The organism is Bacteroides sp. 90-K9/2 (assembly GCF_047310725.1).
GTDB classification, from domain to species: Bacteria; Bacteroidota; Bacteroidia; order Bacteroidales; family Bacteroidaceae; genus Bacteroides; species Bacteroides vicugnae.
Map to the genome: position 1 here is coordinate 1 of NZ_JBCGVL010000008.1, position 230,686 is coordinate 230,686.

At 40.9% G+C, this 230,686-nt stretch carries 163 protein-coding genes, 1 tRNA gene and 8 pseudogenes (1 of these 172 cut by a window edge); 86 read left to right on the plus strand and 86 right to left on the minus strand.

The window, feature by feature from the left end; all coding sequences use genetic code 11:
• From AAHJ11_RS16940 to AAHJ11_RS16985, 10 genes are all read left to right on the plus strand, one after another.
• The coding region (locus AAHJ11_RS16940; protein ID WP_413579887.1) for a SusC/RagA family TonB-linked outer membrane protein at positions 1-3,039 on the plus strand (3,039 nt) is incomplete at its 5' end.
• A 12-nt stretch (positions 3,040-3,051) separates the two neighbouring features.
• Positions 3,052-4,548 (plus strand): SusD/RagB family nutrient-binding outer membrane lipoprotein, encoded by a 1,497-nt coding sequence (locus AAHJ11_RS16945; RefSeq protein WP_320975324.1) that lies wholly within the window; start codon positions 3,052-3,054, stop codon positions 4,546-4,548.
• A 24-nt stretch (positions 4,549-4,572) separates the two neighbouring features.
• Positions 4,573-5,265: a BT_2262 family domain-containing protein gene (locus tag AAHJ11_RS16950; protein ID WP_074637983.1), complete on the plus strand. Its 693-nt coding sequence runs from the start codon at positions 4,573-4,575 to the stop codon at positions 5,263-5,265.
• A 10-nt stretch (positions 5,266-5,275) separates the two neighbouring features.
• Positions 5,276-5,776 carry a lipid-binding protein gene (locus tag AAHJ11_RS16955; RefSeq protein ID WP_074638015.1) on the plus strand — a complete coding sequence of 167 codons (501 nt, stop codon included), beginning with the start codon at positions 5,276-5,278 and terminating at the stop codon, positions 5,774-5,776.
• Between the two features lie 445 nt (positions 5,777-6,221).
• Entirely contained in the window at positions 6,222-9,221 is a 3,000-nt protein-coding gene (locus tag AAHJ11_RS16960) for a TonB-dependent receptor (RefSeq protein ID WP_320995815.1), read from the plus strand.
• Positions 9,222-9,246: 25 nt separating this feature from the next.
• Entirely contained in the window at positions 9,247-10,851 is a 1,605-nt protein-coding gene (locus AAHJ11_RS16965) for a RagB/SusD family nutrient uptake outer membrane protein (protein WP_074637987.1), read from the plus strand.
• 25 nt (positions 10,852-10,876) lie between these two features.
• Entirely contained in the window at positions 10,877-11,767 is an 891-nt protein-coding gene (locus AAHJ11_RS16970; protein ID WP_320975109.1) for a hypothetical protein, read from the plus strand.
• 110 nt (positions 11,768-11,877) lie between these two features.
• On the plus strand, positions 11,878-13,134 hold the full coding sequence (hflX, locus tag AAHJ11_RS16975) for a GTPase HflX (RefSeq protein ID WP_074637991.1): 1,257 nt from the start codon (positions 11,878-11,880) through the stop codon (positions 13,132-13,134).
• 97 nt (positions 13,135-13,231) lie between these two features.
• The gene (locus AAHJ11_RS16980) at positions 13,232-15,223 is read left to right on the plus strand and encodes a DUF4954 family protein (RefSeq protein WP_148365286.1); all 1,992 of its coding nucleotides are present in this window, start codon (positions 13,232-13,234) and stop codon (positions 15,221-15,223) included.
• 132 nt (positions 15,224-15,355) lie between these two features.
• Entirely contained in the window at positions 15,356-16,993 is a 1,638-nt protein-coding gene (locus tag AAHJ11_RS16985) for a fumarate hydratase (RefSeq protein WP_148365285.1), read from the plus strand.
• Between the two features lie 151 nt (positions 16,994-17,144).
• Here AAHJ11_RS16985 and pelA read toward each other — a convergent pair whose 3' ends face one another.
• The 7 genes from pelA to AAHJ11_RS17020 all read right to left on the minus strand — a co-directional run bounded on the left by pelA (position 17,145) and on the right by AAHJ11_RS17020 (position 26,398).
• Positions 17,145-18,239, minus strand: a complete 1,095-nt coding sequence (gene pelA / locus AAHJ11_RS16990) for a pectate lyase (RefSeq protein ID WP_148365284.1) — start codon at positions 18,237-18,239, stop codon at positions 17,145-17,147.
• 33 nt (positions 18,240-18,272) lie between these two features.
• Positions 18,273-19,616, minus strand: a complete 1,344-nt coding sequence (locus tag AAHJ11_RS16995; protein WP_148365283.1) for a TolC family protein — start codon at positions 19,614-19,616, stop codon at positions 18,273-18,275.
• Positions 19,613-22,645, minus strand: a complete 3,033-nt coding sequence (locus tag AAHJ11_RS17000) for an efflux RND transporter permease subunit (RefSeq protein WP_217721287.1) — start codon at positions 22,643-22,645, stop codon at positions 19,613-19,615. Before AAHJ11_RS17000 ends, AAHJ11_RS16995 begins: the two co-directional genes overlap by 4 nt.
• 15 nt (positions 22,646-22,660) lie before the next feature.
• The gene (locus tag AAHJ11_RS17005; RefSeq protein WP_148365281.1) at positions 22,661-23,746 is read right to left on the minus strand and encodes an efflux RND transporter periplasmic adaptor subunit; all 1,086 of its coding nucleotides are present in this window, start codon (positions 23,744-23,746) and stop codon (positions 22,661-22,663) included.
• Positions 23,747-23,843: 97 nt separating this feature from the next.
• Positions 23,844-24,776, minus strand: a complete 933-nt coding sequence (gene rsgA / locus AAHJ11_RS17010; RefSeq protein WP_148365280.1) for a ribosome small subunit-dependent GTPase A — start codon at positions 24,774-24,776, stop codon at positions 23,844-23,846.
• Positions 24,777-24,874: 98 nt separating this feature from the next.
• Positions 24,875-25,435 carry a ribosome recycling factor gene (frr, locus tag AAHJ11_RS17015; protein ID WP_004299198.1) on the minus strand — a complete coding sequence of 187 codons (561 nt, stop codon included), beginning with the start codon at positions 25,433-25,435 and terminating at the stop codon, positions 24,875-24,877.
• Positions 25,436-25,486: 51 nt separating this feature from the next.
• Entirely contained in the window at positions 25,487-26,398 is a 912-nt protein-coding gene (locus AAHJ11_RS17020; RefSeq protein ID WP_413579892.1) for an EamA family transporter, read from the minus strand.
• A gap of 377 nt (positions 26,399-26,775) precedes the next feature.
• Between AAHJ11_RS17020 and AAHJ11_RS17025 the strand changes: the two genes are divergently transcribed.
• The 7 genes from AAHJ11_RS17025 (at position 26,776) to AAHJ11_RS17055 (ending at position 43,421) form a co-directional block, all read left to right on the plus strand.
• The gene (locus tag AAHJ11_RS17025) at positions 26,776-30,807 is read left to right on the plus strand and encodes a response regulator (protein ID WP_195649168.1); all 4,032 of its coding nucleotides are present in this window, start codon (positions 26,776-26,778) and stop codon (positions 30,805-30,807) included.
• A 131-nt stretch (positions 30,808-30,938) separates the two neighbouring features.
• The gene (locus AAHJ11_RS17030; RefSeq protein ID WP_259021527.1) at positions 30,939-33,998 is read left to right on the plus strand and encodes a SusC/RagA family TonB-linked outer membrane protein; all 3,060 of its coding nucleotides are present in this window, start codon (positions 30,939-30,941) and stop codon (positions 33,996-33,998) included.
• Between the two features lie 14 nt (positions 33,999-34,012).
• A complete protein-coding gene (locus tag AAHJ11_RS17035; RefSeq protein WP_413579895.1) occupies positions 34,013-35,626 on the plus strand; it encodes a RagB/SusD family nutrient uptake outer membrane protein in 1,614 nt (537 codons plus the stop codon).
• Between the two features lie 25 nt (positions 35,627-35,651).
• Positions 35,652-37,766, plus strand: coding sequence for a BACON domain-containing protein (locus AAHJ11_RS17040; RefSeq protein ID WP_413579896.1), 2,115 nt, complete (start codon positions 35,652-35,654; stop codon positions 37,764-37,766).
• Positions 37,767-37,777: 11 nt separating this feature from the next.
• The gene (locus AAHJ11_RS17045) at positions 37,778-40,441 is read left to right on the plus strand and encodes a glycoside hydrolase family 2 TIM barrel-domain containing protein (RefSeq protein ID WP_413579897.1); all 2,664 of its coding nucleotides are present in this window, start codon (positions 37,778-37,780) and stop codon (positions 40,439-40,441) included.
• Between the two features lie 3 nt (positions 40,442-40,444).
• On the plus strand, positions 40,445-41,857 hold the full coding sequence (locus AAHJ11_RS17050; RefSeq protein WP_320975114.1) for an agarase: 1,413 nt from the start codon (positions 40,445-40,447) through the stop codon (positions 41,855-41,857).
• Positions 41,858-41,867: 10 nt separating this feature from the next.
• On the plus strand, positions 41,868-43,421 hold the full coding sequence (locus tag AAHJ11_RS17055) for a hypothetical protein (protein ID WP_234133642.1): 1,554 nt from the start codon (positions 41,868-41,870) through the stop codon (positions 43,419-43,421).
• Between the two features lie 105 nt (positions 43,422-43,526).
• On the opposite strand, the gene pyrH is transcribed toward AAHJ11_RS17055, so the two are convergent.
• On the minus strand, positions 43,527-44,237 hold the full coding sequence (gene pyrH / locus AAHJ11_RS17060; protein WP_004306551.1) for a UMP kinase: 711 nt from the start codon (positions 44,235-44,237) through the stop codon (positions 43,527-43,529).
• Positions 44,238-44,291: 54 nt separating this feature from the next.
• Positions 44,292-45,620 carry an MATE family efflux transporter gene (locus AAHJ11_RS17065; protein WP_413579898.1) on the minus strand — a complete coding sequence of 443 codons (1,329 nt, stop codon included), beginning with the start codon at positions 45,618-45,620 and terminating at the stop codon, positions 44,292-44,294.
• Between the two features lie 112 nt (positions 45,621-45,732).
• Between AAHJ11_RS17065 and AAHJ11_RS17070 the strand changes: the two genes are divergently transcribed.
• The gene (locus tag AAHJ11_RS17070; RefSeq protein WP_148365270.1) at positions 45,733-46,416 is read left to right on the plus strand and encodes a tetratricopeptide repeat protein; all 684 of its coding nucleotides are present in this window, start codon (positions 45,733-45,735) and stop codon (positions 46,414-46,416) included.
• 28 nt (positions 46,417-46,444) lie between these two features.
• Here AAHJ11_RS17070 and AAHJ11_RS17075 read toward each other — a convergent pair whose 3' ends face one another.
• The 4 genes from AAHJ11_RS17075 to AAHJ11_RS17090 form a co-directional block, all read right to left on the minus strand.
• Positions 46,445-47,752, minus strand: coding sequence for a zinc-dependent metalloproteinase lipoprotein (locus AAHJ11_RS17075; RefSeq protein ID WP_234132402.1), 1,308 nt, complete (start codon positions 47,750-47,752; stop codon positions 46,445-46,447).
• Between the two features lie 66 nt (positions 47,753-47,818).
• Positions 47,819-48,574 (minus strand): biotin--[acetyl-CoA-carboxylase] ligase, encoded by a 756-nt coding sequence (locus tag AAHJ11_RS17080; protein WP_217721279.1) that lies wholly within the window; start codon positions 48,572-48,574, stop codon positions 47,819-47,821.
• The gene (locus AAHJ11_RS17085) at positions 48,558-48,914 is read right to left on the minus strand and encodes an MmcQ/YjbR family DNA-binding protein (RefSeq protein ID WP_148365267.1); all 357 of its coding nucleotides are present in this window, start codon (positions 48,912-48,914) and stop codon (positions 48,558-48,560) included. Before AAHJ11_RS17085 ends, AAHJ11_RS17080 begins: the two co-directional genes overlap by 17 nt.
• Before the next feature lie 46 nt (positions 48,915-48,960).
• Complete coding sequence (locus AAHJ11_RS17090) at positions 48,961-49,326, minus strand: YraN family protein (protein ID WP_148365266.1); 366 nt, start codon at positions 49,324-49,326, stop codon at positions 48,961-48,963.
• Between the two features lie 67 nt (positions 49,327-49,393).
• Here AAHJ11_RS17090 and AAHJ11_RS17095 point away from each other — a divergent pair, with 67 nt between their 5' ends.
• The gene (locus AAHJ11_RS17095; protein ID WP_004299215.1) at positions 49,394-49,627 is read left to right on the plus strand and encodes a hypothetical protein; all 234 of its coding nucleotides are present in this window, start codon (positions 49,394-49,396) and stop codon (positions 49,625-49,627) included.
• A gap of 37 nt (positions 49,628-49,664) precedes the next feature.
• Positions 49,665-50,102 (plus strand): nucleoside deaminase, encoded by a 438-nt coding sequence (locus AAHJ11_RS17100; RefSeq protein WP_413579901.1) that lies wholly within the window; start codon positions 49,665-49,667, stop codon positions 50,100-50,102.
• 14 nt (positions 50,103-50,116) lie between these two features.
• Here the strand turns inward: AAHJ11_RS17100 and AAHJ11_RS17105 are convergent, their stop codons facing one another.
• The 3 genes from AAHJ11_RS17105 to AAHJ11_RS17115 form a co-directional block, all read right to left on the minus strand.
• Positions 50,117-50,407: a DUF4834 family protein gene (locus AAHJ11_RS17105; RefSeq protein WP_148365264.1), complete on the minus strand. Its 291-nt coding sequence runs from the start codon at positions 50,405-50,407 to the stop codon at positions 50,117-50,119.
• Between the two features lie 67 nt (positions 50,408-50,474).
• Positions 50,475-51,182, minus strand: a complete 708-nt coding sequence (gene pssA, locus AAHJ11_RS17110) for a CDP-diacylglycerol--serine O-phosphatidyltransferase (protein WP_413579902.1) — start codon at positions 51,180-51,182, stop codon at positions 50,475-50,477.
• A 10-nt stretch (positions 51,183-51,192) separates the two neighbouring features.
• On the minus strand, positions 51,193-51,879 hold the full coding sequence (locus AAHJ11_RS17115; protein WP_004299219.1) for a phosphatidylserine decarboxylase family protein: 687 nt from the start codon (positions 51,877-51,879) through the stop codon (positions 51,193-51,195).
• Positions 51,880-52,040: 161 nt separating this feature from the next.
• Between AAHJ11_RS17115 and dnaE the strand changes: the two genes are divergently transcribed.
• Positions 52,041-55,847 carry a DNA polymerase III subunit alpha gene (gene dnaE, locus AAHJ11_RS17120; RefSeq protein WP_148365262.1) on the plus strand — a complete coding sequence of 1,269 codons (3,807 nt, stop codon included), beginning with the start codon at positions 52,041-52,043 and terminating at the stop codon, positions 55,845-55,847.
• Between the two features lie 164 nt (positions 55,848-56,011).
• Here the strand turns inward: dnaE and AAHJ11_RS17125 are convergent, their stop codons facing one another.
• Positions 56,012-56,899: an AraC family transcriptional regulator gene (locus tag AAHJ11_RS17125; protein ID WP_148365261.1), complete on the minus strand. Its 888-nt coding sequence runs from the start codon at positions 56,897-56,899 to the stop codon at positions 56,012-56,014.
• 302 nt (positions 56,900-57,201) lie between these two features.
• On the opposite strand from AAHJ11_RS17125, the gene AAHJ11_RS17130 reads away from it, so the two are divergent.
• The 18 genes and pseudogenes from AAHJ11_RS17130 to AAHJ11_RS17215 all read left to right on the plus strand — a co-directional run bounded on the left by AAHJ11_RS17130 (position 57,202) and on the right by AAHJ11_RS17215 (position 87,346).
• Complete coding sequence (locus AAHJ11_RS17130) at positions 57,202-58,578, plus strand: sugar porter family MFS transporter (protein WP_413579903.1); 1,377 nt, start codon at positions 57,202-57,204, stop codon at positions 58,576-58,578.
• A gap of 7 nt (positions 58,579-58,585) precedes the next feature.
• Positions 58,586-61,879: a DUF5107 domain-containing protein gene (locus AAHJ11_RS17135; RefSeq protein WP_259021517.1), complete on the plus strand. Its 3,294-nt coding sequence runs from the start codon at positions 58,586-58,588 to the stop codon at positions 61,877-61,879.
• Positions 61,880-61,901: 22 nt separating this feature from the next.
• Entirely contained in the window at positions 61,902-63,851 is a 1,950-nt protein-coding gene (locus AAHJ11_RS17140) for a glycoside hydrolase family 97 protein (RefSeq protein WP_148365258.1), read from the plus strand.
• Positions 63,852-64,038: 187 nt separating this feature from the next.
• A complete protein-coding gene (locus AAHJ11_RS17145) occupies positions 64,039-67,122 on the plus strand; it encodes a SusC/RagA family TonB-linked outer membrane protein (protein WP_148365257.1) in 3,084 nt (1,027 codons plus the stop codon).
• 21 nt (positions 67,123-67,143) lie between these two features.
• Entirely contained in the window at positions 67,144-68,880 is a 1,737-nt protein-coding gene (locus AAHJ11_RS17150; protein ID WP_320975119.1) for a RagB/SusD family nutrient uptake outer membrane protein, read from the plus strand.
• Between the two features lie 132 nt (positions 68,881-69,012).
• A complete protein-coding gene (locus tag AAHJ11_RS17155; RefSeq protein ID WP_217721272.1) occupies positions 69,013-70,668 on the plus strand; it encodes a hypothetical protein in 1,656 nt (551 codons plus the stop codon).
• A gap of 282 nt (positions 70,669-70,950) precedes the next feature.
• Positions 70,951-71,646, plus strand: coding sequence for an endonuclease/exonuclease/phosphatase family protein (locus tag AAHJ11_RS17160; protein ID WP_320978279.1), 696 nt, complete (start codon positions 70,951-70,953; stop codon positions 71,644-71,646).
• Positions 71,647-71,655: 9 nt separating this feature from the next.
• Positions 71,656-73,530 carry a glycoside hydrolase family 97 protein gene (locus tag AAHJ11_RS17165; protein ID WP_320975121.1) on the plus strand — a complete coding sequence of 625 codons (1,875 nt, stop codon included), beginning with the start codon at positions 71,656-71,658 and terminating at the stop codon, positions 73,528-73,530.
• A gap of 1 nt (position 73,531) precedes the next feature.
• On the plus strand, positions 73,532-74,737 hold the full coding sequence (locus AAHJ11_RS17170) for a glycoside hydrolase family 88 protein (RefSeq protein ID WP_320975122.1): 1,206 nt from the start codon (positions 73,532-73,534) through the stop codon (positions 74,735-74,737).
• A complete protein-coding gene (locus tag AAHJ11_RS17175) occupies positions 74,730-76,625 on the plus strand; it encodes an alginate lyase family protein (RefSeq protein WP_320979177.1) in 1,896 nt (631 codons plus the stop codon). The genes AAHJ11_RS17170 and AAHJ11_RS17175 overlap by 8 nt, the downstream gene beginning before the upstream one ends.
• A gap of 83 nt (positions 76,626-76,708) precedes the next feature.
• Positions 76,709-78,850, plus strand: a complete 2,142-nt coding sequence (locus tag AAHJ11_RS17180) for a TIM-barrel domain-containing protein (protein ID WP_259021508.1) — start codon at positions 76,709-76,711, stop codon at positions 78,848-78,850.
• Between the two features lie 17 nt (positions 78,851-78,867).
• Positions 78,868-79,944, plus strand: coding sequence for an aldose epimerase family protein (locus AAHJ11_RS17185; RefSeq protein WP_217721266.1), 1,077 nt, complete (start codon positions 78,868-78,870; stop codon positions 79,942-79,944).
• A gap of 102 nt (positions 79,945-80,046) precedes the next feature.
• On the plus strand, positions 80,047-82,140 hold the full coding sequence (locus AAHJ11_RS17190) for an alpha-N-acetylglucosaminidase (protein WP_320975198.1): 2,094 nt from the start codon (positions 80,047-80,049) through the stop codon (positions 82,138-82,140).
• A gap of 49 nt (positions 82,141-82,189) precedes the next feature.
• A complete protein-coding gene (locus AAHJ11_RS17195; protein WP_148365249.1) occupies positions 82,190-84,358 on the plus strand; it encodes an alpha-N-acetylglucosaminidase in 2,169 nt (722 codons plus the stop codon).
• Positions 84,358-85,737, plus strand: a pseudogene (locus AAHJ11_RS17200) (glycoside hydrolase family 88/105 protein); the annotation flags it as partial. The gene AAHJ11_RS17195 and the pseudogene AAHJ11_RS17200, both read left to right, overlap by 1 nt.
• Positions 85,738-85,803: 66 nt before the next feature.
• Positions 85,804-86,499: a rhamnogalacturonan acetylesterase gene (locus AAHJ11_RS17205; RefSeq protein WP_259023407.1), complete on the plus strand. Its 696-nt coding sequence runs from the start codon at positions 85,804-85,806 to the stop codon at positions 86,497-86,499.
• 155 nt (positions 86,500-86,654) lie between these two features.
• Positions 86,655-86,969 (plus strand): thioredoxin, encoded by a 315-nt coding sequence (gene trxA / locus AAHJ11_RS17210; RefSeq protein WP_004307938.1) that lies wholly within the window; start codon positions 86,655-86,657, stop codon positions 86,967-86,969.
• 41 nt (positions 86,970-87,010) lie between these two features.
• On the plus strand, positions 87,011-87,346 hold the full coding sequence (locus AAHJ11_RS17215) for a hypothetical protein (protein WP_004307939.1): 336 nt from the start codon (positions 87,011-87,013) through the stop codon (positions 87,344-87,346).
• A 212-nt stretch (positions 87,347-87,558) separates the two neighbouring features.
• Here AAHJ11_RS17215 and AAHJ11_RS17220 read toward each other — a convergent pair whose 3' ends face one another.
• A complete protein-coding gene (locus AAHJ11_RS17220) occupies positions 87,559-88,284 on the minus strand; it encodes an RDD family protein (protein ID WP_148365248.1) in 726 nt (241 codons plus the stop codon).
• A gap of 101 nt (positions 88,285-88,385) precedes the next feature.
• On the opposite strand from AAHJ11_RS17220, the gene AAHJ11_RS17225 reads away from it, so the two are divergent.
• The 6 genes from AAHJ11_RS17225 (at position 88,386) to AAHJ11_RS17250 (ending at position 94,548) form a co-directional block, all read left to right on the plus strand.
• Entirely contained in the window at positions 88,386-89,348 is a 963-nt protein-coding gene (locus AAHJ11_RS17225) for a stage II sporulation protein M (RefSeq protein ID WP_148365247.1), read from the plus strand.
• Positions 89,329-90,267 (plus strand): hypothetical protein, encoded by a 939-nt coding sequence (locus AAHJ11_RS17230; protein ID WP_148365246.1) that lies wholly within the window; start codon positions 89,329-89,331, stop codon positions 90,265-90,267. Before AAHJ11_RS17225 ends, AAHJ11_RS17230 begins: the two co-directional genes overlap by 20 nt.
• A 16-nt stretch (positions 90,268-90,283) precedes the next feature.
• Entirely contained in the window at positions 90,284-90,901 is a 618-nt protein-coding gene (locus AAHJ11_RS17235) for a DUF4129 domain-containing protein (protein WP_258975402.1), read from the plus strand.
• Positions 90,898-92,169: a DUF4350 domain-containing protein gene (locus tag AAHJ11_RS17240; RefSeq protein ID WP_413579906.1), complete on the plus strand. Its 1,272-nt coding sequence runs from the start codon at positions 90,898-90,900 to the stop codon at positions 92,167-92,169. The genes AAHJ11_RS17235 and AAHJ11_RS17240 overlap by 4 nt, the downstream gene beginning before the upstream one ends.
• An 11-nt stretch (positions 92,170-92,180) precedes the next feature.
• Positions 92,181-93,155 carry an AAA family ATPase gene (locus AAHJ11_RS17245; protein ID WP_259021503.1) on the plus strand — a complete coding sequence of 325 codons (975 nt, stop codon included), beginning with the start codon at positions 92,181-92,183 and terminating at the stop codon, positions 93,153-93,155.
• 82 nt (positions 93,156-93,237) lie between these two features.
• Positions 93,238-94,548 (plus strand): DUF58 domain-containing protein, encoded by a 1,311-nt coding sequence (locus tag AAHJ11_RS17250; RefSeq protein ID WP_195649157.1) that lies wholly within the window; start codon positions 93,238-93,240, stop codon positions 94,546-94,548.
• Positions 94,549-94,602: 54 nt separating this feature from the next.
• Here AAHJ11_RS17250 and AAHJ11_RS17255 read toward each other — a convergent pair whose 3' ends face one another.
• The 4 genes from AAHJ11_RS17255 to AAHJ11_RS17270 all read right to left on the minus strand — a co-directional run bounded on the left by AAHJ11_RS17255 (position 94,603) and on the right by AAHJ11_RS17270 (position 96,593).
• The gene (locus tag AAHJ11_RS17255) at positions 94,603-94,830 is read right to left on the minus strand and encodes an immunity 17 family protein (protein ID WP_117934321.1); all 228 of its coding nucleotides are present in this window, start codon (positions 94,828-94,830) and stop codon (positions 94,603-94,605) included.
• Positions 94,827-95,240, minus strand: a complete 414-nt coding sequence (tsaE, locus tag AAHJ11_RS17260) for a tRNA (adenosine(37)-N6)-threonylcarbamoyltransferase complex ATPase subunit type 1 TsaE (protein ID WP_008998923.1) — start codon at positions 95,238-95,240, stop codon at positions 94,827-94,829. The genes AAHJ11_RS17255 and tsaE overlap by 4 nt, the downstream gene beginning before the upstream one ends.
• A gap of 12 nt (positions 95,241-95,252) precedes the next feature.
• A complete protein-coding gene (locus tag AAHJ11_RS17265; RefSeq protein WP_007757858.1) occupies positions 95,253-96,065 on the minus strand; it encodes a metal ABC transporter permease in 813 nt (270 codons plus the stop codon).
• Positions 96,066-96,167: 102 nt separating this feature from the next.
• A complete protein-coding gene (locus tag AAHJ11_RS17270) occupies positions 96,168-96,593 on the minus strand; it encodes a phospholipase (protein ID WP_148365240.1) in 426 nt (141 codons plus the stop codon).
• A gap of 118 nt (positions 96,594-96,711) precedes the next feature.
• Here AAHJ11_RS17270 and AAHJ11_RS17275 point away from each other — a divergent pair, with 118 nt between their 5' ends.
• Together AAHJ11_RS17275 and AAHJ11_RS17280 are read left to right on the plus strand one after the other, a co-directional pair.
• The gene (locus AAHJ11_RS17275; RefSeq protein ID WP_413579907.1) at positions 96,712-97,809 is read left to right on the plus strand and encodes a leucine-rich repeat domain-containing protein; all 1,098 of its coding nucleotides are present in this window, start codon (positions 96,712-96,714) and stop codon (positions 97,807-97,809) included.
• Positions 97,810-97,858: 49 nt separating this feature from the next.
• On the plus strand, positions 97,859-98,857 hold the full coding sequence (locus tag AAHJ11_RS17280) for a M28 family metallopeptidase (RefSeq protein ID WP_217721264.1): 999 nt from the start codon (positions 97,859-97,861) through the stop codon (positions 98,855-98,857).
• 59 nt (positions 98,858-98,916) lie between these two features.
• Here AAHJ11_RS17280 and AAHJ11_RS17285 read toward each other — a convergent pair whose 3' ends face one another.
• From AAHJ11_RS17285 to AAHJ11_RS17300, 4 genes are all read right to left on the minus strand, one after another.
• Positions 98,917-99,666: a GNAT family N-acetyltransferase gene (locus AAHJ11_RS17285; protein ID WP_413579910.1), complete on the minus strand. Its 750-nt coding sequence runs from the start codon at positions 99,664-99,666 to the stop codon at positions 98,917-98,919.
• 185 nt (positions 99,667-99,851) lie between these two features.
• Complete coding sequence (locus AAHJ11_RS17290; protein ID WP_298044115.1) at positions 99,852-100,568, minus strand: SDR family NAD(P)-dependent oxidoreductase; 717 nt, start codon at positions 100,566-100,568, stop codon at positions 99,852-99,854.
• A gap of 74 nt (positions 100,569-100,642) precedes the next feature.
• A complete protein-coding gene (locus tag AAHJ11_RS17295; RefSeq protein ID WP_122136413.1) occupies positions 100,643-101,212 on the minus strand; it encodes a Crp/Fnr family transcriptional regulator in 570 nt (189 codons plus the stop codon).
• 12 nt (positions 101,213-101,224) lie between these two features.
• Positions 101,225-102,454: a 3-phosphoshikimate 1-carboxyvinyltransferase gene (locus AAHJ11_RS17300; protein ID WP_321020930.1), complete on the minus strand. Its 1,230-nt coding sequence runs from the start codon at positions 102,452-102,454 to the stop codon at positions 101,225-101,227.
• 186 nt (positions 102,455-102,640) lie between these two features.
• Between AAHJ11_RS17300 and AAHJ11_RS17305 the strand changes: the two genes are divergently transcribed.
• On the plus strand, positions 102,641-103,189 hold the full coding sequence (locus tag AAHJ11_RS17305) for a WG repeat-containing protein (protein WP_148365233.1): 549 nt from the start codon (positions 102,641-102,643) through the stop codon (positions 103,187-103,189).
• A complete protein-coding gene (locus tag AAHJ11_RS17310) occupies positions 103,186-104,238 on the plus strand; it encodes a winged helix DNA-binding domain-containing protein (protein ID WP_217721262.1) in 1,053 nt (350 codons plus the stop codon). Before AAHJ11_RS17305 ends, AAHJ11_RS17310 begins: the two co-directional genes overlap by 4 nt.
• Before the next feature lie 264 nt (positions 104,239-104,502).
• Here AAHJ11_RS17310 and AAHJ11_RS17315 read toward each other — a convergent pair whose 3' ends face one another.
• Entirely contained in the window at positions 104,503-105,147 is a 645-nt protein-coding gene (locus AAHJ11_RS17315; RefSeq protein WP_413579955.1) for a DUF1349 domain-containing protein, read from the minus strand.
• Between the two features lie 111 nt (positions 105,148-105,258).
• On the opposite strand from AAHJ11_RS17315, the gene AAHJ11_RS17320 reads away from it, so the two are divergent.
• Positions 105,259-106,032 (plus strand): response regulator transcription factor, encoded by a 774-nt coding sequence (locus tag AAHJ11_RS17320; protein ID WP_413579912.1) that lies wholly within the window; start codon positions 105,259-105,261, stop codon positions 106,030-106,032.
• A 51-nt stretch (positions 106,033-106,083) separates the two neighbouring features.
• Here AAHJ11_RS17320 and AAHJ11_RS17325 read toward each other — a convergent pair.
• The 10 genes and pseudogenes from AAHJ11_RS17325 to AAHJ11_RS17370 all read right to left on the minus strand — a co-directional run.
• Positions 106,084-106,310 (minus strand): annotated as a pseudogene (locus AAHJ11_RS17325) (HAD family hydrolase); the annotation flags it as partial.
• Between the two features lie 81 nt (positions 106,311-106,391).
• Positions 106,392-108,575 (minus strand): glycoside hydrolase family 3 N-terminal domain-containing protein, encoded by a 2,184-nt coding sequence (locus AAHJ11_RS17330; protein ID WP_413579913.1) that lies wholly within the window; start codon positions 108,573-108,575, stop codon positions 106,392-106,394.
• A gap of 8 nt (positions 108,576-108,583) precedes the next feature.
• Positions 108,584-110,539: a sialate O-acetylesterase gene (locus AAHJ11_RS17335; protein ID WP_217721261.1), complete on the minus strand. Its 1,956-nt coding sequence runs from the start codon at positions 110,537-110,539 to the stop codon at positions 108,584-108,586.
• Positions 110,540-110,558: 19 nt separating this feature from the next.
• Entirely contained in the window at positions 110,559-112,565 is a 2,007-nt protein-coding gene (locus AAHJ11_RS17340; RefSeq protein ID WP_413579914.1) for an FAD-dependent oxidoreductase, read from the minus strand.
• Positions 112,566-112,592: 27 nt separating this feature from the next.
• Positions 112,593-113,630 (minus strand): BACON domain-containing protein, encoded by a 1,038-nt coding sequence (locus AAHJ11_RS17345; RefSeq protein WP_195649145.1) that lies wholly within the window; start codon positions 113,628-113,630, stop codon positions 112,593-112,595.
• A gap of 51 nt (positions 113,631-113,681) precedes the next feature.
• Positions 113,682-115,382, minus strand: coding sequence for a right-handed parallel beta-helix repeat-containing protein (locus tag AAHJ11_RS17350; RefSeq protein WP_413579915.1), 1,701 nt, complete (start codon positions 115,380-115,382; stop codon positions 113,682-113,684).
• Between the two features lie 27 nt (positions 115,383-115,409).
• Positions 115,410-116,909 carry a RagB/SusD family nutrient uptake outer membrane protein gene (locus AAHJ11_RS17355; protein WP_234132425.1) on the minus strand — a complete coding sequence of 500 codons (1,500 nt, stop codon included), beginning with the start codon at positions 116,907-116,909 and terminating at the stop codon, positions 115,410-115,412.
• Between the two features lie 11 nt (positions 116,910-116,920).
• A complete protein-coding gene (locus AAHJ11_RS17360) occupies positions 116,921-120,355 on the minus strand; it encodes a TonB-dependent receptor (RefSeq protein ID WP_413579916.1) in 3,435 nt (1,144 codons plus the stop codon).
• Positions 120,356-120,486: 131 nt separating this feature from the next.
• The gene (locus tag AAHJ11_RS17365; protein WP_195649141.1) at positions 120,487-121,467 is read right to left on the minus strand and encodes a FecR family protein; all 981 of its coding nucleotides are present in this window, start codon (positions 121,465-121,467) and stop codon (positions 120,487-120,489) included.
• 77 nt (positions 121,468-121,544) lie between these two features.
• The gene (locus AAHJ11_RS17370) at positions 121,545-122,117 is read right to left on the minus strand and encodes an RNA polymerase sigma factor (RefSeq protein WP_195649140.1); all 573 of its coding nucleotides are present in this window, start codon (positions 122,115-122,117) and stop codon (positions 121,545-121,547) included.
• A gap of 109 nt (positions 122,118-122,226) precedes the next feature.
• Between AAHJ11_RS17370 and AAHJ11_RS17375 the strand changes: the two genes are divergently transcribed.
• The gene (locus tag AAHJ11_RS17375; RefSeq protein WP_195649139.1) at positions 122,227-123,291 is read left to right on the plus strand and encodes a DUF2027 domain-containing protein; all 1,065 of its coding nucleotides are present in this window, start codon (positions 122,227-122,229) and stop codon (positions 123,289-123,291) included.
• Between the two features lie 65 nt (positions 123,292-123,356).
• Here the strand turns inward: AAHJ11_RS17375 and AAHJ11_RS17380 are convergent, their stop codons facing one another.
• From AAHJ11_RS17380 to hemW, 10 genes and pseudogenes are all read right to left on the minus strand, one after another.
• Complete coding sequence (locus AAHJ11_RS17380; RefSeq protein WP_004299310.1) at positions 123,357-123,713, minus strand: hypothetical protein; 357 nt, start codon at positions 123,711-123,713, stop codon at positions 123,357-123,359.
• 292 nt (positions 123,714-124,005) lie between these two features.
• Positions 124,006-124,614 (minus strand): lysine exporter LysO family protein, encoded by a 609-nt coding sequence (locus AAHJ11_RS17385; protein WP_004326224.1) that lies wholly within the window; start codon positions 124,612-124,614, stop codon positions 124,006-124,008.
• Positions 124,611-124,898, minus strand: coding sequence for a LysO family transporter (locus AAHJ11_RS17390; RefSeq protein WP_008650120.1), 288 nt, complete (start codon positions 124,896-124,898; stop codon positions 124,611-124,613). The genes AAHJ11_RS17385 and AAHJ11_RS17390 overlap by 4 nt, the downstream gene beginning before the upstream one ends.
• 2 nt (positions 124,899-124,900) lie before the next feature.
• Positions 124,901-125,599, minus strand: a complete 699-nt coding sequence (locus AAHJ11_RS17395) for a hypothetical protein (RefSeq protein WP_234132427.1) — start codon at positions 125,597-125,599, stop codon at positions 124,901-124,903.
• 65 nt (positions 125,600-125,664) lie between these two features.
• Entirely contained in the window at positions 125,665-126,672 is a 1,008-nt protein-coding gene (locus AAHJ11_RS17400) for a DUF4249 domain-containing protein (RefSeq protein ID WP_259021496.1), read from the minus strand.
• A gap of 1 nt (position 126,673) precedes the next feature.
• A pseudogene (locus tag AAHJ11_RS17405) lies at positions 126,674-127,933 on the minus strand (carboxypeptidase-like regulatory domain-containing protein); the annotation flags it as partial.
• Positions 127,930-128,814 (minus strand): FecR family protein, encoded by an 885-nt coding sequence (locus tag AAHJ11_RS17410; protein WP_258978257.1) that lies wholly within the window; start codon positions 128,812-128,814, stop codon positions 127,930-127,932. The gene AAHJ11_RS17410 and the pseudogene AAHJ11_RS17405, both read right to left, overlap by 4 nt.
• Positions 128,815-128,841: 27 nt before the next feature.
• Positions 128,842-129,276: a hypothetical protein gene (locus tag AAHJ11_RS17415; protein ID WP_074559150.1), complete on the minus strand. Its 435-nt coding sequence runs from the start codon at positions 129,274-129,276 to the stop codon at positions 128,842-128,844.
• Between the two features lie 87 nt (positions 129,277-129,363).
• Positions 129,364-129,918 (minus strand): RNA polymerase sigma-70 factor, encoded by a 555-nt coding sequence (locus AAHJ11_RS17420; RefSeq protein ID WP_074559149.1) that lies wholly within the window; start codon positions 129,916-129,918, stop codon positions 129,364-129,366.
• Positions 129,919-129,937: 19 nt separating this feature from the next.
• Positions 129,938-131,068, minus strand: coding sequence for a radical SAM family heme chaperone HemW (gene hemW / locus AAHJ11_RS17425; RefSeq protein ID WP_195359016.1), 1,131 nt, complete (start codon positions 131,066-131,068; stop codon positions 129,938-129,940).
• Positions 131,069-131,453: 385 nt separating this feature from the next.
• Between hemW and AAHJ11_RS17430 the strand changes: the two genes are divergently transcribed.
• The 3 genes from AAHJ11_RS17430 to AAHJ11_RS17440 all read left to right on the plus strand — a co-directional run bounded on the left by AAHJ11_RS17430 (position 131,454) and on the right by AAHJ11_RS17440 (position 136,215).
• Positions 131,454-133,610 (plus strand): elongation factor G, encoded by a 2,157-nt coding sequence (locus AAHJ11_RS17430; RefSeq protein ID WP_074559147.1) that lies wholly within the window; start codon positions 131,454-131,456, stop codon positions 133,608-133,610.
• A 345-nt stretch (positions 133,611-133,955) separates the two neighbouring features.
• Positions 133,956-135,512 carry a sensor histidine kinase gene (locus tag AAHJ11_RS17435; protein ID WP_413579919.1) on the plus strand — a complete coding sequence of 519 codons (1,557 nt, stop codon included), beginning with the start codon at positions 133,956-133,958 and terminating at the stop codon, positions 135,510-135,512.
• Position 135,513: 1 nt separating this feature from the next.
• Entirely contained in the window at positions 135,514-136,215 is a 702-nt protein-coding gene (locus tag AAHJ11_RS17440) for a response regulator transcription factor (RefSeq protein WP_004299326.1), read from the plus strand.
• A gap of 78 nt (positions 136,216-136,293) precedes the next feature.
• On the opposite strand, the gene AAHJ11_RS17445 is transcribed toward AAHJ11_RS17440, so the two are convergent.
• Together AAHJ11_RS17445 and AAHJ11_RS17450 are read right to left on the minus strand one after the other, a co-directional pair.
• Positions 136,294-136,470 carry a hypothetical protein gene (locus AAHJ11_RS17445; protein ID WP_167511779.1) on the minus strand — a complete coding sequence of 59 codons (177 nt, stop codon included), beginning with the start codon at positions 136,468-136,470 and terminating at the stop codon, positions 136,294-136,296.
• 140 nt (positions 136,471-136,610) lie between these two features.
• Positions 136,611-137,057: a MarR family winged helix-turn-helix transcriptional regulator gene (locus AAHJ11_RS17450; RefSeq protein ID WP_004299328.1), complete on the minus strand. Its 447-nt coding sequence runs from the start codon at positions 137,055-137,057 to the stop codon at positions 136,611-136,613.
• 160 nt (positions 137,058-137,217) lie between these two features.
• Here AAHJ11_RS17450 and rpsF point away from each other — a divergent pair, with 160 nt between their 5' ends.
• From rpsF to AAHJ11_RS17490, 8 genes are all read left to right on the plus strand, one after another.
• Positions 137,218-137,562 (plus strand): 30S ribosomal protein S6, encoded by a 345-nt coding sequence (gene rpsF, locus AAHJ11_RS17455; protein ID WP_004306610.1) that lies wholly within the window; start codon positions 137,218-137,220, stop codon positions 137,560-137,562.
• Between the two features lie 2 nt (positions 137,563-137,564).
• On the plus strand, positions 137,565-137,837 hold the full coding sequence (rpsR, locus tag AAHJ11_RS17460; RefSeq protein WP_002562536.1) for a 30S ribosomal protein S18: 273 nt from the start codon (positions 137,565-137,567) through the stop codon (positions 137,835-137,837).
• A gap of 14 nt (positions 137,838-137,851) precedes the next feature.
• Positions 137,852-138,295, plus strand: a complete 444-nt coding sequence (rplI, locus tag AAHJ11_RS17465) for a 50S ribosomal protein L9 (protein ID WP_004299330.1) — start codon at positions 137,852-137,854, stop codon at positions 138,293-138,295.
• A gap of 82 nt (positions 138,296-138,377) precedes the next feature.
• Positions 138,378-140,042, plus strand: coding sequence for a DUF6377 domain-containing protein (locus AAHJ11_RS17470; RefSeq protein ID WP_148365222.1), 1,665 nt, complete (start codon positions 138,378-138,380; stop codon positions 140,040-140,042).
• 238 nt (positions 140,043-140,280) lie between these two features.
• Positions 140,281-141,393: a Gfo/Idh/MocA family protein gene (locus AAHJ11_RS17475; protein WP_074559145.1), complete on the plus strand. Its 1,113-nt coding sequence runs from the start codon at positions 140,281-140,283 to the stop codon at positions 141,391-141,393.
• 12 nt (positions 141,394-141,405) lie between these two features.
• A complete protein-coding gene (locus AAHJ11_RS17480; protein ID WP_413579921.1) occupies positions 141,406-142,893 on the plus strand; it encodes a Gfo/Idh/MocA family oxidoreductase in 1,488 nt (495 codons plus the stop codon).
• Positions 142,894-142,930: 37 nt separating this feature from the next.
• Positions 142,931-143,794: a DUF1080 domain-containing protein gene (locus AAHJ11_RS17485; RefSeq protein ID WP_074559143.1), complete on the plus strand. Its 864-nt coding sequence runs from the start codon at positions 142,931-142,933 to the stop codon at positions 143,792-143,794.
• Positions 143,795-143,941: 147 nt separating this feature from the next.
• Positions 143,942-144,850 (plus strand): sugar phosphate isomerase/epimerase family protein, encoded by a 909-nt coding sequence (locus AAHJ11_RS17490; protein WP_074559142.1) that lies wholly within the window; start codon positions 143,942-143,944, stop codon positions 144,848-144,850.
• Between the two features lie 88 nt (positions 144,851-144,938).
• Here the strand turns inward: AAHJ11_RS17490 and AAHJ11_RS17495 are convergent, their stop codons facing one another.
• Positions 144,939-145,160 (minus strand): hypothetical protein, encoded by a 222-nt coding sequence (locus AAHJ11_RS17495; RefSeq protein ID WP_004306615.1) that lies wholly within the window; start codon positions 145,158-145,160, stop codon positions 144,939-144,941.
• 159 nt (positions 145,161-145,319) lie between these two features.
• Complete coding sequence (locus AAHJ11_RS17500; RefSeq protein WP_413579923.1) at positions 145,320-146,993, minus strand: long-chain fatty acid--CoA ligase; 1,674 nt, start codon at positions 146,991-146,993, stop codon at positions 145,320-145,322.
• A gap of 110 nt (positions 146,994-147,103) precedes the next feature.
• Here AAHJ11_RS17500 and mtaB point away from each other — a divergent pair, with 110 nt between their 5' ends.
• The 4 genes from mtaB to AAHJ11_RS17520 are packed head-to-tail and all read left to right on the plus strand — an operon-like array spanning position 147,104 to position 150,902.
• Positions 147,104-148,423 carry a tRNA (N(6)-L-threonylcarbamoyladenosine(37)-C(2))-methylthiotransferase MtaB gene (mtaB, locus tag AAHJ11_RS17505; protein ID WP_413579925.1) on the plus strand — a complete coding sequence of 440 codons (1,320 nt, stop codon included), beginning with the start codon at positions 147,104-147,106 and terminating at the stop codon, positions 148,421-148,423.
• Positions 148,424-148,425: 2 nt separating this feature from the next.
• The gene (locus AAHJ11_RS17510; protein ID WP_074559138.1) at positions 148,426-149,349 is read left to right on the plus strand and encodes a lysophospholipid acyltransferase family protein; all 924 of its coding nucleotides are present in this window, start codon (positions 148,426-148,428) and stop codon (positions 149,347-149,349) included.
• Positions 149,346-150,374 (plus strand): glycosyltransferase family 2 protein, encoded by a 1,029-nt coding sequence (locus AAHJ11_RS17515; protein WP_413579926.1) that lies wholly within the window; start codon positions 149,346-149,348, stop codon positions 150,372-150,374. Before AAHJ11_RS17510 ends, AAHJ11_RS17515 begins: the two co-directional genes overlap by 4 nt.
• A 3-nt stretch (positions 150,375-150,377) precedes the next feature.
• The gene (locus AAHJ11_RS17520; RefSeq protein ID WP_074559136.1) at positions 150,378-150,902 is read left to right on the plus strand and encodes a methylglyoxal synthase; all 525 of its coding nucleotides are present in this window, start codon (positions 150,378-150,380) and stop codon (positions 150,900-150,902) included.
• Between the two features lie 133 nt (positions 150,903-151,035).
• Here AAHJ11_RS17520 and folB read toward each other — a convergent pair whose 3' ends face one another.
• From folB to AAHJ11_RS17540, 4 genes are all read right to left on the minus strand, one after another.
• On the minus strand, positions 151,036-151,407 hold the full coding sequence (gene folB / locus AAHJ11_RS17525) for a dihydroneopterin aldolase (protein WP_148365219.1): 372 nt from the start codon (positions 151,405-151,407) through the stop codon (positions 151,036-151,038).
• On the minus strand, positions 151,391-152,443 hold the full coding sequence (locus AAHJ11_RS17530) for an acyltransferase family protein (protein WP_074559134.1): 1,053 nt from the start codon (positions 152,441-152,443) through the stop codon (positions 151,391-151,393). Before AAHJ11_RS17530 ends, folB begins: the two co-directional genes overlap by 17 nt.
• 75 nt (positions 152,444-152,518) lie before the next feature.
• Positions 152,519-155,200 carry a 4-alpha-glucanotransferase gene (locus tag AAHJ11_RS17535; protein WP_413579928.1) on the minus strand — a complete coding sequence of 894 codons (2,682 nt, stop codon included), beginning with the start codon at positions 155,198-155,200 and terminating at the stop codon, positions 152,519-152,521.
• A gap of 131 nt (positions 155,201-155,331) precedes the next feature.
• Positions 155,332-157,875, minus strand: a complete 2,544-nt coding sequence (locus AAHJ11_RS17540) for an adenosylcobalamin-dependent ribonucleoside-diphosphate reductase (RefSeq protein ID WP_074559132.1) — start codon at positions 157,873-157,875, stop codon at positions 155,332-155,334.
• A gap of 284 nt (positions 157,876-158,159) precedes the next feature.
• Between AAHJ11_RS17540 and AAHJ11_RS17545 the strand changes: the two genes are divergently transcribed.
• Positions 158,160-158,900, plus strand: coding sequence for an NADPH-dependent oxidoreductase (locus AAHJ11_RS17545; protein ID WP_413579930.1), 741 nt, complete (start codon positions 158,160-158,162; stop codon positions 158,898-158,900).
• Positions 158,901-158,993: 93 nt separating this feature from the next.
• On the opposite strand, the gene dnaA is transcribed toward AAHJ11_RS17545, so the two are convergent.
• The 3 genes from dnaA to AAHJ11_RS17560 all read right to left on the minus strand — a co-directional run bounded on the left by dnaA (position 158,994) and on the right by AAHJ11_RS17560 (position 162,919).
• Entirely contained in the window at positions 158,994-160,406 is a 1,413-nt protein-coding gene (gene dnaA, locus AAHJ11_RS17550; RefSeq protein ID WP_074638126.1) for a chromosomal replication initiator protein DnaA, read from the minus strand.
• Between the two features lie 350 nt (positions 160,407-160,756).
• Positions 160,757-161,650, minus strand: a complete 894-nt coding sequence (locus AAHJ11_RS17555; protein WP_074638127.1) for an MlaD family protein — start codon at positions 161,648-161,650, stop codon at positions 160,757-160,759.
• A gap of 9 nt (positions 161,651-161,659) precedes the next feature.
• Complete coding sequence (locus AAHJ11_RS17560) at positions 161,660-162,919, minus strand: N-acetylmuramoyl-L-alanine amidase family protein (protein WP_148365217.1); 1,260 nt, start codon at positions 162,917-162,919, stop codon at positions 161,660-161,662.
• Between the two features lie 81 nt (positions 162,920-163,000).
• On the opposite strand from AAHJ11_RS17560, the gene AAHJ11_RS17565 reads away from it, so the two are divergent.
• The 5 genes from AAHJ11_RS17565 (at position 163,001) to AAHJ11_RS17585 (ending at position 167,436) form a co-directional block, all read left to right on the plus strand.
• On the plus strand, positions 163,001-163,954 hold the full coding sequence (locus AAHJ11_RS17565) for a bile acid:sodium symporter family protein (protein WP_413579933.1): 954 nt from the start codon (positions 163,001-163,003) through the stop codon (positions 163,952-163,954).
• A gap of 18 nt (positions 163,955-163,972) precedes the next feature.
• The gene (locus AAHJ11_RS17570; protein ID WP_298045166.1) at positions 163,973-164,455 is read left to right on the plus strand and encodes a GNAT family N-acetyltransferase; all 483 of its coding nucleotides are present in this window, start codon (positions 163,973-163,975) and stop codon (positions 164,453-164,455) included.
• Between the two features lie 286 nt (positions 164,456-164,741).
• Positions 164,742-165,845 carry a PDDEXK nuclease domain-containing protein gene (locus AAHJ11_RS17575; RefSeq protein WP_217721246.1) on the plus strand — a complete coding sequence of 368 codons (1,104 nt, stop codon included), beginning with the start codon at positions 164,742-164,744 and terminating at the stop codon, positions 165,843-165,845.
• A gap of 272 nt (positions 165,846-166,117) precedes the next feature.
• Entirely contained in the window at positions 166,118-167,104 is a 987-nt protein-coding gene (locus AAHJ11_RS17580) for a hypothetical protein (RefSeq protein WP_320975199.1), read from the plus strand.
• Between the two features lie 131 nt (positions 167,105-167,235).
• Positions 167,236-167,436 (plus strand): hypothetical protein, encoded by a 201-nt coding sequence (locus tag AAHJ11_RS17585; RefSeq protein WP_195649130.1) that lies wholly within the window; start codon positions 167,236-167,238, stop codon positions 167,434-167,436.
• Between the two features lie 231 nt (positions 167,437-167,667).
• Here AAHJ11_RS17585 and AAHJ11_RS17590 read toward each other — a convergent pair whose 3' ends face one another.
• Complete coding sequence (locus tag AAHJ11_RS17590; RefSeq protein ID WP_004306640.1) at positions 167,668-168,276, minus strand: HU family DNA-binding protein; 609 nt, start codon at positions 168,274-168,276, stop codon at positions 167,668-167,670.
• A 398-nt stretch (positions 168,277-168,674) separates the two neighbouring features.
• Between AAHJ11_RS17590 and AAHJ11_RS17595 the strand changes: the two genes are divergently transcribed.
• Entirely contained in the window at positions 168,675-170,759 is a 2,085-nt protein-coding gene (locus tag AAHJ11_RS17595) for a BT4734/BF3469 family protein (protein ID WP_413579937.1), read from the plus strand.
• A 132-nt stretch (positions 170,760-170,891) separates the two neighbouring features.
• Here AAHJ11_RS17595 and AAHJ11_RS17600 read toward each other — a convergent pair whose 3' ends face one another.
• On the minus strand, positions 170,892-172,058 hold the full coding sequence (locus tag AAHJ11_RS17600; RefSeq protein ID WP_413579939.1) for an exo-beta-N-acetylmuramidase NamZ domain-containing protein: 1,167 nt from the start codon (positions 172,056-172,058) through the stop codon (positions 170,892-170,894).
• Positions 172,059-172,128: 70 nt separating this feature from the next.
• On the opposite strand from AAHJ11_RS17600, the gene AAHJ11_RS17605 reads away from it, so the two are divergent.
• Entirely contained in the window at positions 172,129-172,665 is a 537-nt protein-coding gene (locus AAHJ11_RS17605; protein ID WP_074638688.1) for an HDIG domain-containing metalloprotein, read from the plus strand.
• An 89-nt stretch (positions 172,666-172,754) separates the two neighbouring features.
• Entirely contained in the window at positions 172,755-175,472 is a 2,718-nt protein-coding gene (locus AAHJ11_RS17610) for a putative LPS assembly protein LptD (protein ID WP_074638687.1), read from the plus strand.
• A gap of 145 nt (positions 175,473-175,617) precedes the next feature.
• On the opposite strand, the gene ung is transcribed toward AAHJ11_RS17610, so the two are convergent.
• The gene (gene ung, locus AAHJ11_RS17615) at positions 175,618-176,280 is read right to left on the minus strand and encodes a uracil-DNA glycosylase (protein ID WP_074638686.1); all 663 of its coding nucleotides are present in this window, start codon (positions 176,278-176,280) and stop codon (positions 175,618-175,620) included.
• A 6-nt stretch (positions 176,281-176,286) separates the two neighbouring features.
• On the minus strand, positions 176,287-177,324 hold the full coding sequence (asnA, locus tag AAHJ11_RS17620; protein WP_074559127.1) for an aspartate--ammonia ligase: 1,038 nt from the start codon (positions 177,322-177,324) through the stop codon (positions 176,287-176,289).
• A 221-nt stretch (positions 177,325-177,545) separates the two neighbouring features.
• Here asnA and AAHJ11_RS17625 point away from each other — a divergent pair.
• Positions 177,546-177,618, plus strand: a tRNA-Arg gene (locus AAHJ11_RS17625).
• A 263-nt stretch (positions 177,619-177,881) separates the two neighbouring features.
• On the opposite strand, the gene AAHJ11_RS17630 is transcribed toward AAHJ11_RS17625, so the two are convergent.
• The 4 genes and pseudogenes from AAHJ11_RS17630 to AAHJ11_RS17645 form a co-directional block, all read right to left on the minus strand.
• Entirely contained in the window at positions 177,882-178,310 is a 429-nt protein-coding gene (locus AAHJ11_RS17630) for a hypothetical protein (protein WP_234132445.1), read from the minus strand.
• A gap of 624 nt (positions 178,311-178,934) precedes the next feature.
• Positions 178,935-181,790 (minus strand): annotated as a pseudogene (locus tag AAHJ11_RS17635) (bifunctional fucokinase/fucose-1-phosphate guanylyltransferase); the annotation flags it as partial.
• A 119-nt stretch (positions 181,791-181,909) separates the two neighbouring features.
• Positions 181,910-182,593, minus strand: a complete 684-nt coding sequence (locus tag AAHJ11_RS17640; protein ID WP_004312359.1) for an HAD family hydrolase — start codon at positions 182,591-182,593, stop codon at positions 181,910-181,912.
• Between the two features lie 36 nt (positions 182,594-182,629).
• Positions 182,630-183,439, minus strand: coding sequence for a hypothetical protein (locus tag AAHJ11_RS17645; RefSeq protein WP_413579943.1), 810 nt, complete (start codon positions 183,437-183,439; stop codon positions 182,630-182,632).
• Positions 183,440-183,629: 190 nt separating this feature from the next.
• Here AAHJ11_RS17645 and AAHJ11_RS17650 point away from each other — a divergent pair, with 190 nt between their 5' ends.
• Complete coding sequence (locus AAHJ11_RS17650) at positions 183,630-184,136, plus strand: DUF5035 domain-containing protein (RefSeq protein ID WP_195649124.1); 507 nt, start codon at positions 183,630-183,632, stop codon at positions 184,134-184,136.
• 99 nt (positions 184,137-184,235) lie between these two features.
• Here AAHJ11_RS17650 and AAHJ11_RS17655 read toward each other — a convergent pair whose 3' ends face one another.
• The 3 genes from AAHJ11_RS17655 to lysS all read right to left on the minus strand — a co-directional run bounded on the left by AAHJ11_RS17655 (position 184,236) and on the right by lysS (position 188,406).
• Positions 184,236-185,573 carry a glucose-6-phosphate isomerase gene (locus AAHJ11_RS17655; RefSeq protein ID WP_117934223.1) on the minus strand — a complete coding sequence of 446 codons (1,338 nt, stop codon included), beginning with the start codon at positions 185,571-185,573 and terminating at the stop codon, positions 184,236-184,238.
• An 18-nt stretch (positions 185,574-185,591) separates the two neighbouring features.
• Positions 185,592-186,587 carry an NAD(P)H-dependent glycerol-3-phosphate dehydrogenase gene (locus AAHJ11_RS17660; RefSeq protein ID WP_148365204.1) on the minus strand — a complete coding sequence of 332 codons (996 nt, stop codon included), beginning with the start codon at positions 186,585-186,587 and terminating at the stop codon, positions 185,592-185,594.
• 88 nt (positions 186,588-186,675) lie between these two features.
• Positions 186,676-188,406, minus strand: a complete 1,731-nt coding sequence (gene lysS / locus AAHJ11_RS17665) for a lysine--tRNA ligase (protein ID WP_342988820.1) — start codon at positions 188,404-188,406, stop codon at positions 186,676-186,678.
• Between the two features lie 105 nt (positions 188,407-188,511).
• On the opposite strand from lysS, the pseudogene AAHJ11_RS17670 reads away from it, so the two are divergent.
• Positions 188,512-189,860, plus strand: a pseudogene (locus tag AAHJ11_RS17670) (MATE family efflux transporter).
• 76 nt (positions 189,861-189,936) lie between these two features.
• Here AAHJ11_RS17670 and AAHJ11_RS17675 read toward each other — a convergent pair.
• The 15 genes and pseudogenes from AAHJ11_RS17675 to AAHJ11_RS17745 form a co-directional block, all read right to left on the minus strand.
• Positions 189,937-191,043 (minus strand): glycoside hydrolase family 105 protein, encoded by a 1,107-nt coding sequence (locus AAHJ11_RS17675; protein WP_259023383.1) that lies wholly within the window; start codon positions 191,041-191,043, stop codon positions 189,937-189,939.
• Positions 191,044-191,066: 23 nt separating this feature from the next.
• Positions 191,067-192,290, minus strand: coding sequence for a DUF2264 domain-containing protein (locus AAHJ11_RS17680; RefSeq protein WP_148365200.1), 1,224 nt, complete (start codon positions 192,288-192,290; stop codon positions 191,067-191,069).
• 9 nt (positions 192,291-192,299) lie between these two features.
• Positions 192,300-193,478 carry a DUF2264 domain-containing protein gene (locus AAHJ11_RS17685; protein WP_308167054.1) on the minus strand — a complete coding sequence of 393 codons (1,179 nt, stop codon included), beginning with the start codon at positions 193,476-193,478 and terminating at the stop codon, positions 192,300-192,302.
• 78 nt (positions 193,479-193,556) lie between these two features.
• Positions 193,557-194,861, minus strand: a pseudogene (locus tag AAHJ11_RS17690) (sulfatase); the annotation flags it as partial.
• 6 nt (positions 194,862-194,867) lie between these two features.
• The gene (locus tag AAHJ11_RS17695) at positions 194,868-196,670 is read right to left on the minus strand and encodes a family 43 glycosylhydrolase (protein WP_148365198.1); all 1,803 of its coding nucleotides are present in this window, start codon (positions 196,668-196,670) and stop codon (positions 194,868-194,870) included.
• An 18-nt stretch (positions 196,671-196,688) separates the two neighbouring features.
• Positions 196,689-199,073 (minus strand): DUF2264 domain-containing protein, encoded by a 2,385-nt coding sequence (locus AAHJ11_RS17700; RefSeq protein ID WP_148365390.1) that lies wholly within the window; start codon positions 199,071-199,073, stop codon positions 196,689-196,691.
• A 43-nt stretch (positions 199,074-199,116) separates the two neighbouring features.
• A complete protein-coding gene (locus AAHJ11_RS17705) occupies positions 199,117-200,664 on the minus strand; it encodes a hypothetical protein (protein WP_148365197.1) in 1,548 nt (515 codons plus the stop codon).
• Between the two features lie 21 nt (positions 200,665-200,685).
• Positions 200,686-202,512: a BACON domain-containing protein gene (locus AAHJ11_RS17710; RefSeq protein WP_148365196.1), complete on the minus strand. Its 1,827-nt coding sequence runs from the start codon at positions 202,510-202,512 to the stop codon at positions 200,686-200,688.
• Between the two features lie 44 nt (positions 202,513-202,556).
• On the minus strand, positions 202,557-204,170 hold the full coding sequence (locus tag AAHJ11_RS17715) for a RagB/SusD family nutrient uptake outer membrane protein (protein WP_148365195.1): 1,614 nt from the start codon (positions 204,168-204,170) through the stop codon (positions 202,557-202,559).
• 16 nt (positions 204,171-204,186) lie between these two features.
• The gene (locus AAHJ11_RS17720) at positions 204,187-207,246 is read right to left on the minus strand and encodes a SusC/RagA family TonB-linked outer membrane protein (protein WP_413579946.1); all 3,060 of its coding nucleotides are present in this window, start codon (positions 207,244-207,246) and stop codon (positions 204,187-204,189) included.
• A 114-nt stretch (positions 207,247-207,360) separates the two neighbouring features.
• The gene (locus AAHJ11_RS17725) at positions 207,361-210,381 is read right to left on the minus strand and encodes a DNRLRE domain-containing protein (RefSeq protein WP_413579947.1); all 3,021 of its coding nucleotides are present in this window, start codon (positions 210,379-210,381) and stop codon (positions 207,361-207,363) included.
• 27 nt (positions 210,382-210,408) lie between these two features.
• The gene (locus tag AAHJ11_RS17730; RefSeq protein WP_413579948.1) at positions 210,409-212,667 is read right to left on the minus strand and encodes a sialate O-acetylesterase; all 2,259 of its coding nucleotides are present in this window, start codon (positions 212,665-212,667) and stop codon (positions 210,409-210,411) included.
• A 94-nt stretch (positions 212,668-212,761) separates the two neighbouring features.
• On the minus strand, positions 212,762-215,629 hold the full coding sequence (locus AAHJ11_RS17735) for a glycoside hydrolase family 2 TIM barrel-domain containing protein (RefSeq protein WP_413579949.1): 2,868 nt from the start codon (positions 215,627-215,629) through the stop codon (positions 212,762-212,764).
• Between the two features lie 86 nt (positions 215,630-215,715).
• Positions 215,716-219,729: a two-component regulator propeller domain-containing protein gene (locus AAHJ11_RS17740; RefSeq protein WP_413579950.1), complete on the minus strand. Its 4,014-nt coding sequence runs from the start codon at positions 219,727-219,729 to the stop codon at positions 215,716-215,718.
• A gap of 334 nt (positions 219,730-220,063) precedes the next feature.
• Entirely contained in the window at positions 220,064-220,498 is a 435-nt protein-coding gene (locus AAHJ11_RS17745; RefSeq protein WP_148365189.1) for a DUF6078 family protein, read from the minus strand.
• Positions 220,499-220,704: 206 nt separating this feature from the next.
• On the opposite strand from AAHJ11_RS17745, the gene AAHJ11_RS17750 reads away from it, so the two are divergent.
• Both AAHJ11_RS17750 and AAHJ11_RS17755 read left to right on the plus strand, forming a co-directional pair.
• Positions 220,705-220,857, plus strand: coding sequence for a hypothetical protein (locus AAHJ11_RS17750; protein ID WP_167511778.1), 153 nt, complete (start codon positions 220,705-220,707; stop codon positions 220,855-220,857).
• 324 nt (positions 220,858-221,181) lie between these two features.
• A pseudogene (locus AAHJ11_RS17755) lies at positions 221,182-221,367 on the plus strand (helix-turn-helix domain-containing protein); the annotation flags it as partial.
• A gap of 2 nt (positions 221,368-221,369) precedes the next feature.
• Here the strand turns inward: AAHJ11_RS17755 and AAHJ11_RS17760 are convergent.
• A pseudogene (locus AAHJ11_RS17760) lies at positions 221,370-221,582 on the minus strand (LD-carboxypeptidase); the annotation flags it as partial.
• Between the two features lie 341 nt (positions 221,583-221,923).
• On the opposite strand from AAHJ11_RS17760, the gene AAHJ11_RS17765 reads away from it, so the two are divergent.
• Together AAHJ11_RS17765 and AAHJ11_RS17770 are read left to right on the plus strand one after the other, a co-directional pair.
• Positions 221,924-222,349, plus strand: a complete 426-nt coding sequence (locus AAHJ11_RS17765; RefSeq protein ID WP_008998884.1) for a DUF3836 domain-containing protein — start codon at positions 221,924-221,926, stop codon at positions 222,347-222,349.
• 424 nt (positions 222,350-222,773) lie between these two features.
• Complete coding sequence (locus AAHJ11_RS17770; protein ID WP_148365188.1) at positions 222,774-223,565, plus strand: hypothetical protein; 792 nt, start codon at positions 222,774-222,776, stop codon at positions 223,563-223,565.
• A 119-nt stretch (positions 223,566-223,684) separates the two neighbouring features.
• Here the strand turns inward: AAHJ11_RS17770 and AAHJ11_RS17775 are convergent, their stop codons facing one another.
• Positions 223,685-224,413 carry a GntR family transcriptional regulator gene (locus AAHJ11_RS17775; RefSeq protein WP_148365187.1) on the minus strand — a complete coding sequence of 243 codons (729 nt, stop codon included), beginning with the start codon at positions 224,411-224,413 and terminating at the stop codon, positions 223,685-223,687.
• A 141-nt stretch (positions 224,414-224,554) separates the two neighbouring features.
• On the opposite strand from AAHJ11_RS17775, the gene AAHJ11_RS17780 reads away from it, so the two are divergent.
• The 4 genes in view from AAHJ11_RS17780 to AAHJ11_RS17795 are tightly spaced (at most 39 nt apart) and all read left to right on the plus strand, a layout consistent with a single transcriptional unit that may run on beyond the window.
• Entirely contained in the window at positions 224,555-226,285 is a 1,731-nt protein-coding gene (locus tag AAHJ11_RS17780) for a class I mannose-6-phosphate isomerase (RefSeq protein WP_148365186.1), read from the plus strand.
• Positions 226,286-226,322: 37 nt separating this feature from the next.
• On the plus strand, positions 226,323-227,423 hold the full coding sequence (locus AAHJ11_RS17785; protein WP_217723635.1) for an ROK family protein: 1,101 nt from the start codon (positions 226,323-226,325) through the stop codon (positions 227,421-227,423).
• Between the two features lie 39 nt (positions 227,424-227,462).
• Positions 227,463-230,510, plus strand: coding sequence for a SusC/RagA family TonB-linked outer membrane protein (locus AAHJ11_RS17790; RefSeq protein WP_413579951.1), 3,048 nt, complete (start codon positions 227,463-227,465; stop codon positions 230,508-230,510).
• An 11-nt stretch (positions 230,511-230,521) separates the two neighbouring features.
• Positions 230,522-230,686, plus strand: the start of a protein-coding gene (locus AAHJ11_RS17795; protein ID WP_217723636.1) for a RagB/SusD family nutrient uptake outer membrane protein. Its footprint extends 1,440 nt past the window's final position; 165 of the gene's 1,605 nt are visible here — the first part of the coding sequence; it begins with the start codon at positions 230,522-230,524; its stop codon lies beyond the right edge, outside the window.

Here is a 230,686-nt window from a genome sequence, read left to right on the forward strand (position 1 = left end):
GGTACAATCACAGATGTAGATGGTAATTTTAATTTGTCGAACGTACCAAGTTCTGCAAAGACTTTGCAGATTTCGTACATTGGTATGCAGACTCAAGAAGTAGCTATCAAATCTAATTTAAAGGTAGTACTTAGGTCTGATGCCCAGCAAATTGATGAAGTTGTTGTTACAGCAATGGGTATTAAACGCTCCGAAAAAGCATTAGGGTATGCTGCGACTTCTGTGGGAGGTGACAAAATTGCGGAGAGTCGTACTTCCGATGTTATGTCAAGTTTAGCAGGTAAAATTGCGGGGGTTCAGATTTCCAGTACTTCATCAGATCCTGGTTCTTCAAATTCTGTAATTATTCGTGGTGTTAGTTCACTATCGGGTACAAATCAACCATTATATGTAGTGGATGGTGTACCATTGAATAACTCTACAGTATATTCTACAGATGGTTTGAACAGCGGATATGATTTTGGTAATGGAGCAAACGCTATTAATCCGGATGATGTGGCAAACATGACAATTCTAAAAGGTGCGGCAGCAACTGCTTTATATGGTAGTCGTGCTGCAAATGGTGTAGTCATGATCACAACGAAAAGTGGACGAAAGAATAAAGGTGTTGGTATTGAGTACAATGGCGGTGTACAATGGTCTACAATTTTACGTTTACCGGAATTTCAGAATGAATTTGGTATGGGATGGAACGGTAACCATACGGAGTTGGAAAATGGTTCTTGGGGACCTCGTTTTGATGGTTCAATGCAATTATGGGGAAATGTGTATAATAACTCGCAAAAGTTGAAGCCTTATGTAGCAATGCCTGACAACATTAAAGACTTTTTTGATGCCGGGTTCAGGTATAGCAATAGCCTTTCATTTAATGGAGCAACAGACAAAAGTGATTATTATGTTTCTTTCTCTCAAATTAGCGACGATGGTATGATTCCAACAGACGCTGACAGTTATGACAAATATACCTTTTCCGCACGTGGCAGCCATAAGGTAGGCGCATTAACATTTTCTTCTTCATTAAACTATGCCTATCAGAAAAATAAGTTTGCTACTACGGGGCAAGGGCTCTCTATGCTGAACTCCCTCTATCAATCACCACGCGATGTCAGTATTATAGGGCTGGAAGACCAGAATGATCCGTTTAACACTCCGGGCTATTATTATACTCCTTATGGCGTGATGAATCCATATTATATTCTGGAAAATTATTTGAACGAATATGAATCTGAAAGATTTTATGGCAAATTCCAATTAGATTATGAATTCTTGAAATATTTCAAATTCACATATCGTATGGGATTGGATACTACAACCGGCCAGAGCGATAAAGGAAAACCTAATTTATATGCTCTTTATTACGAAGGAACACCCAACGGAGAAGGACAAGGTTCCAGTAGTCCATTCTCTGGTGAGACAGGACAATATACAGAACAGATAACCCGGCGTCGTGAAATTAATCAAGATATTATGGTTAATTTCAATATGCCGATCAGTGATTTTAATATCAATGCGTTAGTCGGATTCAATGGAAATGAGCGTAAAGTCTCTTACCAATATTCGGAGGTAAACGATTTGACTATCCCGACATGGTTTAACTTGAAGAATTCTGGTAAAACTCCAATTGTTGAACAACATTTGGAACTTAGACGTCTGATGGGTGTGTTCGGACAGTTTGAAGGTTCTTGGAAAAACATGCTGTATCTGACAGTTACAGCTCGTAACGACTGGTCTTCTACTCTTCCGAAAGGGAACCGCAGTTTCTTCTATCCGGGTTTTACCGGCAGTTTCATTTTCAGCGAATTATTAAATAGTGATTTAAGCAATATCATTTCTTTTGGTAAAATACGTGCCAGCTGGGGTAAAACCGGTAATGATGCTGATGTGTATATGGTTAATCCTGTATATGCACAATCTTCAAATAGAATACCTTTTGGATACCTCACCTTCCCGTTAGGAGGTGTCAATGCTTATTCGGCAGGTAACATTTTAGGTAGTAATACACTAAGTCCGGAAATGACGACAGAGGCTGAAATCGGTTTAAATATGGCTTTCTTCAAAAATCGCTTGTCTTTCGATGTTTCTTATTATAATCGTAATACTGACAAACAGATTTTTTCTTTAGCCATGGATCCGGCTTCAGGCTATACAGCGCAAAACATGAACTTAGGTAAGATACGAAATCGTGGTATAGAATTGTTAATTAGTGGAACTCCGATCAGAACTAAAGATTTTAGTTGGGAACTAACATGGAACTTTACAAAGAACTGGAGTAAAGTAATCAGTTTGCCTGAAGAACTGGGTGGTATTACAAATATTTATGGATTAAATGGGGGAACTAGTATGTACGCTATTACAGGAATGCCTGTCGGAGTATTCAAAGCGCAAGTAGCTGAACGCGACCCTCAAGGACGAGTTGTTGTCAACTCTTCAACAGGTCTACCTGTTGAAGCTGGTGAGTTCGGAATCTGTGGAGATATGAATAATAAATATCAAATGGGCGTTTCTACAACATTGAGATACAAAGGTTTAAGCTTGGGTATTGACTTTGATATCCGTCAGGGTGGAGTCATGTATTCACGTACCAAAGATATTAATTATTTTACAGGTAATGCAATCCAGACTACTTATAACGATCGAAATCCTTTTATTGTGCCAAACTCTGTAAATAAGATTGTAAATGGAGATCAAATTACTTACGTAGAAAATACAACGCCCATTACCAGTTCTAATATTTATAAATACTGGGGCGACGGAGGTTCCGATCTGGGAAGTTGCTTCCTTGTAGATAAATCGTATGTAAAACTTCGCTCTGTAGTATTAGGTTGGGATTTGCCAAAAAGATGGCTGGCCAAAACACCTTTTCAGGCAGTGAAAGTTTCCGCATATGGTAATAACTTATTCATCTGGACCCCATCCAGCAATACATTTATTGATCCCGAAATGACTTCATTTGGCAATGATCTTGAAGGTAACTATGGAGAATACACAGCTAATCCTAGCTCACGCCGTTTCGGTTTCAACTTAATGGTTAAATTTTAAACAGGAATAAATATGAAGAAAATATTATTATATGCATCATTGGCAACAACGGCATTATTTACAAGTTGCGACTTGGATATCAACAACGACCCGAACTATCCGATGAACGATCAGGTAACAGCCGACTTGATATTCCCTTCCATTAGTGCTTCTATCGCTTCGGCAGTAGGAGGAGAAATTTATAATTATGCAGGCTTTTTCGCCCAATACTATGAACAAAAGCCGGAAGCGAACCAATACAATACTTTATGTGAGTACACTTTTACAGAATCATCACAGCAAATGGACTATTCATATAGAATCTTGTTTGCAGGTGCTTTAGAAGATGCCAAACAGGTTTTGGAAAAGACGACCAATCCGGCAGACCGTTTTGCCACCACTATCTTGAGAGCGTACGCTTTTCAAATAATGGTAGACAATACAAGCGACTCGCCTTATTCTGAAGCCTTGCAAGGGAATGCCAATGCAACACCCAAATGGGATAATGGCGAAACTGTATATAGAGGCGTATTGGATGAAATGGATGCAGCAGAGTCAGCCTTGGATGGAAGTGGTATGGACGTACCGGATTTGGTGTTCAATAAGGATCTTGCTCAATGGAAAGGATTTGCCAATGCTCTCCGTCTTCGTATGTATCTACGTTTCATTGATGCCAATATAGACGTTGCCTCTTACACAGAGAAAGTGAAAAATCTGGTACAAAACAATGAATTCTTTACCGGAGATGTTAAATTAGACTGCTTTGTAGATGAAACAGACAAACGTAATCCATGGTATAATACAAATGCAGTAGGATTGACGGGTAATCATTGCGCTGCATATCCGCTGATTTCTTATTTGAATAGTACAGGAGACCCACGTATTGCCTATGGTATTAACAAAACGGATGCAGATGGAAAATATGTCGGACAACTTCCTGGAGGAAAAACACATATGCAAAGCATATTGGGTACTGATAATTGGAAAAATAAAAATGTAAGTGCTATTGATTATTCCATCGGTCCAACAAAACCTGTTTACTTTTTTACTCAGGCTGAATTACAATTCTTAATAGCAGAAGTTTATATTCGCTTTCTGAATGATGACGCAAATGCGAAAAGTGCATATGAAGCAGGGGTAACTGCTGATTTTGCTGTTCGCGGATTTACAGGACAAGAGAACACTATCTTAGAGGGAGCATGTGCATGGTCTACAGCTTCCACATCAGTTGAAAAACTGAATTTGATTTATATGCAGAAATGGGTTTCTCTTTTCTATATGGACCACATGGAAGCATGGAGTGAGATCCGACGCACAGATTGTCCGCAACTATCTTCTTATTCGGCAGCACAGATACAAGCTAATGAATCGATATACACTCCGGGAGATTTAGTTGCACCATGGACCAATGGGCTGGAAGCAGGCGGGCTGATGAAACGGATGACTTATCCGTTAAGTGCACGTCAACAGAATGCAAATACTCCTGCAGGAGTACCGGGAAGTACTCCTATCTGGTGGGATATCAAATAAAAAATAACTTAGCAAGTTTTACATATGAAAAAAATAGCATATAGCATATTGATATGTTTGTCGTTTGTCTTCGGGTCTTGCGACAAATCAACGGATGATACCTCCAAGGTTACCTACTTCGTAACGTTAGAAAGACTGGGTGACACAAAGATTGTTTTAGAAAAAGGGCAACCTTATGTAGAGCCTGGATACTACGCAGAAATGAATGGGGAAGATATCACATCATCCGTAGAGATAAAAGGAAATGTTGATGTAAATACCCCGGGTATTTATAACTTAGTGTATGCGGCATATAATGAAGATGGTTTTGCCAAAACCTTTACGAGAACAGTATATGTAGCAGATAACACTCCTTCTCCACTACAGTCCGGGATTTATACTTTGGCTGAAGGAAGCAAACGGACAGTTCCTTCAGTTGTGGCTTTTAGTGGATATGAGATTGTAATATTTCAAATAGAACCGGGAATATTTTATATCACGGATTTCTTGGGAGGCTGGTATGATCAGCGTACAGGCTACGGACCAGATTATGCAATGGTTGGAAAATTTGAATTAAATGAAGACAATACCATTACTCCTATAGAAAGTTATGTTGCAGGCTGGGGAGACTCTATGGATCAAATGACTAATACATCGTTGGATCCTGCAACAGGAACTTTGAGATGGAGCATCGATTATGCCGGTCAATTATCTTTTGATATTATAGTAAAAAAATAAAAATATGATTATGAAGAAATATATGATATTGCTTTTGGCTTCACTGGCTTTTACAGTTGTGGCATGTGATGACGACACAGAACCAGGTGGTACTGCTATTGAAAAAATGGCTGGTGACTGGTGGGTTACAGTGAATGCAATAATTGATGGAGAAGAAGTAGAAGACCCATATGGTGCCGGACATATACAAATGAGTACTTATAATACCGCTAGCAACAGTAATACTGAAATGTGGTTGGATGATTTAAATAATTTTTGGGAGTATAAATTGAAAGTGAATGTGAACTATGCCGAGCGGACTTTCTCAACTCCTGATTTTGTGAACAATGTTATTTATGAATCTAAAGTAAAGATCAGTGATGGGAAAGTATTAGAGAATGCAGCGACAACTCCTAGTGGTATGCCTGCTGATAGTATTGTATACATGGTACAGTTTGATGACGATGAAAATGGATTAACTTATAAAGTTTCCGGATTCCGTCGTACTGGATTTCCTGCTGACGATTTCTAATTAGAAAACCGTACAATCATATAAAAGGCTACTTCGAATTTCGGAGTGGCCTTTTATATCTCATAATCATTAAATATATAAGGAGAAAAAGTTTTGCAATATTTACAAGAGGTTTATCTCCACTAGAATAAAAAGAGCAAACTACATTTTTATTGAGAGGTTTACTAATATCTGACTAATTATATACAAATGAAGATGCCTGAAAACAGCAAGATACTACTTACCCTATATAAATATTTTTAGTTAAACTATTATTTACCTGATTATTAACTCATTGTGTGTTATTTGGGTAGAGAAATAGTATCACATATGCAAAATGAACTGTTCGCGTTTTTTCTTGTAATCAGCTGTTAATTAAATATCTAGTTCATTATTAATCAAATAATACTTTTTTTTTCACGTGTTTGCGTGAATGATAACTGTTTAGCATTCAATATATTACAAAATTATTAGTTCTGCAAAGACTTTGCAGATTTCGTATATCGGAATGCAAACACAAGAAGTGGCTATTAAACCTAAACTGAAAATCGTCTTAAAATCCGATACAGAGGTGCTTGATGAGGTGATTGTTACAGCTTACGGTACTTCTACCAAAGGTACTTTTACCGGATCTGCTTCCGTGATGAAAGCTGATAAGATTGAAAAGCGTCAGGTTTCCAATGTATCTAATGCGTTGGCTGGTGCAGTAGCCGGTGTACAGATTTTGAGTGATAATGGTCAGCCAGGAGAGTCTGCAAAAGTTCGTATCCGTGGTGTTGGTTCAATCAATGCAGGTATGGAACCTTTATATGTAGTGGATGGAGTTCCCTATGACGGAGAATTGTCTTCTATAAACTCTGCTGATATTGAAACGATGACAGTATTAAAAGATGCTGCTTCTACTGCATTGTACGGCGCTCGTGGTGCCAATGGTATCATTATGATTACTACTAAAAAAGGTACTTCCGGTAAAGCTCGCATTAATTTCGATGCAAAATGGGGTGTTAACTCACGGGCAATTAAGACATATGATGTAATGACTAGCCCGAAAAATTATATTGAAACTGCCTATCAGTCAATTTATAATTCTCAGATAAGTTTGGGATACTCTCCTGAAGACGCTAATATCAGGGCGAATAAGATTCTTCCGTCTGGAGCTTCCGGTGGTTTGGGATATCAAGTATATACAACGGCTCCGGGTGAGTTATTGGTTGGCTCTAATGGTAAACTGAATCCGAATGCTACTTTAGGTTATTCTGACGGTCAATATTACTATACTCCGGATAACTGGGCAGATGAAACTTTCCAGAATAATCTTCGTCAGGAATATAATTTGAGTGCAGCCGGTGGTAGCGACAAAGGAACTTATTATTTCGCTTTCGGATATCTGGACGACCAGGGAGTCATATCCGGTTCAGGTTTTAAACGTCTTAATGGTCGTTTTAAAGGAGACTATAAGCTGTATAGCTGGTTGAAAATTGGAGCTAATGTTAGCTATGTCAATACAGAGAGCCGTTACCCGGGAGATCAGGATGCAAATGCTACCGCTTCTTCAGGAAATGCCTTTTACATAGCAAACAATATGGCACCTATCTATCCTTTGTATGTTCGCGGTGCTGATAAGCAGATCATGTTGAACAATGGGCGTAAGGTGTATGACTATGGAGACGGACAGAGTACCAACTTTTCTCGTTCTTTTATGTCAATCGCAAATCCTTCCGGTGACTTGATTTATAATAAAAGAGAATATTTGAGTGATGTAATAAACGCTAACTGGTTTGCAGAGATAACTCCTATCACAGGTTTGACAATATCTGCACGCTACGGTTTGAATATCGACAATACCCGTCAAAATGAAATGGGTAATGCATATATGGGACAGTCTGCTTCTTATGGTGGTACTGCTTATCAGGCTGCTATTCGTACTTATGGATTTGACCAGCAGTATGTTGCAAATTATCAGTTTGCACTTAAAGATGTGCATCACTTCGATGTAACAGCCGGTTATGATGGTTATTCCTATGAATATACACTGTTGGAAGGTAGTGGTCAGAATCTGTACAATCCGGAAAGCTTCTATTTGGGTAATGTGATTGATAAATTCACGATAGGTGGTAAAAAAGACTTGTACTCAACAAAAGGTTTCTTTGGCCGTGTGAACTATTCATATAATGATACCTATTTTGGAAATGTTTCTTATCGTCGTGATGCTTCTTCCCGTTTTGCTCCGGAGAACCGTTGGGGTAACTTCTGGTCTGCAAGTGTGGCATGGATGTTGACTCGTGAAAGCTTCATGGAAGATATTACATGGGTGAATATGTTGAAACTGAAAGCCTCTTTCGGTCAGCAGGGTAATGATGATATTCTTTACCCGGGCGTTCTTTTGGAAAAGAACTACTATCCTTGGTTGGATCAATATAAGATGACTGGTGCTAATGGTACATTTGCTGATGGTACATTATTATATAAAGGTAACCCGGATATTACTTGGGAAACTTCTACTTCATATAATATCGGTGCCGATTTTGGTCTGTTCAACAATAAGTTGAATGGTAGTATTGAATACTTTGGTCGCAAATCAAAAGATATGCTTTACAATAGACCGACAGCCGGTAGCTTGGGATATACAGCAGTTCCGATGAATGTTGGTTCTATGACAAACTCTGGTGTTGAAATTGATTTGAATTATCAGATCATGGCCAATAAGAAATTTAATTGGAGTGTGAACCTGAATGCAACATTCGTTAAGAATAAGATTAATAAACTGCATCCTGACTTGAACGGAAAACTGATTGATAGTGACCGTATCTATGAAGAGGGAGAATCTATGTATCGTATGTATCTGGTTGATTACGCAGGCGTGGATGAAAAAACCGGAGAAGCCTTGTACTGGGCAAAGGATGATAATGGCAATGCAATTAAAACACCGGAATATTCAACAGCTGAAAATTATAAAGTAGCTACTGATGATATGATGCCTACTGTCTACGGTGGTTTGGGAACAACACTTGAAGCTTACGGATTCGACGCTTCTATTCAGTTGTCTTATCAGTTGGGCGGTAAAATCTATGATACCGGTTACAGACGTCTGATGCACGGAGGTGCTTCAAGCAGCGCAGGATGGAACTGGCACAAAGACATATACAATGCCTGGACACCGGAAAATCCGACTTCCAATATTCCTCGTCTGAATGCAAATGATAAGTATACAAACTCTGCATCCACTCGTTGGTTGACAAGCTCTGACTATTTGAGTATCAACAATATTACTGTAGGATATACTTTGCCGCAACAACTGGTGAAGAAAGTCATGCTTGACAAAGTACGTGTATATTTCACGGCTGATAATGTTGCTTTGATCTCTGCACGCAAAGGTCTTGACCCGCGTCAGAGCTATATTTCGGCTACAACAGCACTTTATACTCCTATTCGTACGATTTCGGGAGGTATTAGTCTTACATTTTAATTGAACTACAAATCAAGAACTTAATATGAAAACAAAATATATTTTTGCTTCTCTTTTATTATCTTCTTTTGCTTTCACAGGTTGCGAAGACATGGATACATTGCCGGAAGGTAATGTCGTAACTTCGAATCAGAAAGATGAGATTGGGAAGATAGACCCTACCAAGGTAGAGGCACGCGTTAATGCAATTTTTGCACAATTTAGTCTGATGACACCGAATAAAGGTGCGTTACAGCTTGAACGTCATAATGACTTTGGTTATCCTAGTGTCATGTTGTTTACAGATGTAAATGGCAATGATGTTGTAAGTGACGATAACGGATACAACTGGATGACAGGTGAACTTGATTATACTGACCGTTCGCAGACATCACTCGAATGTCAGATCGTATGGAATGATATGTATGCCATTATTTATGCGGCCAATAATGTAGCCAAGGAGATTGATGCTGCTACATCGGATGCGACGGAACAATACTTTTTATCACAAGGATTAGGAGCACGTGCTTTTTCATATTGGGTATTGGCACAACTTTTCCAATTCAACTATAAGGGTAACGAAAGTAAACCTTGCGTACCGTTGATTACTGATAAAAATATGGAAGCTGCTGCTGATAACGGTTGTCCTCGCTCTACTGTTCAAGATGTATATACACAGATTACAACAGACTTGACTACTGCTGTAGATTTGCTTAAAAAAGCAGAGAGTGCAGGCGAAGAAAGAAAGGACAAACGCTATATCAGCCTTGCCGTTGCTTACGGATTACAGGCTCGTGTTTACTTGTCTATGCATGAATATGCACAGGCAGCCATTGCTGCAGGTAATGCAATAGAAGCAGCTGCCAATGAGGGCATTAGTCCGGCTGGAATGACGGATGTTAATAAGCCTACGTTCTGGACTGTTAGTGAAAAGAACTGGATGTGGGGAATCATTGTCAATGAAACGGATGAAATTGTATCTTCCGGTATTGTAAACTGGCCGTCTCACATGGGATCTTTAAATTTCGGTTATGCTAATTTCTCCGGTGGACTTCAGATTAACAAAGATTTATATGAACAGATACCAAATACTGATGTTAGAAAAGGCTGGTGGTTAGGTGGAGACTTAAGATCTGCTAATTTATCTGCATCGCAGCAGGCAATGGTAACTGCTTACGGTTATAAGGCTTATACTCAAGTGAAGTTTGCTCCTTATAATAATGTTCTTGAGACTTCTATTAATGCGAATGATATTCCTTTAATGCGTGTTGAAGAGATGTATCTTATTAAGGCGGAAGCAGAAGCGATGTCCGGACAAGATGGCAAGAAGACTTTGACCGATTTTGTTACGAAATATCGTAATGAAAAATATGTAGTTAACAACTCTGATATTCAGGAGGAAGTATTTTTGCAACGTCGTATTGAACTTTGGGGGGAAGGTCTGAACTGGTTCGATTTGATGCGTTTGAATAAGGGGGTTGACCGCCGTAAAGGAGGATTCCCGAACGATAATATGATATTTAATATTGCACCGACTGATCCGATTTTGTTGTGGCCTATTCCTCAAGCTGAAATTCAGGCAAACCAGGCTTTGTCAGCAGCCGATCAGAATCCAACATCAACGACTCCGAAACCTGTAGAGGATAAGTAATAATTCTATTAATAATTTGAATCATATGAAACTAAATAAGTTCTTATTATATTTATTAATCGTTCCGGCTTTGTCTCTTGTAAGCTGTAGCGACTATGAAGATACTGAAGTGACGAGCCCGCAGGCTGATGAAAATGCTTTGGGTGCAAACTTTACTGCTGCTACGACTTCAATTGTAGTACACCCGGATGAGGATACATATCAACTGACGTTGAATCGCGTGAATACGAAAGAAGCGGTATCTGTTCCTGTAACTGTAAAATCCTGCTCGGAAATAGATGGAGTGAAATTTACAGCAGTTCCGACTGAGTTTTTATTTGCAAAAGGTGAATCTAAAGCAACTGTGGAATTGAAACTTAGCGATAAATGCAAATTTCAAGAAGTTTATAAGTTGACACTATCACTGGGAGAAGGAAAAGATCATCCTTATGCATCCGGAACTTCTTCAACGGTTGTATCTGTGTCTAAGGACTATGCTTGGGTAAAGATAGATCAGCCTGTTGTGTTGGAAGCTGGCTGGTATGATGGTGGAATTTTAGCACCTCTTGAGTTTGCTTCCGACTATGAAGATGAGGATGGAAATCAATTATTCAGAATCAAAGCTCTTTATTCTGCTGCCGGAACGGCATCTACAGCTACAGGGCATTTACAGTTCCTGTTGGATGAGAATTATGATGTCGCAGGTATGTTATCTGTAGGTGATGCTTATAATCCGGAGAAGATTAACACCGGTGTAGTGGATAAGACTACAAAAGCACCTTATTACATGAATGTGAAATCTGCAGAGAAAACAAGCAAAGGCGCATATGTCTTTACTTATGATGTCTTCTATTATGAGAATGATGTTGTGAAAAATGAAGTGGAAGGTGTAACGGCAACTCTCGATTATGATATAGCGGGTGTAATGGAGGAATAATATAGGATATTTTAAATCCTGAATGATACGAAAAAGAGGACAATAAAACATTGTCCTCTTTTTTTTTGTTATATTTGCGCCCACATTATTATATATAATAAAAGTAAAGAATGAAAGAATTTGTAATATCCGAAGCCAAAGTAGAAACAGCAGTGCTTGTAGGACTCATCACACAAACGCAGGATGAGCGTAAGACAAACGAGTATCTGGATGAACTGGCTTTCCTTGCCGAGACGGCTGGGGCGGAAGTTGTGAAACGATTTACGCAGAAGTTACCGACGGCTAACTCTGTGACTTATGTCGGAAAGGGAAAGTTGGAGGAAATCAGACAATATATCCATGACGAAGAGGAAGCAGAACGTGAAGTAGGAATGGTCATCTTTGATGACGAACTTTCTGCGAAACAGATTCGTAATATTGAAGCTGAACTGAAAGTGAAGATACTGGACCGTACTTCACTGATTCTTGATATATTTGCCATGCGTGCACAGACTGCCAATGCGAAGACACAGGTAGAACTGGCACAGTATAAATATATGTTGCCACGTTTGCAGCGACTCTGGACTCACTTGGAACGCCAGGGAGGTGGTTCCGGTGCCGGTGGTGGTAAAGGTTCCGTGGGACTTCGTGGTCCGGGTGAAACACAGCTCGAGATGGACCGCCGTATCATCCTGAACCGTATGTCATTGCTGAAAGAACGTCTGGCAGACATTGACAAACAGAAAGCTACCCAGCGTAAGAACCGCGGACGTATGATACGTGTTGCACTGGTTGGTTATACCAATGTGGGAAAATCAACCATGATGAACCTTCTCGCAAAGAGCGAAGTGTTTGCAGAAAACAAGCTGTTCGCAACGTTGGATACCACTGTACGCAAAGTGATTATCGATAATCTACCGTTCCTGTTGTCGGATACGGTAGGGTTTATTCGTAAGTTGCCTACCGATCTGGTAGAATCTTTCAAATCAACGCTGGATGAGGTGCGTGAAGCGGATCTGCTTGTACACGTAGTCGATATTTCCCACCCCGGATTTGAGGAACAGATTGAAGTGGTGAACAAAACACTGGCAGAGATTGGTGGCAGTGGCAAACCTATGATACTTGTATTTAACAAAATAGACGCTTACACCTACGTGGAGAAAGCGCCGGACGACCTTACCCCCCGAACAAAGGAAAACTTAACACTCGAAGAACTGATGAAGACGTGGATGGCAAAGATGGAGGACAACTGCCTCTTTATTTCCGCCCGCGAACGAATCAATATAGACGAACTGAAAAATGTAGTTTATCAGCGAGTGAAAGAATTACACGTTCAGAAATATCCCTATAACGATTTTCTTTATCAGACCTACGAAGAAGAGGAATAATTAATCAATATGCTTATGTACTGATGTGCCAACTGGCTGCGTGTACTGCATCGGAATTGGCGCATTGGCATATGGGCACATTAACACATTATTAAAAATGAAAGACTATCGTAGATTGACTGAAGATGAGGTACTTCAGTTGAAGAGTCAGTCGTGTCTGGCTGATGATTGGGGAAATGTATCAGTGGCAGAGGGGTTTAATTGTGAGTACGTCCATCATACCCGTTTCTCGGGTGAAGTGAAACTGGGAGTATTCGAAGCAGAATTTACATTGCCGGGGGGAATCAAGAAACATTCGGGATTACGTCATGTGACGTTGCATAATGTATCGGTGGGCGATAACTGTTGTATTGAGAATATCCAGAACTATATTGCTAATTACGAAATTGGCAGTGATACCTTCATTGAGAATGTAGATATTATCTTAGTGGATGGGTTGAGCACTTTCGGTAATGGGGTGGAAGTGGCAGTCTTGAATGAAACGGGAGGTCGTGAAGTGTTGATGAACGACAAACTGTCGGCACATCAGGCATATATACTTGCACTGTACCGCCATCGTCCCGAACTGATTAACCGCATGAAATCTATTGCGGATTATTATTCCAACAAACATGCTTCTGCTGTCGGCAGTATTGGCAATCATGTGATGATTCTCAATACGGGCTCGATCAAGAATGTCCGGATTGGAGATTACTGCCATATCTGTGGAACTTGCCGCTTATCCAATGGCAGCATCAACAGTAACGTGACGGCACCTGTTCATATCGGACACGGTGTAATCTGTGATGACTTCATTATCTCTTCCGGCTCTAAAGTGGATGACGGCACGATGCTGACTCGTTGCTTCGTCGGTCAGTCCTGCAAGCTGGGACACAATTATTCTGCTTCCGATTCTTTGTTTTTCAGTAATTGTCAGGGAGAGAACGGTGAGGCATGTGCTATTTTTGCAGGTCCTTTTACAGTGACACACCATAAATCTACTTTATTGATTGCCGGTATGTTCTCGTTTATGAATGCGGGTTCGGGGTCCAATCAGAGTAATCACATGTATAAGTTAGGGCCTATCCATCAGGGAACGATGGAAAGAGGAGCGAAAACCACTTCCGATTCATATATCCTGTGGCCGGCACGTGTTGGGGCCTTCTCTTTGGTAATGGGACGTCATGTTAATCATGCCGATACTTCCAATCTTCCTTTCTCTTACCTGATAGAGCAGCGGAATACCACTTATCTGGTTCCGGGAGTTAACTTAAGAAGTGTAGGTACCATTCGTGATGCACAGAAATGGCCGAAGCGTGATAATCGAAAGGATCCGAACCGGCTGGATTATATCAATTATAATCTGTTGAGTCCTTATACCATTCAGAAAATGTTTAAAGGACGTTCCATTTTGAAAGAATTGAAACGTGTGTCCGGTGAAACTTCAGAGATTTACTCCTACCAGAGTGCTAAAATCAAGAACTCCTCTCTGAACAATGGAATTCGTTTTTATGAAATCGCAATTCACAAGTTCTTGGGAAACTCCATCATTAAGCGGTTGGAAGGCATCAACTTCCAGAGCAATGAAGAAATCCGTCAACGACTGAAACCTGATACGGAAATCGGAATTGGGGAGTGGGTGGATGTTTCCGGACTGATTGCTCCCAAGAGTGAGATCGACCGATTGCTGGATGGGATAGAGAAGGGAACGGTCAATCGTTTGAAATCCATCAATGCAAGCTTTGCAGAAATGCATGAGAACTATTATACCTATGAATGGACATGGGCTTATCATAAGATTCAGGAATTCTACGGTCTGGATCCGGAAACGATTACAGCACAAGATATCATCGGTATCGTGAAAGCATGGCAGCAAGCTGTTGTCGGATTGGATAAGATGGTATATGAGGATGCCAAGAAAGAATTCTCGTTGTCTTCCATGACCGGATTTGGTGCTGACGGCTCCCACGACGAAATGAAGCAGGATTTTGAGCAAGTACGCGGTGATTTCGAAAGCAATACTTTTGTGACTGCCGTCTTGAAACATATTGAAGATAAAACAGCTCTTGGAAACGAACTTATTAGACGTATCGAAAGCATACAAGAATAAAATAAGCAAATGATAAACGGGAGAGTTCCTCCGTTAATTATGTTTTAATCTTTAATTTTTAATCTTTAATTTTTAATTTATATACTACCTTTGCCACACTAACTAACAATTACGTAATAAAATAAGAAACTTATGGCAACACCTCCGTTTAAGTATCAGCCCATGTTTGAGAAGGGAAAAGATACAACTGAGTATTATCTGCTTACAAAAGACTATGTATCAGTAAGCGAGTTTGAAGGAAATCCCATCCTGAAAATTGAGAAAGAAGGTTTGACTGTGATGGCTAATGCAGCTTTTCGTGATGTGTCATTCATGCTTCGTCGTTCACACAACGAACAAGTTGCTAAGATTCTGAGTGATCCGGAAGCAAGTGAAAACGATAAGTATGTGGCACTGACTTTCCTGCGCAATGCGGAAGTTGCTTCAAAAGGTGTACTTCCTTTCTGTCAGGACACTGGTACTGCTATTATCCACGGTGAAAAAGGACAACAGGTATGGACTGGATATTCTGACGAAGAGGCTCTTTCGCTGGGTGTATATAAAACATATACTGAAGAGAACCTGCGTTACTCACAGAATGCGCCTCTGAATATGTACGATGAGGTAAATACCAAATGTAACCTCCCCGCACAGATTGACATCGAAGCTACCGAAGGCATGGAGTATGAGTTCCTTTGCGTAACAAAAGGCGGTGGATCTGCCAACAAGACATATTTGTATCAGGAAACAAAAGCAATCCTGAATCCCGGTACACTGGTTCCGTTCCTGGTTGAAAAGATGAAAACATTGGGAACAGCCGCTTGTCCTCCTTATCATATCGCTTTCGTTATCGGAGGTACTTCTGCTGAAAAGAACCTGTTGACAGTGAAGCTGGCTTCTACTCATTTCTATGACAATCTGCCGACTACCGGAAACGAATATGGCCGTGCATTCCGCGACATCGAACTGGAAAAAGAAGTTTTGGCAGAAGCTCATAAAATTGGATTGGGCGCGCAATTCGGAGGTAAATATCTTGCTCATGACGTACGTATCATCCGTTTGCCTCGTCACGGTGCTTCTTGTCCGGTAGGTTTGGGAGTATCTTGCTCTGCCGACCGTAACATCAAATGTAAAATCAATAAGGAAGGTATCTGGATTGAGAAACTGGATTCAAATCCGGGTGAGCTTATTCCTGTAGAACTGCGTCAGGCAGGTGAAGGTGATGTGGTAAAGATCGACCTGAACCGTCCGATGTCGGAAATCCTGAAAGAACTGACTAAATATCCGGTAGCTACCCGTCTGTCATTGAACGGAACGATCATCGTAGGTCGTGACATTGCTCATGCTAAACTGAAAGAACGTTTGGATCGCGGCGAAGACTTGCCACAGTATATTAAGGATCATCCTATTTATTATGCAGGTCCGGCAAAAACTCCGGAAGGTATGGCTTGTGGTTCTATGGGTCCTACTACAGCAGGACGTATGGACTCTTATGTCGAACTGTTCCAAAGTCATGGCGGTAGCATGGTAATGTTGGCAAAAGGTAACCGTAGCCAGCAAGTGACAGATGCTTGTAAGAAATATGGTGGTTTCTACCTTGGTTCTATCGGAGGTCCGGCAGCTATCCTTGCACAGAACAACATCAAGAGCATCGAGTGTGTGGAATATCCGGAATTGGGTATGGAAGCTATCTGGAAGATTGAAGTGGAAAACTTCCCTGCATTTATTCTGGTAGATGATAAGGGTAACGACTTCTTCAAACAGTTGAAACCGTGGAATTGTACTAAATAATCGGTTTAACTCCGTTTATATAAGACTTTGAGAAGACGGTGTAAAAGCCTTTAATTAAAAAATCCCCTCATTACAATCGTGTAATAAGGGGATTTCTCATTTTAAGGACTTTCCGGATATTCGCTTTGGTAGGGTAAATATCAGTCTTTGATTATTTATTCTGTTCTTTCTTCCATTTCTCGTATCTTTTCAGCACCTTACTTCCATCTTTGTTATACCAACTATAACCATTCCGGCGTTCGTGTCCGATTTCCGAGATATCATATTTTTTTATACCGTCACGATCACAGAAGAAGGGCCGGTTAGTTTCCAGTTCATAAAAGCGTGCCCAGAGAGTGGGGCAGTCTTCACAAGGAACCATACGATAGTCTTTTTTCCCTTCGCTGTTAGTGAAATATTCTTTCTGTAGCCCTTTGATTTCAGACTTCTGGAACCATTTGATGGCTCCTTCTATCGATTTTACAACTTCTGTAGATGGATTGGGGAGTGACATAAGTAGTAATACAATGTTGTCTGACTCCTGCCCGCTTAATGACGGAAGTTCGTAAGCACGTGCTTTGCATGGTTCCAGAGTGACACGGTCGTGCTGCGCACACCATACTGCCAATTCTCCGTTTTGGCGCACTTGTGTTTTGAGTATACACTCTATGCCTTTATCAAAAGCTTTGCGTGCCTGTTTGCAGATATCTTCAGGCAGGAAAGTGTAAGGAGTCTTCTTTTCGTATATTTCCCGAAGCTGATTCATCACTCTTACCATGGCGTTGTCATTGTAGGTGATTTGTATGTAATAACCTTTGGGGCGTGGATAGAATTGAGGCCATCCACCATTTTCATATTGCGCTTTGAGCAGATATTGGATGCCGTTCAGAACTCCTTCTTTATATTTTTCTTTTTGAGTAGCCAGATAAAGCCGTGCCAGATATTCGATTTCCGTAGTGGTGGCGTTGTTGTCGATTGTGCTTTGGTTGGTATCCTCTTTGGCCTTTAATGCTGCCTTATATTCCTGTTCTGTCAGTTCTGCCGGCATATAGATATTCTTGGGCCAGCCTCCGGTGGTTTGCTGATACAGTAACACGTTGTCACCAATGCGTAGAGCTTCTTCCGTCTTGAAGAAATCGTCGTCAAATTTGGGAGCGATGTGTACCCATTCTTTGTAATTTTGCTGTTTTCTGTAATCTGCTGCTTTTTGGGCTGAGATGTTTGTCAGGATAAAAAGTAGGAATAAGAAAAGACTTGGTTTTCTCATGGCTTTGTTATTTAATGTTTGGAAACTACTTCCTTATTCCAGAAACTTCGTAATTTTTCCACTGATCTGTAACAGGGATATTTCGCAGAGCTTCGTATTGTATTCGGCGGAGAGGATGCGTTCTTCTGCATCTAACAAACTCTTTTGTGCTTCGCGTACTTCAAAACCGGAGAGATCTCCCTGTATATAACGATCCATGGCAATATCGTGGTTGTCCTTGGCAGTTATCAGATTCTGTCGTTCCAGATTCAGCAACTGAAGGTTGTTGCGATAGGCTTGCCATAGATTGCTGAGATCGGAACGGAGTGCTAGCTCCAGATCCTGCCGTTCCAGACGACGATTCTTGAAAGCCAGACTTGCATTTCTCTTTTCCCTCCGTCGGTTTCCGTCGAATATGTTGAAGCCGACAGTTATTCCGGCATTAAAGCCCAGATCACCTCTTCTGCTGTTTGCATTGATGTCATACTTGTTGAACGTATATCCATATCCGGTATTTAATTTGAGATACGGATAGTTGCGCGAGTTTATTTTCTTGTAGTCCAATTGGGCAAGTACCGTATTCTGATCCGCCTTTAGCAAAGAAGCATTGGTTGCCAATGTAGAATTCCATAAATCATCAAATTGCAAGTCGCTGTGTACGTCGATGGTGGAATCTTTGATAATAATGTTTTGGTTTACATTGTTGTTGGCCATCAGCTCGTTCAACTGGATTCGTGAAGAATGCAGCAATTCCTGTTGTTTGATATATTGGGCACTGTCTGCATTGAAGTCCACCTTCGCCTGCTGATAATCCAGCCCTGAAAACTTTCCGACCAGATGGCTGGCCTCTGCTATACGCAAGCGTTCTTTGGAAAGTGACATTGCATAATGAAAGTTTTTCAGACGGATCTTCTGCTGGATAAAATTATAATATTCCGAAGTCAGGGCTGCAATAAAGTCCTCAATGGCAATACGGGTATTTGTTTCGCCTTGACGCTCCAGTTCTTTCAGCTGTTTGTATGTAGTACTAATATTAAACCCGTCGAAAATAGTCCAGTTGAGGTTAAGACCGACGTTAACCGTCTGATCGTAGACGCCGTTGTTTTTTGTTATCTCTCCGGTAGCACGCGCTTTTGTTTCAATATTGTCCAGATTTCCGGTGTATCCTGCAGAAAAGTCCAATGTAGGCAGATATCCGGCATTCCCTAGCGTTGCATTATTCTTGCTGATCTGCTCTTCATTATGTACGATACGTAGAGAATAATTGTTTTGTAATCCCTCCTCCAGGCAATCTTTCAGGGTGCGTATCTGTTGTGCCTTAGCAAAAGAGACTGATAAGAAAGCACAGGCAATGGTAATATAGATGATGTGTTTCATGCAGATTCCTTTCTGTTTCATTCTTGTAATTTTTTGATTCGGTTAGTTGAAATGTAACTGTAAATAGCCGGTACAATATACATCGTGAGCAGAGTGGAGACCACCATACCACCCACAACTGCCGTACCCATGGCAATACGTTGGTTACAACCTTCTCCGGTGGCAAACGCCAGCGGGATAAGTCCCAAGACCGTAGAAGCACTAGTCATCAGAATCGGACGTAGGCGTTGCAGGGCGGCATCTTTAATAGCGTTTATTTTGTCCTCTCCGGCTTCCTGTTTCTGATTGGCAAATTCCACAATAAGAATACCATTCTTTGCCACTAGGCCGATCAGCATGATAATACCGATCTGGCTGAAAATATTCATTGTAATATTGTTGAAATACATGAATACCAAGGCTCCGGCAATAGCCAACGGCACTGTCAACATAATAATCAACGGATCTTTGAAACTTTCAAACTGGGCGGCCAGAATCAGGTAGATCAGAAGGATTGCCAAAATGAAAGCAAACATCAGACTGGAAGAACTTTCGCGATATTCCTTGGAGTCTCCTGCCAGAGCAGTACGGAAGGTATCATCCAGTGTCTCTTTGGCAATCTTGTCCATTTCGTCGAGACCTTGTCCGATTGTTTTGCCATCCGCCAAACCTGCGGAAATGGTAGCAGACACAAACCGGTTGTAGCGATATAACTTTGGAGGAGCAATTCCGCTCTCCAGTTCAATCAAGTTATCCAGCTGAATCATATCCCCATTATTGCTACGTACATAAATAGCTTTCAGGTCGGCAGGCTTGTTACGTTGCTGGCGATTGATTTCCCCCAGAATTTCATATTGTTTCCCGTTCATATAGAAATATCCCATACGCTGACCGCTCAATCCGTATTGCAATGTCTGAGCAATATTTTTAGTGCTTACCCCCATGATGCTGGACTTGTCACGGTTGATTTGTATACGGGCTTCCGGCTTGCTGAATTTCAAGTCGACGTCCGCCATTTGGAAAACAGGATTTTCGTATACCTTAGCCATAAATTTAGGCAGCACTTCTTCTAATTTTTCCAGATTGGTGGCTTGAAGTACGTATTGGACGGGCATACTTCCACGGCGTCCGCCGAAAGAAGATTGCTGCTGCACGAATGAACGTGCCATCGTTTTCTTCTGTACCGCTTTCGAGATATTCTCGGCAACTTCCATCTGTGTGTAGTTACGGTCTTGCATATCCTTCAATGTGATGCGTACATTTCCGCTACCACTGGATACACGGGCGGTAACAGCTTCCGCATCGGGAAGGATAGAGTCTACCAGTTGATTAATATCCTCCGTGTAATCCCGGATATATTCGTAAGTGACACCTTCTGCCCCCCGGGTGTTAATACTGATTTGCGAACGGTCCTCAAGTGGAGCCATTTCTGCGGGAATGGCATTCCATAGAAAACCGATCAGGCAAATGGTGATGAAGGTAAATGGAAGAGCAATCCAGCGTTTGCTGAGGAAAGCGGCAAGTGACCGGCTGTACAGCCGGTTCATTCCTTCGAAGAATGGCTCGGTCTTCGCATAAAACCAACTTTGCTTTTCCCTCTTTATAAGCAATTTCGTTGCCAGCATCGGAGTGAAAGTCAATGCCGCAAATGAAGATATGATGACTGAACCCGAAATAACGATACTGAATTCCCGGAACAATCGTCCTGTCATTCCATCCATAAAGACGATAGGGAAGAATACGGCAACCAGCGTGATAGTCGTTGAGATGACGGCAAAGAAGATTTCTTTAGCTCCTTCTATTCCCGCTTCTTTGGGAGCCATTCCCTTTTCAATACGGATATAAATATTTTCTGTCATAACGATGGCGTCGTCCACCACCAACCCCACCGACAGTACGATGGCGAGCATGGAAAGTACATTAATGGAGAATCCTGCCAGATACATAACAAAGAATGCTCCGATCAGAGAGACAGGGATTACGATACAAGGCACTAATGTGACGCGCCAGTCACGCAGGAAGAGGAAGATAATGATGATTACGAGTACAAAAGCTTCATATACAGTCGATTTAACCTCATTGATAGATGCGCGGATAAACTTGGTGTTGTCAAAACCATAATTATAGTGCACATCTTCCGGCAAATCTTTTTTCATCTGCTCCATGCGTTGATATACAGCATCCGCGATTTCAATATGGTTGGCACCCGGCTGTGGAATGACTACGACACCTACCATAGGAACTCCGTTCATTTTCATATAACTTTTGATATCGGCGGGTCCCAGTTCTGCACGTCCGATATCACTGAAACGTACAATACGGTTATCCTCTTCTTTGATAATCAAATCATTGAATTCATCTGCAGTATGCATCAATCCCAGTGTGCGGATAGTCAGTTCGGTGGTATTTCCTTCGATACTACCGGAAGGAAGTTCCACGTTTTCATTGTCCACGGCATTTTTAACATCGATAGGAGTAATACCATATCCTGCCATCTTTACCGGGTCGAGCCAAAGGCGCATGGAGTAACGTTTTTCTCCCCAGATAGATACACTACTAACGTCGGCAATCGTCTGTAATTGTTCCTTTACAGTCAAATCTGCGATTTCGCTCAATTCCAATAACGTGCGCTTGTCACTTTGAAGAGCAACCATCAGGATGGGCATGGCGTCAGCGTCCGCTTTTGAAACGGTCGGAGGGTCACAGTCGCGGGGCAGATAACGCTGGGCACGTGAAACCTTGTCACGTACGTCATTGGCCGCCGTTTCCAGATCGACGGACAATTCAAATTCTACCGTGATGCGGCTTTGTCCCTGCTGACTCACACTAGACAAAGAACGGATACCGGGAATACCGTTGATATTCTGTTCCAACGGTTCGGTTATTTGATTCTCGATAACATCGGCATTAGCTCCCGGATAAGAGCAGCTGACAGAAATGATCGGATTATCCACCGACGGATACTCACGGACACCCAGATAATTGTATCCGATGAATCCGAAAAGGAGGATGATGATCGTTAATACTGTGGCTAATACCGGGCGACGTATACTTAATTCGGATATATTCATAAGGTGCTGGTATTATTAATCAATGTTGTCAAGAGTAACGGCAAGTCCGGTACGTAGTTGCAGTGTTCCTGAAGTAATGATGGTATCTCCCATGTGTAATCCTCTGATCACCTGCACTTCAGATGCGGTGCGGATGCCGGTAATAATATCCACCGGTTCGGCTTTTCCTGATTTATACAGATAGACCTTGTCTTTACCCATTTCCGGTACAATTGCTTCTGTGGGAATGGCAATTGCGTTAGGTATTTCATCCTTTTTCAACAGCACGCTTGCGTAACGGCCGGGAAGCAGGATGTGATTGACATTCGGGTATAATGCACGGGCGGTAAACTGATGCAGGTTCGGGTCAATAGCTGATTCCACAGCATACACTTGTGCGCCGAAAGCATCCAAGTTTCCTTCAACGCTGAAGTTCAGGTTAGTCCCCTTCTTGATTTGCTTGGCATAACGTTCCGGTACGGAGAATTCCACTTTCAATGGAGCGATTTTAGTCAGTTTGGCAACAACAGTGGTCGGAGAGGCATAAGTACCGACACTGACTTGGCGAAGTCCGATCACTCCGTCGAACGGAGCACGAAGTTCGGTTAACTCGATATTGGTTTTGATGATCTCTATATCTGCGTTCAGGGTTGCCAAATCCGTTTTCACCTGTTCGTAAGCTTCTTTACTGACGGCATCCCGTTTCAACAGAGCGTCTTGGCGGAATACACGGTCTTCTGCCAGTTTTAATTGTGAAACGAGACGTTGTAATTGTGCCTGCAACTGCCGGTCGTTTACTTTGGCAAGCAACTGCCCTTTCTTTACGGCCGTTCCTTCTTCGAAGTTGATTTCCACAATTTTTCCCGAAGTTTCGAAAGACAAATCCACTTCCTCATCGGGTAGAAGTACGCCGGTAGTGGTAAACTCGTCTGTCAGGGATTGTGGCTTTATGACTTTAGCATTTACATTTAGAACTTGTTTTCCTTTTTTCTGATTGCCGCCCATCACTTTGTCGGCAGCTGCTAGTTCGTCGTTTTTTTTCGGTAATTGTGAATAGATTCCTCCACCGATAATTCCGGCACCAACAAGAATAATGATGCCCCATTTAGTTTTTTTATTCATGGTTTAGTATTGTATATAGCAGTTATGATACATCTTTAGAGATTAGACTTCCCCCGTCGGGAAAGGTTTAAAGAAAGAAAGGGTAAAAAAGAGTTAATCAGTAAGCAGCCCGATATTTGCCTTCCTCTTTATCCTCCAGCATATTTAAATAAGAGGTATAGCGCGATTCGCTGATAAGGTGTTCTTCTACGGCCTTGCGTACGGCACATCCGGGTTCATGACGGTGAGTGCAGTTGCCATATTTGCAGTCGGCGGAAGTCTTGAATATTTCGGGAAAATAATGCCCGATTTCCTCTTCTTCCATATCGAATGTGCCGAACCCCTTGATGCCCGGAGTGTCGATAATGTAGCCATTTCCCTCCACGGGGAACATTTCGGAGAAAGTAGTGGTGTGCATACCTTTGTTATGGTAAGAAGAAATCTCGCCGGTCTTGGCTTCTATGCCCGGCAGTATGGAATTGATAAGAGTCGATTTGCCGACTCCCGAATGTCCGGAGAATAAAGTGATCTTGCCTTCCAATGCCTTTTTTATTTCGTCCACCCCATTACCGTTTTTTGCAGAAACCTTGAAACAAGGGTAACCGATCTGTGTATATAGGTTGATAAGTGCGTCCAGATAGCGGAGTTCATCCTCGTCGTAAGCATCTACCTTGTTGAATACGAGTTTGACGGGAACGCGATAAGCTTCTGCGGATGCAAGAAAGCGGTCAATGAAAATAGTGGAAGTTTCGGGGTAGTTGACGGTTGCTACCAACATACACTGGTCGAGATTGGCGGCAAGGATGTGGGATTGTTTGGAAAGATTGGAAGAACGGCGGATGATATAGTTTTTCCTGTCTTCGATCTCGCTGATAAAAGCAGTTCCTTCCTGATTAAGTATAATCTGAACACGATCGCCCACTGCGACAGGATTGGTGCTGCGAATCCCTTTCAGTCGGAAATTACCCTTGATTTTACATTCGATAGATTGTCCGTCATCGGTTTTCACCTGATACCAACTACCCGTGTTTTTGATTACTAATCCCTTCATAAATTGAGGTTGAGAATTGAGAATTAAAAAATGAGAATGAACTGTGACATGTAGTATGCCGCACTTTATTTCTCAATTTTTAATTCTCAATTTTCAATTTAAACAGTCATAATTTCTTTATCCTTTTCAGCCAGCATATCATCGATTTGCTTGATATACTTATCATGGATTTTTTGCAGTTTGGCTTCCGCATTCTTCTGTTCGTCTTCTGCCAGTCCGTCTTTTACAGCTTTCTTCAGTGCGTCGATACCGTCACGACGAGCGTTACGTACACTTACTTTAGCTGTTTCACCTTCTCCCTTACACTGTTTTGCCAGTTGTTTACGACGTTCTTCCGTCAAAGGAGGAATACCGATACGGATCATTTCACCATTGTTTTCGGGCATGATACCGAGGTCAGAGTCGATGATTGCTTTTTCGATAACACGGAACATGCTTTTATCCCACGGCTTGATTACGATACTGCGGGCGTCCGGAGTAGTAATTGCTGCTACATTGCTGATAGGCACCATACTTCCGTAAGAATCTACGCGGATACCATCTAATAAGCGGGCACTCGCTTTTCCAGCGCGGATATGTGCCAGTGCTTCTTCCAGATACATGATGGCCATGTCCATTTTTTCTTGTGCATTGTCAAGGCAAGTCTTTACGTCTACCATATTTTTTGAGATTTAAAATTGCATTTTGATTGATTAAGTAGCAAAAGTATATTATTTTTTGTTCATCTGCAACAGCATTCCCATCTTTTTTATGAGTGACTTACCGATGATAATCAAGGTAACAGCGGTGATAATCATTAAAATACCTGTCATTAACCGGGGAGTCAGTTTTTCGTGAAACAGGAGAACACCGAAAAATAGAGCTGTCACCGGTTCCAGGGCACCCAGTATGGCTGTTGGAGTAGAGCCTATGTAATGGATGGCGAGTGCGGTACAGATCAGTGATACGGCAGTCGGCAGAATGGCTAGTGTCAGTACGTCGGCCCAGAGCCAGACTGACGGTATTATTTGTAGCTCCGTACAAAAATTTAAACGGACGATATAAACCGATAGTCCGAACAAAATGGCGTAGAATGTAAGCTTGGTGGTCGGCAGGTTTTTCAGTGTCGAACGGTTCACGCCTACTATATATATAGCATAAGAGAGTGAGGACAGCAGAACAAAGATGATTCCCAAAGTCGACAGCGGTTTGTTTCCATCTCCTTGATAGAGCAAGGCGATACCTGAAAGCGCCAGCAGGATGGAAAAGACGGTAATTGCGGAAATCTTTTCTTTGAAGAATATTCCCATAATGACAGCTACCATCACCGGGTAGACGAAGAGAATGGTAGAAGCTATTCCGGCATCCATATAATTATAGCTCATAAACAAAAGCAGTGATGAAAAAGAGAATAGCAATCCCATAATGACTAAGGGCAAAACGTCTGCCTTGTGAAGCGCAAAGGATTGATGCTGCATTTTCATCAGAATACCCAGTACGATTGCGGCGAAGAAATAACGGTAGAATAAAACGGTATCGACACTCATTCCGGCTGCATAGAGCGGAAGTGCAAAAAGAGGATTCATACCGTAGCTGGCAGCGGCAATCGCTCCATAGATAAAACCTTTGGTTTTTGGGGTCATTGTTCTATTTTTTATTGGCGTGCAAAAGTACGCAGTTCACCAATGATAAACAAGTGTTTAGGCGGTTGATAGTATAATTTAATCTTTCGTATGCTAAAAACTATTTCTTAGTAAAGAGGGAACTAATCTTGTTTATGCATAAAATTAATCGTCTGACAGTTGTTGAACTTTCGTCTGACTACTGTTGAACTTTCGTCTGACAACTGTCAGACGAAAAAGAATCAACTGTCAGACGATTAATTTTATTCGATCGGGGGATTAGTTATATGCAGTCCGGGGGATAATTAACAGGTAGTAGCCAGACAGTTTTTTGAATAAATGCTTGCATATATCTTGGATTTTCTCGAATATTGCATCCGAATTATCGAAAAACACTGATGACCAAAGCTAACTTTCTTGTTATTTACTGCCTGTTTATATCGGTACTTTGTTGCATGGCAAATGTGACGAAGGATATCAATATGCGTTTTAAAGATGTAAGGCAAGGACTTTCGCATCAAACGGTCAATTGTTTCTATCAGGATGAATTCGGATTTTTATGGATTGGTACTCAAGACGGACTGAACCGCTTTGACGGTCGTAAATTTGAAGTCTTCAAACCGGATAACGCGAATCCCTATTCAATCAATATAAATAATATCCGGCAGGTTTGCGGAAACAGGGAAGGATTGCTTTTTATCCGTAGTTTGCAGAGTGTGACTCTTTATGACATGCGTTTGAACCGCTTTAAGGTGCTGCGTGAAGGAGAAGTTGCAGGAATCTGCTATGCGCACGACGCGTTGTGGATAGCTACCGGAAAAGAAATCTATCGTTATCGTGACCTTGACCAGGCGCCCGAATTATTCTTTTCATTTTCTTCGGATGGCGGGGATGTATTGATGAACAGTCTAATGGTTCGTCAGAATCAGACCGTGGTGGTGGGTACTTCTTCCAAGGGTATTTATTGTATCGATCAGGCTGCTCATATCACCCGTCATATTGATGTGGGGGCTGTTAATTCAATTACGGAAGACAGAAACGGGAGCATCTGGATAGCTACCAGAAACCGGGGACTTACCCGGTTGGAGGCAAATGGGGAGCTTACTCATTACAGATATAATAAGGTGGCTGATCATACGATCAACCATGATAATGTGCGCCATGTGACACAAGCCAATGATAGTCTTCTGTATATCGGAACTTATGCCGGTTTGCAGACTTTAAATCTCTCTACCGGAGAGTTTACGGATTATGAATATGACTTGAATGTGGAGGCGGCCGATACACGTTCCATCATTTCGATGCATTACGACACTTCGGGAACTTTATGGCTGGGCACTTTCTATCAGGGAATACAATATTATAATGTAGCGAATGATGCTTATCACTTTTACCGTTCGTCTACGGCTGTTGGCGGGCATTTGAATTCCTATATCATCAGTTCCATTGCCGAAGACCGTTCCGGGCGGATCTGGTTTGCAAGTGAAGGAAGCGGATTGAACTATTATGATAAACATGCCAAACGTTTTTTCCCGCTTAAACATTTATATGCTCAAGAGCTGTCTTTTAAGATTGTGAAGTCTCTGTATTATGAGAAAGAATCGGATTATCTTTGGGTAGCTTCGCTTTATCAGGGCATCAACCGGATTAATCTGTCGACCGGACATATAGAATCTATTTCGGAAAATATCGATACTCCGGAGGGGAAAACGGTTGACAGGGCCTATAATCTGGTAAAAATGATAGAGTTTTCCGGTCACGATTCCTTATTGATAGCCGCCAAGGGTGGGCTGCTTGTATTGGATAAAAAACATCTCCGGTTGCATTATTTCGAACATCCTTCTTTAGCTTCCAGACATTTGTCGCAGGTTTGGGATATGACGTTTGATAAAGAAGGGGATTTATGGCTGACCACTTCTTTTGATCTGATACGGGTCAATTTGAAAGCAGGCATTTCCCATAGTTATCCTTTCTCTCAAATAGCGCAGAGCACGGCGCAGCACCACATTAATCACATTTTATGTGATAGAAAAGGACGTATATGGCTGGGATCGACGGGATCGGGAATTTATCTGTTCGATAAGAAGAAAGATATCTTTGTAGGATACGGAGCGAAGCAGGGACTGGAGAATGGATTTATCACCGGATTGGTAGAGAGTCCGCTGGACGGTTCCATTTATGTGGCAACGAATGGCGGTTTCTCTAAATTCAATCTAGCCACTACTACATTCGAGAACTATAACAGGCAGAGTGATTTTCCCTTGAATAACGTGAATGACGGAGGGCTGTACATTGCGTCCGACCACGATATTTATGTCTGTGGACTGGCAGGCATCGTTTCCATAGCCCAGGAGAAACTGAACAAGCAGTCTGTGGAGTATAATGTGTTCGTAAAACGCGTGCTTGTGGATAATACGGAAATTCAACCCCTTGATTCGTTGGGACTTATCAAGGAAACGGTATTGTATGAACATCAATTAGTATTGCCGCCCAGGTATTCTTCCGTCACTTTTGAGATAGCGAGTAATACCCTGAATAATATTTCCAACATCGGTCTGGAATATAAACTTGAAGGATTTGATAACGAATATATGAAGGCGGGAGATAATACGATGGTTACTTATACCAATCTTCATCCGGGGCGTTATACTTTTCATGTTCGTGGCGACCAGTTGCGCATTCACGATCAGGAAGCACCTTCTGCCAGTTTTGAGCTGATAGTGGAGGCTCCCGTTTATCAACGGGCATGGTTTATTTTGCTGATGATATTGGCAGGTATCCTTATTGCAGGCTATATTATCCGTATGTTCTGGATACGGAAAACCTTGCAACATTCTCTATTGGCCGAGAAACGGGAAAAAGAGTATATCGAAAATGTGAACCAGTCCAAACTACGTTTCTTTACCAATGTATCGCATGAGTTCCGTACTCCGTTAACGCTTATATCCAGTCAGCTTGAGATGCTCCTGATGCATAAAGACATGATCCCCGAGGTGTATAATAAGATTTTGGAGATTTATAAGAACTCCCGCCGGATGAATAATCTGGTGGATGAGGTGATTGATATCCGTAAGCAGGATCAGGGATATCTGAAATTGAAAATTTCCAAAGAGAATATTGTTGCGGTGATAGAGGAGATTTGTTGTTCTTTCTATAGCTATGCGCAGCTGAATAAGATCGATCTCCGTTTTTCTTCCACTTTGAAAGAAGCGGATTTGTATATTGACAAGACGCAGATAGAGAAAGTGTTCTATAATCTATTGTCCAACGCTTTTAAATATACGAAGCCCGGTGACTGGATTTCTGTAGAATTGGCAGCGGAAGGAGAGAATGACATTGTGATTTCAGTCAACAATTTGGGTGTCGGTATTGAAAAGTCCAAGATCAAACATGTATTTGAACGGTTTTGGCAGGATGATTCGGCAACAACTACACGGACTGTCAAAGGATCGGGTATCGGGCTGGCAATGGCAAAAGGTATTGTGGAATTGCATCAGGGAACTATCGGAGTGGAAAGTGAGCCGAATGGAATAACGTCTTTTATCGTTACTCTTCACCGGGATGCAAATGTGAATGTGGAAGCATCTTCCTCTGCAGATGAACGCGTTGCCGAACATTATGTAATAGAGCCTCAAGAAATCTCGGAAATGGTGAAGCCGGATAAAACGGTGAAAATACTGATTGTGGAGGATAACCCGGAGATGCGTAAGGTGTTGGCACAGATTTTTGAACAGATATATGATGTATATACGGCTGCCGACGGACAGGAAGGATTGGAGCAGGCTTCTTCACTACAACCACAGATGATTGTGAGTGATATTATGATGCCAGTCATGTCCGGCCTGGAGATGTGCGAGAAGTTGAAAAGCAATTTGCAGACCAGTCATATTCCTGTGGTATTGCTGACTGCCCGCAACCGGGAAGAACATACCTTAGAGGGCTTGCAGACGGGAGCGGATGATTATATCTCCAAACCTTTCAATATCAAGATATTGGTGGCCCGTTGCAATAATATCATCCAGACTCGTAAACTGCTCCAGCAGCGGTTTGCCCGGAATGATGAACCTAAAGTGGAAGATCTTCCATTTAATCCGATCGATAAAAAGATGCTGATGGATGCTACGGCGATTGTGGAATCTTATATTGATAATGCAGACTTTGACGTAGCCACTTTTGCACGGGAGATGTGCATGAGCAGAACGTTGCTTTTCACCAAACTGAAAGCATTGACCGGACAGACCCCGAATGACTTTATTTTATCTTTGAGACTGAAAAAGGCAACAGAAAAATTAATCAATGATCCCAATGCCCTGATTGCTGATATAGCATTTGATTACGGCTTTTCTAATCCAAGTTATTTTATCCGGTGCTTTAAGAATGCTTATGATATTACTCCGGCTGCTTATCGAAGAAAACACACAAATTGTTAATATATAGCGTTTTATGTGTTTTTCTCTTAGCGAGAATTGTACTATTTGAACTTTTATACGGACGATTCTATTATTCGAAATCGCTAATTATTTGGATTTTTGCGCTGTAATCATTCAAATTATTACATAGTATGAAAAACATCGTAATTAAATGGGCTGTGTTCCTGACAGCCTTTCTTATCTCTTTAGAGGTTAGTGCTCAAAACGTCAGAGTTTCTGGAGTTGTGACAGACGCACTTGGACCAATCCCCGGAGCTAATATTATGGAGGAGGGGACTACTAACGGTACAGTGACGGATGTAAATGGAAAATATTCAATCAGTGTATCTGCAAAATCTACCCTTGTTTTCTCTTGTATAGGATATAAGGAACAGAAGATACGTGTCGGTACGAAAACGGTATTGAATGTGGATATGGTAGAAGAGTCGAAAATGCTCGATGAATTGGTCGTTGTCGGTTATGGAGTTCAGCGTAAGAGTGATGTGGCAACTTCGGTAGCCTCGGTCAAAGCGGATGAAATGAAGACATTTCCCGCCGGCAATGTGGCTGATATGTTGCGTGGACGTGCCGCAGGTGTGAATGTAACGAGCAGTTCGGGACGTCCGGGATCGACTCCTTCGATCACCATTCGCGGTTCCCGTTCTATCAGTGCGGACAATGCTCCTTTATATATCATAGATGGTTCTCCTTCCAGTGCAACGGAGTTTAGCACGTTGAGTGCGGACGATATTGAGTCGGTTGAAATTCTGAAGGATGCTGCGTCGCAGGCTATTTATGGAGCACGTGCCAGTGACGGTGTGGTACTGGTTACTACCAAACGCGGTAAAGCCGGAAAGGTGGAAGTCAGTTATAATGGTTATCTGGGTATCCAGTCCCTATGGAGAAATTTTGATTTTTATTCTCCCGAAGAATATATGCAGCTTCGTCGTGAAGCGAAGGCACATGATAAGGGAATTATTGATGCACGTGAGATTTCGATAGCCGAGGCATTGGAAGATGAGGTTATGCAGCGGGTATGGGCCAGCGGAAAGTTTATCGACTGGGAAAAAGAAATGTTCAGAAATGCAATTTACCATAATCATGATGTCAGTGTACGTGGAGGAACAGAGAAAATCAAAGTATCGGCAGGTGCCAACTATTTTGACCAACAGGGAATGGTGGTTACCGGATCGGGATACCAGAAGTTTTCTTTAAGGTTGAATCTGGACTTTGAAATATCAAAGTGGATTAGTTTTGGTATCAATTCTTCTTATGCGATGACTAAACAAGATCGTGAGGATGGTAACTTTAATGATTTTATTACCAGTTCCCCATTGGCGGAAATATATGATGCGGATGGCAAGTATACAAAGTATATCAACTCGGAAGGAAATTATAATCCTTTGTACCGTGCCCAGCATTACGGACGTGAAGTCTCCCGCGATAATTACCGCCTGAACTTTTTTATGGATGTGAAGCCTTTCAAGGGATTCAATTATCGTCTGAATACTTCCGTTTATAATCAGACATCTGAAGACGGCTCCTATAAAGATTCCCAATATCCGGGAGGCGGAGGAACAGCTGTGCTCGACGAATCACGCACGCAGAACTGGCTGGTTGAGAATATTGTGACTTATAAAGTGCCTATCCGCAATAAGAAACATCAGTTGACGTTGACCGGTGTGCAGTCTGTCGACCATAATGGCTCGAAGTCTATCGGCTATTCAGTAGAGAATCTTCCGGTAGATAAAGACTGGAATTTCATTTCTCAAGGTGAGTTTACAGGCAAGCCCCGTCGTCAGTTTAATGAAAATAATCTGGTGTCGTTCATGGCTCGTGCACAGTATTCGCTTTTAGACCGTTATCTGTTGAATGTGGCTGTTCGTCGCGACGGTTCCAGCCGTTTCGGAAAAGAAAATAAATGGGGTACATTCCCGTCGGCTGCTTTTGCCTGGCGTGTCAATCAGGAGAATTTCCTAAAAGATGTGTCGTGGATTGATAACCTCAAACTGCGTGTCAGTTATGGTATTGTTGGTAATCAGAACGGTATCGGCAATTATACGACTTTGGGGCTCGCAGATAATAAAGGATATGAGTTTGGAGATACTTTCCAGATGGGATATTTGCCGGGTAAGGAGCTTTCTAACCCGAACTTGAAATGGGAACAGTCTGCAACGGCTAATTTAGGTGTTGATTTTAGTTTCTTCAATGGTCGCCTGAATGGTACGGTGGAATATTACAATACGCATACGAAAGATCTATTGGTGGAACGCTCTTTGAATGCATCACTTGGATATACCACTATGCTGGATAATCTGGGAAAGACGAAATCCAGTGGTATCGATCTTTCTTTAAATGGTGATGTGATACGTACGAAAGAGTTTACCTGGTCGCTTGGAACCAATTTCAGTATGTATAAGAATGAAATTGTCCGTATTGACGATACGCTCGATGAAAATGGTAAACCCGCCAGTCAGGTAGCACAGGGGTGGATTATCGGAGAACCGATCAATGTATATTATGATTATCTGGTAGACGGAATTTTTCAGTATGATGATTTTGATATCACTCGTGACGGTACGGGGAATCTGGTATATACGCTGAAAAACACCTATGACAGTAACAATGACGGTGTAGCCGACAGCCCGATTGATTACGGCGGCGCTATTGAACCGGGTATGGTTAAAGTGCGTGATAACAATGGAGATGGAAAGATCACGGCAGATGACAGAGTGCCTATCCGGAAAGATCCGAAATTTACCGTCTCTCTTTCTTCCACATGGAACTGGAAAGGATTTGACTTGTTCATGGATTGGTATGGAGTTTCCGGCAGAAAGATAAAGAATAGTTATTTGTATGACTATAATTCCGGAGGTTCTTTGCGCGGAAAACTGAATGGAGTGAAGGTGGATTACTGGACTCCGTTCAATCCGTCGAACAAATTCCCGCGTCCTTCTTATAGTGCAGACCCTTCTTATTTGAGTGCCATCGCTATTCAGGATGCATCTTATATCCGTTTACGCACCTTACAATTGGGATATACTTTCCCGGCCAGACTATTGAAGAATACTCCGATTCATAAATTGCGTCTGTATGCAACTGCTACTAACTTGCTGACATTTACGGAGTTTAAGTCTTATAGTCCCGAACTGACTCCCGGGTCTTATCCGGAGTCCAAACAATATGTATTTGGTGTCAATGTTTCATTCTAAAATAAAGAATCCTTATGAAAAAGTTAATATATACAGCCTTTGTCATCTGCGGAATGTTGACCGCTTCCTGCTCGGATTTATTAAATCTGGAATCAAAGACAGACGTGACGAACAATTATCTGTTCACTACTCCCGAAGGGTTGAATACAGCTGTCACAGGTCTGTACTCTCTGGCACGTGAATTGCCGGGTGGAGTGGATAATAATGAATCCAATCTGTACATCGTTACTATGTGTGACTTTAATACGGATATTGCGATACTTAGAGCAGGTGTTTCTACTTCAATCGGACGTTTGAATACGAGCTTTACTCCAAGTACTGGGGATGTCAATAAGTTCTGGAAACATCACTATGGTATTATTGGAAAAGCAAATGAAATTATTGTAGCCGCAGAAGCCCTGGGGCTGGACGACAGCGATGTGCTCCATGCATGGAGTGAAGCGAAATTCTTCAGAGGACGGAGCTATTTTGAACTCTGGAAACGCTTTGACCGTCTTTATCTGAATATCACCCCGACCACTGTCGACAATCTGAAACGGGAATACAAACCGGCTTCTCACGCAGAACTGATGACACTGATTACAACTGACTTGGACGATGCCATGAAAGGGCTGGACTGGTCGCTTTCTCAAAATAATGGAAATGTATTGTATGGACGGGTAACAAAAGCTACTGCCAAACATGTCCGTGCGCAGGTTGCCATGTGGGAGTCGGATTGGGATACAGCCATTGAGGAATGTGAGGATATCTTTAAGCAGGAAGGCATCTACTCGATGGAAAAGAAAGCCGAGAATGTATTTAATGGGGCAGATTTGAAATCTCCGGAAGTGTTATGGAGTTTCCAATATTCACAAAACTTGGGTGGAGGTGGTTCCGGAACTCCGGTTGCCGGACATCGTATCTCTATTCAAACCACTACCCGGATCAATAAAATTTCAGGTTGTATCAATACGGCCGATCAGGGTGGATATGGTTGGGGACGTATTTATCCGAATACCTATCTGTTGAGTCTGTACGATCAGGCAAAAGATACGCGATATAATGAGTTGTTTGTTCACCGCTTTAAATACAATGACCCGACTTCTCCTAAATATGGAGAATTGATTCCTCTAACACAGAGTTCCAGCTATTGTGAAACACTGCATTTTATGTCGAAAAAATACTTTGACCAATGGACGACGGCTGATAATCCGGACCGGACAACGGGTTTCAAGGATCTGATTGTCTATCGACTGGCAGAAACTTACTTAATGGCGGCAGAGGCATATATGCGTCGTGACGGAGGTATGAGTACGGATGCTTTGCGCTGTTACAATAAAACATGGGAACGTGCGGGAAATGATAAATTTGCAGGTCCTCTGACACAGGATATACTTTTGGATGAATATGCCCGTGAGTTGAATTTTGAAGGCGTTCGCTGGCCTTTGTTGAAACGTTTGGGACTCTTGGGCGAAAGAGTGAAAGCGCATTATGGCGAGACGAAGGCTGAAAACCCTTATCTGGATAAAGACTATGCGGAATGCCGTACCAGTTTTGTGGTTGGAAAGCACGAATGTTGGCCTATTCCACAGGAACAGATTGACTTGATGGGGAAAGAGAATTTCCCACAGAATGAGAACTGGTATTAAGCGATTGATTATCTGTAAAACATGAATGAATATGAAAAAAGTAATATACTTCTTATTGATTTTAAATCTGGGATTGCTTTCCTGTGTCGATGATGCATCGGTACGCGTGATGCCTGAATTTAATTGTAAAGATACAAAAGTAAATTTGGCGAAAGCAGCGGGTTCTTCTGTTACGTCGCTGTTATATACTAATGTCGGTCAGGTTGTTGCACAGTATGAAGCGGAGTGGCTTTCTGTAGATGTAAGTTCTAAAAGTGTTGTCTACACGGCCTTGGCACAAAATGACGGTGAAGATGCAAGAACGACTGTTGTGAAACTGACTTGCGGCTCATATACAGTGGAGGTGACGGTTACCCAGGATTCTAAAGAACCGGATCTTTCTTTGAAGATAGGACAAAGTGTGGATGAGGGTATCGGTATGATTTTCTGGGTAGATCCTTCGGATAATATGGTAGGAAAAGCGGTTTCAGTGAAGCGTCAGGGAGGGAATCCTTTCGAGGCTTCTGTGATGTCTCATAATGCACTTTCCACCGTCAACGGATATGCTAATTCTGCCTTGTTCACTTCTCCGTCGGCAAATGATGCGGTAGCATATTGCCAGTCGTTGGGTGACGGATGGTATCTGCCTGCCCGTGATGAATTATGGGAATTGTTTGATGCCTATAATGGTGTTGGACATGCTGATCCGGATTTTATTTCAGCCGTACCTGATAAACTGACGGAAGTAGAGAAGGCGGCACGTGCTGCATTTGATAAGATGTTGACTGATTTACAAGGTGATGTGATGAACGAGGCTGCCGGTTCGGGCAATGGCGAAAGCTATTGGTCGAGTACGGAAAACGCAGCGGGTAATCAGGCTTATTGGGTACGTTTCGGTAAATCGGGAGCTGATGCAGGAAATAAGACTGCTACTAACCGTTTTGTGAGATGTATGCGTACAATCGGTGATTATACTTATCCTGAAGAACCGGCAACATTGACGGTTAATCCGAATCCTGTGACATTGGAAGGAGCTAATGAAGCGGAAGCAAATGTGACATTGACATCCAATAAAACGGTATTTAGTGTGGTTTTGGCAAATGATTCCTGGCTTTCGTATATTATTTCGGGCACAACAGTTACATTCAAGGCAAAATCTAAAAATACCACTGGCGATGTTCGTACGACTATTGCTACGGTTACAGCCGGTACTGGCACAGCCGCTAAGTCGGTGGAGGTAACGGTGAATCAGAATGTTGCGGCTGAAGGAGGCGCTTCTCTCGAGTTAAGTACAAATACCGTGACTATTACTCCTGATGCTGTGACGAAATCAGAAGGAATAACGATGATTTCTGATGAAACAGAATTTACAGTAAATATAACTGATGAGTCTTGGGTGAAAGCGTATGTTGATGTAACAAGTAAAACTCTTTATTTCTGGACATTATCTCCTAATTTGAATAGTTCTAACCGGATAACGACTGCTACGGTAATAGCCGGAAGCGGAGCGAATGCACCTAAGCAAGAAGTTACTATTACACAAAGAGGGCTCTTAAGTTCCGAGTTTGCGGTGGGACAGGTGATTGCGGATAATGGTTCGTTAAAAGGAGGCATTGTGTTCTGGGTAGATGGCACTAATCGTGGTAAGGCTAAGATTATGTCATTGGACAGAGAGAATCTGGCATGGTCTACGGCAAGCTCTCCGGCTTCTACCGGTTTAACTTTATCCAATGACAATGGCCTGGCAAATACTACTGCGTTGGCAGCATTGCCGAATGCAGCAGAAATGCCCGCTCTTAAATATTGTATGGATAAAGGTTCCGGATGGTATTGGCCTACGAGAACGGATTTGGAACAGATGTTTGAAACTTATAATGGGACTGCAGTGGCAGATGCAACGGAGAATAACCCGGATGCGATTACTGATTTTGAGAAAGCAAACCGTACAGCTTGGGATCAAGTGATTACTGGTGCAGGAGGAACTATCATGAATACGGCAGCAGCATCTGCTACCGGAGATTCTTATTGGACTAGTCGTGAAACGTCGAGCGGTACAAGCGCATTTTATGTACGTTTTGGAAAACCGCTTGCCTGGGATAAATCGAATGCTAAAAAAGACGGTAAAAGATTTGTTCGTGCAGTCCGTTCAATTTCGAAATAATGGTATTAGGTATGTATAAGGTATATCAAAAAACAATTTTAGCCTGTTTGTTACTGGTTATGACCGGCACGGTTTATAGTCAGCGTGTGACGCAAACGATTAATGACGGTTGGAAGTTCTCCCTCTTTGAGGGAGATGCGTCCACTGCTGACTTTGATATTTCCGGTTGGACTGATGTTTCCATTCCTCATACGTGGAATGCAAAAGATGCAGAGGATGAAATTCCCGGTTATTTCCGGGGAAAAGGCTGGTACAGGAAAGTGGTGACAGTGGAGGAACTGATTCCCGAACAAAGAGTCTATCTTAGTTTTGAGGGAGCCAATCAAGAAACGAATGTGTTTGTGAATGGAACGTTTGTTGGAAATCATAAAGGTGGTTATTCCGCTTTTACGTTTGACGTGACTGATTATGTCCATGCCGGACGCAATCTGATAGCTGTGAGTGTTGACAACTCTCATAATCCGGATATTGCTCCTCTTTCGGCGGACTTTACTTTCTTCGGGGGAATCTATCGGGATGTTTATCTGGTGTATACTTCTCCTGTGCAACTGTCTACTACTCATTACGCTTCTAGTGGTGTGTATCTCAAAGCATCGAAGATTACGGATTTGCAAGCAAATATTTCAGTGAAGACATTCTTGTCCAATGCTTTGAAGAGTAATCAATCATTGATTCTTGAAACGGAGATTTTGGATGCAGATGGTAACAGAGTAGCACTTTCACAAAAGAAAGTAAATGTGAAGGCAGAAGAAAAGAATGTAGCTTTTGAATCGCTCATGACTATTACGCAGCCTAAACGTTGGGATGTAGACTCTCCTTATATATATAAGGTATATAGCCGTCTGAAGAATAAAAAAGAGGAGGTGCTCGATTGTGTTGTCAATCCGCTGGGAATTCGTGAATATCGTTTTGATGCGGAGAAAGGTTTTTTCTTGAATGGCAAATATCGGAAATTGATTGGTACCAGTCGGCATCAGGATTACAAAGGAATGGGAAATGCTTTGCGGGATGAAATGCATATCCGGGATGTACAGTTGAGTAAGGATATGGGAAGTAATTTCCTGCGAGTGGCTCATTATCCGCAAGATCCGGTTGTGATGCAAATGTGTGATAAGTTAGGACTATTGACTTCAGTTGAAATTCCGGTAGTGAATGCCATCACTCAAAGTAAGGCATTTATGGATAATTGCGTGGAACAGGTGACAGAAATGGTTTGTCAGAACTATAATTATCCATCTGTTATCATTTGGGCTTATATGAATGAAGTGCTTTTGCGTCCTCCTTTTAACCCCGAAAATAAGAAGGAGCGGGCGGACTACATGACATTCCTTCATCAAATAGCTTCGGCGGTTGAGGCGCAGATCAGAAGTCTGGATTCGGAACGCTATACCATGTTGCCTTGTCATTCTACTTCTCAAATCTATCAGGAAGCGGGAATTACAGAATTACCGATGTTATTGGGTTTTAATCTTTATAATGGATGGTATGGTGGTAGCTTGAGTGGATTTGAAGAGAAACTAGAAGAACTTCACAGGGAGTTTCCTCACAAACCGTTGCTCATTACCGAATACGGGGCGGATGTGGATACTCGTATTCACTCTTTTTTGCCGATGCGGTTTGACTTTAGTTGTGAATTTGGTTCCATCTACCACGAACATTACTTGCCTGAAATTCTAAAGAGGGATTATATCGTGGGAGCTATGGTTTGGAACTTGAATGATTTTTATTCTGAAGCCAGAAGAAACGCCATGCCTCATGTGAACAATAAAGGGGTGGTAAGTACGGATAGAGAACGTAAAGATGGATATTATCTTTATCAGGCTTATCTGAAAGGGTCGCCTGTCCTGCACATTGCTTCTAAGTCATGGAAGAATAGGGCAGGAGCCAGTCGGGATGGAAAGAGCTGTACGCAACCTTTGAAGGTGTATACCAATGCAGATAAGGTGGAAGTCTTTTTAAATGGAAAGAGTTTGGGAGTATATCCGGTATCGGATAAGGTCATTTCTGTGGATATTCCTTTTGTCAACGGGGAGAATGTGGTAGATGCTGTAATTGAAAAAGAGGGACGCAAATATCGTGACCAGTATGTCTGCAACTTCCAATGTGTCAATGTGAAGAACGGCTTTACGGAAGTCAATGTATTATTGGGTGCTCAACGCTATTTCGAGGACCGGACAGCAGAACTGTGCTGGATACCCGAACAGGCTTATGAAAAAGGCTCATGGGGATATATTGGCGGAAAAGTGGCTCCGAATAAGACTCGTTACGGTTCTTTGCCTGCCAGCGACACTGATATACTGGGAACGGATCAGGATCCTATCTTTCAGACGCAACGGGTAGGTATTGAGGCCTTTAAAGCGGATGTGCCGGATGGTGTCTATGCTGTATATTTGTATTGGACGGAACTTACTTCCGAAAATAAAAGAGAGGCTTTGGTGTATAATTTAGGAAATGATGTGGTGAAAGAGGAGTATGCAAACCGGGTATTTTCTGTGGATATAAATGGGGTATCTGTCGCCGGGCAAATGAATATTGCAGAAGAATACGGTTCCGAACGTGCGGTCATTAAAAAATATATTGTTCCGGTTTCAAAGGGAAAAGGGCTTGTCATTCGTTTTGGAGCGGTGGAGTCTGTGCCTATTTTAAATGCAATACGAATCGTAAAAGAATATTAGAACATGAAAAATAGTATAGTTATATTGTTTTTACTGCTGTTGTCCCAGTTGGGCTATGGACAGGGGCACGCATTTAAGGTCACTGCCCGTCCGTGGGTGAAAGGACAGAAAGATCTTCCATGGAAGGAGTATGATACCCGTACCATTGCTCAACTGGATGGTTTTAAAGCTACTGATAAAGTGCATGTAAATGAGTATGGAAGTGATTTGGATGCTCCGAGGCACCGGGCTACTGGATTTTTTAGAGTGGAACGTATTGGAAATCGTTGGTGGATGATTGATCCCGATGGATATCGGCATTTACAAAAAGTGGTGGTTGGAGTACGTTTGGGTACCTCTGAACGCAATAAACAAGCCATGCTGGATAAATTCGGTACGGAAGAAAAATGGATCGAAGGGACGGCACAGTTGATTCATTCACTGGGCTTTTCCGGTGCGGGCTCTTGGAGTAACGAAGAGGCGATTGCTTCTTACAATGCATCCCACAAGGAGGTCTTGACCCGCTCAATCATTCTTAACTTGATGAGCGGATATGGTAAGAAACGGGGAGGAACTTATCAGTTACCTGGTAACACGGGATATCCTAATCAGTGTATTTTCGTTTTTGACCCGGAATTCGAAACTTATTGTGATGAGATGGTGCAAAAACTGGTTGCAAATAAAATGGATAAAAACATCATTGGTTATTTCTCGGATAATGAACTTCCGTTCGGACCCAAGAATCTAGAAGGCTATCTGACTTTACAGAACCCTGGTGATCCGGGAAGAGTGTATGCGGAATCCTGGTTGAAAAAACAGGGAATTACTTCGCAGCAAATAACCGATGAGCACCGGGAGGAGTTTGCGGGGGTGGTAGCTGAACGATATTATAAAGTGGTATCGGAAGCGATTCGGAAGTATGATCCCAATCATCTCTATCTAGGCAGTCGTTTACATGGAAAACCGAAGTTTATCCGCCAGATTGTGGAAGCGGCAGGCAGGTATTGTGATGTCGTTGCAATTAACTACTATGGAGCGTGGACGCCGAGTGAGAAGACCATGAAGCATTGGGGAGAATGGGCTCAAAAACCTTTCATCATTACGGAATTTTATACGAAAGGAATGGATTCCGGACTGGCGAATACGACAGGAGCAGGTTTTACCGTTCAAACTCAACAGGAACGTGGATATGCCTATCAGCATTTTGTTTTAGGATTATTGGAAAGTGGAAATTGTGTCGGATGGCACTGGTTCCGTTATCAGGATAATGATCCGACGGCAAAAGGGGCAGATCCTTCGAATCTGGACTCTAACAAGGGGCTGATAGATAATGAATACAATCTTTATAAACCGTTGGCCGATGCTATGAAAGAATTGAATATCAATGCCTATCGTTTGGCCGACTGGTTCGATCAACAATCAAATAACAATCAATAAAATACATACCATGAAAAAAATATTTATACTGGGAGCTTTACTGTTTATAAGTTCTATTCCTATGGTTTCTTGTACGGATGATGATGATAAGGACCCTAATTTTATGCCTCCTGATATAGTGATGGGTGAGGGAGATGTGGAGTCGGAATACCCGGAAGATTTGCCCGTTCCCGGAGCTTCTGTGGTATATGCTCCGTCATTAAATACCAATATGTATCGTCCTATCAGTGTCAAGTATTCCAGTGCCTATCCTCCTATATCCAGTTGGACAACGGGGAATACACGTATTATTGCTTATATGGATGGATATAAACCGGCTATTAAGACATTGAAAGCATATCAGGAGTCGGTGAATAAGTATGGAAGTTCGACAACGCTTCCGAAACAAGCAGCTACGGGCAGGTTTTATACGAAGAAGATAGACGGGCGTTGGTGGTTGGTTGATCCGGAAGGTTATCTGCATCTGGAACGTAGTGCGACTTCTTTGCGTAAGGGGACTTCCAGTCGTAATAAAACAGCTTGGAATAATAGGTTTGGAACTGATGAGAAGTGGTTGTCCACCACTCAACGTGAATTGAGTGAGATCGGTTTTCATGGTACAGGTGCATTCTGTACAGGAACGTACTCGTTGATTCAGACTCATAATGCTTCCAATCCGAGCAGTCCGTTGACTTTGGCACCTTCCTTTGCTTTTCTAAGTCAGTTTAAGAGTGCGAAATCTTATAATTATCCCGGAGGAAGTGATGATAATGCTGCAGGCTTTGTGTTTTATAATGGATGGGCTGAATGGTGTGAATCATATTTGGCAGGTAGTGCTTTCGCAGATTATCTGCGTGATCCAAATGTATTGGGTTTCTTCTCGGATAATGAGATAAACTTCTCTTCAAACAGTTCCCGGATTTTGGATCGTTTCCTGGCTATTAACAGTTCGAATGACCCGGCTTATGTTGCAGCAAAAGCCTTTATGGATTCCAAGGGTACACAAAGTGTGACGGATGCCTTGAATAATGAGTTTGCAGGTATCGTAGCAGAGAAATATTATAAAGCAGTGAAGGAGGCGGTGATGAAAGTAGATGATAAGCTGCTTTATCTGGGGACTCGATTGCATGGAACTCCTAAATATATGGAGGGAGTGATGAGGGCTGCCGGAAAATATTGTGATGTCATTTCTATCAACTATTATAGTCGTTGGAGTCCCGAACTGACAACAGCGATTGCAGACTGGGCAAGTTGGGCGGATAAGCCGTTTCTTGTAAGTGAGTTTTATACGAAAGGGGTGGAGGATTCCGATCTGAATAACCAGTCGGGAGCCGGATATTCTGTTCCTACACAAAATGAGAGGGCTTATGCTTATCAGCATTTTACATTAGGATTGCTTGAAGCTAAGAATTGTATCGGATGGCATTGGTTTAAATATCAGGATGATGATGGTACGGATAATTCGTCGAAACCTGCCAATAAGGGTCTTTATGATAATTCTTATCAGTTGTTTCCTTATTTATCTTTCTTTGCCCGCGAATTGAATTTTAATGCGTATGATTTGATTCAGTATTTTGATAAATAGGTATTCGTTTCGATATAGTATTTGAAAAGAAAGACAAAGTGCGAATTTTGCAGTAGTAGTTTTTATCAAAGCTATACTGCAAAATTCGCACTTTTTATTTTCTGATTAATTGTGTACTAACGTACCTATCTCTTCTCCGCTGATTACTTTCTTTAAGTTACCTACTGTGTCCATATCAAATACGACGATAGGCAGATTATTTTCTTTGCACATACAGGTCGCAGTTAAATCCATAACTTTCAGACCACGTTTCAATACTTCATCATACGTAATGTCATCGAATTTGGTTGCGGTAGGATCTTTTTCAGGATCAGCTGTGTAAATGCCATCTACGCGAGTACCTTTCAGCATAACGTCTGCTTCGATTTCTATTCCTCTTAGTGAAGAACCGGTATCTGTAGTAAAGAAAGGATTTCCCGTTCCTGCAGACATGATAACCACTTCACCGTTTTCCATACATTCGATGGCCTTCCATTTACTGTAGAATTCACCGATAGGTTCCATCCGTACTGCTGTCAATACACGTGCTTTTACACCGGTAGCTACAAGAGCAGAACTTAGAGCGAGGCTATTGATAACGGTAGCCAACATTCCCATTTGGTCCCCCTTCACACGGTCAAAACCTTTATTGGCTCCGCTTAATCCGCGGAATATGTTGCCTCCTCCGATGACGATACCAATCTGTACCCCTTGTTCGTGGATTTCTTTGATTTGTTGAGCATATTCTGCCAGTCTTTTTTCGTCAATGCCGTATTGCTTTTCGCCCATCAAGCTCTCTCCACTGAGCTTTAGTAAGATTCTTTTATACTTTGCCATACCTTTTGCTTTTTATTGTTTGCCGCAAATATAGAGATAATTTATCGGATAGCCTCACTGGGATGCGATTACTTTTTTCATTATTTGCCTTCCCAAAAAGGTTTGTACAACTCCTCGCAGGGAAAGATAAATGAGAAAAGCCAGCCACAGGGCGTGATTTCCTAGAAGAGGATGGAAAGCGTAATATACTCCGAAGAAGCTGGCGGAGGCGACTAACATGGAGTAAAGCATCTGGCGGGTAGCGGTGGCACCAATAAATACTCCATCCCACAGGAAAGCAGAAAAACCAGCTAGCGGAATGATAAGTGCCCAGTAAAAATAAGTGTCTGAAGCGTTGATTACTGAAGTGTCATTGGTTAGCAATCCCAGAAATTCTTTTCCGCCGATTGCATAAAGGATGGTGAATATCAATGAAAGACCCAATCCCCAATAGAAAAGGTGATGTACTGTGTTGCGTAAGGCTGTTTGATTCTTGGCGCCTATATAACGGCCGGTCAATGCTTCACCGGCATAAGCAAATCCGTCCATGATGTAGGAAAACAGAGTGAATAGTTGCATGAGTAAGGTGTTTACGGCTAATACAATTTCTCCTTGGGCGGCTCCTGCAGAGGTGAAAAATAGGGTGACCGCAACCAAGCAAAGGGTACGGAAGAAAATGTCCCGGTTGACTTGGAAGAAACGGTACATGGCTTGTTTCTGTATAATTTCTTTCCATACGATTCGCTTTTTTAGTGCACTATAATAGCGCATATATAGCAATATGGCCATGAAGAAACCTGCATATTGTGCGATTAAAGTTCCTGTTGCCACTCCTGCCACTTTCATATCCAGTAAGTAGACAAAGGATAGGCTGGCTACAATATTGACAATATTCTGAGTAATAGCGATATACATGGGAAAACGTGAATTCTGCATTCCGATAAACCAACCGGCGAATCCATAAAGTCCTAATGTGGCGGGAGCTCCCCAGATACAGATATAGAAATAAGTAGTTGCTAGTTGCTCGACTTCCGGTGTGGTTTGTATCAGAGTGAATGCCAATTTTAGGATAGGGTATTGGAGTATCAACAGGCAAAGAGCTATAAATAATCCTACGCCAACGGAACGTAACAGTAACCGGGTGATTTCATTTAGATCATGCTGACCATATGCTTGTGAGGTCATGCCACTCGTCCCCATACGCAGGAATCCGAAAATCCAATAGATAATATTGAACAACATTCCCCCTACAGCAATGGCTCCAATGTAGGCCGGAGAACCGAGGTGTCCTACGATGGTAACATCGATAAGTCCCAGTAGCGGGACGGTGATATTTGATATAATCGATGGTATGGCTATCCGTAATATTCGTCTGTTTTCGGAGGATTGTTTTTTATCTATCATTTTATAGAAACACTTTTATCAAATTGATTGTTCTTTTCGTCCGCAAAGGTACATTTTTTATTTTTTTGTTGTATCTTTGTGAATCACGAACTAAATAGCAATCAGATGGATTATGAGGACCTTAACTATTTTTCTTTTATCTTTATTCTCACTGCCGCTGGCGCTGAATGCACAGTCGGTTGATGAGATGTTGCAGAAAGTATCTGCCGCTATTGAGGCTGGGCAGAATGGACAGGCTGTGAGCTATTTCCGGCAGACTATTCCTCTGAATATAGACCGTACGGAAATGTATTATTGGACGAATGTGGACAAGAATAGTGAAATTAGCTCCAAACTGGCTACCGAATTAGCTCTCGCCTATAAAAAGAAACGAAATTACGACAAAGCTTATTTGTTTTACAAAGAGTTGCTGCAAAAGGACCCAAATAATGTAGATTGTTTGGAAACATGTGCAGAAATGCAAGTGTGTCGCGGACAAGAAAAAGATGCTTTGCGTATGTACGAAAAAATATTGCAACTCGATGCGGATAATCTGGCTGCTAATATCTTTTTAGGAAACTATTATTATTTGATGGCAGAGCAGGAGAAGAAAAAGTTAGAAATGGATTACAAGAAACTTCCTTCTCCCACTAAAATGCAGTATGCCCGCTATCGGGACGGATTATCGAAGTTATTTACTACCCGATATGAGAAAGCACGTAGTTCGTTGCAGAAAGTTGTTCTACGTTTCCCATCGACAGAAGCTCAAAAGACATTGGATAAGATATTGAGAATAGAAAAAGAGGTGAATCGCTAAGCGGTTCACCTCTTTTTCTATTCAAATACTAATATCTAAATTGTATAGGTGGCTGTTCGTCACAGCTCAATGAACGGGTATCTGCTGATGTGTATTCTTTTACTCCGGGAATAAGAGGGCTGTAAGATAATACGTGACGGATACGCTTACGTTGCTGGAACGTAAATTGGTCTGAATAACAAAAAGCATAGTCCATGATATTGTGCGAAATAAAGGTACCGCCTTCACAGTTCGTTCTTGTACACAACTCATCGAAGGAATACTTATCCAAATTATCTATACCATTTATCCACTCTGTATATTGGGTAATGTTATAGGTCGGGGTATCTGTACAATAATCAGTATCTTCACACAAATCAGTATTATCTCCATCTTCAGAAAAGGCATGATGTAGTCCAAGATAATGTCCTAATTCATGTGTAAGAGTATTGTAAACGTCGGTCGTGTAGTAGTATCCATTATTACTGTTTACATAAATATAGTTACTATTAATAGAGACACAATGGGGATATTCCACCTCATGGCTTAAAAAATAATTTCCATTGTTTAAGCCATCTAATGGATACGATGATAAATAATAAGGTAAATGTGCAATTCCTAAAATGTTTTTTTCGCTAAATGGGTATACAAAGATATTGATATATACTTTAGGATTCCATAGCATTTCCGAATATTTCTTAGCTTGACTTTTATCTTTTCCATCCATAAACTGTTCGCAAGACATAGGAAGAGTTGCTTCCCATTCTATTCGTTCAACACCAGCTTCCTCTAAGGTAGTTCCATCCGGTTTTTCTGTTGCCATAACAAATTCAAGATTCATATCCTGACTAATATTATGGCTTGCGTTTTGATACATTTTATTTTTATACCGCAAATTACATGCATTAATGATTTGGGCAAGGCGACCTTTATCTATGTATTGCTTTCTGTCATCAGGGTCTTTATAAAGAACATGAAATATGACGGGTAGCTTGTAATAATGTTCGCCGGTTGTGTTTGTAGCAGGGGATTGGGTTATTTTTATAGTTTTATTTGTTTTTTTTGCTATAATGGTAACAGTCGCACTTCTTTCTTCGGAAGTGGTATTGGCATGTATAGTCAAAACGAGTTCTCCGTCATTACTACCATTTTGTAGGTTTGGAATACACCAACTTTGATTACTGGTAGTCCTCCAAGTAGAATTGCATGTGATAGATACTTTTATTATGCTTCCTTCCGAACTAATATCATTAAATGTAGATTGGGAAATTTCTAGAGTTGCTGAATCAGAATTTGAATCACTACAGCCTATTAGCACCCATAATAATGGAAGCAGGAATATTAATCTTGTTTTCATAAATGAGAGAGTTTTTTTATAAAACATCGGTTTCAAAGATAATGTTTTAATCAGTCAGTCAATTATTTATTTCAATAAATATTCTACTTCTTTAAACATATAGTCTCTTTTTGTCTGTTTCTCATCTTCTAAAATCAATCTGCCTTCGGGTTCTACACAAACGATTCGCGCAAGAAATTCACCGCTAGCATCTTTGTAACGGTGCATTCCTTCCTTTCTGAAAAGCGATTTTTCATATTGGGTTACAAATGATGTGTCATTCTTTTGAAGTTGGCAATAATAAGATTGGATGCGTAGCATAATATTCCTCAATACCTCAAAGATATCATATTGATTTCCTGTAATTTGGTATAATGAAACAGGATTAGGGGCAGAACTGTGAAACGTTTCCTGATTAATATTAATCCCGATTCCTGCTATACTTTGACTGATGTTCCGTCCCATCAGATCGTTTTCTATCAATATACCGCATATTTTCTTTTCTTTCCAATAAATATCGTTCGGCCATTTGATAGAGATATCGGTGGTATAGGTATCCAGTTCTTCCTTAATAGCTAAAGATACAACTTGGGAAATAAGAAACTGGCGGCGTGCTTCCAAAAACTCAGGAAAAAGCACAAAGCTGAAAAGGAGATTTTTGTACGGCTCCGATTCCCACGAATTTCCACGCTGTCCCCGTCCTGAAGTTTGGAAGTTGGCGACTACGGTCGTAAACTCTTCTACTTTTTCTTTGGCACAAAAAGTGTGTAGGTAACTATTGGTAGAATTAGTCTCGCTGATATGAATCAATGGAACCGGGAATATTTCAGGGGAGAGCATCATATTCTGCACGTAACTTTTTGGTGAATTTTTTGATTACCTCGTCATAAGAGTGATCAATCAGTTGCTTGATCAATTTATCATCCACATCTCGGTCAAAGAATACCTGATTCCAGTATTTCTTGTTGAAATGCCATGCACCTTCCACGCCATTATAATGGTCACGCAATTCAATGGCATATTCAGGATCGCATTTCATGGTAATCCTGTCAGGTGTATTGAAATTGATACATAAAAACATTTTACCCATGACCCTGATGGTTAGGAAATCATCACCGAAAGGTGTATCTTCCGTTACAGCTTTTTTGTTGAGGCTGTATTCTCTGGCTGTCTCTATATTCATAATTCTATTAATTATATACTCATTCAGTGTCTTTCAGCGTTGAATTTTAAAATAAAGGAGGGTAAAATGCTTCCTCTATATGTTCAATCTTGAAATTTATCTCATCGCCTACTATCGTAATGATATCAAAGCGTACAGGAGTGTCAAGCTGAAACAATCTGATATAGGTATCCGCTGCGCGTACCGTACGTCTTATTTTGGGTAAATCAACAGCGTCTTCCGGTTCGGCAAATAGGGTATTGCTGCGGGTTTTCACCTCTACTACAATCAGTTCATTGTCCTTTGCTGCTACAATGTCCAGTTCGAAATGTCCTTTTCTCCAGTTCCGGTCACGGATGCAATACCCTTTCTGTTCAAGATAAGCTACAGCGGCATTTTCTCCGGCTTTTCCTAAATCATTATGTTTAGCCATCTTTTTTTGCAAATTTACTGCTTTTATTCTTTGTATTTACAGAAGTAAAAGTAATTTTGCAGAAGATATGAGAAAAAGGAGTAAAAAGTGCCTGAAAATGCATGTCGAATGTACCAAAAGGGAACGACGAATGAGCATTTTGTTGAGCGACGAAGAACAGCTGATTGTAGATCGTTATCTGGAGAAATATAAGATAACGAACAAATCCCGTTGGCTTCGTGAAACCATTCTCATGTTTATCCATAAAAATATGGAAGAAGATTATCCGACCCTTTTTGGTGAACATGACATGAGACGATAATCGATAATTAAAAATAATAATTGAAAATTAAAGGGGGATGCTGGACGATGTTTACTTCATGAAACAGGCTTTGATAGAGGCAGGCAAAGCTGCTGATCGGGGAGAAGTTCCTGTTGGGGCTGTCGTGGTTTGTAAGGAGCGGATTATCGCACGTTCCCATAATCTCACAGAAACATTGAATGATGTAACGGCTCATGCCGAGATGCAGGCTATTACAGCTGCTGCCAATGTGCTTGGTGGCAAATATCTGAACGAATGTACTTTGTATGTCACAGTTGAACCTTGCGTGATGTGTGCAGGAGCTATCGCTTGGGCACAAACTGGCAAGCTAGTATTTGGTGCCGAAGATGAAAAACGCGGCTATCAGAAATATGCAGGTTCAGCTCTACACCCTAAAACTGTGGTTGTAAAAGGAGTAATGGCTGACGAATGTGCTGCATTAATGAAAGAGTTCTTTGCTGCGAAACGAAAATAGAAGCGGTATCCTGTTTATTTGATTTCCTCAAAATCTACATATTCACCATCATCCTGGGTGAATATTTTTTTATGTCTTTTTTCCGAAATATTCTCGGAATATATTTCCTCTTCATCATTAATCGGACGACGATTTCCCTGGTCATAGTCCTGTTGGTTTGTATGTCCCGATTCCGTTTGTCTCGGGCGGGATGAAGATGAACCACGTCCTAATCCGAAAATAGTTCTTAGTATGAAGCCGACAATAGAAAGGCCAAATACAAAAATGGCGATGATAAAAATGAGTATAAATAAAAGTATATGCATTGGGCTATGATTTTTATGTTGTTACTTCGATAAAACTCATAGTACAACAAACGTGCCAAGAGATTGTTTATTTACTTTTTCTTGTAAAAAGTGAAAGTAAAATATACCATACAATGATGGCGGCGAAGCTGCTGATCCCCAGAAATATAAGGAGGGGAATACAGATAATCAGGAATATAAAACTGATTTTGTTGTCATTCCATGACAGATTTTTAAATTTCAGCGAAAACATCGGTATTTCTGATACCAGTAGTCCGGAAAACAGACAGACAAGTATAAGAAGGTAGACAGGATGGCAGTTGTCTGATATCAGGAAATCATGCGCCCCTGCTACTAGAGAGGCCCAGAACAACGCATTGGCAGGAACCGGAAGTCCGACAAAAGAACTGGTCTGTCGCGTGTCATTATTGAATTTAGCCAGACGCAATGCTGAAAAAACGGAAATCAAGAAGGCTGAATAGGGTAGGTAAGAAGCGATGAACCCCATGCTTGCCGGATCATACATTTCTTTGAACAGAGAGAATACGATCAGTGAGGGAGCGACTCCAAAACTGACATCGTCTGCCAATGAATCCAAATCTTTTCCGATAGGGGAGTGAGCATTGAGCGTACGGGCTAATAATCCGTCGAAAAAATCGAAAACAGCACTTAAGACAATGAAAAGCAATGCCAGTTCATATTTCCCTTCAAAAGCCATAACACAGGCAATACAACCGGAGAAAAGGTTTAGGCAGGTTACGGTATTCGGAATACTGTTTTTAATAACGTTTGTCATTGTGACAGAATTATTTAAGTTTGGCGATAACCGTTTGGTTACCGGTCGTTAATTGTCCCATGCTGACACATACTTCTGTGCCAATGGGTAAATACACATCCACACGGGAACCGAATTTGATAAATCCCATGTGTTCGTCAATATAACATTCTTCTCCTACTTCAGCGTAGGTGACAATACGGCGTGCCACTGCACCAGCAATTTGCCGGGTGAGTACTTCCACTCCTTCCGGAGTTTCGATCACTACCGTAGAACGTTCGTTTTCTGTGCTGGCTTTCGGCAACCATGCTTTCATAAAGTTTCCATTATGATGTGCTACCTTTTTAATGGTACCGTCCACCGGATACCAGTTGGCATGTACATTCACAATGCTCATGAAGATGGATATCATTAACCGGCGGTCATGGAAATATTCGTTTTCATCGACTTCTTCGATGACGACGATTTTTCCATCGGCAGGTGCAACGACAATCTTTTCAGTGTCCTGTCCGAAGAGACGGATCGGACATCGAAAGAAATTCACCATCAGCAGATAGACTGCTATACTCGCTACTGCTACCACATAAAATGGTATTTTGCAATCGATTCCCCAATAAAGAGCCGCATTAATCAATAGCAATAGCAAAAAGCTAGCCCATAATATATGTGTTCCTTCGCGGTGAATACGTATTTTTTTCAATTTCTTTAGTCGGCCCATGAATGCTGTTTAATGATATTGTCTGCAAAAATATACTTAATTTAAAAATTCAGCAAGTAAATGAGCATAGAAATGCGAATGTTGATAACTTTTTGAGGATTATTTTTGTTTATAACCCAGGAGGTAGTAATTTTATGCCTTCAAATTAACTACTTATCATTATGCAGGATTTCGTTCATTTACATGTCCATACTCAATATTCTTTGTTGGATGGTCAGGCTAGTGTAGCTCGTCTGGTCGATAAAGCCATGAAGAATGGGATGAAGGGTATTGCCGTGACCGATCATGGAAATATGTTCGGTATCAAGGAATTTACGAACTACGTCAATAAAAAGAACAGTGGTCCGAAAGGTGAAGTCAAGGATCAGAAGAAGCGAATTGCAGGAATTGAGGCCGGCACGATAGAGTGCGAGGATAAGGAGGCGGAGATTGCTGCTTGCAAAGCTAAGATTGTGGAAGCGGAAAACAAACTATTCAAACCGATTATCGGTTGTGAAATGTATGTGGCACGCCGCACCATGGACCTGAAAGAAGGCAAGCCCGACCAGAGTGGTTATCACCTGATCGTATTGGCTAAGAATGAAACAGGTTATCACAACCTTATCAAATTAGTATCGCACGCGTGGACGCGTGGTTATTATATGCGTCCGCGTACTGACCGTAGCGAACTGGAGAAATATCACGAAGGACTTATTGTCTGTTCGGCCTGTCTTGGTGGTGAGGTGCCGAAACGGATTACTGCCGGACAATTTGCAGAAGCCGAAGAAGCAATACAATGGTATAAGAACTTGTTTGGGGATGACTACTATTTGGAATTACAACGCCATAAAGCGACTGTCCCCCGTGCCAATCACGAGTGTTATCCGTTACAGGTGAATGTGAATAAGCATCTGATAGAGTATGCTAAGAAATTCAATATCAAACTGATTTGTACGAATGACGTTCACTTTGTAGATGAAGAGAATGCGGAAGCGCACGACCGTTTGATCTGTTTGAGTACCGGTAAGGATTTGGATGATCCTACCCGTATGCTTTATACCAAACAGGAATGGATGAAAACACGCGAAGAGATGAATGAACTCTTCGCTGACGTGCCCGAAGCATTGAGCAATACATTGGAGATTCTTGACAAGGTAGAATATTACTCTATCGATCATGCACCTATCATGCCTACTTTTGCTATTCCGGAAGATTTCGGAACGGAGGAAGGCTATCGGGCGAAGTTTACAGAAAAAGACTTGTTCGACGAGTTTACTCAGGATGAACATGGCAATGTGGTATTGAGCGAAGAGGATGCGAAAGCGAAAATCAAACGTTTGGGTGGCTATGATAAACTCTATCGTATTAAACTTGAAGGAGACTATCTGGCAAAACTAGCTTTTGACGGAGCTAAGAGAATTTATGGCGAACCTCTGACGGAAGAAGTCGAAGAACGAATGAATTTTGAGTTGTACATCATGAAAACAATGGGTTTCCCCGGTTATTTCTTGATTGTACAGGACTTTATCAATGCCGCACGTAAGGAACTGGGTGTATCGGTTGGTCCGGGACGTGGCTCGGCTGCCGGTTCGGCGGTGGCTTATTGTCTGGGTATTACGAAGATAGATCCTATCCAATATGATTTGCTGTTTGAGCGTTTCTTGAATCCGGATCGTATTTCCTTGCCTGATATCGATGTGGACTTTGATGATGACGGTCGTGGTGAGGTGCTTCGTTGGGTGACGAATAAATATGGTCAGGAAAAGGTGGCGCATATTATTACGTATGGTACCATGGCGACAAAGATGGCTATCAAGGATGTTGCACGTGTGCAAAAGTTGCCTTTGTCAGAATCAGACCGTTTGTGTAAATTGGTTCCTGACAAGATTCCTGACAAGAAACTGAATTTGCCGAATGCCATTGCTTATGTTCCCGAATTGCAGGCAGCAGAAGCGTCATCTGATCCACTGTTGCGGGATACGATCAAGTATGCCAAAATGCTCGAAGGCAACGTACGTGGTACGGGTGTGCATGCCTGCGGTACGATTATCTGTCGTGACGATATCACCGACTGGGTACCTGTCAGCACTGCTGATGATAAGGAAACGGGTGAAAAGATGCTTGTCACTCAATATGAAGGTTCGGTCATTGAAGATACCGGATTGATTAAGATGGACTTCCTCGGTCTGAAAACCTTGTCTATCATTAAAGAGGCCGTTGAAAATATCCGTTTAAGTCGTAATATTGAGGTGGATGTTGATGCGATCGATATCTCTGATCCGGCTACTTATAAATTATATAGTGACGGACGTACAATTGGTACATTCCAGTTTGAATCTGCCGGTATGCAGAAGTATTTGCGTGAATTGCAGCCTTCTACATTCGAAGATTTGATTGCCATGAATGCCCTCTATCGTCCGGGACCGATGGATTATATACCTGATTTTATTGATCGTAAACATGGCCGCAAACCGATTGAGTATGATATTCCGGTAATGGAGAAATACTTGAAGGATACGTATGGGATTACGGTCTATCAAGAACAGGTGATGCTTTTGTCGCGCTTATTGGCCGATTTTACCCGTGGTGAGTCTGATGCGCTTCGTAAAGCGATGGGTAAGAAGTTGCGTGACAAGCTGGATCACATGAAACCTAAATTTATTGAAGGCGGAAGAAAGAACGGACATGACCCGAAAGTGCTTGAGAAGATTTGGACAGACTGGGAAAAGTTTGCGTCTTATGCTTTCAACAAGTCGCATGCTACGTGCTATTCGTGGGTAGCTTACCAGACAGCTTATCTGAAAGCGAATTATCCTTCTGAATACATGGCGGCTGTGATGAGTCGAAGTTTGTCTAACATTACCGATATCACGAAACTGATGGACGAATGTAAAGCAATGGGTATTCAGACACTGGGGCCGGATGTGAATGAAAGTAACCTGAAGTTTACCGTAAACCATGATGGCGATATTCGTTTTGGACTTGGAGCTGTCAAAGGTGTAGGTGAAGCTGCCGTGCAAAGTATTATGGAAGAACGCAGGCTGAATGGTCCTTTCCTTGGAATCTTTGATTTTGTACAACGTGTCAACCTCAATGCCTGCAACAAGAAAAATATGGAATGTCTGGCATTAGCCGGAGGATTTGATAGTTTCCCGGAACTGAAACGGGAACAATATTTTGCTGTAAACTCTAAGGGGGAAGTGTTCCTGGAAACATTGATGCGTTATGGTAACCGTTATCAGGCAGATAAGGCGGCTGCCGTCAATTCCCTGTTCGGCGGCGAAAACGTTATTGATGTTGCAACTCCTGAAATACCTCAAGGGGTAGAACGTTGGAGTGATCTTGACCGTCTGAATCGTGAACGTGATTTGGTTGGTATCTATCTTTCCGCTCACCCGTTGGATGAATTCTCTATCGTATTAGAACATGTTTGCAATACACGTATGGCGGATTTGGAAGATAAAGCCGCACTTGTCGGTCGTGAAATAACGATGGGAGGGATTGTGACCAGTGTTCGTCGTGGAGTCAGCAAGAACGGAAATCCGTATGGTATCGCCAAGATCGAAGATTATTCAGGTTCTACCGAGATACCATTCTGGGGAAATGACTGGGTGACTTACCAGGGATATCTTAATGAAGGAACGTTCTTGTATATTAAGGCCCGCTGTCAGGCCAAGCAATGGCGGCAAGATGAGCTGGAAGTGAAAATCACCTCTATGGAACTTCTTCCCGACGTGAAAGAAGAACTGGTGCAGAAGATCACGATTATCATTCCCCTGTCTGTCTTGAACTCGGCTTTGGTCACTGAACTTGCTACTCTGACAAAGGAACATCCGGGAAATACGGAACTATACTTCAAGGTGACAGATGATGCTGATGTAACTCATATGTCGGTTGATTTGATTTCCCGTCCGGTTAGGCTTTCAGTAGGCCGGGATTTAATAACATATTTAAAGGAACGTCCCGAACTGGGATTTCATATAAATTGATTATATGTATTTTCTCAGATGAATATCAGTCCCTTAATAAATGGCAAATATAAAAAGTATTTGGCAAAAACTAAGGCACAGTAAAATATGAAATCCGGTTTCTGTATTAACCCTCCTTTTTAATTTAAAAAGGAGGGTTAATAGTGAGAATAATTTTGTCTGCTTTAGCCTTTTTTGAGTTTTTTGTATTCTTTAGGAGGCATTCCCATGATTTTATTGAATAGGCGTGAGAAGTAATAAGGATCGTCAATGCCTATTTTGTAGCAGACTTGGTTAATTTTTATGTTTGTGAAGTCCAACAGATAGCATGCCTGTTGGATTTTGAGCATATTAAAATAAGTCAGGGGGGAATATCCTGTTCGTTGGCTGAATAGTGAAGAAAAACGAGAAATTGAATAGCCCGTATGTTTGGCGATTTCTTGGAGTGTTAGTTTTCGTTCAATGTTCTCTTTCATGTAGTGTATTGTTTCAATGATTATATCTGTAGAGTTTGAATCCTGTTGAACGGCTCCTCTATATTGCTGAAGATATCTTAATGTTCCAAGATAGTGATAGAAGATGGAGCAGGTATATAATAGGTTTTCGTGGCTATATCCCATTCCTAGCGTATGCAAAATCTCCTCAAACATATCTATTCGGTTATTAATTCGGGAATGTATTCCTGGTTTGATTTCTATGGGATGTGAACATTGCGCAGAAAAATAGGGAGCCAACTTTCCTTTGAAGTGTATCCAATAGATAGTCCATGGTGAATCATCAGCAGAGCCATAGGAGTGAGGAATTCCAGCAGGCAAGATGAAATACTCATTGGCATTGACAGTATATCTTTTCCCATTTAGTTGATACCATCCTTTACCTTCATAACAATAAATAAATACATACTGGGAAATAGGCTCTGACCGCTCGATAAAGTGAAACTTTGCTTTGGGGTAATAGCCGATATCAGTAATATGTAAATGAGTCGATACGGGATTTTCTTCCATTTCATGTATAATGAATTGGGGAAGTACAACAGCTCTTTCGCCGCTAAATCCATCTTTTTTTTTAATCATAGTATTATTATTGAAAGTGTTGTTAGAGTTTTATGGCTAATTATATAAAGCTATGTAGAGAATTAGCAATGTAAATGAATACAAATATATATATATTATAAATATAGTCAGTTTGTTATATTGCATTTTAACATAGTAGATAGTAGTGATTGCTTCTTTTCTTCTGATTGACTTATGGTCTTTATGCTATTTTTGTGGTCTGTGTTTTGCTAAGTAGTAAAATAGTCCATCTTTATATATTTTTTTCTATTTTCTGTATTGATATTATTGTTTTTCTTTGCAGCAACTTCTATTGATATATTATGAAAAAGAATAATGTTTATCTGTTATTGATTTGCCTGGTCTCGGCTATGGGTGGGCTGTTATTCGGCTATGATTGGGTAGTGATTGGTGGTGCTAAGATTTTTTATGAACCTTTTTGGGGATTGGAAGATTTGCCCGTGCTTCGAGGTTGGGCTATGAGTAGCGCTTTGGTCGGATGTTTGGTTGGAGCTTTACTCTCGGGACATTGGAGTGACCGTTATGGACGTAAAAAAATGCTGATTATTGCATCATTTCTTTTTGTATTGTCAGCTTATGGAACGGGAGCGGTTAATGATTTCGACTGGTTTGTTTTTTATCGGATTGTAGGTGGATTTGGCATTGGAATCGCATCCAATATATCCCCTGTGTATATAGCGGAAGTTGCTCCAGCTCCGGTTCGAGGAAAATTCGTTTCTTTAAATCAATTGACTATTGTATTAGGTATATTGATGGCTCAACTTGCTAATTGGCAGATAGGAGAGTTTTATGCGGCAGATTCAACTACTCTTAGTGTGGAAAGCGTAGAGTGGGCTTGGAGATGGATGTTTTGGGGAGAGTTGGTGCCTGCAGGGGTGTTTTTTATTCTTGCATTTATGATCCCTGAAAGCCCGCGTTGGCTAGCTGCTAATAAACAGATGGATAAAGCGCAAATCATTTTAGCTCGAATTGGTGGAGATGACTATGCAAAGCAGACCTCGTCGGAGATAATTCGGCTAGTTACAGAGCAGCAACAGCAAAGCAATTGGAGACAACTTTTTCATCTGTCAGTTCGAAAAGTGCTGATAATAGGTATTGTCCTGGCTATCTTTCAGCAATGGTGTGGTATTAATGTTATTTTCAATTATGCGCACGAGATATTTTCCGCGGCTGGTTATCAAGTCTCTGATGTTTTGATGAATATTGTGGTGACAGGTGTTACCAATGTTATTTTTACATTTGTGGCTATCTACACTGTAGATAAGTGGGGGCGCCGGAATCTAATGTTTATAGGCTCAATTGGATTGGCGGCAATCTATCTTATTTTGGGTACATGTTATTATTGCGGGGTGAGCGGATGGCCAATGTTGTTGCTCGTCATATTGGCTATTGCTTGTTATGCCATGTCATTGGCTCCTGTTGTTTGGGTAGTACTTTCTGAAATATTTCCGGTGAGAATACGGGGAATGGCAATGGCTCTTTCAACATTTTTTTTATGGGTGGCCTGCTTCTTCTTGACGTATACATTCCCTATTCTTAATGAATCTGTAGGAGCAGCAGGTATATTCTGGTTGTATGGTGGCATTTGTTTGGCGGGCTTTCTTTTTATCCGGTCAAATTTGCCTGAAACAAAAGGAAAGACATTAGAAGAATTAGAAAAAGAATTAATAAAAAAATAGATAAAACATGATTGAAGAAGTAAAAGTTTGGGAGGAGGATATTCTTCTTCCTACCTATGCTATCGGCAAAGCTGAGAAAAATCCCATGTTTCTTGAGAAGCGGGTATATCAAGGTAGTAGTGGAGTCGTTTATCCATATCCTGTTATTGAAAAGATAGAAGATACTTGTAAGGAGCAAAGTTATCATGTTATCTATCTGGAAAATGAATATATTAAAGTCATGATTTTGCCCGAATTGGGAGGACGCGTACAAATGGCGTATGACAAGGTGAAACAGCGTCATTTTATATATTATAATCATGTCATAAAACCGGCTTTGGTGGGATTAACCGGACCGTGGATTTCTGGAGGTATTGAGTTTAATTGGCCACAACACCATCGTCCGAGCACTTATTTGCCGGTTGACTATCATATAGAAAAGAAAGAAGACGGTAGTGCAATCGTTTGGGTAAATGAAAGAGAACGTATGTTCCATCAAAAAGGTATGGCTGGTTTTACATTACGTCCGGGATGTGCCCGACTTGAAATACAAGGGAAAGTATATAATCCGACTCCTTTCCCTCAAACATTCTTGTGGTGGGCCAATCCTGCTGTCGCAGTGAATGAATATTATCAGTCGGTGTTTCCCGAAGATGTTAATGCAGTTTTCGACCATGGTAAACGTGACGTTTCTCGTTATCCTATTGCTACAGGAACCTATTATAAAATGGATTATTCCTCCGGAGTTGATATCTCTCGTTATAAAAATATCCCTGTACCTACTTCATATATGGCTATACGTTCAAAATATAATTTTGTAGGTGGATACGAGAATGATACACGTGCAGGAGTTTTACATGTGGCAAACCACCATATTTCACCAGGTAAGAAACAATGGACATGGGGTAATGGAGACTTTGGCCAAGCATGGGATCGTAATTTAACGGATACAGATGGTCCGTATATTGAGCTAATGGCCGGTGTGTATACAGACAATCAACCTGATTTTACATGGCTGCAACCTTATGAGGAAAAAACATTTGTCCAATATTTTATTCCTTATAGAGAATTGGGGGTAGTGAAAAATGCTTCTGAAGACATATTGATGAATATTGAAATAGGAGTGGACTGTGCAATTTTGAAGGTATTTGCTACGTCAACACAAACCGAACTTCATATAACTGTAACTCAATTTGGGAATACAGTCCTTGATATTATCAGAGATATTACTCCTGAAAATGATTTAAGAGAAAAGGTCGAAATTATAGAGATTAAAGACGTATGTGTCACTATCTCTAATTCCAAAGGAAAGTGCTTGTTGAAATGGAGACCAGAGCCAGAAGACATTAAGGAGGTACCGGAAGCGGCTAAGGCGGTTTTAGATCCGAAAGATGTCTCGACTACAGAACAACTGTATCTAACCGGTTTGCATCTGGAACAGTATCGCCATGCTACTTATATGCCTACTGATTATTATCAAGAGGCCCTGAACAGAGATCCGAGTGATGTCCGAAATAACAATGCTATGGGGCTTTGGCTATTGCGTAAAGGACAGTTTGCCAAGGCTGAATCTTATCTACGTCAGGCAGTAAAGACTTTGACAGAGAAAAATCCGAATCCTTATGACGGAGAGCCGCTATATAACTTGGGACTCTCTCTTAAATATCAAGATAAGCTTGCTGAAGCATATGACTATTTTTATAAGGCATGCTGGAATGATGCATGGCAGCATATGAGTTATTATTCTTTAGCACAGATATCAGCAACATGGAATGACTGGGAAAATGCGCTTTATGAAGTAGACAAATCATTAATGCGGAATTGGTGTAATTTACGAGGTAGGCATCTGAAAACAATCGTTTTGCGTCATTTGGGAGAAGTGGATAAAGCTTTGGCATTGATAGAGGAATCACTGTCTTATGATTATTTTAACTTTGGATGTAGTTTTGAAAAATACCTTATAACTGGAGATGAAGAAAATCTGCATTTATTGATGACACAAATGCGTAGAGAAAGCCATAATTACGAAGAGCTTGCTTTGGATTATGCCTCATGCGGATGTTGGGAAGAAGCACTTAAAGTGGTGAATGCCGCAATTGATTTTTCGGTATCACAACCGACACTATTATATTACTATAAGGCTTGGTTTCTGCTTCGGCTTGGTGAGACAGAAGCTGCTACGGCTGTGGCGAGAGTGGCTGAATTACAATCGCCGGATTATTGTTTTCCAAACACTTTGGAGGCAATATTAGCTCTTCAAACCGTCATCGGACTTATAAAGAAGGCTCCTAAAGCTTTGTATTATTTGGGTAATTTGTGGTATGACAAGAGACAATATGCAGAAGCTGTAGCTGCTTGGGAGACCTCTGTCGAACAGGATACTACCTTTCCAATTGTATTCCGTAATCTTTCTTTGGCATATTTTAATAAATTAGATCGAAAACAAGAGGCGGTTGCTTTATTGGAGAAGGCTTTTGGGTTGGATGTAAAGGATGCTCGTGTGTTGATGGAACTGGATCAATTATATAAGTGTCTTAACCGTCCGCATGAAGAGCGACTGTCTTTACTTGATGCATATAAAGAGGTTACGTTCTCGCGTGACGATCTTTATTTGGAGTATGTGACATTGTTAAATCAGTTAGGGCGTTATGAAGAAGCTATCCACCTGATTGATAACCGCCATTTTCATCCTTGGGAAGGTGGCGAAGGGAAAGTCCCCGCTCAATATCAATTGTCTCGTGTAGAATTGGTGAAAAAATATTTGAATTTGAAGGAATATGAAAAAGCATTGAAGTTGATAGATGAATGCTTTGTCTATCCTCATAACTTGGGAGAGGGTAAGTTGCAAGGAGCTCAAGAAAATGATTTCAATTATTATAAGGGTTGTATTATGCAAGCGATGGGACGGGATGCAGAAGCACAACGCTTATTTGTGAAAGCTAGTCGGGGAGATAGCCTGCCTGTAGCTGCAATGTATTATAATGATCAGAAACCTGATAAAATATTTTATCAGGGGTTAGCCTTCTTGAAAATGGGGGATGAAGAGAATGCTCGTAGTCGTTTTAATCGGTTGATTGATTTTGGTGAAAAACACTTATTTGATCGCTTCAAAATGGACTATTTTGCAGTATCTCTTCCTGATTTACAAATTTGGGAAGATGATATGAATAAGAAAAATCGCGTTCATTGCAACTACCTGATGGGACTTGGACATTTGGGGCTTGGTAATATGGAGAAGGCAAAAAGCTATTTTGATATTGCATCCCACTTGGATAATAACCATCAAGGTGTACAGATACATAGTAATATGATAAATAAGTAATAACTTCTTATGTCTGAAAAATATGAATAAACTAAAAATCAATCTGCTTTTATTGCTTCTGTATCCTTTGTTTGCAGGAGCTAAAGAGGTTAATCTTTCCTCGCCAAATAAAGTATTGCATGTTGCCGTGACGGCTGAAAAGAATGTTTCTATGCAGGTACTGCACAAAGAAAATGTCCTGTTTACAGTTCGTGATATTTACTTGGATACAGATCAAGGTATGTTGCCTAAGCTAAATGCAAAAGTACATTCAATAAAGAAAAATGCTGTTGATCAAATAATTGTGCCGGAAATAAAGGAGAAAAACTCTCGGATAGTTGATCGATATAATGAGATTTCATTACTGTTTGCTGACAAGACAAAGCTGGAAATTCGTTTATATGATAATGGAGTAGCTTATCGCATCTCTACCAATTGTAAAGGGGAGCTTACAATTTTTGATGAAGCTGCAGACTTTGCTTTTGATCCTTCTTCCACTTTGTTTTTTCAGAAAGACGCTAATATGAATAGTGACTATGAGGCACCTTATGTAGAACAGAAAATTCAAGATATAGAGCAAGGAGTAACAGGTAATTATCCGGCTTTAGTAAAAACTCCATCGGGAGTGAATGTGCTTTTATTAGAGTCTGATTTGCAGGATTATCCTTGTTTATGGTTAGAAAAAGGGAATAGGGATTTGAGAGCTCATTTCTGGAATTATCCTAAGACCTATAATGTTAAAGGTAATTCGAAGAACAGAAGACAAATTCTTACTTGTGAGAATTACATAGCTAAGACGTCCGGAAAGAGAACTTTTCCTTGGCGTGTGTTTGCTATAGCTTCGGAAGATAGGGATTTGCTGAATAATCAGTTGGTTTATCAGTTGGCACCTAAATGTCAGATTGAGACTCCTTCTTGGATAAAGCCGGGATGGGTAACTTTTGACTGGTGGGCACGACGAGGATTATATAATGTCGACTTTAAGGCTGGCATTAACACAGAGACTGCTAAATATATGATAGATTTCGCTTCCCATTTTGGCGTTCGTTATTTCTTATTTGATGATGGTTGGACATATAAAGAGGATTTGACACGGACGATTGACGGTCTTAATATGAAGGAGGTGGTAGATTATGCTACTTCAAAAGGAGTGGATGTGATGCTTTGGGTCACTTACGATCTGTTTGATAGCCAAATGGAAGCTGCGTTGGCTAAATTTTCCGAATGGGGCATTAAAGGATTAAAGATTGATTTTATCAACCGTTCTGATCAAGAGGCATCTAATTTCTACTGGAAAGCTGCAAAAAGAGCGGCTGAGTATAAGATGGTACTTGATTTCCATGGCGCATATCGTCCTGATGGATTAAGAAGAGCCTATCCCAATGTTTTGACAAGAGAGGCTTTGGTGGAATTTGAGCAGAACGGCGGAACTTATAAAGATAATCCGGATAATCGTTGCATGCTTCCTTTTATTCGTAATGTGGCCGGTCCTATGGATTACATCCCCGGAACATTGAATAATGCTACCAAAAAAACATTTCGTTTTAACCATGACACACCGATGGGGCAAGGTACAAGGGCACATTTCATGGCAATGGCCGTTATTGCTGAAAGTCCTATGCAGATGTTGCCAGATCCTCAATCTGACTATTATAAAGAGGCCGAATGTACGGAGTTTTTGGTAAATATCCCTGTTGAGTGGGATGAAATCGTGCCACTTGACAGTAGAATAGGTGATTACGTGACTATGGCTCGTAGAAGTGGAGATTCATGGTATGTAGCTGCTATTACAGATTGGAGTCCAAGAAAGATGAAACTGGATTTAAGCTTTTTGCCTAAAGGGAAGAAGTATAAGATGGAGATTTTTAAAGATGGCATTAATGCTGATATTCGTGCTATTGATTATAAACATGAATTTATAGAGGTTGAAGGTGGAGAAGTTATGAATATATCTTTAGCTTCAGGTGGAGGTTGGGTTGCCAAGATTTTTTAGTATCAAATCAGCATCAATATAAAACAGTAGTACGTGAGATTGTATGTTTGCAGTAAAATAGTCTATCTTTTTAGATAAATAGTCTATTTGAGTCTCTAAAATTATTCGCTTATTTTGCAATATTCTTAAGAATTGTTAGTTGTAATTAAGTCCGTAATATAAACCTTGTTTAATTAAATCTTTGTTTATGAAATGTAGTAATTTTATAAATCAGAACAAACGTTTCTGGATTTTTAGTTGGTTATGTGCTTTATCTGTTACGTTTATGTTTGCGCAAAACATAAGTGTAAAGGGATATGTGTTTGATAAGGGGACTGGTGATCCTTTGATTGGAGCGTCGGTTATTCAAAAAGGAACGCAAAATGGTGTCGTATCTGATGTGGATGGTAATTTTGTGATCAATATACCTATAAACGGTACATTGGTGGTACATTACATTGGTTATAATTCAAAAGAAGTTCAAGTGGCTTCTGCTGTGAAGAAATTGAAAATTGGGATGGAAGAGAATTCGCAGATTCTAGATGAAGTCGTTGCGATAGGCTATGGCTCTGCTAAGAAGAAGGACTTGACAGGTTCTATTGCTTCTATTAGATTGGAAGATTCTCCTCGTATGTCTCTTCCTAACATGAACGTGTTGGATGCTTTGAAAGGTCAACTTCCAGGTTTAGACATTGGTACTGCTACTAATGCGGGAGGTAATCCTAGCTTTAATATCCGTGGTCAAAACTCTATTAAGGCATCCAATAATCCATTGATTGTTGTTGATGGTGTTGTTCATCTCGGAAGTTGGAATGAGCTAAATCCTAGTGATATTGCTTCAGTAGATGTTTTGAAAGATGCGAGTTCCGCAGCAGTTTATGGTTCGAGAGCTGCCAATGGGGTAATTTTGGTTACAACAAAACGTGGTAAGAGTGAAAAGCCGACTATACGTTTTGGCGCGACTGTAGGCTTTCAGACTCCTACAACGAGACCGGATATGCTTTCTCCTGAAGGATATCTTCAATTAAAGAAAGACTTAAGAAGAATGAACGGTGCTTCTGAAGCGGATTTAGAATTGCAGAATCTGTTGACTCCATATGAGTATTCTGCTTACCAGGAGGGCAATATAATTGATTGGTATGATGAATGTGTTAGTATGGGGCTTTCTCAAGATTATCAGCTTAGCATTTCCGGGGGTACGGACAAACTGAACTATTATGTTTCTGGTCAGTTTCTTGATCAAGATGGTATTATGTACAATGACCAATTCAAAAAGTTCTCTGTAACCTCCAAAATAGAATCACAGGTTACAGACTGGCTGAAAGTTGGTTTAAAGTTGTCTGTTGTTAACAAAAATGCGGACGGTAAAGAAGCGGATATGAGAAACGCTGTAAACAACACTCCTTATGGTTATAAGTATGTTCGTTTTGAAGGGTTTGAACATGAGATGGAACGTTCTCCTCAGGGACATCAGACTACTATTAACCCGTTATGGCAGACAAGACAATTCAATGAAGACAGAAATCAGAATTATAATAGTGTGACATTTGCTCGTGTTGATTTGCCTTGGATAAAAGGTTTGTCTTATACATTCAACTTCTCTTTAAATCGTTGGGAAGGACATGGTGCAAACTTCCAAGATGAGCGTTATTTTATGAATACATTGGATGAAAAAGATCTCTATGATCAAACGAAGTATTTGGTAGACGCAAATGGTAGCAAAAGTCATTCTACACGTACAGACTGGTTTATGAACCATTTGATCAACTTCAATCGTACATTGGGTGATCATTCGGTAGACTTGACTTTATTGGCAGAACGTCAGAGGGCAACTACTACCAAGTCTGAATTGAGTGCAAAAGATTTCAAAGCAGCAGGTTCTACAGTTCTGGGTATTCATTCGCTTGAATTAGGTAATCCTGCTAAAAGAGGTATCAATACCGATAAAACAGTTCTTTCTCAATTGGCCTATATGGCTCGTGCCAATTACGCTTATAAACAGCGTTATCATGCATCTGCTTCTATACGTCGTGATGGCTATTCCGGTTTTGCGGATGGTAATAAATACGGTGATTTTTTCTCGTTAGCCGGTGCATGGACTGTGAGCAATGAGGCTTTTTTTAGAGATCATGTGAAGTTAATCAACTACTTGAAATTTAGATTATCTTATGGTGAAAATGGTAATCCGTCTGTCGGTTCCTATTCCACTTTCTCAAAAATGGGTTCCGGATCTTATTTGTTCGGTCAGGAAACAGCAAATACTTCAGCTTCAAGTGGCTTAGCTAACAAGGCACTTTCTTGGGAAAAGACTGGTGCATGGAATGTTGGAGTTGATTTCTCAATGTTCAATGATCGTTTGAGTGGTAATATCGATTATTACTCTTCAAGAACTGTTGATCTGCTGCTGAATCGTGCTATTCCTGTAATGAATGGTTTTCAGAATGTATCCGATAATATCGGTGAAGTGAAAAACTGGGGATTTGAATTCTCTTTGAGATCAAGGAATATTGAGACAAAAGATTTCTCTTGGTCTACAGGTTTGAATTTTTGGATGAACCGTAATAAGGTAGTTTCGCTATATGGCTTGGATGGTGATGGCGATGGTGTAGAAGATGATGATATCGCAAATAATCTTTTTATTGGCAAATCATTAGGTGCAGTCTATACTTATGTATTTGACGGCATTATTCAGGAAGATGACCTCGAGTATATGGCAATTTATGGTGGTAATCCAGGTGATGTTAAATTCAAGGATTTAAATAATGATGGTAAGATTGATGCTAACGGTGACCGTAAAATTGTAGGGTATTCCAAGCCTAACTTTACAATGACCATGTCCAATACCTTGACGTATAAAAACTTTGAACTCTATTTTTTACTGAACTGGATTTCTGGTGGTGGAAAAAATAATTATTATATTGCTGATAATATTTATGCTAATTATGTAGGAACCTTTGGCGGTGGCGGTACTGCTAACTGGCTGAATAAGGAATATTGGATGCCTGAACACCCTTCTAACAGGGTTCCTCGTCCAAATTATACGAATCCTTATCAGTATAAGTTCCCACAGCGTCATGACTTTTTACGTCTGCAAGACCTTTCTTTAGCTTATAGATTTGACGAAAAGCTCTTAAGTAAAACTCCTGTCCGGAGCTTGAAATTCTATGTGGCTGCAAAGAACCTTCTGACATTTACTTCTTGGGAAGGAATCGATCCTGAAACAGGTACGGCCTATGCTCATGGTAATCCTGCTTTGCGTAATATAACTATGGGAGTGGAAGTTACATTTTAAATTTAAAAATAGAGGAAAGATATGAAAAAATTAATATGCTTGGCATTGTCACTCTGTTCTCTCTGTGCATGTAATGACAGTGATTTTTTGAAGGAGAATGCAGATGATTTTCTTACAGTCGATAATTCTTATTTAAATGCTTCCCAGTTCAGAACTGGTTTGAATGAATTTTACCGAATTGTTCGTCAGAATTATAATTTTAGGGATGACCCTAATTATTTCTTTCAATTTGGTATTGGTACGGATATTATGTTTCGTCCAGTTTCTGATATGGATATGTATACAGACTGGAGTTTGGTAAATTCGACCACAGATATTTACCGTGTTGTTTATGGACGTCATTTTGGTATGCTTTATAATGTGAATACATTGTTGAAACAGACGGAAAATCCGGATGTAAGATGGAGCAATGAGGCTGAAAAGTTGGCGGCTCAGGCAGAAGCCCGTTTCTTTAGAGGATATTGTTACCGTTATTTAGGTTTTCTGTTTGGAGGGGTACCTATCCTGACGGAGCCGGTAGGAACTCCATCTCTTGCTTATACACGTGATAGTCGTGAGGATGTGTATAGACAATGTATCGAGGACTTTGATTTTGCGGCTAAGAATCTTCCGGTTTCTGTAACGGAGCCGGGAAGAGTGGTTCAGGCAGCTGCCTATCATTATTTAGCAGAGATGTATATTGCTCTTGGGGATGAAACTGGTGATAAGAGCATGTATCAAAAAGCGATAGATGCAGCCTCTATGGTCATTGACCAAAAGGTAGGAGAGTATTATTTGATGACAGAACGCTTTGGATGGCGTAAGGATGTAGCAGGGAAGGATGCCTTTTGGGATCTGTTCCAGATGAAAAGCGAAGATGGATTCTCTAATTTTAGTTATCAGACTGGAAACAAAGAGTCTATTTGGGTTATTCAGGTAGATAAATTCGTACAGGGTGGATTAAATGATGGCTTAGCTACCCGTACTGATCAAGAACGCGTATTCTGGCCTGCTTTTTGGGGAACTACAAAATTTGGTTATGACGGAAATGCCCGTGACTGGACTGGCCGTGGCATTTCTTGGGTACGTCCTACTCCGTACTTCTGTTACGATTTGTGGGGAAAATCAGGTTCGGAGGATCAGCGTAATGCGGAATTCAATATCAATCGTATTTATAGAGCTCCTAAACCAATCGTTAATGGTGTTGAAGTGGATGATCCTAATAAGGTTTACGAAACAGGTGTGACTTTGGAGGATGGAACAAATATTGTAGTAAAACTGAGACCGGGTGAGATTATTAAGAAAGAGTGGCTAACTACCAGACAAGATACAATGGAGCGTTTTTATCCTCGTATCATGAAATGTGGTTCAGATTGGCATTATGCTGCCGAACCGGCTAATGGTTTTGTAATGGAATGGTACGCTATCCGTTTAGCTGAAACTTATTTGATACGTGCTGAGGCGTATTTGAAGAATGACAACAAAGATGAAGCAGCTGCAGATATTAATGTAGTAAGAAACCGTGCCAATGCAAAACCGGTGGAAGCAGCAGATGTGGACATTGATTATCTACTGGATGAGAGAGCCCGTGAACTTTATGCTGAAGAATTCCGTACACTTACCCTATGCCGTATGGGACTGCTTTACGATAGGGTTAAGAGGTTTGGTTATGAGGCTTCTGCAAAGACTGTGCGAGAAAGGAATAACTTAGGTCCTATTCCCCAATCGGTTATTGATGCGAATTCCCAAGCAGAGTTCCCCAATAATCCAGGATTCTGATAAATTGTTGATATAGGTATTATTTAGATAATTATTAATTGGCAAGTTGATTTTGATTTATTACTGAATGGAGATAAATACTCTATCTTCTTGCCGATTAATTTCATTGAAAATCTTTATTAAACAGACATTATGAAAAACTATAGTTTTATAAATCTATTTGTTGTTATGGTGTTTTCACTTTTGTTGGGAGCATGTGACCATGACGACGATTATGTAAGTTATTCTATTGATTTAAAGGATACTCCGGATCAATACGAATATTTGGATGAAAATGGTGAATTGGAGATACCTTTGTATGTCGCCTCTGAGGCCGGCATAAAGAGTGCTTATTACAAAGTGGGCGTGAAAAATGATGAAGGTAAGGTTGTGATTGGTAATTCGGTAGATATTCCGGTTCCTGAAAAATCATCGAATGATGTATTGTCAGTTAAAATTCCGGTAGTCAAGAATATGTCCCATATATTCTTTGCTGTATTTGACAAAAACGATCAATTGTACAAGAGAACGGTTACTGTTGCAGAAGTAAGAAACGCTCCTGTTTTAGCATTTAAGGATAATGTTGACCAGAAAAAGACGGTTTGCGTAGGCATTCCTTTCAATATCAAAGGAGAGATTCAGAGCGAATACGAACTGGCTTCAGTTTGGGCTGTTCCGGTGGTTAATGGAGTGGAAAAAGAGGCAGTTCAAGGAAGTTTATCTTCTACTAATTTTGAGCTTTCTATTCCGGTAGAGGCTGGCTTACAGTCTGTTCTTGTAAAAGCAGCTAATGTTCATGGTGGAGTTGCTATTAAAGAATTTAAAGTTCTGAATGTAGTGATGGAAGATTTCTTGGACCTGACATTCACCAGTGATTTGACAGAATTGAACAGAACTATTATAGGTAAGGTAAAGTCAATTGATGGAATGATAGCATCAGGTTCTGATATCGTTTCCGTGAAATATGCAATAAAGAAAAATGGTTCATTGGGCAATTATACAGAATTACCTCTCATTGACAGTGAAGGGAATGAAGCTAAATTCTCTATTCAGTTAACAGGTGAAGAGGGGATGGAATCTGTGGAGATTGTTGCAGCCAATCAAGGAAATGTAATAACTATCGAGAAACCCAGAGTAAAGGTATTAAGTGCATCCAGAGTTGCTTCTTTGACAGATGTTACTATGTCTACAGACCCTGCAGATAATGCTTGTTTCCTTGCATTATTTGAAGATACCCCTGTATTTGGTGTATCAACAGCGATAAATAAACAAGAAAGAATTGATTTTTACTTGGCAAACAAAGGAAATGGAGTTCAACCTTTGTCACCTCATGCTTATGGAGCAGGTGATGCTTATTATAATGCATCTAAACCTTATATTACTGGTTTTGAGACATTGACTTATGCCTTTATATCTGCTAAGCGGGGAAAAATAACTAAGGATGCGTTTGATGCTATCTTATCTGAGCAAGGGTTGCAAGAATTCTTGGAATCAAGTATCATACCTCCTTCTCCTGATGGTGAAAATTATAAGATTTACACAGCAAGTCGTCGGGTAGGCGATACATTTAATGATACAAGTAAGAAAGAGGGAGGTTTCCTTTTCGGTTGGGGTACTCATTCCCATCCGACTGTATCACCAGCTGTGGGTGTCAGCAATGTTGCATTTGCCATTTTCTATGTGAAAAGTGTGACAAAGAAGGCTAATGGTCATTGGACTATGGTGTTTGATGTGAAGTATCCATTGACAGATGAACGTGCTGCAAACACGGGTGGGTCTATAGCACCCTATGCTCCTTATCCATTGTAATTTCGGATAAGGAAAGAATCAAATAGCAAGGTAGAAGCTATTCATAAAGGGGCTGACTAAAAAGTTTTAACTTAATACCCCCCCCTCTGACTACAGACATATGTAGAAAGAATATTGTAAATAGAACTTTTTAGTTAGCCCCTGTTATTTTATTAGTAATTATAATTGGAGTGATAAGTTTAAAGCTGAATTGGAACTATGAAACTGAAAATATTTCTTGTTTTTTTCATTACCTCTCTGTTTTCTTGTTTGTCTGCCCAGGAACCAGTGCGTTTAAAGGTCATGACTTATAATCTGCGTTTTGGGGAGCTTTCTTCATTGAAGAATATTGCTGATTTTATTGTTGGAAATGAACCGGACTTCGTTGCTTTACAAGAACTGGATTGCATGACCAGACGTGAGAGAACACCACATCAGCATGACAAGAACTTTATAACGGAGCTGGGCTATTACACAAAGCTGTTTCCTCTGTATGGCAAAACTATACCTTATGCGGGTGGTTTTTATGGCATTGGAATGTTGACTAAATATCCGTATATAAATGTACAAAAGATTATGTTGCCTAAACAGGATGTCCGGCATGAAGCACGTGCACTGTTGATGGCTGAGATGGAATTGCCAAGTGGAGATACAATTATAGTCGCTTCTACCCATTTGGACTACACCTCTTCTGAATCTCGTGCCGAGCAGTTGAAGGTGATTACCAAAATACTGGAAGAAAAGCGTTTCCCTATTATTTTAGGGGGAGATTTTAATACAAAACCGGATTCTGACGAGATAAAAAAATATTTTAAGACATGGCAGTCTCTTTCAGATAATACCGTATTGACATCCCCTTCCAAGCATCCTCGGAATAAGATAGATTATTTGTTTGGTTATCCCCAAAAGAGTTGGAGACTACTCTCTTCTAAAGTAGAGAATATATTGCTCTCCGATCATTTGCCGATTGTGTCTGAAATAGAATTAGTTAATAAGTAAAATAAGGTTATGAAGATTTTTAGTTTTATTCTTCTTTTCATATTAAGTATGATGTCGGGATACGCTGAGAATACCGTCAAGGTTTTGTTCTCTCCTGATAATAATGTTGCATTCTCTGCCTACGAGGCAGGCGGTTTGCTGAAATACAAGATTTCTTATAAAGGAAAGCCTGTCATTTTGGAGTCACAACTTGGTATAGATGGTTGGTCGCAAAATCTGGAAATCGAGCGTATTGACTCTTTATCTGTAAATAAGACTTGGCATCCGGTTTATGGTGAACGAGCCGTAGTCGAGGATTGTTACAAAGAATATAACTATACGTTGAAAATAAAAGGACGGGGGAGTCGGCTTGCATTAATTGTGAGAGCTTATAATTCAGGTATTGGTTTTAGATATAAATATTTAGGCAGTTCTTATCTGCGTATTAGTAAAGAAGAAACAACTTTTGTCGTCCCTGAAAATACTTACTGCTGGTTTGCGCCTTTTGCTCAAGCAGAGCACAAACGTATGTTAGTGAAGGACTGGCCGGGTGAGGCCGAGAGACCGTTGACGCTCCAATTGGAAAATGGATTGTATGCAAGTCTGGCAGAAGCGGAAATGGTAAATTATAGTAGAACTAAGTTTGTGTTGCGGAAAGGTGAAAGTAATGTGATTCGTTGTAAAATGTATGATGCTGTGGAAGACATAGCTCCCTTTGAAACTCCTTGGAGAGTGGTGATGGTGGGTGAACAGCCTAAAGACCTAATCAACAATAATGATCTTATTTTGAACCTTAACCAGGCTTGCCAAATAGAGGATACGGAATGGATTAAGCCCGGACGAATTATCCGTACTGTTTCTTTGACAACAGAGGGAGCAAAAAAAGTAGTGGATTTTGCAGTAAAAAGAAATCTTGATTATATTCATTTTGATGCAGGCTGGTATGGCTCCGAAACTTCAAAAGATTCAGATCCCAGAAAGTCAGACGTTGATCCGCAACGTTGTTCTGTGAATGATTTGGATATACCTACCGTTGTGCAGTATGCAAAAAGTAAGGGAGTTGGGGTGTGGCTGTATGTCAATCAACGTGCTCTTGCTGCACATTTGGATGAAATTCTACCATTGTATGAGTCTTGGGGGATCGCTGGTATTAAATTTGGTTTTGTTCATGTCGGTTCGTTCAGGTGGAATATCTGGCTTCACGAGGCTGTTAAGAAATGTGCGAAATACCACCTGATGGTTGATATTCATGATGAATATAGGCCAACCGGTTTTAGTCGCACTTATCCAAACTTGTTGACTCAAGAAGGTGTGAGAGGCAATGAAGAATTTCCTGATGGGGTAAATAATACCACATTACCGTTTACTCGTTTTATTAGTGGCGCAGCAGACTGTACAGTTTGTTATTATCATAGAAAAGAGCTGAAACCCGGATTGGCACAGAGTCTAAATGCACGTTCATTGCTAAATACCTCTTGCCATCAGATGGCATTATCCGTTATTAATTACAGTCCTTTGCAGTTCTTGTATTGGTACGACACACCGGAAGATGTAAAAGATGAACCCGAATTATTTTTCTTTGATAACTTACCCACTACATGGGATGATTCAAAGACGCTTGATGGTGCTATTGGAGAATATATAGCGATGGCCCGTAAAAAAGAGGGTGTTTGGTATGTCGGATGCATTACTAATAATGATGCAAGAGATTTGAACATCTCTCTCGACTTTTTGGATAAAAACAAGAAGTATGAACTGACTCTATTTACAGATGGAGGCGAAAAAGTAAAAACAAGAACACATGTGGATATTAAAACGAAGAAAGTAACCAGTCGGACAATACTGAATTTGTCGCTTTTACCTCGTGGTGGTGCTACAATGATTATTAAAGAATTGAAAAAGTGATATGAAGAAATGTATATTAGGTAGTCTGCTTGCACTTTTCTGTTCATGTTCTTCTCATTCTGATTTTGATGTGGCTTCTTCATTGAATTATTGTGAGGAACAAACTAAAAAAAGTCTTGCAGTGTTGAATGATACAACCCGAATGCCACGGAATATTTTGTCCGGTGAGGGACAAAAACAATGGCATTGTACTTCCATTAATGATTGGACAAGTGGTTTCTGGCCAGGTATTTTATGGTATGTGTATGAGTATACACGTGATGATGAAATCAAGAAACAGGCTGAACGTTACTCTTCAGCCTTGTTTCCTGTAGTAGATCGTAAAGCCGATAATCATGATTTGGGTTTTATGATGTTTTGTAGCTCCGGCAATGCTTACAGGCTTACAGGAGAGCAAAAATACAAAGAAATATTGCTTCGTACAGCTGATTCGCTAGCCACTTTGTTTGACAAGAGAGTGGGGACGATTCACTCGTGGCCCGGAATGCGGAAACAAAAGGGATGGCCGCATAATACGATTATTGATAATATGCTTAACTTGGAACTCCTGTTTTGGGCTTCTAAAAACGGGGGAGGCAAAGATTTGTACAATATAGCTTATAGCCATGCGCTGGTGACTTCACAAAATCAGTTCAGAGAAGACTACAGTACCTGTCATGTGGTTGTATATGACACAATCAATGGGAAGCGAATCAGCCAATTAACCCATCAAGGATATGCGGATAAGTCAATGTGGGCACGCGGACAGGCGTGGGCTATTTATGGTTTCACCATGTGTTATAGAGAAACGGGTGAACCGCTTTTTCTGGAGGTGGCACAAAAAGCAGCGGACATTTATTTGAAAAGACTTCCTGAAGACCATATTCCTTACTGGGATTTTGATGTTCCTAATTTACTCAATGAACCTCGTGATGCTTCGGCAGCTGCTGTGGTGGCCTCGGGATTGTTGGAACTTAGTTCGTATGTGAAAGACAAGGCAAAGTCAGGTGCATATTTAAATTCAGCAGTAGAAATGGTAGAAGTATTGTCTTCCCCTGCTTATCGAGGTGGACAAACTAACAATGCGTTCCTTCTTCATTCCACAGGACATAAGCCCGATGGAACGGAAATAGATGCGTCAATCATATATGCTGATTATTATTATATAGAGGCATTAATCCGCTTGAATAAAATTTATAATAATGGTAAGCCAAACAGTGATGAATAGATATGTTTTATTTATATACTTGTTATTCTTTGTTGGAACAGCTTTTGCCCAACAAGATGAGAATTTCTATTTTTATTCTACAGAGGATATCAGCAATATAAAATCCTCGTCTAAGACAAAGTGGGGGAATAAAATTTTGGGTAAACTTGCTGAAACCATTGCGGAAAGGGAAAAACATTCATTAGCTATACCTGCTTTGGAAGGTGGGCATGGGCATCATTATTTTTGTCCGATTCATAACACTCAATTTGTATTTGACTGGGAAAGTCCTAAAGCGCATTATTGCGCAGTATGTAAGAAGAAATGGAGTGATGTTGACAGGTATGACTGGGCATGGGTGAATTTTGTTCATGGAGCTAACTTGGACTATTTGAAGGCGAATATGTATTTGTATTTAGCTACGGATGAAAAAAGATATGCGGATAATATAACTTCCATGCTCTTGGACTTATCTCATAAGTATCCTGCCTATAAAATCCATGACCGGGAGCGAAAATATACTCCCGGCACTAGTGGCAAACTGTTCTCCCAAAGCTTGGATGAAGCTGTATGGGCTATAGATGCGGCCCGTGCATTTTTGGTTGCTTCTGTAGAAATGACGCTGCAAGAACGTCTTCAAATAGAAAAAGGTTTCCTGCGTCCCTGTGCTGACTTGCTGCTATCTAGCCGCGATAAGGGGAACTGGCAAGTTTGGCATAATGGAGGAATTATAGCATTAGGGGTTGCTTTGAAAAATGATTCTATCATCAATGCTGCCTTAAACAAACCGGATCTGGGATATTATGATATGCAAAAAAAGAATGTATATAATGATGGCTGGTGGAATGAAGGATCGGTCGTTTATCATTTTTATCCTTTAAGGGCTATTCTTCTTTCTGCTGAGGCAGTAAGGTGTCGTCATATAAACCTGTATGATGAGAAGGTTATCAATATGTTTTTGTCTCCGGTCAATATGCTTTACTCGGATCTAATGTTTCCTTCTCAAAACGACGGTTGGTATGGAACAACATTGTTAGAACAGGCTGGCTTATATGAAATAGTTGCTTTGCGTACAGGAAATCAAAAGATAATAGATGTATTGGCAGCTTGTTATGAGAAAATAGAGCGAAAATCACCAGATGCGTTAATCAATGGAATGGAGCTGAAATCTCATGCTTCCGGTGTCTCTTTAAGTAGTCATTTATTCCCCGATTTAGGTGTTGGTGTGTTGCGTTCTAAAAATAAAACGATTGTTCTGAAGAATGGTCCCAGTGGTGGGGTGCATGGACATCCGGATAAATTGTCTATTAGCATTCATGACGGACGTAGGGAAATCCTGCCGGACTTGGGAACTACGGCCTATGGTGTGCCGGATTGCTATGCTTGGTATCGAAAAACAATATCTCATAACACAGTGACTATTGATAAGAAAGATCAAAAAGCATCTAAGGGGAAAATAGTATTATTTAAGCCAACTTCTTGTGGAGGTGTAATAGAGGCTGTGTCTGACAGTACGTATGTAGGAGTGAATATGCATCGCACTCTTTCCTTAGAAGGTATAAAGTTGGTAGATCATTTTACATGTGAGTCGGATGTGGAACATACTTATGACTATACATTGATATTGCGTGATTCCATCTCTCTACCGTCAGAAAGGAAAGACACATTACTTGAATATGAAAGGATATCGAAAGTACGTAGGAGTCCTGGTAAAGGCACCTTTTCTTTTTCTATGAGTGATGGAACAAAACTCTCTTTAGAAGTTCATTCTCCGTATGAATTATTTATTGGAGTAGCTCCCGGTATTCCACCTGAAGGATTGAAGAAAGGTGAAGATGTCTACCCGTTGATTATTCGAACCAAAGGTAAAAAAATGGATATTAAAACCATTTGGACTTTTGTTGATTGATTGCCTTAGATGTCTAAATTTCGGTAGAAGCGTAAGATGAAAGGAAGTCTTGTTAGAAAAATAAATTCATTAAAAAATATAATATGAAAATATTTCTTTCTGTTTTATTCGTTTGGTGTTGTACGTCTGTATACGGATATAATAAAATTTCAATAGATACATTGGGTAATGGAATTATCCGTTTGTCTGTAGGAACTCCGGACGAACATACCCCTTATGATTTTTGTCCGAAGAAACCCAAACAGGGAAGTTTGGAAAAACTACCTGAAGGTACGCTTCCTTTTATATTGGAAGATATAGACTTGCAAATTTTTAGCCGTGGTGGACGGGTGCGTATACCATTGCTGAATGACGAACAGCTTTATGGCTTTGGACTTCAAATAGGTTCATTCCAACAGAGGGGACTGAAGAAAAAGCCGATAGTAAATGACCATCCTCTGAACACATTAGGATACACGCATGCCCCTCAGCCATTTTATATTTCAAGCAAAGGATATGGCATTCTGATTAATACATTGCGCTATACAACTTTTTATTGTGGCACGCATACTGAAAAGCATACCCAAAAGAAAATAGTTTCCTCAAATGGTGAAGTGAAGAATTCAACAGAAGAACTTTATGAAAACAAGAAATCAGGCAATTATGTCTATATTGATATTCCTAATTGTAAAGGAGTTGAAGTTTTTGTTTTTAAAGCTTCCAATGTAAAAGAAGTTGTCCAAAAATACAATCTGCTTTCCGGAGGCGGCTGTTTGCCTCCGATGTGGGGACTTGGATTCAAATATAGAACGAAAACAGATTTTACTCAAGAAGGTGTGATGAGGATACAGGCTTATTTCAGAGATAAGAAGATTCCTTGTGACGTGATTGGATTGGAACCAGGATGGCATACCGCAGCTTATTCTTGTTCTTATGTTTGGAATGAGAAACGTTTTCCAAATCATCGTTTAATGTTAAAAGCCCTGAATGAGAATAACTATAAAGTGAATCTTTGGGAACATGCATATGTGCATCCGACATCACCATTGTGGGAGCTGCTGAAAGATTATTCAGGAGATTTTCTGGTTTGGGGGGGCTTAGTCCCGGATTTTGCATTGCCGGAAACAAGAAAGCGTTTCTCTGATTATCATAAACAGCTCATGGGAGAAGGTATTTCGGGATTCAAATTGGATGAATGTGATAATTCTGATATTTCTGTAGGCAATTCAACTTGGGGATTTCCTGAAATGAGCACTTTCCCTTCCGGAATGGATGGTGAGCAAATGCATCAGGCATTGGGACTATTGTATTTGAGAACATTAAATAATATGTATGAAAGCGAGAATCGGAGAACCTTTCAAGATTATCGCTCTTCCGGTTTGTTTGCTTCTTCCGTTCCAGCTTCTTTATATAGTGATATTTATGGATATAAAGATTACATTCAAATGATCAGTAACTCAGCTTTTGGTGGTTTGTTGTGGTCTCCGGAAGTTCGTCAGTCCGGTTCTAAACTTGAATTCTTCAGACGTTTGCAGCTCGTGTTGTTGTCAGCTCATGCTGTGGTAGATAGTTGGTTCCTGCAAAATCCTCCTTGGTTGCAATATGATAAGGATAAGAATAATACAGGAGTCTTTTTGGCCGACAGTGTTGAGATGGAGAATATAACACGCAAACTTATAAATACCCGCATGCGGTTGTTACCGTATTTATATAATGCATTTGCCCGTTATCATATGGAAGGTATTCCTCCATTTCGTCCTCTGTTGATGGATTTTCCTATGGATGCTAAAACACAGAATTTATCAGATCAATATATGATGGGAGATAATTTGCTGGTTGCTCCTTTACTGGATGATACTGGAAAGAGAAAAGTCTATTTCCCGGCCGGTGCATGGTATAATTTTAATACGAATGAACGTTACGAGGGAGGTCGAGAATACGAAGTTGCCATTGCTTTAGATGAAATGCCTTTGTTCGTTAAGGACGGTACAATTTTACCTTTGGCAGATCCGTTACAGTTTGTTTCTGAAACTTCTGTTTTTAATATAACCTGTCAGGTCTATGGTAATTCTGATGGAAAGCATTGTACATTATTTGAAGATGATGGGGTTAGTTATGATTTTGAAAATAAGAATCGTTATAATTGGTTGACATTGGGAGTTAAAAAGGGAAAAGGCTATTACAAACGTCAAGGTGCTTTCAATGGACGGAGATATAACATCAATAAATGGGCTTTTATAAAGTAAAAAGATGATTGGAGCTTATGATAAACAGGCAGACTAATAATAAGAAAGAACAGATGATTACTCTTAGGAATACCAATGGCTTAGTAGCCCGCTTCTCCACCTATGGAGCACGTTGGTTGGATATGTTTGTTCCCGACAGGAATGGTTGTTTTGAAGATATTTTGTTAGGATTCAGTGATTTGTCTGACTATAAATGTGCTTCAGAACAATATTATGGTGCTATTGTCGGACGTGTTTGTGGCCGTATCAAGAATGCTCATTTCAGTATAGGTGAGGAGTGTTATGAACTAGCTGCTAATGATATATATGGCAAACCTAAGTTCAATCATTTGCATGGAGGAATTTTAGGGTTTCATAATCGTTTATGGGATAGCTCGATTAAAGAGAATGAGCAGGGAGAAGAAACTGTTGTTTTTACCTGTTTGTCAAAAGATGGGGAGGAGGGGTATCCTGGTAATTTAAGTGTTTCTGTGAGCTATACATTAACTGTTGATAATTCAGTAGAAATGGTTTGTAGAGCTGTAACAGATAAAGTGACGCCTATAAATGTAACGAATCATGCTTTCTTTAATCTGGCTGGAGTTCGGAATAATATAGATGTGTTGTCTCATAGCCTTAGATTATGTTCATCTCAAATAATAGCTTGTGATGATAATCTGGTTCCTACTGGAGATTTGGTCTCTGTAGCCGGAACTGTATTAGACTTTAGGCAATCACGCCAGATTTCAGATGCATTAATGACTGACTACCTAGGGATTAAGCAACAAAAAGGTTTTTCTCTTGCTTATGCTTTATGTAATAAAAAAGAGTGCTCTCCCGCTGCTGAATTATATGATAAAGATAGTGGGCGGAGATTATCTGTTTATACCAATCAACCATCTTTGCAGGTATACACAGGCTATCTAATGGATGGTTCTGATGTGGGAAAAGGTAATATCCCTTATTATGCGAATGCAGGAATTGCTTTAGAAACTCAAGGATATCCCGATGCGGTACATTGGGAATGTTTTCCTTCTGTGCTTTTAAATGTTGATGAAGAATACTTGCAATATACGAAATATAAATTCTCCGTTGATGATTGTATGAACTTTTAAATGGATTAGTTACTTTAATAATAATCTTGTATTATGAAAAACTTGTTAGGTAAGAAGAGTATGTTATTGTTGCTTGTTTATACTTATTGTTTATCGGTATCTATGGCTGTTGCTACTGACAAAAGCTGTCCCGCACAAAAAGTAATAAACAGGCAATTTGGGGATAATATTGAAAATGTTATTTTTAAGATGATAGACCCTTGTGAAGGAAAAGAGACATTCTTGATAGAGTCTTCTAAAGGTGTCTTGACCATTAGTGGAAGTAGCCAAATAGCTTTATGTTATGCCTTTCGATATTATTTGAAAAATGTTTGTGGAGCAATGAAAACCTGGAGTGGAGATCATCTTTCTTTACCTGAAACGTGGCCGGAGTATAATTCTGCGAAGCAAACGACACCATACGATTACAGGTATTTCTTGAATGTTTGTACTTATGGCTATACAGCTCCTTATTGGAATTGGGAACGTTGGGAAAAGGAGATTGACTGGATGGCTTTGCATGGAGTGAATTTTCCTTTGGCTACAGTAGCGGCAGAGGCTATAGCCGAACGTGTGTGGCTACGTTTGGGATTGGATAAAAAGGATATACAGTCTTTTTTTACTGCTCCGGCTCATTTACCATGGCATCGCATGGGAAATTTGAATTCTTGGGATGGAGGACTGTCTGACAGCTGGCAAAAAGAACAGATAAATCTGCAACATTTAATTTTAAATAGAATGCGAGAGTTGAATATGCATTCCATCGCACCAGCTTTTGCAGGATTTGTACCTATGGCTTTTGTGGAGAAACACCCGGAGATTAAGTTTAATCATTTGAAATGGGGAGGTTTTGATGAAAAATACAATGCCTATGTATTGCCTCCGGACTCTCCTTTTTTTGTAGAGATAGGAAGGATGTTTGTGGAAGAGTGGGAAAAAGAATTCGGAAAGAATGATTTTTACCTGTCGGATAGTTTTAATGAGATGGAACTTCCCGTAGCGAAAGATGACACGGAAGGAAAGCATAAGTTGCTTTCCCAATATGGTGAAACCATTTATAAATCGATCTCTGCAGGTAATCCGGATGCTATATGGGTGACTCAGGGGTGGACTTTCGGCTATCATCATTCTTTTTGGGACAAGGAAAGCTTAACAGCTTTGTTAAGTCATGTGCCGGATGATAAGATGATAATAATCGATTTGGGGAATGAATTCCCGAAATGGGTATGGAAGACGGAACAAACTTGGAAGATGCATGAAGGATTTTATGGTAAGAAATGGATCTTTAGTTATGTTCCGAATTTTGGAGGTAAGAATTTGTTGACTGGAGATTTGGGATTGTATGCATCAGCCTCGATTGAGGCTTTGCGCTCTAAATATGGAGAAAATTTAGTTGGTTTCGGTTCTGCGCCGGAAGGTCTTGAAAATAATGAGGTCATATATGAACTGCTTGCAGATGCTGGATGGAGTAAATCTGCCATAGATTTAGATTTATGGTTAAAAGAATATTGTATAGCTCGTTATGGGGGATATCCGAAGAATATGAGTGAGGCATGGAATTTATTAAGAAAAAGTTCATATGGTACATTCTATTCTTATCCCCGTTTTACTTGGCAAACTGTTGTTCCTGATATCAGGAGAAAGAGCAAAGTCGATATGAGTGATGATTTTTTTCATGGCATAGAGTTGTTTTTAAGTTGCTCCGAGAACTTGAAAGAGTCTGATCTTTATAGATACGATGCTATTGAATTTGCTTCTTATTACTTATGTGCAAAAGCAGATTTATTATATATAAAAGCATTGGAGAAGAAACAGATGGGTGCTAAGAATGAGGCTAATAAACTGTTGGAAAATGTTGTTTCTTTGTTACAGCAGGCAGATAAACTACTTTTGTCTCATCCTCTTCACCGATTGGATAGGTGGGTCGAACAGGCTAGAAACTGTGGTCAGTCTGTTGTGGAAAAAGATTTTTATGAAGCAAACGCAAAGCGTTTGATAACAACGTGGGGAGGAATACAGGAAGACTATGCAGCCCGCACATGGTCTGGCTTGATTAAGGACTATTATATACCTCGTTTGCAACTCTATTTTTCTGATAAGAATTTGGATGATTGGGAAGAAAAATGGATAACTACACCATGGCATAATACTACGGAGACTTTTCAGGTACCATTGGATGAAGCTGTAAGATTAGTAAAGAGTGCCGTGGCTTTGTGATGTTCCATATTACGCAAATAGTCTATACTTTACGCTAAATATTTGAAGGATGAAGCATATTTATTATTCTCTTTTGTTGTTTATTATGGTGGCTTTGCCTATACAAGCCAAGTCGGATGGTGATGTCTTAGTTGCCGAATCTATGTTGAAGCGATTAATTCCGGCTTATGTGAATCAGTTTCAGTTTAAGAAAACAGACAGCGAGAAAGATATCTTTAGAATAGAGTCCACAAGTAACTCTAAAATACAGATAAGTGGGAACAATGCTAATTCGATGGCTGTTGGTCTGAATTACTATTTGAAATACTATTGTTTGACAACCGTTTCCTGGTATGCCAGTCAACCGGTAGAAATGCCGGAAACCTTGCCTGAAATTCCAGAGCCGATAGAAATTCCCGCAAAAGTAGATCAGCGTTTCTTTTTAAACTATTGTACTTTTGGGTATAGTATGCCTTTTTGGAAATGGGTTGACTGGGAGCGGTTTATAGATTGGATGGCTCTTAACGGTGTTAATATGCCTTTGGCTATAACAGGGCAAGAAGCTGTGTGGTATAAAGTGTGGAAGGAAATCGGTTTGAAAGATCAGGAGATTCTTTCCTATTTTACCGGACCTGTGTATTTGCCTTGGCATCGGATGGCAAATATTGACTCTTGGAATGGACCATTACCAATGGAATGGCTAGAGAATCAAGTCGATTTGCAGAAAAAAATATTGTCCCGTGAACGGGAATTGAATATGAAGCCTGTATTACCTGCATTTAATGGACATGTTCCGGCAGCATTAAAACGAATTTATCCCGATGCCAATATTCAGAGTTTAGGTAAATGGGCCGGTTTTTCAAGGCAATATCATTGTTCCTTCTTGAATCCTGAAGAACCTTTATTTTCCTTGATACAAAAGAAGTTCTTAAAAGAGCAGACACTTTTGTTTGGAACAGATCATATTTATGGGGTAGATCCTTTTAATGAGGTTGACCCTCCGAGTTGGGAGCCTGACTATCTGGGAAAAGTGTCATCGAAACTATATCATACTTTGACAGAAGCCGATCCTAAAGCCGAGTGGCTACAAATGACCTGGATGTTTTATTTTGATCGGAAGAAGTGGACCGCTCCCCGCATCGAGGCTCTTTTGAAAGGCGTACCTGATAATAAAATGTTCTTACTGGATTATCATTGTGAGAACGTAGAATTGTGGAAAACTACAAACTATTTTCATGGGCAGCCTTTTATCTGGTGCTATTTAGGAAATTTTGGAGGAAATACGGCTATTACGGGAAACGTAAAAGAGAGCGGTAGACGACTGGATATCGCATTGCGAGAAGGAGGAGATAATATGAAAGGTATCGGTTCTACATTGGAAGGACTTGATGTCGTTCAGTTTCCTTACGAATATATTCTTGAAAAAGCCTGGGCTACGAATAAGGATGATGAAGCTTGGGTGAATGCGTTGGCAGACCGTCATGTAGGGAGTGTATCTTTGCCGGTGCGTGAAGCATGGCAGATATTATTCAATGATATATATGTGCAGGTACCTAAAACAGCCGGGATTTTGCCGACCTACCGTCCTAAGATGGGAGAGAACAGTGGACGTACAAAAACGAACTACTCTAACAAGCAACTTTTGCTGGTATGGCAGAATTTGTTGGATGCCTCGGATTTGCGTCGTGATGCTTTGAGACTAGATGTGATTTCTGTTGGTAGACAATTGTTGGGCAATTATTTCCTGACTGTTAAGAATGAGTTTGACAAAATGTATCAGACCAAAGATCTGGCAGCTCTGAATATGCGTGCTTCTGAAATGCGCGAGCTCCTGGTTGATATAGACAAACTAACATCATATCATGATTATACCTCTCTATCTAAGTGGATTTCTGATGCCAGAGGATTGAGTAAGGATCCTGTAATTCAGGATTATTATGCGAAGAATGCCCGGAATCTGGTTACTACTTGGGGAGGAACTTTGAACGATTATGCGAGCCGGGCATGGTCCGGATTGATTAGTGATTATTATTCCATACGTTGGAATATGTATATAGATGCTGTATTGAGGGCAGTGGAGAGTAAGACAGAATTCAGCCAAAAAGCACTGGATGATGCCATTAAGCAGTTTGAGGATCACTGGGTTTCTTCAAATAAGCAAGTGGAACGTAAAGTTGAAGGGGACTTGATGAATTACGCTCACTTTTTATTGAATAAATACAAAACAAGGCTAGAATGATGAATCGATTGATAGTAACTATAGTGGTATTATTGTCGCTGGTTTTAGAAAATCAGGCAATGGTTCAAAAGAAAGAGAAAGTCGACTGCAACTGGGAACCTGTAAAGTCTGCTCGTTTGGCGAACTATGGTGTGGTGACAGTGGATGAAATTAAGCAGGACATGAAGTCGGTACTAACTTATTTGGAAAAGAATACCCCCTCCCGTGTAGTTAATAAACAGAATGGGAAAATCATCACCGAATATGCCAAAATGGATCAGAATGCCCAACTCGAAAGAGGTGCTTTCAGCTTGATAAGCACTGAATGGGGAGCAACCTATTCGGCCATGCTTGCTGCGGCAGAGGCTACAGGAGAGGTGGAGTATAGCGATTATGTATATAAACGCTTCAACTTTTTAGCAGAAGTGACACCTCATTTTAAGACTGTGTATGAAAAATATGGCACTACCGATAGTATTATGATCCAACTCCTTGCTCCACGCACTTTGGATGACTGTGGAGCAATGTGTGCGGCGATGACAAAAGCTCAAATGACGAATAAGGATCTGAAACTGCAATCTATGATAGATGACTGTTTTAATGTCGTTATGTATCGGTCAGCAAAGTTGTCTGACGGCACATTTTCCAATGATCGCCCTTTTCGTCACACCTTATGGCTGGAGGATATGTTTAAGGGAATCCCTGCATTGGCATTAAGAGGACATTACTTGTCGTATGACCAGCAGAAATATTTTCAAGAAGTTGTACGTCAGATCAATCAATTTGCTGACCGTATGTTTGTGCCTGAGAAAGGGCTTTTCCGTCATGGATGGGTGGAAAGCATGAGTGAACATCCCGCCTATTATTGGGGAAGGGCGAATGGATGGGCTATGATGACACTTTGTGAAGTGCTTGATGTATTGCCTAAAGAACATCCGGACAGAGAACATTTGCTGGATTTGTTGCGACAGCACATTAGAGGAGTAGCGGCTTGTCAAGGCAAGAATGGCTTTTGGCATCAGCTATCCGACTGCGATGATTCTTATGATGAAACTTCGTCTACTGCTCTCTATGTATGCGCTATTGCTCACGCCATTAATAAGAGATGGGTTGATGCAATGGTTTACGGTCCGGTTGCTCTGTTGGGATGGAGTGCCGTCTCATCTGTTATCAACGCTGACGGACAAGTGGAAGGCACCTGTGTAAAGACCAGCATCGGTTTTGATCCGGCGTTCTATTATCATCGTCCGGTGAGTGCACTGGCTGCTCAAGGTTATGCTCCGGTCATTTGGGCAGGAGCGGAAATGGTCAATTTGATGAAACGTGAGCATCCGCGCATGAATGATGGTGCCGTTTGCTTTTATCCTACAATTCAACGGAGTGACCTGCCTGTATTCTCTTATTCAGAACCGGGAAATCCGCTTCAGTTTGTAGCCGGGTTGAGTCGCTTGGACAAAAAAGCTCCGGTGGTATTTGTCATAGGAGATTCTACGGTGAAATACCGGGCAGGTAACGGTGAATATGGCAGATGGGGTTGGGGAGGCTTTTTGCAGGCTTTCTTCGATATATCTCGTATCACAGTTGAAAATTGTGCCATGGAAGGGCGTAGCAGCCGCACTTACTATACAGAAGGATTGTGGGATAGGCTGTTACCGGCTATGCGGAAAGGCGATTATCTGATTATAGACTTCGGACATAATGACAGTGGTCCGTTAAATACCGGTCTGGCTCGGGGAGCACTGAAGGGGACAGACGATAAATCACAAAAAGTAGTTCTTGAGCGTGACGGAAGTATAGAAGAGGTATTCAGTTATGGACATTATATCCGTATGTATATCCGTCAGGCTAAAGCAAGAGGGGTTGAAGTGATTATTCTTTCTCATACGCCTGCCAATCAATGGCAAGATGGTAAAATGAGGCGTTGCACCCAAACCTATGCCAAATGGTCGAGAGAGGTGGCGGAACAAGAAAATGCTTATTTTGTAGATTTGAATGATATTGCAGCGAAGAAATTCGAGACTGTTGGTGAAGAGAAAACTAAGTCCCATTATATGGATATGGTACATACATCTAAAGAAGGAGCCATAATCAATGCGGAGGCAGTCATTGAAGGCATTCGTTATTTAGAGAAATGTCGTCTGAAGAGTTATTTGAAGAAATAGGAATCCATTAACCGTATGCCTGCCTCTTTAGTTCTTGCCATTTGTATAGGCTTTATAAAACACCGGAAAAGAATATCACCGATTAGAATAAATTGATTATATTTGTGGCGAGAATAAGCTAACAAAATAACATTTAATAATTAATACTTAAAAAAATGGCTTTAGAAATTACAGACAGCAACTATAAAGAGGTTCTTGCAGAAGGAAAACCGGTTGTTGTAGATTTTTGGGCTCCTTGGTGTGGCCCTTGCAAGATGGTGGCTCCTATCATTGAAGAATTGGCTGCGGAGTTTGAAGGACAAGTAATCATCGGTAAATGCGATGTAGATGAAAATGGCGATATGGCTGCCGAATATGGTATCCGTAATATTCCTACTGTATTGTTTTTCAAGAACGGTGAAATAGTAGACAAGCAGGTAGGTGCAGTTGCTAAACCGGTATTTGCGGAAAAAGTAAAGAAGCTTTTATAGTCGATAATACTTAATACCTATTACTTAATACTTAAATTACCATGGGACTGGAAGACGATTTTTTATTAGCAGATGCCGATGACGAAAAGACCATCGAGTTTATCAAAAACTATCTGCCTCAAGAACTGAAGGAAAAGTTCTCGGACGACGAATTGTATTATTTTCTCGATTTAATCGACGAGTATTACTCTGAAAGTGGCATTCTCGACGCTCAGCCTGATGAAGATGGTTATGTCAACATCGATTTGGAAGAGGTTGTGGCTTACATTGTAAAAGAAGCCAAAAAGGATGAAGTAGGAGAATATGATCCTGAAGAAGTCCTCTTTGTGGTTCAGGGAGAGATGGAATACGGAAACTCTCTGGGACAAGTGGACTAAACGACGTCCGGTCTCATTGTAGATAAAATTAAGATAAGGGGTGTGCTCTGTGAGTATACCCCTTTTTTGTGCGGTGTTTTTCTCAAACATTCTTATGCCTATGAGAAAAAGTTCTCACTGCGATGAGAAAAAATACTCATTGCAATGAGAATTAATTCTCACTGTGGTGAGAATAATCCCTTGCCTGAATAGTCTGAAACAGCGTATTCTGGTTATATTTCCTCCAATGCATAATACTGATAATCGCGAAGTATAGTCTGAAGAAATTTTTCCTGATTATCGTCACGAGGAGTAATGGAAAGCAGTTCCTGTACTTTCTTAGCAAGTGCCATGACACGTCTTGCCCGGTCTTTCTCGCTGGATTCCAGTGTTCGGGTAATTACATTCACTTGTTCGAGTGATAAATCAGCCGATTGCGGATATACCGGATTATAATTCTGGGTAAGATAATCGAATTCATCCAGGCTGACATGTATCTTACGGTAGTTTTTCTCTTTAATCACCATCGTACCGGCAGCAAGATCCCCTAACCGTTGATTGTTTTTATTCAATAAAACGACCAGAAGCCCCAGCCCGCTTGTGATGGGACCATCAATGGGGAAAAGAATCCATCTTAACAGATAAGAGCCTATACTGGGAGTGGAACCGTCCACTTTTACAACACGGATATTGATAAGTTTCTTCCCGAAACTCTGTCCGTGATTGAACATTTCGCAAAGAAAAGAATAACCGAGAATCGGCAAATAAACGATACACAGGAAAAAGAATAAACTGAATCCTGACGGTAAACTTAATTCGGATAAGAGAGTGGCAGTGGACAAGATGTAAAGCCCGATCAGAAAATAATCGATGATTAAAGCCATCAGTCGTTCGCCGATACTGGCTGGCGTTTGGCTGATACGAACGAATTGTCCGGTTATTATCGTAGATTCTGCCATTTCAGGTTAAACATTTTTAGGATTCCGTTGCAAATATATCATAATTCTCTTATTTTTGCTTCCGGTTTCGGACAAAACTTATCTGAAATCTATTGATAAGCATGAAAGAAGTAACGTTTATTCGTCGGAACATTGAAAAATGGAAGGAGACAGAGAAGGTTGTGGAGCGGGCGGCGAGTCTGTCTCCCGATCAACTAGCCGATGCATATACGGACTTGACAGCTGACTTGGCATTTGCTCAAACACATTTCCCGACTTCCCGTATTACTATTTATCTGAATAATCTGGCTTCGGCATTACATAACGAGATTTACCGGAATAAACGCGAGAAGTGGACACGCATTATTACCTTCTGGACACAGGAAGTGCCACGAACCATGCACGATGCACGCCGCGAATTACTGACCTCCTTTCTGATTTTTGTAGCCAGCGCATTAATCGGTGTATTATCAGCAGCGAATGATCCGGATTTTGTCCGGCTGATATTAGGAAACGGTTATGTAGATATGACACTTGATAATATAGCCAATGGTGAGCCCATGGCCGTGTATAACGGTTCTTCTGAAGTACCGATGTTTCTAGGCATTACGCTTAATAACGTGATGGTATCTTTCAACTGTTTTGCCATGGGATTGCTGACTAGTTTCGGCACAGGATATATGCTTCTTTCCAATGGCATCATGGTAGGAGCTTTTCAAACTTTCTTTTATCAACACGATTTGTTGTGGGAATCCAGTCTTGCCATCTGGCTGCACGGAACGCTTGAGATTTGGGCGATTATTGTGGCCGGTGCTGCCGGATTAGCTTTAGGCAACGGCTGGCTGTTTCCCGGCACCTATTCCCGACTGGAATCTTTCAGAAGAGGGGCGAAGCGAGGCTTGAAAATAGTGATCGGCACTGTCCCGGTATTCATTATGGCAGGCTTTATAGAAGGTTTTATTACCCGTCACACAGAACTTCCCGATATGTTGAGGCTTGGTGTGATACTCACTTCTCTGGCATTTATTATATTCTACTATATTTATTTACCAAATAGAAAAAAACATGGAATCACAGAAACCTAAGATTGCGATGTATGTGAAACGTCCTTTCGGTGAGAAGTTGAACGCTTCTTTTGATTTTATAAAAGAGAATTGGAAACAATTGTTTAAGTATTCAACTTATCTGATACTTCCTATATGCATCATTCAGGCTGCTAACTTTAGTGGTTTAATGGGAAGTATGACAGATCTTACTGCTATGCAGACTTCAGGAGGAATAGGTGAGAATCCATTGGCTGCTCTGGGACCCTCATTTGCATTGAATTATGCAGGAGTGATCTTCTTCTCATGCTTGGGAGGTTTGCTGCTGACTTCCCTGATTTATGCGATGGTACGATTGTACAATGAACGGGAAGAACGCCTGAATGGAATTGTATTTAGCGATATAAAATCGTTGCTGCTCCGTAATGTCAAGAGGCTGTTCCTGATGGGAATTGCTTGTGGTTTCTTGTTCTTCTTTGCGGTGATCCTTGTTGTTCTATTGGCTGTGTTAACACCTTTCACGCTCATTCTGACCATCCCGCTTTTATTCGCATTTATGGTACCTTTGGCATTAATGGCTCCCATCTACTTGTTTGAAGACATTTCGTTGGGCGAAGCATTTGCGAAAACATTCCGGCTAGGATTTGCTACGTGGGGCGGAGTCTTTCTGATATTACTGGTGATGGGGCTTATTGCCAGCGTATTGCAAGGAATCGTTTCTATACCTTGGTATGTGATCTATATTGTCAAAATGATCTTTACGATGAGTGACGGGGGGGCAACTTCTTCATCAGTCGGACTGAACTTCGCACAATATTTGTTCTCTATCCTGATGTTGTATGGTTCTTACTTGTCGGCTATATTCAGTATCGTCGGCTTGGTTTATCAGTACGGTCATGCATCGGAAGTGGTAGATAGCATAACGGTAGAAAGTGATATTGATAATTTTGACAAACTCTAAAACAGACCTCAACTAAATGAATCTCACTTCCCCGGCTGATACATTAGTCTGTGATACGGTGCAGATTGCCCTTTGGCAGTCTGATCCGGCATACAACTATAACCGTGAATTGATTACTCCGGAGATGAATGTCTTTGAGTGGATCAGCAGGCAGTTTGGGGAATTGATGCGTAAAATATTCGGCAGTCGTTTTGCTGAAGAGTATTCAGGGCTTATCCTGATATGTATTGCGATTCTTATTTTGCTGTTGATTGTTTGGTTCCTCTATCGGAAACGTCCCGAATTGTTTATGGTCTCTCGTAAGAATGCATTGCCTTATACGATTGAAGAGGATACAATTTACGGTGTGGATTTTCCGGGAGGTATTGCAGAGGCACTTTCCCGTCAGGATTACCGGGAAGCGGTACGTTTGCTTTATTTGCAAACTTTGAAACAACTTAGTGACGCAGAACGTATTGACTGGCAACTTTATAAAACACCTACCCAATATATTAATGAAGTACGGATGCCGGCATTCCGGCAACTGACCAATCATTTCTTGCGGGTGCGTTATGGTAACTTTGAGGCGACGGAAGAACTCTTCCTGACCATGCAGTCTCTACAGGGAGAAATAAAGAAAGGAGGCGTCTCATGAAAGGAAGCCATTGGTTCATTATCTTTATTGCCGCCTTTCTATTTATCATGTTTGCAATAGAATATCATTTGCCGAAGAACTTTGTATGGAAGCCCACTTTCGGACATTATGATGAGCAACCTTTCGGATGCGCGATATTCGATAGTCTGTTGTCTTCTTCTTTGCCACAGGGCTACACCTTTTCGAAAAAAAGTCTCTATCAGTTGGAGCAGGAAGATACGACGCAGCGCAGAGGGGTATTGGTAATCTCTGATAATTTGAGATTGTCGGATGTTGATGTAAACGCTCTGTTGAAAATGGCGGAACGTGGAGATAAGATCATGCTGGTGAGTACCTTGTTTGGCAGATATCTGGAAGATACTTTGAGTTTCAGGTCTTATTATTCTTATTTCAGTCCGATGGCTTTGAAGAAATATGCAACTTCATTCTTATTAAAAGACAGTCTGTGTTGGGTGGGAGATTCGGCGGTTTATCCCCGTCAGACCTTTTATTTTTATCCCCAGTTGTGCTCTTCTTATTTTTGGGGAGATTCGCTTCCTGAAAGGGTGCTGGCACAAAAAGTCCTTGAGTCGAATGAATTTAAATACGAAACCGAGGCGGACTCACTGGTCACGGATAGTGTTACTTATATGCCTGTAGCGATGTCCCGTCAGTGGGGTAAAGGAGAGGTCATTTTAGTTTCCACTCCGTTGATTTTCACCAATTACGGTATATTGGATGGCAAGAATGCAACCTATATTTTCCGTCTGTTGTCACAGATGGGAAAACTGCCCATAGTTCGTACAGAGGGATACATGAAGGAGACGGCACAGGTGCAGCAATCGCCTTTCCGCTATCTTTTGGCACACCAGCCGCTTCGTTGGGCGTTATATCTGACAATGATTACCATCATACTCTTCATGATATTTACTGCGAAGAGACGGCAACGGGCTATCCCTGTTATTCAGGAACCGGCCAATAAATCTCTTGAATTTACCGAACTGATAGGTACACTTTACTTTCAAAAGAAAGATCATGCGGATCTGGTCCGAAAGAAGTTTTCCTATTTGGCCGAAGAACTTCGGAGGGAGATTCAGGTAGATATTGAAGAAGTGGAAGATGATGAACGCTCTTTCAACAGAATTGCCCGGAAAACAGGAATGGATATACAAGAGATTGCGGAACTGATCCGCGAAGTACGTCCGGTGATTTACGGAGGACGTACGATTGATGCGGATCAGATGAAAGTGTATATTGATAAAATGAATGAAATAATCAATCATATCTAAAGAAGAAATTTATGGAAGAGAATACAGAACAGCGAGTGGATTTAACTCTCTTTTCCGAGAAGATACAAGAGTTGAAAGACCGGATTGCTTGCGTCATAGTAGGACAGGAGCAGACTGTCGATTTGGTACTGACGGCTATTCTGGCGAATGGACACGTATTGATAGAAGGTGTTCCGGGTGTTGCTAAGACACTGTTGGCTCGTTTGACTGCCCGTCTGATTGATGCCGATTTCAGTCGTATCCAGTTTACTCCGGACTTAATGCCGAGTGATGTGTTAGGTACGACTGTGTTTAATATGAAGACCAATGGCTTTGATTTTCATCAGGGACCGATTTTTGCAGATATTGTATTGGTGGATGAAATCAACCGTGCTCCTGCCAAGACACAGGCCGCCTTGTTCGAGGTAATGGAAGAGCGCCAGATCAGTATTGACGGAACCACTCACCGGATGGGAGAGCTTTATACGATTCTGGCTACCCAGAATCCGGTAGAGCAGGAGGGAACATACAAACTTCCCGAAGCACAGCTCGACCGTTTCCTGATGAAGATAACAATGGATTATCCCTCATTAGAGGAAGAAGTGAACATTCTGGAGCGTCATCATACCAATGCTGCATTGGTGAAATTGGATGATATCACTCCCGCCATTACCAAAGAAGAAGTGCTGTCCCTTCGTGCTTTTATGAATCAGGTGTTTGTAGATCGAACGTTGCTTCAATACATCGCATTGATTGTGCAGCAGACCCGTACCAGTAAAGCCGTATATTTGGGAGCTTCTCCACGTGCATCTGTAGCCATGCTGCAATCGTCGAAAGCTTATGCCCTTTTGCAGGGACGTGATTTTGTGACGCCGGAAGATATTAAGTTTGTAGCTCCCTATGTACTTCAGCACCGCCTGATCCTGACTGCGGAAGCTGAAATGGAAGGTTATTCTCCGGTGAAAGTGACACAACGTTTGATTGATAAAGTGGAAGTTCCGAAATAGTTGATAAATGATAGTTGATAGTTTATTGCTACAATCTAACCACAGTCTTTAATCTTTAATTTCTAATTAATCAGTTAATCAGTTGTTTTTAACTCGTCGTTTCTATATTGCCCTTGTCGTAGTTATCCTGTTATTGGGTAGCGGATACGTCTTTGCTCCGTTCTTTGTCATCGGGCAGTGGACTCTTTTTGTCCTGCTTCTGGTGGTACTGGCAGATGCATATTCTCTTTATCGCATTCGTGGAATCCGCGCTTTCCGTCAGTGTGCCGACCGCTTCTCCAATGGTGACGAAAATGAAGTGAGTATTCGGGTGGAAAGTAGTTATTCGCATCCTGTATCTTTAGAGATCATAGATGAGATTCCTTTTATCTTTCAGAAACGTGATGTTGACTTTCAGGTGAAGCTTGGAGCAAACGAGGGAAAAACAGTTACCTATCATCTTCGCCCTACTCATCGTGGTGTTTACTCTTTCGGTCATATCAGAGTTTTTGTGACCGGAAAAATCGGCTTTATATCCCGACGTTATACTTGTGCGGAACCTCTGGATATTAAAGTGTACCCGTCCTATCTGATGCTCCATCAATATGAATTGTTGGCAATAAGTGATAATCTGACTGAATTGGGAATAAAGCGTATTCGCCGGGTAGGACATCATACGGAGTTTGAGCAGATCAAAGAGTATGTAAAAGGTGATGATTACCGCACGATTAATTGGAAAGCAAGTGCCCGCCGACATGAACTTATGGTGAATGTATATCAGGACGAACGTTCCCAACAGATTTATAATGTGATAGATAAAGGTCGAGTGATGCAGCAAGCTTTCCGAGGGATGACTCTGTTGGATTATGCGATTAATGCTTCGCTGGTATTATCGTATGTTGCCATGCGGAAAGAAGATAAAGCCGGCTTAGTGACCTTTGATGAGCATTTCGATTCTTTTGTTCCTGCTTCTAAGCAACCGGGATATATGCAAACCTTGCTAGAGAATCTTTATAGTCAGCAGACCACTTTCGGAGAAACGGATTTCTCGGCTCTTTGTGTCCATTTGAACAAGCATGTCAGCAAACGTAGCTTGTTAGTACTATACACAAACTTTTCGAGTATAGGAGGTATGAACCGTCAATTATCTTATTTGAAACAATTAAACCGCCAGCATCGCTTGCTTGTAGTCTTTTTCGAAGATGTCGATCTGAAAGAATATATAGCTCAACCCGCAAAAGATACGGAAAGTTACTATCGTCACGTGATCGCAGAAAAGTTTGCTTACGAAAAGCGGCTGATTGTATCTACTTTGAAACAACATGGAATCTATTCCTTATTAACCACACCGGATAACCTTTCAATTGATGTGATTAATAAGTATCTGGAGATGAAGTCACGGCAACTATTGTAATATGAATATCAATAATAGTCAGACTTTTTATTCTTCTTTATTATTCCATAGAACTTATAATCCTATGGCTTTTCGTGTTTCCACAAAAAAGAATATAGCCATGCCGATAATGATAATCCCTAATATCCCATAGAAGAGTCGTGCCCGGTTGCGTCCTACGTTTCTGACAATGGTTTGCGCATTACGTGTTGTGAAGAACCAGTCCCAGTTAAGCAATGACGCCAGCAGGGAGACAGTTCCTGCCAGCGCAAAGATTCCTTGTACGATATATTGCCCGGTCATAGTTTAATCACTCTACTTCCGTCTTCCAATTCTTCAATTGTTACTTTTACGGCGTCACCCGGTAGTAATTCCTCCACCAGTTCCGGCCATTCGATAAAGCAGAGAGCACCACTGTAGAAATAATCTTCGTATCCCATGTCGTACACTTCACTTAGTTTCTTGATGCGGTAAAAATCGAAGTGATAGATTAACTCCCCGGTTTCGTCCGAACGGTATTCGTTGACAATAGCAAAAGTAGGAGAACTGATAACATCGGCTACACCCAATTCTTCGCAGAGTGCTTTCACAAATGTGGTTTTACCGGCACCCATCTTTCCGTATAAAGCAAATACAGTGTTGTCGCCCATAGCAGCGATGAATTCCCGGGCTGCTTCATGGATACTTTCCAGTGATTGAATTTTGATTTCCATATACTATATCTATTATGATGACTTTTTCCTGCAACAACTCTTTCCGATTTTGCAGACAGCATAAATCAGGATAGAGAAGAATATGATGGAAGCTCCCGAGGGGACTTTCCAATGATAAGAAATAAACAATCCGCCCAAGCATCCCAAGAAACCGATACCGATGGACAACCAGATGATTTTCTTGAAACTATAAGTGAAGAGGTTGGCCGTCATTTGTGGAATGGTGAGAAGAGATATGGCTAACACAATACCTACCATCCGCAGGCAGGCTACAATAGTCAATGCGATGAACATCATCAACACGTATTCGAATATCTCTACCGGAATCTTCTGCGAACGTGCAAATTCACGGTCAAAGGCAATATATACAATAGGACGGATAAACAGATAAAAGAATCCGGTCAGTATGAGTGCCAATATGCCGAGCATCCATAAGTCAATTTGATTGATGGTCAGGATATTCCCGAAAAGATAAGCTGATAAGTCTGGTGCAAATCCGGGTGACAAAAAGCTGAACATGATTCCGAGTGCCATTCCCAACGTCCAGAATACTGCAATGGCAGAGTCCTCGCGCATATCTTTCCGTCTGCTGAGCCACTCCACACCGAAGGCTGATAAAACCGAGAATACAGCCGCCGAGAGTATCGGGGAAATGCCGGCAAACAATCCTAACCCGATTCCTCCGAAAGAAGCATGAGTGATTCCTCCACTGATAAATACCAGGCGGCGGGTAACGATGTAGGTACCGATAATCCCACAGGCAATGCTTGCCAGCAGACTACCCAACAAGGCGTGTTGAAAGAATGTATATTGTAGTAAATCCAAGTAAATTAAAAATTAAAGATTAAAAATTAAAGACCGTGATTAGATGATAACAACAGGCCATCATCTCTCACCTATCATTTATCACCTATTACCTATTACCTCTCAACTTTCTCCGTTTCTTCTTTCTCCGATAATTAGAAAGACCTCGTCTTTGAGATCATCCGGCAGTTCGATGCCACGGAGTTGAAGACTACGCACCCATCCGGCCACTTCTACATCCAATGTTGTATACAGTACATCCCGAAACATATCTGTCTCTTCTTCCGTATATGCATTTCCAGGTCTGCCAATGAACTGGTCCAGCTCTTCATCATCGTAATATTCTATCTTTTTACTGACAGCAGCCAACAAACTATCCCGTTCGCATACTTCATGTTGGCCGCAGCATTCCACATCTACTTCCTTCACTTCCGGCATACGGTCCAGTTCGCCTTTCTCTATTTTCTTTTGTAGTCTTTTGTTGCGGATGATTCCGGCTATCAGCGCGATAACACCCAGCAGTACCAGACTTATAATAAGTATCCACATGACAATATAACAGTTACAAATCAAATTTGTGCAAAGTTACTTATAAATTTGCATTCTATCATGTTAGGCTATCTATTTCTTTTCTTACTTTTGTATCTTACTAACCTAAAGTTCATACATGATGAAACAAAAGAAACTGTTATTTAGCTTGATAGGAGTATGCTTGTTATTAGGATTCTCTTCCTGTTCCAGTGAAGACAAAAGTGTGTTTGGGGACGACTTCGAGATTCCTGAATTGACAGATGCAAATACTATTCAATTCACGGTAGATGCTAGCGGTGAATGGAAGGTGATAGAAATGAATGCAGGTGGTGGACGAATTGCTATCGAATGGGGTGATGGACGATTACAAAAAATCGAACATCCCGATAATGCTTCGATTCAATACAGATATAAGCCTTCAAGGAGTTTCACGGTAAGGGTTTGGGCAGAGGAATTGACAGCTTTCAGTGTTGGTGGTGTGTTGATGCCGGTAAGTAATATGCATTTGGGGGATTTTCCCAGGATGAAGAGGATTGAATTAAATAGTATAAAAGAAAGTAGTTTCTTAGATTTGAATACTTCCTGCCCTAATTTGGAATATATGAATATTGGAAATTGGGAGGGTTTGGAAGAATTGCATTTTGATGAGTGTCTGAATCTGAAAACGGTACAGGTATACACTAATCCGAAATTGACTTCCATGAAATTGGGGCATTGTGAATTTTTGACATCGTTGTATTGTATAGATAATGGAATAACTTCACTTTCATTGAAAAAGTTACCAGCATTACATACGGTAGAGTTAACCGGTACACCGCAGTTGTCGGCTTTGGAAATAGATGATGATAATATGATTAGTGTATTGCATATTGAAGGATGTGTATTTCGGAAACTGGACTTTTTGAACAAGTTAATGTCATTGACTGAATTATATTGTAGCTCTAACAAATTGACAGACCTTGATACATCTGGTAATAAAAAACTGTGGTATTTGGATTGTTATAATAATCAATTAAAGAGTTTGTCTATCCCAATGAATAATAATTTGAGAAAACTTGATTGCCGATATAACAAATTGGATAAAGATCAACTTAATAATATCTTTAATACTTTGCCGGATGTTACAGGGTATCCCGCTTATTATGATAAATGTGTGATTATGTACAAGAATAATCCGGGAGCGGCAGATTGTGATGAGACTATATTACAGAATAAACATTGGCGGGTGAATTGAAACTTACCTTATCAATAAATGAAAAACGACTTAAGATATTTGAAGTATAATGAAGAGAAATTATTTACTATTAGCATTCCTGTTTGTTGGAAACATTACTTTTGCCCAATCTTCTATTGAGAGAGGGTTAAATACGATCAATCGTTCCTCCGCCGAGGCTACTATCAACTTTTTGGCAGGCGATGAGTTGCAAGGTCGTGAGGCGGGTTTTCACGGTTCACGTGTGACTTCGGAGTATATTGCCTCTTTATTGCAATGGATGGGAATCCCACCTTTGACTGACAGTTATTTCCAGCCTTTTGATGCTTATCGCAAAGAACGCCAGAAAAAAGGGCGCCTGGAAGTACATCCTGATTCCATAGCTAAACTGAAACAGGAAGTCCATCAGAAGCTCTCTATGAGGAATGTATTGGGAATGATTCCTGGTAAAAACACGAAAGAATATGTGATTGTAGGGGCTCATTTCGATCATTTAGGCATCGATCCTGCACTCGACGGCGATCAAATATACAATGGTGCTGATGATAATGCTTCCGGTGTATCGGCAGTGTTGCAGATAGCGAGAGCCTTTCTTGCCAGTGGACAGCAACCCGAAAGGAATGTAATCTTTGCCTTTTGGGATGGAGAAGAAAAAGGATTGCTAGGCTCTAAATATTTTGTACAAGCTTGTCCTTTCTTGTCTCAAATAAAAGGGTATCTGAACTTTGACATGATTGGACGTAATAACAAACCTCAACAGCCTAAACATGTTGTCTATTTCTATACAGCCGCTCATCCGGCTTTTGGTGATTGGCTGAAAGAGGATATCAAAAAACACGGCTTACAGTTGGAACCGGATTATCGTGCCTGGGATCATCCGATAGGAGGAAGTGATAACGGTTCGTTTGCCAAAGTCAATATTCCGATCATCTGGTATCATACCGACGGGCATCCTGACTATCACCAGCCTTCCGATCATGCAGATCGATTGAATTGGGATAAAATAGTGGAAATTACCAAAGCATCTTTTCTCAATATGTGGAAGATGGCGAATGAGAAGTCATTTTAAGGAAACAGATAAAATACAATCCTGATAATGAACGGGAAAATGTGTCAGGATTGTACTTCTTATTTTTTGAGTATTCTTTTCAAGTAGTCGATATTTGGCAGATTCACAGTTTCAAAAACTCCTTTATAAAACAGGGCGAAGTTGTTGAAAACACAAGGCAATTGCTTTGCTTTTTCTAATGTGTCCACTTGAATGAAAGAAACAGGAACATTATTTGTTTCGCAATACTGTTTAATCATCTCAATGTATTGATAGATATAAGGGCATTGCATATCATAATAAACAGTCAGTTCTTCGCTTTCTATTTTTAGCCTTTTAGCATTTGGAGTGAATTTCGGGGTTGTCCCATCAAAAGAAAGGGCAAGCAATTCATATCCATTATCGGTAGTGTCAATCACCTCAAAGCCGAACTTCTTTGCAAATGATTGGTCTGAAAGCCAATTCTTCTGTTTTCTTGCTCCAAGCATACAAATGCCGGATTTACCTTTTTCTTTAGCATCAGCTATACAGTACTCCATCAACGAACTTCCATATCCGTTTCCTCTGGGACTGCCTAAAACCCATAAGCAATAGAGGTAATAGTAGTTGCCTCCTATTATCGGTACCCAGGCCTTTTCAAGAGGAGCATATTCAATAAAGACCGTAGCTTTTGCATTTAACTTTCTAAAAACATGACCTTCCTTCAGTCGGTCGGAAAGCCATTGCCGTTTTGCTTCAATGCCCGGATGAGATTTTTTACTACGGATAATGCAGCATAAATGCTCATTGGAAAGATTTTCTGCTGTTAAGTTTATGAAATCAGTATTCATATATGTTCTCGTTTTTATTTGGATAGTATCAATCAGCCAGTGGGGTAATTGTAACCCTTTATTGGCCTGTTGACAGACTCTCTTTGCAAATATAGCGAATTTGTGTAGATAATCTTTGTTTCCCGATGGTAGAATTCACGGAAGCTTTCTTTCTTAAATAGGGGAGACAGCGAATAAGAAGAACTTTACATCCGGCAATAAATAGCAGATGGCAAAAGACGAAATAGAATAGTCACATATTTCCATCTTTTAGAGATGAAAGCTACTTTTTTCTTTTTAGAAATAGCCTTTTTTATTTGTCTCACAGCCTTGTCAACAGGAGTAACCCAGAACAATCCTTCTCCTTTTGCCATGGCAGTGTCTACAAATCCGGGACGAATATCGGTCGTATAAATAGGATGGTGAGATTTGGTCGCTTTCTGCCGTAGCCCTTCCATATAATTGATTTGATAGGCTTTCGATGCATTGTAGGCAGGGGCAATACCACTGCCCCGAGTACCTCCAACGGAGGAGATAGTAACCAGATGCCCGCTTTTTTGCCGTTTGAAATATCGGAATCCCCAGTCTGCAATGTTGGTGAATCCTATCACGTTGGTTAGTAAAGTGGGCTCTTCCAGTTGGTAGGATAGTTCAGGGTTTAGTTCTCCGGTACCGGCACAGATAATCAGTATATCCATTCCACCCATTTTTTGAACGAGTGTCTCAAGGGATGAAATGGTGGATTGTGTGTCGGTGATGTCACACACTTGATAGAATAGTTTGTCTTCGTCACGGGCGCATACCTCTTTCAATAGATTTTCTCTACGACCGGTAATGCCGATAAGGAAATCTTCTTGAGAATAAATTTCTGCCAATCCACGGCCGATGCCGGAGGTTGCACCTATAATTATAATTTTTTTCATGAAATACCGTATACTTTATTTGTCCGCAAAAGTAGGGGTAGGGAATAAATAAACTCTTGACTGAAATCAAGAATTTACTTTTGTACGACTTTTCTTCGGATGCGGCTTAATGTTTCGGGACGGATCAGAAGGTAAGAAGCCAGTTCTTTTAAAGTAATCAGTTTCAGTAAGTCGGGACAACGGTTGATAATTTCGAGATAGCGTTCCTCCGGCGTCAGGCTGTACATTGAAATCATCCGGTCGTAGACCTCCCACAGCAAAGTTTCTGCAATGCGACGTCCCAACTTTTGGTGAGCGTCGTTGGTATCGTAGAATTCTGTCATTTGCTGGTAATTGATTACGTATACCGAGCAGTCACATAAAGCCTGTATATCTACATTGGATTTGTCCTGTAATTGAAAAGCCGGATAGTTGCCAACAAAAGAATGATCGAAAGTATATCCTACGATGCTGTTTTCGCCTGCACTGTTAGTACAACAGTACCGGAAAGAACCGGAACTGACGAACCCCATTGTTTTACATACTTCTCCTTGACGGGAAAAGTATTCTCCTTTCTTATAATAGGTCTGCTTCCCCTGTTGCAATACGAAATCTACAATAGGGGAGTAGTTGATATGGGAAGTATATTTATTGAAATCTTCCACAATGTCCGGAGATTATCCTTCGTTTATCACCTGAAATCCGGCCTGCTTCAAATCCTCCCAATATCCGGGATATGATTTGGTGACCACCTGCGGATCGGCAATAAGCAAATTAGGATGACAGATAACTGCCGGAGCAAATGCCATTGCCATACGATGATCTTCGTAGGTATCAATCACCGGAATTTCCTCCGGTTCACATCGTTCGCCATTCCACATTAATATGCTGTCATTTTCTTCTTCAATAATATATCCCAACTTTTTAAGTTCGGTGCGCAATGCGGCAATACGATCAGTTTCTTTTATTTTCAGACTTTGTAATCCTGTGAAACGGAAAGGAATATTCAGCAAGGCACAAGTAACGACAAACGTCTGTGCCAAGTCCGGAATATCGACAAAGTCCTCTTCCAGCCTTTCCGGTGCTTTGCCTGTTTTTTTCAGTTTCACACCTTGCGATGTAAATTCGGTAGTTATACCTAGGCGTGAGAAAACTTCTGCTCCCCGACTATCACCCTGATAGCTGTTACGGAACAATCCTAACAATTCTATTTCTGCTTTGGGAGACAAGGCAGCAATCTGATACCAATAGGAAGCCGCACTCCAGTCACTTTCCACTTTGAAAGGAATACTCTGGTAGAGTTGTGGAGCAACGGAAATACTGCTTGGAGAAGTCCATGCGGCTTTGGCTCCAAAGTCCTGCATCAGTTGCAATGTAAGATTAATATATGGACGGGAAATAATCTCCCCGCTCAAATGCAACGTCAAACCATTTTTGAGTACCGGACCTATCATCAACAAAGCAGATATATATTGGGAACTGACATTTCCTTTCAGTGTTATTTCGTTTTCTTTCAGCTCTGCCCCTTTGATACATAGAGGAGGATACCCTTCATTGTGGGTATACTTTATTTCAGCTCCTAACTCCCGAAGAGCATTGACTAATATCTGTATCGGACGTTGCTGCATACGTGCTGTTCCTGTGATGGTCCGCTCTCCCGGAGTCACACTTAAATAGGCGGTAAGGAAACGCATAGCAGTGCCCGCAGCCATGATGTCAATCGTCTCTTTCCCTTCGGTGAGAGCCTTTATCATCACCTGTGTATCGTCACAATCAGACAGGTTTTCAGGAGCATACGTTCCTTTACCCAATGCATTGATGATTAATGCACGATTACTGATACTTTTAGAAGCCGGCAACTGGATAGCTGCTGTTACCGTTGAGGGAGGGATGAGTTTATAGAGCATCATATTTAAATATATTCTTTGTTATGAAGTACAAAAGTAGAGATTTATTCGGAGACTTCCAACTGGTTTTGGCTCTTGGTAAGGGAGTTGAGGTAGTATCTATCTCTTCCGGCTTATTCTTTTTATTATTAACAATGGTTTGTTTGGAAAGAAATTTTATATTTGCAGTATACTAATAATAAGCTCATGAAAATAAAATCCTTGTATGCCTTATTGTTTTGTATTTTTACGACTGGATGTTTGGACGGTCAGAAACAGTCGGATCATGCAATCCTTATCGCTTATACGTCAACAGAATTTCCGGAATTAGGCTCTTCTGTCTGTTATTTGAATGAACGAGGTGATACGGTGATTCCTTTTGGTAAATATCATTATGGAGGGAGTGATACCATACGGCATATCGGTTTTGTAGTGGAACCTCATACCCCCGGATGGACAACGATCAACAATAAAGGAGAAAAACTTTTTTATACCTTTAGCTTTGATAATGGGCCGGACTATGTAGAGGAAGGGCTTTTTCGTATCATAAACGATGAAATGCTGATGGGGTTTGCCGATACATTGGGGAATGTCGTCATCCAACCGCAGTTTGCTTTCGCTCTTCCTTTCAAAGACGGGAAGGCCAAAGCGACTTATACCGGGGAAAGAAAGACACTGGATAAGTATGGGGAGCATTGGATGTGGCAAAGCAATCATTGGTTTTATATTGATAAAAAAGGTAATAAATTGAAATGAAAATATCGAATATACGTTTACTCAACCAACAGTTGTTAAGTCCTCTTTTCTCTCAACCGAAGGAACTTGTGTCATGGATGGGAGCCATACAGGCACAGAATTATTCCATGGTAAAGTGGGCAGTAGGAATGCGTTTGAAGTCGGCAACGATTCAGACTGTGGAGAAAGCGTTACGCGAGGGTGAGATTTTGCGGACCCATGTAATGCGTCCGACATGGCATCTGGTAGCGGCAGAGGATATCCGATGGATGTTGAAACTTTCTGCCGAGCGTGTGATAGCTGCCAATGAATCTTATGCGAAAGGACATGATCTGGATATTTCAGAAGAACTTTATGCGAGAAGTTATCGGTTACTGGAAAAGATTCTTAGTGGAAAAAAGAGTCTGACAAGGCAGGAAATTGCTGAACATTTTAGCCGTTCGGGAATTGTGGCGGATAATCATCATATGACTCGTTTTATGACACGAGCGGAACAGGTAGGTATTGTCTGTAGTGGAGAAGATAAAGGAAGTAAATGCACGTATGCGCTTTTGGAAGAACGTGTCCCGCCAATGCCCGAATTGACAAAAGATGAATCTTTAGCTCGTTTGGCCAGAAGCTATTTTCGGAGTCATGCTCCCGCCGTTTTGCAAGATTTTGTCTGGTGGTCGGGACTGCCTGTTACCGAAGCACGACAAGCTGTCTATCTGATTGATTCAGAATTGACTACGGAAGAATGGAATGGACAGACATGGTATATTCATGAAGATTGCCGGACTCGTGGAAAAGTCTCCGGAAGTTTACATCTTCTTCCTTCTTATGATGAATATTTGCTTGGGTATAAAGACCGGACAGACGTTTTGCCTAAAGAGCATTATGCAAAAGCATTTACGAATAATGGTCTGTTTTATCCGATTGTTCTTCATGAGGGGCAGGTGATAGGAAACTGGGATAAATCAGTTAAAAAAGGAGGCTCGTTCATAGAGCATTCATGGTTCCGGCTGGATGATTGTGTCGATGAAGTTGCTTTGAACCGTGAAAAGGACAGGTATATACGATTTTGGAAATAATATGAAAAACGTATGCTCTGTTTCTCTGCAATTCACCTCTACTAATTATAGTATTTGTTTTTAATCCCCTTCACCCGTGAATGCCCTATTTATCAGGTGTTCAGAAGAAAGGTGAAGGAGATAGATAAATGCTATATCTGTAGAAAGAACGGATATACCTCTTATTAACTTTCAAAAGCATAGCTTTAGCCAGTCTAAAGCTATGCTTTTCATTCCCTAAAGCTATGCTTTAGTCGGGTAAAACAACCGGTATATGTGAAGTACCTATTTATTCATTTGTTTCTTGGCCCATTCCAGTCTTCGTTGATCGGCTAATGGAGTCACTTTAAATTCTTCGAATGTAGCGGTGAACCCTTTCCGTCCGTCCGGACAAGCTCCCATCAACCCAACCATGACAGGATAATTATCTTGCAACCAACAAGTGCGCATCATAATATATTCTTTATCGTCACGTGAGAAAAATATTTCTACTGCATCCAAACGGCGGACTGCTTTTATCCATATAGAACGGGGAGCATCCGGCAACTGCACTACGCTCCAATCGCTAGTCCGATGCGTTACAACAGCACTCACATTCTGTTTGCCATCTACATATTCCACACCTGCTTTGATCCAGTTTTCATGGTCGATGCGCAGCATTAATCCCATTTGGTCGAAAGTTGTTACGTAATTGCCGGTTATCTTTACTTTGGCTTCGAATTCTCCACCGTAAGTGGCATAATAGAAAGGACCGTCGTCTACGGTAAATCCATAATGAGAAATCCGCCAGAAGTCAGTTTTTGCCGGAACGTCCATCACTAAAGTTTTACCATCTTTTATTTCCCATTGTTGAGGCTCATTCAGCCAGTTCATTTTATTCAAACTTTGTCCCATAGAAGAAGTTGCTACTGCCATAAAGGCTATTGACATGATTTTGATTTTTAAATATTTCATGATTATTTCTTATTTGATTATCTTTGTGGTGCAAAGATAGCACAAGCCGCCGTGTGTAACAATACTGAATAATAACCATTTTATAGAATGGACGTATTACAAAAGGAAATAGATGAAGTTTATGCAACGCAACCGATCACTGATGAAACATTGGATAATAGGGTTGTAGAGCAGCATCGGCGATTTATTCATTCATTGACAGAGATAAATGGCGGGTGTGCTGTAATTTCGGATCTTTCGAACAGGAAGAGTTATATTGCCGTTCATCCGTGGGCACATTTCTTGGGGTTGACTCCCGAAGAAGCTGCGTTAAGTGTAATTGATTCTATGGATGAAGATTATATTTACCGGCGTATTCATCCTGAAGATTTGGTAGAAAAGCGGTTATTGGAGTATAAGTTTTTTCAGAAAACCTTTTCAATGCCTTTCGATGAACGGCTGAAATACCGGGGAAGATGCAGAATACGTATGATGAATGAGAAAGGAGTGTATCAGTATATTGATAACTTAGTGCAGATTATGGAAAATACTCCTTCGGGAAGTGCATGGCTGATCTTTTGTCTTTATTCCCTGTCGGCAGATCAACGGACAGAGCAAGGTATATACCCTACCATTACTCACATGGAACGTGGAGAAGTGGAAACACTTTTCTTATCGGAGGAACATCGCAATATATTGTCCGAACGTGAAAAGGAAATACTTCGCTGTATACGTAAAGGACTATCAAGTAAAGAGATTGCAACAACCCTTTATATCAGTGTGAATACAGTCAACCGGCACCGGCAGAATATTTTGGAAAAACTTTCTGTCGGGAATTCGATAGAGGCGTGTCGGGCTGCTGAATTGATGAAACTGTTGTAATTGTAATCCAATTTTTTTCACCTGTTTTAAATGATCATGTGTGAATGCATCTACTACTACTTCAGTTTCCACCATAGAAATGGTGAAAGCTTTGGCGCCATATCCGAGATATTTCAGATTGCTCATTTCTGTTTGAAATAAAGCGGCTGAAATATCTCCGGAAGTGCCATAAGGTTTTAGTAGATTGGTATATTGTTTTTCTATTTCCTGAAAAAAGATTCGTTGCTCCATAAGGTATCGTCTGCATCGAAAGCTATAACTATAATAAATCCTTTCATCGGTTTCGTCGTCAATTTATGATTTTTGTAGATATCCGGGTATCTCATAGAGCAAAGATAGAAGAAAAATCAATATATCATTTAAAAGTTGACTTTGATATTTTTTCGGAAAATAATATCTTCTGCATTTCTCCCGATCATAATTGTATAATCTCCATCAGCTTTTTCCCAACCGGACTGACCGTAATACGCTAGTCGATCAAAAGGAATTTTGAGTTGGATTGTTCGTTTCTCCCCTTTTTTTAAAAACACGTTTTCAACAGCTTTGAGCTCTTTTACCGGACGGGTTGATTCTCCCCACCATTTTCGGGTATATATTTGGATTAGTTCGTGTCCGTCCATTAAGCCGCTATTATAAATAGGTATGTTGACAGAAATAAATTTTTCCTCAATGCTGATGTCAGGCTGCCCATATTCAAAAGTTGTATAGGAAAGGCCGTAGCCGAATGGATATTGTGGCTTGTTGTCAATATCAATGTAACGACTTGAGTAGTTGCCTTCCTTGTCTACTGCCGGACGACCTGTGTTTTTATAATTATAGTATACAGGGATCTGACCTATATGCTTGGGAAAAGACATAGGTACTCTTGCCGACGGATTATATTTTCCTGTTATGACATCCACCATGGCATTACCGGCTTCTGTTCCGAGAAACCATGTATAAAGAATGGCGGGTGCTTTTTCTGCTATTTGGTTAAAGATTAGTGGTCTTCCACCCATTAGTAAGGTTATACATTTTTTATTGACCTTATAAATTTCACAGGCAAGTTCTTCTTGTACTCCGGGAATATGTATGTCACCTCTTGAACGGGCTTCCCCACTCATTCCCCAGTTTTCTCCCAAAGCCAATATAACCAAGTCGGACTCTTTGGCTGACTTGATGGCAGCCGGAAAACCTGACCTATCATTACCAGAGATAGAACAACCTTCTATAAAAGTGATTTCAGTTTGTGGAAATTTGTTTTTGAGTGCTTCAAGTAAGGTGACGGCAACATCTGTTTCGGCAGCTACTGTCCAGTTGCCGTCCATAGCCCGTTGGAAATTGGCCAATGGTCCGATGACGGCTACTTTTTGAGGTATCTTCACTGGAAGCAGACTGTTGTTTTTGAGTAAGATAATGGACTTGCAAGCCATTTCGTATGCTGTTTTCCGGTGTGAATTCGTTAATATTTCATCAGCTTCTTTCTGGCTGTTGCAATATCGATACGGATCATCGAAAAGACCTAATTGATATTTTTGTACCAAGACTTTGCGAACTGCTTCATTTAAGGTAGCTTCTGAAACTTTCCCGGTTTCTACTAATTTCTTCAGTTGGTCGGAATAGACATTACTTTCCATATCAATGGTAACTCCTGCCTGAATGGCTTGCATAGCTGCCATTTCCCTGTCTTTGCTATAACCGTGTACTACCATCTCCCAGATGGAAGCCCAGTCGGAGACTACGAGCCCCTTATATCCCCATTGTTTATAAAGCAGATCATACAAGTATGCATTGCCGGAGGAAGGTACACCGTTAATCTCATTAAAAGAGCACATAAAACTGGCCACCCCATTCTCTGCTGCAACTTTGAACGGAGGAAGGTAAACATTATGTAATGTTTGCATAGAAATATCCACAGTGTTATAATCTCTGCCTCCGATAGCTGCTCCATAAGCTGCGAAATGTTTGGCGCAAGCCATTAGCTGGAGTCCGTCGTCGAAAGGTTGCTGGTAACCGTTAATCATTGCTTTCCCCATTTCGCAGGCCCAGTATGTATCTTCTCCCGGTCCCTCCATCACTCTTCCCCAACGAGGATCGCGAGCAACATCAAGCATTGGTGAGAAAGTCCAATGAATACCGGAAACCACCGATTCACGTGCTGACACCCGGCATGATTGCCATATGGCTTCTGTGTCGAAACTGGAAGCCATGGCCAGGGGAATAGGAAATACAGTCCGGTAACCATGAATGACATCCAGTCCGAAAAGAAGTGGAATATGCAGTCGTGATTGCATGGCGAGTTCTTGCATGGAACGAGTTGCATATTCACCGCATACATTCAACATAGATCCTATTTTCCCTTCTTTAATCAGTTTCCGCTTATCTCCGGAATCAGTGATAGGACCGGTTGCCATTTGGAATCCCGTTATCTGATTAAGTTGTCCTATTTTTTCATCCAATGACATTAACCGGATGATAGAATCTGCCTTGGTCTCATAACTTTGCTGGGCAAAGATTGAGGATGAAGTGATTATTCCTAAAAGGAGTATGATGATATGTTTCATGTTGTTTCTTATTTTTCAGTAACGCCTTTCCAGCTATCTGTACGAAATGGAATAGCGGGAAGACCTTGTGCATTAAATAGATTGGCGGCGGGGTTGTTGCTCCAAGCATAACGGACAGCAACCGGTTCTGCTATATTCTCGTTGTATACAATGATTTTTCCATTTGCATCAATAAATGCTTTTGCCCATACAAATTTCCGGTCTTCTCCGGCAATGCTGAATCCTTCCAGATAGCCATACTTGTTATGAATAGTCAATTGAGAACCATATGTATTCATGGTAATAACAGCTGTATTTTCTTTAAAACTGACATTCTGGAAAGTAGGACCGCTGTAAACAAGTGAGTCTCTGCCATAATCTTTGTGCAATGCAATTAAGGATAGGCGTCTGCCCACTTCCTGTTTATTTGTAGGGTGTATACTATAAGCGTCGCCGATGTCATATATAGTGGCCTGTCCTGTGTGTGGCAGTTCCAATGTCATAGCTTGAGATTCCCGAAGTTCTGCCCATGAACTTCCGACAGGGGTCGTGTCTTCCGGATACAGGTTGGCTAATTGTACCCAATAGAAAGGTAATTCATACCCCCATCGGGTTCGCCAATCTTTTATCTGTGTTTGAAATAGTGTCCGGTAATCATATCCTGCTCCTACATTATTCTCTCCCTGATACCAGATGACTCCTTTTATACGGAAAGGAGTGAGTGGATGAATCATTGTATTATATAAGGAGGAATGTACCATGTTGGGAGTTATATCCAATACATGGTAATCTGCATTGGCAACTGACATTTGATATTTCCAGTTTCCTGCCAGAGAGTGACGGGTATTGTCAATTTCCAGATAGATGTCCGCTTCCTGTCCCCACATGCCACCACTTCCTCCGTTATCAGTTACTCTGACAGTGATGTTGTTACTGCCTTCTTTCAATATGCCGGGAGGTATGGAATAGATTCGTGGAGTATCCCATCCACTGGCATTACCAACTTTTGTTCCATTCACCCATGTGATATCTGCATCGTCGATGGTTCCAAGAGAAAGAGTGGCGGGTCTGCCTGCTTCCGTACAAGTTAAGTTCAGATCATATTTGAACCATACATGTCCGTCTATTAGTGATAAAGGAGTTGTTCCCCATTCACCGGGCACTTTCATTTCTTCCCATGCCACAGTGTTGAATCCGGGAATAAACCACTGGTTGTTAATTCCCGGATCATTTTCCATGGCATCCAGAAAAGCCTGTTTCTGTCCCTTGTTCTGGCGAATATATTCTTCCAGATTATTGACGACTTCCATGTTATATTGCTTTTGAACGTTGGAGGGGAGTGCAGTAAAAGCTTCATCACTAATCCATGTTTCAATATCTGTTCCTCCCCAAGAAGCGTTGATAATCCCAATAGGAATTTGCACTTCTTTATACAGAGCTCTGGCATAATAATAGGCTATTCCCGAAAAAGCTCCGACAGTGGAAGGAGAACATATCTCCCATTGGGCATTAAAATTGTCCTGTGGGCTGTTTTTGATGCTTTTAGGTACTTTTAATGCTCTGATTTCCGGATAATTGGCATTTTGAACTTCTTGCTTTGAATTGGCGGACTGTTCAACAGTCCATTCCATATTAGACTGTCCGCTGCATAGCCAGATGTCTCCAATCAATATATTTTCTATTTTAATACTGTTTTCTTTTCCTTGGACCGTTAGAGAATAAGGACCTCCATAAGGTATAGGAGATAAAATTATTTCCCAAGTGCCGTCTTTCTTACACCGTGTATTCACTTTCTGATCATGAATACTGACCGTCACAGTTTCATACCTGTTTCCCCATCCCCAAATCTTTATGGGCATATCCCGTTGTAACATCATGTTGTCGGTGAAGTATCCGGGCAGTTTGATTTCTGCCCGGATACTTTGAGAGATGAGTAAACAAAATATGACTAAAAAGAAAGTATCATATTTTTTGAATCTATCCATTTTTATACGTTTTTATCGATTAATTGTCTGTTGCAGGGATAAAGAGTACTGCATCTGCTACAACTATTCCATCTGCTTCTTCGTTCGAGATTCTCACATAGTTATCCATTCCCTTTGTAAGTTTATATTGCCCGATAGAGACCCATTCTCCGGAAGTTTGTCCTTCTACAACAATATCCGAAGATCGGATGATCTTTTTATGTAACTCATTTCCATCGTAAATGTCTATGTGCGTTTGTGTAGTAGCATTTTGTACTTTGGGGAAATAAGCATATATTTCATACAGATTGTCTACCGGTATGACCGGAGTATATTGTATGGTTTTAAGATTCTTTCCTTTGGAATCGTCAGAAAAGAAATCGGGACCATAAGCTTTCCATATTTCAGTTTTCCACTCTCCGGTACGTTGAACATGGGACGTATCATGGTTGTCTATCAGGATTTCCGGTTGGCTTTTGTCCGCCAATGGGTTTTCTCTGAATTCTTTCAGGATAGCTTTGGCATCTACTTTCTGTACGCAATTATCATATTTGTCAATAGCCTGACCGGCGGCAATGGCTGCTGATTGTGCTAATACCATGAATACCGGTTCCATGCGGATTGAGCCATATGCGATGTGTGACGTTGACAAACAAACAGGGACCAGCAGATTTTGCACTTCATTTTGTTTGGGAGTGATGGCTCTATATGAAATAGGGTAGGGGCTAAAGCCTCCGATTTCTACATTCCCTTCATTTTTCACCATGCCATTCACGATATGGCGGTCACAGTTATGTGAGTCCATGGTATAGGCGGCCCAGCCTATACCGTCCGTTACAGTTTCCCTGCCTTGGCAGTGATGTTGTGTCATGACCAGTTCACCGATCATCCGTCGGGCTTCACGTACATACAGTTGGTGTGTCCAGTGTCCATTGTCTGTGTATTCATCTTTCGGGTAACCCCATTCCAACATCTGGTTGCGGATTGATTCGGGAATCCGTTCGTCATGTCCCACGAAGTAGAGCAGGCCTTTGGTATAATCTTCATGGAATTTCCAAATTCGTGCCCGTTCTTCATAGTCAGCATCCGGGTAATTCCAATTTCCACCTATTACATCTGTAGAAAAACCTCCGAAGTTATTAATGTCTGTCTTTCCATTAGGCATATCACTCCAAATAAAAACATCTGTATGTTTATTCCATGGATGTAACTCTTTGAGCCGTAGCAATAATTCATAGCGTGAGGGATTGTAATTGTCCGGTTTGGTGATTGGAATCCGATTTTCCGGACGGTTTGTTAATGTTATCCTGAAGTTGTATGCCTGTACTTTTTTGTCACCGGTTCCATTTGAATTGACCGGAGCGGGATTGATACCATAAATTAACCCACTGGTTGAATCACCTTTTATCTTATAGGGGTCTATACCGTCAGGGAATTGATGACGGTCCATTAACTCGACACCATTATATGTTTCTCCATATTGACTGTTCGCTTCTCGTCCCACTATATAGGAAACACCACTTTTTGCCATCAAGTCTCCTTCGTAAGAACAGTCAATAAATACCTTTGCCCGCACTTTTCGATTGGTAGTATGGTTCGGATGTTTACTATCCTCCAATGTAATGGTGGTGATGGAGTTTCTTTGTTTTTCTACATCGGACAATCGGTTTTCATACCAGACTTCAATTCCCGCGCGTTTTATGTAGTCTTTGAAAATGGTTTCGGCCACGCTTGGCTCAAATATCCATTGTTCTAGTTTTCCATAGTGTGTGCCCAACCGGCGATAGAAATCTAGCGCTAATCCTTGCACTACATACTTGTTTCCAATGTCAGTAAATCCTAATCCTCCCGAACTCATGCCGCCTAAATGGCGGCCAGGTTCGATGAGTAAGACACTTTTTCCTGACTGTTGTGCCGTATAGGCTGCGATTACACCTGCCGATGTACCGCCATAGATACAAATATCTACTTCTTTAACTGATTGTGTACGGCAGGAAATCATTGTTGTCAGGATAACTGACAGTAATAATATTATTCTATTTTTCATTTTTACATTAAGTACTTTATAGGTTATTTATTTGAAATCAAAATTCATTACCTTAAAGGACATGGTAGATGAACTGCCTCCGGCAGCTTTTGCATAGATTCCAATCGTACATTCTCCTCCTGTTACATTAATTTGCATGGAATTCTCTTTCCAACCGCCTCCCGGTAATGTCATTTTCTGTTGCGTTTCGTTTCCGTTTTTATCAATCACAATGAAATAAACCCCGTCAGTGGCAGCTGAATTTCCCGGATAACCGGCTGCCTGACAAGATAATATGTAAACTCCATCGGTCAGGTTTGTAAGTTTTTGGGTGACTCTGCCTTCAAATCCGCTTGTTGCGGAGATATTGTTTTTAAGATAGTAAGCTCCTGTGGGGGATCCGGCTGCAATGTATGCGTCAGTAGCCAGTCCGAACAGGCCGCTAGTACCGCTTGTTGTCCAATGTTCCATGCTGTTATTGATGAAAAAGCCGTTTTGTAGTATTGCATTGCCACTTTGTTTCACGATGATTGTTACATTTGGAAAATCTCCATTGGGATGTATCGTTATTGAGGTTCTTCGTTGTGTGACATCATTAGGAGACGCTGTAAGTTTGAAACCATTGGCGGTAATATCGCTTATGCTGCACCAAGTGTCAGTTGGAGGATCCACTGTATAATCTATATTTGTGGCAAGAGTCACATATAGTTCGCCACCGGCTTGTGCGAATGTTTTATTCAATTCCTCGTCTGCTATGGAGAAGTTAGGATCGCCTTGTTCTTGTGTAACTTTGATGATGTAGAAAGGAAACCCTACGGTAGCTACTACTACATCGACACTTCTTGTTGTTGTCAATGCATTTGTATTGACAGAGAAGAAAAAGCCATCTTCCGTTTTTTCTCCGATGGTGCACCATGGCTCGGAAGACATAGGTACATAATTGTCTGTGGAAGTTACGGGTATGAATATTTCGCCACCACTTTTTCCGACAGTTAAATTTTGTGCGCTATCTACTTGGAAAATTTTTCCGGATAGTTCATTGTCTTTATCGCAACTAAATATGATTAATGCGAATGTGACTATCATTGATATTTTCAAATACTGCTTCATATGTAGATATAAATATAGTTATATATTTTATTTAGAAAATGCTCCCAAATAGTTGATTCCCTGAACCGGATTTCCAGCAAAATCAGTATCGGCCATTCCGTCGAACAATATTCCGTCCGTGAAAACTTTGGATTCAGTTGGCTGGAATCTTAGGGTCTGACTGAAACCATTGGCTGAAACGGGTGCATTTATTTTCGGATCATAACGGAGTGGAGATGAATCTATAATAAAGGAACTACCCACATGGAAAAACAGATTGTTTTCAAACGAATACTTCTCCATATTGTGGAGGTCTATTTTTCCCGTACATGGAGTCATTGACACAAAAATATTGTTCCGGTAAGAAATATCATGAGACTTTCCGGCATTAGCCCAGTCGTCAGTAAAAATGATTACTGGAGTTGTCCCATTATCCAACACAATTGTGTTGTTGTAAATGTCTGTTGCTCCCACATTACTTGAAACTGTCATCAGACTGCCACGGTAACTTCCGTCATTCTTGTAGAAAATGTTATTGCGGATAACCGTTCCGCTATGGTCTCCTGTTTTTATATTACACAGAAGAATGCCTCCTCCTTTATTATGATGAACATAATTGTATTGTACTAATGTGTTTTTGCAGGCAATATCCACATCAAGTCCCTGACCATCGGCACTGCCATGAGCCAGCCAAGTGTAGGCGGCTTCGTTGTATTGCATGACGATATTAGTACAGCTATAAGGCCAAAGGCCAGCACTTGCCTGTCCGTTTCGTCCGAGGAAGTTGGCATGGAAACAACGGTTATGATCAATATAAGAGTCGGTGGAGCCCATTAGGATCAAGCCGTCGCCACCGCAGTAGCTGAAATCATTGCCTTGTATCACCACATTTCTGGATGGGTACCAGTTTTGGTCGTCGCTAATATATTCATTATTGCCGTTGCCCGGTTTGTCACGTTGTCCCCATTTCCCCTGAATCAGGATTCCTGTGCGGCATACCTGACGAATAATGTTGTTGGTGATAAAGAGATTTTCATACCAGCTGGCACCTTGTTCTTGGGTTGTAGCATTTTCGATGATGATACCACCGAACTCTTTATTGGAGAAGCGGCTATCCGGTGCTATTTTTTCTACATCGATCGTTTCCGGATCAACATTTTCAAAAGGTATATCACCGGCCCAGTTCACTTCTTCGATGAGGCAGCCTGTAATTTCTACATTGAGGAAAGCTCCGGCACCTTGGATTTGGGTTTGTATGCGAATACCACGTGTTCCGGTCTTGTTGGTTACACGAATATTGCGGAAACGCATATTGTCATCCTGGATCAATACGGCTTGATCGCCTGTTCCGCTGATGGTAGGACGTTCTGTTCCTCCGTAAATGTCCATAATAAATGGCTTGTCGACACTACTGTTCAGATTTTTCAGAACCAGATTTTCTGCAAAGACAGAACCGCTTTTCAGCAGGACTTTCATCTTGGGAATCTTGGCCATATATGTAACTTTGGATAACGTTTTGAAAGGAGTTGCCTCGCTTAGGCCGTCATTTGTATCATCGCCTGTATCAGTATCTACATAATAGACAGTATAATCGCTTTCGTCGATGACGGGGATTGAAGGAGGAGTAATTCCCTTGTCGTAAGTCACTTCTATTGATTGATTGGGTTTGTTATCGATCGGGGCATTGTTCCCTTCACAACTGTAGCAACAGCAGATAAATGCATATAGCCATATATATTTTTTCTTCATATTATTAACTTGATTATGGTGAAAATATTAATTGGTATATCCCGGATTTTGCTTGACCACCCCTTCTGATTCGAGAATGTATTTGGAGGGTATGGCAAAACGTACTTTATGACTTGCCGACTGGCTATTGGGAAACATTGCCTTGGAGTCGGAAACAAATACTCCATGCCGTATTTTATCCTGACGCGACAAACCTTCTGCCATAAACTCATGTAACCGTTCGTTGAGGATGGCTTTATTGAAAGCATCCTTGTCCGACGTTTGTACATCAGTCAGTTCGGGTAAGTTTACGCGGTTGCGAATTTCATCAACGAGGTCGATAGCTTCCTGTGTCGGACCATTGTTGTTCATATTGATACATTCTGCTAATGACAGCATAACATCGGCAAAGCGGTAAACAATCAAATCTACTGAAGCAAATTCACCTCCGGTATAGGTATGGTCATCTACTTTTATGATGGCCGCTGCGTTAGCAAGGAATCCGTGCGTGCGGTCATTTGCTTCATTGGTGATACTGGTATAAGAAGTAACGATGGAGTTTAACCGGTCATCACCACTTTCAAAGGTGTCGTAGAAATCCCAGTTCATGCCGAAGGTAAACCAGCATTGCCTGTCCTCGCGATAGCGTACCGGCCAGAATTGAATGATACTTCGGTTTTGCATTCCATCGGCAAGTCCACATGGAATGGCATGGATGATCTCTTTGTTTTTGACATTATATTTGTTAAAAATTTCTCTGTATTTACCTTTTTCCATCAAATCATACGTGGTTCCGCGATAACTGTACAGTTCTCTTGCTATTTTTTCGGCTTCTGTATAATTTTTATCTATCATGTAGAATTTGAGTTTCAACATCAGTGCCAGTCCTTTGGACACTCGTCCCCAATCGTCATCTTGTCTGATGGGCAGTTCGGTGATGGCATCATCCAGATATTTGTGCATGATGGCGGTGTATTCGGTATCGCTCAAACGAGGGATAAGTATTTTTTCATTCGGATTAGCCAGTGCTTCTTCTGTGACCAATGGTACAGGGCCGAATAAGTCATAGAGAATGAAACCAATCCAAGCGTAAATACATTTTGCTTCAGCTATGGCTTTTGCTTTAAGCTTGTCGGTGATAGGGGCAGCTTCTATGCGTTTGATAGTTTCCAATACAGAAGTAAGTTTGTTATATTGCGAGTACATCCCTTCGGCAAAATCCTTGGCATACCCTGCGGGAGCATTTTCTTCCCAACGATGTTCCTGATATTGCGGATAACCTGTGGCAGTGGTCCAACGGCTAGCCAATGTACCAGAGGTGAAGTCAGACACTACCTGATAGCTATATTGGTCGACTCCGTAGAAACTGCCGTATCCCATTCGGAATGGACCGTAGTACAACCCTGCAAGTGCTTTGTTCACATCGTCTTCATTGCGGAAAAAGTTTTCAGGATAGATTTCATTGTATGATTCCCTTTCGAGTGTGCAAGCCTCCATTGAAAGGATTATTGACGCAATTGCTATTATGAATTGTATTTTTGTTTTCATGATGATAAGGGTTAAAATTTAATATCCACACCAACAGTGAAAGAACTGGTACTCGGATACGTGTACACATCGTATTCTGGATCATATCCTTTGTAAGGGGTGAGTGTCAGAATATTTTTCATAGATGCATAGAAACGCACAGACTGCAGGACCTTCTTGGTAATACTCTTGGGAAGTGTGTATCCTAACGTGATATTGTCCAGACGGATAAACCATGCCTTTTCCATAAAGTAATCGGCATATCCAAAACTTGACGAAGTATTCTGTGTGAAAGCCGGAATGGTAGACGTAGTATTATTGAAAGTGAATCGATCGTTGAAATAAGGAGAGGTGTTGGTGCCTTCATAAGGGCCATAAGCGATGTTCACCAGATAATCAGTGTTTTTATAATGATTAAACTTACCATACATATGGATGCTCAAGTCGAAATTCTTGTAGGAGAACGTGTTCGTCCAACTGACCGGTATCGGTGTCTTATTATGAATAACGACCAGGTCGGCATTATCGATCTTTCCGTCCGGTTCGCCCAAATACATCGGACGACCATCGGCGTCTCTCATTATACTACCATCTGCATCGTATAAATAGCCATTAATGTCCTTGATTTTAATAGTGCCGGGAAGGGCACCGGGCATATGAGGAACTGTTTCTCCGGGCATGATTAACCCGTCTGAAAGATAGCTCCAGACGTCGTTCCAGTCAATGTTACGGGCCGGAGTATTAATATCGAGTACCTCAGACGGATCTCGTTTGGAGGTAAAGTCACGATAATAAGTCAATGTGAACTGGCTGCGCCAATTGAATCCGGATTTGGTGACTACGGTTCCATAAAGTGAGAGGTCAACTCCTCGTGTGTTGTCTATTCGCTGAGTATTGTAATTTAATGTGTTGATTTCGTGATACGACATCAGGTTCTTTGTACCGATACGGTCTCTGATTTTTCGTTCGTAAACATCAATGGTACCGCCAAACTTATTATTGAAGAATCCGAAATCCAAACCGATATTGATGTCTTGCTGTGATTCCCAGGATAAATCTGGGTTGCCAAGTACGGCGAGTGCTACACCACTTGTCAATTTGTTATTGAAATAATAATCTTTTCCGGGAGTATAATAAGTACGAGTGCCGGTCAGACTTCCGGCATATCCGGTGATACCTGCTCCAAATCGGAGTTTTAAATTTGACAGCCATTCGATTGGTTTCATAAATGATTCTTCGTTCATACGCCATGCAACAGATATACCACCAAAATTACCCCATTGTTTATTGGCTGCAAAGTTGGACGACCCGTCTCTACGAAAATTGGCGGTCAGCAGGTAACGATCTTTATAGGTATAATTCAGACGTGCGATAAAAGAAGCGTTCTGGTCTGTAGTTTTTGAAGATGACGCAATAGGCTTTTCGTATGTACCAAGATCGAGGTTATGCCATTTCACTCCATCGTATGGAAATCCGCGATTTTCACCACTCAGGCTTTCCGATACCACTTTCTGATACTCCCAGCCCGCCATCAATGTTAAAGCGTGGTCGTTGGCAAATGTCTTGTTGTAAGTGGCGGTCATATTGATGTAGTAGTTCGACAAATTGTTTTCGTTGATTTTGGCGATTCCTCCATTGGCGTTGATCCCTTCTTGAGTAGTCATAGGGAAATATGCACCGGTACTGGCAAATTTCCGGTCATATCCTACGGTTGTTTTTACTACTAAACCTTTTGCTGGCATAATATCCAAGAAAGCGGAGGTCAGAAGGTTATCTTTCTGGGTTAGCATGGTGGCGTCCAGAATAGATGCGGGATTTTGGGCCAAACCATAGATGCGTCCAAGAGCGTAATTACCATTTTCATCTCGTATCGGAATCGTAGGATCATATTTGCGTACTGCCATGAAAAGGGTTGTTGATCCTGACTTTCCGGATATGGGCACATCATTCGACTTTATATGTGAGTAAGAGACTGTTATCCCTCCTTTGAAATACTTGCTGAATGTCTGGTCGAGGTTGATGCGGCCTGATGTCCGGTTGTAATCGTTATTCTTGACAATTCCGTCATTACCCATATATCCCAATGAAATGAGATAGTTGGATTTTTTACCGCTGCCACTGACTGAAAGATTGTAATCCTGTATCTGTCCGTTTCTTGTCACAGCATCATACCAGTCTGTTCCTCCTGTGAAATTCTGAATCTCGTCCCAGCTGTAATTCCATGCCTTTCCGGCAGCTTCGTAACGGCGGCGCATCTCGTTAATGTCTTCGGAAGGCGGAAGAGTTCCCCACGGATAATATCCGCTGGATTGCATCCACCGTTCAAGTTGAGAGTCATTGGAAGCGATCATGTATTCTTTGGGGTTCATTACTTCCGGTTTTTCTGCGATCCACTGGCCTGTATAGGAAGCTTTGAAGGAAACATTCACTTTCTCGTCTGTCGATCCGCGCTTGGTTGTGATTAGAATGACACCTCCGGCTGCACGGGAACCGTAGATTGAGGTAGCGCTGGCATCTTTCAAGACTTGAATATCCAGAATATCGTCCGGGTTAATATTATCGAGTACACTTTCCTTGTCACCTTTCCCGAAATTAAGCCCCGGATCAGGCTCCCACATCGTACTGACTGGTACACCATCTACTACAATTAATGGTGAGGCACCGGTGGCCGCACCGCGGATTTGCATCCAAACAGCGGCGCCCGGCTGACTGCTGGTTTGCGTGAAAGACATACCTGCTACTTGTCCTTTTAGTGCTTGTCCCAAAGTGGTGGAACCTATTTGAGGCATTTCTTCCCCTTTGATGGAAGAGATAGAACCTGTTAAGTCTCTTCTTCTTTGGGCACCATATCCGATGACTATTACTTCATCGAGTGTTTGAGTGTCAGGAATCATATTGACTTTCAGATTTGTCTGGTCTTTTATTTTCTGCTCTTGAGTGAGATACCCTAAATACGAGAATATTAGTGCGGTATTAAGGTCTGCATCAATGGTGAACTTACCGTCAATATCTGTAGTCGTACCTTTAGATACACCTTTAACCTGTATTGATACCCCGATGAGAGGTTCATTGTTCTCATCTACTACAACGCCTGTCAATTTTTTACCTTTTTCTTGCTTCATGGGGATAATGGCAAAGGTGTTTCCACTCTTTTTGAAGGTTAAGGACATTGGAGGCAATACCTTATTCAGAAAGGTTTCAATCGGCATTTGATTGACTGTAATAGTCACTTTCTTTTCTTTTGTCAGGTTTACATCCCGATATGTGAAACGATAAATTGTCTTATTTTCTATTTGGTCTAATACCTCTTGAAGACTTGCATTCTTGACCGATAGAGTGATTTCTTTGTTTTGAGCGCATAAATTCACCGGATGAATGACTAAAATGAAAAGAATACTAAACAAGATTAGATAATTATTGCTACATTTGTAGCGATAACTTTTCTTAAGATAAAAATTATCCATCATATTAAATATTAAGGTTGATACTAAAAACTATTTGCAAGTTTGTATTGACTATGGAACCGGAGGGTCTGCCAACCTTTCGGTTCCAATTATGTTAGGGTGCTCTCTCTTTCATATCTGTTTTTTTTAAGTGATTACTTCATTCTTATCAGGATTTTACCATTTTTCTCTGTGTAGGTAAATTGATAGTGCATTTGTAAGAGTCGCAATACTCCATGAATATATTCTTCTTTAAAGCTACCGGTAAAGAGGTCGGTATTATATTTGTCTCCGGTTATCTGAATTTCGACTCCATAGCGTTTTTTCAACTTTTCTATGATATCAGAGAATTTGGCAGAGCGGAAAACTAGTTCTCCCCGTGTCCAGGCTGTTTCGAAGTGCCCGGTAGTTTGCCGGGAGGATAGCTGGTGATTCTTCTTTGAATAAATAACTTTCTGACTAGGTTTCATAATGATAGGATGCTGACTGTTATTTTTGGTAGTCAGTTTTACTGCTCCTTCTATCAAGGTTGTTTCTACTTCGTCCTGATCCGGATATGAGTTGACATTGAACTTTGTACCCAATACTTCAATTTCCACGTCATCAGTATGTACATGGAAAGGTTTTTCTGCATCTTTAGCTACTTCCAGATAGGCTTCTCCCGTCAGGTATATATCTCTTTGGTATAATCCGAAGTCGCTGGGATAGGAAAGGGAGGTGGCTGCATTCAGATATACTTTCGTACCGTCAGGGAGAGTGATTGCTGCTTTTTCTCCGCTTTCTACTTGGATGGCTAGCTGTTGATCGATAAATTTATTCAGTTTATCGTTGGTTATATATAAGTGGATTTGTATACCTATAAGTAAAGGGATTGCAATGACTGCCGCCACTTTTGCTATAAATAATAAGGTATGCCTCATGGATGATTGGGATTTAATGGAAAGTTTTCTTGCTATTTGCTCAAATGCTACAGGTGAGGTAGCTTTTGTTTCATATTGCTCCCATACGTCGGACATTGCCTGCTTTAATTCTTCATCTGATAACTCTGTAACAGAATTTTTCAGTACCTTTCGTTCATCCGGAGTGATATTCTCATTGATGAACTTATTTAATAGATTATTTATATGCTTTTCCATGTAATGACTTTGTTGTTCTATAAGTTAATACGGGAGGAACTAAAAAGTCTACTATGGGAAAGTGTTTTTTTTCGGTATTATTCAAAAAAAATGGTGAAAAGAAGAAGAAAAGCACTGCCCACTTCTTTTCTTAGAATGCGGATTGCAGCTGAAAGTTGGTTGTAAATGGTCTGTTCACTGATATTTAGCTTCTCGGATATTTGTGGGGAAGTCATTCCCATCTCTTTGCTTAATTCAAAAATTTCTTTTTGACGACTCGTCAGTTTTTCTTTTGCTTTATTCAGCCGTTCTACAAACAGATCATAGTCTAGTTTCTGTTCGACTGAAAAAGGATTGCTGATTGGTAGGTTGTCGGAATAATCCAGATAACTTTCAAAGATGGGATTGTTGAGACGTTTGCGGAACTCGTCTATAATTAGATTATGGGAAATTTTAAATAAATAAGATTTGAAAGATTGGGTGGGATCAATGCTTTCCCGGTTAGTCCATATTTTGATAAAAGTATCCTGAACAATGTCTTTGGATAACTCGTGAGAACGGGTCAATCCGAAAACAAATCCGTATAAATTACCGGCATACCTATTATATATAACTTTGAAGTCATTATAAGAGCCACACCGTAATCCTTCTATGTGCTTTTCAATCTTCATATCGATTACATTCCGTATTCTTAGAGACAAAGTTACTGAAATATTTCATAGAAATCTCTATCTTTGTTACTCGTTTTTTTGAGTTTGAATTTTAATTGGATATACAACAATGAAAATAGGAGATAAAGTACGCTTTCTTAGTGAGGTAGGCGGTGGAATCGTCACTGGATTCCAAGGAAAGGATTTTGTGTTGGTGGAAGATGCAGATGGATTTGATATTCCGATGCCGATACGTGAGTGTGTCGTGATTGAAACGGATGACTATAATTTGAAGCGTAAACCGACTTCTTCTGCTCCAAAACAAGAGGGAACTGCTAAACCGGTAAAACCGGAGATGCCCGTCATTCAACGCCAGCCGGAAGTGAAGGGAGGAGATACGCTGAATGTATTTCTGGCTTATGTGCCTGAAGATGCAAAGGCTATGATGACTACTCCTTTCGAGACTTATTTGGTAAATGATAGCAATTATTATTTGTATTACACTTATTTGAGTGCAGAAGGAAAAGCCTGGAAGAACCGTTCGCACGGGTTGGTGGAACCCAATACCAAATTGTTGCTGGAGGAGTTCACAAAAGATGTACTGAATGATATGGAGCGGGTGGCCGTTCAGTTGATCGCTTTCAAGGACGGTAAGCCTGCAGCTATCAAACCGGCTGTCAGTGTGGAAATACGGATTGATACCGTGAAGTTCTATAAACTTCATACCTTTAGCGATTCTGATTTCTTCGAAGAACCGGCGTTGATTTATGACATTGTGAAAGATGATATGCCTACCAAACAAGTATATGTTTCGGCAGAAGAACTTCAAGAGGCTTTGCTGCAGAAGAAGTCTGTAGATAAACCCAGATCACAACCTATTGTGAAACCGAACCATGCTCATGGTGGAAAGAGTGAGATTGTCGAAATAGATCTTCATATCGACTCTTTACTAGATGATACTCAAGGAATGGGTAATGCTGAAATACTGAACTATCAATTGGATAAATTTCGCGAAGTGATGGAGGTTTATAAGAACAAGCGTGAGCAGAAGATTGTCTTTATTCACGGCAAAGGGGATGGTGTACTTCGGAAAGCCGTTCTTGATGAATTGAAGCGCAAATATAGTAATTGCCGTTATCAGGATGCTTCTTTCCAGGAATATGGGTTTGGAGCTACGATGGTGACTATTAAATAATAGAATAAAAAAAGTGGAAGCCCAAACTGGCTTCCACCCTCTCTCTCTTTTGCATATTACTCATTTTACTTATTCAGTTCAATACCTTTATTCTGTAAAGTGATGTTCATCAATGCAGCATACTTGGCATACTGTTCAGCACTAAGAGTCTTTCTCATCAGCTTCAAGTTACCATAAACAGCGTTACGCAATTTAGCTTCTTTATCTTTCTTTGCTGTTGTGGCTCTTGACATCTGTTCGGAGAAATAATCGCAGATGTTTGCAACCTCTTCACTCTGAACTGAATTCAAGTTCAAATATTTACCTAATTTACTAACATTGATGTTACCTTCCCATTTTGCAGTTGTAGGTTGATTTCCGGCTGCAAATGTTGTAGCAGCAAGGCAGAGCGCTGCCACTAATGTTAATCCTAAACGTTTCATAATACCTACTTTTTTAATTGTTATACCTAAAAACTATTCCTAAAAACAAATCTAATACCTATTGAAAATTAGTCTAAGCGCTTAGTTTTTTCTTTTTACCTATGCAAATATAAGAATATGTTTTATAGCATAAAAATAAAGAAAAGGAAAAGATTCTATTTAGCTTCATTTCTTGATGTAAGTCAAGAGATGATATGCTTTTTGATACAAAAACGGTTCTTTATGAAACATATTTGTAATACGTGTGCGAAAACGATAGTGGAAATAATCAGCTTTTTAGGATTTATTCCTGTTAAAATGATATTGAGCAAAGGAACGTGACTAGGAAAGGAACACTGAAATCAACAACAAAACCATGGAAAATGGAAATGATTACAAATTCTTTTCCCGAATATCGGGTAATAATAGGAAGAGTGGTATCCATTGTAGTGGCTCCACCAACAGAAATAGGGGCTAGCTTTCCGAAATACTTCACTAATAATGGCGCACACAGCAAAGCGATGATTTCACGCATGATATTGGAAAGTAATGCAATAGTTCCCAATTCGGGCCCCTTGTATTCAGTAATGAAAATGCTGGAAAGTGAATAATAGCCAAATCCGGCTCCGACTGCCATACAGTCTAAAGGGCCTCGTTGGCTCATAAAGGCTCCTGCTACGGCGCAGCCTGCTAATGTGCCAATGATCGTCATGATGGGAAGGAATACAAGCCGCGGATTCAGGGAGCGAAAACTCTTCAGGGTATTCGGATCGTTACCAATACTGATACCTACGCAGAACATGAGTCCGCAGAGGGCATAGTAACTGAGCTTGCTGTCGGTGAAGTCGTATGGAATGAGATGATAAACTCCACAAAGAGTACCGATAATGAAGAAAGAGACGATAATCAAACTACCTTTCATGCTTTTGTCTCCTTTCCTCTATTCCATCTATATAATAGATACCATAATCCCCAGGCACATAACGTACTTCCTGCAACGGCAGCTACAGTGATGATAATAGCTTCCAGTCCGAGAGTATGCAAACCTTTGATAATAGATTCGTTACCTCCTACATCTATTCCGAGAAGAAAGAGGAGAATCCATATAAGAAGAGTAATTATCTTGTGTATCCATGATAGTCTTTTACTGCGTAACAAGTAGCCAAGAAGCATCCCTGTCAGCATAATTCCAATAATGATAAACATAGTTAGTGCCTGCTTTTTGGCTGCAAAGATAGTATTAAATGTATATCCCGACTAATCTCCTCCACGATTTCTTTCGTAGCCATTGACAAACATTCGGTCATATCATCCAGGCAAGCGGCATTGGCGGACGGTGAATCTTCGAATCTTTGCGCTTTTGTAGTTTGCTGATATTCTGTAGAGTAAGTTTTGTCAAGCAGACAATCTTCCTTTTGAGTGAGGCGGATAGAAATGGCAAGACTGGAAGTTGCCGGGCGAATTTTGTTATTGACAACCTCCAACATTTCTCCCTCAAACCAAGGGATGCTTGACTGGTTGAGTTTGATTCTGCCATACGTCTCATTCTTTCTGATTTTTACTTCCAGCCGATAGGCGGAATCGGGAATTATTTTCCCTTTCTGATTATCTATCAGATGGTAGCAGGTGCTACTGTTACATTCGGTAAGCAGTGCCTCCGTCAGAAATTCCCGATAGAGTTGGGTGAGCGAAGACTCTCCTAACCGGAGATGGAAAAGCTCACCTTCGTAGTTATATAACAGTAGCGGAATATATGCAGACTTTTTTCGTTTCACGCTGGTGTAATAATCCATGTTGGAGTAGTCGATGAAATCCAGATATACGGTTTGGTCTGCTTTCTCCTGATAGATAGGAGAAGTGAGCTCGTAATACAAGCTGGATTTTAAGGCTTGTATCTCTCTTAGCATACTCCGGCTGCTTCGGCAGGAACAGAACAGTGGGAGTAAGACAAATATGCATAATATACGATTGGTTACCATCGTTGTGGTGTTTCTATTTCTATTTTTTTGCTGACCTCTGTTGAGATTCCTATCATTCCGGTTCCTCCATGCACATTGCTGGGATATTTGATTGGTTCATCGATTGTCTCGTCATAAATGTCAGAGTCCACAAGGTTAAGCGCTTTCAGATAATAATATTCTACTTCCGTGATGCTTCTTAAGTGGATAATGATGTCCATTTGATGAAAAAATCCCTCTTCGCTGGCAGTTTCGACGTGTGTACTGTTATATACTGTCATTGTATAAGATGTGTTTTTAAACCGGGAGTCATCGAATACCCCATAGATATTCCTTGCCGTGTCAAATAATCCGTTATCCTCATCTTGTCCGGTAGACGGTTGCCCGTCTGTCAGCACAATGTCTTCGCGTCCGATGAATGAGTAACTGTGCTTTGTCCAAAAGATGTACTCGCCTTTTCCCTCTTCTTCATAATTATATTTCCGTAAAGTAGTTTGTTTGTCCATCACAATGCGATAATAATTAGTTTCATTGGGACGGTCTTTGAGGGTTATCCGGTAACGAAGATATTTTCTTATGTGACCATACTCCAACATTGGAACGGTAAGAGTGTCGATGTTTTCTATTTCGGCAGGACGTTGAGGAACCGTCACTTCTGCCCACGCATGATATTTCCCGTCATCAGTAAGTGCATCAATACGTACCACGTCACCGGGAGTAAATTTGCTTGTAATGTTGAAGCGGCATTGCGGATCTCCTTCCTGTTTCGGTGGAAGGGGACGCAGGCTTTCTGTCAGTTGTCCGTTGACGCGTACCTCTATCGTTGCATTTTGGATATGAGTTGTAGCGTCCTTTCCTGTGAAGTTGAGGAAAAGAAGATTTGCCTGGCTTTCAGCATTAATCAGTGCATTCATTACTAATTTGGGCGGATTGTCCTTGATGCTGAAAGGAAGCTCATTCTCACACGAAACGATTATTAATGTTGCAATCAGTACGGATAAATAGTGTATAAAAGTTTTCATTGTCGGTGTTTTCGTCAAATTTAGTGGCGAAGTGGTCTTTACCATTGTATATGCTTAAGAAGAGACGGCTACGGTCAGAAAACTTATGGTTGATTTTGGCATTCACGTCATAAAAATAATAGCTGTATTTTTCGTCGTCGGGCATGAATGGCTTGGCAAGTAAATCAAGATAGGAGCGTCGGGCAGAGATATTAAAGGATGTTCTCCCCTTCACAATAGGACCTTCCAGATTGAACTTGCTGGTCAATAATCCGATACTAAGCATACCGTGGTACTTTTGCATATCTCCATCATTAGTACGAACATCGATTACCGAAGAAAGCCGGCCACCAAAGCGTGCCGGAAAAGAACTTTTGAATAGCATCACTTTCTTGACTGCTTCGGGAGTAAAAACCGAGAAGAATCCGAACATGTGATCCACATTGTATACCGGAACTCCATCCAGCAAGATTAGGTTTTGGTCGGGACTACCGCCACGTATATACAATCCCGCAGAACCGTCTACACCTACCTGTACGCCAGGTATGAGCTGGATAGCTTTCATGACATCAGCTTCTCCCAGTATGCTCGGAGTACTTTTAATTTGTGTTATAGGGATTTCAATAGACCCCATCTGTGTAGCCATGGCTCCTGCTTCCGCTCGGTCCGAGACAACAACAACTTCCTGCAATTGCGTATTTCCTTGCATACGTATATTCATTAATGTATCCTGCGAGAGAATGAACTGACAAACTTCTGTGGCATAGCCTAAATAGGAAAAATGCAGGCTGGTCTCTCCTTCAGGTAGAGTGATGCTGTAAAAACCGTAAGGATTGGTGGTAGTTCCCTGATTCTGATGACTCTCAAAGATATTTGTTCCAATCAACGTCTCGGAGGACGTTCCGTCAGTGACATATCCGCTGATGGTAAACTTGCGGCTTACGTTTTTAGTTTTTTTCTTTTTTTGCAGCAGGATATAGCGGTCGGAGAACTGGTAACTGATTGTTTCATCCTTGAATACAATATCAAGTATCTCGTGCAGGGGCTTTTCTTTAACTTTCAGGTTGATTCTATGTTTGATATTGATTTCTTCGCTGTATATAAAGGAATAACCGGTTGAGTTTTCAATTATTTTGGTGAATTCCTTCAATGTCACATTTCGTAGTGTTAATGTAAGCCGGGCATTTGCGTTTTGTGCGTGTACCTGGGCGGTGATAAAGAGCACCATACCTATCAGAACAATGGTTCTGACAGGCAGGTGGCCTTGGTGAATAGTTTTCATTTTAAGTCTGGTTTAGTAGTAATAATAATCTGTTTATTGTTTAATGAGTAGTTGAAATAACCGGCGTTATGTAATACAGATAAAATAGTCTCCAGATCTTCTCCATTGCGGAATCGTGCTGTGATCCGGTAATTTTGCAAAGTTGTGTCGGCTATATGGATAGTCGTTCCGAATGAGTTGGACAGTTCGCGGGCAATTTCCTGCAAAGGCAGATCATCGAATATAAATTCTCCCTGTCGCCAGGAAATTTCGTCTTCTGCATTTGCTAGAACTTTACGAGTGAGTTTTTCTTCCACCTTATTATATATAGCAATCTCGTTAGGCTTCAAAATCATACGAACAGACTTGCTTTTATTGCTGACTGCTACCGAGCCGGACAATAACGTTGTCTTTACATCCGGATTGTCAGGATATGCATCTACATTGAAATGGGTTCCCAATACCTGAACGTCGATTGTTTCAGTCTGCACGATAAACGGATGTTCTTTCTTCTTGCTTACTTCAAAATAAGCCTCTCCATTGAGTTCCACTTCCCGCTTGTCCGATTTAAACTTTTCCGGATAAGAAAGTGAAGAATAATGGTTGAGTGTCACTGTACTGCCATCGGGAAGACAGACCGTGCGTGTCTCTGCCAAGGTGGAAATCGTTTGTATGGTGGTTGGTTGTATATATAAATAGGCTGTCCACGTCGATAGGCAAAGTAGAGCTGCTGCCGCTGCTGCCGAGAAGGTACGTATTAGCATCAGACGCCGGGTATGTGACTTCAGTCTTTTCTCCAGTTTCGGGTAACTGGCTGTTGCTGAAAACCGTCCTCGCGGTGAACGCGTGGAAGCGACGAGCTTGTACAGTATTTCTTCTAATTCCGTATCGGTAAATTTCATAGTTTTTTCCGTATTACTCTTGATCTGTTATTTTCGTATCAACAGAATGGTCAACTTACTGATTCCGCCTTCTTTCCATTGGGGAGTACAGGATAAAGTGATATTCTGCTTCTTCAATATCATCTGTTTAGGATAGATTTTTAGAATAGTCGTAGCCGACTTCTTACCCGCTTTGATGATTACTTTTTTTTCTGTCAGCTGTACGACTGCCGCTTGTCCTGCTAAAAGAGTGGGCGTAGCAAGTATTACCGTCCGGTCTTCTTTCGTTTTTTCCGTTGCAACAATTTTAATTTTCAACTCACATTCGGATTTACCGCTTTCACATTCTATTGTTTCCTTCGAATGTTCGAATCCTGCATAGTCCTTCGGGAAATTGTCGTTATCATTGTTGCATGAAAACAGGTACAGACAAACTGATAGAAAGGCAAAGATTCTAATGATTGCGTCATTTAGCTTTTTCATTTTTTCTGTCTTTTAGGTGATTGATTTATTTGTTGATAAAGACCGGAGGTTGACAGAAACTCCCTACGCTCCTTTTCTAAATAATTGTTAATCTATTTCTGCCCGGCTAATCATCTCTTTGAGTCGTGTGATTGCTTTCTGAAGTTGTGCGTCCACTGTATTCGTGCTGATACCTAATTCCTCCGCTACCTGTGCGTAACTCTGTTTTTCTTCACGGATGCGAATGAATACTTCCCTGCAACGCTCCGGAAGCCGGTCGAGTGCTTTTACGTAAAGAGCAAACAATTCTTCACTGATGAGTGATTCTTCCGGCGAATAGCTCTGTTCCTGTGGCTCCGGCAGAGAATCGGGATGAATGTAAGTGTGTTTTAATTCTTTTTCCAGATAATTGAGCGAAGCATTCTTGACGAGAATGAAACAATAATCTTCGATGTTTCTCACATCAAGTAGATTGCTACGTTGTTTCCATAGTTTCAGAAATACGTCGAGAACGATTTCCTGCGACCATTCTTCCTGTTTCACATAGTAGTAGGCAATGCGGAAGAGGCGGTCGTAAGTCATATTGTAAAAGTTCCGGAAAGCAGTTTGCGAATCCAGTTCTTTCATTTGCCGCAATAACTTTCTAACTTCTGATTCGGTCATCGGCTTGCTGTTTGTTTTGTTAATCTACCCAAAGTAAATCCCTCATTATACTGTCGGAGATGAAAATACCTTCACGAGTCAAGCGTAAGGCTCCGTCGTGTTCTTCCAGTTTCCCATTTTTCAGATAAGGCGCAGCCATTCTCTGGCAATACTCCCACATCTCATTGCCGAACATCTGTTTTAGCTTTTCTATAGGTGTTCCCCATACTGTACGTATGGTAGTGATTATAAATTCATTGTAGCGGGTCGTCTGGTCCAGATACTCTATTTCAAAAGCACGGCTGTCTTCCTCTATACCTTTTATATATGTATCGATGGAAGAAACATTCCATTCCCGTGTCATACCGTCAAAAGAATGTGCCGACGGTCCGCACCCCAGATAAGGTATTCCTTTCCAGTAAGAACTGTTGTGGCGGGAGTACTTGTCCGGACGGCAGAAATTCGAAATTTCATAATGTTCAAATCCCGCTTTCTGCAGATGCTCTATCAGTAACGTGAAAAAATCTAAACTGGAATCTTCGTCCACCTCCGATATCTGATGCTGTTTTAACATATTATATATAGGTGTATCTTCCTCGTAAATCAGATGATAAGCGGAAATGTGCTCCACGTTCAGACTGACAGCCTGACGAAGATCATTCTCCCATCGTTCTTTGGTTTCTCCCGGTAATCCGTAGATGAGATCGATGCTTATATTTTGAAAACCGGCTTCCCGACATCTGTGAACAGCTTCGATAGCTGTACGGGCATTGTGACGACGTTTCAATAGTTTGAGAGTGGGATCGTCAAAAGTCTGTATTCCCATGCTGATGCGATTGAAAGGGAGCGAAGAAAGCATTTTCAGATATTCACTTGTCAGATCGTCGGGATTGGCTTCCAATGTGATTTCCTGCCAATGGCTTAATCCGTAATGTGTCCGGATCGTATCAAATATCTGTTCGAAATCTTCTTTTTCCAATTGAGACGGGGTTCCGCCACCGAAATAAACGGTTTCTATATCTTCTCTTTTCAGGTAGTCTTTCCGCATGGCTAACTCCTGGCAAAGTGCTCGTACATAACGGGTTTTGAGCTCGCTACGGGTGGTTGAGTAGAAATCGCAGTAGATGCACCGTGTTTTACAAAAAGGAATATGAAGATAGATACCTGCCATAGTTGTGCCGTTTGAGTTTAGTGGCTGTAAAAGTAAGATTATTATCAGATATAACAAAAAATCTTATTGACTGAAATCATTCTTATGAGGCGTTGCATAGATAAGTTGTCTGACACCTGGGTGTCGGTATGCCTGAGACCCAGGTGCTGAACAATCCGTTTGTGCAGTCTAAATATTATATGCATATATACTATTGAATGGTGGTTCGTATAGAAATTAAATTATGAGCAAGCAAAAAATGTTTATGTTAAAGATGTGTTACATAACATTGTTTAGTAACACCGTCATAAGTGTTGCTTTTCCCCCAATTAATCCCTAATTTGCGCATCACAAAATTAATGGTATGTGAGAAACATACTGAGTAATTACTAAAATCTTATATATTATGAAAGTATATCAGACTAATGAAATCAAGAACATTGCCTTGTTGGGAAGTTCTGGCTCTGGGAAAACCACTCTCGTGGAAGCGATGCTTTTCGAGAGTGGTGTTATAAAACGTCGCGGATCTGTTGCTGCAAAGAATACTGTTAGCGATTATTTCCCTGTTGAACAAGAGTATGGTTACTCCGTTTTCTCCACCGTTCTCCATGTAGAATGGAATAATAAAAAACTTAATATTATTGACTGTCCGGGATCGGACGACTTCGTAGGCAGTACAGTAACTGCACTAAATGTGACCGACACAGCAATCATTCTTCTTAATGGCCAATACGGCGTCGAAGTCGGTACGCAAAATCACTTCCGTTATACAGAAAAGCTGAATAAACCTGTTATTTTTCTAGTCAACCAGCTTGATAATGAAAAATGCGATTATGATAATATCCTCGAACAGTTGAAAGAGGCTTATGGCTCTAAGGTTGTTCCTATTCAATATCCAATAGCTACCGGTCCGGGCTTTAATGCGCTGATCGACGTGCTGTTGATGAAGAAATATTCGTGGAAACCCGAAGGAGGGGCTCCGACCATCGAAGATATTCCGGCAGAAGAAATGGATAAGGCTATGGAGATGCACAAAGCATTGGTAGAAGCTGCTGCCGAGAATGATGAAAATCTGATGGAGAAATTTTTTGAACAAGATTCTCTTACAGAAGATGAAATGCGCGAAGGTATCCGTAAGGGATTGGTCGCCAGAGGTATGTTCCCTGTATTTTGCGTTTGTGGAGGTAAGGATATGGGCGTTCGCCGCTTGATGGAATTCTTGGGTAACGTTGTTCCTTTTGTTTCTGAAATGCCGAAGGTGCAGAATACCGAAGGTAAAGAGGTGGCTCCGGATAGTAACGGACCGGAATCTCTTTACTTCTTCAAGACCAGCGTGGAGCCGCATATCGGTGAAGTTTCCTATTTTAAGGTAATGAGCGGTAAAGTTCATGAAGGAGACGACTTGCTGAATGCCGACCGTGGTTCGAAGGAACGTATTGCGCAAATTTATGTGGTAGCCGGTGGTAACCGCGTCAAGGTGGAAGAGCTGCAAGCAGGTGATATCGGTGCTGCTGTGAAACTGAAAGATGTGAAAACCGGTAATACACTGAACGGTAAGGATTGCGACTATAAATTCAACTTTATCAAATATCCGAATTCTAAATATACTCGTGCCATCAAGCCGGTGAATGAAGCGGATGTGGAAAAGATGATGAGTATTCTGAACCGTATGCGTGAAGAAGATCCTACCTGGGTGATCGAACAGTCAAAGGAGTTGAAGCAGACTTTGGTACACGGACAGGGAGAATTCCATCTTCGTACATTGAAATGGCGTTTGGAAAACAACGAAAAACTTCCGGTGAAGTACGAAGAACCGAAGATTCCGTATCGTGAAACGATTACAAAAGCCGCTCGCGCTGACTATCGTCATAAGAAACAATCCGGTGGTGCCGGTCAGTTTGGTGAAGTTCACCTGATTGTAGAACCTTATAAAGAAGGTATGCCTGTGCCCGATACGTATAAGTTCAATGGACAGGAATTTAAGATTACCGTGAGAGGTACGGAAGAGATACCATTGGAATGGGGTGGTAAACTGGTGTTTATCAACAGTATTGTCGGTGGTTCTATCGATGCACGCTTCCTGCCTGCTATTATGAAAGGTATTATGTCTCGTATGGAGCAAGGTCCGTTGACGGGTTCGTATGCTCGTGACGTGCGTGTCATTGTTTACGATGGTAAGATGCATCCGGTAGATTCTAATGAAATCTCCTTTATGCTTGCCGGACGTAATGCCTTTAGTGAAGCCTTCAAGAATGCCGGTCCGAAAATTCTGGAACCGATTTATGATGTAGAAGTGTTTGTTCCGTCTGATAGGATGGGAGATGTAATGGGAGATCTTCAGGGACGTCGTGCCATGATTATGGGTATGAGTAGCGAAAAAGGTTTTGAGAAACTGGTTGCTAAAGTACCTTTGAAAGAAATGTCTTCTTACTCTACTGCTCTTAGCTCACTCACCGGCGGACGTGCTTCGTTTATTATGAAGTTCTCTAGTTATGAGCTTGTTCCGACAGATGTTCAGGATAAGTTGATGAAGGATTTTGAAGCTAAACAAATTGAAGAATAAAGATAAATGATAGTTGATAGATGATATGTGATAGTTGATGGAAAACTTATTATCATATTCGTTATTTACTATCTGTTGCTTATAGACTATCAACTTAAACGTTAAAACTGTTCCCTTTTTTAAGTAAAAGGGGACAGTTTTTGTTTAACTATGATTAATAAAGATGGAAAAACGCAAGGAAAAGATTTAATTTTTTATTAAATTTGCAAACCAAAGGAGGGCTTTTATTGTTGTAGTAATCAGAATACAACCTAAATAGCTCCTTACGGTTAATTTCCGGGAAGTTCCGGTTAAATCAAGTTAATGCATTAGGAGTGTTAATTAGGGAGTGTTAATTTTGTTGCTATGAAGAAGTCAACAATTTGGATATTAGGTATTGTAATGGGGCTTTCCTTCCTTAGTCTGCTGTATTTGCAGGTTAGTTATATCGAGGAAATGATGAAAACCCGTAAGGAACAGTTTGATTCGGCTGTACGCAATAGCCTGGATCAGGTTTCCAAGGATGTGGAATATGCAGAGACTAGACGTTGGTTGATCGAAGATATTTCAGAAGCGGAAAGAAAAGCACTGATTGCGAATAACGCTTCCATACAACAAGACAACTTGATTCAGCAAACGCAACGGTTCACGGTGAAGTCTAAGGATGGAAAGGTATATTCGGATTTTGAGCTGAAAGTGATGACCACTAAGCCCTCCGAGCTTCCAAAGGCTATGATTTCTCCTTACAGGGGAACAAAGACTATTCCGGAAACTTCGCGTTCATTAGTGGAAGCCATCAAGAACCGGTATATGTATCAACGGGCGTTACTCGATGAAGTGGCCTGGCAGATGATTTATCGGGGGAGTGACAAATCGATTGGAGACAGAGTACGGTTCAAAGAACTGGATGACTATCTGAAATCGAGCTTATATAATAATAGTATAGACTTGCCTTATCACTTTACGGTGATTGACAAAGACGGTAGGGAGGTCTATCGTTGTGCGGATTATGACGCAAAGGGAAGTGAAGACGCTTATCAGCAGGCATTGTTCAAGAATGATCCGCCTGCGAAAATGAGCATATTGAAAGTGCACTTTCCGGGTAAGAAAGATTATATCTTTGACTCAATCAGTTTCATGATTCCGTCGCTGATATTTACGCTGGTATTGTTAGTGACATTCATCTTTACGATTTATATCGTATTCCGGCAAAAGAAACTGACGGAAATGAAGAATGACTTTATCAATAATATGACGCACGAATTTAAAACACCGATATCTACCATTTCATTGGCAGCACAGATGTTGAAAGATCCCGCGGTAGGAAAATCACCGCAGATGTTCCAACATATATCGGGAGTGATTAATGATGAAACCAAGCGCTTGCGCTTCCAGGTGGAAAAGGTGCTCCAGATGTCGATGTTCGAACGTCAGAAGGCAACTTTGAAGATGAAGGAGATCGATACGAATGAATTGATTGCAGGTGTTGTCAATACCTTTGCTCTGAAAGTGGAACGATATAATGGTAAGATAACATCGAACCTTGAGGCTACCGATCCTGTTATATTTGCAGATGAGATGCATATTACAAATGTAATCTTTAATCTGATGGATAACGCGGTGAAATACAAGAAACCGGAAGAGGATCTGGAGCTGAAAGTGAGAACGTGGAATGAGTCGGGTAAGCTGATGATTTCGATACAGGATAACGGTATTGGTATCAAGAAGGAGAACCTGAAAAAAATATTTGAAAAGTTCTATCGTGTACATACGGGTAATCTGCACGATGTGAAGGGCTTTGGACTGGGATTGGCTTATGTGAGGAAGATTATATTGGATCATAAGGGAACCATCCGGGCGGAAAGTGACCTGAACGTGGGAACTAAATTTATTATTGCATTACCTTTATTAAAAAATAATTGATATGGACGAGAAACTGCGTATTTTATTATGCGAGGATGACGAAAATCTTGGCATGCTTTTAAGAGAATATCTACAGGCAAAAGGTTATTCTGCTGAGTTATATCCTGATGGAGAAGCCGGTTATAAGGCTTTCTTGAAGAATAAATATGACTTGTGCGTGTTCGACGTAATGATGCCTAAAAAAGACGGCTTCACACTGGCACAGGATGTCCGTGCAGCAAATGCTGAAATACCTATTATCTTCCTGACTGCTAAAACGCTGAAAGAAGATATCCTGGAAGGATTTAAAATCGGTGCGGATGATTATATCACTAAACCGTTTAGTATGGAAGAATTGACGTTCAGAATTGAAGCAATCTTGAGACGTGTTCGTGGAAAGAAGAACAAAGAAAGCAATATCTATAAGATTGGTAAGTTTACTTTCGATACACAGAAACAAATTCTGTCGTCAGAAGGCAAACAGACTAAACTGACTACCAAAGAATCTGAACTGCTCGGATTGCTTTGTGCACATGCAAATGAGATTTTGCAACGTGACTTTGCTTTGAAAACAATCTGGATCGACGATAACTATTTCAATGCCCGTAGTATGGACGTGTATATCACGAAACTGCGTAAGCATCTGAAAGAAGATGATTCTATCGAGATTATCAATATCCACGGAAAAGGCTATAAGCTGATTACCCCGGAAGTTGAATCTTAATAATCGCATTTGAGATGACTACAAATAAAAAATCCCGGAAACATTCGTTTCCGGGATTTTTTATTGATTTCTGCGAAATTAATCTGCGATTTTCTTATTAATAATAATATAAGAAATGAGTCCCAGTACTACAAGTACTACTGAAGTACCCAGGATGGCGTTGTTGTTTACATTTCCTGTAAAGGAACAAGCCAACAGGATGACTACTCCGGCCAAGATTAATATCAATCCTAAGTTCTTTAATAAGCCTTTCATGCGTGTGTATTTTAATAGATTATAATATTCCAGTCACAAATTAAAGCATAATTCTTTAACGGGCGAAATTATTTGGATAAAAATTCCATTATAAATGCACGATTTAGTGGATTTTATGATTTTAAGTTCTGTTCTTCTGCTTAATCTTTCGTATTATAGAATACCTTTTTCAGTACCTCCTGACCAATGCTCAATTCGTCGAGAGTGATGCCATGAAGAGCCTCTTTCAGAGTCTGGCCGGCAATAACGCGTGCTTTTTCTTCCAGTTCTTTTCCGTCTTTAGTCAGGTGGATTAAATTGGTACGGCGGTCTTTTTTATCGGAAATGCGCACAACGAGATGCTGCCGTTCCATATTGTCTATCAAACGGGTCATGCTGGGTTTGTCTTTAAAAGTTGCATTACACAACTCTTGTTGTGTGACACCGTCTTTTTCCCACAGAAAAATGAGTACCGTCCATTGTTCCGGACTGATTTCCAGTCCGTTCTGACGGAAGTTACGGTACAGTTTCCGGTTGATTGCCGCGGAAACTTTGCCATTTAGTATGGCGAATATAAGCCGGATATCGAAATTAAATTGCTCTATCATGAAATTATTGTTTAAACAACTTTGCAAAGGTAAGTCACTTCCCGGATAAATCCTATCTTCGGATACAAAAAAAGATTAAATATTTGTAGTTCAAAATAAAATGTCTAACTTTGCAACCGCATTTAAAATCAAATAATTTATTTATTTAATTAAACGAAGTATGAATCAATACGAAACCGTTTTCATTTTAACTCCCGTTTTGTCTGACGTTCAGATGAAGGAAGCGGTAGAAAAATTCAAAGGCGTTCTTCAAGCTGAAGGTGCTGAGATTATCAATGAAGAAAACTGGGGACTGAAGAAATTGGCTTACCCAATTCAGAAGAAGTCTACAGGTTTTTACCAACTGATTGAGTTCAATGCAGATCCTACTGTAATTGACAAGCTGGAACTTAATTTCCGTCGTGATGAACGCGTAATCCGTTTCTTGACTTTCAAGATGGATAAGTATGCTGCTGAATACGCTGCAAAAAGAAGAAGTGTTAAATCAAACAAAAAGGAGGATTAATCATGGCACAACAAGTTCAATCAGAAATCAGATATTTGACCCCGCCGTCAGTAGATGTTAAGAAGAAAAAATACTGCCGTTTCAAAAAGAGTGGTATTAGGTATATCGACTACAAAGATCCTGAATTCTTGAAGAAATTCTTGAATGAACAAGGAAAAATCCTTCCGCGTCGTATTACAGGTACTTCTTTGAAGTTCCAACGTCGTATCGCGCAGGCTGTGAAGAGAGCTCGTCACTTGGCATTGCTGCCTTATGTAACTGACATGATGAAATAAGAAGGAGGAAAAGTATGGAAATTATATTGAAAGAAGACGTAGTAAACTTGGGTTATAAGAACGATATCGTAAACGTGAAATCCGGATACGGTCGTAATTATCTGATCCCGACTGGAAAAGCTGTCATCGCTTCTCCTTCTGCAAAGAAAATGTTGGCTGAAGAACTGAAACAGCGCGCTCACAAACTTGAGAAAATCAAGAAAGATGCTGAGGCTATGGCTGCTAAGTTGGAAGGCGTTTCTTTGACTATTGCAACTAAAGTTAGCTCAACCGGTACTATCTTCGGTTCTGTTGGTAACATCCAGATTGCTGAGGCATTGTCTAAGCTGGGTCATGAAGTTGACAGAAAGATCATCGTTGTAAAAGACGCTGTGAAAGAAGTTGGTAGCTATAAGGCTATTGTTAAACTTCACAAGGAAGTTTCGGTAGAAATTCCTTTCGAAGTAGTTGCTGAATAAGAGCAAATTTACTTCATATACAAAAAGCGATTTGTTCTGAATGGATGAATCGCTTTTTTTTGTTATCTTTGCTATTACTATTATGAAATTCAACTGTTGTTTTCTGAAGAAGAGGTTTTTGCTTCTGCTGATTGCTTTGGGAATTGGCAGTGTCCTTTATGCGAATGATGAGTTGAAACTATTGACGGATTCTTTGCGTAGAGTGATAGATGAGAAACATGTCTATGTTCAAAAGAAAGAGGAGAGGATAAACCGGATAAAATGTATGTTGAAAAGTCCCGGTTTGACTCTTGAAGGGGAGTATAGAATCAATTTACGGTTATATAGCGAGTATAAAAAATTTCATATTGATTCTGCTATTCATTATGTCGATCGTAATATCGAGATTTCCCACCAGTTGAATAAACCTTATTTCACCAACCAGTCGTCTTTAAATCTTAGTCTTTTGTATTCGATGTGTGGCAGATTCCGCGAAGCTGAGATTATTTTGAAAAGTATAAAGACGTCAGAACTTCCAAAAGATTTATTAATAGACTATTATCAGACTTACTCCAGTTTCTGGGGGCATTACTCCATTTCTGTTGCCAACAATCTGTATGGAAAGCAACAATCTGCTTATCAGGATTCACTGTTTGCTCTCATAGATCATACTTCCTGGGATTACCGGATGTCACAAGCTTCTTATTATATCTGGCGTGATACCTTAAAATCGAAGGAAATTTTTAAGGAATTGTTGGATATCGAGGAGGTGGGAACGCCTAATTATGCCATGATTACTCATTCGTATTCCAGATTGTGTCATCATCAGAAGAAATATGATGAGGAAAAGAAATATCTGATGTTGTCGGCGATTGCCGATACCCGGAATGCAACGCGTGAAAATGCCTCTCTTCAATCTCTTGCGTTGATACAATACGAAGAGAAGAATCTGGCCGATGCTTTTAAATTTACACAGTCCGCTATTGATGATGTAATTTCTTCCGGTATTCATTTTCGTGCAATCGAAATCTATAAATTCAATTCGATTATCAATACTGCCTATCAGGCGGAACAGGCTAAATCGAGATCGCATCTGACTACTTTTCTTATTTCTACAAGTATTATCCTTTTTCTTTTGATTCTGCTCGTTGTTTTCATCTATATTCAGATGAAGAAAACGTTGAAAATAAAGCAGGCATTGGCGCAGAGTAATGAGGAACTTCTGCGGCTGAACAATAAACTGAATAGTATGAACAGCCAGCTGAATGACACCAATAATCAATTGTGTGAAATTAATGGCATAAAGGAATATTATATAGCTGAATTCTTCGATGTGTGCTTTAGCTATATCCACAAAATGGAAAAATATCAGAATATGCTGTATAAAATAGCTATTAATAAGTACTATGACGAGTTGATTAAGAAGCTGAAGTCGTCTGCGCTTATTGATGAAGAGCTTAGTGCACTGTATGCCCGTTTTGATAAGGTCTTTTTAGGTTTATATCCTACTTTTGTTTCTGATTTTAATGCTTTGTTGAAAGATGAAGAGAAGATTATTTTGAAGCCGGATGCTTTATTGAATAGGGAACTTCGTATTTATGCTTTATTACGTTTGGGTATTACGGATAGTGGGAAGATAGCGAACTTCCTTCGGTGCTCTACAAGTACGGTTTATAATTATCGTACGAAGATGAGAAATAAAGCTGCTGTCGACAGAGATGAATTTGAGAACGAAATTATGAAAATTAGTTCAACACAAGAGACATAATTGTTATTTTACTGCTGACCTCCTTTCCAAATCATCTACATTTTTTTGATATACTTAAAGTGTTAAGTAATTGATTAATAGTGTAAAACGTTAATTTACTATCTACATAAAGTAATGTAAGTCAAATAAGCCGTTATTTATTTGGCTAGATTTGCAATATCAGTTTTTTAATCATCAGCTTGATGGTGAAAATTGATACTTTATCTATTATTTGTACTTAAATTCACTATGTTTTATTATGAACACGCAATCTTCAGTAGACACGAGAATTAAAGTTGGAATTATCGGTTTTGGTAGAATGGGAAGATTCTATTGGGAAGCGATGACAAAAAGTGGGCGATGGAATATTGCTTATATTTGCGATACCGATCCGGAATCACGTCAATTGGCTAAGAAGTTATCTCCTGAATCTCTTATAGTAGAAGATAATCAAAAAATTTTTGAGGATGAAAGTGTACAGGTAGTCGGTCTTTTCACTTTGGCCGACTCACGGATGGAACAAATAGAAAAAGCTATTCGCTACGGCAAACACATTATTTCAGAAAAACCTATTTCAGATACCATGGAAAATGAGTGGAAGGTCGTGGAGATGACAGAAAACACCAACCTCATTTCTGCGGTAAACTTGTATCTGCGGAATTCCTGGTATCATAATCTGATGAAAGAGTATATCGAGCAGGGAGAAATCGGAGAACTGGCTATTATCCGTATTTGCCACATGACTCCCGGTTTGGCACCGGGCGAAGGTCATGAGTACGAGGGACCTGCTTTCCATGATTGTGGAATGCACTACGTCGATATTACCCGTTGGTATGCAGGCTGTGATTATAGAACATGGAATGCGCAGGGAGTGAATATGTGGAATTATAAAGATCCTTGGTGGGTACAATGTCACGGTACTTTCCAAAATGGCGTAGTCTTCGATATTACTCAGGGCTTTGTTTATGGACAATTATCTAAAGACCAGACACATAATTCGTATGTGGATATTATAGGTACCAAAGGAGTTGTGCGTATGACGCATGATTTCAATACCGCTGTTGTTGATCTGCACGGTGTCAATCAGACCATTCGTGTGGAGAAACCTTTCGGTGGCAAGAATATAGACGTGTTGTGTGACCTGTTTGCTGATTCGGTAGAAACCGGAAAGCGCAATTCCCGCTTACCGTCTATGCGCGATTCGGCCATTGCATCCGAATATGCGTGGACATTCTTGAAAGACACACGCAAACACGATTTGCCCGCTATTGGTAATTTGCGCACTCTGGAGCAAATACGCGAGCGAAGAAGAAACATGAAAAATGGATATGGATTGTTGCATGGCAACCTTCCAAAGATTATTAACCCTTAAATAAATAAAATCATGTCAAACATTTCGAGGAGAAAGTTTCTCAAAACGGGGGCTGCTGCTTTAGCAGGCATTACTATTGCTCCCAGTACTATTTTAGGTATGAGCCACGGGCATATTTCGCCTACTGACAAACTGAATCTTGCAGCCGTGGGTATTGGTGGTATGGGACATACCAATATTAATCACGTGAAGGGCACTGAAAATATTGTGGCTCTTTGTGATGTGGATTGGAAGTATGCAAAAGGTGTGTTCGACGAATTCCCCAAGGCTAAAAAATACTGGGACTATCGTAAGATGTATGAAGAAATGGGTAAATCTATCGATGGTGTGATTATTGCAACTGCCGACCATACTCATGCTATCATCACTGCTGATGCAATGACAATGGGAAAACACGTGTACTGTCAGAAGCCGTTGACCCACTCTGTTTATGAATCTCGTTTATTGACAAATTTAGCTGCTTCAACAGGTGTTGTTACTCAGATGGGTAATCAGGGTTCGTCAGACGAAGGTACGGATTTGGTATGCGAATGGATTTGGAATGGTGAAATCGGTGATATAACTAAGGTGGAATGTGCAACAGACCGTCCTATTTGGCCGCAAGGATTGAATGTTCCTGAAGGTGTAGACCGTATTCCTAGTACATTGAATTGGGATTTGTTTACAGGTCCTGCTAAAATGAATCCTTACAATGCTATTTATCATCCTTGGAACTGGCGTGGATGGTGGGATTACGGAACAGGTGCATTAGGTGATATGGCTTGCCATATTTTGCATCAGCCGTTTAGAGCATTGAAATTGCAATATCCTACCAAAGTGGAAGGATCATCTACTTTATTGTTGAATGCTTGTGCTCCGCAGGCACAGCATGTGAAAATGATTTTCCCTGCTCGTGAAAATATGCCGAAAGTAGCTATGCCTGAAGTGGAAGTACATTGGTACGATGGCGGTATGATGCCTGAACGTCCGAAAGGATTCCCGGAAGGAAAACAACTGATGCAGAGTGGTGGTGGTTTGACTATTTTCCACGGAACGAAAGATACTTTGATTTGCGGATGTTATGGACAGAATCCTTGGTTGCTTTCTGGTCGTAAACCAAATGCGCCAAAAGTTTGTCGTCGTGTTCCTAATGCTATGAACGGTGGGCACGAGATGGACTGGGTACGTGCATGTAAAGAAAATAAATCTAACCGTATCATGACTAAGTCTGATTTCTCAGAAGCCGGACCCATGAATGAAATGGTAGCGATGGGTGTATTGGCTATTCGTTTGCAAGCGCTGAATAAGACTCTTGAATGGGATGGAGCTAACATGTGCTTTACGAATATCGGTGATAACGAAACGATCCGTACCGTTATCAAAGACGGATTCAAGATTCATGATGGTCATCCGACATTTGATAAGACATGGACTGATCCGATTAATGCGAAACAGTTTGCTGCTGAATTAGTTAAACATACTTATCGTGACGGTTGGAGACTTCCTGATATGCCGAGATAAAAGTAAATTAAAAATTAAAAATTAAATAGTTGATATCATGAAAAAAGTATTTTATCCATTAGCTTGTTGTTGTCTTGCTGCAGGCGTTTTCGCTTCTTGCGGTGGTCAGAAGAAAGCAAATGCTCCGGAAGAGCAAAAAGTTGCGTTGTCTTACTCTAAATCATTGAAAGCACCGGAAACTGATAGTTTGAATCTGCCTGTTGACGAAAATGGTTATATCACAATCTTTGATGGTGAAACATTTAACGGATGGCGTGGTTATGGAAAAGACCGTGTTCCTACTAAATGGACAATCGAAGATGGCTGCATCAAATTCAACGGTTCTGGCGGCGGTGAAGCTCAAGACGGTGATGGTGGTGACTTGATCTTTGCTCATAAATTTAAAAACTTTGAGTTGGAATTGGAATGGAAGGTTGCTAAAGGTAGCAATTCGGGTATTTTGTATTTAGCTCAGGAAGTTACTTCTAAAGACAAAGATGGTAATGATGTGCTTGAACCTATTTATATTTCCGCACCTGAATATCAGATCCTGGATAATGCCAATCATCCGGATGCTAAATTGGGTAAAGATAACAATCGTCAGTCAGCTTCTTTGTATGACATGATTCCGGCAGTTCCTCAAAACTCTAAACCATTTGGCGAATGGAACAAGGCTAAGATTATGGTTTATAAAGGTACAGTGGTTCACGGACAAAACGATGAAAACGTACTTGAATATCATTTGTGGACAAAACAATGGACTGATATGTTGCAGGCAAGTAAGTTCAGCGAAGATAAATGGCCTTTGGCATTTGAATTGCTGAATAACTGTGGTGGAGAAAATCACGAAGGTTTCATCGGTTTGCAAGATCACGGTGATGATGTTTGGTTCCGCAACATCCGCGTGAAGGTTTTGGACTAATCGCATAAATAAGAAATAAGGCACGGATTACACGGATAACACGGTTTTTAACTATCGTTATTATATAACAACCGCGTAATTCCGTGTAATCCGTGCCTATTTTTTTCTATATAAATCTAATAATTGTAATTCCCTGATATCTATTATATGAAAACAAAAATTTATTTATGTGCGTTGGCTACTCTTTTCATGATTCCACAGGCAATGACCGCGCAAACTAAGAAGAAAGCTAAAAAAGAAGTAGCTATTCAACTCTATTCTGTCAGAGATATATTGAATAAGGTAGACAATAAAGATGGTAAGTGTGACCCCACTTATACTGCTCTTCTGAAGAAATTGGCAAACATGGGATATACCGGTGTTGAAGCTGCCAATTATAATAACGGTAAATTTTATGACCGGACTCCTCAACAATTTAAGAAAGATGTCGAATCGGCAGGATTAAAAGTCTTGTCTTCACACTGCACGCGTGGACTGTCGAAAGAAGAACTCGCCTCCGGTGACTATTCGAAATCACTTGAATGGTGGGATCAGTGTATTGCCGATCATAAAGCTGCCGGTATGAAATATATTGTAGCTCCGTGGATGGATGTACCTAAGACGCTCAAAGATTTAGAAACGTATTGTGCATATTATAATGAGATAGGCAAACGTTGTAAACAACAGGGTCTGTCGTTTGGGTATCATAATCACGCTCATGAATTTCAGAAAGTAGAAGATAAAGTGATGTATGATTATATGCTGGAACATACGAATCCTGAATATGTCTTCTTCCAGATGGACCTTTATTGGGTAGTTCGCGGACAAAACAGTCCTGTTGATTATTTTAATAAATATCCCGGTCGTTTCAAGATATTCCATGTGAAGGATCATAGAGAGATCGGACAAAGTGGAATGGTAGGTTTTGACGCTATCTTTAAGAATGCAAAAACTGCAGGTGTTAACTATCTCGTTGCTGAAATCGAGGGCTATAGTATGCCGGTAGAAGAGAGTGTGGAAGTAAGCTTGGATTATTTGTTGAATGCTCCTTTTGTGAAGAGTTCATACGCTAAATAACGTGTGAATAGCTAAAATAAAGGCATAAAAAAAGTCTGTGCATGCTTTCGCATGGCAGACTTTCAATTCTCTCTAAGCTGTTTCTGAATTATTCAGCTACAGTTTCAGTTGCAGTGCTATCAGCATTCAAAGAATCTGCTGCTGCGGCTGCTGCTTGTTCAGCTTCAAGAGCTGCTGCTTCTACTGCTGCGATTGAGTCAGCGATACGGATAGAATCTGCAGTTGCTTTTGCTGCGTCAGCTGCTTTGTTACCACATGATGCGAATGATACTGCTACGATAGCTACGGCCATCAAAACTAATTTTTTCATTTTCTTTGCTTTTTAAAAACGTAATACAATCAATTGCTTTATTAAAACGTTGCAAAGGTATGTACTTTTTCAATATGTTGTTCTCGAAACACCAACTTTTTTTATATATTTTTTTGTAACTAGCCACTTTTTCCCCACTTTCGTATGTTTAAAAACATGCTAATCGACAGCAATACTGTTATATAGGTATCTTTTTATGTTTCTTTTGGGAGTTTTTTCAAATTCCGTAGGATAAAGTTGGATTCTGCTGATTTTTTCATAAGCGGCTACATTGCTGTTCAGATTCTTAAGATTTTCATCCATGATTGTTTTCAGGTTATCCGGATTGTTTAATCCGAGAGAATCCAACGCTTCATAATCGGCATAAACGAGTGCTACTAATTTTTTGTTGCGTTCGATAACGAGACTTTCAAGAATGAAAGGTAGGTTATTCAGTTTTGTTTCCAACTCTTCGGGGAAGATGTTCTGTCCGTTTGAACTTAAGATCATGGTCTTGAGCCGTCCCCGGATGAAAATATTCCCGCTGTTGTCCATGCTACCGAGGTCACCCGTACGTAGCCAGCCGTCTTGTGTGAACACTTCCTCTGTTGCTTCCTGGTTCTTGTAATATCCTACCATCACGTTTTCTCCCCGGACTTGGATTTCTCCGGTTTCTGCTTCAGGGTTTTCCTTATAGATACGTGCTTCCATTATATCCAGAATCTTTCCGGAAGAGCCTTGTACAAATTCATCCCAAGGGGCATAGCTGATTAGTGGTCCACATTCCGTCATACCGTAACCGATAGTAAAAGGGAATTTAATTTTGTAGAAGAATTCTTCTACTTCTTTATCCATAGCGGCGCCACCGATAATGATTTCCTTAAACCGGCCTCCCAGTGCATCAATCAGTCTTTTGCGTATCTGGTTGTAGATCTGTGTGTCGAGCAGCGGGATATTGAGTGCCCACTTCATGCCTTTTTTATTAATGAGTGGTTGAATGATATTCTTATATATCTTTTCGATCACTAGCGGGACAGTAATAATAAGGTTGGGTTTCACTTCCTCAAAAGCCTTCATTATAATCTTGGGAGAAGGAGTTTTTCCAAGCAAAGTGACATGGGTGCCGACAGCAGTTGCTGTCAGAAAGTCGAACGCACAGCCGTATGCATGAGCGAGTGGGAGGAAAGAGAGTACCTTGTCTCCCTTTTTAAGAAGTTCGGTGCGGATACCGAAGGTAACATTTCCTGCCAGATTGTTCCCTGTCAGCATCACTCCTTTACTGAAACCGGTGGTTCCGGAAGTATAGTTTAATAGCATCACTTTGTCATTGGATAAAGTGGTATATTGAACATCTTCACGGGCAAATCCTTTCGGATACAAAGAATGCATTTCTTTATCGGTGTTTTTCAGAAACTTCTGTATGGTTTCTCCGTCACGCTGATAAAGACACCGGAAATCGGTCAGTGAGAATACGCCTCGCAGTCCCGTTAGTTTTTCCTCTTCCAGATTGTCCCAGATGCTGTCACTGGTGAACAGAAATACAGATTCGGAATGATTGACGATATGATGAACATCGTTGGGCGTAAAGTCTTGAAGGATGGGGACAATGATTGCTCCATACGTGATAGTTGCCATATAGGCGATGCACCAGTGAGCATTGTTTTTGCCGATAACTGAAATCTTATCCCCTCTGCGGAGGCTACAGTGTTTGAATAACAGATGTAAACGGGCGATTTTTTCAGCTACCTCCCCATAAGTATATTGGGTATCTTCTCCATAATCGGTGTAACAAGGTAGATCCCAATTTTCACGAAAACTATTTTCGTATAGTTTAATGAAATTCTCTTTAATCATTGCACGTTTTTTAGTGAATTGTGCAAAAATAGGAATAAACTTTCGTATCCAAAAGCGTTTTACTAATAATAATGTGTAACTTTGCAAAGTTAATGTGTTTATAACAGCTTATGATAGATACCACTGTATTTCAAAATAAGACAGCCGTTTATTATACTTTAGGCTGCAAATTAAATTTTTCAGAGACTTCAACTATCGGTAAAATTCTGCGTGAGGCAGGAGTCCGGACTGCGCGTAAAGGAGAGAAGGCAGATATCTGTGTGGTAAATACCTGTTCGGTGACGGAGATGGCGGATAAGAAATGCCGGCAAGCGATTCATCGTCTGGTAAAACAACACCCAGGTGCTTTTGTGGTAGTGACCGGATGTTATGCGCAATTGAAGCCCGGCGATGTGGCAAAGATAGATGGAGTGGACGTAGTGTTGGGAGCTGAACAGAAGGGAGAATTGCTTCAATATCTAGGTGACCTCCAAAAGCATGAAAAAGGAGAAGCTATCACTACGACGACCAAGGATATCCGTTCTTTTGCTCCCTCGTGTTCACGGGGAGACCGTACCCGTTTCTTTTTGAAGGTGCAGGATGGATGCGATTACTTTTGTTCTTATTGCACGATTCCTTTTGCCCGGGGGCGAAGTCGTAACGGGACTATTGCTTCCATGGTTGAACAGGCCCGTCAAGCAGCTGCCGAAGGAGGAAAAGAGATTGTTCTGACCGGAGTGAATATTGGAGATTTTGGTAAAACAACAGGGGAGAGTTTCTTTGATTTGGTAAAAGCGCTGGATCAGGTAGAGGGAATCGAACGTTATCGGATATCTTCTATAGAACCAAATCTGTTGACCGATGAGATCATTGAATTTGTGTCTCACTCCCGTAGTTTTATGCCTCATTTCCATATCCCTTTGCAGTCCGGTTGTGATGAGGTTTTGCAATTAATGCGCCGCCGTTATGACACAGCTCTTTTTGCTTCCAAAGTGAAGAAGATCAAAGAGGTGATGCCGGATGCTTTTATCGGTGTGGATGTGATTGTGGGAACCCGTGGAGAAACGCCGGAGTACTTCCAACAAGCTTATCAGTTTATTGAGAGTTTGAATGTGACCCAGTTGCATGTGTTTAGTTATTCCGAACGTCCCGGAACGCAGGCCCTAAAAATAGAATATGTGGTTTCCCCGGAAGAGAAACATCAGCGTAGTCAACGTTTATTGACACTGTCGGATCAAAAAACGCAGGCCTTTTATGCTCGTCATATTGGGCAGACAATGCCGGTGCTGATGGAAAAATCGAAGGCAGGTGCTCCGATGCATGGATTTACGGAGAACTATATACGTGTAGAGGTGGAAAGCGATGATTCGCTGGATAATAGGGTGGTCAATGTACGTTTGGGAGATTTTAATGAAGAGATGACAGCACTTAAAGGTACAATTCTGATATAAGTATGGGATCAAAACTTATCTACTGGTTGGTATATAGTGGGATGTGGTTGTTTTCGGCACTTCCGTTCCGGGTTTTGTATATGTTCTCGGATTTGAATTATCTGCTGATGTATCATATTGGGAAATATCGCCGGAAAGTAGTTCGGGGGAACCTGTTGAGATCATTTCCGGAAAAAACTGATGCCGAGAGATTGCAGATTGAACGCAAATTCTATCGCTATCTGTCGGATTATATGCTTGAGGATTTGAAATTGTTGCATATGTCTGCCGAAGAGCTTTGTGTGAGAATGATTTATAAGAATACGGAACAATATCTGGAACTGACAGAAAAGTACGGAGGCATTATTGTGATGATTCCTCATTATGCCAATTATGAATGGTTGATTGGCATGGGTGCGATCATGAAACCCGGAGATGTTCCCGTGCAGGTTTATAAACCGTTGAGAGATCAATATCTGGATAAACTTTTTAAGCGTATCCGCTCTCGTTTCGGAGGATATAATATTCCCAAACATTCTACTGCACGTGAAATTATTAAGTTGAAGCGTGATGGAAAAAAGATGGTAGTCGGTCTGATTACCGACCAATGGCCCAGCGGATTTGATAGATATTGGACTACTTTTTTAGGGCAGGAGACTGCTTTTCTGAATGGTGCCGAGCGTATTGCTAAAATGATGAATTTCCCTGTTTTCTATTGCGAACTTAGTAAGAGACGCAGAGGATATTGTGAAGCGGAATTCAAACTAATGACGGAGACGCCGAAAGAAACCAAGGAAGGAGAAATCACTGAAATGTTTGCTCACCGATTGGAGCAGACAATTCGTAGAGAACCGGCATACTGGTTGTGGTCTCATAAACGCTGGAAATTAACCAGAGAGGAAGCTGAACAACAGGAAGAATTGAACAAGAAGAAAGAACAGCAATGAAAGTTTCAGTTGTAATCTTGAATTGGAACGGATCTGATATGCTCCGTACTTTTCTTCCGTCTGTTGTCCGCTATTCGGAAGGAGAGGGGATGGAGGTTTGTGTGGCTGATAATGGCTCTACAGACGATTCTGTGACTTTACTTCAACAGGAATTTCCTTCTGTTAAGACGATTGTGCTCGATCAGAATTATGGTTTTGCAGACGGATACAATTTGGCATTACAGCAGGTAGATGCAGAATATGTAGTGCTTTTGAATTCGGATGTCGAGGTGACGGAGCATTGGCTGGAACCAATGGTTGCTTATCTGGATGCTCACCCGGAGGTGGCTGCCTGTCAGCCGAAGATACGGAGCCAGCGACAAAAAGAATATTTCGAATATGCCGGGGCAGCCGGTGGTTTTATTGATAAATATGGTTATCCTTTTTGTCGGGGGCGTATAATGGGCGTTGTGGAGAAGGATGAAGGTCAGTACGATACAGTGATTCCTGTTTTTTGGGCGACGGGAGCAGCCTTGTTTATCCGACGCGCTGATTATATGAATGCCGGAGGATTGGATGGGCGTTTTTTCGCACACATGGAGGAAATAGATTTGTGCTGGCGACTTCGTTCGCGAGGACGTGAGATTGTTTGTGTGCCTCAAAGTGTTGTCTATCATGTAGGGGGAGCTACTCTTAAAAAAGAGAATCCTCATAAGACTTTTCTTAATTTCCGTAATAATCTTGTCATGCTCTATAAGAATCTTCCACAGGAGGAGTTAAATAAAGTGATGCGTATCCGGGCCTGTCTCGATTATGTGGCAGTGTTTAACTTCTTGTTGCAAGGGCATTGGGACAATGCTCGTGCTGTCATGCGTGCACGAAAAGAGTACCAACAGCTACGTCCTTCATTTTCTTTATCCCGTGAAAAGAATATGAGAAAAAAAACTTTGAATCCGATACCTGAACGGACAAAAAGTAGTATCTTGTGGCAGTTTTATGTGAGAGGATGCAAAAGATTCTCTCAATTGTCGGATTTAAAAGGATAGCAAATGGAAGCAAAGGTTAGAAGAGGCATCGGGCTGGTAGCGCATGATGCGATGAAAAAAGATCTCATCGAATGGGTATTGTGGAATTCGGAACTGTTGATGGGAAATAAATTCTATTGTACAGGTACTACCGGTACTTTGATATTGGAAGCATTGAAAGAGAAGCACCCTGATGAAGAATGGGATTTTACGATTTTAAAATCAGGTCCGCTGGGTGGTGACCAACAGATGGGATCACGTATTGTGGATGGACAGATTGACTATCTGTTTTTCTTCACTGACCCTATGACACTGCAACCGCATGATACGGATGTGAAAGCATTAACCCGCTTGGCTGGTGTAGAAAATATTGTTTTTTGCTGTAATCGTTCTACGGCGGATCATATTATTTCCAGTCCGTTATTTATGGATCCTGACTACGAGCGCATTCATCCGGACTATTCCGGCTATACAAAGCGTTTCCAGGATAAACCTGTGGTGACGGAAGCTGTTGAATCAGTAAATAGAAGAAAAAAGAAGAGAAAATAAGCCGGTAGTTTACGGCTGTGAAAATAGGAGCAGATTTTGCTTAAAAAAGGAATGCAGATGATACGGATTACTTTATTAATATCGTATTATCTGCATTTCGTTATTTATGTTTCATTACCAACAATGTGATATCTTATTTCTTGCTGCAGTGTAGCTCAATTCCTGCGGACTCTATATCTGCTCCCATCGGTGGATTCCGTTTGGAAAGCCGGAGTTCTATTTCTTCAATACAGGGGAATTGGGCAAAGAGTTTTTGTATAATCCGTCCGCTCACGTGTTCCAGCAATTTTGAGGGAATAGCCATTTCATTTTTTATCACCTGATGTACTTCGGCGTAGTTGACGGTGTCGGTAACTTCGTCTGTCCGGGTAGCTTTGCTGATATCCACTTTCAGTTTCAGGTCAATGATATATTCATTTCCGATCAGATTTTCTTGCGGTGCAACTCCATGATAGGCGTAACAACGAATTTCTTTCAAAAGAATATAGCTACTGTTTATCTTCATATATTGTCTTTTTAGTGTGATCTTGTTTGACTTTTAACAGGTCTTTCTGTGCAACCATTTGTGGAATCACTTTTAGAAAGACGGGGGTGAGCAGAATGCAGATACTTAGTGTTATAAGCAAAAGTACACTTGCCTGTGCCCAACTATTGTGAATATAACGGCTGACCAATGGACCTAAAAAATGAAGTATCGGTCCATGAATACTTAAGGTGATGATCGAATATCGCCCTAAGTAAGAAATAACCTTTATTTCCTTTACTTTTTTGCAAAGTAACATAATCATAAATATTCCTGCAAATGCAGCGATATATACTTGAAAAATATTTCCCGTATAGTTGTTGGTGCGCATACCCAATGTGGTAGCGGTAAAGTACATGACTACCAGTGCCAATAGAACGAAAACCGGGATCAACTTGTCGAAACGATGACTGGGATACAGAAAAAAGTTATACCGCCGAATCCAGAAACCGGCTACATAGAAAGGGAGGGCGGTCATGGAAACATCTATATACAAAGGCAACTCTATCTGTAACTTTCCGAGATAAAATCCTGTGCAACCAATCAGGAGTGTGACAGCAAACATGATAGGCAGGTGTTTCTCACGCAGAAAGTGGATCAGATAAAACAGGATATTGCAGTTGAATAGTGCAAGTAGAAACCAAATCGGAGGATTGAACTTGATAAGGTCATGTCCATGAAACACTACCAAGAGCTCATTCCATGATACAGGCAGTTGAAATACCCCGGGTGCTATTTTCCAAACGATATATTTCATTAGAAATGCGCTTAGATAGAAGAAAAGAAAAGGGATAATCAACTTGTTTATTTTCCGTAGGATAAATCCGAACAAGCCTTCGTATGATTTGAAAAATACTCCGGAGATAAAGAAATAAAGCGGCATGCGAAAACAGGAGAGCATGGAATTGGTATCCAGCTGTTCGAAGGCTCCTCCAACGTGCGCTATTACTACAAGGATGATGCAGACTCCTTTGGTTAAGTCCACGAAATCAATACGTCTGCTTTGGTTGCCTTCCATTATCTCTTTTCAATTTCACTTTTCGGCGCAAAGATACTTCATAAATTGGAATAAAAAGAGTTAGTGCCTTTTATCTTATTTATTCGGATCTCTTCCTGTATTTTTTATCAGTTCACAAATCTTATCATTGAGTGTTTTTGCTTTCATCAACTGTTCCAATGTGAGGTGCATCCGGTATCGCCAATAATTTCGTGGATTTGATGGAATATTAATCCGTTCTTCCGCCACATTCGGATTTCTCCACTTCTCGTCTATTGATAACCAATCTTGGAAAGACAAGATGCAGAGAATAGAATTACTGTTGAGATGATTGCGTACAATTTCCTCGCACAACTCGGGAGTAGCAGTGGTTGGTGCAGTACCGTAGTGTCCTAACGTTGCATTATAGTAACGTTGGGTCTGTTGATAATCTTCTTCCCACCAGCCACGCAGGGTAGACATATCGTGGGTGGAGATTGTGCAGACAGACCGGTATGGATACTCATTCAAATGCCCGAATTCATACATTGGATTTTTAGGCATCCGCTGAATTTCCAAACTGAGAATACGGAGATCATTCATCACTGATGATACACAAGCAGGAATCATCCCCAGATCTTCTCCACAAACCAACATACGGGTGGATTGTGTCAGCTGGGGCAATTTCTTCATGGCCTGTTGAAACCAGAACTCATTGTGTCGGTGGTAATAATACTGGTCGTATAGTTTGTTAAAAGCATTCTTCTCCTCTTCGTTTAGCAATCGGAATACGAAATCTCGTTGTACGCCGATTCGAGGGTGGTATTTCCCTTCCTCTTTTTTGTCCGCAACAAATAAAACGTTGCTGATTAATGAATAAAGCCCTTCCCGAATCCAGATACTATCTTCATCATTTTTGCCGGCAAAGAATTGTTCTACTTCCCTTTGCGTCTCAAATCCCGGTTTCATCCGATAGGTACCGGAGTCGTCAACTAATTGGAGAAAGTCTTGTTTTACCAAGTTGGTATGGGGGCCGAACAACTGTCCAAGGAAAGATTCATGAATAGATGGGAGCAGGTATTCATCCCGGAACGTGAGGCCATAACTTTCGATTTCTTCCCGACTCATGGGGAGAGAAGGATCAAACTGACCTAACAATCCGTGTACGGCGTGCATCGGTATTTCCCAGATACGGAAAAAACCGAGGATATGATCGATCCGGTAGGCATCGAAGTATTCCGCCATTTTCTGAAAACGTTTCATCCACCAGCGGTAGCCGTCTTTTTCCATGACATCCCAGTTGTATGTAGGAAATCCCCAGTTTTGCCCGTTGATGGAGAAATCATCGGGTGGAGCACCTGCTTGTCCGTTGAGATTGAAGTAATGAGGTTCTGTCCAGGCTTCTACACTGTTGCGGCTGATACCGATTGGAATATCTCCTTTTAATACAACACCGTGTTGGCGGGCATATTCGGTTGCAGACAGTAATTGCAGGTGCAGGTGATACTGAATATAGTAATACAATGAGATATGAGGATAGTCTACGGTTTCCGGCTGGCACATTTTTTCTATATCTTCCGCATTATAAACAGAGTGTCGTGGCCATTTACGGAAATTGGGTGTTTTGTAGGCGTCGCGCAGATAACTGAAGACTGCATAGGGTTGCAACCATTCTTTGTTGGCTTCATAGAAGTCTTTGAAACCTTTGGAAGCTAAGACTTTTTTTCCTTCCTGTCGGAATAGTAAGTTGAAAAACTCCCATTTAGTCTGATTGACTGCTTCGTAGTCAATGGCAGGCAGACTGTTCAGTTCTTTTTGCTTTTTGTTGAATTTCGATGCGGCTTCTTTGTCTTTCAGAGTTCCCATTTGCTTGATATCCGCATACATTGGGTGGAAGGCATAAATGGAAATGCTGTTATAGGGGTAAGAGTCGGTCCATGTGTGAGTCATGGTGGTGTCATTGACCGGTAAAATCTGAATAACTTTCTGATGGGTGATTACTGCCCAGTCGATCATACGTCTCAAGTCACCAAAATCACCTACTCCAAAACTTTTCTCTGATTTTAAGGAGAATACAGGTATGGCGATTCCCGCACCTTTCCAGGCGGGAATGTCGAAATAGGCATACCGGTCGGAGATCACGAGCGTTTCGTTTGTCTTCAGTTCCGGGTCTGCCAGATAACGGTTGGGGTTCTTTTCCCAGCAGTCCGCTTTCTTTTCTTGTTTGTTGTAGAGGATGAATTTGTATTCCAGCGGGTATTTTAGTTTGCTGGCATCTAATTCTATCTGCCACTCCGGAAAATGGACGTCACTCATTAGAACCGCTTTCTCCGGGTCCCAGTGGCCTAATGATTTCTGGTTACCACAAATCGCCAGACAATAATCTTTATTGATATGTGGAGCATAGGCTTTGATTACCAGTCCCTTCTTATAACTTTGCGGGATACTTTCTCTCTCGGGATGTGCCAGTAAAGCTTCTGTAAAAGCTGAACTATAAAGGTACGACTGTTCCGGAATGTTTTTCCAGCAATCATTGATTCTGTATATCTTCTTGGAAGTGCCTGATAGGAAAATAGATCTTGGAAAACTGTCCCATTCCTTGCGGATAACTATTCCGTTTTGTTCTATCTGATAGTTATAATTGATAGCCATCCCTTCATGGGGGATTTCAAGCTCAACTTTTGCCGTCCAATAGATACCATCGGTGGTGTGTAAAGGAATTGATTCCGGAAATAAGCCGGAAATTCTTACTTCTTCTCCCCAATTGGTACGGTATTCAATATTAAATGATAGAATCATATATATTAGATTTTAATTGTACATATAAGACACTGCAAGTATAAGACATTTTTTTGAATAAAAAATAAAAGGAGCCGCATTGGACTCCTTTTAATCTTTTGTTTATATATTAATTAACATACGTAGGACTATTATCCACACCTGGAAGCACCGCAAGTTGTACAAATCAGACAGCCTTCCTGATAAACCAATGTCTCATTACCGCAGTTCGGGCATTTCTTACCTTTGGCTTCTGTTCCATCCTGAATATACTTCTTCAATGCACGTTCCACACCGTTTTTCCAAGTGTTGATACTTTCACTGTTTAATTGGAGAGAGCCAACCAGTTTGATAACCTGTTCAATCGGCATCCGGTAGCGAAGCACACCAGAAATCAATTTAGCATAGTTCCAATATTCTTTGTTGAACTTCTCTGACAATCCTTCAATGGTCGTCTTATATCCGCGTTTGTTCTCGAATTGGAAGTCGTAACGTTTGGTACCGTCTTCATCTACATTTTTGATGATACGTCCGCAAGTCACACTCTTAGGTAGCAAGATACCTTCATCATCATCTTGCAAACCTGTGAATATTTCATAAGGGTGTCCATCTAATAATCCGACAAAAGCCACCCATTTTTCTTTGTTGTTCTGGAAACGGACAACATCTGCTTCCAATATTCTCGGACGTACCTCTACAACCGTAGGCGGTTTGCAAGGAGGAAGGTCTTCTTTCTTTTCCTTATTTGATTTAGTGGAAATCAAAACTCCGGAGCGTGAACCGTCGCGATATACGGTACAGCCTTTACAGCCGGATTTCCATGCTTCTACATACAAACGGTTTACTAAATCCTCGTCTACATCATTCGGTAGATTGATCGTTACGCTGATGGAGTGGTCTACCCATTTCTGGATTCTTCCCTGCATCTTCACCTTCATCAACCAGTCGACATCGTTGGAAGTTGCTTTGTAATAAGGAGATTTAGCAACCAGTTCATCAATTTCTTCTTGGGAATAGCGTTTGGCCGGATCGTATCCGTTAGCTTCCATCCAGGTCACAAACTTGTGATGGAATACGATATATTCTTCGAATGCATCTCCTGTTTCGTCTACAAAATCTACATGTACATTCGTATCGTTCGGATTAACCTTTCTTCTGCGTTTGTAAACAGGCAGGAATACAGGTTCGATACCGGAAGTTGTCTGTGTCATCAAACTGGTAGTTCCGGTTGGAGCAATTGTCAGGCAGGCAATGTTACGGCGACCGTATTTCTTCATGTCCTCATACAGTTTCGGGTCAGCTGCTGCCAGGCGTTGGATGAACGGATTATTCTGTTCACGTTCGCTATTGTATATTTCGAAAGCACCACGTTCTTTGGCCATTTCCACTGAAGAACGGTATGCGCCGAGAGCTACTGTCTTGTGTACTTTTTCAGAGAATTCTGTCGCTTCTTCCGTTCCGTAACGCAATCCCAATGCAGCAAGCATATCACCTTCTGCAGTGATACCTACACCAGTACGGCGACCTTGTCCACTCTTCTTGTAGATTTTCTCCCAAAGTGTGCGTTCTGCATGTTTTACTTCTTCATTTTCCGGATCTTCGTCAATCTTGGTCATGATACGTTCGATTTTCTCGAGTTCGAGGTCGATGATATCATCCATGATACGTTGAGCAAGAGCCACGTGTTTCTGGAACAGGTCAAAATCAAAATAAGCATCCGGTTTGAACGGATTCACTACATAGGAATATAGATTGATAGCCAATAGACGGCATGAATCGTAAGGACATAGAGGAATTTCTCCGCATGGGTTGGTAGATACAGTTCTGTAACCCAGATCTGCATAGCAATCAGGCACGGACTCACGGATAATCGTATCCCAGAATAAAACTCCCGGTTCTGCCGATTTCCATGCATTATGAACGATTTTCTTCCACAAGGTAGAAGCGTTGATTTCTTTGGTAAATGTCGGGTTGGCAGAGTCAATAGGATATTGCTGTACATACGGCTTTTCATCTACGGCAGCTTGCATGAAAGCATCGTCCAGCTTGACAGAAACATTGGCTCCGGTTACTTTGCCTTCAGTCATCTTGGCGTCAATAAATGCTTCGGAATCCGGATGTTTGATGGATACACTCAACATCAGTGCACCACGACGTCCGTCTTGAGCTACCTCACGAGTAGAATTCGAATAACGCTCCATAAATGGAACAAGGCCGGTGGAAGTCAGTGCCGAGTTTTTAACGGGAGAGCCTTTCGGACGGATGTGTGATAAATCGTGACCTACACCACCGCGTCTTTTCATCAGTTGCACCTGTTCTTCGTCGATTTTGATAATAGCACCGTAAGAGTCGGCTGCGCCATCCACTCCGATAACAAAGCAATTGGATAGTGAAGCAACCTGATAGTCGTTACCGATTCCTGTCATCGGGCTACCTTGGGGGACGATGTACTTGAAGTGATCTAATAAATCATACAGTTCTTTTGCTGTCAACGCATTCGGATACTTTGATTCTACGCGTGCCACTTCATTTGCAATTCTCCAATGCATGTCTTCCGGGGATTTTTCATAGATATTACCGAAAGAATCCTTTACTGCGTATTTGTTTACCCAAACCCTTGCAGCAAGCTCGTCGCCTTGAAAATATCGTAAAGATTCTTCATAGGCTTCGTCGTAAGAATAAATTTGTTTTTCCACGATTCAATTTGTGTTAAATCTCGTTTTTAATAAGTAATATGTAGAAGTTTACTTATCGTTAACAAATGTAGCCGCAAAGCTAAGAATGTTTTTTCATCTATCAAAATAAAAATGAAATAATTTATTAACAGGTTGCAAGTTTTCCATTTGTTTATGCTAAGTATTTGATAAACAGTTGAAAGAGTTTTTTGTTCAAAGGTTAAAGTTCTCCAAAAAGAAAACTATTCTATTCTGCTAGTGTGGTAGAATATTTTTTTCTTTTTATATCTTTGCAAAAAAAAGATATGTTTGAAACCGTAAAGAACAGAAGAACTATTCGGAAATATCTGCCTAAAGATATAAATCCTGGTTTGTTAAATGATTTGCTCGAAACCTCTTTTCGTGCTTCTACGATGGGGGGAATGCAACTTTATAGTGTAATTGTGACTCGTGATGCAGAAATGAAGGAGAAACTCTCGCCTGCTCATTTCAATCAGCCTATGGTAAAAAATGCACCGGTCGTATTGACTTTTTGTGCTGATTTTCGTCGTTTCAGTAAATGGTGTGAACAGCGGAAAGCTGTGCCGGGCTATGATAATTTAATGTCTTTTATGAATGCCTCCATGGATACTTTGCTCGTTGCTCAGACTTTCTGTACACTGGCGGAAGAAGTAGGACTCGGCATTTGTTATTTGGGGACTACTACTTATAATCCTCAAATGATTATCGATACTCTCCAGCTTCCCAAACTGGTATTCCCTCTCACCACAATAACGGTAGGCTATCCGGATGGTATTCCCGCACAAGTAGACCGCTTGCCTTTGGAAGCTGCCGTGCACGATGAAAAATATCACGACTATACACCGGAAAAAATAGATAAACTTTACGCCTACAAAGAATCATTGCCGGAAAACAAGCAGTTTATCGAAGAAAATGAAAAAGAAACATTGGCTCAAGTCTTTACGGACGTGCGTTACACAAAGAAAGATAACGAATTTATGTCCGAAAATCTATTGAAAGTACTTCGCCGGCAAGGATTCTTTTAAGTATTAAGTATAAAGTATTAAGTATTATCCATGCGGACAAGCTTTATTATGTGGTTTCGCACCAAGGTAATACTTAATACTTTATACTTAATTTCAGTTTCTCTTCTTCAGTAACGACTCTATTTCCTGTACTTCTGCATGAAAGCTCTTGTCTACCTCCAATTGTCCTTTTACGGTTTTGCAGGCGTGAAGTACTGTTGCATGGTCTTTGTTACCGATGAACTTACCTATTTTAGAAGTTGAAAAGTCTGTGTGGTTTTTAGCTAGATACATGGCGATCTGTCGTGCTTGAACGACTTCTCTTTTTCTGGATTTTGTATGTATGGCAGACGGCTCCAGGTCGAAATGTTTGCATACCACTTTGAGAATATCATCAATAGTGACAGCTTTCGTTTCATTGTGAACCACGCCATGTACAATGTGTTGTGCTAAATCCAGGTCTATTTCCTTATTGAAAATAGTAGAACGGGCCATGATAGCGATGACGATACCTTCCAGATCACGTACACTTTCATTCACATTCTCGGCAATATAGTCAATCACTTCTGCCGGAAATTGTAACCCGTCACGGTGTATCTTGTTGCGTAGAATATTTTTGCGAAGTTCTACGGTCGGCTTTTCCAGCTCGGCTACCATACCCCATTTGAAACGGGTCAGGAGGCGTTCTTCGATACCCTGCAATAATACGGGAGCACGGTCCGAAGTCAATATGAGCTGTTTACCATTCTGATGTAAATGATTGAAGATATGGAAGAAATTGTTTTGAGTCTTGGTGACACCGGCAAACTCCTGAATATCGTCAATGATTAATACATCGATCGTCTGATAAAAATTAATAAAGTCGTTGGTCGTGTTATTTCGTACAGAATCCGTATATTGTACCTGGAACAAATGTGCCGAAACGTACAATACTCTTTTCTCTGGATAAATTTCTTTGATTTTTGTGCCTATTGCGTTTGCCAGGTGTGTCTTTCCCACTCCGGATGCTCCATAAAGGAATAACGGGTTGAAAGCGGTCCCTCCCGGTTTTTGCGCTACAGCTTCTGCTACACTTCTTGAAAGTTTATTGCTGTATCCTTCAATGAAGTTCTCAAAATTATAATTGGGATTCAAATGCGGGTCCAGATCTTGAACGGCAGGAGCCTGTAAGAAACTGGGAGCTTTGTTTCCTCCGATTATACTTTTAGGGGTAACAGCTGTAGAACGATTGCTTGCTTCGAGATTCACGGTTTGATTTGGAATCGAAGTCTTGTCCACCATGACGTTGTACATCAACTTGGTGCCTTCGCCAATGACCTTATATAATGTCTTGCGTATTAAATCCACAAATCTCTCTTCCAGAATTTCATAGAAAAACTGGCTCGGGATCTGTAAGATCAAAGTTTTGTCCTCATATTTCAACGGAACAATAGGGGCAAACCAAGTATTATATGTCGTCTCAGGAACATTGTCTTTAATTACGTCGAGACAGCGGTTCCAAAGTACGACATGATTTGATTCAATCATAGTAACTTTTAATACATTTATTAATTAAGCAAAACTTCTACGTTTGCAAAATTGGGAATCTTATTCGGAAAAAACAAATCTATTTTTTCTTGTTTTTTTCATGCGAACAATAATGTGTTTACTTTCAATGACTTATGTATTTGTTGTCGGACACAGTCTGCTTACCCTCTCTTGCAATTTTATAAGTATTTGTATATTAATGTTTTACGTGCTTGAAATTAGCAATTTTCTCATCTTTGTACGTTTGTACGGGAATATTATTTCGGTTTATAGATAGACATTTGAAGAGCAATCTACTTTCTTTTGAAAGCTCCTTGTTATTTAGATAAAATCTATATAACAAGAATTTGCTACTTATCTTTCTTGCCGAATAATGAGAAGTGAACGTATCGTTTCGGATGCTCTTTCAGGTCCTCTAATAAGCTGGCTGCATTTTCTGTTGTAGCGTTCAGATTATTGTATAAAGTCGGGTCGTTGAAGAGCAGACCGAGCGTGTTATCTTTGCTGTTTAATTTTTCTGTAAGTATTTTTACGTTAGCCAGTGTTTCGTCTATTTTTTTGAAAGTGGCTGCATAATCTATCTCTTTCAAATTTCCGCTGATGACCACAAAGTTGTCTCCGATGGTATTCAGTTTACTTGTGAGTTGGGGAATATCGTTGCTCATTAGTCCTTTCACCTGTGAACTGACTACTGCCAGGTTGGCGGTTGTTTTTTCTATTGAGTGCAGTGTAGCAGGAATGCTTTTGTCACCTAAGATATTGTTCAGGGAGATGAGGATAGAGTCCAGCTTAGGCAGCATCTCTTCCACTTTCGGTATCAGTTGTGCTGCGCTTTCCATCATTCCGTTGTTTAGTGTGCCGGGAATGGTATCTCCTATGGCATATTTTTCACGTGGGTTGTTTGCCAGGAGAATATTCATACGTACGCCTCCCATAAGTTCGGATACGAGTTCGGCGGTACTTCCTTTAGGAATTCGCAGCTCGGTGTCCAGTTCTACTTCAACAATCACATTTCCGGGTTTGACATAATCATAATAGATGTCACGTACAATACCTACACGGACACCGTCGGCAAATACCGGGCTTGATTTAGTGAGTCCGTTTACGTTTTCAAATTTGGCATAGAAATAGCTGGAAGGCTGAAACATGTGTATACCTTTCAGCCAGTTGATTCCATATATAAGCACACATAGTGCAACGATACCTGCAATACCTATTCTGACTTCTTTTGTAATGTACTTCATTTTATCTTTTTATTTATTTTTTCTTTTCTTGAATTCGGCAATCGCTTCATTGATGTTCATTTTCTCTCCATTTCGGAAAGCGATGATGAAGGCATCCTTGAATTGTGCCGTAATGGTGCGCTTCGTACGCAACACCTTGTTGTAATCGGCGGAGGATCCATACGTGTATTTGTATATTCCCCCTTCCTTATAATAATCTACGTCTTTCAGTCCTTTCAGCCGTTTGTCGTTTTTGGCGAGAGGCTTGGAAGAAGTGAGTATCTGTATCTTAAACGTAATTTCACTGTCATTGGTTGCGCTTTCTGCTACAATTGGGCGCTTCGGTGCTGTTTTTGCTGTTGCGGCAGGTTTGGTTTTTGCTTCGGCTAGTAATTCTTGCTGTTGAGGAGCTGTGTTTACGCTTTCAGTATCCTTTTGGGCAATTTTCGGGGCGTTGTCTTCTTCCTGCTCGGTTGGGATAATCGTTTTGCTGACTCCCGTAAGGCGTAACTCATGTTCTCGTTTGTAATTCAGGAAAGCCCGGTAAATACCTTTGGCCATACTTCCGGCCCCTTCTTCGGAATTCAGATAGCGTTCTTCTTCCGGAGTAGAAATAAATCCCAATTCTATTAGAATGCTTGGCATCGCACTTGCTTTTAAGACGAGGAATCCTGCTTGATGCACTCCCCGGTCTGCCCGTTTACAGGTTTGGCGGAACTGTTTTTGCATCAGCGAGGCCAAGTGTACGCTCTGTTCCATATATTTGTCCTGCATGAACTCAAATATAATATATGATTCGGCAGAGTTCGGATTGAAACCGGCATATCTTGTTTTATAATCACTTTCGTAGAGGATAACGGAGTTCTCCCGCTTGGCAACTTCCAGGTTAGCGTCTGATTTGGCCAAACCTAGCGTCCAGGTTGAAGCCCCTTTGGCTGTACGGTTGTTTGCCAGTGCGTTGGTGTGAATGGAAATAAAGAGATCCGCCTTTGCGTTGTTTGCAATTTCTGCCCGCCGGTCCAAAGGAATAAATACATCTTTGCTACGGGTGTAGATCACTTTGACGTCGTCGCAGTTTCTCTTGATTAGATTTCCCACTTTCAGGGCAACGTTCAGATTGATGTTTTTCTCTTTCGAGATTTTGCCTATAGCACCAGGGTCATGTCCACCATGTCCGGCATCGATAACTACTACGAAATCTTTCCCCCATAAGTGGTTGGTACATGAGGGTAGAAAAAGTAGCCAGAGGCAAATGAATATGTATAATATGTACGGTCTATTCAGTTTCATATCTATAATACGGTGCAAATGTAGTAGAAATTTGTAGAAAACTCATGATTTGCCATTAAGTTTTGTGTTTTTTTCGGTTTAATGATAGCTTTTTTCCCGAAATCTCCGTTACTTTGTGCTTCGAAGTTAAAATGTACGACGATGCTTAAGTTTTTGAAGAATTGGACGTTACCTATTGCTATGCTGGTAGGTGCTGTAGGTTATCCGCTGTTTATCAGTCTTTCTTTTCTGACTCCCTATCTTATTTTTACAATGTTGCTATTGACCTTCTGCAAGGTATCTCCTCGTGATTTGAAGCCTAAACCTCTCCATATGTGGTTGTTGTTGATTCAGATTGGCGGGGCGTTGGCTGCTTATCTTTTGCTTTATCGCTTTGATAAAATAGTAGCAGAGGGAGTGATGGTTTGTATAATTTGTCCGACGGCTACAGCTGCTGCGGTGATTACTTCCAAGTTGGGAGGGAGTGCAGCCAGTCTGACCACTTATACATTGATAGCAAATATTGGAGCGGCTATTGCTGTGCCTATTCTATTTCCTTTGGTGGAGGTGCATCCTGATGTCACTTTTTGGGAAGCGTTTTTTGTTATTTTGGGTAAGGTGTTTCCGTTGTTGATTTGTCCTTTTTTGGCTGCCTGGTTGTTGAGCAAGTGTTTGCCGAAAGTACATCAGAAGTTATTGGGTTATCATGAACTTGCTTTTTATTTGTGGGCTGTATCTTTAGCTATCGTAACTGCGCAAACATTGTATTCCTTGCTCAATGACCCGGCGGATGGTTTTACGGAAATCATGATTGCTGTCGGTGCACTGATTGCCTGTTGTTTGCAGTTCTTTTTGGGGAAGACAATCGGCTCGATTTATAATGACCGTATCAGTGGTGGGCAAGCACTTGGGCAAAAGAATACGATTCTGGCTATTTGGATGGCGCATACTTATTTGAATCCATTGTCTTCTGTGGCTCCCGGTTCGTATGTGTTATGGCAGAATATAATCAATTCGTGGCAGTTGTGGAAAAAGAGAAAGAAAGAGATAAAATAGTGAATAATTAGGGATTATATGATTACTATAAGGGTAGCTTTAAATACGGATATAGAGGAAATTCAGTCTCTATATCGAAACACAGTGTTAGTGATAAACAGGCGTGACTATTCACAGGCAGAGGTTGAAGATTGGGCATCGTGCGGAGATGATCTTTCTAAAATAGAGGATATGATAAAAACTCACTATTTTATTGTAGCTGTTAATCGGCAATCTGAAATCGTTGGTTTTTCATCTATCACACCTCAGGGCTATTTACATTCTATGTTTGTTCACAAGGATTTTCAAGGTAAGGGTATTGCCACGATGCTTTTGGAAGAAATAGAACGGTATGCAATTACAGCCGGCATTGTGCGGATTACATCCGAAGTGAGTTTAACAGCTCGTCCTTTCTTTGAAAAAAAAGGTTATGTAGTAGAGGGAGAACAAAAGCGCAAAGCGAATCAGCTTTCTCTTACTAATTTTAGAATGGCAAGGGAGGTGGCTAAAATTAAGTTATGATGGTCGTATTCCTGCTTGTGGTGTCTTTTGTGGGGGGCCATATATACGAGGGAAAAAAGACTTTGCAGAGGAGTCGAGCTAAATAGTTCTCGCTGTGAAAAATGCAAAACATTTATAATAAAAAGATTACAGATTGAGTTTAGTACGTTCCTTTGTTTATATATCCAAAACGGACTAAACTTCTTTGTCCTGACAGCAAGATAGGTGCTGGTGAAAAGAAAAAATACCTTTGTTTTCTTTTCGCCAGCATTATTTTTGTACTTTTGTCGCATATAACAAAGCGCAAATGGGTATAAATCAGAATTATAGAGAAGCAGTAAAGACCATAAAAGAAGCTATCCTACGCAGCCAGTACCGTGCAGCCGCATCGGTGAACAAGGAACAGCTATCTCTTTATTACGGCATCGGACGTTACGTGTCGGAAAATTCTCGTACAGGCTTCTGGGGGAAAGGTGCGATTGAACAAATATCTTCTCTGTTGCAAAAAGAATTGCCGGGGCTAAGGGGATTTTCAGCAACAAGCATAAGAAATATGCGTATTTTTTATGAGGAGTGGGATAAGGTTTTAAATCATCCGCCGTTGGCTGATGATTTGGTGTTGAATGAAAAATTGCTTCTTGTAGAAATTCATCAGCCACTGGCTGATGAATTTAACTGGTCAGACTTCCTTTCAATCGGCTTTAGTCATCATACCGAAATAATATCCAAAGCTAAGACTTTGGAAGCAAGGCTGTTTTATATACATGAGTGCGCCACTCGCTATTGGAGTAAGTACACTTTAAGGGATTACTTAAAAGCAGACCTGTACAGCCATCGGGGAACTTTGCCTAACAATTTCGCACAAACATTGCCTGATACTAAGCAAGCTTTAAAAGCTGTTTGTTCATTTAAAGATGAATACTTGCTTGATTTCATCAATGTGGAGGAACTGAATGAGCAAGAAGAGGATTTGGACGAAAAGATAGTGGAAAAGGCAATTGTTGCCAATGTGAAGAAGTTCATCATGACCTTTGGGCAAGATTTCAGTTTTATAGGCAATCAATATCGCATGGAGGTTGCAGGTGAAGAAATGTTCATTGATTTGCTCTTTTTCAATCGGGAGCTTAATTCCCTGGTCGCGGTCGAACTTAAATCCGGAAAATTCCGTACATCTTATTTGGGGCAGTTGAATACTTATCTATCCGCCTTAGATACATATATCAGAAAGTCGCATGAAAATCCCTCTATAGGAATAATTCTTTGCAGGGAAATGAATCAAACCTTTGTAGAGTTTGCAGTTCGTGATTATAACAAACCGATGGGAGTTGCTACATACCGTGCGTCCAAGGATATGCCGGAGCGACTTCGTAACGCTCTGCCGGACATTGAGGATTTGAAAAAGCTATTGTAAGGAAAAAGTCTTATTTATTTTTTGGGCAGGTAATTGCCTTTTTTGCACACGAAGCCCACCACTAAACGAATTTCTTCGTTTTTTTGTTATTATTTTGTTACCCACTGTTAGTAATAGGTGGGCTTTTATTTTGATAATCAGGTTTGTATGCTATTATATATAATGTGGCAGAATATTATTAATTCGTGGCAGTTGTGGAAAAAGAGAAAGAAAGAGACTGAGATTTCTGCATAATACTAAAAAAACTGGGATTGAAATTAAGGGCAAATGTGATGGAGCAAAAGATATTTGAAATAGAAGACTTAAAAGAACTGGAAGAATTTTTGCAATCCCAATCAGAAATAGAACAGTTGCGCGAACGCTTGTTTGCCGAGTTTCTGAAATATGCGGATTATAAAAATGCCGGAGAATGGAATAAAGCCGTTCGTCTTTGCGAGAGCCTGGCTATTATCGGCTGGGGAAATCACGAACCTGTCGAAGCATTGAGAGGGCAATTCTTTAATGGAAACCCCGCGACTTGTTTTCAAAATAAATTTGGAGAAACTCGTTTTGTCGATGCCATTTGGTCGAAAAGAGTCAACGGTTTTACTATGGAGCAGGGAAGAACAAGCTATTGTTCGAGTCCTGACGACCCGAATCAAAAGCAATCTGTGTCTTGGAAATATGAGATAAAGGAAGATATACAAGATATAAGACTTGAAAGCCAGCGAAACTGGATTCCTAAAAATCCGGTTTGGATAAGGAGGACAATTGATAACTGTTATGAAAACTCCAAAGCAGTAATCGAGAGTGTTGATAAAGAATTGAAACCGGAGTTGGATAGAAGGATGCGCCCAGAGATGTACGGACGTACTATTAATCGAATTATAATTAATTGTTCGTATAGCTATTATGATCATGACCATTGTAAAACAAACTATATCATTGCTGATGAAAAGTTGAAATTGAAACAAAAAGATTTCTATCGGACATTGCTCACTATGTTTACCAGACAAGAAATAGAGAAGAATGGATATTATCTTCGCAATCGTTTTGAATTTGGACCATTCAGGGCAGATACCGGGAAAATTAGAATCGGACTATGCCTTGAGAAAGAATTCAGTGAATTGAGTCATGCCAAACAGAAATCGAAGCTAAGCGAATATATTCTGCTTGCTCTGAACCATGTTACCAACAAGCTGAAAAAGAAGAAGCTGGATTATGACTTTGACTTGATGCTTGAAGATTTTAATTCAATACTGGCTGAGTGGAAAGCATGAAAGATATTATAGAGTTATTATGCTTTGATGATATTATAATAACATGGAAGTAATCTTTTGTGTCAGTTATATTTTAGAATTGGTTTTGTTATCTTTGCGCCGAAATATTGTAACATACAAGAAAACAAAACATGAAAAATAAAGCTGTTGTAGTTGTTGTTTTCTGCAAGAAAAATATGACGAACAAGGTCGGTCAATTGACAAGCGACCGGGATTTGAAATACTCTATAAAGATTTTCAGGACTACGAATATGATGCGAATGGCAACTGGATTGAAACAAAGAATTTCAAAGATTATGTTGATTCAGGCACAGGACTCGGGCATATACTGAAACCTTATGTGGAGCGTGTCTTTACTTATTACGAAGAATAAAAACTTTAAATAGTTAGAGTTAAGGATTACCTCTTAGAGTAGAAAACAACTATCATAACTCTCATTCTTTTTGCTAATATAGTTATTATCTGATGAATAAGAATGATAGATGTTTCTGAAATTTTGTATCTATCATATTTTCTTCATGAAATATGGGTATCTATCATTCTTATTCCACTGTTTTTGCTGTTTAATCTTTCATGGCATTAACCCGCACATAAATTTTATGACTGCCGCTTCCAATGGTGTCAAGTACTCCTTCCTTCACCCATCCGTTCAATTCATTCAGTGCTTTGTTCTTTAATAGTCCCGTTAGTTGCGTATACTCTTTGCGTCGTATCATCGGTCGTTCATCCAGAAATTTCTCCAGCCTGCGCCGGCGTTCTTCCACCGGAACTTCGGCGGAATGTGCAAATCCCGACTTCGCTTTTTCCACAAATCCGCGAACCTTCTTTCGGAAAGAAGATGATGGACGAAAATTTACATTATCGAAATAAATGGACTGTGCATGTATCTCTTTGGCATCCATCACCGGGCGTGCTTTTAACTTGGCTGAAAAATATCCAAGGTTCCCCAACTGGACGTGGTGTCCGCTGACTAAATATTCGGATATTTTATTTTCAATAGCTAGCTGAACTCCTTCAATGTCTGCCGGTGTAAAACTGGAAGCTTGAGCGATCTCTTTTACAATTTGTTGAAAGTCGATGGTTCCGTTCGATACGATGCGGGGATACAACGGCTGTTCGTCTTCGTCTTCTTTCGAAGACGGCTTTTTGCGAAAATCATATTTTGCGTACATGTCTTTTCTATTATGGGTTAATGTAGCTAAAATGCCTTTTGAAAGGCATTTTAAATCTTGTTTTGCAGCAAGATAACCTACAATTGCAGCTTGGATAATCAACTTGAATCAGTCGCTTTTCTTGGGCACACATTCATGGGCTGTAGAGCCCACAGATGTAAACTGTACAGCCCGCATAGGTGGGCTGTACGGCACACTTATGCGGGCTGAAGTCTTACTGCCTGCAAAGATACATTATCCTGCCTTTATTCGCAAATTTAGTAAGCATTATTTCTATAAAATAAAGTCGTGTGGCGTGGCAAATAAAAGCGGTGAAATTTGTTTGGGCGAAGAGCATGTTGTATCTTTGTATGGCTGTAGTGCAGCTTTCCTTTTACTGGAAATAATAATAAAAAAAGATGAGAATAACATTAGTCAGAGACGATGGCAAGGTAAAAACCTTACGGACGTTGAAAATGGAGCTCCTTTTGGAGCAGATGAAAACGGAAGTCAAGGCGCAGCCCGTCTCAAAGATGAGGGAAATATTGCGGTATACTCTTCCGGGAAATTCGATTGAAGAGGTGCGTAAAGTTCCCAAAGTGATGCCTGCCGCAGCTTTTGTCCGTAAAGAAGGGGTAATGACCCTGAATGAATATAACGGCATAGTGATGATGGAGGTCAATGATCTTTCGGGAAGAGCGGAAGCAGACGAAATAAAGGAACTGGTCAAAGAGTTTCCGCAAACATACCTTGCTTTCACCGGCTCTTCTGGCAAATCAGTAAAGATATGGGTACGGTTCACCTATCCGGACGACTGCTTGCCGACTTTACGCGAGCAAGCGGAACTTTTTCACGCGCATGCTTATCAGACGGCTGTGAAATATTATCAGCCACAACTTCCTTTTGATATCGAACTGAAAGAACCGTCGCTCGAGCAATATTGTCGGTTGACATACGATCCCGGACTTTATTTCAATCCGAAAGCAATGCCCATTTATATGAAGCAGCCCGTCAGTCTTCCGTCCGAAGCGACTTTTATCAAACGAACGCGAGAAACCGATTCTCCTTTGCAGCGAATGGCACCCGGATATGAAAATTATGAAGCATTATCAGTACTTTTCTCCGCTGCATTCAACAGGGCGCTCGAAGAACTGAACGGATATCGGGAGGGAGACGATCTGCAACCGTTACTGGTGTGTTTGGCAGAGCATTGTTTTCGGGCAGGTATTCCCGAAGAAGATACTGTGCGGTGGACAAGGGCGCATTATCGGCTCCCCTCGGATGAGTTGCTGATTCGCGAAACTGTGAAAAGTGTCTATCGTTCCGCAAAGGGATTCGGCAAGAAGAGTAGTCTGACGACCGAACAGCTCTTCGCCATGCAGATGGACGAGTTTATGAAGCGTCGTTATGAATTTCGATACAATACGCTGACCACGGAAGTGGAATATCGCGAACGAAATAGTTTTAATTTCTATTTTCGTCCGGTAGACAAGCGGGTGCTGGCGAGTATCACGATGAATGCCATGTATGAAGGGGTGAAAATGTGGGATAGGGACGTAATCCGCTATTTGGATTCCGATCATGTGCCTGTTTATCAGCCGGTGGAGGATTTTTTGTATCATCTGCCTCACTGGGATGGTAAAGACCGGATTTTGGAACTGGCTAACCGCGTTCCCTGTGATAATCCGCATTGGGCGCCGTTGTTCCGTCGGTGGTTTTTGAATATGGTTGCCCATTGGAGGGGAATGGATAAGAAACACGCCAACAGTACGTCACCTTTGCTGATTGGCCCGCAGGCATATCGGAAATCGACTTTTTGCAGAATGCTTCTTCCTCCTGCTTTACAGGCGTACTATACGGATAGCATTGATTTCAGTCGGAAGCGGGACGCGGAGTTGTATCTGAATCGCTTTCTACTTATTAATATGGATGAATTCGACCAGATTAGTCCTAGCCAGCAGGCTTTTCTGAAACATATTCTGCAAAAACCGGTGGTGAACACACGTCGTCCGAATGCTTCGGCGGTGGAAGAGCTTCGCCGGTATGCATCGTTCATTGCTACGAGCAATCATCGGGATCTGTTGACGGATACTTCCGGTAGTCGTCGTTTCATCGGTATTTATATGACGGGAGCTATAGATGTGTCGCGTCCTGTTGATTATGAACAGCTTTATGCACAGGCGTTGGAGTTGCTTTATCATAATGAACGTTATTGGTTTGACTCCGAAGAAGAGGCTATCATGACGGAAAACAACCGGGAGTTTGAACAATCACCTGCCATCGAACAATTATTTATGGTTTATTATCGCGGGGCGGAAGAAGAGGAGGAAGGAGAATGGCTGCTGGCTATCGACATTCTGCGGCGGATTCAGAAAGCGAGTAAGATGACATTTTCTGCCAGGCAGGCTTCTTATTTCGGGCGTATCTTGCAGCGGCTCGGAGTGAAATCTAAACGGAAAACGTATGGTACGTATTATCATGTTATACCTTTGGAGGTAGAATAATCAAGTATGATAGATACCTCGTTTTTGATGGTCTAAGTATGATAGATACCGGAAATAATAGTTGTCTATCATACTTATTCTTTTAATTATAAGTGGTTTATAAAAATGAATGAGAGTATGATATTAGTTTTTTTACTTATAGAGAAGATATTTTTTTCTAATCTCTTTGTAATCCTGTAACTCTTTTTGCCAACTATTCCGGATAGCCTCTTCCGATTCCCCTTTGAGGATAGCCTTGCGTACGCTGTCAGTTCCCATCAGCAAATCAAACCATCGGGCACGGGAGAAGAAGGCTGCGTTTTCACCGGATAAGCGATAAAAGTTCAAGAAGTAGCGAAGCGTAAATCCATTCACATCGGTTACATTCCGGAGATCTTCCCCATAACAGGTGATACCTTTGTGCATTGGATTTTTGTCAAAACCGGGTAAGGAGCGGGGAGTAAAAGTGAAACTTCCGTATTTCTTATTAGGTGCGCCCAATACCTGGAAAGGAAAAGTTGTTCCTCGTCCCACGCTGATACGGGTGGCTTCAAAAGGACAGAGTGAGGCGTACAATCGGATAGACTGGTCGTTCGGGAGGTTGGGTGACGGTTTGATGGGAAGTGAATAAGGTTCTCCATGTTTCCACCCGATCATTGGAATAACCTTTAATGAACAAGGATTTTTCTTGTTGGCAATCCATCCTTCTCCGTTTATCATCTGTGCCAGTTCGCCGATAGTACATCCGTGAAGTACAGGAATGGGAAGCATGCCGACAAAGCTCCGGTAGGCAGGTTTGAGTATCGGACCATCCACATAGTCGCACGGATTAGGGCGATCCAGTACAATCATTTCTTTCTTGTTCTCTGCGCAAGCTTCCATCACGTAATACATCGTGCTTATATAGGTATAAAAGCGTGCTCCTACATCCTGAATGTCGAATAAGATCACGTCAACATCTTTTAGTTGGGTGGCAGACGGCTTTTTGTTATCACCATAAAGCGATACGATAGGAATACCGGTGCGGGAATCTTTTCCGTCTTTCACCGTTTCACCCGCATCTGCATTACCTCGGAAACCATGTTCGGGGGCAAATACTTTGACGATTTGAATATTTCTTTTTAATAAGGTGTCGAGAAGATGAGTTTGCTTTGCCCCTACAACGGAAGTGTGGTTGACTACCATTCCGACGCGTTTTCCTTTCAACAACGGTAGGTATTGATCCATCTGTTCTGCTCCCGTGACAATTTGACTGTTTACACGCATTGGAAACAGCATAATGAACAGAAATATAAGAATGAAGAAAACTCTAGTTTGCATATCGGTGATTTTTTTTGTAATATTGCACAAAAATATTAATTTCTCGTCAAGAGAGCAAAAAATAAAGCACATGAATCCATACGAAATCATTGATAAATATTATCCGGAGAATACGCAGCAGAGACAAATATTAGTAATACACAGTTTGGCAGTGTCCGGAAAAGCAATGAAAATGCTGGATGCTCATCCCGAGCTACGTTTGAACCGGAGCTTTGTGAAAGAAGCTGCTCTGTTGCATGATATTGGTATTTTTCAGACCGATGCTCCAACCATTCAGTGTTTTGGTCCCAATCCTTATATCGCTCACGGATATTTGGGAGCAGAAATCTTGCGGGCGGAAGGTTTCCCCCAACACGCATTGGTGTGTGAACGTCATACGGGAGCCGGACTTTCGTTGGAAGATATCATTGCCCAGCAACTTCCCGTTCCTCATCGTGAGATGTTACCCGTCACTTTGGAAGAACAATTAATTTGTTTTGCGGATAAATTCTTTTCTAAAACCCATCTGGATGAAGAGAAAACAGTGGAGAAAGCCCGGCAAAGTATTGCAAAATATGGTGAAGAGGGTCTAAGTCGCTTTGATAGATGGTGTTCTCTCTTTTTATAGCACTAAAAAATAATTAAATAACGAAGATTCTGACTCATATTTGATGAAGTTTGCGTACTTTTGCCACTTCAAGCGTAAACTATTAGTTAATGGCGCCATTGAAAGCAAAAATACTTATATCATTCATACTGCTGATTGTCTTACTGATGCTTCCCGATGAGGCTACGTCTCAGCGTCGAAGAAGAGGAATGATTGCCTCCAATACCGCACAAACGGATTCCCTTCAGGGAAATGATTCGTTGAGAGCAGATACGGTAACGGTACGCATTGATTCCATCGCACCGGTAAAGAAGAAACAACCACTCGATGCACCGGTTGTTTATGAATCCAACGACTCCACTGTCTTTACTTTGGGAGGAGCTGCTACACTTTATGGTAGCGGAAAAGTTAATTATCAGAACATCGAACTCGCTGCGGAAGTTATTTCGATGAATCTGGATAGTAGTACTGTGCATGCATACGGTATCAAGGATACTACCGGAGTGGAAAAAGGTAAACCGGTATTTAAAGAAGGAGATACCTCCTATGATACGGAAACCATCCGATATAATTTCAAAACCAAGAAAGCGGGAATTACCGATATCGTCACCCAGCAGGGAGAAGGATATGTGACCGGAAGCAAGGCGAAGAAAGGAGCTAATGATGAAATTTTCATGGAGCATGGGCGTTATACAACCTGCGATCATCATGACCATCCTCACTTCTATATGCAGCTGACGAGAGCTAAAGTGCGTCCTAAAAAGAATGTGGTGACAGGACCTGCCTATCTGGTAGTGGAAGATGTGCCTTTGCCGTTGGCCGTACCGTTCTTTTTCTTCCCATTCTCCAGCAGTTATTCTTCCGGTTTCATTATGCCGACTTATATGGACGACTCCAGTCGTGGTTTCGGTCTGGCAGAAGGAGGATATTATTTTGCCATCAGTGATATTATGGACTTGAAGATGACGGGTGATATCTTCACGAAAGGCTCATGGAGATTATCCGGATTGACCAATTATAATAAACGCTATAAATATTCCGGTACGCTGCAAGCGGACTATCAGGTCACTAAGACGGGAGATAAAGGTATGCCGGACTATACAGTTGCTAAGGACTTTAAGGTAGTATGGAATCATCGCCAGGATGCTAAAGCCAGTCCGAACAGCACATTCTCCGCTAGTGTAAACTTCTCAACCAGTAGTTACGAACGTTCCAATATCAACAACCTTTATAATTCGCAGTTGTTGACTCAAAATACCAAAACATCAAGTATCAGTTATTCTCGTAGTTTCCCTGATATCGGTCTGACCTTATCCGGAACCACCAATATCGCACAGACGATGCGTGACTCTTCGGTTGCAGTCACTTTGCCTGACTTGAATATTACATTAAGCCGTCTGTTTCCGTTCAAACGCAAGAAGGCGGCAGGAGCTGAACGCTGGTACGAAAAGATTTCCATTAGTTATACGGGACGTCTGACAAACAGTATCCGTACAAATGATAATCATCTGTTTAAAGCCGGAATAAGTTCATGGGAAAATGCGATGAATCATAACATTCCTATCAGTGCTACTTTTACGTTATTCAAATATTTGCAGGTTTCTCCTTCGGTCAATTATACAGAGCGTTGGTATACTCGTAAGATTAATCAGCAATATAATGAGGTCGATCATAAGTTGGAGGCATTGCCGGGTGATACCCTGAACGGTTTCTACCGGGTATCCAATTACTCGGCAAGTTTGAGTTTGAGTACGAAAGTGTATGGTATGTACAAACCTCTTTTTGCTAAAAAGAAAGAGATACAGATTCGTCACGTAGTTACGCCGCAAGTAAGTCTTAGCGGTGCTCCGGGATTCAGCAAGTATTGGGAAGAGTATACCGATTATAATGGCAATACGCAATATTATTCTCCTTTCACCGGTCAACCTTATGGTGTACCTTCGCGGGAAGGATCGGGAACAGTCAGCTTCTCTATTTCTAATAACTTAGAGATGAAGTACTACGATGCAAAGAAAGATACACTTAAAAAGGTTAGTCTGATTGATGAATTGGGAGCAAGTATGTCTTATAATATGGCTGCCAAAGAGAGGCCTTGGAGTGATTTAAGCATGAACCTACGTTTGAAACTGACTAAGAATTATACGTTCAACATGAACGCATCGTTCGCTACGTATGCTTATACATTCGATAAAAGTGGTAATGTAGTAACCAGTAACCGTACAGAATGGTCGTATGGTCGTTTTGGACGTTTCCAGGGATATGGTTCTTCTTTCAATTATACCTTCAATAATGACACATGGAAGAAATGGTTCGGTCCGAAAGAGGGGGATGAAAAAGGGAAAGATAAGAATAAGTCGGAGGATAGCGATGATGAGGAATCCGATGGAACGGAAGGAGATGGCACTACGCCTAAGAAAGTAGAGAAAGCACAGGCTGACCCGGATGGTTATCAGGTATTTAAGATGCCTTGGTCATTGAGTCTTAGCTATTCGTTTAATATCCGTGAAGACAGATCGAAGCCTATCAACCGTTATTCCATGCGATATCCTTATACGTATACGCATAATATCAATGCAAACGGAAATATAAAGATTTCTAATAACTGGTCGCTCTCGTTCAACTCGGGCTATGATTTTCAAGCTAAAGAGATTACCCAGACTTCTTGTACAATATCCCGTGACTTGCACTGTTTCAACTTGTCCGCCAGTCTTTCTCCTTTCGGACGTTGGAAATATTACAATGTAACAATTCGTGCGAATGCAAGTATTCTGCAAGACTTGAAGTATGAGCAGAGAAGTCAGACGCAAAGTAACATTCAGTGGTACTAGGATAAATTGAGAGTTGAGAATTGAGAATTAAAAAATAAGAATAAAGTGCAGGGTATTAAATTCGGGTGCTTTAATGAGATTGAAAAAGGGACTGTCTGGCAAGTTGAAGACAGTCCCTTTTTTATGTTTGAGCCTCAATGTTTATTTACCAATTGATTTCCGTTTCTCCGTGTGCTTTCAGATAATCGTTTGTACGGCTGAAATGTTTGTTTCCAAAGAAGCCGTTGTAAGCAGAAAGAGGAGAGGGATGAGCGGAAGTGAGTACCAGGTGTTTGTTACGGTCGATAAACGCTCCTTTCTTTTGAGCGTATGATCCCCACAGGATAAATACCAGATTTTCTTTTTCTTCTGCCAAAGCACGGATTGCAGCATCAGTAAATGTTTCCCAGCCACGGTTCTGGTGTGAACCAGCTTGGTGAGCACGTACGGTCAGCGTAGCGTTGAGCAACAATACTCCCTGTTCTGCCCAGCGAGTCAGATTTCCCGTAGCAGGGGCATCAGTGCCAATGTCGGCTTTAATTTCTTTAAATATGTTCACTAATGAAGGAGGGAAAGGCACCCCGTCGTTTACAGAGAAACAAAGGCCATGTGCTTGTCCCGGTCCATGATAGGGATCCTGCCCTATAATCACAACTTTCACTTTATCAAAAGGACAAAGGTTGAAAGCATTGAAGATCAGTTTTCCCGGAGGGAAAATCTGATACTGGCTATATTCGCTTTTGACGAAATCGGTCAGCGTGCGAAAGTAGTCTTTGTCGAATTCTGGTTCTAAATGAGCTTTCCAGCTTTCTTCAATCTGTACGTTCATAGTCTATTATATAAGGTGTATATCAAGTTCTTCACATTCTTTGCGCATATCTTCGGGCCAGATACTGGCTTGTATTTCTCCGATGTGAGCTTTGCGAAGGTAGAACATACACAAGCGGGACTGTCCGATACCTCCTCCGATAGATAGAGGGAGAGTGTCATTCATCAATCGCTTGTGGAAATAAAGTTCCAGCCTTTTTTCTTCTTTTTCTTCTTTCAACTGACGTTGCAAAGCTTCTTTATCTACACGGATTCCCATGGATGACAATTCGATGGAGCGTTGCAGTACATCGTCCCACAGCAGAAGGTCGCCATTCAGTCCGGGCAGGTCGTTCAGTCCTTTGGTGGTGTAGTCATCGTAGTCTGGTGCACGTCCGTCGTGCTTCTTGCCATCACCAAGTTGACAGCCTATTCCTATGATAAACACAGCTCCGTATTTCTGACAGATGGCGTGCTCGCGGCATTTAGGCTCCAAGTTCGGATAAAGCTGGCGCAATTCCTCTGAATGAATGAAATGTAGCTTTTGTGGCAGGCAAGGTTTGATTTGCGGATACATTTCATATACCATATATTCTGTGCGGATCATAGCCGCATAAATACGGTTGACAATTTCCTTTAGGAAGTTCACAGTCCGGTCTTCATTGGTGATGACACGTTCCCAGTCCCATTGGTCTACGTAGAGAGAATGCAGGTTGCCCAGTTCTTCGTCCGATCGGATTGCATTCATATCCGTATAAATACCATATCCCGGTTCAATGTGATAGTCAGCTAAGGTCAACCTTTTCCATTTAGCCAATGAATGAACCACTTCGGCTTGCGCATCGCCCAGATCTTTGATCGGGAAAGAAACAGGTCGTTCTATTCCGTTCAAATCATCATTGATACCCATTCCTTTCAATACGAAAAGAGGGGCAGTCACACGTCTAAGGCGCAGTTCGGATGACAAGTTTAATTGGAAGAACTCTTTTATTTGCTTGATTCCCAGCTCGGTCTGTTTGAGGTCGAGTAGCGGCTTATAGTTCTTAGGTTTTATCAAGTAACTCATAGGTTTGTTAAATGTTAATTGTCGGCAAAGATAGGAATAAAATTGATATATGTAATGGGTATTGTCTAAAAGATTGTCAATTTGATAAAGTAAATGCTCTAAAGCATTTCAAAATAACAGTCTCCTAATATAGGGAAGTACCTTAAGAACTATAAAAAAAGGAGAATCATTAGGAAGATGAGAAGATTTTTTATACTTTTGTCCTCGCATTTAGAAAGAATGGCCCCGTAGCTTAGTGAATAGAGCGTCAGATTCCGGTTCTGAAGGTCGTGCGTTTGAATCGCACCGGGGTCACAGAAAAATCCCTTGATAATCAGTTGATTATTGAGGGATTTCTGTTTCTACTCCTGTGTGAATAAGGCTGGAAAACTAGCTTAAAGTCCATTGAAATGGATCGTTGTTGGCTGATTGTTGGTGTAAATGAAGACCTAACATGCTGACATTCAGGCTAGAAAATAGAAAGAGTAAAATGAAAAGCTTAGTACACATATCTGTATAACTTTTGAGGGCATTTCATTCTTAGTATTCTTTCTTTTATCTCGTAAGAGGTTCTGTTATTAGTCTTTCTTTGTATAAGAGTTACAAACTAATCGTCTATTTGGGTCATCCGGAAAATCCGGATTAGTTATTTGATTATAAAATTCCCAGTCTCTTTCAAGTCTTTGGGCTACATCTATATTGGCCGTATGGCAGATGTATTTTTTATTTGCTACATCCAGAATACCATAGGTAAGAATATCCTTTTCCTTTCCCTCCTTATTTTTATATACGCTTTTGACCAATAATATCTTATATTTTCCGTCTTCCCGAGTACAGTATTCTTTATTGGTTTCAAGAGTATATGTACCGGAGACATCTGTAAAATCATTGGAGGCCATTTCTACGATAATCTGTTTGGGCTCTCCTGTTTCCGGAGTGTCTGTTGAGTCATCGTTGCATGCGGATAGCAAGATGACGGATAAGAATAATAGTTTAAGTAATTTCATCTTTATATTTTATTTGTTTTTGATCCTTTTTTTTAGTCCAGTATATTCAATTGAGATTATTTATAGTGCAAATGTACAGTTTTTGTATGATATAAAAGCGGTAATGGATAAAATAAATATGTTTCATATTCTTGATATTTAGATTAATAATCCTTGGATAGTCAGTTGTGTATTTTACTTTGCATTTTCTCAAACACAGTTAGTTATTATTGTATGTAGTTGTATAATTTAGCCTAAATAGAAAGAAAAAGTTGATTTAAATAAAATATTTCTTGTGAGAAATGCTAACTTTGTAGATATGAAAAAGTAAAGAACGATATTCTGTAGTAGTATGTTCATAGCTTTCCAGATGTAGACATTTGACGATAAATTATATTAATCCCAATAAATATAAATAAGAATGGAAGAAGCTAGAAAAAAGAAATGGGCTAGTATTGCACTGGTTATCGGAGCTATTGGTTTTATCATTATTGTGATTTACTTTACAGTTATTTCAAGTCTCAACATGTAAAACAGATCATTATGGCATTGAAAAATTAAAGCTTGGACATTTCGTTTGAATCTGTCCAAGCTTATTTTTTATGATTCCGGATGATTGACCTGCCTTATGGTAACGCTTTCTCTTTAGCTTCTTGAAACCTGAAGTCCCTTATCAGAAAGAGTCATTTCTACAAAACGAGCACGGGAATTAGGGGCTTGTTCCGTTAGTATCCGTCGGATTTGTCCGGCTGCCTGCGGGTCTTTTGCTACCATATATAGATACCCCCCGCCACCTGCACCGGGGAGTTTGTATCCCAGGGTATAATCCTTGATTTTCTCAATAATGGCTGCTACTGCCGGTGGATTGGTTCCGCAATCTAATGCCTGATTCTGTATCCAGGTTTTGCCGACCAAACGACCGAAACTTTCGAAATTACTACGTAAAATAGCTTCACTCATATCCATTGCATGAGCTTTCATTTCGGCCAGCAAACTTAGATGCGGACCGGAATTGAGGAACATGGAACTGACAATCTCTGCCAAAATACTTTTAGCAGTACGAGTAATTCCCGTATAATATAACAGATGACAGTCGCGGTAATCAGGATGAACAAAGAGCTGATCGGGTAACCAGCGTACTAACGGATTCTGTTCGAAACCTGCTTCGGATTGAAGCAACTTAATACCGGAAAAGACACCGCCATATTGATCTTGCCAACCTCCCCCTGTGGTCAGGAGCTGTTCTAATACTAATGTGTAACTGCATATATCATTTTTATCCCAAGCCAGTCCGCAGAAATCATTGATTGCTCCGAGCACGGTAGATGCCAGTATGGAACTGGTTCCCAAGCCAGAGCCTGCGGGAATAGCAGCCAGTAGAGTAATTTCGATTCCTGAACCGAAATCTTCCAGCTGTTTAGCTAAAGAAGGATAAGATTCCGTAGAGAATGCCGGTGCAAAGCCCGCCAATGTAAGGGCGGCTTTCGGGATGGAGAATGGAGAACCTACCTTTTTATAATCTTGCAGTTCCTCGTAATTCCTTATCACTTCCATTGCACCCATGTCGATAGAGCGAAGAGTGATGTGATATTCCTTGCAAGGTTTCACATATACTTGTAGCGGCGGTTGGCCGTTCAGCTCGATAGCAAGATTTACAACACTTCCTCCTGAATAAAGAGAGTAGGGAGGTGTGTCTGTCCATCCTCCGGCCACATCAATACGCACAGGACTGCGTCCCCATACGATTTGGTCGGAATAAACATTGAGTATGGGATGACTTTTACGTTCGCTCATTATCCCCAATAAACCGTCGCGAAGCAGTTGAAAAGCTGCCTGTTCCTCTTTGGCACAATCCTTGTTTTCACGTAGTTTCATGATACGTGCACGAAGCATCCGGTTGTGTATCCGTAACATGGGGGCGGCATCTTCTTTCAATACGTCAGGCATATCTAAATTGAAACGTACAAATTCATTTGCGGCATCCAGCAAATCGAGTTGATAGAACACACTCTTCTCATAATTGGCTGCCAGTCCTTTCCAGTTCTCCTTGCGGAAAGCATTGCGCTGTTCGTAAAGACGCTTGAGGTTGGCGCTTGCGGATATTTCGTCTGCAGAAACTTTCTCTGCTTTCAACCAAAGTTTTTTCCCTTCTTCCAGTCGTGGTTCCGAGGTCATCCAGCGTACTAATATGCCTAAATCTTCCACAGAAGCTACTTTAGGGAAGATAGATGCCGATTGTAAATCATCTGTACGCCCTTTTATATCCTCCCAGGTAATTCCTCTATCTTCCATCCAACGGGTAAAAGGAATATTAAGATAAGTAGTCGTTATTTTGTCCAACGCTCCTTTGAATACATCATCCAATCCATACGGACGCGCAACAAACTCATTCTCACCGATAGGAATAATGTCGATGCAAACCCCATCCGGCAAATTGATGCTCCACTGATTTTCAGGAACTCCTGTAATAATCTGGCGGGAACCTAATTTCCATTCCTTTCCCACATGGCTATTCTCAATCCATAAATTGGCGTTGTCGGCAGAAAGAGAAATTTGTGTGATGGAATTCTGTATAAAGATAGCCGGATTCGGCTTTACTTTCCGGTGCATGATTCTTCTTTGGTCCCGTACCTTATCCTGTATGGCTAAAGTAGAAGAAATCAGTTCGTGACTTGTGCCGTAATGATAGAATTCTCCACCCGGCAACGGCAATATAGCTACGGACAACTGATTGATTTCTTCATCTTCCCTTTTAGGATGCTCTCCCAAAGCCAAACCATAGTCCGAGTATAAGTCATAATAAGTAATATCCTTCGTACCTTCTTTCAACGACCGTTTCATCAATACTTCTATGGCGCGGTCACTCAAAATCCAAATGCCGATATCCATCAGGAAAAGATGAGTTTTCGACAATCCTTCCAACTCTTCCAGAGAAGGTTTCTGCAACATGAAGTCGAGCACCTCCGGTTTTTTCCGGTCGGAAACAAACACACCATGATGAGTTGCCAATGACGGATTCACCCACAGCCCGTAGCATACTACGTCTGCGTTCGGAATATCCTGAAGCGGTTTTTCCGAACGGATATATACATCTCCGCTAGCAATCAGCGTATTCAGACCGGTCGGAGCCTGATTCATAATCCTTTCATAGAGCGGGAGCTGCAATGACAACAGATTCTGTCCCAGCTTTTGTCCTCTTTCCCAACTGAAGATCGGGATAGGAGTTAATATTTTGCCGGAAGGGCCGTAGCTGGGTAGCCGACGGCTTTGTCCGCCTGCATGAAGCAATATTCTTTTTTCATGTCCTATCCAGTTGCTGAAAGACTCTTGTGGAGCGAATGCCTGATGGCAAGCTTGCAATAACCATGTAGTTCCGCCGCCGGAGCCTAGTTTGCTCCCTATGGGGTCTGATGTACAAAACCAATCGGTATGGTTAACTTCTTCCAGTTCGTGGAAGCAATGGATCAAATTGGGTGGTAAAGATAATAACTTTTGCATAGTAGAATCTGCGTTGGCTTAGATAGAATCTAAGCGAATTAAACTCCCGTAAAAATACTATTTATATTCCTGCTTTTCAATATTTCTCTCCTGTTTTGAAGAATAAATTTTCTTTTCAGCTTTTAGATGTCATTTTCAGTCATCATGTCCCAGGTGTCATTAAGTGCCTGCATGGATGGAAATAATAAATCAGCCCCGGCATCCAGCAACACTTGCCCGTTCAAAGGGCCCGTATTGACTGCTATGGTGAAAATACCCGCGTTGTGTCCGGCTTCCACTCCTAACGGAGCATTTTCTACAACAACCGCTTCATCCGCTTTAATCCCTCCTTTTTTCAAAGCCATCAGATACGGCTCGGGATTGGGTTTGCCATATTTTACATCGAACGCTGTAACCATCAGTTCTTTGTGAAACATTCCCGGATAGTGGTGTTCCAGCCGTTCGAGCAGGGATAACTGACCGGAACCGGTGACCACCATCGGAATCAGACCGTCCTTCTTCACTTTTTGCAGCAACTCCCATGCACCGGGCATAGGCTTTGCTTCAGGATATGAATTGAACAAAACACTTTTCTCCTGATAGATACTTTCTATTTCCTCTTGTGTGGCTTCTCTACCCAATTCACGTTGAAAAACAATATTGATTGTTGAGGCTCCTGTCCGTCCTTCATGCATATATGCTTCTTCGCGACTAAGAGTGAGCCCATGAGATTTCATTACTTTATGCCAAGCCTCCGAATGATAAGGCATAGAGTCAAAAAGTACGCCGTCCATGTCAAACAGGACGGCTTTCAGTTTCTTTTTCATACTTTGTACGTTGCGGAATCTTTTTAAGATAATATTTTATTTTTCTATAATCATTTTCTTTAGATCGGACTGGGGGATAATCACATCATATTGTTTTCCGGAATCCTTACCGATATATCTGTAAGCAATGTTTTTATTGTTCTCCACACAGGTTTTTATGAATATCTGGGTGGCAGGATCGGACTGACTTGCCAGCGTTGACACAATACCCTCTTTCACTTCTGCTGCGTTTTCTTCAATCTGGCTGATAGGACACAACTTTTCGTCCACACTGCATATATAAACAACCGATTCACCTATGACTTCGATCTTTTCGACAATGACCTCTTCACTGGCCTGCATTGGAAATTGCAGATTCGCCATTTTCAGTTGCGCTTCAAGCTTTGTCTGTCCGCTTTGTGCCGGGTTGGCATTTGTATTGATCACCTCTTTCAATTCTTCGGCAGTAAGTTCGCAAACCGCTTGTTCGCCCGACTTATTCCCTACAAATATCATGTGTAATCCGGAATTACACTTAGCCATCAGCTTCAACATTTCCTTTACATCAGCAGCCGGATTCTGAAACATCATTTTGATAGATGATTTCATGCTTTCCGGATTATCTTTCAATATCTTAATATTGGTAATTTCCTCGTTCATGTTGAGAGTGTACACTACGTTATCTCCGTCGTAGATGATGCTGGTAATCTTGCCGACTTCCCCCATGTCCAGCGGGCACTGTTTGTTGGCTATCCCGATCACAGTTTTGAGTTTGGCTTCCTGACAACCGGTCATGACTATCATTAGCAATGATATGCTACATAGTAGCATGAGTCCATTGGACTTCTTTAATAAATTTTCTACCATTCTATTTGTTTTTTAAGTTTGATTCGCTTCATCTACAACTGTATACGAGGCAAAGATAACGATAAAAAATGAGAGATAAATTAGAAAAGGAAGATAGTTGTAAATGATGCTCTCAAGCGATTAACTATATAATTATTTGCTGTTTAGAGGAATATGTGTATTTTTGTAACGTTATAAACTCGACGATAGCATGAAAAAGAGAGTATTATTGTTGCTACCATTGTTTTTAGGTGCCTGCTCTGATAGTGGAGAAAGTCCTGTTATCAAGATAGAAAAGCTTTATGCAAAGATCGAATCGGACGGTGAAAATACCAGTTCCGGTGAAAAGGACTATGCGAATCAGAGGGAGGAGTTGCCGGCCTTGAAAGTGGGAGATGAAGTGAAAGCCTTTCTGCTTTTGGATGGAAATGGGGCAGAACTGAAAACCTTTAAACTTCAGAATGACGATGAAGTGGATACTAAACTCTTTTATGAGCAAACAGAAGTATCTACGGAGGGAAACTTGACGGATGTGGAGAAAGGACAGCTCCGTTTTAAGGATGGGGTGTCAAAGGCCAGAATTATGGTTATGGCGACCATTAAACAAGTCGATAAGAACGGTGATGTAAAATTAGAGTTCTATCTTTCTTCCAAAGCCGAATGTGAAGGAGCACAGGAAGAAATCGGCTTGAAGACGAAAGCCGAAGATGATAAATAAGAGTAATAATAAATAATGAACGGTGAACAAATCCATGCATATAGCATAGTTGTTCACCGTTCATTGTTTATAGTTTACCGTTTATAAAACGTTCTTGATTTATAGTTTTGCACGGATTGCTTTGGATTCCTCTTCATAACCCGGTTTGTCCAGCAAGGCAAACATATTCTTTTTGTATGCTTCCACACCCGGTTGGTTGAATGGGTTCACGCCCAGCAAATAACCGCTGATACCACAAGCCTTTTCGAAGAAATAGAGCAGACCACCGATGTTGTATTCGCTCAATTCCGGAAGTACGATGCGCATATTAGGTACACCACCGTCTACATGAGCCAGTTGTGTTCCCAGTTCGGCCATCTTGTTCACTTCGTCCACACGTTTGCCGGCTAAGAAATTCAAGCCGTCCAGATTAGCTTCGTCAGAAGGAACTTCCAGTTTGTGGTTAACCTTCTCTACTGAAATCACAGTTTCGAAGATAGAACGTTCGCCTTCCTGAATCCATTGACCCATAGAATGAAGATCTGTCGAGAAATCTACCGATGCAGGGAAGATACCCTTATTATCTTTTCCTTCCGATTCTCCGTAAAGCTGTTTCCACCATTCGCTTACATAGTGCAGTTTCGGGCAGAAGTTAACGAGGATTTCGATCTTCTTGCCATTTCTGTACAACTCATTGCGGGTAGCAGCGTAAATAGCAGCCGGGTTTTCAGCAAATGCAACGTCCGATCCGCATACTTTTTCCATATCGGCAGCACCGGCAACCAGTTTGTCGATATCGAATCCGGCTACTGCGATAGGCAGCAAACCAACCGGAGTCAGTACAGAGAAACGTCCGCCTACGTTGTCAGGGATGATAAATGTTTTATATCCTTCTTTGTCAGCTGTAACACGGGCAGCACCTTTCTTTGCATCCGTCACTGCAACGATTACTTTCTTTGCAGTTTCTTTGCCGCGCTGATCTTCGCATTGCTTTTTCAGTAAACGGAAAGCAAGAGCAGTTTCCGTAGTAGTTCCTGATTTAGAAATATTGATGATACCGAATTTCTTATCTTTCAGATATTCAGTCAGTTCATACAGATAATCTTCGCTGATATTGTGTCCTGCATAGATCATGACAGGAGCCGTTTTCTTTTCCTGTAGCCAAGTGAAGCTGTTAGACAAAGCTTCGATTACGGCACGGGCACCCAGATAGCTGCCACCGATGCCGGCAACGATTACTACTTCACAGTTATCTCTTAATACTTTTGCTGTAGCGTTCAGGTCGGCCAAGTGTTCTTTAGTGATAGAAGAAGGCAAATGCAACCATCCTAAAAAGTCATTACCTTTGCCTGTACCTTTTTCAAGCATTTCCTGTGCGGCTTTTACTTCAGCTTCGTAAGCAAAAACCTTTTCTTTGGAGATAAATCCAAATGTCTTTTCAATGTTTAAACTAATCATATCGTTCTTGTTTAAAGATTATCTAAAAGAGTCAGTCAGCAATTTAATCTCGATCATTGGTGAGATACGTTCGTACAGGATGTTGTACACGGCGTCCAGTATCGGCATATTGACATGATGATGCTTATTGATTTCTTTGATACATTTCGTACCATAGTAACCCTCTGCAATCATTTCCATTTCAATTTGCGCACTCTTCACGGAATACCCTTTACCTATCATCGTTCCGAAAGTCCGGTTACGGCTGAAGTTGGAGTAACCGGTCACCAATAAATCCCCCAGATAAACAGATTCATCCACGTTTCTGTTCAACGGATGCACCGTGTTCAGGAAACGGTTCATCTCCTGAATGGCGTTAGAGATCAATACAGCTTGGAAGTTATCGCCATATTTCAGTCCGCTACAGATACCGGCAGCAATGGCATACACGTTTTTGAGTACCGAACTGTATTCGATACCCGCCACGTCATCACTGACAGATGTTTTGATGAAGCTGCTTCCCAGACGGCGTGCGAAGATACGTGCTTTGTCTTTATCAGGGCAGGCGATAGTCAGGTAGGAGAGGCGTTCCAAAGCCACTTCTTCTGCGTGGCAGGGACCTGCAAGGACTGCTATGTTTTCTGGTGGCACACCATATTCTTTTGTGAAGTATTCCGATACAATAACGTTGTCATCGGGTACGATTCCTTTGATAGCGGTGATAATGAACTTATCCTTAATCTTCATTTTCAGTTTTTTCAGATGTGCTTTCAGATAAGGAGAGGGGGTGACAAAAATCAGTGTATCGGATTCTTTCACAATATCATTGATATTGGAACTGAAGTTGATACGCTTTGTGTCGAATTTCACCCCTGTCAAATAGGCCGGATTATGTCCTAATCGTTTGAAATCGGCAATGCGGTCGTCTCGTCGCATATACCAATTAATAGAATCTTCCTGCGCCAGACACATCTTTGCGATGGCTGTGGCCCAGCTTCCTCCGCCCATTATCGCTATCTTACCGGGTAGTTTCATTTGTTTAATTAAAAATTAAGAATGAAGAATGAAGAATTATGAATGAAAAGCCGAAACGATTCTCCATTCTTAATTCTTCATTCTTAATTTATTTAAGTTTATTTATCCACTCGGTCACGTCGTTTACGGACGGATTGGTCAGTTCTAATTTATATTTCTTGTTAATGCCACAGATATCCTGGTGTAGCTTCTGCGGATTGACATCTTTCATGTCGGCAACTGTGTTGTAACCGGCTTTTTGAATTACCGGAACCCAGTCTTCTGCGATTCCCAATTCCATGTATTTGGCAGCAGCGTCTTTTTTCACTACTTTTTCCGGGCGCATTTGCGGGAAGAACAATACTTCCTGAATGGTAGTCTGTCCGGTCATTAACATCACCAGACGGTCGATACCGATACCGATACCCGATGTAGGAGGCATACCATATTGTAAAGCGCGCAGGAAGTCCTGATCGATAATCATCGCTTCGTCGTCTCCCTTGTCGGCCAAACGCATTTGTTCTTTGAAACGTTCTTCCTGATCCAGCGGATCGTTCAATTCCGAGTAGGCATTAGCCAGCTCTTTACCGTTCACCATCAGTTCGAAACGTTCGGTCAGTCCCGGTTTAGAGCGGTGCATCTTGGTCAGAGGAGACATTTCAACCGGATAATCGGTGATGAAAGTCGGCTGGATATATGTGCCTTCGCAGAATTCTCCGAAGATTTCATCAATCAGCTTGCCTTTACCCATCGTCTCGTCGATTTCTTCCATCTTCAGTTCCTTGCAGACTTGGCGGATTTCCTCTTCGCTCTTGCCGTTCAGGTCATATCCAGTCTTCTCTTTGATGGCATCCAGAATAGGCAGACGGCGGTAAGGAGCTTTGAAGTTGATGGTTTTTCCGTCAACCACTGTTTCTGTGCTACCGTTCACTGCGATACAAATACGTTCCAACAACTTTTCGGTGAAATTCATCATCCAGTTGTAATCCTTATATTGTACGTAGAGCTCCATACAAGTGAACTCCGGGTTATGGGTTTTGTCCATACCCTCGTTACGGAAGTTTTTACCTATTTCATATACACCTTCAAAACCACCTACGATCAGTCTCTTCAGATAAAGTTCTGTTGCGATACGCAGGTAAAGATCCATATCCAGTGAGTTATGGTGAGTGATGAACGGGCGTGCGCTTGCTCCACCGGCAATAGATTGCAGGATGGGAGTTTCCACTTCCGTGTAACCGGCTTCGTCCAAAGCATTGCGCAATGTTTTCACCACAGTGGCACGTTTCAGGAATGTTTCTTTGATACCGTCGTTCACTACCAGGTCCACATAGCGTTGGCGATAACGGAGTTCGGGATCTTCAAAAGAGTCATAAGCTACCCCGTCTTTGTACTTAACGATAGGCAACGGTTTGATAGACTTTGCAAGTACAGTCAGTTTCTTAGCATGGATACTGATTTCACCCATCTGCGTGCGGAACACGAAACCTTCGATACCGATAAAGTCACCTAAGTCGAGCAGGCGTTTGAATACAGCGTTGTACAGTTCCTTGTCTTCTCCCGGGCAGATATCATCGCGGGTGATGTACACCTGAATGCGACCTTTAGAGTCTTGCAATTCAACGAAAGATGCTTTACCCATCACGCGGCGGCTCATGATACGACCGGCTACGGAAACTTGGCGTGGCTCCTCATCGTCTTTAAATTCAGCTTTAATATCTGTAGAGAAAGCATTGGTTACATACTCTGCTGCTGGGTACGGATCAATACCCATCGCACGAAGCTCATTCAGGCTGTTGCGTCGAATGATTTCCTGTTCACTTAGTTCTAATATATTCATTTCGTTACGTATTAACTCAATTTTGGAGGCAAAAATACGAAACTTTTCTCATATATCCTGTAATCCATCTCTTTTTTGTATCTTTGCCGCCTCAAACTAATAGGTATGACAGGACAAAAGACACCCACTGCGTTGGGTACGGAAAAGATTGGGAAGCTTTTAATGCAGTATGCCATTCCGGCAATTATCGCCATGACGGCGTCTTCTCTTTACAATATGGTAGATAGTATTTTCATCGGTCACGGGTGGGTGCGATGGCTATTTCCGGGTTGGCGTTAACTTTCCCGCTAATGAATCTTGCCGCGGCTTTCGGCTCACTGGTCGGTGTCGGTGCGGCTACATTGATTTCGGTGAAGCTGGGACAGAAAGATTATGATACCGCACAGCGGGTTTTGGGAAATGTGTTTGTATTAAACCTTATTATAGGTATTTCTTTTACGGTAATTGTTCTTCCTTTCCTCGATCCGATACTTTACTTTTTCGGGGGAAGCGATGAAACGGTGAAATATGCCCGTGAATTTATGCAGGTTATCTTGCTCGGAAATGTGGTTACTCATTTATATCTGGGACTGAATGCAGTGCTCCGTGCTTCGGGCCATCCGCAGAAAGCGATGATGGCAACAATAACGACAGTGATAATCAATATATTGCTTGCGCCATTGTTTATTTTTGTATTTGACTGGGGAATCCGTGGGGCGGCTACGGCTACGGTTTGTGCACAGTTGATCGCATTGGTCTGGCAGCTTCATTTGTTCTGCCGTAAAGACGAGCTGATACGGTTGAAAAAAGGTATTTTCCGTTTGAAACGGAAAATCGTGCTGGATTCATTGGCTATCGGTATGTCTCCCTTCCTGATGAATATGGCTTCTTGTTTTATTGTGATTCTGATTAATCAGGGATTGAAAGAATATGGAGGTGATTTGGCAATCGGTGCATTCGGTATTGTCAATCGCATCGTCTTTGTCTTTATTATGATTGTGTTGGGATTGAATCAGGGGATGCAGCCTATTGCGGGATATAATTTTGGTGCGAAGCTCTATCCCCGTGTGACGAAAGTGCTGAAAGCAACCATTTGCTGTGCTACTGTAGTGACGACGATTGGTTTCCTGATAGGTATGTTCATTCCGGAAATCGTATCTTCCATCTTTACTTCGGACGAAGAATTAATCAATATTGCTTCTAAAGGTTTTCGTATTGTGGTATTTTTCTACCCGATTGTTGGTTTTCAGATGGTAGCTTCCAACTTCTTCCAGAGTATCGGAATGGCAAGTAAAGCCATTTTCTTGTCGTTGACGCGGCAGATGTTATTTCTGGTTCCCTGTTTGTTGATTTTGCCTCATTATTATGGACAAATAGGCGTTTGGGCCAGTATGCCTGTGGCAGATTTGGCGGCTAGTCTTATATCCGGAGGTATGTTGTGGTGGCAGTTCCGGCAGTTTAAGAAAGTAGCTTAATACATAGGATAGTAAAAGCCGGTTATTGAAAAAATCACTCAATAACCGGCTTTTACTATTGATACATTGTTCACATTTAGTAAGCACCTGACAATTTATATAATTCGCTTCCTGCCAATAAGAAAGCACCTACGCCATATACATCTGTTGCATCGAATCCGGCAGCTTTGGGTGCGGCACCAACAGGTTGTATATATCCCAACTTTCCATCAGAATGAACAGCTTTTACCAATGATTGCCAACCTTTTTCAAGTACAGGTTTGTAGGTTCGTTGGGGCAGGTAGCCATTACGGATTCCCCAGGCAATGCCAAAACACATAAAGGCAGAGCAACTATTTTCGGGCATATTATACGAATCAGGATCTAGTAAGCTGGTACGCCAGTCCCCGTCTTTGCATTGAGTTTTACGAACTGCTTCCGCCATTTCAGTAAATAGCCGGATATAGTAGTCACGTGAAGAACAGTTGAGAGGCAAATTGTCAACAATAAGAGGAAGTCCGGCAAATACCCAACCGTTACCTCTTCCCCAGAATTGTTTACTACCATTTTTCTCACGGAGGGGAATTCGTTTATTATCTCTATAAAAAAGATGTTCTTTCTTGTCATATAGTGAGTCTACACACTCTCTATATTCACTGTCCATATAATTCAGAAAGATTTTATCTCCGGTTATCGTGTATAGAGCCGCATAAACCGGAGGCGCCATAAACAAGGCGTCCGACCATGACCAACGTTCCGTTGTTCCCACGGCATCTGTCTTTTGTAGCGGAGCTTTCGAAGGATGGGAAGCCACATAATAAGCGCGTTCCATTACCGGTTGTAGCATACGCTTATCATCAAATCTGCGATACATCTCGATGAAAGCCTGCCCTACACAAATGTCGTCGGCATGATATACACGGTTCCACATATCCCAGTTATGTCTTTCACCAATAGTGCGGATAAAATCATAGCAGGACTGATTTCCGGAGACTTTTCCCCATTCAGTCATTCCGCGATATAAAGCGCCGTTTGTCCAGTCTAGTGGATTATGTTTTACTTCGTTGTGATGGCTAATTTGCCACTCGGATACGGCATTACAAACTTTAGTAATATCTTCTTTTTCCATCTTTGATGAAAAAAGCTGTTGAGCATTCAGGGTGCAATTTATTGATACTAAAAATAAGGCAAGAATCTTTTTCATTTATCATCTATTTTATCGGGGTTCTATAATTTTATTGCTTTATCCAATTTTACATCCGGATTACCTGACCAAATCTTTTTCCCTGTCCATTCCGCATAAGGGGCACTCCAGAATTCATCAGTGGCGGGAAGTCCCAATGCTGTGAATACAGTAGAGCATAAATACAGGCTACCAGTAGAAATGTATCTTTCAGCGATTGAAGGTTGATGTCCGGCAAACCCTAAAGTCAGCCATCCATGTTCGTCGAAATTTCCTTTTATAGCCAGATGTCTTTTTATGACAGCTGTTAGTCCGCATCGGACTTGTGCTTTAGTAATGGTAGTTGGCAGCAAATCATTTAGGGCTGCCAGTGAAAGTACATGGAAAGTTCCAAAACGATATGCTATAGAGCGTCCGGTTACAGGATATGCTCCATCCGGAGAGATCATTCTTTCCTGTTGTTCCGCATATCGGGAGAAACGTTGCCGTTCTTTTCTATAGAAGTCGACTTCGCCTTTACTGTGTTTTTGCATGATTTCCAGAACGTCTAAAAGCATTGGATGAATGACAAAACTATTATAGTAGTCTATATGTAGATTTGCTCCGTCACCATACCAGGCATCGCCTTTGTACCATTCCTTGAATCGCATGACAGCATACTCAATAGGATGCATATTGCATTTACCTGTTAATTCCAGCAAAGTAGCTTCGACCATAGCAGAAAAGAGTAACCAGTTGCTTTCTACCGGTTTAATCTTACTTACCTGTTGTAAGGCGTTTAGGATATTCTTTTGGGTTTCAGATGATAGTTTACTCCATATTTGTTTCGGAGAACGCAATAGTCCCTGACAAAAGAATGCAGTATCTACCAGAGGTTGCCGAGTGACTGTAAAATTCAGATAATCCGGAGATTGGGGATTGAATCCGTGATTGATGGACTCAGTCATCAGGCGGATATATTTCTCACGTATTTGTCCTTCTTGTGTATTGTCCGGGCCGAGTTCCAGCCAAGGGGCCATTCCTACAAATAAGCGTCCTAAAGCTTCCAAATGAGTGGTACGCGCATTGGATGGATTAGGCATACCGGAGATAGTCTCTACAGGCATGTTCTTTTTTAGTTCTCCTTTACTCATATTATTTAATAATGGGTCTGCAATTTGAGATAACATGTTGACCCAATATGCCCTGTCTTCCTGTCCTGAAGTTGTTTGTGAATAACCTGTGAAGTTAAACATCAGAAAGGCAATAATCAAAATACTATATCTCATGATTTTATTTTATGGTTTAATAAACTTGTCTATTGGAAAATCTATACCGCCAAATGCTTTTATACTTGTCCATGGTTCAACCGGGTTGCACCAAAAAGGGTTATTGGCAGGGAGTCCTAAGGGCAGGAAACCTAATGCACATAGATAAACGCAAGGAGTAGACAGATAAATATCTCCTAGTTCTGGTTGTTCGCCACAAACTCCGATCGTCAGCCAACCTTCTTTATCGAAAGTTCCCGGCTGCTCAAAAAGACGCTTAAGCATGGCTGTCATGGCTCCACGTACTTGTCCGGGCTTCAATGATTCCGGGAGTTTTTCGAATAAAGCACATGCCCCCAACACTTGGAATGCTGCTGAACGGTAACTGACTGAACGGCCTAGTATCGGATAGCTGCCGTCGGGAGCTATCATGCGCTCTTGAATTTCGGCGTAACGAATAAATCGTATCCATTCTTCATTCAGAAATGACTGGAAAGATGGCCTCTGTTTTACTGTCACTTTCAGGATTTGCAGTAACAAAGGATGGATAACATAGCTATTATAATAATCTAAATGAAAATCTGCTCCATCTCCATAAACTCCATCTCCTTTATACCATTCTCTATGAGAAGTCAAGGCTCTTTCTACTGTCGGAAAATTCCATTCTCCGGAAAATTCTTTTAATCCGCACTCCACCATAGCAGAAAATAACAACCAATTATTATTTCCCGGTTTCATGGTGCGGGTCGATTTCCACTGTTCAATGAGTCTCTTGCGGGTGGTGTCATCCAGATTTCCCCATAACTGTGTAGGTGCTTGTAATAAACCCTGTATTAAGAATGCGCTGTTTACTAATATCTGACGGGTAGCTGTGCTGTTGAAATAATCATTTGATTTCGGGTTTACAGAGTTTGCCAGAGCCTTGCACGTCATTTTAATATATTTTTCACGTAGCTTGCCTTCTGGAGTATTGTCTGGTCCAAGTTCCAACCAAGGTGCTATTCCTGCGATGGTTCTGCCTACAGCCTCCATATGAGTGATAAACTCCCGACTGCTGGCTAAAGCTGATGACGAACGCCCGACAGGAATATTTTTTTTCAGTTGGTCTTTGCTAAGATTGCTTATCACCGGATCAGCTATTTTCACGAGTGTCTGAATCCAATATTGTCTGTCATCATTAAGCGTATCACGTACTTGTGCATATGGCATAGTAGAAGTTGATTGATACTTTTTCATCACTTCCTGCAGCTCTTTCACTTTGTCCGGATACTGTAGATGAAGATTATTCGATTCTCCGATATCCTGTTTTAGATTAAACAATTCGGGAACATCTCCTTTTTTAAACTTACTATTACCAGTTTTAGGCAAATAGACCCAATCACCTTTGCGTATACCGTGAACTTCACCACCTTTTACATAAACATATTCGTCACGTAATCGTAGAGAAGGATTTTTGAGAAAAGATGAAATATTTATACCATCAATCTTTTGTTTGAAGGATTGGCAACCTGCATAGTGCATGATTGTAGGGAAAAGGTCGATGCTGGCAATTATTGCGTCACTAGTTACACCGGTAGGTATACTCCCTTTCCAACGGATGATACAAGGAACTCTGACGCCTCCTTCATAATAAGAGAACTTACCGCCTCGTAACGGCTCAGCGGAACCTCCGTCTTCTTTGAAAGACAACCACGGTCCGTTATCCGATGCGAAAATAACTAAAGTGTTTTCTGCTAATTTCTTTTTGTCCAAGTAATCGAGTAAACGACCTACATTCCAATCAATTTCTTCTACAACATCACCGTAGAGTCCCCGTTTGCTTTTACCTTTAAATTGCTCGGAGGCAAATAACGGCACATGAGGCATTGATGGGGTGATATAGACGAAGAAAGGTTGCTCCGGATTATTTTCTATAAAATCTATGGCATGATCAAAATAACGTCGGGTGGTAGTAGACTGGTCGCAGGGATACTCAATAATTTTATCTCCTTCAAATAGTGGAGAAGCGTTGTTCAACCTTTTTTTTATATCTGCTCTACTGGAAGTCCTCACAAATTCTTGGTCTTCTTTAGCTTTTGACAGATTATAACCTTCCCTGAAAGTAACATTGGAGGCGAACTGCTGGGAGGGACCGATATACATATCATTGCTGTATGGGATGCCATAGTAGTAATCAAATCCTTGATCTGTAGGTAGATGCCCTTTCAAATCGCCTAAATGCCATTTACCGAAGCAACCGGTTGCATAGCCTTGCTCTTTCAACGCTTCGGCCAAAGTGATTTCCTCTGCAGGCATCCCTTCAGATTCGGGGAAAAATACCCCTTTTACTCCATTCCGTGTATTTAATCTGCCGGTCAGAAGTCCTGCACGCGAAGCACTTGATACGGAAGACGATACATAAAAGTCGGTCAACTTTATGCCTTCCTTTGCCATGCGGTCAATAGAGGGAGTCTGTATCAATGGCGAATCATAACAACCAAGGTCCTGGTAACCCTGATCGTCTGTAAAGATAATCACAACATTAGGTTTCTGCCGGGCTTGCAATAGCCCGGCAGAAAAGAGTAGAGGATAAATAAGCAGTCTTTTGTTCATATCTTTTTATTCAGAGATAACGATGCCTTCTGTAATTCCACTGTCATTATAGCTGTCAACGCGGTAATGATACTGTACGCCTTTGGTAAGGATATGGAGCAGTAAACCGGTTGTCTCTTTATCTTTGACCTGGATACATTGATTAAGAAAATCAGGCTGATAACCAAAACGAACAAGATAACCATCAGCATTGGATACTTTATTCCAGCTAAGCGAAGCATATCTTTCATCGTCTTTGTTTCTTTTTACTGACAGTTCTTTAACAATTTCCGGTTTGTCCGAATAGCCAAAACCGAACACACGCAAATCCAATAAGGCAAACTTGCCTTCTTTGGGAGTATGGACATTTTCTATTTTAACAAAAGAAGTTTCTATCGGTTTCGGAAATTCTACATATTCATGTGGTATGGCAACCATGTTCCTTGATTTATCCACTATTAGTTTCCAATCCCTTCCATTGTCGGATACGTACAGTTTATAAGCGTGATAATCCGTTTCTTTGGGAGCATCAGGGTTAATGTCTTGTTCTGCAAAGTTTATCTGAATGGAATTCATACGTACTTTTTTACCTAAGTTTATTACGAAATATTCACCTACTTTGCCACTTGTAGCCGACCACCAGGTGCGAACATTTTCATCCACTGCCTTTTCCGGTTCGAAACCCGGTAATGAAGAAGACGCTGTACTCTTTTTATGATATGATTGGAGCATCCAGCCAAAAGCGGAAATATCTTGAGGATTGAATTTCTTTTGCGGTAGTGATATGGGATAATCCCCTAATACAGTATGGGTTCTCATTCTTCCTTTATCATCAAAAGAAACAGGAAATAAACCAATTCTTCTTTCAAATTCGTCATGATTACCCACCCACATGGAGGTGACTTGCCACCAATTTTCGTATTTGTCTTTAAATACACAACTATGTCCGGCTCCTCCGATAAAACCACCGACTTTTAGAGATACAGGATTATAAGGTTGTTCTACAAAACCACCATTTACACTATCACTCTCCAGAACCACATCACAATACCAATTGCAGATAGTACCTGGAGTGGCATATTGCAGGTAATATTTATTTTTGTTCTTCACAATCCATGCACCTTCAGGACATGGTACTTTGGAAAAATTTCCCTGCCAGGCAGAGGCATCAATTTCATCATACAATTCTCTACGTCCAAAATGATAGCCTGATTTACACTGATTGATGTCTGTTACATATTCTCTCAAGACCTTTTTTGAGCCTTCTATTTCTTTGAATGTGGCAGGATCTACTTCGAAGAAAGTAGTAGATTGAGTTCCACCTAAACCATAATAGAAAAAGAAGCGTCCATTGTCAATAAATAAACAAGGATCGGCCATACGTCTTACTTCACCACATTTTTCCCATTTTCCATTTTCCGGATCGGATGAGCGAATGACATCTACCGTTTTCTTGGTACGGTCTCTGGTGAAATTAATGAAGTATACATAGTTTTCATCGGCTGCCACAGCGGGTGCCACATAATGATCGACATCAAGGGCGGATGTCTCTACTTCCGGATTGAAATATACATTTTTCCATGTAATTAAATCATCGGATACTCGATAGCCGCCAATGTCCATTGTGGTAAATAAATAGTATTTGTTTTTAAATAATACGATAACAGGGTCGGCTGCGGAACGGGCTTTCTTTTCTCTTATTTGAAAGTTTCCCCAACCATAATCCAGATTCATTGGATTACAAAAAGTCGTCTGTTTTTCAACAGCTTTGTTCTCCGAACAGGAAAACAAAGTTAGTGAAGCGAATAAAATAAATAGTATATTTTTCATGAGCATACTTCTTTCATTCTATTTTTTCAAGGCTTTATCCACATTCAAATCAACACCTGCCCAACCTTTTTTACAAGTCCAATCAGCAGAAGGAGAAGACCAAAACTCATCAGAATCCGGTAAACCAAGCGCGATAAATACGGCTGTACACAGATACAGACTACCTGTTGATATATATGTCTCACCGATATGAGGTTGATAACCGGCAAAACCTACTCGTAGCCAGCCTTCAGGGTTAAACGTTCCGGGCGCATTAATCTGACGATTGATTATAGCGGATAGAGCGGACCTTACTTGAGCAGGTTTTACTCTGTCCGGAAGTAATTTTCGATAAGCAACATCAGATAATGCATGAAATGCACCGAATCGATAAGCCAATGAACGGCCCACTATCGGGAATGTACCTTCAGGTGATATCAGTCTTTCTTGTTGTTCGGCATAGCGTGCATATCGTTCGACTTCAAGATCATAGGGTATGGAACTCTCTATACCGTTTTTCTTCATTATTTCCAGCACCTCGACCATCATAGGATGTATGACGAAGCTATTGTAATAATCCAGATGAAAATCAGCACCGTCACCATACCATCCGTCACCTTTATACCATTGTGCAAAACGATCGCAAGCGTACTTTACACGTTCATATTCCCATTCGCCGGTAAACTCTTTCAAGGCGGCCTCTACCATTGCTGCGAAAAACAGCCAATTGGTTTCAGAAGGTTTTATTGCTCTTGATGATTTAAGTTCCTTGATTACCCGTTCTTGAGTTGTCTTATCAAGCTTGTCCCATAATTGCGTGCGTGCTCTTAATAGGCCGTGAGCAAGGAAGGCGGCATCAACTAATGGCTGGCGTCCGTTATTGAAGTTTAGATAATCAGGAGATTGGGGATTTACTCCATTAGAAATAGATTTCAAGGCTAAATTAATATATTCGGCACGTAGTTTGCCTTCTATCGTATTGTCGGGTCCTAGTTCCAACCAAGTTGAGATACCGGTAATTAGCCTTCCTAAAGCTTCTAGGTGTGTGACTTCTTTTCTTTTTTGCATATCAGCGGCGATAGACTCAACAGGCATATTCTTTCGCAGTTCTCCTTTTGCCATATTCGTTAACAGCGGATAGGAAATTCGATGGAGCGAACTTAGCCAAAGAGAACGATCCGAATTTTCCGAGAAGGCTGTTATTGTTTCAACTACCGGACGATTTTCCAGTAGTTTTTTATATCTGATTAATGCCTCTATAAAATAGTAGTCTGCGTATGTCAGAGGAGCATCAATCTCGTATTGTTTTGCCATGAAACCTGTACTATGTTTGATAATGTAATGATTATTATCACCCACTTTCTTTGCGCGATAACCTGGAGAAGCTAACGACTTTATTTGTTGTTCACCTATCGCGAGGAATTGTTTGCTTAGTTCTCCTTCCACATAAGTGCTTAATTCCACATAGGCTGATGCCATGATAGCACCTGCAGAGGCATCACGGTCTTCTTTGGGAATATTGGGAGCATCAAAGTCCCAATAAGGAATCTTATCCTTGGGCAGGCGCGGATGATTCATAATGAACTTACCAATCTTAATAGCATGGTCCAAATATTCTTTTTTACCAGTCTGCCGATACATCATTGTAAAGCCATATAGTCCCCATGCTTGTCCACGTGACCAGGAGGATTGATCGTTTACCCCTTGATGCGTCACTTGATTCAATACTTTTCCCGTAATCGTGTCATAACTTACCACATGGTATGAACTTCCATCAGGGCGGAAATGATTAATCATTGTCCGGTCTGCATGCGACTTGGCCATATTATAGTAGGTGTTGTCTCCCGTTAGGGAAGAGGCTACATTGAGTAGTTCCAAATTCATCATATTATCAATGATAACAGAGAATTGCCATTTTTTGCTGTTCCAAGAACGGGTGCATCCCGTCACCGGATGAAAACGGGTAGACAAAGATTTTGCGGCAGTCTCTATTACTTCCCTGTATGTTTCATTATGAGTGAGGCGATAACCATTACCAAAACTGCAATTGATAATAAAACCAACATCATGGTTACTGGTTGTGTATTTCTGTTTTTCCACTCGTGAGGTCATCTCTTCTGCGGCGGCTCTTACTTGCGGGTCATTACTATACTCGTAACAGTACCAAAGGGAACCCGGATAAAAACCACTTGTCCACCAAGCAGATTCGCAAGTAATCATCTTGCCATCTTTCGCTGTTCTCGGAAGTATGCCTTTCTGATCTTTCATTTCATTGAACATGGACATTGACTGTTTGACCGAAAATTCAAGAGCTTCATCAACGACTTTCTTCATGTCTTTTGTTACTGCTCCTGCTGAATAGGTAAAACCGGTCAGCAGAGTCAGACCTATAATTAAAACTTTCTTTCCGTTATTCATTATCATCATTTTAAAGAATTGATACTTATGTCTTTTATTATGACCTATTCTAGTTGTCAAAGTATTCAATTAAATTATAGACATTGTAATTTACTTCCTGCATAAATTTGCTTAGGTAAGGATACATTTCATAATGATTATCATACACGCCTTTATTAGCCGGTTTCCCGCTGTTATCCGTCCCATCGTCATCCTGATATTTGAACCAGTGCCATCCCACACAGTTCTTTGCTTCAAGCAGCCCCAGTGTAAAATGCTGATAAGCATATGCACGGTCATTCTGGGTCGGAACCGTGAATCCGGCTCCTGATAAGTTATTCAAATCGGAATCCTGACCTTTTGTATAAAATTCGGTAACCAAAAACGGAGTATCTGCCCATTCTCCCCAATTTTTAACATAGGAGTCCAACTCCGGGCTCCAACGGCTATAGTAATTGATGGAAATGATGTCACAGTATTTGCCTGCAGCAGCCACTACATCCTTCATATATTTGGGAGTGCCATGCAGGCGTGTGCCCAGATACATCATGCCCGGGTCGGCTTCCTTAATGGCATCCTTCACTCCTTTATAATAAATCTCGGCTAGCCGGCCTGCAAATTCACTATTCAGGTTATCTGTCACACTTGTTGCCCCTTTTTCATCCATAAATTTCTTTGCCGCTAGATAGGCCACATTTGTTTTATCCGTAAGTGCCAGAAAACGGTCTAAAATTTTGGAGTTCTGTGATGAGAAGTTGATTTCATTGTCCGAGAAGAAGCCTAATACGTTGGCATCATTCAAATAAGGTGCCAAAGAGGTGTTTATATATGTTTTACAGAAATCTGCCCAGTCATCATAAAGTACCAGCCCCAATTCATTGTCCGATGTATTACCTGGATAGGCATGGCCATTTTGTGTTCTGAATTGTCCCAAAAATCCGAATGAAGGAGTCAACGTTAACGGAGAATTGGGAATGGCAGAGTTGTGAGTCTGAATCTTTCCGTATGTATCCGTACAAAAGGCTCCCGTACCATGGAAACCAATACTAGCCAATTCTGCTTGTGATGTTGCTATCCATTTGGCGTCAGTGCCAAAGCGCTTGTTCCATGCTTCCTTATTGCGTGCCGAAGAACCGTAACGCATGGAAGTGACGCTCCTCTCATAATGCGGATAGCCTTCAGGATCGATAATCCACCAACGGCCGTTTATTTTTTTTACGTAAAAACGCCCTGTGGCTTGTTGTTTGGCTCCTGAAGTGAAACTACCATACTTATTTGTTATGGCCTTGTAGTCACTTTCCGACTTGATAGCAGGTTTGTACTCTCCCATGTAAGCGACAATACGGGTATTACTCTCCGTCCATTTGGTCACTGGTGGAAACTCATTGGAATACTTAACTTTTATCGGACGATAAGGCTTACCTAAAAGTGAGGGGCTATAAGGCTGCATTTCTCCGGGAGTCGGTAGCCCTTCGATGATGTCATTATTACCTGTATCGTCATTAATGACAACATCCGGTGGCATAAAATTAGGATCTTTCACTACATAATCCGTACACGAAGCGAGTGCGATATTGCATATCAACAATGCTATGATATAGAATGAATTAACTTTCATGATTGTCTTCTTTAAAGGGTTTTATTTGGAAATTTTTCGGATACAACGTACATACCGTGCAGGCGATTTGGCATATTTGGCACCAGTTAAACCGGGGTTCCACTGTCCGAAACGCACATAGAATACTTTCGAAGCATCATCCGCTTCCGTACTGGTGAAATAGCTGTCACCAGCGGTATTGTCAGCTTTTTCGTTCATAACATCCCCTCCATTATCAGTGAGAATTTTATCCCAAGCTGCGCGAGCATCTTTTTCTTCCTGCTTAATAGCATCAGGTTTTACCCCGATACTTTGGGAAGGTCCGCCGTTGTATGCAGTAAAGACCGCTTCCATTTCATTTCTAGCAGGTAAATACCAGCCATCTTTACAATATTCCAGAATCGGAATATTAGCAGCTATGGCACTCTCTCTCATCTTTTGAGTATTAGCTTCACCATCTTCCTGATCTGTTAAACCTAATGCATCTATAAATCCTTCGTTAGCCCAATTTATGGCAGTGGCACTACGCTTTAAAGACAGAATTTTAGCATTGTTGCCCTCTACCCAAAATACGATACCGCCTTCAGCCAGTTCTGTATCACCATCCATCTTTACAAAATCTCCTATCTGGAAAGCAGGAGCTTCTGTCTGTCCTTTCTGTTGTCTTATGGTTATTGTCACTGTGGCTTGAGCATCACCGCTGCCAGCTGTTATCGTTACAATGGCTGTACGAACTTCGTCACCGTCATTCTTAGATAAAGCAGTAAATTTGATTTTATCTTCATTCTGTACAGCAGAAAGCCACGTATTACTGTTACCTTCAATGACATATGCAAATGACAGTTTATTTGTGCTAACTGTGACATCTGCTGTAGCCCCTTCTTCACTTGTCAGTTCTACCTGCGTTGGTGAAACAGATAAGGTAGCGGGCTCCTCGGGGAATTTATAGTCACCGATTGCTTTCATGGCACGTACAAAACGGCTCGTACCTGTCTTGGCACCAAAATCCATTCCATATTTCCCGAAACGTACATAGCGTGCTTTCTGGCCGTCTTCATTTTCCGTGCTCGACCAGTAACTTTCTCCGTTACCATTTTCAGCAGCTGCATTTATTACTGCCCCTCCGAGATCGGTTAATTTTTTATCAAATGTAGAACGGGAAGCTTTTTCTGCATCACTGATTTGATCTGGTGTAGCATTGGTAAATCCGTTATCGCGTGCTATGCCATTATAGATATCAAATAAATTCCCTAATTCTTCAGAGGCAGGCAGATACCATCCCTCTCCTAAATTTGTACATAGAGCAGCTGCGTCATTGGTACCGGCATCAGTATACAGAGCTGTATTTTCCATACCATTTACCATCGAGAAAGCATTGTGTAATTTAATGGATGCTTCAAACGGATTACCACCCCAACGCTCTAGTGAAATAGCCTTACCTACTTCTTGATTATCCGGATCAACCCAGAATATCATTCCGAGTCCGTCTTCTGTTAATTGTCCGACTTTTAATGTCTTTACTTCTGACTCGTCCTTCGCCAACTGCTTCACTGTCACTTCCATTGAAAAATCTCCGGCATTTAACTTGACGATGGCAGAGCGCACCTCACCGGTTTCATTAGTAGTAAGGGTTGTATAGATAATCCGTTGCTTGTTAGCATCTACCGAAAGCCAACTGGCATTATAATCTGCAGTAATTTCGTTCGCTGTAGTGGATATTACCACTGTTTTTGAGGAACCTTCGTTTTTATAGAGTTCAATCTCTGTTTCACTATGATTAAATTCCGGCATAATTCTTACTTCACCATACTCTTTACAGGAAGTCAATATCATACTCAGAATCAATGATATCAATGTTAGTCTTTTCATACTATGATTCTTTTACAGATTTATAAATTAAAATCAGTCTCTTTTTATTTCCATGGATCACTTTGCGGAAAGACATTTGTTCCCATCAAGTCAATCTGCGTTTGTGGAATAGGCCATGTTTCATGTTTGCCTATTACGAAGTTCTGGCGGCATTCGGCATAGTCTTTATCCAGATAGGGGTCTTCCAGTACAAGGTCGCCTCCATGTTGACGAACACGTTCGCCCAAGATGCCAAGGCGTTTCAATAGCGACCAGCGCACTCCTTCGAAGTGTAGTTCGCGGGCATATTCATCCAAGAGCATATTGAGGGTTAAAGGACCATTTTCATGAGTGTTACCTGCCCTTTCCCAAGTTTTGTTGTAGTATTCTATAGCTTTAGGACTGTCTCCACCATCACGGTGGAAATAAGCTTCACTACACATTAAGTAAGTTTCAGCCAAGCGATAAACAATCAGATCTTTGAAACTGCTGGTACGGTCAGGTTGCGTAGCATTGGTCCATTGGTCAAAGTGTTTTTTTGACATCGGGTGTAATCTTTCCATATAGCCGGCTGCTTTACCATATAAGTCTTTAGGGATTTCCTGCCCATAATTAGCCTTACTTTGGTCATTGTAGTAAAAAGTGTGGATGAAAAGATCCTTATAACGATTGTCTTTTTCTTGATCATATAGGCTGAATAAATAGGTGTTTGGATAAACACGTCCCCATCCATATCCCCCTTGGGCAGCTTCAAATGTACAATCGGGATTAGCTTGGGAGCGGGTCGTTGTAATGATGGCAGCACGATGTCCCATTAATGGAGTACCGGTTCCGCCTCCACCCATATTTTCAGAGAATTGATAAGACCATAAAACTTCGGCGGAACGCATGTCTGCACTGTTGAATACGTCCCCTGTTTTGGCCATCATAGAGTACATTGTTCCATCTCTAAATATATCCTCGCATTCTTCAATCGCCTTATCATAATCCTTCTCCCACATGGCAACCTGTGCTCTCACGTGCTTGGCAGTCGCTTTGGTAACACGGCCATAGTCATTATTGGGTATTCCCCAATCGAGTGCATTGATAGCATCATCCAAATCGTTTTTGACTTGAGTGAATATCTGTTCTGAAGTAACAGGGTGGAAATCACGTTCCAGATTATTTACTGTAGTAGGAATCGTATTCAGATAAAGACGTTCAAAACGTTTCCATAGTTCAAAATATGCACGTCCACGGAAAAATTTAGCTTCACCCCATGCGCGGGTAGTTACAGGATCGTCAAATCCCAGTTGCTCCGCTCCGGTAATAATCTCATTAGCTTTACCGATAATGAAATAATAGTGTTGCCAGAATGATTCCACATCACTATTATTGGGCATGAAATTCTGTAGTTTCGCAATGGCAGTACTTGTTCCTGCACGGAAAGCCATAATATCAGTGCTGTAATCACACATCGTCACAATATAGAGGTTGCTACCACCACTTCCGTCTCCTTTTGCGAGTTCTCTGTCCAAACTGTATAATCCTATCGCTGCACGATACAATCCGTCAGGGGAAGTGGTCAGATAATCTGTAGTAATATCCGTTTTTGATTTGAGGTTCAGAAAATCTTCACAAGAAGATAAGAACGCAATGGAAGATATTGCCAGAGCTGTTATATATAATTTATTTTTCATATTCTGTGGGATTTTATTAGAATGAAACATTAATTCCAAATACATACTGTTTTGATTCAGGATATGCACCCGGTGTCAACTCCGGACTATAAGACAAAAAGTCTGTAAATGTCAGAAGATTGGTTGCTGTAGCGTATACTCTAAGTTTTTGAAGTTGAAGTTTCTTTATCCAAGTTACGGGGAAGGTGTAACCCAGTTGCAAAGTGCGCAAGCGAATGTAAGAAGCGTCTTGAATCGCTAAAGAACCATGATAAGTCACATTTGTGTTATGACTAGGTCGCGGGAATTCATTAGAGGGGTTGAATGGAGTCCAATAATTTACCTTCACGCCATTTAGTTTCCCTTGTAAAGAACCGCCACTATTGGATTCGGAGAGATATCCATTTCTAATTTTACGACCGGATACACCATACCAATCCATATATAAATCAAAACCTTTCCATTTGAGAGTTGTATTTAGGGAAAGTGTGAAATCTGGATCTCTTGAGATAGGTGTACGGTCATCGGCATTTATTTTTCCATCGCCATTTACATCCTTTATTTTAACAGATCCCGGAGCGACATTATCCTCGCGTGTCAATGCTTTATCAGCTATACCATCGCCGTCAGTATCAATTGTCGGTTTCAATGTGTATTCCAATTTGCCGTAAGCATTTCTTTTTATATCGAAATCTTCATACTGGTAGATGCCATCCGGTAAATAGTCATAATAAACATTTATGGGTTTACCTACAAACCAGCTATTACCCGGTTGACTCAATGGCTTGCCGTTTTCATCGACTTGATTGTCAATTTTTACGATCTCATTAGCATACTGGCTGAAATTGGCTCCCAGACTCCATGTAAAACTCCTTGTACGGAAGACGTCGCCGTTGATACTGATATCAATGCCGTGTGATTTAGTTTCTCCCAAATTATCAAGCATTTGTTCATAGCCTAAAACTGAGTTTAATTCGCGCTTGACGATCAGATCTGTTGTTCTAGTATTATAGTACTCGATCGTACCTGACAAACGATTGTTGAAGAAACCAAAGTCAACACCAACATTGGCTGTACGTGATTGCTCCCACTTTAAATTGGGGTTTGAGAGTTCTTTTCCGGGGAGATACCCCATATAGGAGTTGTCACCAAACTCATAACGTTCCTGATCTGTCAAGCCAAGCGTTGTATAGTTACCAATTCCATTCTGGTTACCTACAATGCCATAACTCAAACGGAGTTTTAAATTATCAATCCAGGACACATTGCGCAGGAAACTTTCTTCGTTTGCACGCCATGCCAGAGCCACAGAAGGGAATGTACCCCATTTGTTGTTTTTTCCGAATCGGCTTGAACCATCCCGTCTGATAGCCACATTCATAATATATCTATCCATAAATATATAAGAAGCGCGGCCCATGAATGATACCAGATTATTTTCAGAGAATGTTCTAGTAGGTGTGCCGGAGAATTGGCCATTGGATATAAAATCCCAGTCCATATCTACAGGTAAGTCACTGGTCGAATATCCTAGTCCTTTAGTTTGAGAGTGGTCTACTGACTGTACGGCAGTAAGGGTCAGTTTATGTTGCTGTTTTTTGATTGGAACTTCATAAGTGAAGATGTTTTCTATCAGATAATTTCTCTGTTCATTATTTGTCAATTTGGCGGTAGCTCCTCCACCGGGATAATTGACACCTTTCACTTCTCCATCTTCTTGTTGTCTGTTATAGAAAGAAGTATTTAAACGATAATTAAACCCTTTGAAAGGTTTTAATTCCAGAAAAATATTGACGCGGTAACTGTTGTTCGTTATTTCGCGTGCATAATTTTGTGCTCTATAAAGCGGATTAACATCGTTGGCAGTGTCGATATATTTAGTATAACTACCATCCGCATTGTATACTTTAGCTAACGGAGTGCGGGTAATGAACTCCGTAAAATTTCCATCTTCACGTTCACTTTTGGATAATGCGTAGGAAGTATTCACACCAAAACTTGCCCATTTGTTTACTTTGTAGTCCACGTTCAGACGGAAAGCTGCTTTTTTATATCCCGAACCGGTAGTCACCATACCGTCTTGATCAAAGTAATTGAGACCTGCTGATACACGGAGTTTGTCAGTTCCGCCACGTACAGTTAAATCATGGTTTTGGTAAAGAGCATTCTTTAACATTAGATCTTCCCAGTTGACAAACTGACCGTTTGCCCAGACTTCACTCATAATTTCGTCACTCAAAGCTTCTGCAACAGAGATTTCGCGGGCGTCAATAATGCCTTTGTCGTTTGCCATTGCTTCACGTCGCAGCATCATATACTCTTGTGGAGAGTAAAAATCGAAGTTACGCCACAAGGACTGAATACCTACATAGCCGTTATAACTCACTTCCATTTTACCTTGCATACCACGTTTGGTAGTTACAAGAATTACACCGTCACTGGCACGTGCGCCATAAATGGCTTGAGAAGCTGCATCTTTCAGGATTTCGATAGACTCAATGCTTTCTGCGCTTAAAGTACTGAATTCCTCACTGCTTGATACAGAACCGTCAATAACGTACAACGGAGTATTTTGCGCACTGATAGAACGGTTTCCACGGATGGTAATGGTAGGAGCGGCCCCTGGTCTGCCGGATGAGCTTGTTACATTAACTCCCGCTACACGTCCACGGAGCATGTCACCCACATTTCCTGCCGGAAAACTTTTCATTTCATCAGTTTTGACGGAAGCAACGGAAGTAGCGATATCGCTTTTCTTTTGATAACCATAGCCTACTACCACAATTTCTTCCAGCAATTTGGAATCTTCGGACATGGTTACATCAATAACTTTCCGATTCCCGACTTTATGCTCCTGATCTGCATAACCTATATAAGAGAATACGAGTGTAGTATTAGAAGATACCTCGATGGAATATTTACCATTCATATCGGTAATCACACCGGTTGTACCTCCTTTCACATGAACGTTCACTCCAATCAATGGGCCTTGTGTATCAGACACAATACCTGTCACTCGTACATTTTGCGCATGTATGCCTACCATAATCATTAGAAATATAGCCAGCAAGATTGTTTTTAATTGATTGTTTTTCATTTATACATAAGATTTAATTATTGAATATGCTGAACAAAAGTCATCAAAAAAAGAAATATAACATAAAAGGATTGTACGAAAAGAAAGCAATATTATACGAATGCTTATTTCATGTCACCAAATAGATAATACAGGCTTATTATTAGATTCCTTCGTATCAAAATAGCAGCTTCTTTCATTGTCCGAGTCATCGCCCAATTGTCTGAGTTCCCTTATCAACGCAAAAGTGATCTCTTTCTGCTTGCACTTACGGACCAATCCGGTAACATCGAGCTGATGATATGAAGCATTTTTATCGACTACGATTTCTCCCGCTACATGTGAGGTGTTTCCTACCTGGGTTATGCGCATTTGTTCCCTATCTAAATTAGGAGCATTATTCCAATTTAAGGACATTTCATTCCAATCGCAGTTGGCTAGGGCGTAGACATGGAAACGATATGAATGCTTGTCCGACGAATTACCATAAATCTGCAGTAGTGCCGCATTTATATTATCTACTTTGGACAAGTCGAATTTGATGTAGCTGACCTGATTGTGATTAATCTGTGAAGCGTTCATTTCTACACTCATCTTTTTTATTTTGCCAAAGTTCTTTTCGCTATTACTGCCACTCTTTATAGTAGCGTCTGCTGTAGCAATCAAAGTGTAAGGCGTACTTTGGCAAGCAGGGATGGTAAGAAGCATCACACTTTGAGCCGGTAGTTCGAACGATAGTTGTCCGTTTTCAGAAATTTCTTTTGACCACACCACTTCGCCATAAGCATCCGCACTTACTTCTTCGGCAAATACCTTTGTACCGGTGGGGAGGTTTAATGATTTTAAATTCAAAGTCAGCGTGTTTGGCGAGAGTTTACGTTGTACAAGCCATATATAATATCGCATTTCTTCCGGGTTGTAAGAGGTTAATGCATCTACCTCATTATCGGGGACTGATTTCACCGTTTCTAATAGCGGCCGTTCGTCCTTAAAACCTTTTGCAAAAAGCCGGACTACCTGTCCCGTCCGCTGAATGCCACTGATGTCATAAGATTCCGGGATGTTTTTTACTGATTCTTCATCAAACAATTTTATCTCCCTCACCTTGATACTGCCCTTATCGGTAGCAATAAAACGAATTCTCGAACTTGTCACAGGAGTCTTAAATAGAAAGAATGATTGTGTGTAGCGGGCATTCTCTTCAATCGTTTCTTCAATGTCTTTCCAACCGGTACCCTCCCAATATTGCAACCGGAAATTCTTCACGCGGTCCGGACCTGTGTAGACTCCGTATTCCGAGCCTGTATAAATCACAGCTGCACCCAAAGAATAACTCTTTCCCAAATCTATTTCGAGGCATTTCTTTTCGTCTGTATTCACAGATGTCCACATGGAGACATCGGTCTTGTTGCCGTCGGTGATCACTTTCACTTGTGCAGGATGTGAAGAAGTCAAATCAATGACTTTCTTCCCCAATGCTACGTTATTGTAAGCATCTTCCACGATTCTCTTGCCTTGCCAGATAAAATGATGTCCCGATTTAATGCCACGCGGATAGGTGTTGCTGGTTGTGTTGGCAAATTTGAAGGCCCACATACCATACCCCTGGTTAAGGGTATTGTTTGTATATTCACCTGCCCATTCGGTAAATAGGGAAGGGGAGTCCATCGTCTCGTATTTGTCAATAAGATAGGCATTCATCCAACGCCCGGTTTCAGTATACACTATCGGAAGAGAGCGGTTTAAAGGATGATTATCTACTATGATCTTCCGTATGTCCGAAACCTTGGATACATATCCTGCTGCCGGAAGATTATAAGAGTGTGTCGAGAATATGTCCAGCAAGTCTCTGTCGGAAGGTAATCCCCGATAATCAATACGCAGGCTTTTCACAACCTCCGCCCACCAGTTAGCGTTGGAGCCTGCCGTAACAGGACTTACAAAACGTGATTTCAGATGTTTTCCATAGAGTTTGTTTACATCCTGTATAGCACAATATATAGCATCTGACACAACTTTCATGGCATCTACATATTGTGTGATTTTCATCGGACCGGAATGTCGGTGATTAGGTTCGTTCTGCATGGCGAACATTGTCACGTCACCCGTTTTGGCTGCATAAAATGCCAGGGCATAAAAACGTTGCCATTGTTTCCATTTATTGCTCCATGTATTGTCAAAGTCTGTTGAATTCATCTGTAGGACTACATCTATGTTCAAACGTTTCAATTCTAGTAAAGCATATTCAAATACCATTGAATTGGTTGAGAATTGTTGTTTGCGACATCTTTCCAAAATTGGTTTCCATTTGATGAAGTTATTTTTTTCGGGATTGCTTCGTAATTCATGTTTGTACGATTCAAACTCTTCTAGTGTATTCAGGTTCTTTTGATAATTCACAGCTTCTTCGGGTACATAATCATTCATAGATGTCCATACGCGTAAACTGTTTACATTGGAATATTCAAGCCAACCTGATATGTTGCTGCCGGGCATATAATATCCTTGATTGTAAGCCACGTATTTCATGGTATTTCCTACTACATTTTTATTGACTGTTACAAGCATGTCCTTAGGAAATTCTTTATGAACTCTGTCTGGCAGTTCATTCTGAATAACAGGAGCAATCATATTTTTCTTTTCTTTGCCATATACTTCAAACTCATTGATGGTAACAGGTTCCCCATCAGTAGAGATTAGTCGAAGCTGGAAAGTAGTAAGTTGTGGAGTAAATGTGAATTCTATTTTGTCCAGCCTGTTTTCTGTACATTCCGTATTGGGTAAGTCTGTCCAGTTTGCGTCGTCCCAATATTGAATCTTGAAATTCTTCATTGCCCAGAAGCCGGGAGCTTTTCCCTTCTCCTGTTCTGTCTTTTCCGATTCAGGGATTCCTGTGTGGATAACTACCCTGTCAATATCATAATATCTCTGCAAATTGACATCAAGAATATGCGGAGCACGGGCATTTGGGTCACTTATCCAGGAAGATTTACGTGAAATGACTCCGTCAGTCACATTTGATGCTGGAAACTCTTTTTGTTGTGAGGATGCTATTACCGGTTTATGTAATGCTACATTCACATTGTCGGCTGATATACTTGTAAAAGGTATAGTCATGGCTCCATAAACTAAAACCAAACATTTTCTAAGGTACATAAATCTTTTGTATTTTATGGTATGTATTTATTTTCCGGAGTAACAAGCATTATAGGTAGCTTCTGCATATCTGCGTCCCAGAATGATCTGGCTGTCTGCGCTGAAATGAGGGTCATTTTCATTAATCAGAGGAACTAATTCTTTGGATGACACGCAATAAGAATAAGGAATGTGTTTTGGAACCGTGCGTAACATTTCATTGAATGTTTCCGATGTTCCATTCTTTCTCCATTCTGCCAGTTCGCCTACAATAAATGGGAGTTTTTCATTATTTAGGTCTTTCCGTAAATTGGCTATCAGTTCTTGTAGTTTCGGCATATATGTTGCCGGGTCATTACTGTCGCTTTCTCCTTGATGCCAGATGATGGCTTTTAGTGTACCGAACTTCATCGCTTGACGTATACGTGACAGGGTTTCATCATAATAATTATCTTTTGCTCCCTTCATCCATGAGTTGATTGAACTGCCTCCACGGGCATTGACTACCAGTCCTAGTGGACGTCCGGTTCTTTCTGTGATTGATTTTGCAAATGAATAGGCAGGTCCTACTCCTTGTAAACCCAATCGTTTGCGGATCGTAGAATATTTATTCAGAGGATTGCGTGCCGGTTCCATACTGCCGGTGGGAGTAAGCAGATATGTGTTTTTAATATAACCTTTATAGTTATCTGTGATATATCCTCTTCCGGCCATATTGGACTGACCGATGAAAAGAAACAAATCAAGGTCAGGAATTTTTGGTTCAGGATTAATATGGACACCTTCTGTCATCAACTGATATTTGTCTGTACGGAAAGGAACTGCCGGAAAACCCTCTTCATTAAATAAGTTCATATCGGCACTATTCACCCAGAGGTAACGGACATCTACGGGATTTGTCACCAGATTATTTTTCACTTTTACTTGATTTTTGCCTACGATTATTGCTTCAGCGGGATAAAACTTGCCGTCTTTACCCGCAACAGTGAAGCCTGAAAGTGTTGCTGCTTTGTCTTTGCTAACGAGTCCTGTACCGGTATTGGCAAAATCAAGTAGCAAAGAGCCATCGGCAGTTTTCGTCATCTTCTTGAACTCCGGTCCTTGGCAAACCACTTTTTTACCGTAAACTTTTCCTAGTGCTAATTGAGACAACCGCCAGCCTACCGTGTCTTTCACTATGGGATGAATATCTTTCGGATTACCCTGATCGAAAGCGACAACCATTGCTGTATTTTTTACATGGAGTGAGGTGAGGTATTGCGCTTCACGTAGTTCATACCAATAGCGTGTTTTCGTTTCGAATCTGGGTAACTGAATAAAGAGAAAAGGAATATCTCCCTGTCCCCAAGCAGTTCTCCATTCCTTTATCATGGCAGGGAACAGTTTGCGGTACTGCGCTCCGCGGGCTGTGTTCGACTCTCCCTGATAAAAGAGGAAACCTTTCAATGTGTAAGGGATAACAGTGTTTAGCATTGTCTCGGACAACCCTATCGGCCTATGGAAATTCTTTCTTCCCATAGGTTCTACCGGTTTGTCTATATATTTCTTTTGTTCTTCGCTCAGCTGGTGATATTCTGTCAGGCTTGAAACATAACGGTTGTATAATTTCTCGTACCCGTCCGGTCCGTAAGAATTCACCATACTGTCATAATGCTGTACTATCGGCTGGAAGTCTTTGTCCGACATCAGCAGTGTCCTGCTTGTCCAGGCCTCCACCGTGGTTCCTCCTACCGGAGTCTGAATGATACCGATAGGAACATTCAACTCTTTATGTATGTTTCTGGAAAAATAATAAGCGATAGCAGAAAACTCCGGTGCTGTCTGCGGTGAACATACCCTCCATGATGCTTTGGACACTTCCTGTTCCGGGTAGAATTTTCTCGGTACTTTATAATAACGTATTTGTGGATAGTCTGCCAAACTAATTTCCGTTTGAGCATCTTTTACCCTGCGTAAAGCGAATTCCATGTTCGACTGACCACCCGCCAACCATACGTCACCTATTAAAACATCCTGAAAACTAACCTTATTATTACCGTTTATAACTTCTAATTTATAGGGTCCTCCGGCTTCTCCGGTCTTCAATGTCACTTGCCATTTTCCCTGAATGGCTTTTACTTTCTGAAGCTGCCCTGCAAACCGGACCTCAACCAGTGAGCCGTTTTGAGCTTCTCCCCATATCTTTATTATGGCATTTCGCTGCAACACCATATGGTCCGTAAAGACATCTGCTACCGTAAATCCGTCTGTTGCAAAAGTCAGTATTGCTATCAGAGATAAATACAAAGAGAATAATATGCGTTTCATAGTTTGCCTGATTAAAATTCATTGGCAAATATCCTGCTTTTGTACATTATAAGATATAAAAATCGTTCTTTTAAGAAGTAACATCGTACGGAAGTTAACTTTTCGATTTGCTTATTATCGTCTTTAACAATATGGTACGCCTGTCTCCTTTCAGCATCACCTTCATACTGTCTTTTAAATGAGAGATATTTGTTCTGATAACCAACTGCTGTTTAGGTTGAATAACATACTCTTTCCATTCTCCTTCTGCAACCGAAAGACTGATATTAAGAGGTTCTTCTACCGGGTTCTCCAATACGGTAATCATAGTCTTCGCTTTTCGGGGAAGTGCCAGATAAAAGTAACCTTCTCCAATAGTGGACGACTTATCGATTATAGGGCTTCCACCACGCGAGAATTTGAATGGGGCCATCGGGCGTCTGCCATAAGGAACGTATTGTACTCCCGGTTTCGAATTCCAGCCTCCGTAGGAACCTGCATACTGATAGCCATATTCGTCAATCTGCACTTTATACTTAGGCAGTTCTTCCTGTCCCTTAGGAATGATAGGAACCGTGTTTACCATCAGGCCGTTGCAGGGAGCATTGACGATTCCTCGTTCGGAGGCATAGTCTCCCCAGATAATGGAATCGTTTACGGCTACATATCGTTCGTGCTTCTTATCGACAGCCATGTATTGAATCATGTTGGACAAAAGTTTGTCAGCTACTGGATCTGTTCCGCAGTGGTCTATCAAGTCAAATCCGGATAAAAGGATGGAACCTTTACCTATAAATATTTCGGATAATGCCGTAGCAGCCAGAGCACGGCTATAATTGGCAAGAACAGCTACATCCTTCATGGAGGGTGATTGCAGGTCATAACCGGCTTTTACAGGGTAGATGGCCGGAAAACCATTCTTCGACTCATCATAGGATGTATAGTCAGACCATAGCCTGAACATACGGGGATTTAATCCTTTGAAAATCGGATGATAGGGACGTTCCAGGTTAATATTCATTCCGTCTTTATATGCCAGAGAAGGTGACAGATAGACCGGGTCGTTATTACTGTGCTGCAGAAATTCAATCTTTATAGGTGACCAGGATTGGTTGAAGTCTGTTTTATCCTGCTCCAGACAAATTATGCGGCCACCCTTATTGATATATGCTTTCAGTTCTCCGGTCTGCCTGTCAAGATTATCATTCCATGAGTTTTTGCCGATGACAAGCGTGGAGTTTTGGGTGAGTTCTGTTATTGAACGTACTGGTTTCACCGAATATCCGTTTCTTTTCAAACAATTCAAAGTCTGTTGTTCCGGTGTGGTGTCATATACGGAAATCGTAGCTGTTGCATCAACTGCGCTGTTCCAGTCCTTTCCGGCTATAAATAATTCGCTTTCATTATATGACACTTTTTTGCCTTTGGAATAAATCTCTCCTTTTAATAAATAATCTCCCGTAAGCAAATTGGGGGGGATATTGATAGTCAGAGGCAATTTACCGGTTCCGTAATAAGGTACAAACGGAAATTCATTTTCTCCCGATATCACTTTCCTGCCTTCCTGTTCAATCCACCAATGCAGGCGGACATCACTCAATGCATTGCAGTAATCGTCATCATTTACCACATGAGCCACCACTGAAAGTTTGTTTCCTGCATATATCTGTGATTGCCAGTTTTCCCAGCTCAATAATATGGGCTGATAACTAAGTTGATATTGTCCGGCAACCGGTTTTGGCTTCATTTCGGCAAAAGATTTCACTCCATCCCAATTATGAAATACAATTGTGAAGGGCATGGTGCCTGCCAGACAATCGTTTTGGCTTCTCAAACGCCGGAATAGTTCCGTGGCATTTTTCAGGACAAACGCCTGATAGGCCATGGCTGCTTCTGCCTGTTCCGTATCAGGCAAATGCCCTGTCCAGCATTTTTGAGAACCGGGTTGTTTGGTTCTTGAACAGAGGTTAAAGCGTCCGTCTATACCGGTATAATTGCCAACACATTCCGTAAAGGTGATCGGCTGTACTTTGCCCGGATTCTGCCACATATCCTTATCGCGCATATTCAGGTAAGTAAGAAAAGAGTTGTAATACCATCCCCAATATCTGTGCACGTCATAAATGTCTGCAGATTTCCCCAGACCATAGCCTGCATTACATATATACAGGCGGGTATTATCCCATTTTTTGAGTTCCTGATACATTCGGGTGAGAAAATCTCTGTATAAATCACCCGCCTTTCCTTCGTAAGGCATTTCGTTGGATAAGATATAAATCACAACAGAAGGATGGGAGGCGAACGGGCCTAAATCTATTTCCTTATAAGTTTTGAGCGATAGTTCAAAATCTTTCGGAGGAGCTGTTTGGGTTGCATGTTTGGGGCGACCGTACCGGCCGGCGAATATCATCATTCCTTCTTCGTCGCATACGTCCATCCAATTTTGGTTATCAGGGATACGGATGATATTTATATGGAGGCTTTTCATATATCGCACATAGTCACGGGCAAACTCTTTACTTTGTTCCAATTGTTTCGGTATGCCGCGTTCCGGTGGATTTATGGCATTGCCTCTCAGGTAGATCGGGTTGTCATTTAAATAGAAGATGCCGTTATGCATCTCGAACTTTCTGAATCCGATTTTCTTCTGAAAAGTCTGCTCCCCGGCTTTTAGTGTCAGATCATAGAGTACAGGTGAAACCGGACTCCACAATTTAGGAGTCAGTTGGCCTGTCTCCAGTACTACTGTCGTATCGGTTTTATGAGTAAAGAGATATTCTTTGGAAAAGCTGCATAGTTTCTCTTTATTCTGTGAACCGACAATGGTAGCATCAAATAATAACCGTTCAGCTGCCTCTGCTGATAATGCTACTTCTATCTTGACACTCTTATCAGAGGTGACAGGAGTTATTCTTTGAATATTGGCTGCTGTCAATAATAATGGGAATAACAGGCCAAAAGCACCTAATAGCTTTGTTTTCATAGTATGATTATTGTATTTAAAATGGATAATAAATTTATTCCACGTATTGATAAATTCAGATAAAGCACCGCTAATCTGGAAAGTGCTTATTCGGGAGTCTTTTTTTCTTCTCCTTTCTGGAACTGTGCCGGTGTCATTCCAAACAATTCCCTGAATCGTTTAATGAAATAGCTTGGAGAGTTGAAACCTACTTCATAAGCTATTTCTGAAATTGTTTTAGTGTCAGACTGGATCAGCAGCATTTGTGCTTTTTTCAGTCTGACGTTCAAAATAAAATCATTCGGTGTCTGTCCTGTTATTCCTTTCAGTTTCAGGAATAACTTAGTGCGTCCGATGTTTAAAGCCTGTGCAAACATATTCACGTCAAAATCGGGATTATCGATGTTCTGTTCGATACAGGTCACACATTGTTCCATAAATTGCTGGTCTGCCCCATTGGTTGCCAGAATATCTATATTATTATCCATTTGTTTAGCATATTTTTTCTGTAACAGCTTTCTGCCGTTCACCAGGTTATTACAACGCATAAACAAATGTTTCACATTAAAAGGTTTGGTGATATAGTCATCCGCCCCCATTTTTAACCCTTGTATAGTAAATTCTTCCGCAGTCTGTGCTGTGAGCAGTATTACAGGAATGTGTGACGTTTCAAAATTACTCTTAATCATCCGGCACATTTCTATACCGGACATTTTGGGCATCATGATGTCACTAAGCACAATATCGGGTTGCACTTCTTTGGTTTTTTCAAAACCTTCTTCACCGTCTTGTGCTTCATAAACCGAATATACTTTGGAGAATAACCGTACTAGCAGTTCTCTTAACTCTTCGTTATCTTCGACAATCAGTATTTTATTCGACGGTTCTTCCTTACTGTCGGAGTTGTCGTCATCCGGCAGTTCCTCCGGCATCTTTTCATCATCCATCTTCAGTAACGAGATGCAGTATGAATCAATATCAGGAGTCTCTATCTTCTGTGAAGCCGATATGTGGCTGTCTCCCAAAGGCAACTCGACGACAAATGTCGTTCCTTTTCCCTCCCGGCTTCGGGCGCCGATTTTACCTTGGTGAGCTTCGATAATACTTTTTGCAAGAGCCAGCCCGATGCCCGTACCTTTCTGGTTATCCAAGCTGTCGACTTGATAGAAGCGGTCGAATATCTTGTCCAGATTTTCCTCGGCAATGCCGATTCCCGTATCTGAAATAAGTATCATAACGCTGTTTTCATACTCTTGTACTGACAACGAAACCGTACCTCCGAGAGGTGTATATTTAAAGGCATTGGACAATAAATTATAAATAACCTTTTCCAGTTGCACCACATCAAACCATACATCTAATGAACGGTCTTTGTTGAAGTATTCGAAAATAATCTGTTTGCCTCTGGCATATTCCTTGAAGGATAGATAAATTTCATCCAGAAACGAATAGATATTCTGTTTGCTATATTTAAACTTTTCGAATCCCTGCTCTTGTTTCCTGAAGTCAAGCAATTCGGTTATCAAACGTTTCATGCGCAGTGTGTTTCTATGGATGCCTATCAGTCTGCCATATACTAGCGGTTGAATATCATTCCGTTCCATCAACATTTCCAGCTGACTCACAATCAGAGTAAGCGGAGTACGGAATTCATGTGATATATTAGTGAAAAATCGGAGTTTGGACTGGTTCAATTCTTCTATCTGCTTTTTTTCTTTCTTCTCATATTCAAGTGAGGCCCTCAATTTCAACTTGGAAGAGTAGAAACTCACTATTATATAGAGAGAAATAATCATGATAACGACATAAGAGCAGTACGCCCATGTCGATTTATAGAAAGGCGGTTTTACAATAATGTCTATTTCTTTGCAAATGCTTTCCCTTCCGGAATATTCTTCGGAGCTTTTTATCATTAGCTTGTAGTTACCCGGATTCAGGTTCGTATAAGTGATACCTTTGCGATAACCGGCACTCATCCATTCTTTATCAAAGCCCTCCAGTTTATAGTAAATCCGATTTCTTAGTACTGATACATAATTTGATAATGAGAAATTAACAGTGAGTATGGAATGGTTGTGGTTCAGAGTGATTTGCGGTTGATATAAGATAGACTCGGAAAGGATACCGGAACCATCATTAGGCAATATGAGTTTATTGTTCACCTCCAATGAAGTAAAGTTCAGTTGATAAGGTTTAACGTAAGAATTCAGTTCCTTTTCAAAGAAAGATATCATCATCTTAGGACCGGATAGGAAGATCTCATTATCATGGGCAACAAACAATCCGTAAGGATTCAACGCTGTCATCGGGAAACCATTTTGTTTGTTATAGTTATAAAACCGCTCGTTTTCCATGTCAAAACGAGAAAAGCCCTGGTTGCTTGCTATCAGAAGGTAACCGGAAAGAGATTCGTTTATATCCAGGATATAATCGTTAATCAAGTCTGAATTTTGTGAGTTAAACGACTTGAATGTATTAGTATCAGGTTGGTATAGAAATATCCCGTCTCCGGAAGAACCTGCCCATATGTTTCCTTTTTTATCTTCAAAGAGTACATTTATAAGGTTGCTTCCTATGACTCTTCCTGAGGTGTTGGGAACAAAGTATTCATCCCGTTTATGGGTTTCAATATTATACTTTACCAGCCCCCGGTAATAGGAAAACCATAGATTGTCATGCTTGTCGAGATGCATATCGATGATCTGCCTGTTGTTGAGTTTGCTGTCCATTAATAGTTTGGTACATTCTCCGGTTTGCGGATTAAATAAACCGATACCGTCGTGGGTGGCCAGCAACAAGTTTCCTTTATACGGAATAATTTTCCGGACTATATCGTTAATCAATGTATTCTCCTTGCCGGGAATATGTCTGTAGTTGGTGAATTTCTGTGTTTTCAAATCCAGCTTGTCCAATCCTCCCTTTAGCGTTCCTATCCATAGGAGCTGGTTCTTCTCATCCAGATATAGAGCTTGGATTGCATTGGATGTAAGAGAATTACTATTATTACTATGTTTATATTCGATGAAGTTTTTTGTTTTTCTATCGAGATAATTCACTCCTCCGCCTTCTGTTGCGATCCAAATGCCGCCTTTGGAGTCTTCTTTCATTCTTCCGGCGAAAGGAGAAGTCAATTTTCCTTTCTGCGATTCATCCGGATAATAATAGGTATAGATTTCATAATCCGGATTAAATAGGTTGATTCCTCCATAGTAGGTACCTATCCAGAAGGTCCCCTGCTGATCTTTCATCATACAAATGATAGAAGAGTTGCTTAGGCTATAAGGCTTGTTGTCTTCACTGTAATGAGTAATATTGGTGGAGACATCCAGCTTGTCCAGCCCTTTAAAAGTGCCTATCCAATAATTCCCCCAGCTGTCTTCCATAATGCAACGGATATAATTACTGGAAAGCCTGTTTTTATAAGGTCCGTCCTTGTAGTTGGTTTGTACACCGTTTCTGTCTAGCCGGAAAAGTCCGTCATCCTTAGTCCCTATCCAGATGTTTTTCTTGGAATCTTCATAAATACAGGTTATATCTTTATCGGGAAGATAATTAAGCCATTTCTTGTTGCTGTCTATCATGTACAAGCCTTTATTCATGGTTCCTACATACAGGTTGCCTTCATGATCTTCAGTGACGCATGATATGCGCACATCGTCCAGATTGTAATAATATTCCAGTTTATCTTCCGCACAATTATATGTAAATAATGAGTCTCTGGTACAAACCCATAAACGTGTGTTGCCATACGTGATAGCCTGAACATTATTATTGCGGATAGTATGGAAAACATTTTTCCTGATATCATATTTCACCACTGCATACTTGCAACGGATATAGATGTGGCCGTTTTTATCACCACAGATAGTGCCTATATTATTATTGTACAAACTGTTCTTATCGTTCTCTATCGGACGGAAAACATGGAAGTCAGTGCCGTTATATCGGTTCAGGCCATCTTTGGTTCCTATCCAGATGATACCGAATTCATCTTGATAAATAGATGTTACTGTAGGTTGTGAAATACCATTTTCTACTCCGAGCGCTTGAAAGTGAATATTTTGTCCAAACGAAAGAGTAGAAATAAATAATAAAAGAAATGGGATATACTTCTTATACATACAATGGACTCCTTTAATACAAAACAAACTTATGAATTATTTTTGGAGTATACCAAGTAAAACGGCTTGTTTAACTAATGCAATCTTCCTGAAATAATCGGTTGGCAACAAAGGTAATTGCAGGCAGTTATTATCAATATAAGAATAGGACGATTATATATCAATATTGTACGCGGCTGGTGAATTCTCAACGATACTCATCCCTATGAGAAAAAATACTCATACCTATGAGAATATATTCCCATTAGTATGAGTATTTTTTCTCATAGGGGTGAGTATTATCCCTTGTCAGAATATTCGGAAACGCCACTTTATAGCCTTTCTGATAAAGTTTTTACCAATCGAATAAATCGATATATTGGTCGAATTCGGGTTTGTTTTCGATGCCATGCTTTAGAAAGACAGCGACAATCTGCTTTTGTTCGTCAGGATGTAGCATTCGTTCTTTGTTGCGGATGCGGTAAAACATGCTGCGCCCCATCAAAGAATATAATTCTTTGCGGATGGTGACAGCCGTAGAATAGGGGAGGTTGTCCAATATGTGGTCTATTCCGCATGCGAAGCGTGAAGTGCAGTATGGTTTGAAAAAGTTGCAGTTGTCTTCGTTTCCTATTATGTGGTTGGGATTGACTGTCCGGAAATCAGAAACGTTTTGCGGTATACAGAGCGTAGCTTGATAGCGTAGGCATTTATTACGGCGCGGACATTTGCTGTGGGTGCAGTATAAATAATTCTTTGGGACGTCGTTAAAGTCAATTTTTGGGTTCATGATTTTTATATCTTATCAATGATACAAATATAGGTGTTTTTTATCCTGTAGACAAGATAAAAATGCTATTGTTTTATCTTGTGAATGGGATGAGGCGATAAATAGTCAATTCTATATGAATAAGATAACTTCGTAATAACTTGCACTTCCTGATTTATACAATTACTTTTGTAGCGTATAAACCAAAAGAAAGGAGTTGTATAAGTATGGCAAGACCAATTAAGGAAACTCCGATACTTTTCGGAGAAGATGCTCGGCGATTTGAAGAACGGATGAAAGAGAAGCGTAGTGAAACGTCGGAGCAGCGGGAAAAAAGGTTGAAAGACTATGAACTGGCAATGAAAATCTTTAAAAAATAAAATATGAATCGTCAGTTGATAGAGGAAGCGTATGAGATGCATAAATTAAATATTTCAGAAAAAATAAAATCGTTCGATTGTGGAGATACCGATCTGAATGATTTTATTTTAAATGAATCTTTTCTTTATCGGGAAGCTTTGTTAGCTGTAAGTTACGTATTTGAAAATAAAATGGTGTACCTTTTATGCTATATATGAAACGAAAACTTTTTATTGAAGTCTGTCTTTTTGTATACATACGCTTGATCTAATCTTTTTCTTATCAACCAATCATATAATAAATAATAAATCTTATCTTTGTATATTATATGATAGATTACGATTATGACAAAGAGTACGATGGGAACTAAACTTCCCCGTAAGTTGATTTCGAAAATGCAGATTGTAGGCGAACAAATAAAATTGGCTCGTTTGAGACGGAATTTGAGTATTGCGCAGGTAGCAGAACGCGCTACTTGTTCGGAACTTACGGTCTCACGGGTGGAAAAGGGGTTGCCTACTGTTTCTATCTTCTAAAAAACGAACTTTAATTCCACCTCCTTTTCCCCGACGGTAAATTCCACTTTCGCTCCATTAATGAGCGGCAGGTTATGAGTTACGTGCTCTGCCGGAAAATTGAAGCAGGCCGGATAGTCGTACTCTTTCACAAGATCAGCCAGCGCAGCATATAAATCTTTGCCTAGCGAACCATCTTCTTCATATTTGGTGAATTGATTCTTGACTATCTTCATGTTGTTTTGTTACTTGAGTGATTCTTCTGCAAAAATACACGAAAAAAATGATGCCGGATATGTTTCCTTATTAAAACTGGATTGCATAAACTTTAAAACGACTCAAATGAATGGTCGTTGGACTGATTTATACATAGAAAAAGTAACAATCGGGCTGTTATTGTCCGCTTCTGTGCGGACAGTTGTCCGATAATGAACATCGTGTAAATTTGAATATCTGTTGATTATCAGAGATTTATTGTTTTGGCACGCCGATTGACTATATATAAGCGAAAGCGGTTGCGAAACAACAACCACTATAAACGAATAATAATAATAATAATAAAATAACGATTATGAAAACAAATTTATTCTCAAAAGCAGTTGTGATGGTAGCAGTAGTAATGGCAAGTGTAATGAACTTCTCTGCAAGTGCAATGAACCCTACAGAATTTGTAACCAATAATGAAATGACTGGTGAAGTAATAACCGCTAAGAACATCTATCGTAATGAAGACGGTCACTTGTATCGCCACCTCCGCTATACTTATACTTACGATAACGAAAATCGTGTGATAAGCAAAGAAGCCGCCAAGTGGGATAGTGTAAAGGAAGTTTGGACTCCTTACTTCAAAATGAATGTGGAATACAGTGCCAATGAAGTGACTGTGGACTATGCCCGTTGGAATGATAGAAGCAAGACTTATAACAGTAATGTAGAAAAGGCGGTTTATGCGTTGAATGATAACAATGCAACTCTGTTGCTGGCAAGTACAAAATAAAACAGAATGATAGGTAATAGTGAAAGCCGGTTATTGACACTGATTCAATAACCGGCTTTTTTTAATACAATATTCTGTCTTTGATTTTCACTAAACATTTGCGGCTTTCTTTTGTTGTTTTCCGAAAAGTATTTGTACCTTTGTCATTGGAACGTAGTATGCCTTTGTGGTATGCGATTGTGCGTTTCCTCGGCTAACAGGAAATTGTAACGGATTTTTTAACTCACGCCGGGAAGACGCCTGTACTTCTATGACTTCTCATAGGGTACGGGCTGTCTGCCCGTGTGCGTTGGGTAGCCGTTACTACCTCCTGTTAGCGGGATTGTGACAGCTCCGTACTTTTTTATAATAAAAGGTACGGAACTAGTTAATATTATTAATCTAGTTCCGTTTTTTTATGGCAAATTGGCTCACAACAAAACAGATGTCCGAAAGACACGACATCCAAGAGGCTATTTTAAAGAATTGGGCAAATCTTGGATACATTACGAGTTCCCGAATCAACGATCAGTTGTTTTTGGATGATGAGAGTTTGGATGCTTATCTGGAAGCTCACAAAAGACTTGGTTTAGAAGCAGATTACCTTTCTAAAATCGTAGAAGAAAAGAAATTGGAACGTGACTTTATCATTTCCAGATACGATGATCTACTATATGTATTGAGAACACAGAAGACCTGTAAACCGCTATATGAAATAATCATTCGTGAACTGGCAGCATTGATTCTTCACCCTGTTGCCCGCAATATTTTCTATTCTATTTCTACAGGAGAATCAGTAGAAAAAGTGGCTGGTCGGCATCGAATTACCTATCAAAAGACATTGCAAATTTATAACTCTATACTTAAAGGATTGAAACTGAAGAAAGATATATTGGCTACTTATCGAAAACGTGCTATCAATGCTCGTTTTTTATCTTTGGCAGACAATAATAAGAATATAAATGTTGAGCAGGAAGAGTGGATACTTCAATTACCTGTTTGCAAAGTAGCTGATACCCGGTTGGGTAATGTTTTGTATAATCAAGATGTTCGAACGGTAAAAGATTTACTGGAAATCGTATCGGGAAGAGGTTGGAAAAGTCTGTTAAGAATAGAAGGAGTAGGAAAAACTTCCTACTATCATTTATTATCCAAACTTCAGATGATAGGTGTTGTGGATGAAAGTCTGGACAGGATTCTTGCCGGGCGCTCTATTGGTAAGTTTAATAATAAATGATAGATGATGGATAAAGCATAATGCAAAGAAATGGAATGCAAAAAGACTATTTTAAAAGAAGATAAGAGTTCCGGTCTTTAAAATAGTCTTTCTATGTTGTGTATGTATGAACATACTCTTCATCTTTCCGCCTCTATTGTATAAGTAAAACTGTCTGCGCGGTAGTATCCGATGTTGTATTCAATCGGCATTCCGTTCACATCATAAACAAATCTTTTCCTTATTAATATAGGATCACTGGATTTTATTTCCAGCTTTTCTGCGATAAATTCCCCTGCAAGTCTGGCTGAAATCTCCTCTTTGCTGGTTTTTACCACTATATTATATTGAGTTTCCAGCATTTCGTATAATGGGCGTGTGTAGTCTTCTTCTCCAGTCAATGGAATGTTAGGGTTGAAATAAGAGATAAAGTAGACAAACGGGTATTCCTTTTTTCCTCTGACGCGCTCCATTACTACGCAGCGGGCATCAGGATTAGAACCTAAATTAAAGAATGTGCCAATTTCTTCAGTCGGACGTTTCAAGCTGATATGTAGTTCGAAATTACGTATTTCGATACCTAACATCTTCATTTCCTGCGAGAAACTAAGCCAGTTCTTTACTCCGCCTACGATACCTTTCTTTACCACCTTCGTTCCGTATCCTTTCTTTCGTACCAGAAGTCCCTCAAACACGAGTTTGTTGATAGCTTGTCTTAATGTGTTCCTTGAAATGTGTAATTGTTCAGACAATTCGACTTCGTTAGGAAATAGCTTTCCGTTTTTGTACTCTTCAGATTCTATGAGTCTTCTAAGTATCTCTTCTGCTTGAATATGAAGAGGTTTATCACTGCTATGGTCTATTTTCATATCTATCCGGATTGGTTTATTTTCAGCAAATATAAGATTTATCAAAAAATAATCCAAGTTTTGTTTGAAATAAAAATAAAATCTATATATTTGCACAATCTAAAGTATGTATGAACATATAAAATTAAAAACAACTATAATATGAGAAAAGCTAATTATGATAAATTTCCTTCTACGAAGTTGACGGGGATGCTTGTTCAGGGTTGGGATGCTATCATTTCTGTGTTAAAAAATCAAATGGATGCAAGAAAAGTGCTGGCAGTGGATTTATATACTGGAGTATATGAAGAAGAAGTGCTGGATGCTTTTTCAAAAGAATTCTCCGGAAAGGTGATGAATGTGCGTGATTTGATGAAACCGGAACAAGAGATCCAAACTTTGACGGAACGCTTCATGACAGAAGATGTGTTGTTTGGCTATGTGACCAATTTGAAACTGGAAGATTATTTGGATGCGGATAAATTGGCTGCTGCTCAAAAGCAAATTAGTGAAGCGGAGGATACTATTGTAATAATAGGTACGGGAGCTGCCATGGTGGCTCCGCAGGATGCGATGATTGTATATGCGGATATGGCACGTTGGGAAATTCAACAACGTTTCCGTCGGCATGAGGTAAAAGCTTTAGGGATAGACAATCGGAAAGATGCCGTTTCTTTGCAATACAAGAGAGGCTATTTCAATGATTGGAGAGTATGTGATAGGTATAAGGAAAGATTGTTTGACAGGGTAGAATTCTGGATTGACACCCATGTGGCCGGAACACCGAAGATGATTGATAAGGATACTTTCTTTAAAGGGGTAGAGGCAACGGTGAACACGCCGTTCCGGGTAGTTCCTTTCTTCGATCCGGCTCCCTGGGGTGGTCAATGGATGAAAGATGTTTGCGATTTGGATCGTGAACGCGAAAATTTTGGTTGGTGCTTTGACTGTGTGCCCGAAGAAAACAGCCTCTATTTTGAGGTGAACGGAGTGCGCTTCGAACTTCCTTCGGTCGATTTGGTGTTGCTGAAAAGTAAAGAGTTGCTTGGCGAACCGGTGGAAGCCCGTTTTGGAAAAGACTTCCCCATCCGTTTCGACTTTTTGGATACGATAGGTGGAGGTAATTTGAGTTTGCAGGTGCATCCTACCACTCAATTTATCCGTGATAGTTTCGGTATGTATTATACACAGGATGAAAGCTACTACATGGTAGACGCGGAAGAAGATGCCGTAGTTTATCTGGGAGTGAAAACGGGTGTTGATAAAGAAGCGATGATCGCTGATTTGCGTAAGGCACAAAAAGGTGAATTGGTGTTCGACGCAGAAAAGTATGTCAACAAGATTCCGACAAAGAAACACGATCACTTTCTGATTCCGGGAGGAACGATTCATTGTTCCGGTGCGAATAGCATGGTGCTTGAAATCAGTTCGACTCCGAACCTCTTTACTTTCAAACTATGGGACTGGCAACGTCTGGGGCTGGATGGAAAACCACGCCCAATCAATGTGGAACGTGGTAAATGCGTAATCAACTGGAATCGGGATACGGAATATGTAAATGAACATCTTCGCAATCAGTTTAAGGAAGTGGCTTCCGGAGATGGGTGGATGGAGGAACGTACCGGATTGCATCCGAATGAATTTATCGAAACCCGCCGTCACCGTTTCTCGTCACCGGTGCTGCATCACACAAACGACAGTGTAAATGTGCTGAATTTGCTGGAGGGAGAAGAGGCCGTCGTTGAGAGTCCTACTCACGCCTTTGAACCTTTCGTGGTGCATTATGCGGAAACATTTATCATTCCTGCTGCGGTGAAAGAGTACACCATTGCCCCGTATGGTAAATCGGCAGGAAAAGAATGTGTAACGATAAAAGCCTACGTACGCTTTTAATAATGAAATAATTCAATTATCTAATATCTTGAAAACTATGTATGAACATGATGAACGAATCGTAATGACGCTTGATGCGGGAGGCACTAATTTTGTGTTTTCAGCCATACAGGGCTGTCGCGAAATAGTGGAACCTATTTGCCTTCCGGCAGCGTCCGACGACTTAGAACGTTGCTTGTCTGTTCTTGTAGAAGGCTTCCTGGAAGTTGAAAAACGATTGCCTAAACTTCCGGTAGCTATCAGTTTTGCTTTCCCCGGGCCTGCTGACTATGAGCATGGAATTATTGGTGACTTGCCTAACTTCCCGGCTTTCAGGGGAGGAGTGGCACTCGGACCTTATTTGAAAGAGCAATTTGGTATTCCGGTTTTTATTAATAATGACGGTAATTTGTTCGCCTATGGTGAAGCTTTGGCAGGCACTTTACCCGAAGTAAATAAGCGTCTGAAAGAAGCAGGCAGTAGTAAGGTATATAAAAATCTGCTCGGAATAACACTGGGTACGGGATTTGGTGCCGGAGTGGTGATTGACAACCGGTTACTGACCGGAGATAACGGTTGCGGTGGCGACGTCTGGATTATGCGGAACAAGAAATATCCTGAAATGATTGCGGAAGAAAGTGTTAGCATCAGGGCTGTCAGACGAGTATATCAGGAACTGACAGGAAAGGATGCTTCTCCTTTGACTCCCAAAGATATTTTTGATATTGCCGAAGGAACGGCAGAGGGAGACCGGCAGGCTGCTGTCCGGAGTTTCAATGAATTGGGAGAAATGGCGGGTGATGCCATTATCCGTGCATTGAATATTGTAGACGGTCTGGTGGTGATTGGCGGAGGAGTGGCCGGAGCGGCTAAATACATACTTCCGGGAATCATGAATGAAATGAATCGACAGATTGGCACTTTTGCAGGAGCTTCTTTCCCTTGTTTGCAGATGGAAGTGTTCAATCTGGCTGAAAAAGAATCATGGGATAAATTCTTGGAAGAAAAGGACAAGATGGTGAAAATCCCATTTTCAGAGAGGCAGGTGCAGTATGCCTGTCATAAGAAAATAGGTATTGCTGTTTCTTCTCTGGGGGCAAGCAGGGCGGTCGCTTTGGGAGCTTATTCTTTTGCTTTGTCCCAACTTAATATCTTATAATACATGATAACTCTTCTATTAATTCAAATATAAAATATTATGAAACAATCTAATCTATTGAACGCGCAATTTGCCCGCCGACTTTTCAGAACGGCGTTTTCGAGTTGGCAATTATTGGCTGTTATGTTGATTGTTTGTATGAATGTGACTATTGGTTCCCAACTGTATGCGCAATCTAATACAATCACAGTGAAAGGTAAAGTAATGGCAGACGGGGAACCCGTGATTGGGGCTACCGTACTGGTGAAAGGGGTATCTACGGGTACAGCTACGGATATGGACGGAAATTTCACACTGAATGTTACTTCAAAAGTGGTATTGGTAGTTTCCTCAATAGGATATGAAACACAGGAAGTTCCGGTGAACGGTCGTAAATTGATTAATGTGGTGCTGAAGTCGGACGTGGTTGCGTTGAAAGATGTGGTAGTAGTGGGCTACGGCGTACAGAAGAAAGTGAATCTGACAGGAGCTGTTTCTTCTCTTTCAACGGACGAATTGGAAGGAAAACCTATTGCCAACGTTTTGGAGGCTATGCAGGGAACTACTCCCGGTTTGGTTATCCAGCAGGGAACTTCTACACCGGGTAGTGTACCTTCTATAAACATCCGCGGATTGAATACGATGAATAATAATGATCCGTTGGTGATAATTGATGGAATTGAAGGATCGCTGGCTAATTTGAATCCGGCAGATATTGAACAAGTTTCTATTTTGAAAGATGCTTCTTCTACAGCGATTTACGGTTCACGCGCTTCCAATGGTGTAGTGCTTGTAACTACAAAGAAAGGAAAAGCCGGTAAGGTAGAAATCTCTTATGATTTTATGTATGGTGTTCAGCAACCTACCTCACTGCCTAAAATTGCGGATTCATGGGTATACGCGGAATTATATAATGAAGCGGCTGTTAATTCGGGAAGATCGGCAAAATTCACTCCCGAACAGATTGCACAATATCGAAATGGCGGTCCGAACGTGAATTGGGTGAAAGAACTGTATAACCGCAATTCTCCTCAAAGCTCACACAGCGTTTCAATGACAGGAGGAAATGACCAGCTGTCTTATATGGCTTCTCTGGGATATTTAGATCAGAGCAGTATGTTCAAGGGACCGGATTATGGCTACAAACGCTACAATGCCCGTTTGAATGTAAGCCATAAGGTGACGAAGAATTTTACGTTGAATCTGACTTCACAGTTTGCCCGTAATGACATTAAAGAACATGCTTACTGGACGGAATGGATTATCGAGCAGGCAAACCGTATGCCGCCGATTTATCCGATTAAAAATGAAGATGGCAGTTATAATTATCCTGCCGGAAGTAACTCAAACGGTTTGCAACGTTTGGAAGAAGGTGGTTATCGCCAGAATGTAAACGACGAATTGTTGGGAACTATACAAGCCGAATGGGAAGTATATAAAGGATTGAAACTGATAGGAAGTGCTGGTGGACGCGTGTGGAATAATAAATTGCATGAAAACCGGAAAGCTTTTGAAGGTACGGGAGATTCGGAAAACAAGTTGACCGAACAATTCTACCGCTCTAAGAATATTACTACCAATCTGATGGTGACTTATAATACGAAGATAGGAAAGCACTCTATCGGTGGATTACTGGGTTATGCTTATGAGGGTTTCTCTGAAAAACAATTCTCTACCAGTCGCTTGACGGAAGATTCTAAATACGACATTTTTGTAGGTGATTTGAGTGGTGATAAGGTAAGCAATACTGGCTCGGCAAGTGACTGGGCTATCTATTCCGGTTTTGCAAGAGCCACTTACAATTATGATGAGAAATATTTGCTGGAATTTAATATCCGTAATGACTACTCTTCTTATTTTGCTAAAGGAAACCGTTCGGGAGTCTTCCCTTCTTTCTCTGCAGGATGGCGTATTTCGGAAGAAAATTTTTGGTCTGTATTGAAACCGTATGTTCCTTCTCTGAAAATCAGAGGTTCTTGGGGATTGGTAGGTAATAACCGTATTGGTGCTTATCAATATATGCAGACGGTGTCTGTAAAGAACGGTATCAGTTTCGGCGACAAGCTGGCGCAGACGGCTGAATTTGCTTCTGCAAATCCCGACCTGAAGTGGGAAACTACCCGTATGGCTAATATCGGTTTTGAATTGGGATTATTGAATAATGATTTGAATATTACTTTTGACTGCTTTAATAACCGTACAAAAGATATTTTGGTGAATTTACCGGTTCCCGGACTGTTTGGTAATGGTGCGCCGATTCAGAATGCTGGTAAGGTAGAGACAAGAGGATGGGAGCTGTCTGTGAATTATCGCCTGAAAACCGGTCCGGTTGTGCATAACTTTGCCGGAAATATTTCAGATAGCTTTAATGAAGTAATAGATACGCGCGGCACGGAGATTATCGGTGGTTCCGATGTGCAGACCATTATTAAGGAAGGTTATCCTTTGTATTCTTATTATGCATATCGTTCAGACGGATTTTTCCAGAATGAGGAAGAATGTCAGAAAGGACCCCATTTGGAAGGTATTACACCGAAACCGGGAGATATCCGCTATCTGGATAAAAATGGCGATGGTGTGATTAAACCGGATGATGACCGTTTTATCGTAGGCAATGATTTTCCGAGATATACTTTCGGCTTTACTTATGGGCTGGAATATAAAGGATTTGATTTCTCTATGATGTGGCAAGGAGTGGGAAGACGTAATAAGTGGATGCGTGGTGAATCTGTTGAGGCTTTCCATAATAATAATGAAGGTCCGGTAATGGATTTCCATCAGGATCGTTGGACTCCGAATAATCCGGATGCTACTTATCCCCGTCTGACAATGGGAGCGGAATCTGCTAATAATGCTGCAAAATCAGATTTCTGGATTCAGGACGCTAAATATTTGCGTCTGAAAAATGCGCAGATCGGATATACTTTCCCGCAGCAATGGATGAAAAAACTCTATGTCAAGAATTTGAGAATTTTTGTCAGCGTGCAGAACCCGTTGACTTTCACAAAGATGAAAGGCGGATGGGACCCGGAATATACCGGAGACGGCAGTGGTCGTGCTTATCCTGTGGCAAGAGTATATTCATTTGGACTTAATGTTAAATTTTAAACTGTACCGTGATGAAAACAACTATAAAGAATTTGATTTTATCTGCTGTTTTGGTAGTGGGCGGTGCCTCTTGTGTTGACTTGGATACGGCACCGTATGACAGAGAAACGGACTTGACCTATTGGGAAGAAGATCCTGAAGCAGCTGTCAAGGCGTTGAATACTTGCTATACATAT

What these genes read in the sequence shown, in the direction of transcription:
- AAHJ11_RS16945 (WP_320975324.1), top strand. Translation starts at nt 3,052, where the DNA reads ATGAAGAAAATATTATTATATGCATCATTGGCAACAACGGCATTATTT.
- AAHJ11_RS16950 (WP_074637983.1), top strand. Translation starts at nt 4,573, where the DNA reads ATGAAAAAAATAGCATATAGCATATTGATATGTTTGTCGTTTGTCTTC.
- AAHJ11_RS16955 (WP_074638015.1), top strand. Translation starts at nt 5,276, where the DNA reads ATGAAGAAATATATGATATTGCTTTTGGCTTCACTGGCTTTTACAGTT.
- AAHJ11_RS16965 (WP_074637987.1), top strand. Translation starts at nt 9,247, where the DNA reads ATGAAAACAAAATATATTTTTGCTTCTCTTTTATTATCTTCTTTTGCT.
- AAHJ11_RS16970 (WP_320975109.1), top strand. Translation starts at nt 10,877, where the DNA reads ATGAAACTAAATAAGTTCTTATTATATTTATTAATCGTTCCGGCTTTG.
- hflX (WP_074637991.1), top strand. Translation starts at nt 11,878, where the DNA reads ATGAAAGAATTTGTAATATCCGAAGCCAAAGTAGAAACAGCAGTGCTT.
- AAHJ11_RS16980 (WP_148365286.1), top strand. Translation starts at nt 13,232, where the DNA reads ATGAAAGACTATCGTAGATTGACTGAAGATGAGGTACTTCAGTTGAAG.
- AAHJ11_RS16985 (WP_148365285.1), top strand. Translation starts at nt 15,356, where the DNA reads ATGGCAACACCTCCGTTTAAGTATCAGCCCATGTTTGAGAAGGGAAAA.
- pelA (WP_148365284.1), bottom strand. Translation starts at nt 18,239, where the DNA reads ATGAGAAAACCAAGTCTTTTCTTATTCCTACTTTTTATCCTGACAAAC.
- AAHJ11_RS16995 (WP_148365283.1), bottom strand. Translation starts at nt 19,616, where the DNA reads ATGAAACAGAAAGGAATCTGCATGAAACACATCATCTATATTACCATT.
- AAHJ11_RS17000 (WP_217721287.1), bottom strand. Translation starts at nt 22,645, where the DNA reads ATGAATATATCCGAATTAAGTATACGTCGCCCGGTATTAGCCACAGTA.
- AAHJ11_RS17005 (WP_148365281.1), bottom strand. Translation starts at nt 23,746, where the DNA reads ATGAATAAAAAAACTAAATGGGGCATCATTATTCTTGTTGGTGCCGGA.
- rsgA (WP_148365280.1), bottom strand. Translation starts at nt 24,776, where the DNA reads ATGAAGGGATTAGTAATCAAAAACACGGGTAGTTGGTATCAGGTGAAA.
- frr (WP_004299198.1), bottom strand. Translation starts at nt 25,435, where the DNA reads ATGGTAGACGTAAAGACTTGCCTTGACAATGCACAAGAAAAAATGGAC.
- AAHJ11_RS17020 (WP_413579892.1), bottom strand. Translation starts at nt 26,398, where the DNA reads ATGACCCCAAAAACCAAAGGTTTTATCTATGGAGCGATTGCCGCTGCC.
- AAHJ11_RS17025 (WP_195649168.1), top strand. Translation starts at nt 26,776, where the DNA reads ATGACCAAAGCTAACTTTCTTGTTATTTACTGCCTGTTTATATCGGTA.
- AAHJ11_RS17030 (WP_259021527.1), top strand. Translation starts at nt 30,939, where the DNA reads ATGAAAAACATCGTAATTAAATGGGCTGTGTTCCTGACAGCCTTTCTT.
- AAHJ11_RS17035 (WP_413579895.1), top strand. Translation starts at nt 34,013, where the DNA reads ATGAAAAAGTTAATATATACAGCCTTTGTCATCTGCGGAATGTTGACC.
- AAHJ11_RS17040 (WP_413579896.1), top strand. Translation starts at nt 35,652, where the DNA reads ATGAATATGAAAAAAGTAATATACTTCTTATTGATTTTAAATCTGGGA.
- AAHJ11_RS17045 (WP_413579897.1), top strand. Translation starts at nt 37,778, where the DNA reads ATGTATAAGGTATATCAAAAAACAATTTTAGCCTGTTTGTTACTGGTT.
- AAHJ11_RS17050 (WP_320975114.1), top strand. Translation starts at nt 40,445, where the DNA reads ATGAAAAATAGTATAGTTATATTGTTTTTACTGCTGTTGTCCCAGTTG.
- AAHJ11_RS17055 (WP_234133642.1), top strand. Translation starts at nt 41,868, where the DNA reads ATGAAAAAAATATTTATACTGGGAGCTTTACTGTTTATAAGTTCTATT.
- pyrH (WP_004306551.1), bottom strand. Translation starts at nt 44,237, where the DNA reads ATGGCAAAGTATAAAAGAATCTTACTAAAGCTCAGTGGAGAGAGCTTG.
- AAHJ11_RS17065 (WP_413579898.1), bottom strand. Translation starts at nt 45,620, where the DNA reads ATGATAGATAAAAAACAATCCTCCGAAAACAGACGAATATTACGGATA.
- AAHJ11_RS17070 (WP_148365270.1), top strand. Translation starts at nt 45,733, where the DNA reads ATGAGGACCTTAACTATTTTTCTTTTATCTTTATTCTCACTGCCGCTG.
- AAHJ11_RS17075 (WP_234132402.1), bottom strand. Translation starts at nt 47,752, where the DNA reads ATGAAAACAAGATTAATATTCCTGCTTCCATTATTATGGGTGCTAATA.
- AAHJ11_RS17080 (WP_217721279.1), bottom strand. Translation starts at nt 48,574, where the DNA reads ATGATGCTCTCCCCTGAAATATTCCCGGTTCCATTGATTCATATCAGC.
- AAHJ11_RS17085 (WP_148365267.1), bottom strand. Translation starts at nt 48,914, where the DNA reads ATGAATATAGAGACAGCCAGAGAATACAGCCTCAACAAAAAAGCTGTA.
- AAHJ11_RS17090 (WP_148365266.1), bottom strand. Translation starts at nt 49,326, where the DNA reads ATGGCTAAACATAATGATTTAGGAAAAGCCGGAGAAAATGCCGCTGTA.
- AAHJ11_RS17095 (WP_004299215.1), top strand. Translation starts at nt 49,394, where the DNA reads ATGAGAAAAAGGAGTAAAAAGTGCCTGAAAATGCATGTCGAATGTACC.
- AAHJ11_RS17100 (WP_413579901.1), top strand. Translation starts at nt 49,665, where the DNA reads ATGCTGGACGATGTTTACTTCATGAAACAGGCTTTGATAGAGGCAGGC.
- AAHJ11_RS17105 (WP_148365264.1), bottom strand. Translation starts at nt 50,407, where the DNA reads ATGCATATACTTTTATTTATACTCATTTTTATCATCGCCATTTTTGTA.
- pssA (WP_413579902.1), bottom strand. Translation starts at nt 51,182, where the DNA reads ATGACAAACGTTATTAAAAACAGTATTCCGAATACCGTAACCTGCCTA.
- AAHJ11_RS17115 (WP_004299219.1), bottom strand. Translation starts at nt 51,879, where the DNA reads ATGGGCCGACTAAAGAAATTGAAAAAAATACGTATTCACCGCGAAGGA.
- dnaE (WP_148365262.1), top strand. Translation starts at nt 52,041, where the DNA reads ATGCAGGATTTCGTTCATTTACATGTCCATACTCAATATTCTTTGTTG.
- AAHJ11_RS17125 (WP_148365261.1), bottom strand. Translation starts at nt 56,899, where the DNA reads ATGATTAAAAAAAAAGATGGATTTAGCGGCGAAAGAGCTGTTGTACTT.
- AAHJ11_RS17130 (WP_413579903.1), top strand. Translation starts at nt 57,202, where the DNA reads ATGAAAAAGAATAATGTTTATCTGTTATTGATTTGCCTGGTCTCGGCT.
- AAHJ11_RS17135 (WP_259021517.1), top strand. Translation starts at nt 58,586, where the DNA reads ATGATTGAAGAAGTAAAAGTTTGGGAGGAGGATATTCTTCTTCCTACC.
- AAHJ11_RS17140 (WP_148365258.1), top strand. Translation starts at nt 61,902, where the DNA reads ATGAATAAACTAAAAATCAATCTGCTTTTATTGCTTCTGTATCCTTTG.
- AAHJ11_RS17145 (WP_148365257.1), top strand. Translation starts at nt 64,039, where the DNA reads ATGAAATGTAGTAATTTTATAAATCAGAACAAACGTTTCTGGATTTTT.
- AAHJ11_RS17150 (WP_320975119.1), top strand. Translation starts at nt 67,144, where the DNA reads ATGAAAAAATTAATATGCTTGGCATTGTCACTCTGTTCTCTCTGTGCA.
- AAHJ11_RS17155 (WP_217721272.1), top strand. Translation starts at nt 69,013, where the DNA reads ATGAAAAACTATAGTTTTATAAATCTATTTGTTGTTATGGTGTTTTCA.
- AAHJ11_RS17160 (WP_320978279.1), top strand. Translation starts at nt 70,951, where the DNA reads ATGACTTATAATCTGCGTTTTGGGGAGCTTTCTTCATTGAAGAATATT.
- AAHJ11_RS17165 (WP_320975121.1), top strand. Translation starts at nt 71,656, where the DNA reads ATGAAGATTTTTAGTTTTATTCTTCTTTTCATATTAAGTATGATGTCG.
- AAHJ11_RS17170 (WP_320975122.1), top strand. Translation starts at nt 73,532, where the DNA reads ATGAAGAAATGTATATTAGGTAGTCTGCTTGCACTTTTCTGTTCATGT.
- AAHJ11_RS17175 (WP_320979177.1), top strand. Translation starts at nt 74,730, where the DNA reads ATGAATAGATATGTTTTATTTATATACTTGTTATTCTTTGTTGGAACA.
- AAHJ11_RS17180 (WP_259021508.1), top strand. Translation starts at nt 76,709, where the DNA reads ATGAAAATATTTCTTTCTGTTTTATTCGTTTGGTGTTGTACGTCTGTA.
- AAHJ11_RS17185 (WP_217721266.1), top strand. Translation starts at nt 78,868, where the DNA reads ATGATAAACAGGCAGACTAATAATAAGAAAGAACAGATGATTACTCTT.
- AAHJ11_RS17190 (WP_320975198.1), top strand. Translation starts at nt 80,047, where the DNA reads ATGGCTGTTGCTACTGACAAAAGCTGTCCCGCACAAAAAGTAATAAAC.
- AAHJ11_RS17195 (WP_148365249.1), top strand. Translation starts at nt 82,190, where the DNA reads ATGAAGCATATTTATTATTCTCTTTTGTTGTTTATTATGGTGGCTTTG.
- trxA (WP_004307938.1), top strand. Translation starts at nt 86,655, where the DNA reads ATGGCTTTAGAAATTACAGACAGCAACTATAAAGAGGTTCTTGCAGAA.
- AAHJ11_RS17215 (WP_004307939.1), top strand. Translation starts at nt 87,011, where the DNA reads ATGGGACTGGAAGACGATTTTTTATTAGCAGATGCCGATGACGAAAAG.
- AAHJ11_RS17220 (WP_148365248.1), bottom strand. Translation starts at nt 88,284, where the DNA reads ATGGCAGAATCTACGATAATAACCGGACAATTCGTTCGTATCAGCCAA.
- AAHJ11_RS17225 (WP_148365247.1), top strand. Translation starts at nt 88,386, where the DNA reads ATGAAAGAAGTAACGTTTATTCGTCGGAACATTGAAAAATGGAAGGAG.
- AAHJ11_RS17230 (WP_148365246.1), top strand. Translation starts at nt 89,329, where the DNA reads ATGGAATCACAGAAACCTAAGATTGCGATGTATGTGAAACGTCCTTTC.
- AAHJ11_RS17235 (WP_258975402.1), top strand. Translation starts at nt 90,284, where the DNA reads ATGAATCTCACTTCCCCGGCTGATACATTAGTCTGTGATACGGTGCAG.
- AAHJ11_RS17240 (WP_413579906.1), top strand. Translation starts at nt 90,898, where the DNA reads ATGAAAGGAAGCCATTGGTTCATTATCTTTATTGCCGCCTTTCTATTT.
- AAHJ11_RS17245 (WP_259021503.1), top strand. Translation starts at nt 92,181, where the DNA reads ATGGAAGAGAATACAGAACAGCGAGTGGATTTAACTCTCTTTTCCGAG.
- AAHJ11_RS17255 (WP_117934321.1), bottom strand. Translation starts at nt 94,830, where the DNA reads ATGACCGGGCAATATATCGTACAAGGAATCTTTGCGCTGGCAGGAACT.
- tsaE (WP_008998923.1), bottom strand. Translation starts at nt 95,240, where the DNA reads ATGGAAATCAAAATTCAATCACTGGAAAGTATCCATGAAGCAGCCCGG.
- AAHJ11_RS17270 (WP_148365240.1), bottom strand. Translation starts at nt 96,593, where the DNA reads ATGTGGATACTTATTATAAGTCTGGTACTGCTGGGTGTTATCGCGCTG.
- AAHJ11_RS17275 (WP_413579907.1), top strand. Translation starts at nt 96,712, where the DNA reads ATGATGAAACAAAAGAAACTGTTATTTAGCTTGATAGGAGTATGCTTG.
- AAHJ11_RS17280 (WP_217721264.1), top strand. Translation starts at nt 97,859, where the DNA reads ATGAAGAGAAATTATTTACTATTAGCATTCCTGTTTGTTGGAAACATT.
- AAHJ11_RS17285 (WP_413579910.1), bottom strand. Translation starts at nt 99,666, where the DNA reads ATGAATACTGATTTCATAAACTTAACAGCAGAAAATCTTTCCAATGAG.
- AAHJ11_RS17290 (WP_298044115.1), bottom strand. Translation starts at nt 100,568, where the DNA reads ATGAAAAAAATTATAATTATAGGTGCAACCTCCGGCATCGGCCGTGGA.
- AAHJ11_RS17300 (WP_321020930.1), bottom strand. Translation starts at nt 102,454, where the DNA reads ATGCTCTATAAACTCATCCCTCCCTCAACGGTAACAGCAGCTATCCAG.
- AAHJ11_RS17305 (WP_148365233.1), top strand. Translation starts at nt 102,641, where the DNA reads ATGAAAATAAAATCCTTGTATGCCTTATTGTTTTGTATTTTTACGACT.
- AAHJ11_RS17310 (WP_217721262.1), top strand. Translation starts at nt 103,186, where the DNA reads ATGAAAATATCGAATATACGTTTACTCAACCAACAGTTGTTAAGTCCT.
- AAHJ11_RS17315 (WP_413579955.1), bottom strand. Translation starts at nt 105,147, where the DNA reads ATGTCAATAGCCTTTATGGCAGTAGCAACTTCTTCTATGGGACAAAGT.
- AAHJ11_RS17320 (WP_413579912.1), top strand. Translation starts at nt 105,259, where the DNA reads ATGGACGTATTACAAAAGGAAATAGATGAAGTTTATGCAACGCAACCG.
- AAHJ11_RS17330 (WP_413579913.1), bottom strand. Translation starts at nt 108,575, where the DNA reads ATGAAACATATCATCATACTCCTTTTAGGAATAATCACTTCATCCTCA.
- AAHJ11_RS17335 (WP_217721261.1), bottom strand. Translation starts at nt 110,539, where the DNA reads ATGGATAGATTCAAAAAATATGATACTTTCTTTTTAGTCATATTTTGT.
- AAHJ11_RS17340 (WP_413579914.1), bottom strand. Translation starts at nt 112,565, where the DNA reads ATGAAAAATAGAATAATATTATTACTGTCAGTTATCCTGACAACAATG.
- AAHJ11_RS17345 (WP_195649145.1), bottom strand. Translation starts at nt 113,630, where the DNA reads ATGATAGTCACATTCGCATTAATCATATTTAGTTGCGATAAAGACAAT.
- AAHJ11_RS17350 (WP_413579915.1), bottom strand. Translation starts at nt 115,382, where the DNA reads ATGAAGAAAAAATATATATGGCTATATGCATTTATCTGCTGTTGCTAC.
- AAHJ11_RS17355 (WP_234132425.1), bottom strand. Translation starts at nt 116,909, where the DNA reads ATGAAAACAAAAATACAATTCATAATAGCAATTGCGTCAATAATCCTT.
- AAHJ11_RS17360 (WP_413579916.1), bottom strand. Translation starts at nt 120,355, where the DNA reads ATGATGGATAATTTTTATCTTAAGAAAAGTTATCGCTACAAATGTAGC.
- AAHJ11_RS17365 (WP_195649141.1), bottom strand. Translation starts at nt 121,467, where the DNA reads ATGGAAAAGCATATAAATAATCTATTAAATAAGTTCATCAATGAGAAT.
- AAHJ11_RS17370 (WP_195649140.1), bottom strand. Translation starts at nt 122,117, where the DNA reads ATGAAGATTGAAAAGCACATAGAAGGATTACGGTGTGGCTCTTATAAT.
- AAHJ11_RS17375 (WP_195649139.1), top strand. Translation starts at nt 122,227, where the DNA reads ATGAAAATAGGAGATAAAGTACGCTTTCTTAGTGAGGTAGGCGGTGGA.
- AAHJ11_RS17380 (WP_004299310.1), bottom strand. Translation starts at nt 123,713, where the DNA reads ATGAAACGTTTAGGATTAACATTAGTGGCAGCGCTCTGCCTTGCTGCT.
- AAHJ11_RS17385 (WP_004326224.1), bottom strand. Translation starts at nt 124,614, where the DNA reads ATGAAAGGTAGTTTGATTATCGTCTCTTTCTTCATTATCGGTACTCTT.
- AAHJ11_RS17390 (WP_008650120.1), bottom strand. Translation starts at nt 124,898, where the DNA reads ATGTTTATCATTATTGGAATTATGCTGACAGGGATGCTTCTTGGCTAC.
- AAHJ11_RS17395 (WP_234132427.1), bottom strand. Translation starts at nt 125,599, where the DNA reads ATGCTAAGAGAGATACAAGCCTTAAAATCCAGCTTGTATTACGAGCTC.
- AAHJ11_RS17400 (WP_259021496.1), bottom strand. Translation starts at nt 126,672, where the DNA reads ATGAAAACTTTTATACACTATTTATCCGTACTGATTGCAACATTAATA.
- AAHJ11_RS17410 (WP_258978257.1), bottom strand. Translation starts at nt 128,814, where the DNA reads ATGAAATTTACCGATACGGAATTAGAAGAAATACTGTACAAGCTCGTC.
- AAHJ11_RS17415 (WP_074559150.1), bottom strand. Translation starts at nt 129,276, where the DNA reads ATGAAAAAGCTAAATGACGCAATCATTAGAATCTTTGCCTTTCTATCA.
- AAHJ11_RS17420 (WP_074559149.1), bottom strand. Translation starts at nt 129,918, where the DNA reads ATGACCGAATCAGAAGTTAGAAAGTTATTGCGGCAAATGAAAGAACTG.
- hemW (WP_195359016.1), bottom strand. Translation starts at nt 131,068, where the DNA reads ATGGCAGGTATCTATCTTCATATTCCTTTTTGTAAAACACGGTGCATC.
- AAHJ11_RS17430 (WP_074559147.1), top strand. Translation starts at nt 131,454, where the DNA reads ATGAAAGTATATCAGACTAATGAAATCAAGAACATTGCCTTGTTGGGA.
- AAHJ11_RS17435 (WP_413579919.1), top strand. Translation starts at nt 133,956, where the DNA reads ATGAAGAAGTCAACAATTTGGATATTAGGTATTGTAATGGGGCTTTCC.
- AAHJ11_RS17440 (WP_004299326.1), top strand. Translation starts at nt 135,514, where the DNA reads ATGGACGAGAAACTGCGTATTTTATTATGCGAGGATGACGAAAATCTT.
- AAHJ11_RS17445 (WP_167511779.1), bottom strand. Translation starts at nt 136,470, where the DNA reads ATGAAAGGCTTATTAAAGAACTTAGGATTGATATTAATCTTGGCCGGA.
- AAHJ11_RS17450 (WP_004299328.1), bottom strand. Translation starts at nt 137,057, where the DNA reads ATGATAGAGCAATTTAATTTCGATATCCGGCTTATATTCGCCATACTA.
- rpsF (WP_004306610.1), top strand. Translation starts at nt 137,218, where the DNA reads ATGAATCAATACGAAACCGTTTTCATTTTAACTCCCGTTTTGTCTGAC.
- rpsR (WP_002562536.1), top strand. Translation starts at nt 137,565, where the DNA reads ATGGCACAACAAGTTCAATCAGAAATCAGATATTTGACCCCGCCGTCA.
- rplI (WP_004299330.1), top strand. Translation starts at nt 137,852, where the DNA reads ATGGAAATTATATTGAAAGAAGACGTAGTAAACTTGGGTTATAAGAAC.
- AAHJ11_RS17470 (WP_148365222.1), top strand. Translation starts at nt 138,378, where the DNA reads ATGAAATTCAACTGTTGTTTTCTGAAGAAGAGGTTTTTGCTTCTGCTG.
- AAHJ11_RS17475 (WP_074559145.1), top strand. Translation starts at nt 140,281, where the DNA reads ATGAACACGCAATCTTCAGTAGACACGAGAATTAAAGTTGGAATTATC.
- AAHJ11_RS17480 (WP_413579921.1), top strand. Translation starts at nt 141,406, where the DNA reads ATGTCAAACATTTCGAGGAGAAAGTTTCTCAAAACGGGGGCTGCTGCT.
- AAHJ11_RS17485 (WP_074559143.1), top strand. Translation starts at nt 142,931, where the DNA reads ATGAAAAAAGTATTTTATCCATTAGCTTGTTGTTGTCTTGCTGCAGGC.
- AAHJ11_RS17490 (WP_074559142.1), top strand. Translation starts at nt 143,942, where the DNA reads ATGAAAACAAAAATTTATTTATGTGCGTTGGCTACTCTTTTCATGATT.
- AAHJ11_RS17495 (WP_004306615.1), bottom strand. Translation starts at nt 145,160, where the DNA reads ATGAAAAAATTAGTTTTGATGGCCGTAGCTATCGTAGCAGTATCATTC.
- AAHJ11_RS17500 (WP_413579923.1), bottom strand. Translation starts at nt 146,993, where the DNA reads ATGATTAAAGAGAATTTCATTAAACTATACGAAAATAGTTTTCGTGAA.
- mtaB (WP_413579925.1), top strand. Translation starts at nt 147,104, where the DNA reads ATGATAGATACCACTGTATTTCAAAATAAGACAGCCGTTTATTATACT.
- AAHJ11_RS17510 (WP_074559138.1), top strand. Translation starts at nt 148,426, where the DNA reads ATGGGATCAAAACTTATCTACTGGTTGGTATATAGTGGGATGTGGTTG.
- AAHJ11_RS17515 (WP_413579926.1), top strand. Translation starts at nt 149,346, where the DNA reads ATGAAAGTTTCAGTTGTAATCTTGAATTGGAACGGATCTGATATGCTC.
- AAHJ11_RS17520 (WP_074559136.1), top strand. Translation starts at nt 150,378, where the DNA reads ATGGAAGCAAAGGTTAGAAGAGGCATCGGGCTGGTAGCGCATGATGCG.
- folB (WP_148365219.1), bottom strand. Translation starts at nt 151,407, where the DNA reads ATGAAGATAAACAGTAGCTATATTCTTTTGAAAGAAATTCGTTGTTAC.
- AAHJ11_RS17530 (WP_074559134.1), bottom strand. Translation starts at nt 152,443, where the DNA reads ATGGAAGGCAACCAAAGCAGACGTATTGATTTCGTGGACTTAACCAAA.
- AAHJ11_RS17535 (WP_413579928.1), bottom strand. Translation starts at nt 155,200, where the DNA reads ATGATTCTATCATTTAATATTGAATACCGTACCAATTGGGGAGAAGAA.
- AAHJ11_RS17545 (WP_413579930.1), top strand. Translation starts at nt 158,160, where the DNA reads ATGTTTGAAACCGTAAAGAACAGAAGAACTATTCGGAAATATCTGCCT.
- dnaA (WP_074638126.1), bottom strand. Translation starts at nt 160,406, where the DNA reads ATGATTGAATCAAATCATGTCGTACTTTGGAACCGCTGTCTCGACGTA.
- AAHJ11_RS17555 (WP_074638127.1), bottom strand. Translation starts at nt 161,650, where the DNA reads ATGAAGTACATTACAAAAGAAGTCAGAATAGGTATTGCAGGTATCGTT.
- AAHJ11_RS17560 (WP_148365217.1), bottom strand. Translation starts at nt 162,919, where the DNA reads ATGAAACTGAATAGACCGTACATATTATACATATTCATTTGCCTCTGG.
- AAHJ11_RS17565 (WP_413579933.1), top strand. Translation starts at nt 163,001, where the DNA reads ATGATAGCTTTTTTCCCGAAATCTCCGTTACTTTGTGCTTCGAAGTTA.
- AAHJ11_RS17570 (WP_298045166.1), top strand. Translation starts at nt 163,973, where the DNA reads ATGATTACTATAAGGGTAGCTTTAAATACGGATATAGAGGAAATTCAG.
- AAHJ11_RS17575 (WP_217721246.1), top strand. Translation starts at nt 164,742, where the DNA reads ATGGGTATAAATCAGAATTATAGAGAAGCAGTAAAGACCATAAAAGAA.
- AAHJ11_RS17580 (WP_320975199.1), top strand. Translation starts at nt 166,118, where the DNA reads ATGGAGCAAAAGATATTTGAAATAGAAGACTTAAAAGAACTGGAAGAA.
- AAHJ11_RS17585 (WP_195649130.1), top strand. Translation starts at nt 167,236, where the DNA reads ATGAAAAATAAAGCTGTTGTAGTTGTTGTTTTCTGCAAGAAAAATATG.
- AAHJ11_RS17590 (WP_004306640.1), bottom strand. Translation starts at nt 168,276, where the DNA reads ATGTACGCAAAATATGATTTTCGCAAAAAGCCGTCTTCGAAAGAAGAC.
- AAHJ11_RS17595 (WP_413579937.1), top strand. Translation starts at nt 168,675, where the DNA reads ATGAGAATAACATTAGTCAGAGACGATGGCAAGGTAAAAACCTTACGG.
- AAHJ11_RS17600 (WP_413579939.1), bottom strand. Translation starts at nt 172,058, where the DNA reads ATGCAAACTAGAGTTTTCTTCATTCTTATATTTCTGTTCATTATGCTG.
- AAHJ11_RS17605 (WP_074638688.1), top strand. Translation starts at nt 172,129, where the DNA reads ATGAATCCATACGAAATCATTGATAAATATTATCCGGAGAATACGCAG.
- AAHJ11_RS17610 (WP_074638687.1), top strand. Translation starts at nt 172,755, where the DNA reads ATGGCGCCATTGAAAGCAAAAATACTTATATCATTCATACTGCTGATT.
- ung (WP_074638686.1), bottom strand. Translation starts at nt 176,280, where the DNA reads ATGAACGTACAGATTGAAGAAAGCTGGAAAGCTCATTTAGAACCAGAA.
- asnA (WP_074559127.1), bottom strand. Translation starts at nt 177,324, where the DNA reads ATGAGTTACTTGATAAAACCTAAGAACTATAAGCCGCTACTCGACCTC.
- AAHJ11_RS17630 (WP_234132445.1), bottom strand. Translation starts at nt 178,310, where the DNA reads ATGAAATTACTTAAACTATTATTCTTATCCGTCATCTTGCTATCCGCA.
- AAHJ11_RS17640 (WP_004312359.1), bottom strand. Translation starts at nt 182,593, where the DNA reads ATGAAAAAGAAACTGAAAGCCGTCCTGTTTGACATGGACGGCGTACTT.
- AAHJ11_RS17645 (WP_413579943.1), bottom strand. Translation starts at nt 183,439, where the DNA reads ATGGTAGAAAATTTATTAAAGAAGTCCAATGGACTCATGCTACTATGT.
- AAHJ11_RS17650 (WP_195649124.1), top strand. Translation starts at nt 183,630, where the DNA reads ATGAAAAAGAGAGTATTATTGTTGCTACCATTGTTTTTAGGTGCCTGC.
- AAHJ11_RS17655 (WP_117934223.1), bottom strand. Translation starts at nt 185,573, where the DNA reads ATGATTAGTTTAAACATTGAAAAGACATTTGGATTTATCTCCAAAGAA.
- AAHJ11_RS17660 (WP_148365204.1), bottom strand. Translation starts at nt 186,587, where the DNA reads ATGAAACTACCCGGTAAGATAGCGATAATGGGCGGAGGAAGCTGGGCC.
- lysS (WP_342988820.1), bottom strand. Translation starts at nt 188,406, where the DNA reads ATGAATATATTAGAACTAAGTGAACAGGAAATCATTCGACGCAACAGC.
- AAHJ11_RS17675 (WP_259023383.1), bottom strand. Translation starts at nt 191,043, where the DNA reads ATGAAAAAGATTCTTGCCTTATTTTTAGTATCAATAAATTGCACCCTG.
- AAHJ11_RS17680 (WP_148365200.1), bottom strand. Translation starts at nt 192,290, where the DNA reads ATGAGATATAGTATTTTGATTATTGCCTTTCTGATGTTTAACTTCACA.
- AAHJ11_RS17685 (WP_308167054.1), bottom strand. Translation starts at nt 193,478, where the DNA reads ATGCCATATGCACAAGTACGTGATACGCTTAATGATGACAGACAATAT.
- AAHJ11_RS17695 (WP_148365198.1), bottom strand. Translation starts at nt 196,670, where the DNA reads ATGAAAAATATACTATTTATTTTATTCGCTTCACTAACTTTGTTTTCC.
- AAHJ11_RS17700 (WP_148365390.1), bottom strand. Translation starts at nt 199,073, where the DNA reads ATGATAATGAATAACGGAAAGAAAGTTTTAATTATAGGTCTGACTCTG.
- AAHJ11_RS17705 (WP_148365197.1), bottom strand. Translation starts at nt 200,664, where the DNA reads ATGAAAGTTAATTCATTCTATATCATAGCATTGTTGATATGCAATATC.
- AAHJ11_RS17710 (WP_148365196.1), bottom strand. Translation starts at nt 202,512, where the DNA reads ATGAAAAGACTAACATTGATATCATTGATTCTGAGTATGATATTGACT.
- AAHJ11_RS17715 (WP_148365195.1), bottom strand. Translation starts at nt 204,170, where the DNA reads ATGAAAAATAAATTATATATAACAGCTCTGGCAATATCTTCCATTGCG.
- AAHJ11_RS17720 (WP_413579946.1), bottom strand. Translation starts at nt 207,246, where the DNA reads ATGAAAAACAATCAATTAAAAACAATCTTGCTGGCTATATTTCTAATG.
- AAHJ11_RS17725 (WP_413579947.1), bottom strand. Translation starts at nt 210,381, where the DNA reads ATGTACCTTAGAAAATGTTTGGTTTTAGTTTATGGAGCCATGACTATA.
- AAHJ11_RS17730 (WP_413579948.1), bottom strand. Translation starts at nt 212,667, where the DNA reads ATGAAACGCATATTATTCTCTTTGTATTTATCTCTGATAGCAATACTG.
- AAHJ11_RS17735 (WP_413579949.1), bottom strand. Translation starts at nt 215,629, where the DNA reads ATGAAAACAAAGCTATTAGGTGCTTTTGGCCTGTTATTCCCATTATTA.
- AAHJ11_RS17740 (WP_413579950.1), bottom strand. Translation starts at nt 219,729, where the DNA reads ATGTATAAGAAGTATATCCCATTTCTTTTATTATTTATTTCTACTCTT.
- AAHJ11_RS17745 (WP_148365189.1), bottom strand. Translation starts at nt 220,498, where the DNA reads ATGAACCCAAAAATTGACTTTAACGACGTCCCAAAGAATTATTTATAC.
- AAHJ11_RS17750 (WP_167511778.1), top strand. Translation starts at nt 220,705, where the DNA reads ATGGCAAGACCAATTAAGGAAACTCCGATACTTTTCGGAGAAGATGCT.
- AAHJ11_RS17765 (WP_008998884.1), top strand. Translation starts at nt 221,924, where the DNA reads ATGAAAACAAATTTATTCTCAAAAGCAGTTGTGATGGTAGCAGTAGTA.
- AAHJ11_RS17770 (WP_148365188.1), top strand. Translation starts at nt 222,774, where the DNA reads ATGTCCGAAAGACACGACATCCAAGAGGCTATTTTAAAGAATTGGGCA.
- AAHJ11_RS17775 (WP_148365187.1), bottom strand. Translation starts at nt 224,413, where the DNA reads ATGAAAATAGACCATAGCAGTGATAAACCTCTTCATATTCAAGCAGAA.
- AAHJ11_RS17780 (WP_148365186.1), top strand. Translation starts at nt 224,555, where the DNA reads ATGAGAAAAGCTAATTATGATAAATTTCCTTCTACGAAGTTGACGGGG.
- AAHJ11_RS17785 (WP_217723635.1), top strand. Translation starts at nt 226,323, where the DNA reads ATGTATGAACATGATGAACGAATCGTAATGACGCTTGATGCGGGAGGC.
- AAHJ11_RS17790 (WP_413579951.1), top strand. Translation starts at nt 227,463, where the DNA reads ATGAAACAATCTAATCTATTGAACGCGCAATTTGCCCGCCGACTTTTC.